This window comes from Sphingomonas sp. BL2 (genome assembly GCF_056680015.1).
This window is the reverse complement of sequence record NZ_CM155261.1, coordinates 2962928-3193613: the sequence shown is the minus strand read 5'-3', so window position 1 is coordinate 3193613 and position 230686 is coordinate 2962928. Positions and strand designations below refer to the sequence as shown.

The window sequence follows — 230686 nt, the reverse complement described above, 5'->3', positions numbered from 1 at the left end:
CGTACCTTCAGCGCCCCGCCGGTTTCAGTCACACGGACGGGCGGGGCGCTATTTCGCCGTCAGGCCAGGCCCTGCCGCGATAACCGCGCATCGATCAGGTCGAGTTCGCGTCCCAGTTGCTCCGCCAGTTCGACACCGATCTCCCGGCGCCGCGCCAAGTCGAAGATTGCGTTGCGTTCGGCGCGGACCGCCGCAAGGCGCATGTCACGTTCGATCTTCACATCGCCCTGTCGCCTGCGGTCTTCGGGCAACGACGAAAGGCTGTCGATACGTTCGCGGTACTGGTCCATCAAGCGTGCGGCGACATCGGTGAACCGGTCGGGATCGTCGCGCCCTTCGGCCATCCGATGCTGAACGCGGTCAAGTTCGGCGATCGCCGCATTGGCTGCGACAAGCCGAGCCTGATCGCGTGCGGCACCGACTCCGGTTTCGGGTGGCAGGCTAAGGCCGCGCAGCAGCAACGGCAGCGCGACGGCCGCGATGACCAGCGACGAGAGGATCACGCCCGATGCCAGGAAGATGACCAGATCGCGTGCCGGGAACGGCGCGCCGTCGTTCAGGCTGAGCGGAAGCGTCAGTGCGCCAGCGAGCGTAATCGCGCCCCGTGCGCCTGCACACGACATCGCCGCGATGATCCGACGAGGCGGACTTTCGCCGGCAGTAGCGTCGTTACGCCGCCGAGCCCGCAGCAACGTGAACTGCAGCGAAATCCATACCCAGCCATAGCGCAGCAGCGCCAGTCCGACGACGACCGCGACGACATAGACCGCGAGCCACCATGGGCTGACGTGCCCGGTCGACGTCACGGTGTCGCGCGCGCGCACGAACACCTCGGGCAATTGTTCGCCCAGCAGCACGAAGATCACACCGTTCAGCGTGAACTGCAGCATGTCCCATACGGCACGGCGGCGGATCCGCGTTCCGGCAGCGACCGCCGTGGTCGCGTCGGTGAAGGTCATCGCGATCCCGGCGGCGGCGGCGGCAAGAACGCCGGACGCGTGGATATGTTCGGCCAACAGGTAGGCGGCGAACGGGATCAGCAGGCTGACGAGGATGTTCGAGCCGGCCTCGTCGCCGAACCGTCGGGCGAACGCGCTCTTGGTCGCGACGATGCCTAGTGCGACGCCGACACCGATCGCGACGCCGGCGATCGCCATCCAGGCGAAGGTCGCGGCAGCGTCGGCGAAGGAAAAGGTGCCGGTCAGCACGGCGGCGATCGCGAACCGGACGCAGACGAGACCGGATGCGTCGTTCAGCAGTGCTTCGCCTTCGAGAATGTGCATCATCCGCTTCGGGATCGGTGCGTTCTGCGCCACCGCCGACACTGCGATCGGGTCGGTCGGCGACACCACGGCTGCCAGCGCGAACGCGACCCCGAGCGGCATGGCCGGGATCAGCCAGTGGACGAACAGCCCCATCCCCAGAACCGTGAGGAAGACCAGACCGAGCGCGAGCCCAAGAACCGTGCCACGATCACGGAACAGCTCATCCTTCGGGATACGCCAGCCATCGAGGAACAGGAGTGGCGGCACGAGCAGGAGGAAGAAGAGTTCGGGATCGAGTTGGACCCGGACGTGCGCGATCATGCCGATCAGTGCGCCGAGCGCGATCTGGACGAGCGGTCGGGGCAAGGCCGACGGCAGCATCCGCGACGCGATCCCGCTCACCACGACGGCGAGCAACAGAAACAGGCACAAGGTCACAATCTGCAAACTGGATTCCCCGAAGTGTAAAAGCGCGGCACGCACGCGGCAGGCGGTCGACAGGACCGGCAGGGTATCCCACAGGGATAGCAGGGAAGCGATGATTTCGAAAGGGCGCCACGATCGACACTGCACGCTCCAGTGCACCGGACCCTGGCGAGATCGTTGAAATCGCCTTGGGGGTGGAGGCGGCCGGCCGCGTACGGTACGCGTGCGGAATCGTCCCGTCACCGACGTGGCGGGTCCCGTTCACCGTGGACGTAGGAAAGTGACGGCATGACGAGATTTCTGGCATTCGGCGAGATCATGTTACGACTTTCCCCGCCGGGGCGCGAGTTGCTGATGCAGACGCCCAGGTTCGACGTCTGGGTCGCGGGGGCGGAAGCCAATGTCGTCACGCAGCTTGCCCGGCTTGGGCATGATGTCGGGTTGGCAACGATGGTCCCGGATAACGACCTGGGACGAGCGGCGATGACGACGCTGCGTGGGCATGGTGTCGACACGTCGACGATCTCACTTGGCGGCGAGCGGATGGGACTGTATTTCGTGACGTCGGGTGCAGGGCTGCGCGCGACCGAAGTGATTTACGACCGCGCCTGGTCGTCTTTCGCGGAAGCACCCGAGAATTGCTGGGACTGGCGTTCGCTGCTCGCGGGCGTCGATCGCTTCCATCTGTCCGGTATCACGCCGGCGCTCGGCCCGGTTCCCGCCAAGGCTGCGCTCGCTGCCGTTCGCGCCGCGACGGAGCGGGGCATTCCAGTCTCGTTCGACGGCAATTGGCGCGGAAAATTGTGGGAGCGGTGGGACTCCGACCCGCGCACGATCTTGACGGAACTCGTAGAATACGCGGACCTGATGTTCGGCAATCACCGCGACATCGCCCTGCTGCTCGACTGCGAGTTCGCCGGCGATGCGGACGATCGCCGACGCGAAGCCGCAGAGGCCGCGTTCGCCGCGTTCCCCCGCCTGCAGACGATCGCATCGACCGCACGGCATGTTGAACATGTCGACCTTCACCGCCTGTCCGCCAGGATCGACACCCGCGACGATCACGTCCAGACCGCCGAGGTGGTACTGGCCGGGATCGTCGACCGAATCGGCGGCGGCGACGCGTTCGCGGCCGGCGTGCTGCACGGACTCCGCTCGGGCGAGGACATCGCCGCGACCGCGCGTATCGGCCTCGCGCTGGCCGCCCTGAAACACTCGTTGCCCGGCGACGCCAGCTTGTTCCGGCAGGCCGATATCGATGCATATCTGGCCGGTGGACTCGATGTCCGCCGCTGATTGCAGAACGGATCGGGCGCAACCGACGCGTTAGATCTCGTCGGGCCCAAACCCGAGTGATGCAGCCAGTGAAGCGCGGGCGCGCGCGCACTGCTCCCAAAGACGCGGGTTGCCGAGGTCGTCGGGGGCGATCGCTTCCGGCCATTCGCGGGCGATGACTGCCTCGATCCGGTCGCACGCGTCATCATCGAGCAGGAACCGGTGGTCGATCGCGGCGCATGCATCGGCATCGACCTGAACGCGAAGCCTGAGGCATGCGGGACCACCACCGTTCCGCATGGACTCGCGGACGTCGACGACTTCAAGGGACGTGATCGGGCCTTTGCTCGCGATCAGTTCCGACAGCCACGCCCAGACGTCCGCATTCTCGTGTGCTTCTGCGGGCAGGACGAGGGTCATGCCGCCTGTGGGCATCGTGACGAGTTGCGAGTTGAACAGGTACGTGCGGATCGCGGTTTCCAAGCTCACGCGATCGGCCGGGACCTCGACGATCCTTGCACCCGGAACGTGGGCCGCGACGTCATCGTACAATGCCGCAGGGTCAGCGAACGCCTCGGCATGCGCGAACAGGACATGACCGTTCGCCACCGCGACCACGTCGTTATGGAACGCGCCCGCCGCAATCGCCGCCTCGCTCTGCCGCACCATCAACGTAAGCGACGGATCGAGCCCGTGACGTCGTGCAATCGCTTCGCTGGCGGTGCGGTGCTGACGCGACGGAAAGCCGCCGGCCTGACCGTCACCATAGACGAACAATTCGACGGCAGCGCCGCCATCGGGCGGCACCAGCCGCATGAAGTTCGCCGCCCCCTCGTCACCGAACGCGGAGGGCAGGGGGGCGTGGACCCGGAAGTAGCGCGGATCGGCGAAGGCGAGACGAAGCTGACGCTCGGTCTGCGCTGCCTCGCTCGCGCGGTGGGGCATCGTCGATAAATTCGCGACCGAGATATGGCACAGGCCGTCGCGCGTATCGGTCGCTGGGGAAAAGGTCCCCGCGTTCGCCGTCCACATCGCCGACGCCGACATCGCATTGGCAACCAGTGCGCGGTCGGCGACCCAGGCCGACGCCAGCGTCTCAGCATCGCTGCCGCCGAAGCCCAACGTTCGGAGCCACGCGACATTCGGCCGATCATGCGGCAGGAAAACACCCTGTCTGAGCCCCATCGCCATCATGTGCCGCATCTTGGCGATGCCCTGAAGGGCGGCGACACGCGGCGCCGATACCGCACCTGCATTGGCGGACGAGGCGCGATTGCCGATCGAGAGCCCGGCATAGTTATGCGTGGGGCCGACAATTCCATCGAAATTAATCTCGATCACGGCATCGCTCCTTCGCCCTATCTTCACGCCGTTCATCGCGGCGCGTCTTCAGTTTACGGAACCGATAGCCGGATTTGGCAAGGGCGTAAAAGGTGACGAATTCGCTCGCGGGTGGCGGCATAGTAGGTGGCTTACGCTCGAACGCCGTCGCGGGATCTTCATCGGGAACATGGCTTTCCCACGACACAATCTTTTCACACGGCCGATCTCGCCGAGCGCGTGCCGGGTGGTCGATTTCGGGTGTCTGCCGGGCTTGCTCCCCCTCGGCAGCTGAGTTACGCTACTACTACACTATATCAGGGAATTCTGATGCGCGCTTCTTCTCTTGTCGGTTTCACGGCTCTGTTGCTCTCGACGGCGGCCCAGGCGGGCGTCGCACCTGCAGCAGAGGCGCCCACCAAGGCGGCGGTAATTGCAGATGCCAACGCGCCCAAAGGCAGGCTGACGGATGCCGCTATACCGAAGGCGTATCGCCTCGATTTCACGATCCTGTCGGAGAAGGACAGTTTTTCGGGGCATAACGAGATCGACGTTACGTTGAAAGCGCCGACCAAATCGCTCTACATGCACGGTCGCGATCTCAAGATCGCCAAGGCGATCGCGATGGTCGGCGGCAAGGCGACGCCGGCGGTTTTCACGCAGGTCGACCAGACCGGTACCGCACGACTGGACTTCGCGCAGACGCTGCCCGCTGGCGTGGCTACGCTGGTGTTCGACTACACCGGCAACCTTGGCGACAGCGCGTCGGGGCTGTTCCACGTCAAGGTTGGCGACGCCTGGTATAGCTGGACCCAGTTCGAGAGCATCGACGCGCGTGCTGCTTTCCCAAGCTTCGACGAGCCCGGGTTCAAAACACCGTTCACCGTGTCCGTCACCACGCATCCGGGCCTGGTCGCGGTGAGCAACGCGCCGCAGGTCTCCGTCAGCAAGGTCGCAGGTGGGATGGAGAAGCACCAGTTCGCACCGACCAAGCCGCTCCCGACCTACCTCGTCGCGTTCGACACCGGGCCGTTCGTTCACCAGACCGGCATGATCCCGCCGACGCCCGAACGCCTCGCGCCGATGCCCTATGGCGCGGTGGCGACCACGGCGCAGAAGGACAAGATGAACTATGTGATGGCGGAGACGCCACGCATCGTCTCGTTGCTCGAAAACTATTTCGGTGAGCCGTTCCCGTTTCCCAAGCTCGACCAGATCGGCACGCCGATCATGGCCGGCGCGATGGAGAATGCAGGCGCCGACACGTACGGCGACGGCATCATTTTCCTGGCACCTGGGGCGACGACCCGCGACAAGCAGACGTTCGGCATGGTCGTCGCGCATGAACTGTCGCATCAGTGGTTCGGCGATCTCGTCACGCCGGCGTGGTGGGACGACATCTGGCTCAACGAGAGCTTCGCCAACTGGATGGGCTACCGGATCGGCAACGAATGGCGGCCCGAACTGAACATCGGCGTTGGCGCGCTTGCCGAGGGCTTCGGCACGATGAACACCGACGCGCTTGAGGTCGGCCGCCCGATCCACCAGCCGATCACGGAGAATGGCCAGATCGACTCGGCGTTCGACAACATCACCTACGGCAAGGGCGGGCAGGTCGTGGCGATGATCGCCGCGTATCTCGGCGACGAGAAGTTCAAGGCGGGCGTACGCCTACACCTGAAGCGCCACGCTTACGGCAACGCGACGTCCGAGCAGTTCTTCGAATCGATCTCCGATGCAGCGAAGGACCCGCGCGTACTCGCCGCGCTGAAGTCGTTCGTCGACCAGCAGGGCGTTCCGGTCGTCGATGTTCGCCGGCAGGGCGGCGGAATCGTTGCGACCCAGTCACGCTATGCCTTTCTGGGCTCGACGCCGCCACCGCTCAGCTGGACCATCCCGTTCTGCGTGCGTGTCGGTGCGGCAAAGCAGTGCACCCTGCTCGACAAGCCGGCGACCTCTCTGGCCGCGCCTGCTGCGGGCGTGATCATGCCCAATGTCGGTGGCGCGGGCTATTATCGCTTCAATCTCGCGCCCGCCGACTGGCAGTCACTGATCGCAGCCTCGGGGACATTGTCGCCGGGTGAAGCGCTCGCCACCACCGACAGCCTTTGGGCGGCGTTCCGCGCCGGCAAGGCTCCCGCGGCCTGGCTGTTCGCGGAGGCCCGTGCGGTCGCAGCGAATCCCGACGCGACCGCCAGCATTGACGGCGGTCAACGGATCACGGGATTGCGCGCGCGTGGTCTGATCGCACCGGCCTCGCTGCCCGGTTACCGTGCATTGCTGGCGTCGATCTACACGCCGCGCCTTGCCGCGCTCGGCTTCGATCCCGCTGCCGGTGCGTATGCAAAGGACGACCCCGACCGACAGAGCCTGCGCCATGAACTCGTCGAACTGGTCTCGGACGAGGCCGGCGATGTCGCGGTCCGCGCCAAGCTGAAAACTGCTGGCGAGAAGTACCTCGCCGGCGATACGCGCGCACTCGACTCCGGTTTCCTCGGCAGCGCGCTGACCGTCGTCGCGCAGGAGGGTGGCCTGCCCGTCGTCAAGTCGCTGGTCGACAAGGCCCTCGCCAGCGAGGATCCGACTTTCCGCCAGACAGCGATCGGCGCGGCAGCTTCCAGCGGGCACGCTGATGCCGCCGCCTACCTCCTCGGACTGGAGGACAAAAGGATGCGAAGCTACGACCGGATCGGCGTGATCTTCGGCATCGTCGGCAATGCGGATACGCGTAATCTCGGTACCGACTGGATCCTGGCCAATTACGAGAAGCTTCTCGCTGACGGCAACGGCATCTTCCTGACCAGCCGCCTCCCTCAGGCCCTCGGGACGCAGTGCGGGGCCGACCGTGCCGACTTGATCGACGCGAAAGTCGGCGCGCTGATCCGCAAGGCCGATGCCGGGGTTCTCGGATATGAGCGCACGCTGGAGAACATCCGCCATTGCGGCGTCTTGCGCGAGGCAAAGTCCGCGGAAATCGCGGCAGCGCTCGCGGTCAGGTAACCACACGCTCCGCGGCGTTTTGTTTGGACGCCGCGGAGTGCGCTTCGGCTATAGTATAAAGTCGCGTCTACCGCTGTTTCTTCGTGACGCTGGCGGTGAAGTCGGGATCCTTGTTCGCTACCCAGTCGACGAATTTCCGCACGGCTGGGTTGGCCAGAAGGCCCTCTACATCCAGCCCGTGACGCTGGAGTTCGGAATTGGTGAAGTTCGCGGTCAAATTCTGCTGGCAGATCGGGTGCATGGGGACGACGTCTCGCCCGTCGCGGCTTTTCGGCACGGGATGATGCCAGACGACGATCTTGCCGGTGGGCCGACCGCAGAGCCAGCACGCTGGAGCCTCCACCGGAGCCTCGTCTTCCGTGTGTACGTCGTCGCTGAAACCGTGTTTCGAATGCTTGCGAGCCATATGGCTATCGGACCCCTGATATGCCGCCTAGCGCGGTATTGTTGATCGCTCCCCTTTGCCGAAATCGGCGACCTAAGCGACTGGGCAATTCGCGACGTCGAAACGCCGTCTACCGGTGTGTCATCGCAAACGTCCGTCACGACATCGTTCGCGCGGCTGTGCGTGCCAACCGTGCGATGACGCGAGGTTCCGATCGGCCGGTGCATGTGGCACATCCTGGGCATGGGTGGGGTATCACGAGCAGCAGTTTGGCTGCGCAACGGCGTATTCGGCACGATCGCCATGCTGTGCGGTAGCACACCGGTGACGGCGCAGGACGACGCAGGGTTTCAATCGTACATGAGCGTACTGCGTCAGCAGGCGCTCGCGGAAGGCGTCAGTGCACGCACCGCGAACGCGGTCTTCCCGACGCTGACGCTCAACACGCGGGTGATCGAACTCGACCGCGCCCAACCGGGGTCGACCAACCCGAACGCGATACCCGCGTTCGCGCCCTACAAGGCGCAGCATGTCGATACGGCGCGGATCGCACGCGGTCGGCAAACCTATCTGGCGCAGCGGTCTAGGCTGCAACGGATCGAACAGCAGACCGGCGTTCCCGAATCGATCATGGTCGCGATCTGGGGGCATGAAACGAATTACGGCAGCTATACCGGCGACTTCGATCTGCTCCGCTCGCTTGCCAGCCTTGCTTACGAGGGACGGCGCCGGTCGCTGTTTGCCGGCGAGTTCATCGCAGGGCTCAAGATGCTCGATCGCGGCGTCACCCGCTCGCAGTTGAAGGGCAGCTGGGCAGGGGCTACGGGCAATCCGCAGTTCCTGCCGTCGATCTACCTGCGCCTGGCGCGCGACGGCGACGGTGATGGCCGCGCGGACATCTGGAACAGCCCGGCCGACACGCTGGCCTCGATCGGCAACTACTTCACAGACGCCGGCTGGCGCGCAGGCCAGCCCTGGGGCGTCGCAGTCAACGTGCCGGCTGGCCTCGATCGGTCGCAGGTCCGCAACCGGCTGGTGTCGCCGCGCTGCCCTCGTGTGTTCGAGCGACATAGCGGCTGGCGGACGATCGCCGAGTGGCGTGCGCTTGGCGTGACGCCGCAGGGCCGAAGCTTGCCCGTCGATAGCGTGATGGCGACATTGCTCGAGCCGGACGGGCAGGGCGCTACCGCCTATCTGCTGACCAGCAACTACCGCGTGATCCTCGATTACAATTGCTCGAACTTCTACGCGCTGTCGGTTGGATTGCTGGCCGATGCGGTCGAGCGCTAGGGCCCTCTGCCTGGCGTTCGCGCTGGGGGCATGCAGCAACGCGCACGATAGCGTCGGTGCGACCTTTCCCGCAGGCGGGGGACTTTACGGCAGCTATCAGGATACCGGGCTCGCGAGTTGGTATGGCGAGGAATTGTCGGGTAACCGCACGGCATCGGGCGAGGCGTTCGATCCTGGCGCGATGACCGCAGCCCACCGCACGTTGCCGCTGGGCTCGTTCGTCGAGGTGACGTCGGTCGAGACCGGGCGCTCCGTCCTGGTGCGAATCAACGACCGTGGACCCGGCAGGAAAGACCGGATGATCGATCTATCGCGCGCCGCGGCGCATCTGCTCGGCACCGATGGGCGACAGATCGCCAGAGTACGGATCCGCGTGATCGTTCCGACCGCGCAGGATGCGTCGCTGTTGCGCGCCGGGAAAGCCGCTTCGGCGCGGATGCCGGCCTTCACCCAAGTGGCGAGTTTCGATGCATTGCCCGTCCGCAAGCCGCTCCCTGCGTTGATCGCGGGACGGCGGTACGTGTTACAGGTCGCGACCTTCTCGAACGAAGATCGTGCGACGGCGTTGGCGAAGCGCCTCGATGCCGATGTCGTCGAACGCGGTGGCCTTTACCGCGTCCGCATCGGCCCGTTCAAAGATGCCGCCAGCCTGCAACGGGCGCGTGACGCGGTCACCGAGCGCGGCTATGGCGATGCACAAGTCCTGCCTACGGATTGAGTTCCCTTTTGCTCACGGAATACCGCATGAAGAAGCTGATCGTCGCACCGCTCGTCGCCATCGCGCTGGCGCACCCGTCCATCGCCGCCGCGCCGCAGTTCCAGACCGCGGCACCGATCGCGTACATGGAGGACTTGTCGTCGGGTGCGGTACTATTCGAGCGTGACGCCAATCGCCGCATGCCGCCAGCATCGCTTGCCAAGATGATGACCGTCTATGTCGCGTTCGACATGGTCAAGAAGGGCGAGCTGAAGCTCGACCAAATGATGCCGGTGCGTCCCGAGACCTGGGCAAAATGGCATGGTCCTTCCGCGGGTTCGACGATGTTCCTGTCGTCGGGTGAGAACGTCAGCGTCGCCAATCTGCTGTACGGGATCGTCACGCTGTCGGGGAACGACGCGTGCATCGTGCTCGCCGAGGGCATCTCCGGGTCGGAGCAGGCGTTCACCGAGCGGATGAACCGCAAGGCCGCCGAACTGGGGCTCAAGGACAGCCATTTCGGCACCGCGAACGGCTGGCCCGACAACGGCGTCACCTATGTCACCGCGCATGATCTTGCGCAGCTCGCCGCGGCGACGATCACCAACTATCCCGATCTCTACAAGCAGTTCTATTCGAAGCGCGACTTTACCTGGGGCAAGACGATGGGCGGCAGCGCCATCACCCAGGCGAACCGCGATCCGATCCTCGGCCGCGTCGCTGGTGCCGATGGCCTGAAGACCGGCCACACCGAGGAAGCCGGCTATGGCTTCACCGGGTCCGCCATCCAGAACGGCCGCCGCCTCGTGATGGTCGTCGCCGGCTTGACGAGTGCGGGTCAGCGCGCAGAAGAGTCTGTCCGCTTCATGGAATGGGGCTTTCGCGCATGGCAGTCGAAGCCCATCGTCGCGAAGGGCAAGAAGATCGAGACCGCAGCCGTCCAGATGGGCGACAGCTCGTCGGTCGGCCTCGTCGCCCCCAAGGCGCTGACGGTGACGCTGCCCGCCGGCACCTCGCCGACCATGACCGCCAAAGTGGTCTATGAAGGTCCGATCAAGGCGCCGATCAAGGCCGGCCAGCATATCGCCGATCTCGTCGTCACGACGTCGGACGGTCTTCAGCAGACGATGCCGCTGGTCGCCGAGAAGGACGTCGCGGTCGCGGGCTTTTTCGGTCGCGCTTGGGCAGGGCTGACCGGCTTCTTCGGCTGATGATCCCGGCGCCGACGGCGTTGCCGGCATGACGCCGATCATCGGCAACGCCGCCGCGCAGGCTGCCTTCATAGCGGCGATGCGTGGCGGTTCGATGCATCACGCATGGCTGATCGCCGGACCGCAAGGCGTCGGCAAGGCGAGTTTCGCACGCGCCGCAGCCATGCGTATGCTGGCGGATGCGGCCGAGCCCGATGGCGGCTCGACCGATCTAGCGGTTCCCGAGGGGAACAGGACGCGGTCGCTCATGGAGGCCGGGTCGCACCCCGACTTCCGCGTGCTGGCGCGCCTGCCGAAGGATCCCGAGAAGCCCGACCAGGATCTCGCCCGCAGCATCACGATCGCCCAGGTCCGCACACTGCAACCATTGTTCGCGACCACGCCGTCGATGAGCCCCCGCCGCGTGGTCGTGATCGATGCGATCGACGATCTGGAGCGGGGCGGAGCGAATGCGCTGCTCAAGAACCTCGAGGAACCACCCGCGGGGACGATATTCTTGCTGGTAAGCCATGCGCCGGGGCGGTTGCTGCCGACGATCCGCTCGCGCTGTCGTCTGCTGCGGTTCGAGGCGCTCTCGGACGGCGAAGTCGCGACCGCGATCCGGACGTTGCAGCCCGACGCGGACGAGGGCGAGGTCGCGGCACTGGTTCGGGCCAGCGACGGCGCGCCTGGACGCGCGCTCCGCTATGCCGGGCTCGACATCGCCGCGATCGACGATGCCATCGCAGCGATCGCGCAGGACGGCGACCGCGACAATGGACGCCGGCTGAAGCTCGCCAAGGCTCTGGGGCTCAAGGCCGCGCAACCCCGCTACGAGGCGTTCCTCGATCGTGCCCCCGCGTTCATCGCCGACGCCGCCCGGACGCGGTCGGGGCCAGCGCTGCGATCCGCACTCGACGCGCACGCCGCGGCACGCGAACTGGCAGGCGCCGCGATCGGCCTGTCGCTCGATGCGCAGGCCACCGTGTTCGAGATGGCCGGTATAGTCGCGACATTGCGCCACTGATCCGCCCGCGCAGGCTTCACCTGATCAGGGCGATGCTCTAGGAGCGCGGCATGGCCGACCCTTTCTATATCACCACCGCGATCCACTATCCCAATGGCCGTCCGCATATCGGCCATGCGTACGAGATGATCGCCGCCGATGCGATCGCACGCTTCCAGCGCCAGGCGGGGCGTGACGTCCTGTTCCAGACCGGCACCGACGAGCACGGTCTGAAGATGGTCCAGGCCGCGCGTGACCGCGATATGCCGGTGCGCGAACTCGCCAATGAAATGTCGTCGTATTTCCACGAGATGGCCGACCGTCTTGGCATCTCGTATGACCGTTTCATCCGCACCGTCGACGAGGATCATTACGCCGCGAGCGCCGCGATCTGGCAGGCGATGGCGGACGCAGGCGATCTGTATCTCGACCGCTACGAAGGCTGGTATTCGGTCCGCGACGAAGCGTTCTACGACGAGTCAGAGCTGACCGGGGAGGGCGACGATCGCCGCTCGCCGCAAGGCACGCCGGTCGAATGGACCGCGGAGGAGACCTGGTTCTTCCGCCTGTCGAAATATCAGCAGCCCTTGCTCGACCTCTTCGCCGCCAACCCCGATTTCATCCGCCCCGAAAGCCGTCGCAACGAGGTGATGCGCTTCGTCGAGGGTGGCCTGAAGGATCTGTCCGTCTCGCGGACCAGCTTCGACTGGGGCGTGCCGGTGCCGGGCAGCCCCGGCCACGTCATGTACGTGTGGGTCGATGCGCTTACCAATTACCTGACCGGGATCGGCTATCCCGACATGACCGGTGACAAGGCGAAATACTGGCCCGCGGATATCCATCTGATCGGCAAGGACATCGTCCGCTTCCACGCCGTCTATTGGCCGGCGTTCCTGCTGTCGGCGGGCATCCCGCTGCCCAAGAGCGTGTTCGGCCACGGCTTCCTGCTGACCCGCGGCGAGAAGATGTCGAAGTCAATCGGCAACGTCGTCGATCCGATGGCGCTCGCGGATGCGTTCGGCGTCGATGCGCTGCGCTATTTCTTCCTTCGCGACGTGAGCTTCGGCCAGGACGGCAGCTACTCGCCCGAGGCGATCGTGACCCGCGTCAACGCCGAGCTGGCGAACAGCTTCGGCAACCTTGCGCAGCGGACATTGTCGTTCATCGCCAAGAACCTGGGCGGCGAGTTTCCCACGGCTGGTACGGTCCAGGATGCCGACGGGATACTGATCGAGGAGGTCGTCGTCGCCTGTGCCGGGTTCAAGTCCGCCTTCACCGATCTCGCGCTGTCGCAAGGCATCGAGGCGTGGATGCGCGGCGTGTTCGCGTGCAACCAGTATATCGACGCGCAGGCACCCTGGGCGCTGCGCAAGACCGATCCCGAGCGGATGAACGCGGTTCTTCGTACGCTGGTCCGCGCGATCCGCATGCTCGCGATCGCGATCCTGCCGGTGGTTCCGGATTCCGCTGGGAAGGTGCTCGAGCAGATCGGCGCGACCGAGCGCGACCATGCCGCGATAGACGACGACGGCTGGTATGATCGTGTGGCCGCTTCCGACTTCCGGATCGCACCGCCGGCGCCCGTATTCCCGCGTCTCGAACTGCCTGCGGAGGCCTGATGCTCGCCGACAGCCATTGCCACCTGAACTACAAGGGCCTCGTCGAGGACCAGCAGGCGGTGCTCGCACGGGCTAGGGCGCGCGGCGTCACGGCGATGCTCAACATCTCGACGCGCGAGAGCGAATGGGACGATATCGTCGCCACCGCCGAGCGCGAGCCTGACGTCTGGGCGACAATCGGAATCCATCCGAACGAGGCTGACGTGTATCCCGAGGTGGACGCCGCCAAGCTGATCGAGCGCGCACGGCATCCGCGCGTGGTCGGGCTCGGCGAAAGCGGCCTCGACTATTTCCGCGATACCTCGGACCGTGCCCGCCAGCAGACGAGCTTCCGCGCACACATCGCCGCGTCCCGCGAAACGGGGCTGCCCATCGTCGTTCATACGCGCGATGCCGAGGACGATACTGCGGCGATCATGGCCGAGGAGATGGGGAAGGGGGCCTATCCCGGCGTCATCCACTGCTTCACCGCGAGTGGAGCTTTCGCGGACAAGGCGCTGGATATGGGGCTTTATATCTCGATCTCGGGGATCGTGACGTTCAAGAACGCGCGGGACCTTCAGGAGACCGCCGCACGCCTGCCGATCGAACGACTACTGATCGAGACCGACGCGCCGTTCCTCGCGCCGGTGCCGCATCGGGGCAAGACCGGCGAACCTGGGTTCGTGGCCGATACCGCGGCGTTTCTCGCCAACCTTCGCGGCGAAAATGTCGAGGAACTGTCGCGCCGTACGGCCGAGAACTTCCACATGCTGTTCGGCAAGACGCGGGTGTCAGGGGCGGCGGCATGAAGATCACGATCCTCGGCTCCGGCACATCCTCCGGCGTGCCGCGGATCGGCAACGATTGGGGCGAATGCGATCCGGCCGAGCCGCGCAACCGGCGCAGCCGTGCGTCCGCGATCGTCGAGCATGACGGTACGCGGATCCTGATCGATACAAGTCCCGACATGCGCGAGCAGTTGCTGGCCGCCGATGTCGACCGGGTCGATGCGGTGATCTGGACGCACGACCATGCCGATCATTGCCACGGCATCGATGATCTCCGCCAACTTTTCCACGCAGCCGGAGAGCCCGTTCGCGGCTACGCTCGGCCGTTCACGCTCGCAGCGCTGGACGCCCGCTTTACCTATGCTTTTCACGGTCGCCCCGGCTATCCGCCGACGATCGCCGCCGAAGTCCTGCCTGATCGGTTGACGATCGGCGGGATCGATATCCGTATTACCGATCAACCGCACGGTAGTATCCACGCCGCTGGCCTTAGGTTCGAAGCGGCTGGGATGTCGATCGGATACGCGACCGATTTCAACCTGATGACCGACGACATGGCCAGCCTGTATCAGGATCTGGATATTTGGGTGGTCGACGCGCTCCGCCGGCGACCGCATCCAACGCACATGGAACTTCCCGCCGTGCTTGCTTGGGTGGAGCGCCTGACGCCGAAACGGACCGCGTTGATCCATATGGATAACACGATGGATTATGCGACGTTGCGTCATGAGCTGCCAGCCGGCGTCGAGCCTGGCTATGACGGGCTGATCCTGACCGCATGACTGACGACCGTGCAGCCCAGTTCGCGCTGTACGCAGTCATGCTGATCCTGCCGCTGTCGGCCTTGGTCGCGCGCCGATTACCGTTGAAGCCGGTGCTGAAGATGGCGCTGGCCTGGGTCGCGATCTTCGCGGTTGGCCTGCTGATCGCGAGCCAGCGGGATCGGCTTTCTGGCTTGAAGACCATGTTTGCCGATCAGCAGGTGAGCGGAACCGAAACCCGGATTCACATGGCGGAAGACGGGCATTTTTGGGCGGATGTCGATATCGACGGTGTCCGCCGCCGGATGCTGATTGATAGCGGCGCGACGACGACTGCCTTGTCGTCCGCTACGGCCAAGGCCGCCGGCCTGGATAGCGACGAAAGCCCGTTTCCAGCGATCATCGAGACCGCCAACGGTACGGTGTCGGCGCGCACCGCGACCGCCAGGAGCGTGACGATCGGCACGATCACCGCAACCAACCTCGGCATCGTCACGTCGCCGGCGTTCGGCGAGACCGACGTGATCGGCATGAACTTCCTGTCGAGGCTGGGATCGTGGCGGGTCGAGAATGCCACGCTCGTTCTTACGCCGAGCGGGCAATAGATTTTACATAATGTGTATTATCGATCTCTCATTACGCGTTAGATCGCAGGCTATCAATGGGAGTCCCTGATGATCGAACGGCTCGTTTCCATCATGGCGCGACTGCGTCATCCGGTCGAAGGTTGCGAATGGGATCGCGTTCAAACCTGGTCGACCATCGCGCCCTACACGATCGAGGAAGCCTATGAGGTCGCGGACGCGATCGCGCGCGATGACCCGGCGGACCTCAAGGACGAACTCGGCGACCTGCTGCTTCAAGTGGTGTTCCACAGCCGTATCGCCGAAGAGTCCGGCGCGTTCACCTTGGCTGATGTCGTCGCCGCAATCAGTGACAAGATGGAGCGTCGTCACCCTCACATATTCGGCGATGCAACCTCCTCGCCAGGTTGGGAAACGATCAAGGCCGCCGAGCGCGCGGAGAAGTCCGATCACAGCGTTCTCGCCGGCGTGGCGATCGGCCTGCCCGCCCTAGCTCGTGCGGAAAAACTACAGAAGCGTGCCGCCCGTGTCGGGTTCGATTGGCCGGATGCGGCTGGGCCCCTTGCCAAGGTTGTCGAGGAAATAGAAGAGGTTCGTGAGGCCGGCTCAGACACGGTAGAAGAGGAAATCGGCGATCTGCTGTTTGCCGTGACCAACTGGGCACGGCATCTCGGTGTCGATCCCGAAGCCGCGCTCAGGGCTGGCAACGCCAAGTTCGAAGCGCGTTTCCGGGCAATCGAGGTCGATGGCGGCGACGCGTTCGCCGCCATGACACTCGATCAGAAGGAAGCGCTATGGCAAGCGGTCAAGCATCGCGGCGGCTGAACCGGTCGTAGTCGGTCTCGGACAGTCGGACATCGTACGTCGTATCGAGTTCGTCGCTGACGCTGCCCAGCACTTCGCCGTGAGCATGTAGCCACGCAGCCCCCGCTCCGTCGCTAGCCTCGATCGTGATGCTGTAGCGTCGGTGAGCGCCGGTGAGCTTCGCCGCGACCTGCTCGATGAGCTGCTGGACCCCTTCCCCACTCAGCGCGGAAATAGCCACGACGTCGTCACGATGCGCTGCCTGCCCGGCGATCTCATCGTGCGTGTCGGCGTCGAGAAGATCGAGCTTGTTCCATACTTCGAAGCGTGGCGTGTTTTCATCAACGCCGATCTCCGCGAGCACGGTCTCGACGTCGGTGCGCTGCGCCTCGGTGTCCGGATGCGCAATATCGCGGATGTGCACGAGCAAATCCGCCGACACCACCTCTTCTAGCGTCGCCTTGAACGCCGCGACCAATTGGGTCGGCAGATCGGACACGAAGCCTACCGTGTCGGACAGGATTGCCTTGTCAATGCCCGGAAGCTGGATCTGCCGTAGCGTCGGGTCGAGCGTTGCGAACAACAGGTCCTCCGCCATGACATCGGCGCCGGTCAGCCGGTTGAACAGCGTCGACTTGCCCGCATTGGTATAACCGACCAGCGCGATTACCGGCCACGGCGCACGCTGGCGTCGCTCACGGTGGAGACCGCGAGTACGGCTGACCTGCTCGAGCTCTCGCTTCAATCGCGCCATCCGGTCGCGAATCAAGCGACGATCCGCCTCGATCTGGGTTTCGCCAGGGCCACCGAGGAAGCCGAAGCCACCGCGCTGGCGTTCGAGATGGGTCCAACTGCGGACCAACCGGCCCGCCTGATAATCAAGATGCGCCAACTCAACCTGCAAACGCCCCTCGGCCGTCGCTGCGCGTTCACCAAAAATCTCGAGAATGAGACCGGTACGATCGATGACCTTGATTTCGAGCGCCTTCTCCAGGTTGCGCTGCTGAATAGGGGTGAGGCTCGCGTCGAACACGACGAGCCCCGCCTCTTCCATGCGCACCTGCGTCGCAAGCAGTTCCACCTGCCCGCTCCCGATCAGCGTCGCCGGCTTGGCCTGGCGCACGCGATAGGCGATCCGTTCGACGACCTGGACACCGATCGCCGCAGCAAGACCTGCGGTCTCCTCCAGACGAGCATCGACATCGCGCGTCGCGTCGCCTTGGTCGGGCAGCACGACAATCGCGCGCGCGCCGCGCGTGAACTCGTCCCGATCGCGTTCGAACCCGCTACTCAATCGTCACCGTCCGCATCTTCGGCATCATCCGTATCAGTTGGCTCTTCGGCAAGGTTCAACGGGCGTGCCGGCTGGATCGTCGAGACAGCGTGCTTGTAGACGAGTTGTGCCATGCCTTCGCGCTGGAGCAGCATGCAAAACAGGTCGAAGCCTGCGATTTGGCCCTGCAGCATGACGCCGTTGATGAGGAACATCGTCACGCTGTCTTCGGATTTGCGCACCGCGTTGAGAAAGATATCCTGCAACAGCGGATGCTTCTTCTGGTTTTCTCCCACCGCATCGACGATCGCCGACACGTCCATGGGCCCAGCAGGCATGATCGTCGAGATCGCATGCTTGTAGATCAGTTGCGACTGGCCATCGCGGCGCAGCAGGACGGAAAAATTATCGAACCATGTGACGATGCCCTGGAGCTTGACGCCCTTGACGAGGAACATGGTGACCGGCGTCTTGGAGCGCCGGAGCGCGTTCAGGAACAAATCCTGAAGCGAGCCTGGTTTATCGGCCAATGGGATAACCCTTTGTTTTTGGCGGGACTTTGCCCGCAAGGCGCCGTTTCCCGGCGTCGGAGATGTACCCGGTTACCGGGCGCGGTACTGATCTATGATCGCCGCCCTGCTATATCCAGAGGGCGGCGAAATTACGACGTCTATTCCTCGCGGGTTTCGGTGATGCCGAGCAGCTTCAATTTTCGATGAAGCGCGGAACGCTCCATGCCGATGAAGCTCGCCGTCCGTGAGATATTTCCCGAAAAACGTCGGATCTGCACGCGAAGATATTCGCGCTCGAACGTCTCGCGCGCTTCCCGCAAAGGCGACCCCATGATCGCGGTCGATCCAGCCGATCCGATATCGCCCTGGTCGCCGAGAACTTCGGCCGGCAATAGGTCGAGGTCGATCCGGCCGATGCGGTCTCCCGGCGCCAGAATGATCGTGCGCTCGACGACGTTCCGCAACTGCCGGACATTTCCCGGCCAATCGTAGGATTGCAACGCAACCATCGCATCCGGCGCGATTTCCGGCGTCGGCACTCGGCGCTCGGACGCGTAATGCGCAATGAAATGCTGGACCAGCGCGGGGATGTCCTCGCGACGATCGGACAGCGGCGGAATCATTACCGGCACGACGTTGAGCCGGTAATACAGGTCCTCGCGGAACCGTCCTTCGGCGATTTCCAAAACGAGGTCGCGGGCGGTCGCCGAGACGACACGAACGTCGACCTTGACGACGCGCGTACCACCTACCCGCGTAAAGCTCTGGTCGGTGAGCGCGCGCAGGATGCGGGCCTGCGTCGCGATCGGCATGTCGGCGATCTCGTCGAGGAACAACGTGCCGCCATGCGCCTGTTCGAACAGACCGGGGCGGACGAGATCGCCCGCTTCCTCGACGCCGAACAGTTCCTCGTCCATGCGCTCGGGCGTCATCCGCGCGGCGCTGACGATGATGAACGGCGCGTCGGTCCTTAGGCTCCAGCCGTGCAGCAGGCGCGCGGCGACTTCCTTGCCGACCCCCGCCGCGCCCATGATGAGGACCCGGCTGCCGGTTGCCGCCACCCGCTTCAAGGTCGCGCGAACGCCGTTGATCGATCCGGAACTGCCGGTCAGGTCGGTCTCGCGCCCGACGGTTGCCCTCAGCGTCGCGACCTCGCGGCGAAGGCGTTCGGTCTCGGTCGCGCGGGCTACCATCAGTAGCAATCGTTCGGCCTCGAACGGCTTTTCGATAAAGTCGGACGCCCCGCGGCGAATTGCGGCGACGGCGGTATCCAGATTGCCGTGGCCCGAGATCACCAGCACCGGGATCGACGGATCGCGCCGCTTGATCTCGTCGAGCAGCTCCAGCCCATCGAGACGCGAGCCTTGCAGCCACACATCGAGCAGCACCAGCGACGGACGCCGCGCTGCGATCGCTTCCAAGGCGGAATCGCTGTCGCCAGCGTCGCGGGTCTCATAGCCTTCGTCCTCCAGGACGCCGGCCACGAGTTCGCGAATGTCACGTTCGTCGTCCACGACGAGAATATCGAGCGCCATTAAATCATGTCCGGTTGCGGGTCATCGTGTCGAGTCGGCCCTCCCCAGCCAACTCGGATGCGGATGCCCCTTGGTCGAGCGCGGCCAGCGCCTTGGCGTCGAAGGTCATGGTGACGAGTGTACCGCCCCCCGGCCGATCGGAAAAGCCGATCGTGCCGCAATGCTCCTCAATGATCTTCTTGACGATGGCAAGGCCGAGGCCTGTGCCGCGGGCACGGGTCGTTACATAAGGTTCGACGATCCGGTCCCGCTCCGCCGGTAGCCCGATGCCGGTGTCTGCCACTGCGATACCGACCGTGTTGGCATCGCTCGTCAATGTCATCGTCACCGATCCGCCAGGTTCACCGCGCGTCTCAATGGCTTCCACCGCGTTCTTGACGATGTTCGTGAGCGCCTGACCGATCTGGCGGCGGTCGCAAACCAGCGTGAGACCCGGATCGTCCTGCACCAGCTGGAAGCTGATCGCGGGATGCGCGACCTCGTGCAGGAACAGCGCCTGGCGCGCGGCATCGACCAGCGATTCCTCGCGGAAAACCGGCTTCGGCATTCGCGCGAACGAGGAGAATTCATCGACCATGCGACGAAGATCGCCAACCTGGCGAATGATCGTGTCGGTCAATCGCGAGAACGTGCCGTCCTGGGCCTCGATCTTGCCACCATACCGGCGTTGAAGCCGCTCGGCCGCAAGCTGGATCGGTGTCAGCGGGTTCTTGATTTCATGCGCGATCCGGCGAGCGACGTCGGACCATGCCGCGCGGCGTTGATCGAGCAGCTGCTGCGTGATGTCGTCGAACGTCAGGATCGGGCCAGTGGCCGGCCGGGCAATCCGCACGGCAAGCGTACGAACCTCGCTCCCCTGCCCGACTTCGACGATCGCCTCTCGGTCGCCGCCATCGAGCATCGCGTCGAGCTCGGGCGCGACATCGACCAGGCGCCGTCCGACCAGCCCGCCAGTATCGGTGCCTAGCAACGTCGTGGCCGAATCGTTCGCAATCGTGATCGTCCGCTCGCGTCCAGTTGCGACGACGCCTGCGGAAACCCCCGCCATCACCGCCTCGATCAGTGCGCGACGGCTTTCGAGCTGGCCGTTGGCGGTGACGAGCTCGGTGTTCTGCGCTTCCAGCTGCCCGGTCATCTGGTTGAACGCGTTGGCGAGTGTGCCGACCTCATCGCGGCTGCGCGGATCGGGGACACGCGCGGTCAGGTCGCCAGCTGCCACCCGACGTGCGGCGTCGACGAGCTCGCCAACCGGCCGGACGAGACGATCCGCAACCGCCAGCGCGATCCACACCGCAATCCCCACGATCAGCAACGAGATCAACAACAGTGCTGCATTGAACTGCAATTGGAGACTGCGCGCCCTGGCCAGGAGCGATCGATAACTCTTCAGCACGTCGTTCGCACGCGTGGTCTGTTCGGAGAGCGATTTCGTATCCTCGACGCGGCCCGCATAGAGGAACAGTTCGTCAGATCCCGGCAGCATCGTGATCGTCTGGATACGATCGCCCGTCACCGCCACGACCGCGCTTTTGCCCGACCGCAACTCGGCGATCGCCGAGGGTGTGACACGACGCGTAAAGTCAATTTCGTACGGGTTGACGATCGCCAGCGTCTGGATCCCCTGCTGAGGGGACAGCTTGAACAACGCAGCTTCCGAGAGGCTGCGGAAATACACCTGTTGGAGGAACCAGCCGGAAAAATCCGGGCTCTGCAACGAGCGCTCCCGTAGGTAGGCAGACATGTCGCTTGCCATCGTCACGGTGGCTTCCTGCCATCGGTTGAGCTGGCGTGCGTAGGACGATTGGGCAAGCCCGGTCGCATTCTCGAGCATCCCGCGCGCCTGATCGGAATACCAGAACTGGACGCCATACTGGAACAGCAGCGATGCAAAAATCGTCACCAGCAACATCGGCACGGCGGCGACGATCGAGAACAAAGCGACGAGGCGAACGTGGAGGCGACCGCCACCGCCGACCGGCGAACGCGCTGCACGGCGCATGGCCACACGTCGCCCTAGCAACATGAGGAGAGCTATGCCGGGCACGAGGTTCGCGACCAGCAGCAGCGCTACCAGGGGTGGCGGGATCAGGCGCTGCGGTGCGTCGCTGCCGGTAATGATAAAGTAGCTCGTGACGGCGATCGCGATCGCCACGCCGAGCACGACCGCCTCTACGGCAGGCGTCACGGCAAACCGGTGTGCAGGCCCGTCATCGTCCATCGGTAGCGTCGCGGAAGCGATCATCGTTGCCCCGATACAACGTCAACCGTTGCCGTGAAACCACATAATGACAGAATTACCGCCGTTCCGGTTCGTCTACGCGAGGCGCGTCGCTGCCGATCGCACCGCCGATATCGATGCCGAGCGTATCGAGGCGTTTGCGCAGGGTATTGCGGTTGATCCCCATAGCGCGCGCGGCCCGAAGCTGGTTCTGACCATGACGCGCCAGCATCGCCTCGATCAGCGGCCGTTCGACTTCGCCGATCACGCGGTCATAGAGCGTGCCGTCATCGAGTGCGGCTGGATCGTCTTGAGCGATGCGCTCGATCATCGCGCGGACGGCTTGTCCGATATCCAGGTCGACCGGGTCGGTGAGCGAGGCGTGGCGGCCGATCATGGTACGGATCGCGTCCGCGTCAATGATTTCGTCGCGCGACAAGACTGCCAGCCGCCGCATGAGATTTTCGAGCTCGCGAACGTTGCCCGGCCAGTCATGCCCGCCAAGCGCGACCATAGCGTCACTGGCAAGCTGACGCCGCGGAAGGCCCTGCGCAGCGGCGTGATCCAGGAAATGCCGCGCGAGCAACGCAATGTCCTGACGTCGTTCGCGCAGCGGCGGCAACGTGATCGGGACGACATTGAGCCGGTAGAACAGGTCTTCGCGGAACTGCCCCGTCGCGACCTGTGACGCCAGATCGCGGTTGGTCGCGGCGACGATGCGAACGTCGACGCGGATCGTCCGTGCGCCACCGACGCTGGTGAACTCGCCCGACTGGAGCACGCGGAGGAGGCGGGTCTGCGCTTCCATCGGCATGTCGCCGATCTCGTCGAGGAACAGCGTGCCGCCCGACGCCTGTTCGAACCGGCCGGCGTTGCGCGTCGCTGCGCCGGTGAACGCGCCGCGTTCATGTCCGAACAGTTCGGCTTCGATCAATTCGCGCGGAATCGCGGCCATGTTGATCGCGACGAACGGTGCCGCGCTACGAGTTCCAAGATCATGGATCGCGCGCGCGACGAGTTCCTTGCCGGTCCCCGATTCGCCCGAGATCAGCACGGTCAGATCGTTCGATACGACGCGAGCGATGATCCGGTAGACGTCCTGCATCGCGGCCGAGCGCCCGATCAGGGGCAGCGCGCGGTCCGCCTCGTGGAGCGCATCCTCAGATACCATCCCGCCCCGCGCGAGCGCACCGGCAACCGCGCGGGTCAGCACGTCGAGGTCGAACGGCTTGGGTAGGTATTCGTACGCGCCAACCTCGGCCGCGCGGACCGCCGTGGTCAGGGTGTTCTGCGCCGAGAGGACGATGATCGGGAGCAGCGGAAACCGCGCGGCGACGCTGCGGACATGGTCGATGCCGTCGCCGTCGGGGAGGATGACGTCGGTGATGAGAACGTCGGGCAGCGTCACCGCAAGCGCGCGTTCGAGTTGCGCGAGGCTGTCGGCGACGGTGACGTCATGGCCGGCGCGACGGAGAGCCTGCGCGACGACGGTACGAATCGCGGCGTCGTCATCGACGACCAGGACCGTACTCATGACGCGGCTCTCGGCAGCAAGAGGCGAAGGACGGTCATCTCGGGGTTTCCTTCGCGGCCGTATTGGACGATGCCGCCCATGTCCCTGGTCAGCTTGTCGACCAGCGCGAGACCAAGCCCCTGCCCTTCGCGACGGCCGGACACGAACGGGTCGAACAAGTGATCGGCGATGTCGGCGGGGGCGCCGGGACCGTTGTCAAAGATACAGATCTCGATCGGCAGCGGCAGGCGCGGCTTGCCGGGTGCCGAACTGACGGTGATGCCATGACGGTACGCAGTGGTCATGACGATCCGCGGTTCGCGTTCGTTTCTAACGGCTTCGCGGGCATTCTTCAGCAGGTTTATGACGATCTGCAGCAGCGCATCCCGGTTGATCTGCGCGGGCGGGAGCGACGGATCGAAGCGTTCCTCAATTGTTATGCCGCGCGCGAAACCGGCGAGTGCGAGCCGGCGGGCATGACCGAGCAGCGGATAGATATTCTCGCTGGCGAGCGGCAGAGGCCGCGTGTCGCTGAAATCCTGCATGCGGTCGATCAGCGCAGCGATGCGATCGACTTCGGTCACGATCAACGTGGTGAGTTCGCCTGCGCCGAGCAATTGCGCCGCGCCGCGGATACCGGACAGCGGATTCTTGATTTCGTGCGCGAGCATCGCCGCGGCACCGACCGCAGCCCTCGCTCCAGCGGCGCGATCCGCCGAGTGTCCAAGCCGCCGCGAGGTGGCGGATGCGTGCAAGGTGATCGCGCGCCAGCCCGGGTAGTCGGCGATCTGCGTCTCGGCGAAATCTGCACGGATCTTGACACCGCGCGCGGTCGAGATTTCGGTGTCGTAGACGGCGAGAGCGTGGCCGTCCCGATTGCGTGGATCATCGGGCGGCGGGATGATCGCATCGAGCGGTTGTCCGATCATCAACCGTTCCGACAGGTTGAGCAGTTGCTCGGCAAGCGCATTGGCATGTGCGACCTTATGGTCGGGATCGACGACCACCACGGCCACCGGCAACGCGGCGAAGAGTTCCGCGAACCCCGGCCGATTGCGCGATGGCGCATCAGGCCGCTGCAAGATCGCGCCAGGGAGCGTAGAACTCGGCCAGCATCGCCTTGACCTGCTTGGGGTCGGGCACTTGGTTCACCTTGTTGCGGAACTCGGCCGAACCGGGGAGGCCCTTGGTGTACCAGCCGATATGTTTCCGCGCCATATTCACGCCGGTCTCAATCCCGTAATGCTCGAGCATCGCCTCGTAATGCCCTGCGATCGCGTCATATTGCTCGGTGATTGACGGATCCTCGTTGCGACGGCCCGTGGCGAACCACTCCATCACCTGGCCGAGCACCCAGGGGCGTCCGTAGCTGCCGCGACCGATCATCAGGCCATCCGCGCCCGACTGGTCCATCGCCGCCTCGGCGTCCTCGATGGTGCAGATGTCGCCGTTGACGATCACCGGGACTGTGACCGCGTCCTTGACCTTGCGGACGAAGCCCCAGTCGGCGCTGCCCTTGTACATCTGGTTGCGCGTGCGGCCGTGGACGGTGATCAGCTTGATTCCGAGGTCCTCAGCGATGCGCGCGAGGTCGGGCGCATTGAGGCTGTCGTGGCACCAGCCCATTCGCATCTTGAGCGTCACGGGCACGTCGACCGCCCTGACCGTCGCCTCGATGATCGCGCTGGCGAGCTTGGTGTCGCGCATCAGCGCCGAGCCTGCGTCGCCATTGACGACTTTGCGCACCGGGCAGCCCATGTTGATGTCGATGATCGCCGCGCCGCGATCCTGGCTGAGCTTGGCGGCCTCACCCATCTCGTAGGGGGTGCAACCGATCAGCTGCATCGACACCGGCTCCTCGAGCCGGTCCCATGCCGCCTTCTGCAACGACTGCCGCGTCTCGCGGATCGCCGCCTGGCTGGCGACCATCTCGGTGACGTTGAGGCCCGAGCCATAGCGTCGCACCAGCGTGCGGAACGGCATGTCGGTGACGCCGGTCATCGGCGCGAGCACGACGGGGCTTTCGATCCGGACAGGACCGATCTGGATAGGAGCAAGGTTACGCATGGATGTGCCTGAAAAAGAGGCATCGTCGTACCCCGTCCGACGCATTTTCGCAAGACTGGCGAGCGTCGAGGCGAACCGCTAGGTCGCAGGGATGACACAGGCACAGCGTATCGTCGCTATCATCGTCGCGGCCGGAACCGGCGTGCGCGCGGGGGGATCGATCCCCAAGCAGTTCGCGCCGATTGCCGGTCGGCCGATGATCGCCTATTCCCATGAGGCGTTCGCGACACATCCGGCGATCGCCGAGACGATCGTCGTCGTCGCCGAGGGTCAACAGGCCTTGGCGACCTCAGCCTTGGGTAACGCGCCGATCGTCGTCGGTGGAGCGACTCGCCGCGAGTCGGTTAGCATCGGCCTCGCGGCGGTCGGCGATGCGACGCACGTATTGATCCACGATGCCGCCCGCCCCTTCCTGTCACACTTGGTCATCGATTCGCTCATCGCAGCCTTGAAGACCAGGGACGCGGCCATTCCCGTCCTCCCGGTGACCGATACGCTCGCCCGCGGCGACGTCCTGCTCGGTGACATCGTGCCCCGCGCGGACCTCAACCGGGTGCAGACACCGCAGGCGTTTGCCGTAGAGGCCCTGCGTGCCGCGCATGCAGTCTGGCCTGCCGACGAAGAGGCGACCGACGATGCGCAGATGGTGCGGCGGCTTGGCGTCGGCGTCGCGTTGGTGCAGGGCTCGGCGATGCTCGAGAAAGTCACCCACCCCGAAGATTTCGCGGCCGCCGAAGCGCGTGTCGCGTACGAAACCCGCACCGCGATGGGGTTCGACGTCCACCGGCTCGAAACCGGCGAAGAGCTTTGGCTTGGCGGCGTCCTGATACCGCACGACAAAGGGCTGTCGGGGCATAGCGACGCCGACGTCGCGCTCCATGCGCTGACCGACGCGCTGCTCGGGACGATCGCTGCCGGCGATATCGGCACGCATTTCCCGCCGAGCGACCCGCAGTGGAAGGGCGCCGACTCCGCGCAGTTCCTCCAGCACGCGGCCAAGCTGATCGCCGACAAGCGCGGCCGGATCGATTTCGTTGACCTGACGATCATGTGCGAGGCGCCGAAGATCGGGCCGCATCGTACGGCGATGACCGCGCGGATCGCCGACCTGCTCGGGCTCACGCTCGACCGGGTCAGCGTCAAGGCGACCACGACCGAACGGCTCGGCTTCACCGGCCGCGGCGAAGGCATTGCCGCGCAGGCCGTCGCGACCATTCGCTTGCCCGGATCGCCGCTTTGAAGATCGCTGCCGCGTTTGCCGCGATCGCGCTCCTTGCCAGCCCGGCGGTAGCGCAACAGCGCTGCATCACCGGGTCCGAGGCCGAATCACTGACGCTCGTCGCGATGCCTGACATCCTCCGCGAAACCGGGCGCGTCTGTGCCGCACAGCTTCCCGCCAGAAGTCTCATCCGGTCGCAGTCGAGTGCGTTGATCGATCGCTATCAGGTCGAGTCCGACCGGGCCTGGCCAGCGGCGCGCGCGGCGATCGTCAAGCTCAGCGATCCTGCCGTGGATGCGATGCTCGATTCGGAGTTTGCGCGACCGTTGCTGACGACGTTGCTGGTGCCGCAGATCGTCGGGCGGATCGCGACGCGCGATTGCGGGACGATCGACCGTATGGTGACGCTGCTCCAGCCCTTGCCACCGCGCAACACCGCGGGCATCGTCGTCGAGACGTTGCGGTACCTCAAATCCCAGAAGTCGCGCAGCGGTGATATCGCCGCGGTGGCGATGCTGCTCTGCCCGGTGGAGACTCGCTGATGGATACGATCCTTCCCGCCGAACTGGTCGATGCCGCTCGCAAGGTGGTCGAGCAGAACCGCGCGATCGGCCGCAGGGTCGCGGTCGCCGAGAGCTGCACTGGCGGACTCGTCGCGGCTGCCCTGACCGAGATACCCGGGTCCTCCGACGTGTTCGAGGTCGGCTTCGTCACCTATTCCAACGCCGCCAAGCTCGGCGTGCTGAAGATCAGCTCGGACGTGCTCGAAACGTTCGGCGCGGTGTCGATCGCGGTGGCGTGGAGCATGGCGCAAGCGGCGCTCAAGCAGTCGGGCGCTGACATCGCCGTTGCCATCACCGGCGTTGCGGGCCCCGGTGGCGGTTCGCTCAAGAAGCCGGTCGGAACCGTGGTGTTCGGTCGCGCTGAGAAGGGTCGTGACCCGTCCGACGTTCACGCCGATCGCAAGGATTTCGGCGATCTCGGCCGTGGCGGGATCCGGCTTCAGGCGGCGTTGTGCGCGCTCGAACTCTTGCTGCCGGATGCGTCCGCCCCGTAAAGCTCGGCGGCGCGGGTCTCGAACGCGCCGATCATCTTACGCAGTGCAGCGCCGAATACCTGCCCGGCGATCATCTCGAACATCCGGTTCTTGAACGCGAAATCGACGGTGAAATCGACCGCGCAACCCTGCGGCTCGGGCCGGAAATGCCATTCGTTGCGCAGATACTTGAGCGGGCCATCGACGTAATCGACATTGAGTTCACTCGGCCGGACCTTCTGCACGCGCGACGTGAACGTCTCGCGCAGGCCCTTAAAGCCGACGATCATGTCGGCGAGCGTTTCCGTATCGCTGTTCGAGCGCACCCGCATCGCGCTGACCCAGGGCAGGAATTCGGCATAGCGACCGACGTCGGCCACCAGGTCGAACATCTGCTCAGGGGTGTAGGGCAAATGACGCGTTTCCGAATGCTTCGGCATCAGATGCGCACGACGCCCAGCTTTGCCTCGCGGTTCGCGCGCAACTTCTCGAAATCGTCGCCCGCGTGATAGCTCGACCGGGTCAGCGGCGACGACGCGACAAGCAGGAAGCCTTTCGCGCGGGCGATCGAGGCATAGGCGTCGAACGCCTTGGGCGGCACGAACTCGGCAACCTTGGCGTGGCGCGGCGTGGGCTGAAGATACTGGCCCATCGTCAGGAAATCGATGTCGGCGCAGCGCATGTCGTCCATCACCTGATGGATCTCCAGCCGCTCTTCGCCGAGCCCGAGCATCACGCCCGACTTGGTAAAGATCGACGGATCGTGCTTCTTGACGCTCTCCAGCAGCCGCAACGACGCGTAGTAGCGCGCACCTGGGCGGATCGTCGGATACAGCCGCGGCACCGTCTCGAGATTGTGGTTGTAAACGTCGGGACGCGCCTCGACGATCGACTCGATCGCCGCCTGCGCCTTGTTGCGGAAGTCAGGCGTGAGGATCTCGATCGTCGTCGTCGGGTTCGACGCGCGGATCGCCTGAATCACCTTCACGAACTGCGACGCGCCACCGTCCGGAAGATCGTCGCGATCGACCGAGGTGATGACGATATGGTTGAGCCCCATCTGCGCGGCCGCATCGGCGACGTTCTGCGGCTCCATCCGATCGACCGCGCGCGGCATGCCGGTCTTGACGTTGCAGAACGCGCACGCCCGCGTGCAGGTATCGCCGAGGATCATGACCGTCGCATGCTTCTTGGACCAGCATTCGCCGATGTTCGGGCATGCCGCCTCTTCGCACACGGTGGTGAGGCTTTTCGAGCGCATCAACTCACGGGTCTTTGCGAAGCCAGCAGAGGTCGGCGCCTTGACGCGGATCCAGTCGGGCTTGCGCGCACGGACCGGCGCAGCCATCGGGGTCATGTCGTTCATGCACGCCAGATAGCCCCGCCCTGCCGCTGAGACAATGGTGACAGACTATGTCGGCGGGTTGGAACCATCGGACGAACCGGATAAAATCATGGAACCAGTTTTAACATGACAAGTTTTTCATGTTGCATCGCAAACTGATATGGAAGGCTACCTGTGCCAACTCACTTTCCGGAAATGATCGAAGGCTATCACCGCTTCAAGGACGGCCCCTGGGAGGAGCAGCGCGAGCGCTGGAAGGAGCTGCAGGACGGCCAGAGCCCCAAGGTGATGATCATCGCCTGCTCCGACAGCCGCGTCGAACCAGCGCAGATTTTTGACACGTTGCCGGGCGAAGTCTTTGTTGTGCGCAACGTTGCCAACCTCGTGCCGCCGTTCGAAACCGGTGGTGGTTATCACGGTGTCTCGGCTGCGATCGAGTTCGCCGTCACCCAGTTGAAGGTCGAAGAGATCGTCGTGATGGGCCACGAGAAGTGCGGTGGCTGCAAGGCTGCGCTGACGCAGGCGTTTGCCGATGCCGATCATGGTGCAGGCGGGTTCGTGTCCGACTGGGTCAGCCTGCTCGACGGTGCCCGCGAGAAGGTCATCGCAAAGTACGGTGAGGGTGCCGAGGCCGGCCGCGAGATGGAACTCGAATCCGTACGGACCTCGATCGCCAACCTCCGCACCTTCCCGTTCGTGACCGAGGCAGAAGCCGCCGGTACGCTGGCCCTGCGCGGTGCCTATTTCGGCATCGACAAGGGCCAGATGCTGCTGCTCAACGAGGATGACCAGTTCATCCAGGCCGACGCAGCAGAAGCGAAGTCCGCGAAAGCCTGACGCGTCAGCGAAGGCCCAACGCCTTCTCCGCCACCTTCTTGACCTTCGGGTCTAGGGGTGGCGGCACCATCGATACGCCGGCTTCGAGGCGGTCCGCGATCAGCGTCAGCGCTGCGATCCGGGCCGCCTTTTTGTCGTTACCGTCGATAACGGTCCACGGTGCAGTCGCGGTGTCGGTGCGCGCGAACATCTCCGTCATCGCCTCCAGATAGTCTTCGCGCCGCGATCGATTGTGAAAATCGTCGAGCCCGGTCTTCCAGTGCTTCCACGGATCGTCGAGCCGCGCCTTGAGTCGGCGGTCCTGCTCCTTCTGCGTGGTATGGATGAACAGCTTGATGAGGGTGGTGCCGCTCTCTACCTGCTGCGCCTCGAACGCGTTGATCTCGTCATAGCCGTGACGCCATTCGGTTTCGCTCGCGAACCCCTCGACGCGCTCGACGAGGACACGGCCGTACCAGCTGCGATCGAACACCGCGATGTTGCCGTTCGCGGGCAGACGGTTCCAGAATCGCCACAGGAAATGATGCGCCTTCTCGTCCGCAGTCGGCCCCGAGATCGGCCAGACCTTGTAGTTGCGGGGGTCCCATTCGGCCGACAGGCGCTGGATGATGCCGCCCTTCCCTGCCGCGTCCCAGCCTTCGAACATCACGATCGCGCGCGTACCGCCGACGATGTGCGCGACTTGGATATGCTCGAGGCGCTTTTGCAGCGCGGCGAGGTCGTGCTTGTACTTGCCGTCGTATTCGTCGCCAGCTTCGTAGTCGGCCAGGTGTATCGTCATGCATCACGCTCCGTCGCAAGGGTCGGGATCTGAACGTTCCAGGCGCCCCGTCGGCGCACGACGAACCAATAATAGGCGATCGACGTCGCCCACACCCCGCCGGTGCCGGCGACCTGAAGCATGCCGGGGACGATGACGAACACCGATGACGCGGGGGTAGCGACGGAGAGGGTGAGGAACAGGACGCCCGTGACGCCGATGCTGCGAACGAGGCTTGGCGCCGGTGTCATCTGATCGTCGCGCATGCCAACCCCTTATCGTGCAGAGGTATTTGCATGGTCGAGGGGGTTGAGGAAGCGTGGGACGTCTTTCCCTCGCCCCTTCGGGGAGAGGGAGGGGCCCGCCCGCGCTTGCGGGTGGGAGGGTGAAGGGAAGTTGGCGCGCACCAACCGCCCCTCTCCCTCCCGTCGCCAAGCGACTCCTCCTTCCCTCTCCCCGTAGGGGCGAGCGACAGAGAGACGTTACCCAGCGCTCGGCGCGACCACCTTCGTCGCGTCCTTCGGGCCATCCACCGTCAGGCGGATGTTGAGTTCCTTCAGCTGCTTGGCACTGACCGGGCTCGGCGCGCCCATCATCAGATCCTCGGCCTTCTGGTTCATCGGGAACAGCACGACTTCGCGGATGTTCGGTTCGCCCGCGAGCAGCATCACCATCCGGTCGATCCCCGGCGCCGAGCCGCCATGCGGCGGTGCGCCGACCTTGAACGCGTTGATCATGCCCGCGAAGTTCGTGTCGACGTCAGCCTGCGTGTAGCCGGCGATCTCGAACGCCTTGTACATGATCTCCGGACGATGGTTCCGGATCGCGCCCGACGACAGCTCGACGCCGTTGCAGACGATATCGTACTGATACGCGAGGATATCGAGCGGATCCTTGTTCTCCAGCGCGTCCATCTCGCCCTGCGGCATCGAGAACGGGTTGTGGCTGAAATCGACCTTCTTCGCGTCCTCGTCATATTCGAACATCGGGAAGTCGACGATCCAGCAGAACTCGAACCGGTTCTCGTCGATCAGGCCGAGGTCGGCGCCGATCCGCGCACGGGCGGCACCCGCCAGCTTCGAGGCGGGCAATTCCTTGCCGGCGGCGAAGAAGATGCCGTCGTTCGGGCCGAGGCCCATCTCGGCGATCAGCTTCCGGGTGGCTTCCTCGCCGTGGTTCTTGGCGATCGGGCCGCCGAGTTCACCGTTCTTCTGCGTGATGTAGCCGAGCCCGGCATGCCCCTCGGCGCGCGCCCAGTCGTTCATGTCGGTAAAGAACTTGCGGCTCTTGTCGGCGGTGTTCGGCGCGGGAATCGCGCGGACCACGTCGCCGCCAGCGACGATGCCGGCGAACAGGCCGAAGCCCGAATCGACGAAGTGATGGCCGACGTCGTGGATCAGGATCGGGTTGCGCAGGTCGGGCTTGTCACTGCCGTACTTCAACATCGATTCGCGGTAGGGGATACGCTTGAACGGCAATGCCGAGACCTGGCGTCCTTTGCCCTGCCAGTCGGCGAATTCCTCGAACACGCCGTGGAGGACGGGCTCTATCGCATTGAACACATCGTCCTGCGTGACGAAGCTCATCTCGAAATCGAGCTGGTAGAATTCGCCCGGCGAACGATCGGCGCGCGCGTCCTCGTCGCGGAAGCAGGGCGCGATCTGGAAATAGCGATCGAAGCCGGCGACCATCAGCAGCTGCTTGAACATCTGCGGCGCCTGCGGAAGCGCGTAGAACTTGCCCGGATGGACGCGGCTCGGCACCAGATAATCGCGCGCCCCTTCGGGCGACGACGCGGTCAGGATCGGCGTCTGAAATTCGGTGAACCCTTGTGAATTCATCCGGTTGCGCAGCGAGGTGATCACCTGGCTGCGGAGCATGATGTTCGCGTGCAGCCGCTCGCGACGCAGATCGAGATAGCGATAGCGCAGGCGGATATCCTCGGGATACTCGGCCTCGCCGGCGACCGGCATCGGCAGCTCGCCGGCCATCGACTGGACGGTCGCCGCGGTCGCGCGGATCTCGATCCCGCCGGTCGGCAGGTTCGGGTTCACGGCTTCCGGCGCCCGGGCCGTGACCTTGCCGGTGATCGTGACGACGCTTTCGCTCTTCAGACCCTCGATGACCTTGAAGACCGGGCCGCTGACGTCGGTGACGATCTGCGTGATGCCGTAGTGATCGCGCAGATCGATGAAGACGAGGTCGCCGTGATCGCGCTTCTTGTGGACCCAGCCGGAGACGCGGACCTCTTCGCCGACCTGTTCGGGGCGGAGGGCGGCGCAGTTGTGGGTGCGATAGGCGTGCATGATGGGTCTTCTCGGACGATAAACAGGTGGTCCGCGCTTCCCTTCCCTTCCGGGCTTTGTCAACCCGAACGAGGCTCGCTATGGACGGGCGATGCATATCCACCCGCTTATCTCCGACAGCGCCACGCTCGCCAATCTGTGCGCGCGCATGGCCGACGCCGACTATGTGTGCGTCGACACCGAATTCATGCGCGAGAGCACCTATTACCCGGAACTCTGCCTGATCCAGATCGCCGACGACAAGGAAGCCGCCGCGATCGACCCGATGGCACCGGGCATCGACCTCAAGCCGCTGCTCGACCTGCTCGTCGAGAATCACGACGTGCTGAAGGTCGTCCATGCCGGCGGGCAGGACATCGAGATCGTCTACAACCTGACCGGCAAGACGCCCTTCCCGCTGTTCGACACGCAGGTCGCGGCGATGGCGCTCGGCCAGGGCGAGCAGATCGGCTATTCGAACCTGGTCGACAGCTGGCTCGGCATCGCGGTCGACAAGGGCGCGCGGTTCACTGACTGGGCGCGCCGACCGCTCGACGCGCGGCAGATCGAATATGCGATCGGCGATGTCACGCATCTATCGAAGATCTTTCCGAAAATGCTGGAGCGGTTGCGCAAGACCGGGCGCGGCGTGTGGCTCGACCAAGAGATGGAGCGGCTCGGCGATACCGCCAATTATGCGAACGATCCCGATCTGGCATGGAAGCGGGTACGGATTTCCGGGCGCAAGCCCGACGTGCTGGGGCGGCTAAAGGCGCTGGCTCGCTGGCGTGAGCTTGAGGCGCAGGCAAAGGATTTGCCGCGCGGGCGGATCGTCAAGGACGAGACGCTGGGCGACATGGCGGGGCATCCGCCCAAGAAGCAGGCGGACCTTGCACGGGTGCGTGGGCTTTCGGCGACCTGGGCCGGCAACGACATCGGTGGCCGCCTGATGGCGGCGATCGAGGGCGCGCAGCCGCTTGGCGACGACGAATTGCCGCCGCGCGACGATCGCAAGCCGGGGCTTGGCAAGGAGGGCTCGCTGGTGGCGGACCTCCTCAAGCTGTTGCTGAAGATCCGGTCGCGAGATATTGATGTGGCGTCAAAATTGCTCGCGCGGACCGATGAACTGGAGGCCTTGGCCGCTGGTGTGCGGACCGGGTTGCCGATGCTCGAGGGCTGGCGGTTCGATCAGTTCGGCCGCGACGCGCTCGATCTGGTTGAGGGGCGGCTGGCGTTTGCGGTGATCGGCGGGAAGCTCAAGATGACGCGTACGGAGGATGCCGCATGAGGATCGTTCTGGTTGCAGCCTTGCTCGGGTCGGCAGCGTGCACGCCGGTCGAGATGCGCGGCGAGACGCCCGCCGCTGCGCCGGTCGCGGCCGCCTGCAATGCCGACTCGCTCGGCGATCTGGTCGGCAAGCGGGCGAGCGATGCTCGGGCTGACGTGATGCAGACACGATCGGGAGCGCGGACGCTCCGGTGGATCGCGCCGAACACGGCCGTGACGATGGATTTCCGTGCCGATCGTCTGAATGTCTATGTGGACGCCAAGGGTCGGATCGAGCGCTTCACCTGCGCCTGAATTCATTGAACCTCCCCTAAAAGGGGAGGATTCAGGCGAGAGCCAGTACGGCCTTGCGTCCCAGGGCGGCGGCAAGCGCGTTATGGCGACGTTCCACCGCCTCGCCGTAGAGCCCACGATCATCCGGGCGCAGCGTCAGCGTAAGTGATACCCCGTCATCCGCGAGCCCTGATCGCTTCAAGGGTCCTGCCAAGCCACCACTCATTCGCTGGCCTAGTCGCATAGCGAGGCCCCAAGCAGTCGCGCTTTTCACCGCTGCCGGAGACGCGAGGCGACCAACTGTTTCACCGGCGGAGAGATCACCACCAAGGCTCGTGTAAAGAGCTTGCGCCAGCATCCCCCGGCCGGGCGCGTCAATCGCGACCCAATTGCCATGCAGCGCGACCTCGACGCCGCGTTCGGCGCGGAACTCGGGGTTGGCGCGCCAGCCGACGTCCGCAAGTAGGCATGCAGTATGCCGAATGCGGGCCATTGCGGGCGGCTCGGCGGTGAACAGCGGTGCGATCCAGCGGTCGAGAAGATCGCCGTGCTCCGGGAAGCGGCCGAGCAGGCGGCCCTCTTCGCGCGCGGCGACGATCAGCGGATCGAGCGTTCGGTCTGCGGGTTTCAGGTCTTCGTAGAGCAGGCCTTCGCGCAGGCCATACGCCGACACGACCGTCGTCCGGCTGCCGAGCTGGCGCATCAGCACACCGAGCAATGCCGCGGCATCGGCGAGCGTTGCCGTGCGGCCCGACGACAGCCCCGGAATCGCCTTCAGGCGCGGCTTGGAAAGCTGTGGGATCGTCCGGCTGAGCCGGGTGATCGTCGCGGCGGTCATCGAATATTGGTGGATGATCGGCAGAGGATAGTCCGACAGCTCCATGTCGAGCCGTGCCAGCGCGCGCCACGATCCGCCGACGAGATACAGCGGAAGCCCCTGCCCCTTCGCCGTCCAGCCGGCCTCGCGCACCAAGCGTGCCACGTAGCGGGCGAGCACCTTGCCGCGCTTGGCCCGGATTGGGCCAATCCGGAGGACGCCGAGCGGGAACGAGACGCGGTCTTCGATTTTGCCGCGGCGGACGCGGACGAGTTCAAGACTGCCGCCGCCGAGATCGCCGACGATGCCGTCCGCGTCGGGGATCGCTGACAGGACACCGTAACCCGCCGCGCTGGCTTCCTGCTCGCCCGACAAAGTCTCTACGGTCAGGCCGAGTTGTTCAGCCGTGGCAATGAGTTCGCCGCCGTTCTTCGCATCGCGTACCGCCGCGGTCGCGACCGTGCGAAGCGTCGAGCATTCCATTTCTTTCGCCACCGCCGCGAACCGTGCCAGCGCGACGCGTGCCGTCTTCAGCGCCGACTTCTCGATCGCACCTGTAGCAGCAAGCCCTCGCCCGAGCCCCGCCAACACCTTCTCATTGAACCGGATCGCGGGGAGCCGCGGGGGCCCCTGGTAGACCACCAGACGGATCGAGTTCGAGCCGATGTCGATGATCCCGGTGCGCGGATGATCGTCGGTCTCGGCCCTGGGCGGGGAATTGCCGAACAGGATATTCGTGACGCTCATCGTTTTCGGCGGAGCGACAGGGTCGGTACGGCATTGCTGGTCGCGAGCGAAGCGCCGCGGCCGGAGAGCGAAGGATTCGTCATGAAATACCGATGCAGGTTGAACGGGCGGTCGCCGGGATCGACGCGGCTATATTCGCCATCGGGGCCTAGCTCCCAACTCTGCTCGTTGTCGATCAGGTTCGCGACCATCACCTGATCGAGGATCTGGTCGTGGACGGTCGGGTTGAGGATCGGCAGCATGTACTCGACGCGTCGGTCGAAATTCCGCGGCATCCAGTCGGCCGACGAGATGAACAGCTTGGCGCCATCATTGGGCAGCGCCTTGCCGTTGCCGAACGCCCAGATCCGGCTGTGCTCCAGAAAGCGCCCGATCACCGACTTCACCCGGATCGTCTCGGACAGGCTGGGCACGCCGGGGCGCAGGCAGCAGATGCCGCGGATGATGAGGTCGATCTCGACCCCTGCCCCGCTCGCCTCGTACAGCTTCTCGATCACCGCAGGGTCGACCAGCGAGTTCATCTTCGCCCAGACGCCGGCGGGCTTGCCGGCGCGCGCGTTGGCGATCTCGACGTCGATCAGGTTCATCAGGTTCTGCCGCAGGTCACGCGGCGACAGGCTGACGCGCGCCATGTCGGTCGGTTCGACATAGCCGGTGATGTAGTTGAACATCTGCGCTGCATCGCGTCCGACCGCGGCGTCGGCGGTGAAGAAGCTGAGGTCGGTGTAGATCTTGGCCGTTACCGGGTGATAATTGCCCGTGCCGAAGTGGCAGTAGGTGCGGAACGCCTGCCCTTCGCGACGGACGACCAGCGAGACCTTCGCGTGCGTCTTCCAGTCGATGAAGCCGTAGACGACCTGCACGCCCGCACGCTCCAGCGCGGAGGCCCAGACCATGTTCTGCTCTTCGTCGAACCGAGCCTTGAGCTCGACGACCGCGGTGACGGACTTGCCCGCCTCGGCCGCGGTGATCAGCGCGTTGATGACCGCTGGCTGCTTGCCGGCGCGGTAGAGCGTCTGCTTGATCGCAACGACGTCGGGGTCGTTCGCAGCCTGTTTCAGAAAGGCGAGCACCACTTCGAACGTCTCGTACGGGTGATGGACGACGATGTCCTTGGCCTTGATCGCCGCGAAGCAGTCGCCGCCGAATTCGCGGATCCGCTCGGGGAAGCGCGGCGTGAAGGGCGGGAATTTCAGGTCCGGGCGATCCTCGTCGACCAGCCCGTCGAGGTCTACGATGCCGAGCAGGTTGCCGCTCTCGGTGATGATCGCGTCGGCGCCGCCGAGTTCGTCCTTGAGGACCGCGGCGAGGACGTCGGGGATACCGGTTTCGAGTTCCAGACGGATCACGCGGCCGCGGCGGCGGCGCTTGATCGCGTTCGCGAAGTAGCGGACGAGATCCTCTGCCTCTTCCTCGATCTCCATGTCGCTGTCGCGCAGGACGCGGAAGCTGGCGGCGGCGAGGACTTCGTAGCCGGGGAACAGGACCGGCGCGAACCGCTTCAGGATCGATTCGATCGAGATGTAACGTGCGGGTTCGCCGGGGAGGCGGACGAAGCGCGTCATCGTGTGCGGGAGCATGACCAGCTCGCGGACCGGCTCGTTGTCCGAGCGGCGGACGAGGTCGAAAATTACCGACAGGCCGCGGTTCGGGATGAACGGGAACGGATGCGCGGGATCGAGCGCCTGTGGGGTCAGGATCGGGAAGATCTGATCGCGGAAATGCGTTTCGAGCCACTCGTCGGCTTCGCCTTCGACCGCCTCGCGTCGCAGGACGAACAGCCCGGCCTCATCGAGCAGCACGCGCAGGTCACCCCATACCGCCTGCTGGCTCGCCATCAGTTCGTCCGCCTCGCGGACGATCGCGGTCAGCTGCTGGCCGGCAGTAAGCCCGTCTGCCGAGCGTCGGTCGACGTCCTGCGTCTGCTGGCCCTTGAGGCCGGCGACGCGGACCATGAAGAACTCGTCGAGGTTGGAGCCCGAAATCGAAAGGAAGCGAAGCCGCTCGAGCAGCGGGTGCGCGGGGTTGCACGCCTCCTCCAGCACACGACGGTTGAACGCGAGCCAGGAGAGCTCGCGGTTGAAGAACCGGTCGTTCGGCTGTGCGCCGATGGGATCGTCGTCGTCTTCCGATTGGCGGACGATATGGGCTGGACGGTTCATCGGGCCTCTTGGGAGCTTATGGTGGCGTGAAGAGCGGGAGGTCGAGCGCGAGTTGCGGCCGGAGGATCAGCCCGGCCTCGGTGAGTGTGGTTCGTGCAAGAGGAATGGACAAGCGCTTGCGACGTTCCATCGCCTCTTGGTCAAGCGCATCGACGGTTCGCGTTACGGTAATATGACTGCGCTCGATTCTGGTCGCGAGCCAGTCGATCAGATCGGGCCGCGCATCGAGGCTGCGGCGCTCGAACAGGTGCGCCAGCAACAGCCGCATGAGCTCGTCGTCGGGCGCGCCGATCGCCGCGATCGGGCTGGCGGCAAGGCGCGAGCGCAGGTCGGGAAGCTTCACCTTCCACTCGGGCGGCGCTGCGTCCGCGACGATCAGCAGCGGCCTGTGCTCCTCCTGCGCGCGGTTCCAAGCGTGGAACAGCTGCGCCTCGGGCACGCGCTCGGCATCGTCGATGATCGTCCCGCCGCTCTTCGCCGCGAAGATTCGCGCGAGAAGGCTGCGGCCCGATTTGCGCGGGCCGGTTAGTATCGCGGTCATGACGGGCCACGTGGCGGTATGCTCCAGCGTGTGGACCGCGCGCGAGTTGGAGGGGGTAACGAGGAAGGCGTCGTCGCGAGGGTCCGCCGGCCACCCGAGTGGCAGCGCAATTTGAGTCATCTTGGTCGCGCTCACCCTGTCGTCGCATTGTCCGCGGGCAAGTCCGGCGGAAGAAGTTGGGCGACCCGGCGGATGCGGATCGTCTGGCCGGAGCCGAATACCTGATAGCCGCGGGCTTCTAGCGCGGTCTTCAGCGCAGCCGGATCGCCGTCGTACGCGACGCGCATCAGCGAGACGCCGCCGAGCGCGAGACTGGTCGTCGCGGCCGAGCGGACGCCGGGAATCGCGCGGAGTGCGGCTTCGGTCGAGGAGACGTTTGCTGCGGCGGGCGTGTCGAACTGGACGATGATCGAGATGCCCGCACCACCCGTCAGGACGGCGGTGTTGGCGTCCGCGGTCTCGTCGGTGGGCAGATCCTTGATCACCGCGGCTTCGGGCGGAGGCGGTGGCGACAGGCTGTAGTCAACGCGGAGCGAACCGTTGCGGCGGGCCTGCTGATACAGGTCGTCGATCCGCTTCACGCCGGTATCGAGTAGCTGCGCGATGCCGTCGGGCGTACCGACTCGCAGCGTGAAGCTGCCGATCAGCTCGTTGTCGGGGCCATGGCGCGCTTCGAACACGCCAATCACCGGGCCGCCGGGCCACTGGCGATGCAATTTCACGACCGGGTTGAGAACGTCGCTCGCGCCATATTGGTCGAGGATCGTCCGCCACCAGCCGCGGCCGGGACGCTGCGTCTGACCGACGTTGAGCAGCAGCGCGTCGGGGCCGGAGCCGGACGGGCGGACATAGTCGATGCTGCTGTTGCCGGTGCGATAGCGTGCCCAAGCCTGCTGCCACTGCGTGCTCTGCTCGAACGCCTGGCCGACGCCGCCCGAATATTGGACGGGGATGACGAGCATCGGCTGCGAGCGATCAGCATAGGTCGAGATGCCGAGGATCGATCCGGCGCGGCCGCGATCGAACAGCACGCCGAGCTTGGCGATGTAGCGCTGCGGGCCGATCTGTTCGTTCTCGACGACGATTCCTGAGACCAGCGAGTCGAGCGTGCCGTCCGAGACGAGGCCGCCTCCACCGCCAAGTCGGTTCGACAATTGCACCCAGGCTTTGCGCTGAGCGAGCCGCCAGCCGCCATAGCGCGCGGCGTCGGCAGTCTTGCCGGCGACGTCGACCGTGACGCCGCTCACCTCGTACGCGCTGCCGCTGTCGGCCGGAGCCGCGCCTCGGCTGCCGCCTTCGATCTGCGCGAGCACAGCTCCCCCGCTCAGCAGGAGAGCGGCGCCAGCAAGCGCGGTGGGAAGGGTACGGATACGCATCAAGCGGGCCTTTTGGCGAAGCAGACGTGGAAATCCAAGCGCGATGTGGCTAGCAGCACCGATCATGACCGATACGCCAGACTCCGCCGCTCCCGCTTCGGGCTCCTACACCTACGCTCAAGCGGGCGTTTCGATCGCCGCGGGCAACGCGCTGGTGCGGGCGATCGCCCCGCTCGCGCGCTCGACGCGTAGGCCGGGGGCGGATGCCGATCTTGGCGGGTTTGGAGGGATGTTCGATCTCAAGGCGGCGGGGTTCGTCGATCCTCTGCTGGTGGCGGCGAACGATGGCGTCGGCACCAAGTTGAAGCTGGCGATCGAGTGGGATCGGCATGAGGGGGTCGGCGTCGACCTCGTCGCGATGTGCGTCAACGACCTGATCGTGCAGGGTGCCGAGCCGCTGTTCTTCCTCGATTATTACGCGAGCGGGAAGCTCGATGCCGCGGTTGCAGAGCGCGTCGTCGCCTCGATCGCGGAAGGGTGCAAGACCGCCGGCTGCGCGCTCATCGGGGGCGAGACTGCCGAGATGCCGGGCATGTATGCGGACGGCGACTATGATCTCGCAGGCTTCTGCGTCGGCGCGGTCGAGCGTACCAATGTACTGACCGGGCGCGAGATCGCGGCGGGCGATGTGATGCTCGGGCTGGCGTCGTCGGGTGTGCATTCGAACGGGTTCTCGTTGGTGCGCCGGCTAGCCACCGATCGTGGGTGGAAGCTCGATCGTCCGGCGCTGTTCGACCAGGACAAGTTGCTGATCGATCATCTGATGGCGCCGACTCGCATCTACGTCGCGAGCCTGCTGCCGTTGCTGCGCGAGCGGCGGATTAAGGGACTGGCGCATATTACGGGCGGTGGCCTGCTCGAGAACATCCCGCGCGTGCTGCCGGACGGCGTGCATGCGGTGGTCGATGCGGATGCGTGGGATCAGTCGCGGTTGATGGCTTTCCTGCAAGCCCAGGGCGCGATCGAGCCGGAGGAGATGGCGCGGACGTTCAACTGCGGGATCGGCATGGTCGTGATCGTCAGCGCCGACGAGGCCGAGGCGGTGACCGCGGCGCTCGAAGCGGCGGACGAGACGGTATTCATGATCGGGCGGATCGAGACTGGCGCGCTTGGCTGTACGGTTCGTGGGTCTGCCGGCACGTGGAGCGCACGCGAGGACTGGACCGCAACGCATGGCTGACAAGACGCGCGTCGGCGTGCTGATCTCGGGGCGCGGATCGAACATGATGGCTCTGGTAAGCGCGTCGCGCGCGGCCGAGTGTCAGTACGAGATCGCTCTGGTCGCTTCGGACAAGCCGGACGCGGCGGGGCTCGAATGGGCTCGGTCGGAGGGGTTGGCGACGTTCGCGCTCTCACCGAAGGATCTCGGGAAGCCGGCCTATGAAGCAGCGATCGATGCGGCGTTACGCGAGGCGGGTGTCGAGGTCGTTGCGCTCGCCGGCTACATGCGGTTGCTGTCGGACGAGTTCGTCGCGGCGTGGCGGGACCGCATCGTCAACATCCACCCGTCGCTGCTGCCAAAGTACAAGGGCCTCGACACGCATGCGCGGGCGATCGCGGCGGGCGATGCGGTTGGCGGTTGCTCGGTGCATGTCGTGACCGAGGAACTCGATGGCGGCGTGGTGCTGGGTCAGGCCGAGGTGCCGATCCTTGACGGTGACGATGCGGACGCGCTTGCGGATCGCGTGCTGGCGGCGGAACATGCTTTGTACCCGAAGACCTTGGCGGAGTTCGTGACGCGATGACCGATCTGTTCCCTCTCGACCGCGTTCGTGCGGCGGCGCTTGCCTTGCCCGAGACCGAGGAGAAGGTGTCGCATGGCCAGCCGACCTTCTTCGTGGCGGGGAAGCAGTTCGTGCAGTTTCGGGCGGATCATCACGGTGATGGGCTGACGATCGTTTGCGTTAAGACCGGTGGTAGCGACGAGCAGGCGATGCTGATCGAGGCGAACCCGGATGTGTATTCGCGGCCGGCGTATCTCGGTGCGACCGGCTGGGTCGGCATGAATGTCGCAGGTGATCCGGACTGGGCGCTGGTCGAGGACCGGATCGCGCGGAGTTGGGAACTAGCCGCCCCTGCGCGGCTGCTGGAGGCTGGCGGGCGATGAGCACCGAGACTCCGACCGAACGGCGCGAGGCTGCGGCGACGCGGCGGCGTTGGGTGACGCTGGCCGAAGTGGTGGCGGTCGCGGGCGTGCTGATCGCGGCGTTGACGCTGTGGACCAACTGGTCGGATCACCGTGCGAACGAGGCCGACAAGATCGCGGCGCAGTCGAGTGCGGCGCGCGAGCGGACGAAGATCGACCTGTCGGCGATCGTGCAGGATGGCGGTGATACGCTGTTGCTGAAGGAAGCGCGGCATGACCTTCAGGACGTGACGATCACCTTCCCGCGTGCGCTGGGCGTCTCGCCGCAGCGGCCGCCGGCGGAACCGGTCATCGACAAATCGTGGTTCTCTAAACCGCTTCTGAAGCTGACCGATGGCGGCGCGGACAATCGAGCAGGCCGGTTGCCGGTTCTGGTGAGTGTCCAATATTTTGATGGCGACACGACCCGTTCGGCGAGCGGCATCTATGAAGTAATCTGGAAGACCGAAGCCGGCTTGCCCTTGATGGGTCGGTCGCTGAAGCTCGAGGGCTTGCGCGTTCGCCAGCGCGGCGGTGATCAGGCTAGGCTGGATGCGATTTGGGCGAAAGAGAAGCCGGCGACGTAAGTCGCTTACCGCTAAACGGCATCACCCTGGCGGAGGCCGGGGTCCAATTGGGGAACGTTGCTAACGGAGGGCAACATTCCGTTACTGCGACCTTTCCAAATGGGCCCCGGCCTTCGCCGGGGTGGTAGCGCTGCTGTGCTGCGCAGCGCTTTCGCCGGGAACCTCAGACCGCTCGCGCGTAGACCGGGTCGTCGTGGAGGGTGGTGCCGACCGTGAACTGGCGGGTGCCGATCACCTTGAAGCCTTGGCGTTCGTAGAAGGCTCGAGCGCGGGTGTTCTGGTCCCATACGCCTAGCAGGACTCGGGTTCGGCCTGCCGCCGCGGCGTCTTCAAAGGCGCGTGCCATCAGGGCGGCGCCCAGGCCTGAGCCTTGGCCTTGCTTCATGAGATAGATGCGGCGGAGTTCGATGTCCGCGGGGCCGGGTTCGAGCGGGAAATCGGGCGCGGTCAACACCGTGTAGCCGATCGGTGCGTGACCGGGCTCGTATTCGGCGAGCGTCACGATCGTTGCGAGATCGGCCAGCCACGTCTCGAACGTGGCGATGCTGTTCTTCGTCGTGCAGTGGGCGACGATATCCGCCCCCGTCAGCACGGTCGCATAGGTATCGAGAAACGTGGCGGATGCGACGAGCGATAGCGCGGGCGCGTCGCCCGGCTCAGCCCGTCGCAGCCGCCAGGTCATCAGCCGACGATTTCTTCGGGCTTGAAGAAATAGGCGATCTCGATCTCGGCGTTCTCGTCCGAGTCCGAACCGTGGACCGAGTTGGCTTCGATCGACTCGGCGAGTTCCTTGCGGATCGTGCCGGCATCGGCGTTGGCGGGGTTGGTGGCGCCCATGATGTCGCGGTTGCGCTGCATCGCGTTCTCGCCTTCGAGAACCTGGACGACGACCGGGCCGGAGATCATGAACGATACGAGCTCGCCGAAGAACGGACGCTCCTTGTGGACCGCGTAGAAGCCTTCGGCCTGCTCGCGGGTCATCTGGATGCGCTTCGAAGCGACGACGCGCAGGCCGGCTTCCTCGAGCATCTTGGTGACCGCACCGGTCAGGTTGCGGCGGGTTGCGTCGGGCTTGATGATCGAAAAAGTACGGTTCGCGGCCATGATGGTCACGGGCTCCTGTGTTGACGGTAATCGGATGCGCGGCGCTTAGGCGGGGGACGCGGTTAAAGCAACCTATGCGGCCTGTTCCCAGCGGCCGGAGTCGTTCTGCTTCCAGTAGCGGCGTTCGACACCGTCGCGGTCGGCTAGCGCCTTCCAGGCGAGGCGGGCTTCCTGAATCGCTTCGTCGTCGAAGAGGTGGAAGCCGCGGTCAAAGGTTAGGATAAGGTCACGCCAACGTCCGTCTACCACCGCGACGTTGCGGGCGGCATTGGCGGGGGCAGTCTCCTGGATATCTTGAGCGATTAGAATGGGTTGGATGGTGTCGTCGTTGCTGCCGGCCTGGGCGTGGGGGAGGAAGCTCTCGGGAGCGTAGGACCAGAGCAGGCGGTCGAGCGCGACGCGTTGTTCTTCGGGTTCGGCGACGATCAAGAGGCGGCCGCCGGTTTGGACGACGCGCTCGGCGATGCGTGGGAGGACGCGGTCGAGGGGGCTGGTTAGGTGGTAGAAATCGACCTGCATAGTTTCCCCCTAGCATTCCTCCCCCGCCAGGGGGAGGTGGCAGCCATAGGCTGACGGAGGGGGCGGACACGGAGCAGGCGTATCGTGTTCCTCCCCCTCCGTCACGGCTGCGCCGCGCCACCTCCCCCTGGCGGGGGAGGATCATCTCAGGCCTCAACCCTCGAAGTTGTCCGCTACGAACTGGTCGAGCAGGCGGACGCCGTAGCCGGTTGCGCCCTTGTCGTGGTTGGTGCCGGGCTTGTCGGACCAGACCATGCCGGCGATGTCGAGATGCGCCCACTTCACGCCTTCGTCGACGAAGCGCTTGATGAACTGCGCCGCGGTGATCGAGCCGGCGCCGCGGGGGCCGACGTTCTTCATGTCGGCGATCGGCGAGTCGATCAGCTTGTCGTAGGCGGGCGACAGCGGAAAGCGCCACAGCGTGTCGCCGGTGGTCTTGCCCGCCGCGATCAGCTGGTCGGCGAGCGCGTCGTCGTTGGCGAAGATGCCGCCATTCTCGGTACCCAGCGCGACGATCATCGCGCCCGTCAGCGTGGCGAGATCGACGATCGTGGTCGGCTTGTGCGCCTGCTGGACCCAGGTGACGCAGTCGCAGAGCACGAGGCGACCCTCGGCGTCGGTGTTGAGCACTTCGATCGTCTGGCCCGACATCGAGGTGATGACGTCGCTCGGCCGGAGTGCCGCACCGTCGGGCATGTTCTCGACGAGGCCCATCACCCCGACGACGTTCGCCTTCGCCTTGCGGCTGGCCAGCGCCTTCATCGCGCCGGCGACGGCGCCTGCGCCGCCCATGTCCCACTTCATGTCTTCCATGCCCGCGCCCGGCTTGATCGAGATGCCGCCCGAATCGAACGTCACGCCCTTGCCGACGAACGCAAGCGTGGGCGCGTCGGCCCCTGCCCCGTTCCACTTGAGCGCTAGGATGCGTGCTTCACGGCGCGAACCCTGGCTGACGCCGAGCAGTGAGCCCATGCCGAGTTCGGTCATCTGTGCTTCGTCGAGCACGGTGATCTCGAGCCCGAGACCCTCGACGTCCTTCGTCACCTTCTCGACGAAGCTCTCGGGGTAGACGACGTTCGGCGGCGAGGTGACGAGCCAGCGGGTCAGGTCGAGACCCTCGGTGACCGCGGCCGCCTCGGTCCAGGCTGCATCGGTGCCGTCGGGCACGCCGGCGATGGTGATCTCGGTGAGCGTCGGCTTCGACTTCTCGGCGAGCTTCGTGCGGTACGTGTCGTAGCGCCATGCACGCTGGGCGGCGGCAGCGGCGAAGTGTGCGGCGGCCTTGGCGGTCGGCGTGGTACCACTCGAGAGGTCGGCAACGACCGAGGTTGCGCCCGAGGTCAGCAGACGTGCGGTGATCGCACCGCCAGCCTTCTCCCAATCTGCGATCTCGCCGGCGCCGACTCCGACAAGCAGGACCTGCCGAACCGCGCCGTCGACCGGCACGAACAGCTCGACGACCGCCCCTGCTTCACCCGCAAAGCGTGCCGCCGTCGCTGCGCTGGTCGCCACTACCTCGACATCGCCGCCGATCGCGCTCCACTTGATCTGCGCCAAGCCGTCCTTCGCGACGGGGACGGCGAGGATCGGGGCGTTGGCGGGAACGGTCGGGGCGAAGACGATCTGCATGAAGAAACCTCGGGAAGCTTTTGAACGACAGGATGGGCTTAGCCCTAAGTTGATGCCGCGGGCTTGGCAAAGCAAGGTGGCGGCCTGTCATCTCACGGCGATTGCAGCGGAGCGCCGGTGGTGCGATAGGCGGGCGATATGGCGGCAAACGGCTGCCCAGTGCCAAAGGGGTTGGTTCGGATCGTGTTGCGTATCGACCTTTTGACGGGTTGCGCCCTTTCGCTCGCGTTGGCGACCGGGATCGCGGCTGCGCCAGCCCAGGCCCAGGATTTTCAGAACCGCCCGGTCGCGCCTCCGGTGCAGGACCCGCCGGTCGCCAATGCGTCGACCGCGACGCCCGCCGAAGATCAGGTGCAGTTCAGTTCCACCGCGCTGGAGTACAACACCAACACCGATATCGTCACCGCCACGGGCGAAGTCCGGATGTTCCGGCAGGGCAGCCGGCTTCGCGCCGACAAGGTCGTCTGGAACCGCAAGACCGGCAAGGTCGTCGCGACTGGCAACATCGCGGTCACCAATCCCGAAGGCGACATCGCGTACGGCGACGAAATCAACCTGACCGATTCGCTGAAGGACGGCGTGGTCGACAACATGCTCGTTGTGCTCGAACAGGGCGGACGCCTTGCCGCCAAGCAGGGCACGCGCGACGCCGACGGCACGGTCAATTTGAAAACCGCCGCCTACACGCCGTGCAGCGTCACCAACACCGCCGGTTGTCCAAAGGAGCCGACGTGGAAGATCACCGCGGTCCGCGTCACCTATCGCCCCGAGCGGAAGCGCATCTTCTACAAGGGCGCGCGGCTCCACCTTTTCGGCCTTCCAAGCCTGCCGCTTCCCGAGTTTTCGAACCCGGTCGGTGGCGGCAGCGACAGTGGCTTGCTCTCGCCAAACGGCGGCTACAGCCGCGTCAACGGCGTCGAAGTCAGCGTCCCCTATTACTGGAAGCTCGCCCCGAACCAGGGGCTGGTCATCACGCCGCACATCTACAGCAGCGTGCTGCCGATGGCGCAGGTCGATTATTCCGCGCTCAACTCCAAGGGCGCGTTCAAGGTGCGCGCCTACGCGACCGAAAGCCGGCGCAGTGACGATCTGGCGACTGCCAACACGACCGACACCAGCATGGCGTTCCGCGGCTATATCGATGGCATGGCGCGCTATCAGTTGACGCCGAACTGGACCGCGAGCGGGTCGCTCCGCCTGACGACCGACCGAACGTTCCTGCGCCGCTACGACATTTCGCGCGACGATCGGCTGCGCACCACCGCAAGCCTGGAGCGGATCGACGACAGCAGCTATTTCTCGCTGAGCGGCTGGTACGCGCAGACCCTGCGCGTCGCCGACAGCCAGGGGCAGCAGCCGATCGCGCTGCCCGAGATCGATTATCGCAAGCGGTTCGACGATGGGCTGGTCGGTGGTCGGTTCCAGCTGCAGCTGAACACGCTGGCGCTGACCCGTACCGATGGCCAGGACACGCAACGCGCGTTCGCGAGCCTGCAATGGGACCTGCGCCGCTTCACGAACTGGGGCCAGGAGGTCACGTTCACCGCGTTCGCGCGGGGCGACCTGTATAACAGCAACGAGATCGATGCGACGATCAACCCGACCTATCGCGGGTTCGGCGGCTTCCGCCAGCGCGCCATCGGTGCGGCTGCGGTCGACGTGAAGTGGCCGTTCATCGGCACGTTCCTGGGCGGTACGCAGCGTTTTACGCCGCAGGTGCAGTTCGTCGCAGCACCGAAGGTCGCCAATCTTTCGTTGCCGAACGAGGATTCGCGCGCCGTCGACCTGGATGACACCAACCTGTTCTCGCTCAACCGGTTCGCCGGTTATGACCGGTTCGAGGACTCGTCGCGCGTTACCTATGGCGGCGAATGGGCGCTCGACCTGCCGGGCATCAGCTTCACAACCAATGTCGGCCAGAGCTATCGCCTCGACCTGCGCCCGACGATTCTCCCCGATGGCACCGGCCTGAGCGACCGGTTCTCTGACATCGTCGGACGCAGCGAGCTTCGGTTCCGCGACTTCGTCTCGATCGTCCACCGCTACCGGCTCGATAAGGATGGCTTCGCGATCCGCCGCAACGAGCTGGACGCGACGATCGGCTCGCGCGCGACCTACGTGCTGGTCGGGTATCTCAAGCTCAACCGCAACATCGATGCATCGATCGAGGATCTGCGCGACCGCGAGGAAGTCCGCGTCGCAGGCCGCGTCCAGTTCGCGCGGTTCTGGTCCGCGTTCGGATCGGGCGTGGTCGATCTCACCAACGCATCGGAGGATCCGCTGTCGCGCAGCGACGGCTTCACGCCGATCCGCCACCGGCTGGGCGTGCAGTATGAGGACGACTGCCTGCGTCTCGGCGGGACCTGGCGGCGGACGTACAACGACACCGGTGACGCGCGGAAGGGCAACAGCTTCCTGTTGACGCTGGCCTTCACCAACCTCGGCCGCTAAGCCCGCGTTCAGCTACTTTGAGGCAAACGTCGCCGGATATGCGCCGCCATGGCAATGACGGTGCGGATTACGGCGTGCGATGATGGGATACCGACACTTGAAGCATGATGTTCGACTGGCGGCGCGTGGCGGCCGTGTGATCGGTTCTGTGGTCCTGGCTGCGCTGGCAGCAGGCGCGATCGCCCAGGCGGTGCCTCCCAAGGCCGTGCAGGGTCGGCGTGGGTCGCGACCTGCCCCGACGCAGCCCGCTCAGGCCCAGCCGGCCCAGGCCCAGCCCGCGCCCTCGGCTCCGGGACAGACCGTTCAGGACCAGAGCGTGCCGGACAATACCGGTCTCGACATCCCGACCAACCTCCAGATCTTCGGCAAGGTCGATCCCAACGTCCGCAAGCCGACCGCGATCGTCAACGATACCGTCATTACCGGTACCGACGTCGACCAGCGGGTCGCCCTGGTGGCAATGGCGAACGAGGCGAAGCTGTCGCCTGAAGATCGCGAGCGGCTGAAGCTGCAGGTGCTGCGCCAGTTGATCGACGAGACGCTCCAGATCCAGGAAGCGAAGACCGCCGACATCACGATCACCCCCGCCGAGCTCACGCAGAGCTATGACGGCGTATCGAAGCGCTTCAATCGTACGCCGGTGGCGATGCGCGCCTATCTGCGCGAATCCGGATCGTCCGAGCGGTCGCTGAAGCGCCAGATCGAGGGAGAGCTCGCCTGGCAGCGCTATCTGCGTCGCCGCGTCGAGCCGTTCGTCAACGTCGGCGACGAGGAAGTGAAGTCGATCATCGACCGCCTCCAGGCGGCCAAGGGCACGGACGAGTTCAACCTCAAGGAAATCTATCTCGCGGCGACCCCGGCGAACAGCCAGCAGGTCTATGCGAACGCCAAGCAGATCCTGCAGGAAATCCAGAAGGGCGCGCAGCCGTTCGAATATTACGCGCGGCAGTTCTCGGAAGCGTCGACCCGCGCGGTGGGTGGTGATCTCGGTTGGATCCGTGCGGCGACGCTGCCGGGGCCGCTGTCCGAGGCCGCGACCTCGATGCAGGTCGGCCAGGTTGCCGGGCCGATCGAGGTCTCCGGTGGCTATTCGATCCTGTACCTGACCGACAAGCGCCAGGTGCTGACCGCCGATCCACGTGATGCGAAGCTCAGCCTGAAGCAGCTGACGTTGCGTTTCCCGCCCAACACCAACCAGGCACAGGCCTCCGCGCGTGCGCAGGCGTTTGCAAAGGCGACGCAGGAATTGCGCGGCTGCGGTACCGTCGAGAAGGTCGCGGCCGGGATTGGTGCGGACGTGGTCGACAACGACACCGTCCGGATCCGCGATCTGCCGCCGCAGCTTCAGGAAGTGATGCTGAAGCTCCAGGTCGGCGAGTCGAGCCCGCCGTTCGGGTCGGCCGAACAGGGCGTTCGCGCGCTGGTGCTGTGCGGTCGCGACGAGGCGGCCGGCGGTTCGGTGCCGAACTCCGAGCAGATCCAGGGTCAGCTCGAACAGCAGCGCGTCAATCTGCGCGCCCAGCAGAAGCTGCGCGATCTGCGGCGCGATGCCGTGGTCGAATATCGGTGATCGCGCCATGGTAACCGGAGCGTGAGCCGCGTCTCGCCGCTGGCGGTGTCGATGGGCGATCCTGCCGGGATCGGGCCCGAGATCATCGCCAAGGCGTGGGATGCGCGTGGGACGCACGACCTGCCGCCATTCGTCGCGGTGGGCGATGCGCGGGCTATCGAGCGGGTCTGGGCCGGCCCGATCGCACGCATTGCGGATCTGAGCGCCGCGACGGCGGTTTTCGGTGAGGCGTTGCCGGTGCTGACGGTGGGCGATGCGGGCGCGATCGTACCGGGTGAGCCTGATGCGGACGGCGCGCGGTGTGCGCTGCATTCACTGGAACTCGCAGTCGGTCTCGTTCGCAACGGCGCGGCGCGTGCGCTGGTCACCGGGCCAGTGTCCAAGTCGCAGCTGTACGCGATCGGCTTCAGCCATCCGGGGCAGACCGAGTTCGTCGCCGAGCGCTACGGCGTCGCGGGCGACAATGCGGTCATGATGCTCGCCGGGCCGTCGCTGAAGGTAGTGCCGATCACTACGCATGTGCCGTTGAAGGATGTATCCGCGCTGCTGACGGTCGACCTGATCGTCGCCAAGGCCCGGGCAACCGCTCGGGGATTGTGGCGCAACTTCGGGATCGAGAACCCACGGCTCGCCTTTGCCGGCCTCAATCCGCATGCGGGCGAACAGGGCGCGCTTGGCCGCGAGGAGATCGACATCATCGCGCCGGCGATTGCGATCCTGCGCGAAGAAGGCATTGATGCGACCGGGCCGTTCGCGGCGGACACGATGTTCCACCCGCGGGCGCGTGCGACCTATGACGTCGTCATGTGCTGCTATCACGACCAGGCGCTGGTTCCGCTCAAGACGATCCATTTCGACGAGGGCGTGAACATGACGCTGGGCCTGCCGATCGTGCGGACCTCGCCCGATCATGGCACGGCGTTCGCGATCGCGGGCAAGAATCTGGCCGAGCCCGGTGCGATGATCGCGGCGATTGCGATGGCGGGTGAAGCGGCGGACCGGCGCGCGCAGACCGCTGCCCAGTCGTGAGCGAGGCTGCATTGACGGAGCTTCCCCCGCTGCGCGAGGTGATTGCGCGCTATGGACTGAACGCGAGCAAGGCGCTTGGGCAGAATTTTCTGTTCGACGGGCAGTTGTTGAAGCGGATCGCGGCGGTGCCGGGTGACCTTCAGGATGCCGAGGTGCTCGAAGTGGGGCCCGGCCCGGGCGGCCTGACGCGCGCATTGCTCGCGGCAGGTGCGCGCGTGACGGCGATCGAGCGTGACCGGCGGTGTATCCCGGCGTTGGCAGAGCTCGGCGAGGCGTATCCGGGGCGGCTGCGGGTAATCGAGGGCGACGCGATGGAGGTCGACGCGCCTGCGCTGTTCGAGGGCAAGCCGCATATCGTGTCAAACCTGCCGTATAACATCGGGACGGCGCTCCTGGTGGGTTGGCTGTCGACGTCGTGGCTGCCTTGGTGGCAGTCGTGCACGCTGATGTTCCAGAAGGAAGTTGCCGAGCGGATCGTCGCGAAGACCAACGACGATCATTATGGACGGCTGGCGGTGCTGGCGCAGTGGCGTTCGACTGCGCGGATCGCGATGCCGGTGCACCGGTCGGCGTTCACGCCGCCGCCGAAGGTCATGTCTGCGGTGGTGCATCTGACTCCGGTCGAGGCGCCGGACGGGGTGAACTTCGCGGTTCTGGAGCGACTGACGGGCGCGGCGTTTGGGCAGCGGCGGAAGATGCTGCGGCAGAGTTTGAAGGGTGTGCCGGGTGCGCTCGATGCGCTGGAGCGGATCGGGGTTGAAGCGACGCGTCGGGCCGAGACGCTGTCGGTTGCCGACTTCGTGGCGTTGGCGAAGGCTGTCGGCTAAACTTGACGATCCTCCCCCGCCAGGGGGAGGTGGCAGCCTTCTCAGGCTGACGGAGGGGGAGGTAAGCACAACCGCCGCCCCGTGCCCTCCCCCTCCGTCACCTTCGGCGCCACCTCCCCCTTGCGGGGGAGGATAAGCAAGACGTCAGTCCTTGGCGGCGATTGGCGTCTTCTCGACCTGCGCCGTTGCAATCGGTGGCCCCTTGGCGATCACTGCCGCGAGTTGCGTCGCTTCCGGGCAGACGCCCTTGCAGAGCGTGCGGATCTTCACGAGATTGTCCTTCGCGCGGACTACGGCGCCCTTGGCAACTAGCGCCTCGCCCTGCCCCTTCAATGCGGCGACGTCGTTCGGCTCCAGCAGCAGGGCCTCGCGGTACAGGCGGATCGCCTTGCCTGGCAGGTCACGCGTTTCCGCTACCCGTGCGAGGAGAAGGAACGCGGCTCGGTTGCGCGGATCGACTGCGACAGACGTTTCGAGCACATCCGTCGCGCCGTCGAGGTTGCCGGCCGTCATCAGCGAACGCCCCTGCGCCAGCAACTGCATCGAACGCGCGTCGATCTGGGCGTCGGGGCGTTGCCCGCTGAGCGAAGTCGACACGCATACGACGGTCAGCGCGGCGGCAAGGGCAACGGACGAAAAACGCATCATCGTCTCCAGGCGGGATACAGGTTTGGCCGTGAGTTGAGCCATAGGTCGGCTGGCTAGCACGCAGCCCGGAGGCGCGCGACAAAAAAGCCGTCGGTGCCGTCGCGGCCGGGTTCGAGGCGGACGCCGTGGCCGTGCTTCGCGCCGGCGGGGAGCGACAGGGCTTCCGTCGTCCAGCCGGGGTGCTCGTTGAGGAACCAGGTGACTTGGTCGGTGCCCTCGGCGTCGAGCAGCGAGCAGACGATGTAGACGAGCGCGCCGCCGGGCTTGACCAGCGTGGCGGCCACGGAGAGCACCTGCTGCTGCGTCGATTGCAGGCGCGAGACGCGGTCGGGGGTAAGCCGCCAGCGCGCCTCGGGGTTGCGCCGCCAGGTGCCGGTGCCCGAGCAGGGGGCGTCGACCAGCACGCCGTCGGCGCGACCGGCCCATTCGCTGAGTGCCTCGATCTCGCGCGTCGGGTTGAGCAGGCGGCTCTCGACGATCGTCGCGCCGGCGCGGGTTGCGCGAGGGGCGAGGCGCGAGAGGCGATTGCGGTCGGTGTCGCAGGCGAGGATCACGCCTTCGTTCTTCATCGTCGCCGCGAGCGCGAGCGTCTTGCCGCCGGCGCCTGCGCAGAGATCGACGATGCGTTCGCCGGGCTTCGCCTGCATCGCTAGGCCGACGAGCTGGCTGCCTTCGTCCTGTACTTCGAGCGCGCCTTCGTTGAAGAGCGGGAGTGCTTCGACGTTGGTGCCGGTCGGGAGGCGGATGCCGTCGGGGGCATGGGGGGTGGCTTCTGCTTCGGGAAGCGCTGCGAGGACGGTCGCGCGGTCGGAGATCAACGTGTTGACGCGGAGATCGAGCGTGGCGCGGCCGGCTAGGTCTGTAAGTGCGGCGCCGTCCAGGCCGGAGGCGCGGAGGGCCTTGCTGAGCCACTGCGGGGCGACGCCGGCGCGGGCTCGGGGTTCGTCCTTGGCGATCGATGCGGGCGCGTGGGTGGAGCCGTCGAAGGTTGCGGCGACTTCCGGATCGGCGTCGGCGACGAGGAGCATCGCGGTGCGGCCGTTTTCGGGGCGGTCACCGGCCTTGCGGATCGCGGCGTAGACGAGTTCGCGGACCGCGCGGCGGTCCTTCGAGCCGGCGTAGCGGCGGGTGGCGAAATAGCGGGCGATCAGCGTGTCTGCGGCGGCGCCGGACTCGCGGGCGGCGGCGATGATCTGGTCGAGGAGTTCGATCGCGGCCTGCGTGCGTGCGGGGGGAGTCACTTTTGGGCTCCGGCTCGCGGGCGGAGCGGAGTCTGAGCTCGGTACGGTGTGTTCGTCATCATCCCCTCCCCTAGCCCCTCCCGCGAGCGGGAGGGGAATAATTTCGGTTTGGGTTCGGGATCGTGGTGGGTCCCGCCCTCTTGCTCCGTCATCCCGGCGGACGCCGGGACCCATGGTTGCGGTTTGGGTGGTGGTTGCGCGCTTCACTGGGTCCGCCGTGTCCGTGGGTCCCGGCGTTCGCCGGGATGACGGATGGGTGCGACCATTGCCGCATCGTTCTAGCTTTGGACTTACACACCATCGTCATCCCCGCGCAGGCGAGGATCCAGATGGTCGAAGGTTTGTGATCACATCGTGAGGCCGGCCAGTATGGGTTCCCGCCTTCGCAGGAATGACGATGGTGAGTAGGGATACCTCTCAGTCGCTTGCCAATAAGTAAGTGGCGACCGACCCACCGCCGGCCCCTCCCTTTCAGGGAGGGGAGGTACCCTCACCGCGTCGGGTAGTTCGGCGCTTCCCGCGTGATCGTCACGTCGTGGACATGGCTCTCCATCAGCCCCGCGCCGGTAATCTGCACGAACTCCGCCCGCGCCTGGAGATCCGGGATCGTTGCCGAGCCCGTATACCCCATCGCCGCCTTGATACCGCCAACCAGCTGGTGAACGACATCCCTCGCCGGGCCCTTATACGCGACCTGGCCCTCGATACCTTCGGGGACGAGCTTCAGCTGGTCCTTGATGTCGCCCTGGAAATAGCGATCCGCCGACCCGCGGCCCATTGCGCCGACGGAGCCCATCCCGCGGTACGACTTGTAGGCGCGGCCCTGATACAGGAATGTCTCGCCGGGCGCCTCGTCGGTGCCCGCGAGCAGCGAGCCGATCATGACGGTCGAGGCACCGGCAGCGAGCGCCTTGGCCATGTCGCCTGAGGTGCGGATGCCGCCGTCGGCGATCACCGGCACGTTGGCCTTGTGGCCAGCCTCCGCGCAATCCATCACCGCGGTCAGCTGGGGCACGCCGACGCCGGCGACGACGCGGGTGGTGCATATCGAGCCGGGACCGATGCCGACCTTGATCCCGTCCGCGCCTGCACCGATCAGCGCGCGCGTCGCTTCGCCGGTGGCGACGTTGCCCGCCACCACCTGCACCGAGTTGGACAGCTTCTTCACCCGCTCGACCGCGCGACCGACATCGCGGTTGTGGCCGTGCGCGGTGTCGATCACGATCAGGTCGCAGCCGGCATCAACCAGCTGTTCGGTCCGGTCGAAGCCCTTTTCGCCGACCGTCGTCGCGGCGGCAACGCGCAGGCGGCCCGCCTCGTCCTTGGTCGCATCGGGGAACATCACCGCCTTCTCGATGTCCTTGACGGTGATCAGGCCGACGCAGCGATACTGCGCATCGACCACGAGCAGCTTCTCGATGCGGCGGGCGTGGAGAAGGCGGCGTGCCTCTTCCTTGCCGACTTCGGTCGAGACCGTCGCGAGGTTCTCGTGCGTCATCAGCTCGCTGACGGGCTGTTTCGGATCCCCCGCGAACCGCACGTCGCGGTTGGTGAGGATGCCGACGAGCTTGCCATCCGCCTCAACCACCGGGATGCCGCTGATCCGGTGGCCCGACATCAGCGCCTGCGCTTCGCCGAGCGTGGCGGTCGGCTTGATCGTGATCGGGTTGACCACCATGCCCGACTCGAACCGCTTGACCTGACGGACCGCGATGACCTGCTCCTCGACGGTCAGGTTGCGGTGGAGCACGCCGATGCCGCCGAGCTGTGCCATGACGATGGCCATGTCGGCTTCGGTGACGGTGTCCATCGCCGAGGACAGGATCGGGATGTTGAGCGCGATGCCGCGCGTCAGCTGAGTCCGGGTATCGGCCTGGCTTGGCAGCACGTCCGATTCCCCCGGATACAGGAGGACGTCGTCGAAAGTGAGGCCGAGGCGGATATCCATGAGAGCTGCCGTTCCTGGGTGTGAGGTGGCGCGCCATGTAACCAAAGCGCGGCCGTACGGCTAGGCCTCTCCTTCTCGCACGTGCTACAGCGGTGCGATACACGGATGGGGATGTTCGATGGGCTTGACCGTTGCCGCACTCTTATTGGCGCTGGTGCTGCTGTACCTCTTCACCAGCATCAAGATCGTCCACCAGGGCTATCAATACACGATCGAACATTTCGGCCGCTTCACCACGGTCGCGCGGCCCGGCTTCAATTTCTACCCGGCGTTCTTCTACCGCGTGGGGCGGAAAGTGAACATGATGGAGCAGGTGATCGACATCCCCGGCCAGGAGATCATCACCAAGGACAATGCGATGATCTCGACCGACGGGGTCGTGTTCTTCCAGGTGCTCGACTCGGCGAAGGCTGCGTACGAGGTATCGGACCTGTACCAGGCGCTGTTGCAGCTCACGACGACCAATCTGCGCACGGTGATGGGGTCGATGGACCTCGACGAGACGCTGTCGAAGCGTGACGAGATCAATGCGCGGCTGCTGAACGTGGTGGATCATGCGACGACGCCGTGGGGGGTTAAGATCACGCGGGTCGAGATCAAGGACATCCGTCCGCCGGCCGACATCGTGAATGCGATGGGGCGGCAGATGAAGGCGGAGCGCGAGAAGCGGGCCAACATCCTGGATGCGGAGGGTTCACGGGCCTCCGAGATCCTGCGGGCTGAGGGGCAGAAGCAGGCGCGGATTTTGGAGTCCGAGGGGCGCAAGGAGTCGGCGTTCCGCGATGCCGAGGCTCGGGAGCGGGCGGCGGTGGCGGAGGCTTCGGCGACGCGCGCGGTGTCCCAGGCGATCGAGGAAGGTGGCGCGCAGGCGATCAACTATTTTATCGCGCAGAAATATGTCGAGGCGATCGGTAAGTTCGCGACCTCGCCTAATGCTAAGACGATCCTGTTTCCGGTCGAGGCTACGCAGTTGATGGGGACGCTTGGGGGGATCGGGGAGCTGGCGAAGGACGCGTTGCGCGACGCGACTGCTTCGCCGCCGGCCAAGCCTGCGGGTCGCGGGCCGTTCGAATTGTCTAAGTCGACCGAGGTTCCGAAAAGCTGATGGACGCGATGGGGGCGGCTGGCGCTTGGTTGATCGCGGCGCTGGTTTTGGGGATCGCCGAGCTTGCGGTGCCGGGGGTGTTCCTGGTGTTTCTCGCGATTGCAGCAGCGGCGACGGGCGTGGCGGTGTTCGTGTTGCCGGACTTGCCGGTGGCGGCGCAACTGGCGGCGTTCGGGGTTTGGAGCGCGGTGACCGTGCTGATCGGGAAGCGCTGGTACCGGGATTATCCGGTCGAGGGCGGGGATCCGATGTTGAACGATCGGTCTGCTCGGCTGGTGGGTCAGGTTGTCGTTGTGGAGAGGGCCTTAGCTGGCGGGCGTGGTCGGGTGCTGGTGGGCGACGGCAGTTGGCCTGCTCGGGGTGAGGATGCCGCAGTTGGAATGCGCGTTCGCATCACTGCGGTTGTCGATGGCGAAGTCATGGTGGAGCCCCTCGACTCGTCATCCTGACGAAAGTCAGGACCCAGAGCCATGATACGCGACGCCTGGTACTCTGGGTCCTGACTTTCGTCAGGATGACGAGTGGGGACAGGGCACGCCGTGTCACGTGCCCTCACCTTCCCACCCGACTTCGTCGGCCGGGCCCCTTCCTCTCCCCGAAGGGAGAGGAGTTTAGGCAGTCTCGTTCACCTTTGGCGCCGCCTGCCGGACGCCTTCATCGACGTGTTGGGCGAACTGGGCGAAGTTCTCGACGAACAGGTCGACCAGTTTCGCCGCAGTCGCGTCGTACGCATCCTTGTCCGCCCAGGTCGTCCGCGGATCGAGGATCGCGGTGTCGACGCCCGGCACGCTTACCGGCACCTGGAACCCGAAATTTGGGTCGGTGCGGAACTCGGCATCGTTCAAACTCCCATCCAGCGCGGCGTTGAGCAGCGCCCGCGTCGCCTTGATCGGCATGCGGTTGCCGACGCCGTATTTGCCGCCGGTCCAGCCGGTGTTGACCAGCCAGCAATCGACGCCGCCCTTCGCGATCCGCTCCTTCAGCAGGTTCCCGTACACCGACGGATGCCGCGGCATGAACGGTGCGCCGAAGCAGGTCGAGAAGGTCGCGTCGGGCTCGGTCACGCCGATCTCGGTGCCGGCGACGCGTGCGGTATAGCCCGAGAGGAAATGGTACATCGCCTGGTCGGGCGTGAGCTTGGCGATCGGCGGCAGCACGCCGTACGCGTCTGCGGTCAGCATCACGATGTTGCGCGGCACCGGCCCCATGTTCTCGGCCGACGCATTCGGGATGAAGTCGATCGGGTACGCACCGCGGCTGTTCTCGGCGAGCGTGTGGTCGTCGAGATCGAGCAGCCGCGTCGCCGGATCCATCACGACGTTCTCCAGCACCGTGCCGAAGCGCTTGGTAGTCGCGAAGATCTCCGGCTCTGCGTCGGCCGAGAGGCGGATCATCTTGGCATAGCACCCGCCTTCGAAGTTGAAGACGGCGGTATCGGACCAGCCATGCTCGTCGTCGCCGATCAGCGTCCGGCTGGCATCGGCCGACAGCGTCGTCTTGCCAGTGCCGGACAGGCCGAAGAACACCGCGGTGTCGCCGTTCGCGCCCATGTTCGCCGAGCAGTGCATCGGCATCACCCCGGTCGGCGGCAGCAGGTAGTTGAGCAGGCCGAAGACCGACTTCTTCATCTCGCCGGCGTATTTCGTGCCGCCGATCAGGATCAGCTTGTCGGTAAAGTTCACCGCGATCACCGTCTCGCTGCGGCAGCCGTGCCGTGCGGGATCGGCGCGGAAGCTCGGCAGGTCGACGATCGTATAGTCCGCGACGAAGTCCTTTAGCGCTGCCTGGTCGGGCCGCACCAGCATCGTCCGGATGAAGAGGTTATGCCACGCGAGTTCGGTGACGACGCGGACGTTCACGCGGTGGTCGGGCTGCGATCCGCCGTACAGGTCCTGCACGAACAACTCGTCCTTGGCGGCGAGCGCGGCGAAGAAATCCTCCTTCAGCGCGGCGAAATGCGTGGGCTCCATCGCCTTGTTGCTCTTGCCCCACCAGACCGTCGCGTCGGTCTCGGCATCGCGGACGATGAACTTGTCCTGCGCCGATCGGCCGGTATGCGCGCCCGTCTCGACGACCAGCGGGCCGTCCGCGGACAGCGTCCCCTCGTTCCGCTCCAACGCCGCCTCGACGAGCTGCGCGGTGACCAGGTTCCAGTGTAGATTGGCGCGGGTTTCGATCCCCTGCGCGGATAGGCCGACGGCCGGAATACGCTCGCTCGACACGGGCTCTCTCTCCTAAGTTTTATCGCATACGTATGTATGTCGTTGCGGCCGGCTGTACGGGGCAGTTTTCCACCGGTCAAATCCACCGAGCTGCAACGCCGTCCCGATACGGCTCTAGTTGAGTGCGGCGGCGGTTTGCCCTACGCCGACACGCCAACGACCGAGGCAAAGCTCCCCAGATGACGGCAACGATCGCGCTGGTCGACGACGACCGCAACATCCTGACCTCCGTGTCGATCGCGCTGCAGACCGAGGGCTTCGTCACGCGTGTCTATTCGGACGGCGAGACCGCTCTGAAGGCGCTGACCGACAATCCTCCGGACCTCGCGGTGTTCGACATCAAGATGCCGCGGATGGACGGGCTCGAACTGCTCCGTCGACTGCGCGAGAAGAGCCAGATCCCGGTGATCTTCCTCACCAGCAAAGACGACGAACTCGACGAGGCGCTCGGGCTCGCGATGGGCGCGGACGACTATATCGCCAAGCCGTTCTCGCAGCGACTGTTGATCGCCCGCATCCGTGCGATCCTGCGCCGTACCGAACTGACGCAGTCGCCGGGCACCGAGACCGAGGCGGAAGCTGCCGGACCACTCGATCGCGGACGGCTCAGCATGGACCCGGCGCGGCATCGCACGCTGTGGGGTGGCGAACCAGTTACGCTGACGGTGACCGAGTTCATGATCCTCGAGACGCTCGCGCAGCGGCCCGGCATCGTGAAGACGCGCAACCAGTTGATGGATGCGGCGTACCAGGACGATATCTATGTCGACGACCGGACCATCGACAGCCACATAAAACGACTCCGCCGCAAGTTCCGGCAGGTCGACCCAGCCTTCGACGCGATCGAGACATTATATGGTGCCGGGTATCGATTTTCTGAGGAATGAGCTGGGCGTCGATGGGCGCGATCTCACGCTGCGGTGGTCGGGCCAGATCTCGCTCACGCGGCGTATCCTGGCCGTCAACATCTTCGCGCTGCTGCTGCTCGCGGGCGGGTTCTTCTATCTGGACTCCTACCGCAGCCGGGTGGTCGACAACCGGGTTGCACAGACCGCGCGTGAAGCACGACTGATCGGCGAGGCAATCGCCGCGGTCGATCCGGCGTTGCGCGATCCGCTGGTGTTGCGGCTTGCACGCGATACGGGGTCGCGGATTCGACTGTTCGATGCAGCAGGGCGGACGATCGGCGACAGCCGCGCGCTGGGCCTGCGCAACTTCGTGCTGATGGACCCCGACAAGGAAGACTGGGACCAGACGATCGCCCGCTTTCTTGACGCATCGATCGACGTGATCGTGATGGCCCCGCGCCCGCCGCTGTACCGGGAGCGTAGCGGTGCACAGCAATGGCCCGACGTGAGCGCAGTCCGCGGGCGTAGTGCTGTTTCCACGACGGTCTGGCGCGCGCCCGACCGTACGCCGGTGCTGACCGCCGCCGCGCCGCTCAGCGCCGGCGGGGTCGTGATGACCACGGTCAACGCGCGCGACATCACCAAGACGGTGCGAATCGAGCGGTTCCGGCTCAGCATGGTGCTGCTTGGGGTATCGATCGTCTCGATCCTGCTGTCGCTGTTCCTTGCCCGGACGATCGTGCGGCCTTTGCGCCGCCTTGCCCGTGCGGCGGTTCGTGTCCGCCTCGGCCGAGCGCGCGAAGTCGTCGTGCCGCGTCTCCCCTCCCGTCGCGACGAACTCGGCATGCTCGCACGCGCGTTGTCCGACATGAGCCTCGCGCTCAGGGCGCGCATCGATGCGACCGAGGCGTTCGCCGCGGACGTCACGCACGAGATGAAGAACCCCCTCGCCTCGCTCAGGTCCGCGGTGGAGGGATTGTCGCGCGTGAAGGACCCGGCGCTACAGGCCCAATTGCTCGCAATCGTCCGCGACGATGTCCACCGGCTCGACCGCCTCCTCTCGGATATCTCCGAAGCCTCGCGACTCGATGCCCAGCTCAGCCGTGCGAAGTTCGAGCCCGTCGATGTCGCCGCGATGATAGACGGGCTGGTCGCGCAACGCGACGCGCGTGGTGTGGAGCGCGGCATCCGCCTCCGGTTCGATCGCAACCCCGACGACCGAACGATCATACTCGGTGAAGGCGCGCGGCTTGAACGCGTATTCGAGAACCTGATCGACAACGCGATGTCCTTCTCGCCCGACGCCGGCTTGATCGCGATGTCCGCAATTCGCGAGGGCGAGGACCTAGTCATCCGTGTCGAGGACGAAGGTCCGGGCGTTCCAGAGGAGGCGCGCGAGGATGTCTTCAAGCGCTTCCATTCGGTCCGCCCCGATAGTGAGACGTTCGGCCAGCATTCCGGGCTAGGCCTCGCAATCGCGCGGACGATCGTCGACGGCCACCAAGGCGCGATCGTCGTCGAATCGCGCGAGGACAGGCTCGATGGTGCGCGGTTCGTGGTAAGGCTACCGCTCGCCGAATTGCCGGAGTAAGGACGCCGCGTGGTCGTCCCCTCCTCCGATAGGCTCCACGCCACCACGGTCGCCATCGACGGCATGGCCGTGTTGATCGAGGGCGCATCGGGATCGGGCAAGTCCGACCTCGCGTTGCGCCTGATCGATCGTGGCGCGATCCTCGTCAGTGACGACCAGACGCTCGTGGTGCGCGCGGGCGCAACCTTGCTCGCGCGTGCACCGACGACGATCGCCGGACGGATCGAAGTCCGCGGGATCGGCATCCTCGCCATGCCTTATGTCGAGGACGTTCCCGTCGGGCTGCTCGTCCGCGTCGATGGCGCAATCGAACGGATGCCCGAACGTAGCGTCCGTAACATCGCCGGAGTCGACGTCCGCCAGGTCGCCGTCGATCCCTTCGAAGCCTCCGCCCCGGTCAAGGTCGAACTAGCATTGCGCAATCCGGAGCCATTAGAATGACGCGTCCTAAGGACATCCTTCTCGTCACCGGCATGTCGGGTGCGGGCAAATCCACTGTTCTCAAGACGCTGGAGGATCTCGGCTGGGAGGTCGTCGACAACCTTCCGCTGCTGCTGCTCGACCGTCTGCTCGACGCGCCGCTCCCCGAAGGATCGACCAACGATTCGCAGCCGCTCGCGATCGGTATCGGCGCCCGCACGCGCGACTTCGATCCCGAACGGATCGTCGGCCGCATCCGCGATCTCCGCGACCGTCATGGGCTCGAGGTCGGAATGCTGTTCCTCGACTGCTCGGGCGCCGAACTTGAACGCCGTTACTCCGAGACCCGTCGGCGTCATCCGCTCGCGCTGGACCGTCCCGCAAACGACGGGATCAGCCGCGAACGCGAATTGCTGGCGCCGCTTCGCGATTGGGCGAACCGGCTGATCGATACGACCGACATGGCCGCCAACGAACTCGCGCAACAGATCCGCGCGAGCTTTGCGGGCGGGGAACTCGGCGCGCCGACGCTGTCGATCCGCTCGTTCGGTTTCGCCCGCGGCCTGCCCCGTAACGCCGACCTGGTGTTCGACATGCGCTTCCTCCGCAATCCGCACTGGGACCCGGAGCTGCGTCCCGGCACGGGACTCGACGCCGACGTGTCCGCCTACATCATGGACGACCCCGCCTACGAAGCTGCGGTGAGTCGGATCGAGGAACTGCTGATACTGTTGCTCCCGCGCTACAGGGCGGAAGGCAAGTCGTACGTCACTGTCGCGTTCGGGTGTACCGGAGGGAGACACCGGTCGGTCCACGTCGCCGACCGGGTGGCGCGACGGTTGCGCGACGCGGGATTTTCGCCCAGTATCGCACACCGCGACCTGGGGGCCGCTCCACAAGATGCGCTCGAAGGATCACCGGTCGTCTTATGAGTATGAAACGCTGACATGATCGGCCTTGTTCTGGTAACGCACGGTCGATTGGCCGAGGAATTCGTTCGCGCGATGATCCACGTCGTCGGCCCGCAGGAACGCGTCGCGCCGATCGCGATCGGTCCCGACGACGACATGGAAGAGCGCCGCGCGGATATCGCTGCCGCCATCCAGGCGGTCGATGTCGGGCGCGGCGTCATTGTGCTGACCGACCTGTTCGGCGGTACGCCGTCCAATCTCGCTATCTCCTTGATGGAACGCGGCCGGATCGAAGTGATCGCGGGGATGAACCTGCCGATGCTGATCCGGCTTGGCTCGGCGCGGAAATCGATGACTGTCGTTGCCGCGGTTGCGGCGGCGCGTGAGGCTGGGCGCAAATACATATCGGTAGCGTCCGAGGTTCTCGGCGAGGCTGCGGCGTGAGCGCGGTCTCCCGCACCGTCCAGATCACCAACCGTCGCGGGCTCCACGCCCGGGCGAGTGCTAAGTTCGTGACGCTGGCCTCGTCACATCCCGTCGAGGTCAGCGTGACCAAGGACGGGTCGGATCACGTCACCGGCACCTCGATCATGGGGCTGATGATGCTTGGCGCGGCGATGGGCGACGCGATCACGATCAGCGCGACCGGCGACGGCGCGGAGCATACGGTCGCGGCGCTCGCCGAACTGGTCGAGGCGAAGTTCGGCGAGGATTGACCGTCTTTCTCCCCTCCCGCTTGCGGGAGGGGTCGGGGGAGGGCATGAGCGACGGCGTGTTTACAAACCCCTCCCCCAACCCCTCCCGCAAGCGGAAGGGGCGCTAGATGCCCCGCGAGATAACCGCCTTTTCGAACCCGCTGATCAAGTACGTCCGCGACCTGCGCGACAAGCGGCATCGGCGTGCGGCCAGGCAATTCCTCGCCGAGGGCCTGCGCATCCTCACCGAAGCGCGCGAGACCGGTCGCCTGCCGCGTACGCTGTTCTACGCTGCGGCGAGTGCGAACCATCCCCTCGTCCACGCGCTGTCGATGGACGTCGAGGATGCCGGCGGTGATTCGATTCAGACCACGCCGGATATTCTCTCGAAGCTGTCCGGCAAGGATAACCCGCAAGCGGTCGTCGGCGTGTTCGACGAGTTCGACGCGACGCTCGAGGATCTCGATCGCACCACCTCCGGCATCTGGCTGGTCGCGGAGCGGCTGCGCGATCCGGGCAATCTCGGCACGATCCTGCGCACCGGCGATGCGGTCGGCGCGGGCGGACTTATTCTTATCGGCGAGTCAGTCGACCCATTCTCGGTCGAGGCGGTCCGCGCGAGCATGGGCGCGCTGTTCACGATCCCCGTCGTGAAGACCGAGTGGGAGCCGTTCCAGGCCTGGCTGCGCACCGGCCCCGGCCAGCTCGTCGGGCTCAGCCTCGATACCGACACGGACTATCGGGCAGCGACCTATACCGGCCCGACCTTCCTGCTGACGGGTAACGAAGCGCAGGGCATGCCGCCGGAGATGGCCGAGGCGTGCGACGTGCTGGTCAAGATCCCGATGCTCGGCAAGGCGGACAGCCTCAATGCCGCCGTCGCGACCGCGGTGATGGCCTATGAAGTGCTTGCCCGGCAGGAAAAACCCGCCCCCCTGGCCTGAACCGTTAATTTTGCCCGATTGGCGATGCTTAGCGAGTCCGGTTCAGCTAAGGGAGAGCTACGTCGTGCGAAAGCATCGACCAGATACAAGACAGGACGATTATGGCTCGCGGTTTCGATGATGGACGAATGAAGACTGGCGTGATCCGGTCGGTGCTCGCGGCAACACCGCTGTTGATGGCAACCGCGTCGTTCGCACAGGTTACGCCGCCGCCGGTCGTCCCGACCGCGCCCGCCGCCATGCCGACGCCGACGCTCGCGCCGCCGGTGATCACCGTGCCGCCGCTGAGCGACGCGCAGGCCATTCTGCTCGACAAGCTGCTCAACGGTGACATCGTCGCGCAGGGCCTGAAGTCAGCCGCAACCGCGTCGACTACCGCGCCGAGCAAGGACGAACTCGTCCGCGCGGCACTCGATCATGCGCGCGCGGTGCATGCCGGGCGGCTAAGCGAAGCCGACTTCCAGCGGGATTGGGGTCTGCGTCCACCGGCCTATGATCCGACGCCTGCCTTTGCCGATGCCGTGCGGCTCGACCGGATCGCGGCGTGGTTCGCATCGTTGCCGCCGCCCTATGCGGGGTATGACGGCCTGCGGAAGGGCCTCCAGAACTATCGGTCGATCGCGTCTGCTGGCGGCTGGGCACCGCTCGCGTCGGGTCCCGATTTCACGATCGGCGCGACCGGCCCTCGCGTGATCGCGCTGCGCAAGCGGCTCGCGGCCGAGGACAAGGACGTCGCGACCAGCGGCGACCGTTTCGACGCGCCGCTGGTGGAGGCCGTGCGCCGCGCGCAGCGTCGCTATGGGCTCAACCCCAGCGGGATCGTGTCGACGCAGACGCTCGCCGCGCTCAATGTCTCCGCCGGCGACCGCGTGCGTCAGATCATGGCGAACATGGAGCGCTGGCGCTGGCTGCCCCAGGACCTGCCGCGCGATCGGATCCAGGTGAACATCGCCGCTGCCGTGCTGACGGTGTTCGACGGCGATACGCCGGTGCAGTCGATGCGCGCGGTGACGGGTCGCCCCGGCGACGAGACGCCGATGCTGTCCTCGACGATCCACAGCATCGTCATCAATCCGCCGTGGAACGTGCCGACGTCGATCGCGACCAAGGAGCTGTGGCCGAAGGAGCGCGCCAACCCGGGCTATTTCAAGCGCAACGGCATCAAGGTGATCGACGGTACGCGGCTGCAGCAGCAGGCTGGCGACCAGAGTGCGCTGGGCCGGTTCAAGTTCGATTTCGCCAACGACTATTCGGTCTATCTCCACGATACGCCGAGCCGTGCGAAGTTCGCGAGCTTCAGCCGGCTTGCGAGCCATGGCTGCGTTCGCCTTGAAAAGCCTGCGGAACTCGCCGACCTGCTGCTCAAGGGCGATCCGTCCTGGACGCCCGAGATGGTCGACGCCGCGGTCGCCAAGGGTGACACGGTCCGTGCCCGTTTGGTAAAGCCTGTGTCGGTGTATCTGCTGTACTGGACCGCGTTTGCCAGCGGCAACGGCCAGATGAACTTCCGCGCCGACCCCTATAACTGGGACGGCACCCTCGCTTCCAAGATCGAGGCGCGCACGGCTCGCCAGACGATCGCCGCTCGTTGAGAGGACCAGACATGACGATTTCCAACCGCACGCGTACCGCGATTGCCGGTGGCCTGCTTGCCGCCATGGCCTTGGCCGGCTGCTCGCGCTCGGAGCCCGACCAGCCGCCGACCGATACCAACATGGTCGAGGATACCGGCGTCACCGAGTCCGAAGCCGCGCCGACGCCCGCTCCGGCGCCGGTCGAGACTGCACCGGTCGAGACTCCCCCGACGGTGAACGCGGTCGAGCCGGAACGCGAACCGCCGGTCGCGCCCGACGAGCAGATGCGCGACGATGCCGATGCGACGGGTATGACGGCACGCGTGACGCGTGACGAAGCGCCGGTCGAGAACGACACCGTTCCTCAATAGTAAGTAAAACTATTTTACAACAGCGACTTGGCAGCTTCACTTCATTGAAGCTGCCAAGTCTGTACGCTGCTGGACGTTAGTCGAGCAGCAGGGGCGCGTGGCGATCGACCAGCATCTCGCTCGCCGTGTTCAGCCCGACGACTTCGACGGTCGTGCCGTGACGCCGCAGCTTGGCCACCACGTCCTCCAGCGCCGCGACGGCAGTGACATCCCAAAGATGCGCACGCGTCAGGTCGATCCGTACAGCACGCGCTGTCTCGCGAAGATCGAAGCGGTCCGCGAAGATATCGGCACTGGCGAAGAACACCTGACCGCCGACACGGTAGATACGCATGTCGCTGGCTCCGTCGTGTTCGACCGTGACGTCCATCATCCGCGTGACCTTCCACGCGAAGAACACGCCACTGAGCAGCACGCCGACACCCACGCCGAGCGACAGGTCGTGCGTCGCGACGGTGACGATCACGGTCGCGACCATTACCACGCTCGATACCTTGGGATGGCGCACCACGTCGCGGAGCGAGCCCCAGGAGAAGGTGCTGATCGACACCATGATCATGATCGCAACCAGCGCCGCGACCGGCACCTGCGCGACCCACGGCCTCAGCGGCACCATCACGACGAGCAGGAACACGCCCGCGACCAGCGTCGACAGCCGCCCTCGCCCGCCATAGCGGACGTTGCCGACGGTCTGGCCGATCATCCCGCACCCGGCGATGCCACCGAACGCGCCCGCGGCGATGTTGGCGAGCCCCAGCCCGGTGCACTCGCGCGCCTTCGAACTGGTCGTTTCTGTCAGGTCGTCCACCACGCTGGCGGTCATCATCGATTCCAGCAGTCCGACTGCCGCCATGGCGAGCGCATAGGGTGCCACGATCCGCAGCGTGTCCCAGGTGAACGGCACGTCGGGAAGCCCGAACGACGGCAGCGTGGAGGGCAGCTTGCCGAGATCGCCGACCGTCTTCAGCGGCATCGGCACCCACATCGCGATCGCGGTCAGCACGACGATGCAGATCAATGGCGACGGGATGGCGTTCGAGATGCGCGGCATGAGGTAGATGATCGCGAGACCGCCGGCGATCATCGCATAGGCCTGCCAACTGACGCCGACCATCTGCGGCACCTGCGCGGAGAAGATCAGGATCGCGAGCGCGTTGACGAACCCGGTGCGGACCGACTTCGAGACGAACCGCATCAACACGTCGAGCTTGGCGAGCCCGAACGCGATTTGGAGGGCGCCTGCGAGCATCGTCGCGACCAGCAGATATTGGAGGCCGTGGGCGTGGACCAGCGCGGCGGCGACCAGCGCAACGGAGCCTGCCGCACCCGAGATCATCGCGGGGCGTCCGCCCGCAAAGGCGATGACGATGCCGATCACGAACGAGGCGAACAGGCCGACTTCGGGGTCTATGCCCGCGACGAACGAGAAGGCGATGACCTCGGGGATCAGTGCGAAGGTGCCGACCATGCCTGCGAGGATGTCGCGGCGCGCGGCGGCTGGGCCGCTGAACCATTCGGCTCGGTAACGAGAAAGAGATAAGGATGTCATGGATGTATCCGCATAGGACGCACGAACCGCGGCGCTGTCTTGGCAGGCGGTTCACTTCAGAGGCGTCGTTGCGTTGTCCGGCGGATCGGCGGCCGGAATAGCCACCCGGAATTGCACCGGGTCCAGGGCGAATGGGTGGTCGTTAGCCGCGCGTGAGCCTCGATGCAACACTCGGCTCAGAACCCCCGCCCGTCATCCTGACGAAGCGTTTGAAGCGAGTTCGACCTTTCCTAGGTAAACAGATCCACCACTTCGGCCCCCTCGCCTACCGCCTGCAGCAGCAAGGTGCGGTGGCAGTGGCAAGGGTTGCGCTCGTAGCAGAGCAGCGCGCTCGGCTTCTCGGCCGCCAGCCCGAGCATGATCGCCGCCGCGGCCTGAGCCTCGGGAAGCTCAAGCTGCTCGTCATACACCGCGGTCAGGGTCGCGACGTCGCCCTTCTTAGCAGCATCGCGCCCGCGCTTTGGCGTTCCGAGCGCTTTCAGATGCACGTAATCGATCTCGACCTCACGCAACGACGCGGCGAGCGAGGACTTCGAGAACCCAGGCCGCCGCGACAACGGAAGCGCGCGGACGTCGATCACCCGCTCCACCCCCGCCGCCTTCAATGCCGCGAGGAAATCGGCCATCGTCGTGGCCTCATAGCCGATCGTGAAGATCTTCGTCGGGTCTGTCATGCAGGCGAAGTGGTATTGCGGACCTGACACGGCAAGCGTCCGACGCTATCTGACCCGAATGACCCACGATATCCATGTCATCGGCGGCGGCCTCGCCGGTTCCGAAGCCGCCTGGCAACTCGCCGAAGCCGGCCTCAAGGTCCGCTTGTCCGAAATGCGCGGCAGCGGCGAAGAGACGCCCGCGCACCAGACCGACGGCCTTGCCGAACTCGTCTGCTCGAACAGTTTTCGGTCGGACGATGCCGAAGCCAACGCAGTTGGGCTGCTCCATCAGGAACTGCGCACGCTCGGCTCGCTGATCATGCGCCAGGCGGACATCCACCGCGTCCCCGCCGGCTCCGCGCTCGCCGTCGACCGCGACAATTTCTCGGCCAGCGTGACGGAGGCGATCGACCAGCATCCGAACATCACGCTTGTCCGCGAACGCATCGACGCATTGCCGGATGGCCCGACGATCATCGCCACCGGTCCCCTCACCGCCGCCTCGCTCGCCGCGGGGATCGGCGCCGAGACCGGCCGCGAGGCACTGGCGTTCTTCGACGCGCTCGCGCCGATCGTCCACCGCGACTCGATCGACATGGACACCGCGTGGTTTGCGTCGCGCTGGGACAAGGGTGAGGGCAAGGACTACATCAACTGCCCGATGGACAAGGACCAGTATCTGGCCTTCCACCAAGGCCTGATCGACGGCGAGAAGACCCCGTTCAAGGAATGGGAGAAGGACACGCCCTATTTCGACGGCTGCATGCCGATCGAGGTGATGGCGGAGCGGGGCGTCGATACGCTGCGCTATGGCCCGATGAAGCCGGTCGGGCTCGACAACCCAAAGACCGGACGCTGGCCGCACGCCGTCGTCCAGCTTCGCCAGGACAATGCACAGGGCACGTTGTGGAACATCGTCGGCTTCCAGACCAAGATGAAGCACGCCGATCAGGTCCGCCTGTTCCGCACTATCCCCGGGCTGGAGAATGCCGAGTTCGCGCGGTTGGGTGGCCTGCACCGCAACACGTTCATCCGCTCGCCCGAACTGCTTGACGAGACGCTGCGGCTGAAGTCACGCCCCAACATCCGGTTCGCCGGCCAGATCACTGGCTGCGAGGGCTATATCGAGAGTTGCGGGATCGGGATGCTCGCGGGGCTGTTCGCGGCGGCCGAACTCACTGGCAAGACTCTAACGCCCCCGCCCTACGCGACTGCTCTCGGCGCGCTGCTCGGCCACATCACCGGTGGCGCCGAGGTCGAGACGTATCAGCCGATGAACGTCAACTTCGGGCTGTTCCCGCCGATCACGGGCAGGACCAAGAAGGCGGATCGCAAGCGGATGTATACCGACCGTGGCCGCGCGGCGCTCGCAGAGTGGCTCAACTCTCCTCCGCAACAGACTGAACCGGCGGACAATTCACCCGAGCTGGCCCCTTCCGCTTGACCGCCGTCGTGGCAAATTCCGGGGCGGTCATCGCGCCGGATTTGTCACGGTCGGCGTCCGCGAACTTGGTCGTCGCCTTCACCGCCCATTCGTCGAACGACAGCTTGCCGTCGCCGTCCACGTCCAGCCGCGCGTAAGCCTTGCGCCGCTGGACCAGATATTCCTCGCGCGTGATCTTCGCATCGCGGTCCTTGTCGTAGCGATCGAACCGCTTCTGCTCGCGAGTCTTTTCGGTCGCCTCGGGCGCGGCATTGGGTAGCGGATCGGACGCACCCGCGGCGCCGCTCGCCTGCGCCATCGGCTGCGGCGGTAGCAGCGGACCCGGCCGCGCCTTCCCGCTAAAAAACATGAACCCCGCCGCGATCAACGCGATCACCGCCGCCCCACCCGCCAAATACCGCCACATCGCCGCCGCCCCCATTGCCCAGCCTGCACGCTAGGCCTAGCCGCCAACGATCCCCATCCGATTGGTCAGTATCCGGTCAATCTGTGCCACGCCAACCGCGCTACGCGGCTCGGGCTGCCGGGTGCAGCGACTGCCGACGTCATGTCGAACCGGGCTGACACGGCAAGCGCCCCCAGGGCGCGCGCCGATGACGGCCATCGTCCCTGCAAAGCTTGATCGAGCGCTTTGCTCGCCTGGACGCGGGCCAACTCACGACCGGGGACGTCGGTCAGTTTCTCCGCCAGATCGGCGAGCGCCCACCCCTCTCCAGCAAGGCCGATCCGGTCGTCGCTCACCGCGACGATCGTCGCAGCGAGGTCGAACAGACGACGCCCTCGATCGCGGCCGAAGCGTTCGATCACTCCTGCATCGAGGTCGGGTTCGAGCAGCGCCTCCCATCCATCGGTCAACTTACCAAGCATCACGCCAGATACGCCCAAAGGTAGAACTTCGATCTGGAGCGCCACCAGGATGGGTTCCGCCGGCGCCGGAGCAGTATCGAGACGGCCGAGCGCCTCGTACCACCATGTCAGCCGCATCTGGCCGATCAACGGCTCCCGCGTCGACCGCAAGATCGCCGCAAGCGTTTCGTCGAGCGCGAACAACGCCGTCAACGCGGGGCGGGCAGCCCGCGGTGCGTAACTTAGTGCGAGGGTCCGCTCTGGATTGTCGTGGGTCATCGATAGGCCGTTACTCGGATCACGATCGTACCGCACGTGCGGATACCCGGCCGACAATGATTAACGTGGCGAGAACCATGTTTCTTGAAGTGGATTTACCGGATCGGGCCGCATGCGCCGTATCGATCGATACCGATCTCCGTCAGGACAGAGATGCGCGGCAAGCGAAATACACGACCAAACACACCGACGACCTTGCTGGGCCGATTGCGCCGTGACGTGTGCGGTAACACGCTGATGATCGTGGCCTTTGCGATGATGCCACTGATCGCCATGGTCGGGTCCGGTTTGGATATGGCGCGCGCGTATGTCGCGCGGGATCGGCTTCAACAGGCATGCGATGCTGGATCGCTCGCGGCGCGACGCCTGCTCGCTGGTGCGACCTTGACGTCGGCGGTCGAGACCGAGGCGAAGACGTATTTTAATTTCAACTTTCCCCAGACGTCGTTCGGCACGGCGACGTTCACGCCCGTCATCACGGTGCCGTCGGTCGGCACGGTAAAGATCACTGCGTCGACGACGATACCAACGACGATCATGAAGCTGTTCGGCTTCTCGACCCTGCCGATCTCGACTAGTTGCAACGCTACGCAGGATTTCGTCGGCACCGACATCGTGCTGGTGCTCGACATGTCGGGCTCGATGAATTGCCCTGCGACCGCCAAGGCAAACGACAATTGCGGCGAGACGGAAGACTCGGATTCGAAGATGGAGGCGCTGCGTGACGCCTCCGAGTCACTCTACGACACATTAAAGCCGGCGCAAGATCAACTGCACGACAATAATCTGCGGCTTCGCTATGGATTTGTACCGTATAATGCGACGGTGAACGTCGGCAAACTGGTCTATGCAAAGGATCCCAGCTTCATACGCAACTCGGCACCCTATCAGACGCGCGTGCGTACGGCGGGACCGGCGACCGCCAAATATGACGAGTGCGATGCGTATGACGGTAACTGGGTGTCCAACGGCGGTCGAGGTTATGACCCGGACGGCACGTGCACGAATTACTGGACGTACAAGCAGGTCATGCTGGACACGAGCACGTTCAAGACGGGCGCGTCCGTCCCGACTCCGGGCGGTGGCAATTCCACCAGCAAGTCAAGCTGGGCTGGATGCATCGAGGAGCGCCAGACGGACAACACGACGATCGACGGGGGGACGCTGACCACCGCGCCAGCCAGTGCGTGGGATCTCGACGTCGTCATGAAACCGACCGCGGACCCGAGCCGCTGGGCGCCCTGGTGGCCGGAAGCCGAGTTCACACCCTATTATCTGCGACAATACACCGACGCGAAATACTGTGCGAGTGCCGCAAGTCGGTTGAAGGAATACTACAACGACAAGACGTCGTTTATGAAATACGTCAACGCTCTCAAGCCGCTGGGTGGTACCTATCACGACATCGGCATGATCTGGGGTGCGCGGTTCATCTCATCCGAGGGGATGTTCGCATCGGCCACGCCGGTGTCGAACAACCAGGCGGATCCGGACAATCCTCGCGTGCTGCGAGGATTTGCGGTGCGCAAGTTCATGATCTTCATGACCGACGGCGAGCTGTCGCCGTACATGGACCTTTATACCACCTATGGGGCCGAAGAGCTCGACAAGCGGGTGCTGGGAAACTCGACCGGCAATAAGGTCGCTCTCGCGGCCGAACAGAAAAGCCGCCATCTGCAGCGCTTCCGGATGGCTTGCAACGCCGCCCGTGCGCAGGGTGTTCAGCTCTACGTTATCGCCTTTTCGACGGCCCTGACCGACGACATGCGCAACTGTGCGTCGCAGCCGTCGATGGCGTCGGGGATCACGAGCTCCGCCGCGCTCATCGCGAAGTTCAAGGAGATCGGCACCAAGGTCGGATCGCTCAGGATCAGCCAGTGACGGGCGTGCTCTCCTCGCACGCCACCTCCTCGCGCCGTCTTCGCGATGACGCCGGCGGCGCGACGATCGTCGAGTTCGCGCTGATCGTGCCAGTGCTGATGGGGTTGCTGATGATGATCCTGGAGGTCGGCTATCAGGGCTATGTGACTGCGACGGTTCGCGGTGCGCTGTCAAAGGCCGCGCGAATGACCATGGTCGGCGGCAAGACGCCAACCGATGTCGTCAACACGATCAAGACCGAAGTCCAGGACGTCGTTCCGGCACAATACGTCACGGTCTCGACACGCCGTTATTATAATTATTCGAACGTCGGCAAGCCCGAGAAGATCACATCCGATACCGATCCGCGCAACGTGTTCAATCTCGGCGACTGTTTCGAGGACGCCAACAACAACGGCACCTACGACACCACCCCCGGCGACGACGGCGTCGGCAGTGCGGACGATGTCATCTATTACACCGCGAAGGTCGTCTATCCCAACCTGACCCCGGTCGGGCCGCTGCTGTCCTGGACCGGCACGCGCACGGTGCAGGCGACGACCGCGGTGCGCAACCAGCCCTTCACCTCGCGCGCCGAACCGACCATCATATGCACGAAGCCATGACCGCCGCCCGCTCGACGATCGCCAGACCGCGGCACTGGGCCAGCATCACGCGCGATACGCGCGGGCTGGCGATGATCGAGTTCGCCTTGGTGGCGCCGGTCCTGATCACGTTGGGGCTGGGCGGTGCCGAGATCACCAACATGGCGATCGCGCAGATGCGCGTAAACCAGGTCTCGACGTCGGTGTCGGACAACATCGCGCGGGTCCGCAATTCGATCAACGAAGCAGACGTTAACGAGGTGTTGCTGAGCGCGTCGCTCCTTGGCGGCAGCGATTTCCTAGCCAATAGCCGGGTCGTCGTGTCGAGCGTGGAGCCCAACGGCCAGACCGGCACGAATGCAGGCCAGTATATCCGCTGGCAACGCTGTACAGGCGCACTGAACGTCCCTGAGTCGCAGCCCAAATACGGGCTTCAGGACAAGGGCAAGACGGACGGTTCGCTTCAGTCGCTCGGCACAGCACCGAAAACGATCAAAGCCGCGGCGGGATCGGCACTGATCCTCGTCGAGGTGACGTACAAATATCAGCCATTGGTATCGGCACGTTTCTTAGGGACGCCGGTGATGCGATCTGAGGCGGTGTACAACGTCCGCGAGCGGAACGATCAGACGCTGGGATCTGCGGCTGGCGCTACGGCGAGCGTCTGCACGACTTACGTTGCCTGATCGCACCGGCTGAGTATTCCCAGCCGGTGCGTAGGTCTTACTTGTACGTGACCTTCCTCACAGCCGCGACGACCTTCGCGACATCGACCAGCATCAGCTTTTCGAGGTTCGCCGCATAGGGCATCGGCACGTCTTCGTTCGTCACGCGGAGCACCGGTGCGTCGAGGTCGTCGAAGCCGTGTTCCATCACCACCGACACGATCTCCGAGGCGATCGAGCAGGTCGCCCAATTTTCCTCGACGATGATCATGCGGTTGGTCTTGGCGAGGCTCTTCAGGACCGTCTCGGTGTCGAGCGGGCGCAGCGTGCGCAGGTCGATGACCTCCGCGTCGATGCCCTCTTCGGCGAGCTTCTCGGCGGCTTCGAGCGAAATGCCGACGCCGATCGAGTAGCTGACGATCGTCACGTCCTTGCCCTCGCGGACGATCCGCGCCTTGCCAATAGGCAGGACGTGGTTGTCGAGCTTGGGGACGTCGAAGCTGCGGCCGTACATCAGCTCGTTCTCGAGGAATACGACGGGGTCCTCGGTGCGGATCGCCGCTTTCAGAAGGCCCTTCGCATCGGCCGCGTCATACGGCGCGATCACGATCAGGCCGGGAACGCTCGCATACCACGCCGCGAAGTTGTGCGAGTGCTGCGCACCCACGCGCGACGCCGCACCGTTGGGACCACGGAACACGATCGGGCAGCGCATCTGGCCGCCCGACATGTAGTTGGTCTTGGCGGCCGAGTTGATGATGTGGTCGATCGCCTGCAACGCGAAGTTGAAGGTCATGAACTCGACGATCGGGCGCAAACCGCCCATCGCCGCGCCTGCACCGATGCCCGCAAAGCCGTATTCGGTGATCGGCGTGTCGATCACGCGACGGTCGCCGAACTCGTCGAGCAGCCCCTGCGTGACCTTATACGCGCCCTGATACTGCGCGACTTCCTCGCCCATCACGAAGACGCGGTCGTCCTCGCGCATTTCCTCGGCCATCGCATCGCGCAGCGCTTCGCGGACGGTCGTCTTGACCATCTCGGTGCCCTCGGGGATCGCCGGGTCGGAGATGCCGACCTTCTCGGCCGACGCGACGAGCTGCTGCGTGCCGCTCTCGGCCTTGGCGGGCGAAGCACCTTCGGGAACCGGGGGAGCCTTGTCGTCCGAAGGCGTCTCCTTCGGCGCGGCGTTGGCCGCATCGCCCGAGCGTGCTTCCGCAGGCTTCTGGTCGCTCGCGCTCTCACCCTCTTCGAGGATCGTCGCGATGACGGTGCCGACCTTCACGTTGTCGGTGCCCTCGGCGACGCTGATCGAACCGATCGTGCCTTCGTCGATCGCCTCGAACTCCATCGTCGCCTTGTCGGTCTCGATCTCGGCGAGGATATCGCCCGACTTGACGCTGTCGCCTTCCTTGACGAGCCACTTGGCCAGCGTGCCCTCTTCCATCGTCGGGGAGAGCGCGGGCATCTTGATCTCGATCGCCATCAGTACTTCTCCACCAGAACGTCGGTGTAGAGCTCGGCAGCATCCGGCTCCGGGGTCTGCTCGGCGAAATCGGCGGCTTCGTTCACGATTTTCCTGATTTCCTGTTCAAGGGACTTGAGGTCCGCTTCGGTCACGCCCTGCGCGTCGAGCAGCTTCTTCATGTGATCGATGGGATCCGACTTGTCGCGGACCGCCTGGACCTCGTCACGCGTGCGGTACTTGGCCGGATCGGACATCGAGTGGCCACGATAGCGATAGGTCTTCATCTCGAGGATGACAGGGCCCTTGCCGGCGCGGACCCACGCCAGCGCTTCCTCGGCGGCACCGCGGCAGGCTAGCACGTCCATGCCGTCGACCTGGATACCGGGAATACGGAAGCTCTCGCCGCGACGATACAGCTGGTCCTCGGCGGAGGCGCGGTTGACGCTCGTGCCCATCGCGTACTGGTTGTTCTCGATCACGAAGATGATCGGGAGCTTCCACAGCTCGGCCATGTTGAAGCTCTCGTACACCTGGCCCTGGTTCGCGGCGCCATCGCCGAAATAGGCCATGCAGATGCCGCCGTCGTTCGAGTATTTGTGCTTGAACGCGAGGCCGGTGCCAAGCGACACCTGAGCGCCGACGATGCCGTGGCCGCCGTAGAATTTATGCTCGGTCGAGAACATGTGCATCGACCCGCCCTTGCCCTTCGAGATCCCCGAATTGCGTCCGGTCAGCTCGGCCATGATCACCTTCGGGTCGATCCCGTAGGCGAGCATGTGACCGTGATCGCGGTAGCCGGTGATCACCGAATCGGTCTCGCCGTTCAGCGCGGACTGCAGGCCGACAGCGACGGCTTCCTGGCCAATGTAGAGATGGCAGAAGCCACCGATCAGGCCCAAGCCATAGAGCTGGCCCGCTTTTTCCTCGAAACGGCGGATCAGCAGCATCTGCCGATACATTTCGAGCAGTTCGTCCTTCGACGCTTCGTACGGCTTTGGTTCGGCCGGTCGTTCGCGGTTCGTAATCGGCGGTTCGGCGATTGCGCGTGCTGGTGGGGGGGTCTTGGCCACGATGTGGGAAACCTCGTTTTCCGTAGGGGAGTTGAGGGAGCCTATAGGCGCGGACGGGGCGGAACATCAATTCCCGTCTGGGGTATGTCGGTTTGCGGGGTGTGGGGTGGGGTCTTGTCCCACCTGTTGAGGTCACGAAGAGGCCACCACCCCGGCGAAGGCCGGGGCCCAGTTGGGAGGTCGTAGTAATGACGTGCAGTCCTCAGTTAGCAACGTTCCCCAACTGGGCCCCGGCCTTCGCCGGGGTGGTGCTGTAAACAAGGGGCCCGAGCGGTCTTGGCTCGAGCCACTATCCCCACCTCAAGCAAAGCTCCGGTTGCCCTCGCCGTGCGCGCAAGCCTAAAGCCACCCGCAATGGACCCCACAGCAGACCCCCACCAGCATCCCTTACGGATTGCCAATTTCCGCGCCTATTGGCTGTCCCGCTTCACCGGCACCATAGCCGTCAGCGCGATGTCGATCGTGATCGGGTGGCAGGTCTACAACATCGCCCGCGAGACGATGGACATCCGCCAGGCGGCCTTCATGCTCGGCATGATCGGGTTCGCGCAGTTCGTGCCGCTGTTCCTCCTCACGCCGATCACCGGCCTGGTCGCGGACAGCTTCGACCGCCGGTGGATCGTCCGCGGCACCACGGCGCTGCTGGTGCTCACCGCCGCGACTCTATGGCTGCTGACCTGGACCGGCCACCTCACGCTCGTCGTTCTGTTCGTGGCGGCGATCGCGTTCGGCGTTGCCCGAGCGTTTTCCGGCCCAGCCTATTCCGCGCTCGCCCCCAACCTCGTCCCTCGCGCGGTGCTCCCGACCGCGATCGCGATCAGCTCGATCGCGTGGCAGGTCGGCACCATAGCGGGTCCCAGCGTCGGTGGCCTCCTCTATGCGATCCACCCGGAAGTCGCATACGGCGTCGCGACGCTGCTGTTCCTCGTTGCGCTGGTCTTCATGTTCCTGATCGGCCCGGTGCCGCAACCCGCCACGCAGACCGATCACCGCCCGCTCGCCCGCATCATCGAGGGCTTCAGTTATGTCCGCCGCAACCGGCTGGTGCTCGCGACGATCACGCTCGATCTGTTCGCGGTGTTGCTGGCGGGCGCGACGTCGCTGTTGCCGGTCTATGCCCGCGATATCCTGCACGTCGGATCGCAGGGGCTGGGTGTCCTGGCGGCCGGGATGGGCATCGGTGCGGCAATCACGGCCGTGTGGTTCTCGGTTCGGCCGATGAGCACGAACGTCGGCATGAAGATGCTGATCGCAGTCGTCGTGTTCGGCCTCGGCATCCTGACCTTCGGTATCGCCACCCCGATCGTCGAGCTGCTCGGGCTGAAGCCCGGCACGATCGCGGGCATCCCAGTCCAGCCCGCCTTCGTCCTCAGCCTCGTCGCGCTGATCGTCGCGGGCGGGGCGGACATGATCTCGGTCTATGTCCGCCAGTCGCTAATCCAGCTCCACACGCCCGATGCGATGCGCGGCCGCGTCAGTGCGGTGTCGCAGCTCACGATTTCGGCCTCGAACGAACTCGGCGAATTCGAGAGCGGCGTGATGGCGTCGCTGCTCGGCCCCGTCGGCGCAGTGGTGTTCGGCGGCGTCGGTGCTATTGCGATCACGATCGGCTGGGCGCGATTGTTCCCGGAACTTGGGCGCGCGAAAACCTTTGATCCCCCAGAAATTCTCGAGACCGAACCCGAACACGGAGAAGCCAAGCCATGAAGGCCAACTCGATCCTCGACACGATCGGCAACACGCCGCACGTCCGCCTGTCGAAGCTGTTCCCCGAATCCGAAGTCTGGGTGAAGTCCGAGCGCTCGAACCCCGGCGGTTCGATCAAGGACCGCATCGCGCTCGCGATGATCGAGGCGGCGGAAAAGGACGGCCATCTCCAGCCCGGCGGCACGATCATCGAGCCGACCAGCGGCAACACCGGCATCGGCCTGGCGCTCGTCGCCGCCGTGAAGGGGTACAAGATCGTCCTCGTCATGCCCGAGAGCATGTCGATCGAACGCCGTCGCCTGATGCTGGCCTATGGCGCGACCTTCGATCTGACCCCGCGCGAGAAGGGCATGAAGGGCGCGATCGAGCGTGCGAAGGAACTGGTCGAGCAGACGCCCGGCTCGTGGATGCCGCAGCAGTTCGAAAACCCTGCGAACATCGCCGTGCATGTCGCCACGACTGCGCAGGAAATCCTCGCAGACTTTCGTGATACGCCGATCGACGTGATCATTACCGGCGTCGGCACCGGTGGCCATATCACCGGCGTCGCCGAGGTGCTGAAGAAGGAGTGGCCGTCGCTCAAGGTCTATGCGGTCGAGCCCGCCGCCTCGCCGGTGATCGCCGGTGGCCAGCCGGGGCCCCACCCGATCCAGGGCATCGGCGCGGGTTTCATCCCGGTCAATCTCCACACACAGGCGCTCGACGGCGTGATCGAGGTCGACGCCGCGGTTGCCAAGGACATGGCACGCCGCTCGGCCACCGAAGAGGGCATGCTGGTCGGCATCAGCTCGGGCGCGACGCTCGCGGCAATTCTCCAGAAGCTCCCCGATCTGCCTGACAACGCTCGGGTTCTCGGGTTTAACTACGACACCGGCGAGCGTTATCTGTCGGTCCCGGACTTCTTGCCCGAACAGTGACGAGTGACCTTTCCGCGCGCGGCACCAATGTGCTGCGCGCCATCCTCGTCGGCGTATCCGCGCTGGCGATCGTCGGGCCTGCGCTGGTCGTCGCCAACGCGCCGGTGATCGTCCACGCCTCGAAGCGGGTGAAGCTGCCCGTGGGTCGGGTCGTGCCGCAAGCCGAAGTCCCCGAGGTCGAGCCGGTCAAGTTCGTCGATCTCAGCCCGGAAGACGCGCGCGCTTTCAACGCCACCGTGCCGTTCTCGACCGATCCCAACCCGGCGGCGCGGCCGTTTCGCTTTGCCGGCGGGCCGGAGGATCTAGCGCGCGCGACCGACTGCATGGCGGCGGGCATCCTCTACGAGGCTGGCGACGACACGCTTGGCGAGCGCGCGGTGGCGCAGGTCGTGCTCAACCGTCTGCGCCATCCGGCCTTTCCGAAGACCGTGTGCGGCGTGGTGTTCGAGGGGCAGGACCGTTCGACCGGCTGCCAGTTCAGCTTCAGCTGCGACGGCGCGCTCACGCGCTGGCACCCGACCGACGATGCCTGGCGCCGTGCGCGCGAGGTGGCTGCGGCGTCACTGTCGGGCGCGGTGTTCAAGCAGGTCGGTTACGCGACGCACTACCATACCGACTGGGTCGTACCGTACTGGCAGTCGAGCCTGGACAAGATCACCGCGGTAAATACGCACCTGTTTTTCCGCTGGTCGGGGTGGTGGGGCACGCCGCCCGCGTTCGGGCGTCATCCGGAGACGGTCGAGCCTGTGATCGCGCAACTCGCCGACCTGTCGGACGCGCACAAGACTGGTGCTGCTCTAGCCGAAGCAGACGCTGCGCTGGCAGAAGCGTCGATCGCGATGGGGTTTGGACCCGCTACCGAGACGACGGCTGCTCCTGTGGTGCCGGTCGATGGCGATACGATCCTTGTGGCCCTTCCCCGTGGCCAGACCGCGGATGGGCTCACTGCGCTGGCGGCGCAGGCGTGTGGGGACAAGCCGTTCTGCCGCTACATGGCGTGGACGGACGGTAGCAAGGCGGCGACGTCGCTTCCGCTGGCACCCGCCCAGACCGCCGCGCTGGGGTTCAGCTATCTGCGCGACCGGTCGAGCAATTACGAAAAGTCGTTGTGGAACTGCCGTCAGTTCAAGCGCGCCGATCCGACGCAGTGCATGAAGGTTCAGGCGACTTTGACCGCTGTGCCGGTGCCTGCTGCGGTTGTGCCGACTGCTGCGGCGGGTGCAGAATTGAATGGGGTGCGGCGGAAGACCGTGGTTGCCACGCCGCCCCTGCCGACGAACACGCAAGCCACTGCCGCCGCTCCTAAGTAGGGAAGTGCAACCTGCCCCCCTCCCTGGAAGGGAGGGGTTGGGGGTGGGTCGGCCCAATCGAGCCGCAACTGTTCGGATATGCGGAAACCGACCCACCCCCTGCCCCTCCCTTTCAGGGAGGGGAGCAGAAGGCGATCTAATCAGGCGGCCATGAACATCTCGGGCGGCAGTGCCATCAGCGACTCTGCACCGCCCTCGATCTTCCGGCGCAGCGCGCCCGCATCCGGCAGGATCCGCTCGGCGTAGAAGCGCGCCGTCACCAGCTTGGCGTCGAGGAACGCGGTTTCGCCCTCGCCCGCCGCCTTCAGCTTGGTCGCAGCGACCGCCATCCGCAGCCACATCGTGCCGACCGCGACGATGCCCATCAGGTGCATATAGCTGACCGCGCCGGCACCCACGTTCTCGGGATTCTTCATGCCATTGGCCATGAACCACATCGTCGCTGCCTGAAGCTGGCCGTTCGCCTTCTCAAGCGCCTCGGCAAACGTCGCCGTTGCCGGATCGTTCTTCGCCGCAGCGACGTCGTCCGCCACCAGCTTGAAGAACGCCTGGATCCCGCGCCCGCCATTCTGCGCGAGCTTGCGCCCGACCAGGTCCATCGCCTGGACGCCGTTGGTGCCCTCGTAGATCATCGCGATCCGGGCATCGCGGACATACTGCTCCATGCCCCATTCGGCGATGTAGCCGTGACCGCCGTACACCTGCTGCGCGTTGGTCGCGATCGCATAGCCCATGTCGGTGCCGTATCCCTTGATGACCGGGGTCAGCAGGCTGATGATGTCGCCGGCCAGCTGCCGCTCTTCCTCGGTTTCGGCATGATGCTCGAGATCGGCCTGGAGCGCGGTCCACAGGATCAGCGCGCGCAGGCCCTCGGTCAGCGACTTGCCCTCCATCAGCATGCGGCGGATGTCGGGATGGACGAACAGCGTGTCCGCCTTCTCCTGCGGCTCCTTCGGCCCGGTCAGCGCGCGACCCTGGCGGCGATCCTGCGCATACTGCACGGCGTTCTGATAGGCGACTTCGGCAACGCCGAGACCCTGGAGACCAACGCCGAGACGCGCGGCGTTCATCATGATGAACATCGCCGCGAGGCCCTTCATCTCTTCGCCAACGAGCCAGCCGGTCGCCGAATCATAGTTCATCACGCAGGTCGAGTTGGCGTGGATGCCCATCTTGTGCTCGATCGAGCCGCAGGTGACGCCGTTGCGCGCACCGAGCGAACCGTCTTCCTCGACGAGGAACTTCGGCACGACGAACAGCGATATCCCCTTCGAGCTGTCCGGGGCGCCCGGCGTCTTGGCCAGCACGAGGTGAATGATGTTCTCGGTCAGGTCATGCTCACCGCTCGAGATGAAGATCTTGGTGCCGGTGATCGCGTACGATCCATCCGCCTGCGGCTCGGCCTTGGTGCGGATCAGGCCGAGATCGGTGCCGCACTGCGGCTCGGTCAGGTTCATGGTGCCGCCCCATTCGCCCGACACCATCTTCGGCACGTACATCGCCTTCTGCGTGTCCGACCCCTTGGCGATCAGCGCGGCGATCGCGCCGTGCGTGAGCCCCGGATACATCGCGAACGCCATATTGGACGATATCATGTATTCCTGGAACGCGGTCGACACGACATGCGGCATGCCCTGCCCGCCATATTCCGGCTGGTTGCCGAGCGTCGCCCAGCCGCTCTCGACATACTGCTTATACGCTTCCTTGAAGCCGTCCGGCGTCGTCACCGAGCCGTCCTCGTGCCGCGTGCAACCCTGCTGGTCGCCCGACAGGTTGAGTGGAAACAGCACTTCGGCGACGAACTTGCCGCCTTCTTCGAGCACCGCGTCGACGACGTCGGGCGAGGCCGCATCGAAGCCGGGGAGGTTATTGTAGCGATCGAGACCGACAACATGCTCGAGGACGAAACGCGTGTCGCGGACGGGGGGCGTATACTGGGGCATGGTTTATCCTTGGTTGTCCTGGGCGCGGCTGACTTCGAGAAGAGCCACGAAACTGGTAAGTTCGTCGATGGCGAGATCGATGTCGCGTTTCTGCGCTGTCAGCAGCGCGATCCGCGCCTGGCTGCGCTCGATCACGACCTGACGCTGCGCGCGGCGGCCGTCGCCGAGATCGTAGAGGTCGATCATCTCGCGGATTTCGCCGAGGCTGAACCCGACGCGCTTGCCGCGTAGAATCCAGGCGAGGCGCGCGCGGTCGCGGTGCGAATAGATACGCTGCGTGCCGCGACGTTCGGGCGCGATCAGCCCCTCGTCCTCGTAGAAACGCAGCGCCCGCGCGGTCACGTCGAACTCGGCGGAAAGATCGGAGATCGTGAAGCTCTCCCGGTCATGCCGCGGTTCGATTACCGCGTAGGATTCAGGGGAGACCGGGGAAGGAGATGCTCGTGTCGCCATCCCCGGACAAATAACTCTCGTTTACGTCAACGTCAATTAGCGCAGAGCAACTTCCCGGCTGATGAACGAAGTGTCGAGGCCTCCGATCGCGATTCGCTGATTCGATCGACGGTTACGGCGGCAAGCGACGCGCGGCCGGTACAGAGCGATTCGCAGGACTCGGGTATCTCGGGTGGGAAGACGATCCGGTCGCCGTCGAACCGCGCGTCGAATTTGCACACGCCGAATGCGAGCTTCAGCGCATCGCCCGAGCGCTCGACCGTTCCGGAGGCGGCGCAGCCCTGGTCCTCGCCGTAATCGACGCTGACCCCGATCCTGGCGGTCTTCCCGGTACCGACGACGCAGACCCGGTCGGTGTCTCGCGCCCAAGATCCTTGCAGCGGCGCGTTCGGGTCCGGCACGATCCCCGCCGTCTCGGCCGCGACTTCGAGCCGAGCGCCCGCGCTGTCCGCCACGGCACTTGACGGCTCTCGCCCACATCCGCCCAACACAAAAGCGAGCAGCAGCACCCGTTTCATTCGGCCGGCACCAATCTGCCCCCTTCAATCCGCCGGAAGAAGCACGTCCGCTCGCCGGTATGGCACGCCGGCCCCGCCGCATCGGCGATCACCCACACCGCATCCTGATCGCAATCGATCCGCAGCTCGGCGACACACAGCACATTCCCCGACGTCTCGCCCTTCTTCCAGAGCTTTTCCCGGCTGCGCGACCAGAAATGTGCTTCGCCGGTCGCCTGCGTCTGAGCGAGAGCCTCGGCATTCATATGCGCGACCATCAGCACGTCGCCCGACACGCGATCGGTGACGACCGCGGTCAGAAGCCCGGCGGAATCGAATTTGGGATCGAGCGTCAGGCCCGTGTCGCGGCTGTGTGTCATGCCCCGGATATACCCGAAATCCGCCCCGATGCGACCAGTGGGACGCAACGTTATTACAAACAGGCGACAAGCCGGCGAACCGCTCGTATAGGGCAGCTTCCGCACGACGTGAGAACCGGCATGCTGACGACCAATCCTTTCGACGACGACAAACTCCGCGAAGAATGCGGGGTGTTCGGCGTCTCCGCCACCGATGGCGCAGCCGCGCTCGTAGCCTTGGGGCTGCACGCATTGCAGCACCGCGGCCAGGAAGCGGCCGGCATCACGACCTTCGACGGCGCGCATTTCCACACGCACCGCGCGATGGGCCATGTCGCTGGGAACTTCGACCGCGACGACGTGATCCGCTCGCTGCCGGGCACGGTCGCCTGCGGCCATGTCCGCTATTCGACGACCGGCGAGACCGCGCTGCGCAACGTCCAGCCGCTTTATGCCGAGCTGTCGACCGGTGGCTTCGCGATCGCGCATAACGGCAATATCTCCAACGCGATGCGGCTGCGACGCGAGCTCGTCCGTCGCGGCTCGATCTTCCAGTCGACCAGCGATACCGAGACGATCATCCACCTCGTCGCGACCTCGAACTATCGCACGCTGCTCGACCGGTTCATTGATGCGCTGAAGCAGATCGAAGGCGCCTATTCGCTGATCGTAATGACGCCTGAGGGCATGATCGCCTGCCGCGATCCCCTGGGCATCCGGCCGCTGGTGATGGGCAAGCTCGGCGAGGCGGTGATCTTCGCGTCCGAGACGGTCGCGCTCGACGTCGTCGGCGCGACCTTCGTTCGGGCGATCGAACCCGGTGAACTGGTCATCGTCCAGGGCTCCGAGATCCGCTCGATCCACCCGTTCGCGCCGATGGCGGCACGGCCGTGCATCTTCGAATGGGTGTATTTCTCGCGCCCCGATTCGATCGTCGACGATCATTCGATCTATTCGGTGCGCAAAGCGATCGGCGCGCAGCTCGCGATCGAATCGCCGGTCGATGCCGATCTCGTCATCCCGGTACCCGATTCGGGCACGCCCGCGGCGATCGGCTATGCGCAGCAGTCGGGCATCCCGTTCGAGCTCGGCATCATCCGCTCGCATTATGTTGGCCGCACGTTCATTTCGCCGGGCGACAAGGTCCGCCACCTGGGCGTGAAGCTCAAGCACAACGCCAACCGCGCGTTGATCAAGGGCAAGCGGGTCATCCTCGTCGACGATTCGATCGTCCGCGGCACGACCTCGCTCAAGATCGTCGAGATGATGCGCGAGGCCGGAGCGGCCGAAGTCCATATGCGGATCGCCAGCCCGCCGACGCGACATTCGTGTTTCTACGGCGTCGACACGCCCGAGCGCGAGAAGCTGCTCGCGGCCAAGCTCGATCTCGGCGGCATGACCGGCTTCATTCACGCCGACAGCCTCAACTTCATCTCGATCGACGGCCTCTACAAGGCGCTCGGCGAGGCGAAGCGCGCGGATGTCCGCCCGAAATATTGCGATGCGTGCTTCACCGGGGATTACCCGACGACGCTGACCGACCATGACGAAGGCTCGGAAGTCGATCAGTTCGCGATGCTCGCCGAACGCGTCATCTGACACTCGCGGAGCTGATATGACCGACAAGCCTCTCGAAGGCCGGCTGGCGCTGGTCACTGGTGCCAGCCGAGGCATCGGCGCCGCGACCGCGATCGCGTTGGCGGCAAAGGGCGCGCACGTCGTCCTGACGGCGCGCACGCCGGGTGGTCTCGAAGAGGTCGAGGCGACGATCCATGCCGCGGGTGGCTCAGCGACGATCGCTCCGCTGGATCTTGCCGAGAGCGAAGCCATTGCTCGGTTGGCGACCGCAATCGGCGACCGTTGGGACGCGCTGGACATCCTCGTGTTGAACGCGGGGATGCTCGGTTCCCTGTCGTCGGTCCCGGCGATCGATCCGAAGGAAATGGCGCAGGTCCTGACGCTCAACGTCAGCGCGCAGGCGGCCATGATCGCTGCTTTCGACACGATGCTGAAGAAGGCCAAGTCGGCCAGAGTGATCGGCGTGACCTCCAGCGTCGGCCGCAAGCCTCGCGCGTATTGGGGCCTCTACGGCGCTTCAAAGGCGGCATTCGAGACGCTGCTCGGTGCGTATGGCGACGAGATGGCCGAGATCAGCGCGATCCGCACCGCGATCGTCGATCCCGGCGCGACGCGGACCAAGATGCGGGCGCGGGCGTATCCAGGCGAGGATCCGAACTCGGTCAAGGAACCGACAGTGGTGGCCGATCGCATCGTCGCGCTGGCGATCGAAGGCTTCGAACCCGGCCATTTCGAGCGGGTAGCCTAACCGTTCTCCTGCGAACGCAGGAGCCTAGGATCACAATCGCCACCGCCCGTCACCCTCTTTTCCTGCGTACGCAGGAAAACGCTACCGCTTCACCAGCGTAACCTGGGCGACATCAATCCCGCCGCCGAGAAACCCGCCCTCGCAATACATCAGATAGTACCGCCACAACGCGACGAACCGCGCGTCGAACCGCGCCGGCAACCGCCCTTCCGCGACCGCCGCGTCGAACGCCACCCGCCACCGCCGCAACGTCTCGGCGTAGTGCAGTCCGAACCCGCGCCGGTCCTCCCACGCGAGCCCCCTCGCCTCTGCCAGCGCGCGAAACCGCGGCTCCGACAGCAGCATCCCGCCCGGAAACACATAGCGCTGGATGAAGTCGACACTCCGCGAATAGGAATCGAAGATCGCGTCGTCGATCGAGATGTACTGCAGCGCCGCGCGCCCGCCCGGCTTCAACGCACGCGCGATCGCGTCGAGATACACCGGCCAATATTCCTCGCCGACCGCCTCCACCATCTCTATGCTCGCCACCGCGTCATAGGTGCCAGTAACGTCGCGGTAATCGGTCAGCGTCACGCGAACGCCGTCGAGCCCCGCCTCCGCGATCCGGTCGTCGACCTGCCGCTTCTGCTCCGTCGAGAGGGTGAGTGCGTGCACGCCAACCCCCGCGCGTGCCGCCAATTCCGCGAACGACCCCCAACCGCAGCCGATCTCCAGGATCGTATCGCCAGCCCGCGCGCCGGTCCGGTCGAGGATCGCGCGCAGCTTGGTCGCCTGAGCCGCGTCATGCGGTTCGGCATCGTTGAACGGCTCGGCGAAGATCGCGCTCGAATAGGTCAGGCTAGGATCGAGCCACGTCTCGTAGAAGTCGTTGCCGAGGTCGTAATGCGCGGCGATGTTCTTGCGCGAGCCAGTCGGGTCGTTCCGCCGCATCCGGTGCCACACCCGCGCCGCCAGCCGCACCACGCCCCCCGACCGCGCCGAACTCCCGAGCGAGCGGCGGTTGCGCATGAACAGGTCGAACAACGGCACCGGGTCCGGGCTCGACCAGTCGCCTGCCGCCCATCCTTCGTACCAGCCGACCGATCCCGCGGTCGCGAGCCGCACCAAAGCGCGCCAGCGATGCACGGTAACGACGGGCAAAGGCCCCGCCGCGCGTCCGCCGATCAGCCGCTGCGTGCCGTCGGGCAAGTGCGCCTCGATCCCGCCACTCTCCAGCCCCGCATCGATCCGGTCGAGCAGACGGTGGAACACCGGCGCGACGAGGCGCGCGACCGGGGAAACCTGCGCGGCGGGCACATCATTGAAAGCGGGAACGGCGGTCATCGCGGCGCTCCATGCAACACGGGCCGCGGCTAGGAAAGAGGCAGGCTTCAAACACTCGAACATGAAGACAGCCGCTCACCCCTCCCAAACCGTCATCCTGACGAAAGTCAGGACTCAGAGTTACGGGCGTTGACGTTTTCGGCTCTGGGTCCTGACTTTCGTCAGGATGACGGGGGTTGTGACGACAGCAACGGCTTACCGCGCGTGCCGCCCAGCCTCGAGCGCCCGCTCGCGGCCTTCGCGGTGGCCGACGATCTTTGCCGGGTACGCCTTCGGCCGGCAGCCGGACTCGTCGGGATCATGGATCGCTTCGCCGGTCACCTTCGCCAGTTCCGGCACCCAATCACGAATATAATCCCCCGCATCGAACTTCTCCGACTGCGACAGCGGCGCCATGATCCGCCCGAACATGTTCGAATCCACCCCGGTCCCGGCGACCCATTGCCAGTTTACCGAATTATTCCCGTAATCCGCATCGACGAGGCAGTCCCAGAACCACCGCTCGCCCTCACGCCAGTCGATCAGTAGATGCTTCACCAGGAAGCTCGCCGTGATCATCCGCACGCGGTTGTGCATCCAGCCGGTCGCCCAAAGCTGTCGCATCCCCGCATCGACGATCGGATAGCCGGTCTTGCCCTCCTGCCACGCCTTCAGGTCCGCCTCGGCGTCCTTGCCCGACCGCCAAGGGAGCTTGTCGAACTTGGGCCGTCCGTTCGTATCGCCGTAATCGGGCATCGTCAGCACGACGCCATCGGTAAAGTCCCGCCACGCCAGTTCCTTGCGAAACGTGGTCGCATCGCCGTGACCATCTACCGCGTGCCACACCGCACGCGGCGAGATCTCGCCGAAGTGCAGATGCGGCGACAGGCGCGACGTGCCCTCGATCGACGGCATGTTGCGATCGACGTCATAGGCCTCGACGATCGGCGACATCGCCTTCGCGTTCTTCAACGCCTGCGCCTCGCCCGGCGTCCAGTCGCCGAACCCCGCCGACCAGTCCGGCTTGGTCGGCAGCAGGTCCCACTCCGCCAGTGTCTCACTCTTCGGCCACTTCGACGGTGCCGGGATCGTTCGCGGCGCCGGCTCGGGATCGCCCGGCGGCATCATCTGGTTCAGCGCCTTCCAGAACGACGAATACACCTTGAACTGCCCGCCCGACCCCGTCTTCACATCCTCCACGCGGGCCAGATGGTTACCGTCATGCAGGCACAGCCGGTCACCAAGCGCCACCTCGGCCTTCCGCCACCAAGGCTCGTAATGCCGGATCGCATGCACCTGCTCTGTACCGGTCTCCTCCATAAGCGCAGTCAGCACCTCGAACGCATCGCCGCGTCGCATTATCAGCTTCGATCCCTTGTCCGCCAACGACTTGCCGAACGAGGCGAGCGTGTGATGCAGCCACCACCGCTGAGCGCCCCCCATCTTCCATTTCCCCGGCGCGTCGTCGTCGAGCACATAGACCGGGATCACCGGCCCAGCATGTGTCGCGGCGATCAGCGCGGGGTGATCGTGAAGGCGGAGGTCCTGGCGCAGCCAGAGAAGCGTGGGATTCGTCATCGCATCCCCAACGCAGCAAGCCGCGATCCAGCATCACGCCGCTGCGAAAGTTTCCCCCAGCGTTATGATTGCCGCCACGTGCCGCTCGGCGATCGCGAGCGCATCCTCGCCGTAACCACCACCCACCGTGCTCGCGAGCGGCACGCCGCGCGCAATCGCAAGGCCCGCGACCAGCCGCTCCCGCCTTGCCAGACCGTCCAAGGTCAGCGCCAATCGCCCGAGCCGATCGCCCTCGAACGGATCCACGCCAGCCTGATACAGGATCAGCTCCGGCCGGAACTCGTCGAGCAACGGCACCAGGGTCGCCTCCAGCGTCGCCAGATACGCCGCGTCGCCGACCTTATCCGGCAACGGCACGTCGAGCGTCGAGCGCGCCTTACGCACCGGAAAGTTCTTCTCGGCGTGGATCGAATAGGTCGCGATCTCCGGCCGCCCTGCGAGCAACGCCGCAGTTCCGTCGCCCTGATGCACATCGCAATCGACGACGAGGACACGCTCTATCCGCCCCTCGTCGATCAGCCGCGCCGCCGCCACCGCCAGATCGTTGAACACGCAGAACCCCGCGCCGGTGTTCGCCAGCGCATGATGGCTACCTCCCGCGGTGTTCGCCGCGAACCCGTGCTCCAGCGCGAGGCACGCGGCCAGCCATGTCCCTTGCGGCACTATCGCCGCGCGCGACGCCACCGCCGCTGTTACTGGGAAGCCAATCCGCCGCTCTTTCTCCTTCGGCACGTCCGCGCGGAGAACCTCGGCGACGTAATCCTCGTCATGCACCGCCTCCAGCCACGCGGTCGGCGTCGTTTCAGCGCGGTGCCACGTCACCGCATCGCCCTTTTCGAGCAACAGGTCGCGGATCAGTCCGTTCTTGTTCCAGCGATAGGTCGAGCGCGCCGGGGCGGGGGTGACATAGTCGGGATGGTGGACGACATGGATCATGCTCCGTAGGTAGGAGCGCGCCTGCCGAGCCCCAAGTTGCCCGAGCCCCAAGCCCCTGCGTTGCGGAGATTATTTTGACCGACGTTTCGACCCTGCCCTACCGTCCCTGCGCCGGCATCATGCTCATGAACGCGGACGGCAAGATCTTCGTCGGTCAGCGCAACGATTCGCCGCTGGAGGCATGGCAGATGCCGCAGGGTGGGATCGACCCTGGCGAGGACGCCGAAGCCGCCGCACTGCGCGAGCTCCGCGAGGAAACCGGAGTCATGCCGGACAAGGTCGAACTCATCGCCGAAGCGCCCGGCGAATTCGTCTACGACCTCCCCCCCGAGTTGCTGGGGAAAGTCTGGAAAGGCAAATGGCGCGGCCAGACGCAGCGCTGGTTCCTGTACCGCTTCCTCGGCACCGACGCGGACGTAAACATCGCCACCGACCACGAGGAATTCCGTGCATGGCGCTGGAGCGATCCCGCCGACCTGCCGCGGCTGATCGTGCCGTTCAAGAAGGCGCTCTACGAACAGGTACTCGCCGCCTTCGCGCCACATCTCGGCGCAACCTCGACACGCTGAGCAGTTCCCAATCCGTCACGCTGCCGTTACGGAACGGCTGTGCGCCGCTTAGCCCCTCTCCTGCTCGCCCCGCTGCTGCTGGCGAACGCGCCCGATCCGCAGTCGGTGATGATCCCCGAGACGATCCGCGCGATGCTCGACGCGGCGCTGGAGGCGGGCAACGAAGCGGACGTCAACACGATTGCGAAATACGCGCGCGCCGCCGATCCGCTCAGCGGCGACGCGGTGCTGGCGATCGCCGAAAAGTGGAAAGCCGACCGCGCCGCGCAGCGCACGCAGGTCATCCGTCAGGCCAGCTTCCTCGATCTGTGGAGCGGCAAGGCGGAGGTCGGCGGCTATCTGACCACCGGCAATTCCGATACGGCGGGCGGTACCGCGGTGCTCGACCTCAACCGCGAAGGCCTTCGCTGGCGCCAGAAATTCCATGCGCAGGCGGACTATCAGTCGAACCAGAACATCACGACGCGCGAGCATTATCTCGCCTCGTACGAGCCCAACTACAAGATCGACGACCGCGCCTATATCTACGGCGTCGCGCAATATGAGGGCGATCGGTTCCTCGGCTATTTCAACCGCTACTCGACGTCGGTCGGCGCGGGCTACAGCGTGATCAAGACCGCGGGGACCAAGCTCGATCTCGAACTCGGGCCGGCGTATCGCTACACCGAATTCACCGACGATACCGAGCAGAGCAGCATCGCTGCCCGTGGCACCGCGAATTTCAGCGTGCGGATCCTGAGCGGCCTGTCGGTCAGCCAGGTCGCCTCCGCCTATGTCCAGCGCTACAACAGCACGCTGAGCGGCACGACCTCGCTCAACGCCAAGCTGATCGGGCCGCTGTCTGCAGCGTTGTCGTACAGCGTCCAGTATGAAAGCGAACCGCCGGTCGGCTCGGTCTCGACCGACACAACCAGCCGCGCGTCGCTGGTCTACAGCTTCTGACGCTGTTCCCACGTGCGTCCGGCTTCGCTAGGGTCGCGTGATGAGGGGACTTACACCGATAGAGCGCGATGCCGTCGATACGGCGGGCGCTACACCGATGCTGGCGCAGGTCGAGGCATGGGCGGCCGTCAACAGCGGCACGCGCAACCTTGCCGGGCTGGCGATGATGGCCGGATTGCTCGGCGACGCGTTCGCGAGCCTGCCGGGCGAGATCACGCTGGTCGGGCCGACGCCGGTGGACAACGTCGGCGCGGACGGCGTGGTTTCCGCGATCGAGCACGGCAAGCACCTGCACCTCGTCGTCCGTCCCGACGCTCCGCTCCGCATGCTGTTCACTGGCCATATGGACACGGTCTATCCGGTCGATCACGCGTTCCAGTCGCTGCACTGGCTCGACGACGGCCGACTGAACGGCCCCGGCGTCGCGGACATGAAGGGCGGGCTGGCGGTGATGCTCGCCGCACTTCAAGCAGTCGAGGCCAGCCCCCTCGCCGCGCGGATCGGCTATGACGTCGTCATCAATTCCGACGAGGAAACCGGCTCCTTCTCCTCCGCAGCGCTGCTCGCTCGCGCCGCGCACGGAAAGGTCGCCGCGCTGACCTACGAACCCGCCCTAGCTGATGGCACGCTCGCCGGTGCACGCGGCGGTACGGGCAACTTCTCGATCATCGTCCACGGTCGCAGCGCGCACGCCGGCCGCAACCCCGAGGACGGCCGCAACGCGCTCGTCGCAGCCGCCGACATCGCGGTGCGCTTGTCGAAAGCCCGTGGTCCGCGGCTGGCGGTGAACCCTGCGCGGATCGACGGCGGTGGCCCGAACAACGTCGTCCCCGACCTCGCCATCCTCCGCATCAACTTCCGCCCCGCCACGCTCGACGACATCGCGCGGGCGCAATCGCATATCGACTCCGCGGTCGCGATGGTCGCTGCCGAGCACGACGTCCGCATCGAGGTCCATGGCAGCTTCAACCGCCCGCCGAAGCCGATCGACGACGGCACCGCGCGGCTGTTCGATCTGGTCAAGGCATCCGGCGCGGACCTCGGTCTCGATATCGCCTGGAAAGCCACCGGCGGAGTGTGCGACGGCAACAACATCGCGGCCGCCGGCGTGCCGGTCGTCGATACGATGGGGGTCCGCGGCGGCGCGATCCATTCGACCGACGAATTCATGATCCCCGACAGCCTCGCCGAGCGCGCGGCGCTGTCGGCGGTCACCATATTGCGAATCGCGGAGGGCCGCTTGTGAGCTTCAGGATCCGCGCTGCGGTCGACGACGACCTCCAGCACCTCTATGAAATGGCCAAGCTGACCGGCGGCGGCTTCACCAATTTGCCGCCCGATCGTCGTGCGCTCACCGCCAAGCTCGAACGCAGCCACGCCGCCTTTGCGCGCACCGATGGCCCGGTCCAGGACGAGCTGTTCGTGCTGATCCTCGAGAACATCGAGACGAAGGAAGTCCGCGGCACCTGCCAGATCTTCACGCAGGTGGGCCAGAGTTACCCCTTCTACAGCTACCGGATCGGCCTGCTCACGCAGCATAGCCGCGAGTTGAACCGAACCTTCCGCGCCGACATGCTCACGCTCGCCACCGATCTGGAAGGCGCAAGCGAGGTCGGCGGGCTGTTCCTCCATCCCGGCGAACGCGCTGGCGGCCTTGGCCTGTTGCTCGCGCGCAGCCGCTACCTCTTCATCAAGATGCACCGCGCGCGTTTTGCCGACCGGATCCTCGCCGAACTGCGCGGCGTCATCGACGAGGCCGGCGGCTCGCCGTTCTGGGACGGTCTCGCTGGCCGCTTCTTCGGGATGAATTTTCAGGACGCGGACCAGTTCAATGCCATCAACGGTCACCAGTTCATCGCCGACCTGATGCCCAAGCACCCGATCTACACCGCGATGCTGACCGAAACCGCGCGCGCCGCGATTGGACTTCCGCATCCCTCGGGCCGCGCGGCGATGCGGATGCTGGAGAACGAGGGGTTCGCATTCGAGAATTACGTCGACATCTTCGACGGCGGCCCGACGATGACCGCCCGCACCGATCAGGTCCGCTCGATCGCCGATGCGCGCGACAGCAACGTGGTCGGGATCGGTGGCGACGACGGCAAGGACGCCCTGGTCGCGACGGGCAACCTCGCCGACTTCCGCGCGGCGTTCGGCAAGGTTCGCGAGACCGAGGGCGGCGTCGTGCTGGCCGACGATTGCGCCCGCGCGCTGGCGGTCGGAGATGCTGACCGGGTCACGCACGTGGCGCGCATCTGACGGCATTCTAGCGCTGGTGCCGGCCGCCGGCGTGTGGACGCTGAAGAGCGGATAGATCGAGGATATGGTGCGTTTCTACCGGCGGACGTACCAGACATACCACGCGTATCAGTCACCTAACGGGGCGGCACGCTCTCTGAACGATGAATGCATCAGCCTGACGAACGCGCATCCCGCCTGACGGTTTGCCTCGCCCTGCGCCAAGGAATGATATGACGATACCGACGCTTGCCCAGCGACCTGCGGTCCTTGCCGCTAAAAGACAACTCAAGATGGCGCGATCTACCCACGCCTACGTCAGGGGCAATACCGTAAAATTCTACGAATGGCTCGAGGCATCGCCCGCATCGCGTCGCGTTCCGGAAGGGCCTGCGATCTGGATTTGCGGTGACTGCCATCTCGGCAACCTCGGTCCGATCAACGATGGCGGCGGACGAATCGCGATTCAGATTCGTGATCTGGACCAAGCCGTCATCGGCAACCCGGCGCACGACCTGATTCGTCTCGGCCTGTCGCTCGCAACCGCCGCGCGCGGCTCGGACCTGCCAGGCGTGACGACGGCGCACATGATCGAGGAGATGGTCACCGGCTACGCCAGCGCGATGGCCGATCCGGCGAACAGCGACGCGGGGCCGGAACCCGATGCCGTCCGCAGCGTCAAACGCAAGGCTTTGGGGCGGCGCTGGCGTCACCTTGCCAAGGAACGTTTCGCCAGCCGCGAACCGATGATTCCGCTTGGCGACAAATTCTGGCCGCTGGAAGAGGTCGAACGCGACGCTCTGGCCGCGCTGGTTACCGAGCCGGAGGTGGCCGCCCTGGTGCTGTCACTCGACCGAAAGGATCGCGACCGCACCGTACGGCTGGTCGACGCGGCCTACTGGATGAAGGGATGCAGTTCGCTCGGGTTGTTGCGGTTCGCGGCCTTAGTCGGGCTGAAGAACGCGAAGGGGCGATCGGACTATGCGCTGATCGACCTTAAAGAGGCTACCGCGCCCATCGCGCCTGCTGCGAAGGGCGCAAATATGCCAGCCGACCAGGCAACGCGCGTCGTCGAAGCGGCGCGAGCGCTGTCCCCCCATCTTGGTAGCCGTATGGTAGCGGCCCGTGCACTCGATCGCTCGCTGTTCGTCCGCGAACTGTCACCCCAGGACCTGAAACTCGAGGTCGAGCAATTCAGCGCCGGACAGGCCGTCAAAGCAGCCCGATATCTCGCCTTCGTCGTCGGCAAGGCGCATGCGCGTCAGATGGACATGGGAACGCGTCATGCCTGGGCGGACGTCCTCGACGCCGACCGTCGTGGCGCGATCGAGGCGCCGAACTGGCTATGGGAAAGCGTTGTCTCGCTTGCTGGTAGCCATGAAGCCGGGTATCTCGACCATTGTCGCCGATATGCGATGCGCGCATGATCCGCACGGACGGGTCGTCAACAGGCTGTATTCAGGCAATAAAGGTTTTACGGCCGCTATGCCGCTATAATTGCATAGGTCGACCTTAAATAAAAAGAGGTCTTGATTTGACCTACTTACGCGTCGTTTCGTGAAATTTACGTCGATTGTACTGGTTTTTACCAAAGAGTAACCAAACGCTAAACGTTAGATGCTACTAGGTTTCGATGTTCGTCTCACTCACCGCGCGTATCGCCGCGATCGGCCTCGTTGTCCTTATCGCGCTGGCGTCCCTCGCCGGATTGCTTGCCGATGCGTCGTACCAGGCAAGCCAGAACTTTCACTGGGCTGCGCATTCTGCGGGCGTGATCGAGACGACCGAGGCGGCCCTTGGCGATTTGCGCGAAGCGGAGTCGGGGCAGCGCGGCTTTGTGATCACGCACAATCCCGCCTACGCCCAGACGTTCGCCGACCGCGTGGACAGCGCGACGCGAACCATCGCCAAGGTCGTCGACCACACCGACGACAATCCGTTGCAGCATGCGCGCGCGCAAGAAATCGCATCGCTGATGAAACATCGCGTCACTTCTCTGCTGCAGCCTCTCGACCTCGCTCGCCGCGGCGATTTTTCCGGTGCGAGTGCCGTGATCGGCAGTGGCCGCGGGCGGGAAACGATGGATGCCATTACCGTACGCGCCAAGGGTTTTCTCGACGACGAACGTGCGCTCCAGACTATGCGACAGGACGCGGCGGTCCAGCGTCTCCAAAGCGGCAAGATATTGGCCATCGTCGGTGCGATCGCCGTCGCGCTGCTCGTCATTGGCAGTTTCGCGTTACTGGTGCAGGGAATCCGCCGTCCGCTGGATGCCATGATGCAAGCGATGACTGCGCTGGGTGATGGTGAACACGAAGCCCGGCTCGACACGGCGATGGGATCGCGCGAATTCGACCGTCTCGCGATAGAATATAATGCGATGGCCGATCGTCTCAGAAGCGCGGTTGCCGACCAAGGCTCAAGCGAACGGCAGTTGCAGATCGTGAACGCGGAACTCGAGCAGAATACCACGACACTGCGCGAACGCGGTGACGTGATCGAACTGCTGGGCGGCATGGCGCATCGCATGCAAGCCGCGCGTACCGACGACGAACTGGCGCAGATCATCCGTGTGTTCGTGCCTCAGGTCCTCCCCGGCATCCCCGGCGCGCTCTACGCGCACAACAACTCGCGCAACTGCCTCGTACCCGTCGCCAACTGGGGCGGTATTACCGTATCGGGCGACGGTTTTTCACCCGAACTATGCTGGGCGCTCCGACGCGGCCGGAGCCACAGCGTCGTGGAATCCGGACGCGACATCGTCTGCGCGCATGTCGCCGAAGACGAGATCTATCATTGCGAGCCGTTGCTGGCGGGCGGCGAAGTCATCGGCGTGCTCTATCTGCGCGGTCGGATCGAAGCCGAGAACCGCTTCCGGATGAGCGTCCTGACCGAGAACATCGCCTCGGCGCTGGTCAATCACCGCCTCCAGCGATCGCTTCGCGAGCAGACGATTCGCGATCCGCTCACCAGCCTGTTCAATCGCCGCTACATGGAAGAGGCGTTGAAGCTGGAGATCGCACGGGCATCGCGATCGGGTAGTCCCCTTAGTCTCGTCATGTGCGACATCGATCATTTCAAGCGGTTCAACGACGAGTTCGGCCATGACGCCGGTGACGCCGTACTGCAAACCGTTGCCGCGGAGATGCGCAGCCTGTTCCGCGATGGCGACGTGGTCTGTCGCTTCGGTGGGGAGGAGTTCACCATCATCGCGCCTGGTACGACGCCGGACGCACTCGCCGGGCGTGTGGAAGTCGTGCGCCAGGCCATCGCCGAGTTGAACGTTCGCCATGGCAATCGCACGTTGGGCTCGACCAGCATGTCGTTCGGGATCGCTACGTGGTCGGACGCCATGGCACGCGACGGCTCGACACTGATCCAGGCCGCGGACATGGCGCTTTACCAGTCCAAACGTGATGGTCGCAACCGCGCCACGATCAGCTTGCTCGCAGCCTGATTCCGCAGCCCGAGTGCTGCCAAGGCTTACCGAATCGTGACGATCGCCTGATCCGAGGTGCGACCGGCCGTGTCGACGAGGCGAAGGCGGTGGCGGCCGGGGCGCGCGAAGAACAGCAGTTGCTGGGCGGCGGGGCCGAGGTCGCGGTTGTCGAGGAACACATGATGCGCGCGGACGTCGCCGGTGGTCTCGATCGCGAGGCGCTGGCGGTCGGCGGGGATGTCGGGATCGATCGCGTAGACGCTGCCCGAGGCGGGGTTGACGATCCGCGCGCGCCGGGCGGTGGCCGGCGCTGCGGCGATCAGCGACTGGCCGGTGCCGCGGAGGAAATACTCGATCCGTGGCTGCTCGATCGCATCGGCAAACGCGATGCGGCGGCGCTCGACGCCAGCGGGCATGGGGGGCCCGCGTTCGTCGTCGCGCCCGAGGGCGAGCATTACGTCGCGCCACACCGGCGCCGCGCCGCTCGTGCCCGAGACCGCGCGCATGGGATCGCCCTCGACGTTCCCGACCCAGACCGCGACCGTGTAGCGGCGCGAGAACCCGACGCACCAATTGTCGCGCATGCCTTTCGAGGTGCCCGTCTTCACCGCGGTCCAGAACGGCAGGCGCAGTGCCGAGTCCAAGCCGAAGGTGGCGGCGCGGGCGTTGGGATCGGCCATCATGTCGGCGACGATCCACGCAGCGGCGGGAGTCGTGACCGGGCGTGCGGCGACGCGGGGCGCGTCGGCGGTGAGGCGCAGCGGCGACCAGCGGCCGCCGTTCGCGAGTGACCGGTACGCGTCGGCCTGTTCGAGCAACGTCACCTCGGCCGATCCGAGCGCGAGGCTGAACCCGTAATAATCGCCGTCCTCGACGAGCCCACGATAGCCCGTATCCCAGAGCCGATCGCGGAACGGTTCGACCCCGACCAGCAGCAGCGTCCGCACCGCAGGCACGTTGAGCGACCCCGCCAGCGCGCTGCGCACCGACACGCGCCCCTTGAACCCGCGATCGTAATTTTGCGGCACGTAGAGCCCCGAGGCGGTATCGAGTTGCACAGGGGAGTCATCGAGCACCGACGCCGGGGTCAGGTATCCGCGCTCGATCGCCTGCGCGTAGAGGAACGGTTTCAGCGTCGACCCTGCCTGGCGATAGGCGTTGGCGGCATCGACTGCCGGCGCGGTCGACGCGCCGCCGATCCCGCCGACATAGGCGAGGACATCGCCGCTAACATTGTCGATCACCACTGCGGAACCGTCGCGCGCGCGCGATCCGCCAAGCCCGAGCAGTTGGCGACGCAACGCGGCGGCGACCGTGCGCTGGAGCGCGGCATCGAGCGTGGTGGTGATCCGCAGGCCGGGCTTGGTCAGCAGGCGATCGGCGAGATGCGGCGCGAGCCCCGGATCGAGCGCGAGCGTCCGCACCGGGCCAAGCATCGACGCGGCCTCGCTGGCGAACCGCGCGCAGTCCCCTGCGCCACCCAGGCGACACGCTCGCGCGGCAATGCGAGGGGCAGGCGCCTGTGGATCGGGGAGCAACGCGGTCAGCAGCAGCGCATCGTCGCGCGCCATCGCCGCGGGGGTCTTGCCGAACAGCGACAGCGCCGCCGCACCGATCCCCTGCGCCTCGCCGCGGAACGGTGCGAGATTGAGATACGCCTCGAGGATCTGGTCCTTGCTCCAGGTCATCTCCAGCGCTCGGGCCGCGCGCATCTGGCGGAGCTTGTCGCGCCAGCCGCGTGCACCGGGCATGGCGAGCGTCGGCGACAGGAACGCGGCGACCTGCATCGAGAGCGTGCTGGCACCCCTGCCCCGCTCGCCCCTCGCGCGCGCGCCGACCGACCCGAGGATCGCCAGCCAGTCGACGCCACCATGGCTGCGGAAGCGGGCGTCCTCCGCTGCGACGACGGTGGCGGGCACGACCGGTGCGATCTGGTCGAGCGGCACCCATGCCAGCCGCCGCGCGGCGAAATTGACGCGCGCGCTGTCGATCAGCACGCCGTGGCGATCGTACAGCCACGCCTCCGACGGTTTCCACGCAGCACGCACCTGCGCATGGCCCGGCAGGGGCGGCGGGAACGTCACCCAGTCGAACCCGACCGCGGCGAGGATCAACATCAGCAATCCGGCGAGCGCCGCGCGCTGCTTCATCGATCCGCGACGACCATCGTCTGGTTCGGCACCGCCGCGCGAATTGCGGGCGAATACATCGCCTCGACCCGGCTAGGCGGCATCTGGAACCGGCCGGCGCCGTTGAGCCGCACCGTGTAGGATACGGTGGTGGTCCCCTTGGGCAGCCAGGCGAAATAGGCGCGCCACGTATCGCGCCCGCGTTCGACATAGCTCGGACCGCCGCCCTCACCATCTGCCGCGCCGCCTTGCTGGAGCAGTTGCGACTGGCCGCCGAGATCGCCGATCACGGTCGCGCCGGCGGGCACCGGATCGCTGATCGCGACCCAGTTGCGCTCGGCGGTCGCCTCGACCGACAGCGTCACGCGGAGCACGTCGCCCGTCGTCAGCCGCCCTGTCGTACGCGCCTGCACGACGTCGACTTTTCGCGTCAGGCGATAGCCGGCGAACAGCGGTTGCCGCAGCGGCACCGCCGCCGAGATCGACACGGTCGCCCACGGCCCCGCCCCGCCGCCTTGCGCCAACCGCAGCGGTCCGGCGGCGGCGAGCGGGAACGACACCGTTCGCGCCGGTTCCGCCAGCGGCCAGCCACGCGCAACGCTACGCCCAGCGTAGGACAGCATTGTCGTCCCCGTGACCGCCTGCGCCGGATACACCTGCGCGAACCGCCGCGCGGCGATCGCCCCCCAGGCGTTGGCGGTGGTCGTATCCCAATGCCCGCGCGACTGGCGCAGCGCCGTGCCGACCATCAGGCGCGGCGCATCGCCCTGCCAACCGGGTCGTCCGAGCACCGCCGCGGTCGCCTTGTTCGCCGCCTCGTCCGCCGACGACATCAGCCACCACGACGCGTTGGCCGAGTCCGACAGATCGAGCCGCGTGCCCTCGAACACGAGGCGCGTGCGCAACACCGCCTCGGCCTGCGCTTTCGCTTCGGTCGCCGCGCCGGGAATCGCGGTCAGTGCGGTGATGTAGTCGGCGAGGCTCGCGGTCGGCATCTCGGCGGGCGTCATGCCGATCTGGCCGAGCATCGCCGAGGTCGCCTCACCCTGCCGCGCGAGCGCCGCTAGCGCCGCGACCTTGGTCAGGCGGACGTCGCCGTAATCCTCGTGTCGCAAACGCCCGTCGAGCACCGCCTTCATCGCCTCGATCATCCGCGCGCGCTGCACCGGCGGCAGCGACAGGTTCGCCGCGCCCGTCATCGACAGGACATAGGCGGTCAGCGCCTCCGACCCCTGCAGGCTGTCACCGGGAAAATAGCGCAGCAGGCCATCCGGCGCCTGATAGGTCGGAATCTCGCCCGCCAGCGCCGCCCAGCCTGCCATGTCGCCAAGCACGACGATCCGCGACAGCCGCTGCTCGAAACAGTTGAACGGATAGCGGCTCATGTACGCGCGCACGCCTGCCAGCGACGGCGCCAGCGTATCGGCGAGGCGGATGTCGACGCTGCCACGACCCGGCAGCGCCCCCATCGGCGGCGCGATCGGGATCAGCGTATTCTCCCCGACCTGCGCGAGCGTCGCCGCCCAGATCTCGGTCGGCACCGCCGGGATGACGTCCTGCGTCACCGTCACCTGATCGGTCGCACGGCCGTCGTTGCTGCTGGCACGCACCGTCCAGCGCAGCGTATCGACGCCCGCAGGCGCGGTGAGGTTCCACGCCACCGGTGCCGCACCACCCGCGGGGATGGTGACGGTCAGCGGCTTGCCCTGCGCGATCCGCGGGAAGACATCGACGTTCGCAGTGACGGTCATCGCGCGGTCCGATCCGTTGCGCAGCGTAAAGCGCGCACCGTAGAAATCGCCCGAACGGACTAGCGGCGGCATCCCGGCATACAGCGACAGATCCTGCGCGGTACGGATGTCGGTGCTGCCGGTACCGAACGCCTGCGCGCCATCGGTGGCGATCGCGACGAGCTTGAACGACGACAGCGCGTCGGATAGCGGCACGGACACGCGCGCACGCCCTTGCGCATCGAGCGGGACATGCCCCTTCCACAACAGCACCGGCTGGAAATTCTCGCGGTTGAGCCCCGACAGGTCCCCGCCGCCACCGCCGCCACCCGCTTCGAGCGCCTTGCGGCCATAATGCCGTTTGCCGACGACCTGCATCTGCGCGGTCGCGGTCAGAACGGACAGCGGGCGATCGCCCATCATCGCGTCGAGGATGTTCCAGCTGTCGTTCGGCGCGAGTTGCAGCAACGCCTGATCGACCGCGGCGAACGCGACATCGGCCTCGCGCGCCGAGCTGCCGTCGGGCTTCCGCACTTGGATCGCGACATTGGCCGTCCCCCGCGGGGCGTAACGCTCCCGGTCCGCCTTGACCGCGACGGCGAGCGTATGGCCTTCCCAGCCGACCTTCACCTTGGCGATGCCGAGGCGGTAGGCGGGCTTGGCGAGATCGACCAGAGCGGTCGGTTCGGCGGCGTCCTCGGGCGTATCCGACAGCCCCAGCGTCCGCGCGATCCGGTGGATCCAGCTCCAGAACCCGCTCTCGACGCGGCCGCGCACGACCAGCACCGAGACATAGACGTCGGGCGCATAGGCCGCGTCCATCGGCACCTCGATCACCGGATCCTTGCCCGACAATTCGGTGACGAAGCTCGACAACACGCCCTCGCGCTCGACGCTGACCAAAGCGGTCGCCGAGCGGAACGGCATCCGCACCTGGAACCTTGCGGTCTCGCCCGACGCATAGGTGAGTTTCTCGGGAACGACGTCCATGCGGTCGCCATTGTCGCCGCCGAACCACCAGTCGTCGTTCCCCGCGAGCCACACCGACTTCACCGCGCGGGCGACGTTGCCGTCGGCGTCGGTGGTGGTGACGACCGCGTAGATCTCGCCCGACACGCCCGGATCCGCCTTGCACTGCGCAAGCCCCTGCGCATCGGTGGTGGCGCTGCACGAGGCCGACAACTTGGTCGTCCGCATCCGGTTGTCATAGGCGTAGAACCCGCCGATCAACCGCCGCCGCGCGGTCAGGATCTGGCGGCTATAGAGCACGACGGACAGCTTCTGTCCCTTGATCGGCTTGCCGTCGGTATCGAGCGCGACGAAGCGCAGGCGCAGATCGTCCGCGCGCATCATCCAGCCATCGGTGGCGACGCCGAGCTGCACGCCCGAGGCATAGATCGGGATCGACTTCGAGGCGGTCAGGGTTTCGCCGTTGGCGTCGCGGTAATCCATTTCGATTTGCATGTCGGTGGTGCCGGGGAGCGTCTGCGGCATGTCGATCGTCATGCGGCGGGTGCCGTCGCTGCCGAGTGTTGCGGGTAGCATCTGGGTGGGTGGGAGCGGCGTCTTCGCATCCTCGCCCTCGCCGTCGAGCGGCTTGACGCCCTCGGTGATCGGTTCGCCACCGAAGCTGAACTTGTCGTAGCCGACAGGCGTCGCACTGTGCGCGAACCAGCCGATGCGGACGTCGACCGGCAGGCCGGGGGCGCCGCCGCCCGAGAGATAGCCGGCGAACAGATCGAGTTGCGCGGACCGCGGCTTGACGAGCGCGGTCTTCGGCCCGGTGACGCTCGCGCGCATCGTCGGCAGGCGGTATTCGTCGACCTTGAACGACTGCGCGGATTCCTTGGTTTCGTCTCCAACCACGAAAACGAGGTCGTAATCCCCCATCGGCGCGCCCTTGGGCGCGGTCCAGACCGTCTCGCCGGTACCGTTCGCGCCGATCGTCACGGGCATTTCGAACTGCGTGTCTGAGCCGCGATGCAACAGCCGCAGCGTACCGGTAAAGCCCGGCGCCAACGAGAAGCCGCGCGCGTCAGGGCGGCGCAGGATATGCTTCATGTGGATCGTCTCGCCCTGGCGGACCAGCGCGCGATCGAACACGGTGTGGATGATGTCGGTCGCCGCCGAATAGCCATAGGACAGGTCGAAATCGAACGGCCGGATGCCCTCGCCCCAGTCGGTCAGCGTGAAGCTGAAATCGTCGCCGGTACGCGCCGAGATCATCAGCGGATGCGGCGAGCCCTCGCCCTTGCAGCTGCCATAGGTCTCGGGTTCCGGCAGCCCGCGCGCGACCATCAGCCCGCCGCTCTTGTCGGTCGCCCCGCGCGCGAGCGGCTTGCCGGTGCAGCTGTCGCTGACCTGCACGACCGCGTTCGCCACCGGCTTGCCCGTCGACAGCCGCGTGACCCAGGCGAGCGAGCGATCGCGCCCCCATTCGAAATGCACGGCGAGATCGGTGACGAGCGCCGCGCTCGCGACGTAGCGCGGGACATTGCGGCCGAGCAGCGCACGCCCCAGCGTCGGGCTGGCGAGTTCGACGACGTAGAAGCCGGGCTTGCCGAGCGGCAGGCCGACGACCTCGAAATCCTTGCCCTTGCCCGGCAGGTCGAGCTTGAACGGATCGCCCGCCCCGCCACTAACCCCGCCGCCCCCGCTCCCGAACAGCAGCGGCTTCTCGCCGGTATGGTTGATCTGGAGCGGCTCGGCCCCCTTGCGCTCGATCGTCTGGTAGTCGGTCTTGCCCGCCTCCTCGACGCGCCTGAGCCACGCGGCGATCTCGCCATCGGTGCCGCCCACGCGCAGCCGCTGGCCACCGATGCCCGCGGTCTGCCCTTGCAGCGACGGCTCGACGTTGCGCACGGTGACGGGCAGCACGCCACCCTGTTTGGCCTCGAGGATCCCGAAATCGGCCGCGAACTTTACCAGCGGAGGGGCTTCGTCGAACTTCACCTCGACCGGGAAGCGTTCGCGGTTGGCGAGTATCCGGCCGCTTTCGTCCTTGAGGTCGGCGGGGATCGACACGTTGCCGCGCGTCGCGACCGGCAACGGTGCGGCGAACGTGACCTGCTCGATCGTCGCGCGGGTCTTCTCCTCGTCGCTGAACACCGGCGCGATCGACTTGCCGTCGGCGAGCGTCAGGCGGACCTGCGTCGCCGCACTCATCGGCACGGGCGCGGAAAACCGCAGATACGCCTTCTCGACCGGGCTGCATCCCGCAGCGGTGTTGACGCGCGAGCATTCGAACCGCGCGGTGAAGGGTTTGCGGACGGTGAAATCGAACCGCTGGTTGGCGCCGGCGAGCTTGCCGCCTGCACTGGCGATGTTGCTCCCCCAGACAAGAGCCATGTCGCGGCCGGGCGGCAGGGGGCGCCGGCATTTCAGCGCAGTGATGCCGGCGAGCGCGCGCTGGCGCGATGCGGTGTCGGCGGGAACCGTCTTGGGCAGCCCGGCGCTTTCGAGAAAATTGGTGACCGAGTAGTTGCTTCCCAACCCGGTGAGCAGCTTGCCCGGCAAATCTGGCGCGAGCACGTCGACCGCGATCTTCTCGCCGATCCCGTCGACCGCGCAATAGGCGTTGGCGGCGATCGACGCACGGGTCGCAAGCATGTTCGCGGCGACCAGGAACACCTGGTCCTCCTCGATATCGCCCTCGCCGGGCAGCACCGCGCGGGCGATCGGACCGCCGGCATCGACGGTGAAGCTCTCCGTATCGACGCCGTAGCCCGCCGCGCTCTTGAGGCCCTCGCGCGTTGCGAGCGTACAGCGCGTGCCGCCCGGCAAGGGCTGCCCGAAGTCCCAGACATAGGTCTGCTGATCGACCCAGCGCCCCTCGCCTAGCACCGCGCACTCGACCTTCAGCGGCGAGGCAGCGCGCGGATCGCCGAGCGGGACGATCGCGTCGCTGAACCGCACGGTAAAGCGCGTGATCGCGCCGTCCGAGATGTTGGGCGTGGCAAGCGTGACGTGTGGCGTATCGCCCCCGAACGCGGCAACCGGCGCGACGACGATCGCTAGCGCCGCCCACAGTCTCGCAAATCGCATGCCCGCTCTCCCCGCCAACAGAATAGGGGCCGGGAGGCGCTAGTCCAGACTTAACCTCACACCGTTGAAGGGCATTATAGCCGGATGGACGTGGACCAGACGATCGAGCAGGCGCATCTGCAAACAGTCATAGCACGCAGCCCGCGAGACAGCAGGTCGGCGTCGGATGGTCAGCGTCGGGTTGTCAAAAATCACGCTGGCCTGCATCGGCGGTTGCAGCGGAACGCCTGCAGCGCCCGCTGGGGAAATGCGCCTTGCCGCAAAGCGTGGCAACGATCGCGGGAGCTTGTACGTTTTGGAAAAGCTTCGAACGTCGGTTTGCGTGCAGCGAAAGGAATTTCAATGAACAACGCCTTGCGACCACTCGCCTATGCGTTTGGCGTGGCGGCAATGCTTGCGACCGGGCTGGCCGACGCAACGCCGAACGCGTGGGGTCGGTACGTGAATGCTCGATATCGATACGCGATCTGCTACCCGGCGGTGTTGAAGGCGCAGGCAGAAGCGCCCAACGGCGACGGCCGTGTTTTTCGTGCTGCGGACGGTGGGACGCTCACCGTGTTCGGCCGCAACGACGTGCTGAACGGCGGGATCGACGCTACCGCGAAGGAGGTCGCGGCTGATCTTGCCGGTCGAGGAGGTCGAACGACCTATGCTGCGGGACATGGCAATTGGCGCGTCGTGTCGGGTGCCGATAGAGCCGGAACGATATTCTACGGCAAGGTGCTGAAACGCGGCGACCAATTGGCAATCTTCCAGTTGCGATACCCGAAGACGGCCAACCGGTATCAATCGATCGCTGCCCGGATGGGCGCATGTTTCTCCATGCTCAAATAGGCTATCGCGAGACTGCGGCCGGCGCGTTGTAGCGGTACAGGTCCCGGCTGCGCATGATCGTCTTGAGCAATGTTCCGTAGTGAGTGTCGGTGGCGTAGCGCCCGGTTAGTGCGTCGGCATAGGCGTCGGGATCATCGCTATGGCGACGCGCTTCGCCATAGGCTCGGTGCGTGGAGAGCAGCCGGCCGTGCGCTTCGAACGCCTCGGCCAGGGTTGCGAACTTTCGGAACGGTGCGCGGATGTGGAAGGATCGGCCGCTGCGCGTCTCCTCGCGCGTGCGCACCGTGACCGACGGCTGCCCCGCCGCCGCCTTGATCCCGAACGGGTTGTTCGAGCCGGGGGGCATATGCCGTCCCTCGCCGCTTTCAAGTATCCACTGGGCAATGCTGATCGAGGCGGGAACGTGCCAGCGCTGTTCCGACTGCCGGGCCGCATCGATCACCTCGATGGGGGGCTCGCGGCCAGCACGCCGGGCCGGTACGGCGTGCGATACCGGTCGCGGCGTGGGTGGTAGGACAGCACGCGGTAGCACCGGCGGCGGCGTCGAGGTCGCGCGGGGTGCAGCGCGCAGCACGGGGCGCATGGCGTTGAGCAATCGCAAGGTGGGCCCATTCGGGTCGATGCGTCCGTCGGAGCGCGGTCGACCGACGAAGCGGTGCTGCGCCTCGGCGATCGCACGAAGCGTTTGGGTCCCGCAGATCCCGTCCACGCGCAACGGCCGCGACGACCACGCGGATCGCCGGATGTTGAGCAGTTGCTGGACCGCCCGCACATCCGTCGACCGATTGGCGCCGCCCCGGCCGACCGCTCCGCCGATCGTGACATTAGGATAGCCCGACATGTCCCGTCTACCGCGACGACGCCGCCGGGCGGCCGTCGGTCCGAGCGTCAAGACGCGTCCACTGCCCGTTTACCTTGGTTTCGACGTGACCGTCATAACGCCGCAACAGCGTGAAGCCGTATTGTGCATAGCCCGAGAATCCACGTTTGAGCGCGGCGGAGATGCAGGCGTCGCGGCTGCGGACCCCAACATCCTGCCAGCGACCTTCCTTGAAGCGGCGACAAAAGGCGGATGCCTTGGTCGGCGTGGAAACCGAAGATGCTTCCGTTCCGACGGGGGTCGTCCGCTGCACCGGGTAACCGTCGGCGATCGGCGTCGAGGACGTGCCTGGCAATCCCCGACCGTTTCGTGTCTGGACAGTCGCTGGCAAGAAGATCCAGGACACCATCACGGGCCAGTTCTTCCGAACGGCAAGGCTGCGGTAGCGTTCGATGCTGGCTCCCGCCGACGCCGCCGGCAATACCGGTAACGAGGACGCGCCATCGACAACCGCGAGAACCGCGTCTCCCGGTTCGTTCGCGCAAAACCGTATGCGGTATCGTCCCGCACCATTTTGTCGAACCGTCCCACGCCGATCCGCGGACCGTGCCCATTGCTCCGCGCTGCCCGAAACGAGTGTTCGCGGCTTGCCCGACGGCGAGACAAACACCAGCGTCGCCGTACGCGCGTCGACCATGCCGTCGATCGTCGCGGTGGTCGCCGTGCCGCCGTTCCTCCGGCACAGCGCGGTTCCCCGGCGCCGGTCGGCGTTGGTAGCCGCAACGATCGACAAGGGCGGAAGCGCGCTGCCGATCGGCGCGGATTGCGCAACCAGTGCGGAGGATTGCGGCAGCGTTGCAGAGGGCGTTACGGGCGGCATCGGTCGAACCGACGCGATCGCAGGCCGTGATGCGGGAATGGCAGGCGCCGGCTTGGGTCGAGACGGCTGAGAGCCCGTGCCGGGCCACGCCAGCCAGACCAGTACCGACGCGACGATAACCGTGACGAGCGTGGCGACCAGTCTCTTGTCGACCGATCGAACCGGCCTGGACTTGGGGCGGCCTGCGCGTTCCAGCGTGGCGGACGGCGCGACCTTCGGGCCGGCTGGCGGCTTGGCCGATGGCGCGGCCGGCGTGGCAGCGAGTGGGGCGGCAGGCGTCGCGGCGCGGACGATCGGTGCGCTATCGAGTGCTCCGACTACCGCATCCATCGATGCGGGACGCTCGGCCGGGTCCGGCTGCAGCATGGCGCGGAACAGCGGATGCAGACTATCGGGCAGCGCGGCCAGATCGGGCACGATGGATCGGCGCTCCATCGCCTCGGACATGGTCCGTCCCATGTCGATCGGTTCGGACCGCGCGAAGGCGAGCAGGACGAGCGCGGTGCTGTAGATGTCGGTCCACGGACCGATGCGGTTGCCGTATAGGCCGAACTGCTCGGGGGCTACATAACCGAGCTTTCCGGCGAACCCCTCGATCACGACGGTCCGATCATCGGGCTCGACATATTTCGCGATGCCGAAATCGATGATCTTGGCCTCGTCGATCCGCCCCCCGGGGAGCAGGATGTTGTCGGGCGACATGTCGCGGTGGACGGCGCCGAGCTCGTGCGTGACTCGCAGTCCGCCCGCCAGCCGCCGGATCAATCGCGCGACTTCGTCAGGCCCCGGAACCTCGCCGTGCAAGCGCGCGGACAGCGCGTCGCCGTCGATGAAGTCGGTGACGAGATAATGCACGCCGAGCGTCGCATCGCGCGCGAACACACGGTACTGAGCGACTGCCGGGTGGGCGACGCGGATCAGCAGTCGCGCTTCGCTGCGGAACAGCGACAGGATCTTCGGGTCTTCGGAAAGCCGCGGCAACATGACCTTGATCGCCACCAGCTCCTCGGTCTCGACATTGCTGCCGAGATAGACGTCGCCCATGCCGCCACGCGTCAGGAACCGGTCGATCCGGTAGATGCCGTTCAGGATGGTGCCCGCGCTCAACCCGAACGCTGCCGCGATCGCCGGCGAACTCTCACGCGGATCGCGAACCCCGCTGTCCATCTATTCGGCCGCTTCCGCTCGAACCGTCTGTGGTCCGTCCGTCTCGATCGCGCGGAAGGCGAGTTCGTCGTCGTCGACCCACAGCGCGATCTCGGCAGGAAGGTCGCCGAGCGCCTGCGCACGGAGCACCATCGTCGACAGTTCCGGCAAGACGTCACCCGTCAGGATCGCATCGATCATGCGCCCCCCCGATGCCGACTCGCGACAGCGCGACACGATCAGATCGACGACCGCCTCGTCCCAGCGCAGCCGGATCACGTGATTGTCGGCCAACCGCCGGGCAATCCGCCCAAGCTGGAGGCGGACGATCGCGGTCAGCGTGGCAGCATCGAGCGGCCGATAGGCGAGCACCTTGAGACGACCGAGCAGAGCTGGCGGAAAGGTCTGCAAGAGGTCGTCGCGGATCGCGTCGGCCAGCCCCGGCCCGTCCGGCGCAGTGAGATCGTCCGCACACAACGCCGCGATCGTGTCGGTGCCGATGTTCGAGGTGAGCAGGATCAACGTGTTGCGGAAGTCGATGAAGCGCCCTTCCGCATCCTCCATATAGCCCTTGTCGAACACCTGGAAGAACATCTCGTGGACGTCCGGGTGCGCCTTCTCGATCTCGTCGAGCAGGACGACCGCATAGGGCCGCCGCCGCACCGCCTCGGTCAGCACGCCGCCCTGGCCGAAGCCGACATAACCGGCCGGCGCGCCCTTCAAGGTCGAGACGGTATGTGCTTCCTGGAACTCGCTCATGTTGATCGTGATCAGGCTGTCGTCGCCGGAATAGAGAAGTTCGGCAAGCGCGTGGGCGGTCTCGGTCTTGCCGACGCCGGATGGTCCGCAGAGCAGGAACACACCGACCGGCTTGACCGGATCGTCGAGCCGGGCGCGGCTGATCCGGATGCGGCGCGCGATCGCGTCGAGTGCCGCGTCCTGGCCGACGACGCGCTCCTTCAGGCGGTCTTCGATCACCAGCGCGGCGGCGATGTCGTCCTTGACCATGCGGCCGACGGGGACGCCGGTCCAGTCGGCGACGACCGCTGCGATGGTGTCGGCATCGACCTCGCCGAAGACCATCGGCTGATCGCTGCGCAACCCGCGCGATGCGGCGATGGCGTGGTCCAGCGCTGTGCCGGTGGCTTCGTCGTCCCCGAGTGCGTCCCTCGCCGCGTGGATTGCCGCGACGGCATCGCGCTCGGCGCGCCATTGCGCCTCTGTCTCGACCAGCGTGGCGCGGGCGAGTTCGAGCGTCTCGGCGAGCGGTGCCGCCGCGGCGCCGTCGGCGTACCGCTGGCGCTGTTCGCGTTCGGCCGCCTCCAACGCCGCCTCGACACGGGCGATCTGGCTGCGGGCGTCCTCGACGCGCGCGGGCGTCGCGTGCTGCGACACGCCGACCCGAGCCGCGGCGGTGTCGAGCAGGCTCACGGCCTTGTCAGGAAGCTGGCGCGCGGGGATGTAGCGCTGCGACAGCCGCACCGCCGCGTCCAGCGCCTCGTCGAGAATGGTCACGCCGTGATGCCGCTCCATCAGTTCGCGTACCGAGCGGAGCATCGCCACCGCCGTCTCGTCGTCGGGTTCGCCGACCGCGACCGGCTGGAACCGGCGGCTGAGCGCGGGGTCTTTCTCGACATATTGGCGGTATTCGGCCCAGGTCGTCGCCGCGATCGTCCGCAGGCGACCGCGGGCGAGTGCGGGCTTGAGCAGGTTCGCCGCGTCGCCGGTGCCTGCCTGCCCCCCAGCGCCGATTAGCGTATGCGCCTCGTCGACGAACAGGATCACCGGCTTGGCGGCGGTCTCGACCTCGTCGATGACCTGCCGCAGCCGCTTTTCGAACTCGCCCTTGACCCCCGCCCCCGCCTGCAGGAGGCCGAGGTCGAGCGCGTGGAGCGACACGTCGGCGAGCGCGGGCGACACGTCGCCATCGGCGATACGGCGTGCGAGACCCTCGACGATCGCAGTCTTGCCGACGCCCGCTTCACCCGTGAGGATCGGGTTGTTCTGGCGACGACGCAGCAGGATGTCGATCATCTGCCGGATTTCCGGGTCGCGCCCGACGATCCGATCAATCTCGCCGGCGCGGGCGCGGGCGGTCAGATCGACGGCATAGCGCGCGAGTGCCTCGCCGCCCGCGGTCGGCGCCGCAGCGGTGCCGCCAGTTGTCGCGCTATCCGCAGCGGCTGCGGACATCGTCCGCTCCGTGCTTCCCTGGACCAGCGTCTCGAACCGATCGACGACCGTATCGGCGGACAGGCGCCGGAACGTCTCCGAGATCGCGAACAGATGCTCGCGCAGCCGCGGGGTCTTCAGGATCGCGACGAGAAGATGCCCGGTACGCACCTCGCCCGCGCCGAACAGCAGCGACGCGTAGAGCCAGCCACGCTCGACCGTATCCTCGATCTGCGGTGCGAAATCGCTGACCGCCGTGGCACCTGACGGCAATCGATCGAGCGCCGTCACGATATCCGCGGACAGACGCGCCTCGTCGAGGCCACATTTCTGGATCAACGCCGCCACGTCGGTATCGCGATCCTTCACCAGCATATGCAGCCAATGGACGAGTTCCACGTAGGGGTTGCCGCGCAGGCGACAGAACCCCGTTGCGCTCTCGATCGCACGGGTCGCGGCGGGGCCAAGCTTCCCGAACAGCACCTGCCGTCTGATATCCGTCATGCCGGTTCCTTCCGTTGCGATTGCGTCATCGTCCGCGCGCCGGCGCCGAGCCGGATATCGGCGCGCGAGCCGGTCTTCGATCGCGATCCGAGCCACCCGGTCCATCCGAGCCGGGAGCCGCTACCGAGCCGAGCGGGCCGCATCGCGGCCGGCAACGTCTCGATTTCGACGTCCCAATCGAGATGCGTCGGCACGAAGGCCGCGATCGCCTCCTCCAGCAACCGGTGGCGACCGCCGCCCGGCAACAGCGCGATCACCTCGCGGTGGCTCCCGGCGGTGACCGTCACGCGAAACGCGTCGGCGACCGTGCGGACACGTCCGCCTGCCAGCGCCTCGCGACCGAGCACCATCATGCCACCGCCAAGCGTGGAACGATCCTCCGGCTCGAGGTCGCGCCAGCGCGGCATGAATTCGGTGAGACGAACCGGCATCCGCATCAGATCGGACAGTGCGTCTGCGATACCCGCCGGGCTGCGCGGCGTGATGAACACCGGTGCATATCTGAGCCGCGCGCGCGCCGGGAAGGCTGAATCGTCGGTTGCGCCGTCCTGCGCGCCCGACAGCGCCGCGATCCGGTCGGCGGCGTAATCGTCATCGGGGCGATCGCCGCTCGCGGTGGGCGACGTGCTCGCCCAGGCGCGATAGAACAGCTGGAGCATCCGTCCGGCGATGACGTCGAGAAAGCCGTTGAACGGGCGCTGCTTCGAGTAGCGCCGTTCATACGACGCGAACTCGCTGATGTGCAGCGGTAACGGCGCCATGGGCCCGGTCAGGCCAAGCCAATGCCCCTCGACGCGCGCGCGCTCGTCGTCCACCGCGATTCCTTCGATGGTAGCGGCAGGAAAGGCCAGCGACGGCGTCTGGGCAATCTCGACGACGTCTTGCTGCGGCAGCCGCGCGGTACCGATCCGCGGCAGCGCGCGCGCCCGCGCCTCCGCACCGCGCAGCAGCTCGAACGGGGCGAGTGCCTGCACGCGCTGGGCGCCAAGACGCAGGTACGTCAGATGGTCGGTCGACGACCGAGCCTTGCTGGCCATTGCGTCACGCCCTCCCTTCCCGTGGTTTCGAGTGCGGTTTCCGTGAAGCTGTTGATCGAGGCGAACTCGGCAAGAAACCGATCGATCACCGCGCCGAACAGCACCATCCGGCCATTGTCGAACCCGGCCTCGTCGAGACCCAGGTGCAGGCGCTGGCCTCGCACGAACGCGCTGGGTCCCGCACCCGGAGCGCGCCGCGATACTGGTTCGGCACGTACCGTTTTGACCGCCTCGACCTGGCGCCGAGCGACGGCATCCTCGGGCCGCGCATACAGCGCCAGATGATGGCGCAGTGCGCCCGCGTCGCATTCGTCCGTGCCGCGGCCGGCAAAGCCGAACTGGTTGGGTGTCAGATGCGCGATCACTCGCCACGCCCCGTCGTTCAAGCCGAGCGGCGCACGCGGCGGCGTCGGCGGCCGCAGCATGGTGATGCCGCTGACCGCCACGCCGTCGATCGAGAAGGCGGTGCCGCGACCGCGGCCCATCCGTTCGGGCAGATCGCGGTTGGTGACCAGTGCGCGGATCGACAGTTCGTGGATGTCCTCCGTCCTGCTCGCGCGGGCGGGTGCAGATACGCTGATCCACGTTTCCGTGCCGACATAATCGGACCGTCCATTCGCCCGGCGCTCGCGTGCGGGGAGACGTCGCGGGGTCAGGCGCGTGGCGTAGAACAAGGCGTCGCTCCAATCGTACGACAACCCGGCAAAATCGTGCATCGGCACCACCGGCAGAGTACCACCGTCACGTCGGTGCGCGCGGACGTCGAGCAACCGGTTGACCTCGAAATCGAGAGGGCGCGTGCGATCGGCGATCGTCAGCCGCTCATGATCGAATGCAGTGACGGCGACCCGGTCGAGCTGCTTCTCGAACAGGTTGACCGCCGGAGTCGCGTACAGCCGCAGGTTGGCGGCGGTCACCGATCCGACGAGCGCGGTGGCGCGGCGGCGGAACAGGATGACCACGTCGCATTCGGTCGCCTCGCCGCACGCGGCGAAGCGGCGAGCCAGTCCGTCGAGCGCAATGAACAGGAACCGTTCGGGACAGGCGAAATATTCGGACAGCAGGCGGTATCCGCGATGCGTCCGTCCGTCGCTGGGAATCAGCGCGCACTCCTCCTCGAAGCCATGGGCACGCGGCAGGGGCAAATCCGCCGAAGGAGTCCCGACGCTGTCGGCAGGGCGCAATACGACCGACACCGCATCCGCCACCAGTTGCCGGTACAGCTCGCCCGGGATCGCCTGTGACCCATCGAGGTAGAGCGGTAGCGGACCGGGCGCGAGCTCCGACAATTTCGCGCCGCCCGTCGCGGTCAGGCGGATCCGAAGCCCGGCCTCGGCACCCTCCCCGGCGCCCCTGCCCCCAGCGTCCTGGCCCCCAGCGTCTTTGCCGAGGAACGGTGCCAGCGATGCGCGCGACGGGAGGTACTCCGCCTGGGACAGTTGCAACGGCCAGAGCGTCACGTCGTGCCCGGTCCGGAACGTCACGGTCGCGCCGTCCCGTTCGCCAGCGAGCGCATTGAGGTGACTCAGCCGCGGGATGTCGATGCCATCGGCCAGCGCGCCGTCATTCTCGCGCGGTTCGAACGCCACCACGCACATCGACGGCGTCGGCGCGAGGTAATTGGGCTGGAGCGCATGCAGCAGATGCTGGGTGAAATCGGGAAACTGATCGCGCAGCTTGAGTTGCACGCGCGCACCGAGAAACGCGACGCCTTCCAGCAGCCGCTCGACATGGGGGTCGACTTCGGCGGGGGACTGCAGGCCCAGCCGGCCCGCGACCGTCTGATGCTCTTCTCCGAACTCGCGCGCGGCCTCGCGCAGGTAGACGAGTTCGTCGTTATAGGCCTGGAGAAGACGCGGATCCATCAGCCGACCCTCAACGATACGCTGCCGGTGTCGATCTCGACCTCGGTGCGCAGTTCGACCGGCACCATGTCCGCAAGGTCCCCGCGGATGACGAAGCCGACGCTGTTGGGACGATCCGGATCGACGTCGACCTCGACGTCCAGGCTGCCATGATCGATCCGCGGCTCGAACCGGCCGATCGCCTCGCGCATGTCGCGCGCGCGCTGCTGCAGTTCCTGGCGGTAGAGCATCTTGCCGGTCAGGTCGCCTAGACCGTAGTTGAGCGTCGACAGCGCGACTTCGGGATACGCGGAAAGGTCGGCGACGGCGGCGAGATTGGTGGTGTTCAGCAACCAGTTCAGCTCGCGCAGCAGTGTCGCCCGCAACGCCTTGTCACCGAACCGATCGAGCCGTGGCACGGCATAATGCCGGAGCGCGCGGTCGAGATTCTCGACGTCGGAATCGTCGCGTAGCCCGTCGAGCGCGAGATCGCCCACCAGCTTGTCGAACAGCGTCGGTTGCGGACCACTCACGCGGTGTTCTCAAAGCGGAGGTGGCGAAACTCGAGGATCGGCACGTCATGTCCGGTCGAGGTCGTCCAGATCCGCTGGCCGACCCCGTGGATGCCGCCGCCATGCTCGCGCCATTCGGTGCGTCGAGCCAGCCGCAGCATGGTATCCGCTTCGGCGGCGGTGCCGGGGTAGGTTACGGGCAGCAGCGCGGCGAGCGCGCTGCCGTCGCGCAACCGGATCTGCGCGGGCAACCAGACCAGGTCGCGCAGGTCGACGGGGCCCTCGGTGTCGATCGAGAGGATGGTCGCGAACGGGATCAACCTCCTCGTACCACCGACGACCGCCTCGAGATTCGGGCCGAACCGCGTGTCGCCGTCGAACAGGAAATTGAACCGCTGGCCGTCAACTTCGCCCGGCGTATCCGGCGCGTTGGTAAAATCGGCTTCCGCGATCTCGCCGTCGCGCGCCTTCATCGCCTCGATCGCCTGCGCATAGGCGCGTGCGAGCATCTGTAGATCGGGAGATTGACCGCCCAGCACGCGGAGCTGCGCCTGTGCGCGGTCCCAGTCCGCGCCGACGCAGAGGACCTGGAACAGGACCATGCGGGTATCGCGATCGCCGGGTGCGGCACGCAGGCGCGACGCCAACGCGGCCACCGCGCCGGACAGGTCGCCGGCGCGGACAACGGCCTCGATCTCGGGGCCAGCCAGGGTCGAACGCGTCATACGAGATCTTTCAGCGACGCGATCATGCCGCAACCGCACCCTTCACCGCGCTGTAGGCGTCCAGCGCCCCCAGGCCGAATTCCTTCGACGTCGCGAGATACTCGACCTTGCAATCCTCCGAGATCGAAGACTTCGCTTCCTCGGGATAGTTGTGCCGCAGCGCATTGATCACACCGCCGGCCGAGGCGCGCCATTCGTTGAGGGTAGTGGCAACGCCGATGATGCCCGTCACGTTGGGGACCTCGCTGTCCGTGACGATACCGACCTTGCTAGCGAACCCCATCAGCGATCCACTCGTCAATGCTTCGGTCTGGCCGGCGAACCACATGCCGACCCCGAAGACGAGTGCGCTGCCCTGTTCGGCCGCATCCAACCGGTTCATCGTGGTTTCGCGCTGAAACTGCTGGACCTGCGTCCGCATCTTCTGTGCGATCACACGCCCGACATCGTAATAGCCCTTCAGCCAGAGGATCGACACCTGGCCGCGAAATCCGTCACGTTTGCGCGAGACACCGGCCGTACCGCGCTCGTCGCCGATGATCCGCACGGCGAGCGCCTCGTTGGTCGCAAGCTTTGCCCTGTCGTTGGGGTCGGTCGACATCGCGAGCTCCTCGTCGACGTCCAGAAGGTCCATGAGGATCGCGGTGAGCGCGTTCGCTTCCTTAACGAGGTGCGACAGTTTGACTTCATATTCGGCGATCGCACTCTGAAAGCCCGATACCGATGGCCCCAGCGATCGTCCGTTGGCGAAGGGAAGCAGGTTCAGCTTCAGGTTGATGGCCATGATGTTTGCGATGTTTGCAACGGCCTTCCCGCCGAGCGCAGCGTTCTTCGCCACGCCGCGGTTCGACTGAGCGCCGTGCAACTGGCTGCCATACGCCTCGCCCATCTTGCGCACGTGCCGCATGACGTTCGCCTCGGATGTCTGGACGTCTCGCCACGCGCCGGCGAGCGCGCCTATCGTGGTCGCGACCGCCGACCATGCGCCGAATATGGCGGGAATCGACGTCACGCCGAACGATGCGGCGGCACTGGCCAGTCCCGCGCCGGACGATACCAGGCCCATCACGCACTTGGCACAGGTGAGCGCGTTCTCGACCTTCGCCTTGCGCCAGCGTCGCAGGCCGGCCTTCTGGCCCTGTCCCGCCTGCTGTACCCACAACGGCACATCGCTGGCCGCCTTTTTGAGGATCGGGCTGTTGGCGCTCAGCGTACCGGTCCGCTTGAATTCGGCGGCGAGTTCGGGCGCGATCCTGGTCGCCATCTGCTGCCCTACCGCGAGCAGGATTTCGGTGTGAAGAAGCGGCGACCGTACGACTAGCTTGTACGATGCACGGTCGAGCTCTGCCGTGTAGACGACATCCTCCGCCTGGAGGCCGGGCGGTGCCGTGCCGCCGCCGGCCCTGAGCAGCGTCGCCGTCGTGCCGCGAAACACGACCAGCGGATAGGTCGCGTTCGATGAGAAGATCGACATTCCTCGACTCCGCTGGTCAAAACGTCGTGATCGCCGCGGGGCCCAAGCCCCGGCGGCGATCGTATCCATGGCGGGGATCAGGCGGCCTGATTCTTGCGGATGTCCCATTTGAACGGAATGTCACCAGCCGACCCGCCGGTGGCGGACTGCGGCTTGTACTTGACGTTCACCTTCTCGAAGTTGAGCGTGACCGTCTCCGTGGTCAGCTCGTCACCGAGGCTGCCGCCATGCTGGACGCCGGATACGAACACCTGGTCCATCTCGATCTCCAGATATTCGAGCGGCGCGTCGCCACCGACCTTGCGGCAGAACAGCGTCGCCTTGGTGAAATGCTTGCCCTTGGCGCAGTTCTCGAGGATCGTGCTGGTCGCCTTGTCGACGTATTTGGTGATCGTCAGATCGTGGAAGCTCGCCTTGCCGGTGCCGGAGCCGCCGCCCAGATGGCCGGAGCCCTGGTTGGCGACACCCCAGTTCCAGGCGAGGATATCGACCTGGTTCTCGTGACCATTCGCAATCGATTCGCCTTTGCACGCATCGAGATCGAGGAACATTTCGACGGCCATGATGATCTCCTAGACAGTAAAAAACGGGAACAGGACGTTGTGGATCAGTTCGACTTTGGGAGGCGCGAGACCATGCTCAGCGTCACGTCCATGCCTTCCAGCTGGTAGTGCGGCACCATCTGGAAGATGCCGCGGTAATAGCCCGGGTTCTCCGGGTCCGGCAGCACCTGGACGTTAGCCTGCTTGAGCGGCTTCCTGGCCTTCGTGTTCTCGTTCGAATGCTCGGGCTGCAGATCGACATACTGCATGATCCAGCTCTGCAGGTCGCGTTCGAGCTGCGGTGCCTCGCGGGTGCCGCCGATCCAGTCGCGGACCATGCATTTCAGGTAATGGCCGAAGCGGCAGCTGGCGAAGATGTACGGAAGCCGCGCCGACAGGTTCGCGTTGGCGGTGGCGTCCGGATCTTCGTAGGCCTTGGGCTCGTGCACCGTCTGCGCGCCGATGAAGGTCGCATGGTCAGTGTTCTTGCGGTGGATCAGCGCCATCAGCCCCGCCTTGGACAGCTCGGCCTCACGACGGTCCGAGATCGCGATCTCGGTCGGGCATTTGACATCGACGCCGCCCTCATCGGTCGGGAACAGCGATACCGGCAGATCCTCGACCGTGCCGCCGGATTCCACGCCGCGGATGCGGGTGCACCAGCCATAGGTCTTGAACGCCTCGGTGATCCTTACCCCCAACGCATAGGACGCGTTGAGCCAGAGGTAATTGTCGTGGTTGCCATCGACCTCTTCCTCGAACGAGAAATCGGCGACCGGTTCGGTCAAGGCGCCGTACAACGGGCGACCGAGGAACCGCGGCAGGGTCAGCGCGAGATAGCGGCTGTCATGCGAGGCGCGGAACGATCGCCACGCCATGTAATCCGTCGCATCGAACTGCTTGGCGATGTCGCGTGGATTGGCGAGTTGTCGCCAGCTGTCCATGCCGATCAACTGCGGGGCCGCCGCAGCGATGAACGGGGCGTGCGCCGCCGCGCCGATCTTGCTCAGGCCCTTCATCACTTCCAGGTCCGGGCCGTAGTGATCGAACTGGTAGTCGCAGATCACCGCACCGTAGGGCTGGCCGCCAAGCTGTCCGAACTCCTGCTCGTACAGCTTCTTGAACAACGGGCTTTGATCCCAGGCAGCGTCGCGATATTGCCGCAACTGCCGCCGCGTCTCTTCCTTCGAGATGTTGAGCACGCGGATCTTGAGATCGCGCCCGGTCGACGTGTTGCCAACCAGATACCAGAGCCCGCGCCACGCCGATTCGAGCGCCTGAAATTCGGGATGGTGGAGGATCAGGTTGATCTGCGCGGTAAGTTTCCGATCGATTGCCGCCTTCAGCGCGTCGACCGTGAGGTAGACATCCTCGCCGATCACCGCGGTATCCGCCAGCGCCTGTTGCGCCATCGTCTTGACCGCCTGCTCGATCCGCGCCTGCTTGGCGTCCGAGCCGGACTTGAATTCGCGTTGCAGCAACGCGGTAAAATCGTCGACCACGGCGTCCTGCACGGTCGGCTGCAACGCGTGGTCCTGCACCATCTGTTCGGCCATCACCTGTCTCCAGTTTGCGAGTTCGCGGTCACTTCTCGGTGCCGTCGGGGTCGATGGCGGACACGGCGTCGGATGCTGCGGCCGCATCCTCTCGTGCACGCTCTTCTGCGAGCGCCTGCATCAGCGCAGGATCCTTCAGCACACGGTCGAGCAGGTCCTGCGCGCCCGCCTTGCCGTCCATGTACAGCATGAGGTCGTTGAGTTGCTCGCGTGCTTCCAACAGCTTGGCGAGCGCTGGAACAGTGCGCGCGATCCTGCCGGGCGAAAAATCCTCGAGCGTCCTGAACGTGATGTCGACGCCAAGCCGGCCTTCACCGGTCAGGCTGTTCTCCACCGCAAACGCGGCACGGGGGGCGATCGAGTCCATCCGCTCCTCGAAATTGTCCATGTCGAACTCGAGGAAGTCGCGCTGTTCGAAGGGCTTCTTCTCCACGTCGCTCTTGCCCGACAGATCCGACATTACGCCCATCACGAAAGGCAGTTCGATCTTCTGTCGGGACCCGTAGGTCTCCACCTCATATTCGATGTGGACGCGTGGTTTCCGGTTTTCGCGGATGAAGCGCTGTCCGCTCTTGTCCATCAGCATGTTTGGCCTCGCCGGTTGCTGCGGGCACCATGCCGGTGCCGCCTGCGCAAGAGATGCGGCTGCCGGGCTTCACCCGGATTTCAGATCGGGCGTTCTATGCTACGATTGTCACATTCGACGACACCCGCGGGTGGGTCGAAGGACCTTCGGGGGTATTCGGAACCAGGCTCAGGGAAAGCGCATGGGCAAGGTTCGCGGGCTGGAATGGGTAACGGACAACCGCTCCCCCCTGTACCACCTGCCCAAGGATCTCGGGCTGAGGCACCGCGACGAGCAAGGGCGCCGTAATGCCCGCGGTCCGCAGACGAGTGGCAAGTTCATCCGCCAACCTCGGATCGAAGCTTGCTACGACCGCAACATCGATGTCCCCCTCGATAGCATCGAGCGTCTCCGGACTGGTGATGCCAATCGGCTCATAGCCCAGCGCGGCGAACAATTCCTCGTCGTTGGACAGCCGTTGCCCGTCTGTATTCAAGATCAGCACCGTTTCGCCCGTACCCCTGTTGACGTCGCCCGCAAGCGGAGCGTCGCCGTCCGCAGCCAGCGGGATCCAGACCGTGAACCGGCTGCCAACGCCGACGATACTGTCGATGTCGATCGCGCCGCCGGCAGCCTGGATGATCTCGCGAGCCGTCGACAGACCCAGGCCGGTGCCCCCCTGCCGCGTGGTATAGAAGGCATCGAAGATGTGCGGGATCGCTTCGGCCGGGATCCCGCGCCCTTCGTCGGATACCGCGATGGTCGCGTAGCGCCCCCGACGCAGCACGTTGTGGCTCAACTTTATCGGATCGTCGAGCAAACGAAACGTCGACTGACAGGTGATCGCGCCACCTCCCGCCATGGCGTTATCGGCGTTGCTGCACAGGTTGAGCAGTACCTGCTGCAATTGCCCGAAATCGCCCTCGACGTGCATCGGCTCCTCGGCAGTGTGCCACTCCAGCGTCACGCCGCTTGGCAAAGCCGCCGTGACGAGTTTGTGCGTTTCGGCAAGCAGTGCGGCCAGCGAAACCGTCTCCGCCGGCCCTTCGACCCGGCGGCCGAAATGAAGCACGTCCGACACGAGGCCGCTCGCGCGTTTTACCGCCTGCCCGATTTCAACGAGGTTGGCGGACACCACGCCGTTCGCTGGCACGTGCAACGCGGCGGTCGCGCGAAACCCGTCGATCGCGGTCAGAATATTGTTGAGGTTATGCGAGAGCCCGCTGGCCAGTGCGCCGATCGCCTCCATGCGACGACCGAGCGCCATTTTCTGGTCGATGACCAGCCGTTCGGTCTCCAGCCGGTGACGCTGCTCGAGCTGCAACGCGGTCTGTAGCGCGGAGGCGAGCCCGTGGATCGTCTCGGGATAGACGACCCATCGATTGCGCGCGGTCAAGCACAGCAGCACGAGGTCCTGATGCTCTCGCGAGCGCATCATCAATGTCGTCGCCCAAGTGCCGCGCTGTCGGGTCATGACCTGGTTCCAGGAGGCTACCGACCGCGCGCCCGGTTCGACCAGGATCATATTCTCGTCCCAAGGAAAGCGATCAACGATCCTGGCGGTTCGCGCCTCCGCGTCCTGCTGAGTGAGAGCCTGGTGAGACCCGTCTGCGGACCAGCCGTAGAATGCGTCGACATCGGCATCCCCACCGACCAGGAGCCATACCTGATCCACACCGATGATCGAGCCAAGGTCGGCAAGCGCATCCTCGATCCTCAGACCGAGTTCCGATGACGGCCCGTCCAGCAACAGCGTGAATACGGTCGAGTGCATCGCTTCCAGACGCAAACGACGGTCATGTGCCCGCCGGTGGAGGCACCAGACCACGGCCATCGCAACAGCCAAGCCCAGCAGGATGATTGCCGGACCTGCCTCGCTCGGCAAATGTGTTGCCATCAAGTCGGTCTACTTGGTTCTACCGGCGGCAATCGCGCCTGGACCCTATGCGACGCCATGGGCAGCGGCGGCGCAACACATCGTGCCCGCTCGTCCACGTGTCGGCGTGCTCGAGCATGAACGGATTTCACGGCGCTCAGTGGATCGTTACATCGGCGTCAAGAAGATAGCCGAGGCCGCGCTCGGTCCTGATCAGTCTGGGCGAACGCGGATCGATCTCCAGCTTGCGACGCAGACGCAGAATCTGGACGTCGATGCTACGATCGAACACGTCCTCGTGCAGACGGGTCGCCTGCAACAAATGCTCGCGGCTGAGCGGCCGGCGTGGGGCAGTGACAAAAGCGCTGAGCAGCGCAAATTCATTCTTGGTAAGCGTGACCGTCTCGCCCGTCGGGCTGATCAGCCGCCATGTCCGCTGTTCGAAACGCCAGCCAGCGAACGCGTAATCGAGCTCGGCATGCCGCGCAGGCGCACTGCGATCCATCGTCCGGCGGCGGAGGTTCGAACGAATCCGGGCAAGTAGCTCGCGCATGTCGAATGGCTTCAACAGATAATCGTCGGCACCCAGCTCCAGACCAACGACCCGGTCGATCTCGTCGCGCAGATGCCCTGTCATCAGAATAACCGGCACGACACTCTTGCCGCGAATCTCACGCAGGAGATCCAGGCCGTCTTCTTCGCCAAGATGGATATCCATGACGATCAGGTCGGGTTCGCGCACCGCGAGGGTATGGAACAGCCCCTGGCGACCCGGAACGGCAGACGCACGGAGGTTATGCTCGTTCAAATAGTTGACCACTGAGCGTCGCATTGAATCCTCGTCATCGACGACCAAAACTCGCGCAGAATGAAACGAATTGTTCGTTGAAATCGCTTCGATAAACGACATGCGGTACCGCTCCGACAGCTCGACGCTCTTTTTTAAGCGAGCGCCTTGTTATTACCGTAAGAAAAATGTCACAAACATCAGCATAGACTTGATACTGAATTGCTAAGCACATTCTTACAATACCTACGTAGTCGAACTTTAAACCTTACTGGCAGATGAACGTCCAGACGGTAGGGACGGCGTCATGTTTCAACCGTAACCCGCCGTGCAGTCCTCGACACGGCGTTGAAACCGGAACGCCGCAAGACGGTGGCCATGTCCATCGTTTCGCCCCTCGACGTTCCGCCCGACGACGCCCGCAGGTCGCAGTCATGGTAAGCCGCAGCCGGGTCGCATGGCGTGAGGGCCTGTTCCTGCGCCAGCAGCATTTCCAGCAGCAGGATCGGCATCTGGACGCGGCGATCGCCGCGCAGGGACGCAATGCCGGACCGTACCGCTGGGGCGTGACCGAGCTGGTGATCGACCGCGAGCTCGCCGGGCTGGGCAAGTTCGCGATCGAACGTCTGCGCGGCGTGATGCCCGATGGAACCTATTTCGCGATTCCCGACGATCTGCCGCCGCCCGCCCCGATGGACATGCCGGCCGATGCGCGCGACGCGATCGTCTTCCTCACCTTGCCCGCGAACCAGCCCGGTGCGGTCGCGTTTCGCAACGACGCGCATCCCGCCGCGCACACGACCCGGTTCGTGGTGGTGGAGGACGAGGTGATCGACACGTTCTCCGAAGATCGCAGCGCCGAGGCGGTCGAACTCGCTCGACCCAACCTCAGCTTCGGCGTTTCCCGCGACCAGACCTATGGACGCGTGATCCTGGGGCTGGCGCGGGTACGCGAGATCGTCAACGGTGCGGTGCAGTTCGACGCGCGCTATGTCCCGCCGGTGCTCGACATCCGCGCAAGCGACCGCGTGTCGGCGATGCTGCGCGACATTCTCGGTCGCGCCGCGCAACGTATCGACGAACTGGCACTGCGCGCGGTGGAGGCGACCGAGGGCGGCGCCGAGACCTTCGTCAACTTCCTCCTGCTGCAGACGCTCAACCGCTGGCACGCGCAACTGGCACATCTCGCCGCGCTGCCAATGGTGCATCCGGAACGGCTGTATGAAATGTTGCTGGGCATGGCGGGCGAGATCACCACGTTGACGCATGTCGACCGGCGTCCGCCAACGTTCCCGAGTTACGATCACGAGCGGCTCGCGGACAGTTTCGAGCCGGTGGTCGAGTCGATCCAGGCCGCCTTGTCCGCGATCTTCGACCGTGCCGCCTTCCAGCTGCCGCTCGAACAGGCGGGCCCCGGTGCGTACACATCGCGCATCACGGACCCCGCGCCCTACGTGTCGGGCTTCCTCTACATCGCGGTGAGCGCACGGATGCCGCTGGAAGACGTTCGCACGCGCTTCCCTGCGACCGCCAAGATCGGCCCGGTCGGCAAGATGCAGCAGATCGTCGAGTCCGCGCTGGCCGGCGTCCCCCTGCGTCACGTCCCGACCGCGCCTCCGCAGATCCGTACGCTGCCGGGCTACGCCTATTTCGAGCTCGACCGACAATCGCCCGACTTCGCGGCGCTCGCGACCTCGCCTGCGCTTGGCCTGCATTTGTCGGGCGACTGGCCCGAGCTGCAGATCGAATTGTGGTGCGTCAAGCGGGGGCCGAGGCGGTGAGCCGGCGCGGCGACGAAAGCGAGCAGACGATCTTTCGGCCGAGCCCGCTGCAGGAGTTGCGCGCGCGGCAACAGGGCGCGACGCTGTTCGTCTCGTCGGATCGGAATGATGCGCCGTCAGGTGCGTCACACGAGTTCCCGTCCCACCTGCCTCCGTCGTCCCTGCCCCCGTCGATCGACGAGGACTTCCCCGACCCCGGGGTCGCGCGGATGGCGCGCAATCCGGTGCGCGAGGCGGCGACCCCGCTGCTCGCGCTGATCTCCGCGGTGCGGTCCGGGCGGATAGACCTGCCGCTGCCCGAGCTTCATCGCCGCGCCAGTGCCGCCGCCGCGCGGTTCGACCAGGCGTTGCTGCACATCGGCCTCGACGTCGAGGAACAGCGGCGCGCGCGCTATGCGGTCTATGCCACCGTCGACGATGTCGCGCAGACACTGCCGGGGCGCGGCGCGGAAGGCGTCGAATGGGCGCGGCGCAGCATGGTGGTCCGCGGTTTCGGCGAGAATATCGGCGGCGACCGGTTCTGGATGCTGCTGGCGGACATGCTCGCGCATCCGGCCGGTCACGCCGACCTGATCGAGCTTTACCACGCGTGCCTCGCCGCGGGGTTCCACGGCCGCCACCGGGTCGGCAACACCGGCAGCGCCGACCTCAACCGGACGATGGCCGACGCCTATGCCGCTTTGCCGCATGTCCGCGCCGTGTCGGAGACCGAACTTGTGCCGGCGTGGCGCGGCCGCCCCACGCCGCGCCGTACCACCGGGGCATGGGCGCCGCTGTTGCTGGCCGCCAGCGCACTAGCCGGGGGGCTGCTTATGCTGCTGCTCGTGCTGCGGCTTATCCTGGGGCAGACCGGCCAGCCCGCACTGGCGGCGATGGCGGCGATCAATCCCCAGACACCGCTGCGCCTGTCGCGCCGCGCCGATGCCGCCGCCCAGCCGACGAGTGCCCAGCAATCGCGGATCGCGGGGCTGCTAGCACCGGAAATCGCCCAGCATCTCGTCACGCTCGACGAGGATGCGAACAGCGTGCGCGTACGGACCACGATCGGTCAGCTCTTCCGTTCGGGCTCCGACGTGCTCGAACCCGGGCGGCAGGCACTGTTCGAGCGGATCGCCCGCGCCGTCGCGCAGGAGCGTGGCGCGATCCGGATCGAGGGTCATGCCGATAGCGATCCGGTGACCAGCCTGGCCTTCCCGGACAATCAGGCGCTGTCGGACGCACGCGCACAGGCGGTTGCGACGGTGTTCCGCGGGTTGCTCCCGGATCCTAAGCGGGTTTCGTCGCAAGGGTTCGGGGCGGCCCGCCCCATCGCCACCAACGCCACCGCAGCGGGGAAAGCACTTAACCGCCGCGTCGAAATCGTCGTGCCGCGCACGGAGTAGACGATGAGCGGAATCGAAAAACTGCAGCGCAACTGGTACGTGATGATCGTGCCCGCGGGCGTCATCATCGCACTGCTGGGCTCGGTCGGCCTGCCGATGCTGTTTCCCGCCCTCAACAGCTCGCGCTTCCGGTTCGGGCTGATCATCGCGGTGGTCGTTGTGTTCGGCGCGGTGGCGGGGTGGCGGGCATGGCGGGGGCGCCGCAACGCCGGCGCGATCGCCGAGGGCATCGCCACACCCGACCAGGGCGAGGCAGACGCGGCGGCGGTTTCGACGCGGCTGCGCGAGGCACTGGCCGAGTTGCGCAAGGCGTCCGGGCGCCGCAAGAACTATCTCTACGCCAAGCCGTGGTACGTCATCATCGGCCCGCCCGGCGCCGGCAAGACCAGCGCCTTCCTCAATTCCGGGCTGCGCTTTCCCTACGCCGACGGTGCGCTGAAGGGGGAAGGCGGCACCCGCAATCTCGATTTCTGGTTCACCGACGATGCCGTGCTGGTCGATACCGCCGGCCGCTACACGACGCAGGACTCCGACCCGCGCGGCGATGCCAAGGGGTGGGAGCGATTCTTGACGCTGCTGCGCCGGACACGCCCGCTTGAACCCGTCAACGGCATCATCGTCACGATCGGTGTCGACATGCTGGTATCGGAGGATCGCGAGCGGATCGACGCGCATGCCGCGGCGATACGGCGTCGGCTCCAGGAACTTCGGTCCACGCTCCGGATCGCCGCACCGGTCTATCTGCTGCTGACAAAGACCGACCTGCTCGAAGGCTTTGGAGACTTTTTCGCCGATCTCGCCGCCGATGGCCGCCGCGCGGTGCTGGGTGGCACGCTGGCGATCGACGAGCCCGTCACCGCCGCGACCATGACCGCGGCGTTCGATCGGATGGTCGAGGCGATCGACGCACGAACCGCCAAGCGCCTGCAGGACGAGCCCGATCGCCAGCGCCGCAGCCGGATCATTGGTTTTTCGGCGCAATTGCTGTCGCTGCGCGAACGGTTTGCCCGGCTGGTGGGCGGCATGCTGCCCGAGGATGACGCGCCGGGCCATCGCCTCCGCGGCTTTTATTTCGCCAGCAGCAAGCAGGAGGGATCGCCGATCGACCGACTGCTGGCTTCGCTCGCCACCTCGTATGATGGCATTGCTAGTCCGGCGGCCACCACGCGGACACGCGCGTTCTTCCTGAACCGCCTGTTCGCCGAGGTCATGTTTCCGGAGGCGGGACTGGTCGAACCGGAGCCCGTCGTGCAGCGACGCCGGCACTTCGCCAATATCGGCGGCGTTGCCGCGTTCGCCGCGGTGGCGATCGTGATGCTGTTCCTGTGGGATGGCTCGTTCCAGGCCAACAAGGGCTTGCAGGCGGCCGACCTGTCGGGCGCGCGAGCGGCAGCGGCGGCAATCACTGCCAGCGGCGCCGACCTGGCGGAGGTGCGTGCCGACGATCCCGACCTGGAACAGATGCTGCCCGTGCTCGATCGGCTGCGGGCGCTACCGGGCGGCTATGCCGCGCAACTGTCGGGACGGCCGTCGTGGCGAATGCGGCTCGGCCTCTACCAGTCCGGCCATGCGCAGGCGGCACGCGCGACGTATCTGGAGGCGCTGCAACGGATCATGCTGCCCCGCCTGTTGCTCGAACTCGAACAGGCGCTTCGGACCGACGCGCAGACACCTATCCGACTGTACGATCCGCTCAAGACCTATCTGATGCTGGGTGGCTACGGCCCGATCGACGCGCGTGCCGTGGGCGCCTGGGTCCGTAACGACTGGGCGACGACCGCCTTGCCGGGCGCGGACCGGGAGGATGTCCGACGCCGCCTGGCGGTACATCTCGATGCGCTGCTTGCCGACGACGATCTCGGACGGGTGTGGGCGAACCGTCGGGCACCGCTCGATGGTCGGTTGCTCGCCCAGTCGAGAGCGGCGGTGATCGGGCTGCCGCTCGCCGACCGCGCCTATGCGATGTTGCGCCAGCGTGCCGCCGCCTCCGGGCATCCCGACTGGCTGGCAAGCGCGGTGATGGCCGAAAGCGATGGCCGCGCATTCCGCAACGGCGACACGGTCATGGCGCTGTCGGTGCCGTGGTTCTTCACCCGGGATGGCTATAAACGGGCGTTCGGTCCGGGGCTCGCCGACATTGGCGCGGAACTCGACCGCGACCTGTGGGTATTGGGGTCCGACGGGGCCAAGGTGTCGGTTCGCGATCAGTTGACCGCGATCAACGATACCGTCGCGCGCAGTTACGCACAGGACTATATCGCCGCGTGGGATCACGTGCTGGCAACGCCACAGCCGGCCAATTATTTCGGCGACCGCCAGGCGCTCGGCAGTTTCACGCGGACGCCATCGCCGCTGCGGACGCTGTTGGATCAGACCGTTAAGAACACCACGCTCGGGACGTCGCAAGCATCAAGTGCGCGGTTCGATGCGGGAACCGCGATCCAGGCACATTTCCGGCCAGCGGCAGCCTTCACGCGCGGTGAGGCCGGAGCACCGCCGCCGGTCGACGCGCTCGTCCAGGCGGTCCGGCAGGCTGCGTCGGCCGCATCGGCAGGCGCCATGCCAGGCGCGAACGTCGGCGGTGATGCGCTGCGTGGCCAGTTCGCCTCGGCGCTGGGCGATCTCTCCACCGCCGGCGTGTCCGCCCCACCACAGTTGCAATCCTTCGTGGGCGGTATCGGCCGCAACGGTCGCGGTGCCGCCGCCAGGACGACGGAGACCATGCTGAACGACCAATACAGCGCGACGATCCTCGCCAGTTGTCGCACGACCACGAATCGCCGCTTCCCGTTCGACGCCGCCGCCACGACCGAGGTGTCGCCGGCCGAACTGCAACGCGTCTATGGCAACAACGGCGAAATCGACGGGTTCGTCCGCGGCAACCTTCAGCCGCTGCTCGTCCAAGCACCGGAGCGGTGGCGCTGGCGGACGAACGACACGGTCGCCAGCCGGTTCTCGCCGTCGAGTGCCGACGCGTTCCGCAAGGCCGCGGCGATCCGCGACCTTACGGCCGGCGGACTGGTCCTGCAGGTCTCGCTCCAGACCGCGGGCGCCGATGTCACGACCGTCGACCTCGCGGTCGGCAACACCCGTTACGCGCTGGCGGCGCGCGATCCGGCCTCGTACCCGATCGTCTGGACACCGACGACGCTGCCGCAGGCGTCGCTCGCGCTGATGAACGGCACGCAGACGCTGTCGCGGATCGACCGGCAGGGCAGCTTCGCGCTGTTCCGGTTGATCGCCGCCGCCGAACGCATGCAGAATGCCGGCGCGCAGGCGATCGTCGTCTGGTTCGGCGACGCACCCCATCGCACCGCCTTGCGCGTGACCTACGCATCGGCTGACAACCCGTTCGCGCGCAACGGCCCCTTCTCCTTCCGCTGCCCGGAGCGGTTATGAGCGAAACCCGCCCCTTCCTGTTCGGCAAACTGCCCGCGTTCGGCGATTTCCTGTGCCGCGGCCTGACGTTGGAGGCGCAGCGTATCTGGGACCGGCGCTGCATCGACACGCTAGCCACGACGCGCGCGCGCGGCGGCGAGGCGTTCGACCGCATCCTCGAGACGACGCCGCCCCGTGGCTTCGTCCTGGAGCCGGGACGCGGCGAAGCCTATTGGCAAGTGGGATGCGCGGCCTTTTCGTGCGACCGGGTCGGCCGGCCGTTCCTGTTCGTACTGGGCGTGGTCGGCGGTCGCGGACTGCGCGACGACGGCGAATGGATGGCGCCGAGCCTCGAACGCTGCCTGTACGACGCGTTCCTCCAGCAGCGTGATGCCGCCGCGATCCTCGACGATGCCGTCAACGCGCTGGCCAATATCCCTCCCAAGGCCGAGATCGCCTCCCCGCCGATGCGGGAATGGCAGGCGGACTGGACATTATGACGATGCGATCGCCGGCAGCCCTCCGTCTCGAGCAAGCATATCGAACTCATCCGGGGACGGTGCGTGCGGTCAACGAGGATGCAGGCGTGGTCCGTCTGCAAGCCGGGCTATGGGCCATTGCCGACGGGATGGGAGGGCACGAACGCGGCCAATGGGCCTCGCGCACGATCGCCGACGCCCTGGAGAACATCGCGCTTCCGCTGGCGATAGAGGGCGCCGCCGATGCCGTTACGGAGGCGCTGAACGCTGCCAACGCCACGATCTGGGCCGCGACCCGCAAGAGCGGCGCACCGATCGGATCGACCGTGGCGGTATTGCTGATCCGTGACGACCGCTATGTCGTGTTGTGGGCCGGCGACAGTCGCGTCTATCGCCACCGGGCGGGTACGCTGACCCAGCTCACCACCGATCACACCGAGGTGGAACGAATGATCGCGCGGGGGCTGCTCGATCGCCGGGATGCCGCGGACCATCCGTTTCGCAACGTGCTCGCGCGGTCGGTCGGCACGTCCGAGACCCTGCTGCTCGACCGGATCGAGGGATCGCTCGCGGGGGGTGACGTGTTCCTGCTATGCAGCGACGGGTTGAGCGGGATGGTCGACGATCGTGAAATTCGCCGTGCGCTCGTATCCGCATCACCCGACCGGGTCGCGCAACTGCTGCTCGATCGCGCCCTTGAACGTGGCGCGCAGGACAATGTGACGGTGACGATCATCGGCTGCGAACAGGCGACCCAGATCGGCGCGCTGCTGCTCGAAATCTGATGGCGTGGGAACGGCGCTCTGACGATCGCTCCCCCTTTTGCGCTGGCGACCCGCGCCGATCTGCTGCCTATCGACGTGGGCGAGCAGCCGCCGCGGCATCCAGGCAGCGCGCGTATTCGGTGCGGAAGGCCTTGCTGAACAGGTCCATGAATGCTTCGTCGGCATCGCGCACCACGCCCTCGAACTCGTCTTCATAGGCGTGCCACAACGCCGCGGCGCGCGCTTGCGGCAGCAGCTTCGCCAACCAGCCGCCACCCCGGCGCCGCGCGCGGATCGCGGCGGGCGAGAACCGCTTGATCGTCTGCTCGATCGCCGCACGCATCGCCGCCGCCGTCGCCATCTCGTGCAGCTGGATATCGCGGAACGCATCGTCGATCGCCAGCTCCGCCGGCATGAAACCCGGCTGCGGCGGCTGCAACAGCGTCTCCAGCATCCGCTCGGGCGACCGAATGAACTTGATCGGATTGTTGCCGTCGAGCTCGATCGTCGTCGACACGACGCCGAGATCCGCCTTGGCTCGCGCCCGTGCCTCGACCAGCGCGGCCAGGCCACCCAGCATCCGCAGCATCAGATCGGTGCGGGGCGGAACGGTGACGTCCGGCTCGGGATCGCGCGGTTCCGTGATGTCGTTTCGCGGTTCGGTACCGCGTGTCGGGACATCCTCCAACGCGCCCCAGCCACGCCCGACCGCGGGCGGCGGCGGAAGGACCGCATCGACCGGTTTCGTGCCGCGCTCCGCCAATTCTCCCCAAAGCTGTGCGGCGGAGGGCGACGACTGTTCCGACGGTTCGCTCGCCCATGCCGACACCGAGAGCGGCGCCGGCGTGTCCCATCCGCCCCCGTCGAACGGCAGCGGTACCGCCTCCTCGTTCGTGTTGGCGGTCGGTGAAGCCGACTGGGATGACGGTGCCGGCGCGACCTCGTTCCATTCGCTCCATCCTGCGCCGACGACCGCGGCGGGTGGCGATGCCGCGCCCGCACATTCCGCCAGCACCTCGTAGGCGCCGATCACGATCCGGTCGCCGTCCGCAATCCGGTGCGGCGCCGTCAGCCGCTCGGTCGCGCCGTTGACGAACGTCCCGTTGGTGCTGCGGTCGGTCAGTACATAGGTCCCGTCGCGGTAGCTGATCTCGCAGTGGCGCGACGACAGATGGTTCTTGCGGTCCGGCAAACTCCAGTCGGCATGGACCGACCGCCCGACGATGGCACCGTGCCGTACCAGCCTCAGCATCGTCGGCGCACCATTCTCGAGCGTGTCCATGCCCTGTATCGACAAAACCAGCGTCATGCTGCGCACTCCATCGTTTCGGCCATCCGCGCACCGGCGTCGAGGACCGCGTCCAGCCCGGCATCACCGTGCGGTGCCGCCGCCAGGATCACCGCCGCCGCGGCAAACCGGCCGGTCGCATCGCGCGGCGCGAGGAACGGCGCGGAACCTTCGGGGGCGACGGATCCGCCCGCCATGAACGCCGCCCAGGCGCATAGCCGCTCGGGTGTCGGCGTGCGCATGGTCCGCGCGATCGCTTCGGCGTCGCGACGGCGCGCTTCCGATGGATCGCGCAACCAGGCCGTGACGGTCGCCATCGCATCCGCGTCGGGCTGTCGCACGAGGTCGTACACGCCCCGGGCCGCCCACAGCACCGCCTCGTAGCGCGGCATCGCCACCGCTAGGAAACAGGCCGCGTCCGCCCCCCTGCGTCGTGCTCGCAGTCGCGCGAAGCAGTCATCGGGCGCCAGCCGGTCGTCGGCACCCGCCGGCCACTCCAGCAGCGAGCGCACCTGCCCCGCCTCGGTCCATACCGATCCATGCCAGGGTTCACTCATGCAATGACCACCGCGCCGCCGAGCACGTTTACAGCCGCCTTGCCATGGATCGTGCTTACGACGCCTTCCAAGGTGAGCGCGGACAGGGCGTTGGCGGTGATCGTCGTGCCGTTCAGCATGATCCCGGCGGGCGTCAGGCTGATCAGGTTGGGCCCGACGGCGAGCGTGATGCTGGCCGAGGTCATCGTGATGCGCGACATCCCCTGCGCAACGGTTATGGTCGCGGGAGTCATCAGCACGCGGCTCGTGCCGACGCGCAGCATGATGCGCTGGCGTGCCTGCACGGTCGATGCGCCACGGCTGATCGTCAGGCTGTGGTTGCCAGTCTCCACCGTGGTGCTGTCGTTGCGCCGGACGGCGGTCTCGCGGTCGCGGCCGACCCGGTTCGCCTGGTCGCGGTTCACGGTTTCCGCGTCGTCGTACAGCACGTCGGTGCGGCGATTGCGCTGCGCGCGCAGATAGACTTCCTCGGCCCCACCCTTGTCGTCGAAGCTGAGTTCGTTGAACGCCGGCGCGCGCGGCCTGGTCTCGGCCCCCGCATAGCTGCCCATCTTGCCGATCGTATTCGACCGGTACAGCGACCGCGTCCGATTGGCGGGCAGCGCGTAAGCATGTTGGTGACGTGAATTATAGACGCGGCCGGTCACGATCGGGCGATCGGGGTTGCCGTTGAGGAAATCGACGATCACCTCCTCGTCGAGCCGCGGCAGCGTCACGTGGCCGAAGCTCGCGCCTGCCGACGGATGCGAAACGCGCAGCCAGCATGACCGCGCCTTGATGTCGGCCTCGTCGGATTTCTTCCAGAGGAAGCGGACCCTTACCCGGCCCATGCGGTCGACGCGGGTGTCGTCGGCGCCACCCTCGATGACGACCGCCGTCTCCGGCCCCGCGAACGGCGCCGGCGTCACGATCGGCGCGCGCCACTTCGTCTGGCTGGTGATCGCCTCGATCGAGACCTCGCGCCGTGCCATGTCGCCGTCGCTGCGCCACGGTTCCGCGTCCATGGCATAATCTAGCGTGGTCACGATGAACTCGCGGCCACGATCAAAGGCGTCGGTGGAGTCGAGCTTGAACAGCCCCCCGCAGGCGATGCCGATCGTGTCGCCCGATCCCGTATAGACCCGCTGGTCGGCGCGCGATGCCTCCAGCCGCACCTGCGCCCAATGCTTGGCCAGCGTCGGATCGACGAAGTCCCCAGTATAGTCGTGGATTTCCTGCGTATCGGCCGGGCCGCGCGTACCGCCGTCCGCGCGTCCGTCGCGGACCAGGGTCTTCTCATAGTCGAAGCTCTGGATCAGCACGCGCCGTTCGCCGCCGCTCCGTACGTGCTCATGCCACTCCCACAGCGAGTCCTCGGTACCATGACCGCCGACGAGGTCGGGACGAAGCTTCACGGTCGCGGCGCGGGGCGAGGGCTTGTGAGCGGCCCGACTGTCGCACAGCACCATCGTGTGCTCGCCCTTGTCGTGGCGAAAGTAGAAATAGATCCCCTCTCGCTCCATCAGGCGCATGACGAACGACAGGTCGCTCTCGCGGTACTGCGCGCAGTAAGGCCAGGGCCGATAGGTCTCGGTCAGCCCGCCATAGTCGATATGTCGGCTATGGGGCGCGAGCACATCGCGCAGCATCTGCACCACGGTCTTCTGCTCGAAGATCCGATATGCACGATTGCTGTCGAGCAGGTGCAGCCAAGGCCGCAGCACCAACGCGTAATGATGCCCCTCGTCGGTCTGTCGCAGGTGATGCGCCTCGATCACCAATCCATGGAAATACCGGACCGGCGCGTCGACCTCGTAGACCGTGATGCAGGCAGGCTTGCCTAACGCGGGCAGGATATCGACCCGGTCCTCCAGCACGACTTCCGCTTCGATCTGGAAAGGCTGGCTCAGCCGCTCGGCCGAATGGAAGCCGGTCAACCGGGCCCTGGATCCCAGCGCCACATCGATCTCTGCCTGCCGCTTCATGCGACCGCTCTTGCGTTACGTTCGACATCATTGCGGCGATTGCTGCACGCCGATTGACGGGTTAGCCCGCATCGCCGCCATCGTGGCGTCACGAACGACACGGAGCGGCCTGCATGACGATCGATCTCGAACGCTTCCTCGCCCCGATAGCCGGCGACGATCCCGCCGGCCCGGACCTCGCCTACGACCCCGACCGTTTCCGCATCGAACAGGCGTTTGACACGCCGTCCGGAGGCGATGGATCGACGGATGCTCCGGCTATTTCGGTAGACTGGCGCGAGATTATCGCCCTGATCGTCGATCAGGCGGATCGCACCAAGGATATCTGGCTTGCCAGCTATCTCGCTCGCGCCGGCGCAAGGTCGGGACGCCTGGACGTGACCGTTGCTGGCGTACAGGCGCTCGCCGGACTCACCGACCGCTTCTGGGATACGGTCCACCCACGCCTCGAGGATTACGGCTTTCCCGGTCGCCGCGGCGCCTGCGACACGCTCGCCAACTTCACCGCGTTCGTTAGTCCGCTCCAAGGTATCGCGCTGATCGAGCATGAACGTCTCGGACGCTTCGACGGCGCAGACCTGATCCGTTTTGCACGTGGCGGTGCCAACGAGGACGGATATGGTGCGTTTCGTGCCGCGCTCGACGATCCGGCGATCGGCCCGGAGAGCCTGGTTGCAGCCATCGCCCATCTCGACGTGCTCACCGAGGCGCTCAGGGAGGTGGACGCAACGCTGGTTGCCTTCGCCGAGGGCGATACCGGCAGCAATTTCGCGCCTGTCTACGATGCGATCCGCGCGATCCGGGCTGCGGCGAACGCGCTGCTGCCGCCGGAACTGCGCGACGATGCCGACACGGAAACGGTCGTCGCGGCACCCGGCAGCAGCGCCCTGCCCGACGTCCTGAACGGTCGCGCCGACGTCGCCAAGGCGCTCGACCTGGTGATCGATTTCTATCGCCGACAGGAGCCCTCGAGCCCCATTCCTCTCCTGCTGGAACGCGCCAAGACGTGGATCCCGCTCGATTTCATCGAGATTCTCGACGATATCGCCCCTCGTTCGATCGACGAGGTCAAGAATATCCTGTCTGCGCGTGCGCAACGTTGAAGGGCCAGGATCGCGCATGTTCGCCATCGTACTTTCCCGCGTTACCTTGACCTGCCAGACTGCTTAGGTCCGCGGGTTTGGCGGAGAAACATCATTCGGGTTTCATACGAAACATCGCCCGGGTGGCAGGTCGGCCATCATCCCCGCAGGGTTGGCCTCACCGGGAGTCGGCCTGTCCAAGCAATGGCTGAGTCGAAGCAGCCTATCGACCCGGTGCGCCACGCTGACCATGGTCGATGGCAGGCCGAGACAGTCCGTCCTTCAGCACCCCTGCCCATTTAGCCGTACGCCGACGCGCGGTTACTTCTGCGTGACGGACGAAAGGCACCGAGCGGATGGCCGGGTCTTGATGGGTGCAACAAGGTCTCCGTTGGCGAGGGACGCCGGCTTGCGCCGCCAGCGAACCAAAGGCTCGATAGGATCAGCCGGCCGCTGCGCAGTGCGGTGATCGCGCGTACGGTGTGACGGCTTGGTCCGATCTACCGTGACCGACGCCGTGTCGACTATGCTGGCAGGGAAGAGGATACTCGTCCGGGAGGGCGGATGCCCACCCGGACGGAACGGCATCGCTGGACTTACATCCCGGCTGCGGTCGGCCGGACGATGACTTCGTTGATGTCCACACCCTCAGGCTGTTCCAATGCGTACCGGATCGCGCGCGCGATTGCATCGGGGCCGAGCGACTTCTGTCGCCATGTCGTCAACGCCGAGGCGATGTCCGGATCGGTGATGTCGTTGCCCAGTTCGGTTGCGACGACACCTGGTGAGATGATCGTCGTGCGGATGTCATCATGTTCCTGGCGCAGTCCCTCGGTGATGGCCCAAACAGCGTATTTGGTTGCACAATACACCGCAGCGCTGGGCATCACGAAATGCGCGGCAATCGAGGCGACGTTGACGACGTGACCCGATCCCTGCGCGACGAAACGCGGCAGCACGGCGGCGATTCCGTTCAGCACACCGTAAATGTTCACGTCGATCATCCGCTTCCATTCGTCCTGCTTCAGGGCGATAAGGGGCGATAGCGGCATCACGCCGGCATTGTTGACCAGAACGTCGACGCGTCCGAACCGTTCTTCGGCCGCAGCCGCAAATGCCGCAAAGCTTGCCCCATCGGTTACGTCCAGTGACTGCCACGCCACGTTCGGACCGAGTTCCGCCGCCAACGCCTCCAAACGATCGGTTCGGCGTGCACCGATGAACAGACGCGCGCCCTTGGCAGCCAGTTCGCGTACCGTCGCCTCGCCGATGCCGCTCGAGGCGCCGCTGATCAGCACGGTCTTGTCGATGATGTCGCTCATGGTGAGATCCTTTTTTGGTCGCTGTCTGGTGGAGGACAGATGACACCGGGAACGCGCGATCGTGAGAGCGATCCTCCAGAGATCTTGCACGATACTCGGAAATGAATGTTTCGCGCTTGCTTGAACGACCGGCTGGAAACACAAGCGATCGATGAACCGCATCACCGACCTTGCAGCACTTCTTGCTCGCCACATCCCGAAGACGGGCATGGTGAGCACGCGGGTCCCACGGCTATCCCTGTTCAGGGCCGACGCGCCAACCATGCCTCTGCCCGCAGTCTATGACGCGTCGCTCTGCCTGATCGCGCAAGGTGCCAAACGCGTATCGCTAGGCGGTGAGAGCTTCGACTATGATGCGGCACATTACTTGTTGGTCTCGGTCGATCTGCCGCTCGTCGGGCATGTCATACAAGCCGATCCCGACGCACCTTACCTCTGCTGCAAGATCGACATCGATCAGGCGGCACTGGCCGACCTGATCCTGGCAGAAGGTAGCCGGGCACCGAAGGCTGACCTGCCGGCGCTCGCGGTATATCGAAGCGACGACGATTTGATCGATGCGACGTGGCGGCTGGTACGCTTGCTGAACGATCCCGATAGCATCCCTGCCCTCGCGCCGTTGATCGAGCGCGAAATCCTCTATCGCCTGCTCACCGGACCTCATGGCCCAGCGCTACGCTTCATGGCGGTCGCAGAAAGCCATCTCAACCAGGTCAGTCGCGCAATCGCAACGATCCGTACGGCATTCGACCAGCCGCTCCGGATCGCAGACATCGCCGCGGCGGCGGGAATGAGTACGTCATCGCTCCACGAACATTTCAAGGCCGTGACGAAGATGACCCCCCTGGCGTATCAGAAACAGCTTCGACTGCAGGAAGCCCGACGCCTGATGCTGTCGGGAAACTCGACCGCGGGCAGCGCAGGGTTCGCCGTCGGCTATGAAAGCCCGTCACAGTTCAATCGCGAATATGCGCGCCTCTTTGGCGCACCTCCCCGCCGTGACATCGCGCGGCTACAGGTCAGCGGCGATCTGCTCACCCCGGTGTGATTTGCCATATGCAGCGGACGGACCTTTGCCGGCGGTGGGACGCGACGAGAGGTCGGCGACGATTGCCTCGTGTTTCCGCGGATCGTGTTCGACTAGGAGCGTTCAGTGGCCCCGGGAGTAGGCGGCCTGATATCGACCGACCATGTCAGGCGCAGGATACCGCCCGCGCCGCCGGCTTTTGCCTGGCCGCCGCGCGCAACGATACCTTCGGCAACGGCTAAGCGCTGTCGCCGGCTACCGCCCCGCACCTCCAGCATTCGGGAAAGTCGTGCAGATGCCCATCCCGCCTCGCCTAGGGCTTGGTCGTCGATGACGCCCGAGACAATCGTCACGTCCGGCAGGGCTACGGCATCTGGCGGAGTGAGCACGACGTGCCAGTCGGCGACTGCGGCGTCCGCTCGGCGTTCCAGGTCGCGATAGCCTGCGATGCCGAGACCGGTGAGCGGCGCGGCAACGGCGCGGATCGTCCGCGTTGGCACATCCACGCTTACCGAGCTCACGGGGATTCCCGCGATCAGCGCGACATCGGCAATCGCGCGATCGCGTTCGCGTGCCGATCGCAGCGCATCGCCATTGCCCGCCCGCGCGATCTGCGCCGCCTCGACGGCGCCGGTTTCAGGGGAGATGCGCACTTGATCCACGTGGACGTCGACCGGTCGCGCCAGTCGCTGGCGAAGGTCCGCCGCGAGTTTGCTATCCGCCCCCGGTTCGATCCGCGGCGTCAGCATGACGGCCCGAACGCGCACCGGGTTCGCCCCGTGGTCGATCTCGACCTGGCTCAGTCGGGCACCGGGTGGGAAATCCTGACCGAGCGCATCGCGGACCTGCCGCTGTGCGACTGCCTCGAAGGCGATCCGGCGCAGGCCAGCGCCGAGCGGGATCGACAGGACCCCGATCGCGACCGCGAACAGGACGAGTTGCCATCCGGTATGGTGCGGCGAGAGATGGCTGCCGAAGCCGTAACAGCGTGCGACGAGCGCGGCGGTCAGCGCGATGGTGATCGCATTGGTCAGGAACAGCAGTAATGCGCCGGAGAAGACGACCCAGTTCCAGGTCGCGATGCCGAACCCGACCACGACCAGCGGCGGCATCAGGGCAATGGCGATCGCCACGCCGACGACCGTGCCCCCACGCCCTCGGATGAGCGCGTAGCCGCCGGCGATCGCCGACAGCAATGCGACGAGCAGGTCGAATAGCGTCGGCTGCGTCCGCCCGGCAATTTCACTGGTGATCGTCTGGACCGGCGACAACAGGATCAGGACGACGGATAGTGCGACCGCAATGGCCGCCCCCAGGATCAACGCGGTCGCGGCGCGGCGTATCTCGTGGAAGTCCAGCGTCGCGATGCCAAAGCCCAGGCCGATGATCGGCATCATCAGCGGCGACAGCAGCATGGCGCCGATCAGCACCGCGACCGACGGCATCAGCAGCCCGAGCAGCGAGATCGCGGCCGAGATGACGATCAGGAATGCATAGCGCCCCGACCATCCCGCTTCCTCGGCGATCTGGCGCAGGACACCATCATGGTCGACGCCTTCAGTCGCCTTGGCCAGCCACGCCCGAGGACGCGTTACGAATTTTGTAGCGTTCAGGTGGATCGGGTCGTCTCCGTCATGGCGAAGGTCTTCGACAGACCATGGTACAGCTTATCGCGGCACACCCACTGGCTTGCCGCATCGGCGATGAAGGCGGTCGCGAACATCGGCAACATGAGGCCGCGGCTCGGGGTCGTTTTTGACAGGATGATCACCGCGGTGGGCGGCACGCGGACGACGCCCGCAAAATTGGCGATCATGCCCAGGATCACGATCGCGCTGGCGGGCATGCTGGGATATCTCGCGCAGCAGATTGCGGGCGCCGGCGCCGGCCGCCCGCGACGGCGCGAAGATGCCTGCTAACGCCAGGGTTTCCACGCGCGCGCTGCAACGCTCCGTACCGTGACGGCGTCCAGCGCTTGACCGGAACACGGCGCTTCATCATGCCAACCATGATGCCTCTTTAGGTCGCGCAGCCCGCTAGATCACCCCCTGCTGGCATTCGCAGCGAAGAGCCAAGCTGAATAACCAGGCCAATATACTCGGCCGGAGACGACACTTCGACCCAGGGGCCGTAGCGCGCGGGTCTTGCACAATTAGCTTGGCGTCACGCCTAAGACTGCGATGTGCGGACGTGCGTCGAGCGCGACAACGACGCCGCATAAAGCGCTGCCCCCACCCCGGGTTGATGACGGGGTGCGATAAGCTCGTAGGATCCCTTGCTCTGCAAATGGCGCTGCATCGCGTTGCGAACCGCGTCCTGCCTCGTCAATACTCCGCCCGACCAGGACACGAGAACCACCTCCTTGTCCTCGAACGCCAGTTGCCGGCGTAGCGCGTGTGCGATGTTCGCCAGCTCCGATCCCGCGAGTTCGAGAATGGCGGCCGCATGCGTGTCGCCCGCTTCTGCCGCGCGGACGACGATGGGCGCGAGCGCTGCGATGCCATCGCGCGACAGGCCGCTTTCCCCCATCACGTGCGCACAGAGGTCGAGGTCGTTCGAGAGGCCAAGCGCATCGACAAACGCCTGGCGCAGCGGTCCATCGGCCAAACGCCCGTCACTCATCCGGGTAAACGCGTTGAGACCCCGGATGGCGATCCAATAGGCCGAGCCTTCATCACTGAAGATCTCGCCCCAGCCGCCAGCGCGCGCCGTGCGCCCTTGCCGCTCGCCATAGCCGATCGATCCGGTTCCAGCGACGATGTTGATCCCGTCGGCGCAGGCGAGCGATCCTGCCCAGCCGCATACCATGTCATTGTCGCATCGATAGCGATCATGGCCGAGTACGCGACCGCAAGCCTCGGACAATCGCGGATCGATTGCCGGATCCTCGCCGTAAGCAGGCAGACCGAGGAAGACGTAGTCGAGGTCGGCCGGGGATACCGTAAGCTGGCTGCAGACCGCCCCGACCCCCTGCGCGATCCGCGCGACCGCCTCGTCGAACCCGACCTGGAGATGGTAGGTCGTGCCCGTCAATGCGCGCGCGACCACCTCGCCGTCGCCATCGATGCAGACGAATTCGGTCTTGGTCCCACCGCCATCGACGCCGAGAAAGAGCGTCATGCAGCGAGCGCGTGGATGCGCACGCCCTGGACGACGCGGTTGACGGTACCGCTGGCGTTGGGCCGATCCGGCGTACGCCCGAGCCGAAGCGCGCAGTGCAACCCGAACAGCTGCGCCGGAACGATATACGGGAAGAGCAGGTCCGCATCGACGAAGCCGGTCGCGCCAGCCACGCGCAACGTTTCGCCAGCATCGTCCCGTGCGGTGATCGCGAGCACGGCGCCGGCGTGACCGTCGGCACGCAATTCCTCGATGATGTCGAGGTCGTAGAGCCGGGTCAGCGGATCGTTCGACACGAACACGACCACCAGCGTGCGCGGGGTCACGATCGTCTTGGGGCCGTGACGAAATCCCAGCGCGGAGTCGAACGCCGTCGGTATCGCGCCATCCGTCAGTTCGAGCAGCTTGAGCGCCGCTTCCCGCGCCAATCCCTGGAACACGCCGCTGCCGAGATAGACCACCCGGTCGAAATCGCGCGCGGCAAGCGCTGCCACCGCGCCGTCCGCCTCCGTGATGATGGCCGCAACGGACTCGCCGATCGCGTCCACCCGCTGGTCCATCGAGTCGATGCCGGTGAAGATCGACAACGCGGCCAGCATCATCGCGGTGAAGCTGGAGGTCATCGCGAAGGCGCGATCATGCGTCGCTTCGGGCAGTTGCACGACGTGCACGTTCGCGCCCGTACGCTGCGACAAGGCGCCCTCGGCATTGCAGGTGATGACGAGATGGTGGACCGACGCGAGCCGGGCATCCGCAAGGTCGACCGCCGTGATGCTCTCGGGGCTGCTGCCCGACCGACCGAACGACACCATCAAGGTCGGCCGCGCAGCGTCCAGCCACAGATGCGGTGCGCCGACGATGTCCGTGGTCGCAACCGCCTCGACCGGACGGCCGAGCGTCGCGGTCAGCCAGGGCGCCAGGCATTCGCCGATGAACGCCGAGGTGCCGGCGCCGCACAGCATGATCCGGAGATCCTTCTGCGCGAGCAACGGCGCGACGAACGCATCGATCGCGTCGCGTGTCGCCACAAGCATGGCCTGCGTCGCACGCAGCGTCGCGGGTTGCTGGAGGATCTCGCGCCGGGTCCAGCTCTCCTCGTCGGAGGCATGATCGTCGGGCGCAACAAAGGTTTCAAGCATCGCGGTAGCAAGCTCCATGATAGGCATCGAGAGTCGCGCCAATCTGCGCGACGATCAGATCGATCGGGTCGAGAGTCGCGGTGCCGGCGCGCACGGCGGCATAGGCGACGGGAAGATATTGGCTCAGCAACGGCAGCGGTGGCACGTGTGTCCGCAGGTTAGCGAACAGTCGAGCCTGCGCCGCCGCGATCTCGGGATCCGGCCAATAATAGCGGATCCGATCGCTGAGACTGTATTGCAGCTGCAGATCGAGCGCCTTGCCGGTCTCGTGATAATATTTACGCCAGTTCGCCGGCTCAGCCTTCATGCGCGCGAGCGTGACGTCGCGCAGGTTGGCGCGCTCGGACTCTTCCACCGTTTCGCGTTCGATCGCGTCGAGCGCCCACAATGCCTCCCGCAGCGCGAAGGTAACGCCGGGGCCGACCTTCAGGATCGCGAAATGGTCGCGTACCAGTGCGCCGAGCGCGGCGGCGGACTGGTAATCGGTGGAATGCGCCTCGAACACGATATGATCGACCGGCACGATTGCCGCGCTGAGTTCGACCGCAGCCTCGGGCCGATAATCGACGACCTTCATGTGATCGAACTCGACGCCGGGCTGGACCACGGTCGCGATCACGCGGCGCCACGCCGCTTCCAGCCCGCGCTCGGCGAACAGGTCGCGGTGCATGTCCAGTGTCGCCAGCGCCGCCTCGGGCGTGGTCAGCGCGAGCGTCTCGAGATCCTCGGCCGCGCCACCCGGTACGGGCACTTCGGTGCCGATGACGTACACCGGCGCATCGGCGGCATCGCCGGTGTAGGCGTCTTCCGCGACACGGCACAGGCGCGCGGCGCGTTCGGCGATCTGGCGCTCGGGCAAGGGCGATGGATCGTCGGCGCACGACATCGAGCAATCGAGATGGATCTTCGAGAAGCCCGCACGAACATAGTCCGCGATCATGATCTCCGCCTTCGCCATCGCCGCGTCGGCGGGCAGGCTGGTCCAGGCATTGGGGCCCAGATGATCCCCGCCCAGCGCCAGGCGATCGAGCGGGAAGCCGGTGCGATCGGCGATCGCTTCGACGAAACGACGGAAGTCGGCCGGTACCATGCCGGTATAGCCGCCGTCCTGGTTCACCTGGTTCGAGGTAGCCTCGATCAAGACGACGGGTGTGTCGTGGCGCAGGGCATGGGCGAAGGTCGCCTCGATGACCAATGGATGCGCCGAGCAGACCGACGTGACGCCGATGTGCTCACCCTGCTTATGACGCGCGACGATGTTTCCGATCAACTGCACGGTCTTCTCCTTTGATCGCCACCTAGCAGCCGAAACACGCTAACGCAATGAATCGAAGCAAAACGAAAGATACTAGTCTGACTAGATTTCGTTGGTTTCGGCGGTAGAATCGGGTTCGAACGCCAGCATCAGCGAGGCGGTCAGCGCCAGGACGATACCGACGAGCTTGATCGAACCGGGCATCACGCCAAGCGCCACCAGCGATATGATCGCGGTTGCGAGCGGCGCGCCGGCATTGGTCAGCGGCGCGACGATGATCGCCTTGCCGTAGCGAAACGCGAACACCAGCGTCAGCGCGCCGATCGCATTGAGAACCTGGATCCCCGCCGCCAGCAACGGGCCATCGAGCCCCAGATTGATCGGCCGGCTGAAGTCGGTCAGCCACAGGGCCACGGGGACCAGCGCGAGGCCGGTCACGGTCATGTAGAAGAAGATGCTCTCGCCCGACATGATGCGGTTGGCGGACTTCATGAAATACGCCTGCAACCCCCAGCAGGCCATCACGATCAGTGCCATCCACAACCAGCTGCCACCCGCGGCATCGCCGCCCGGTGCGAAATCGAAGGTTGGCAACGCGAGCAGGGCCAGGACAATGCCGAGCGCACCGAGCCGCCCGGTCCGCTCCCCCATGAACAGGAACGACAGGACGATCGTCAGCACGGGAGACAGCGAGATGACCGGAAAGATCAGATAGGCGGGCCCTCGGGTCACGGCGTAGAACAGCATCATCTGCCCCCCTGCCCCGAGCGCGCCGACCGCGACGCCGTAGGCGACCGCTCGTGGATTGACGTCGAGCTTCCACTTGGCTTGTGCGAGCACGACCAACGCGGGCGGGATCATGGTTAGCGCCCACACGCAATATACCAGCGTCTCGGGGAAACCGTGCTGCGGGGAAAGTCCTGAAAAGGCGCCCCATATTCCCCACAGCACGACGGTCGTCATGGCATTGAATAACCATGCGCGGCTGGTCGGCGTGACGCTGGTGCTCATGCGGCGACCTTTTGCTGGACGGGCGTGGCGGCGATCAGCAGGAAATGCTCGAACTTGGCCGGCACCGTGGCTACCGGGCCGCTGACGGTGCCCAGGGACTGTCCGGTAAAGCTGTTCGTCAGGCGATGCCGCCCCGGCGGCAGGCCGCGCAGGGTAACGTTGCTCGACCATGTATCGGCATAGAAGGCATAGTGCATCTGGCCGCCAACGCGGATCGCGTGCGCCTCCGGCTTGTCGAACCCGATATCGTACAGGCCACCGAGATACTCGCCCTTGGGCAGCATGTTGGCACGGTAGAGCGCGATCCATTTGCGCCACAGCACCTCGCGTTCGGGCGTCAGCGCGATACCACCGGGGGGCAGTGGATCGGTGGTGTTGACCGGATCGTGCGGCCAGGTGAACTTGGTCGAGACGATCGCGCCGATCCCGTAATGCGTGGCGAAATCGTCGTGGCGGTCGCTCAGTTCGACATGGTCGCCGGCGAACGGTGCCGACGGCCCCATCATCGCCTTGAACGTCTTGCCCTTCAGCCGGATCTGCCACGACGACGTCGGATCGGATGCCGGGGTGTGGTTCATTCCCGGCATGTTGTGGAACGCGAACGCATCGCCGCACGGGCAGAGCTCGATCACCGCCTGCGGGTTGATCGCCATCGCCTCGTCATACAGCGCCTTCCAGAAATCCTGCAGCTTCTCGTAGGATTCCTCCGGACGCGCATGGTTGTGCGCGGGATTGTAGCACGGGGCGACGCCGTTCAGATGCTGCCCGTCGAGCTTTAGTCCCTCGAAACCCCAGTCGCCGATAATGCGCCGGACCTGGGCACGGAAATGATCGACCACCGGCGGATAGGCAGGGCATAATGTGAAGGCATCCCAGAAGCTTACATTCTGTGCCGCACCGTTGCGGTCGAGCAACAGCATGTCGGGATGATCGCGCAACAGGTCCGTGCCCGGATCGGCAGCGAGCGGCGCCAGCCAGAGCCGCGGGCGCATGCCCGCCGCCCTGATCTTGCCGACGAACGCTTTCATGTCGGCATCGCCGCGGGGAAACTTGGTACGGTTGAGCTTCCAGTCGCCTTCCGACGTCTGCCAGCCATCGTCCATCACCATCCATTCGAGACCGATCGACTTGGCCTTGCCCATCGCGGTCAGCACCTCGTCGGTGGTGAAATCGCGGCCATAGCCCCACGCGCACCAGACCGGCGCATAGCTAGGCTCTGGGATAACGGGAGCAGCCACCCCGCGCTCCGCCATGAGCCGGCGGTACGCTTCGAGCGGGCGAAAATGGTCGCCGTCGTGCACCATCACGAACACCGGCGGCAGATCGAGCGACGCACCCGCCGCGAGCAATACCGGCTCGTCGCCGGCGATCGCGATCCGCGTGCCGGTCGGCTGCCCTGCGACGGGCAGCGAGACGAGGCGCGGCACGGCGTCGATATGGCCCACAGCGAGCCCGACATCGCGGCGCCATACCACCGCCACCGGCGTACCGCCGCCGTAATCGGACGCGTTCATTCCCATGAAATTGCGTTGGCCGAACCCCGGCAACACCCGCTGCACCCAATCCCGCCGATCGGGATAAGAGGCGCCCGAGAAGCTCCATGCACCGTCGGGATGCGGCAGCAGATCGTGCGTTGCCGCCTGCCAGCCGGCGACCGCCAGCGGCGCCGCCCCGACGTTGCGGTACTGGACATCCAGCAAGGCGAGCCCTGGATACCGGTCCAGGAACGTCACCGACACCCGCTTCTCTATGCCGCCCGCCGCTGTCCCGCGGAGGCGGTGGACATGCCCTGCCCCATGTGGGCCGGACACCGCTTCGCGCGCCTGGTCGATCAGCAGGAAGCGGTCGACCACGCGTTGGCCGTTGAGACCACGACCCTCGAGACGGATCGACTCGCTCGGCTCCATTGCCGTCAGGACGGTGTCGCCGCGCGAAATCCGGGAATGGAGCCCGGCGTCGAACTCGATGGTGAGCACATTGTCGGTAAGCCGCACACCCGGCGCACTCTTCACCGCTACTCGCGCCACCAATGGAGCCGCAGCGAGTAGCGTAGCTACGCCGCCGGATAACTGCGCAAGGACGCGCCTACGAGAAACAAGGGAGTTCGACACTATAAGGCCTCTCGCAAACCCGGTCGCTTCATGACGGAGAGCGGCCTGGGACTGAATGTGCCCGATCGTTATCACTTGCGCAAATCAAAACGCAACATAAGGTTATTTCGTTACGTTTCCTTTGGAGATAGCGATGCGCTTCATTCCCGCCCTGTTCGCCGCGACCGCGGCCATTGCGCTGATCGGCGCGGCGCCTGCCGCCGACACGTACAGCGAGGCCGACTTCGCGCGGGTCGCCAAGCTCGATGCGCATGTCCACGCCAACCGCGACAGCAATGACTTCCTGACGATCGCGCGCAAGGACGGGTTCGAACTTCTGTCGATCAACGTCGACTATCCCGACTTCCCCCCGCTCGCGCAGCAGGCGGCGATCGCCTACAAGATGCACGACGCCGACCCCCGGCATTTCCACTTCGCGACGACCTTCTCGATGGACGGTTTCGGCACCAAGGGGTGGACCGCTACGGCCCAGCAGGCGGTCGATGCGGGCTTCAAGCGCGGTGCCGTGGCGGTGAAGGTGTGGAAGAACATCGGCATGATCGCCAAGGACTCAGCCGGCAAGCGGGTCTTTCTCGACGATCCCCGCTTCGATCCGATCATGGCGCATATCCAGGCACACGGCGTGCCGCTGATCGCGCACCAGGGCGAGCCCAAGAATTGCTGGCTGCCGCTTGACCAGATGACGACGGATAATGATCGCAGCTATTTCAGCGAACATCCCGAATATTACATGTTCAAGCATCCCGAGGAGCCGAGCTACGAGCGGCTGATGGCGGTGCGCGACCGGTTCGTGGCGCGCCATCCCAAGCTCGCCTTCGACGGTGCGCACATGGCAAGCCTGGAATGGAGCATCGACGAACTGGCGACATTCCTCGATCGTCACCCCAACGCGGTGGTCGATCTCGCCGCGCGGATGAGCCAGGTTCAGGTGCAGTCGAACGCCAACCACGCCAAGGTCCGCGACTTTTTCATCAGGTACCAGGATCGGCTGATGTACGGCACCGACCTGACCGACAGCCCGGCAGACCCGAAGGCGCGGGCGCAGAACCCGCCGACGACCGGCAATTTCTCCAAGGAAGCCGATGATGCGTGGCGGTCGGACTGGCGCTATCTCGCTACGCCGCTGTCACAGCCGATCGCCGCGATCAAGACCGACGCGCCCGGCCTCGCCTTGCCGCGCGCCGTCATCGGCAAGATCTATTATGCCAACGCGCGCCGCTTCTTCAAACTGAAGGCCTGAATTGCCCCCCCCCAAGCCGGACGTGACCGACCGGCTTGAGGGCGGTCAAGCCTCGTCGATGCGAAAGCCCAGCCGTTGCGAGGCGGAACGGATGTCCTCGGGAACGGCGGCGGACGTGACGAGATAGTGAATATTTTCCACCGCGACGATCCGGTGAAGGCAGACCCTGCCGAACTTGGACGCATCCGTTACGGCGATCACCTCGCGCGCCGCTTCGACCATTTTGCGGTTGAGCATCGCTTCCGGTTCGTAATGCGTCGTGATCCCGCATTCGATATCGAAGCCGTCGACGCCTAGAAACAGCTTGTCGACGCGCAAATTCTCGATCGCCGCCACCGTCTGCGCACCGTAGAATGCACGGTTCTTGCGGCGGAGCATGCCGCCCAGCATGACGATGTTGAGGCGCTCCTTGGTCGCAAGTACCGAGAGGATATCGAGATCGTTGGTGAGGACGGTGATGTCCTCGTCATCGGGCAGGAAGCGCGCGATCTGCAATGTCGTGGTGCCGGAATCGAGCACGATCGACTCGCCGGACGATACCATCGCAGCGGCCGCCATGCCGATCCGCACCTTTTCGTCGGCATGGCTCGATCGCTTGACCTCGACCGGCGCCTCGGCCGTGACGTTCACCGCGTCTGCGCTGATCGCCCCGCCGTACGATCGCTCCATGACGCCGCGCGTGGCGAGAAATCGGAGGTCCTTGCGGATCGTTTGCATCGACACGCCGAAGTTTTCGGCCAGCGGCGCGACCTGAACGCTGCCGCGCTCGCGCACCAGCGTGCTGATCTTCAGCCGTCGTTCACTGGTGTCCCGGACCATCGTCATTCCTCTATCGCGCCGGTAGATCGGTATCAGCGCAACTACCGCGCATCAATCGCACAGATGCCGTGTTTCGTTTCGTTCCCCATGCACGCTCAGCGCATCAACCGCGCATTGCCCCAGGCGATCATCGGTGGTCGCGCCTTCCCGGCATCCGTCACGGCCACCAGTTCCACGATCCTGGCGGACCCGATGTCGACATCGATCGGCGGTGCGGCCCGCGTCGGTGATCCACTGACCTCGCCCACCAGCTTGCGATCGGCATAGACCCGGAAGCGAACCGACTGCCCGCCACTCAGCACGGTCGGCGCGGTGAGGAAGCGATGAAACGCCCCGTCGGCACGCACTTCGAGTCGTGAATTGGCAAAGGCGCCGATCCCGTTGGTCTCGAGTCTCCTGCCGTCGGGCGCTGCACCGATGCGCGCCGGAAACTGTCCCATCGGCAATGCGGTTGCCTGTGTCAGGCCATCGACGGCAACGTTCACCCGACCGGGAATGTCGGCAAGGAAGGTCGCGTCGGCGTCCGACGGTGTTCCTTGCAGGCGGAGGAGGACCGAGCCGTGCGCAGGCAATGTCACGCTGATCCGGTCGGTCGCGTCGCGGTCGCCATGTGCCCAGACGTCGCGCACCTTGGCGGCGCTGCCCGCGGCAAAGCCCAGCTGTGCCCAGGATACGCTCGCCTCGACCGGCCTGGTTCCGCGGTTGAACAGCGCCACCGCACGCGCGCCGGTTCCGCTCAAGGTCTTCACCACGACCATCGCATCGCCGCTCCGATAGGGTACGCCCTGGTTGCCGGCCGAATCCTGGTTGATCGCGATCGCCTCTGGGTTGGCGACGATGTCGAACAATGCGGGCACAGACTGGCGAAGATCGTATCCGAGCAGCAGCGGCGACGCCATGATCGTCCACATCGTGAAGTGCGACCGTGCCTCGGTCAGATGCGCCGCGTCGAAATCGCCATGGCCGATCTCCAGCATGTCGGGATCGTTCCAATGCCCCGGCCCGGCATACAGAGCGCCGTCGATCACGCTGTCGATACTGGACACCATGCTCTTCCAGTTGGATTCGATGTCCGGACTCGTGCGGTACAGATTTCCCCGCTTCCCGCCCCACAGAGCGGACAGGGCTTCTCCCCAGGCGCAGATCGACAACGTCGCATCGCCACCACCCCAGCGCTGGATCGCCTCGCCCAAGGCCGCATAGAGTTCCTCGACCGCTTGCGGATTCGAGGCGGGAATGTTGCCGCGGATGATCAACGGCGCGAACGTGTCGTACGCCCCCGACGTCACCGGAGGGTCGGCGCGCGTGTAATCGGCGACTCCGCAGGCATCGACCTTGATATAGTCGAAGTGCCAGTCGGCGAAGATTGTCCGCATGTCCTGAACCGCATGGCCGTAGCTGCCGACCTGCCGCTCGGTCACCGTACCGACCGGGAGGTTCGGGGTGTCCGCGTCCCAGCGCTGCATGCAGGTATTCCGACCGATGTCGGTGTAGATCCCTGCCTTCAGCCCGAGTCCGTGGATGTAGTCGGTGAACGGCTTGAACGAGCCGGTATCGCTGCCCGGCGTTGCGGACGATGGAAAGGTGTTGTCGCGGATCCTCAGACGACCATCGGCCAAACGTCGCAAGGCCCAGCCATCGTCGATATTGACGAAGCGGTAGCCACGGGCGGCCAGACCGCTGTCGACCATCGCCTTCGCCACGGCGCGCACCTTGGCTTCGTCGACATCGGCATGGAAGGCGTTCCACGGGTTCCACCCCATCGGCGGCGTCTGCGCGGCGGCCGTGCGGTACACCGAGAACTGGCCGCTCGGCGCCAGCGGATCATTCCGGATCTCTGCCGGGGGGATATGTGCTTGAGCGTTGGCGGCGCCCGAGATCGGCAGCGCGATCGCGGCGATCAGGGCTGCACGCAATACCCGGCTCGTCACAGCATTCCGGCGCTCGTTTTGAGTCGGCATTCTGCAGCTCCATAAGAATTCAGCACAAAGGCGGCCCCGGGCATATCTCACCATCCGAACAGCGGCGTGATCGCTCGCAGCGAAGCGACCCGGCAGCTTTTCAAGACTCCCAAGACCCGGGGAACGGCCTCACGGTAGCCAAGCCAGAAGACGAGCGCAATCAAACGATGCTAACCGAAACATATACAGCAACCTGGTTAAAGCTTCCACAGATCGTCAAACTTGCTGTCGCGCATTCAAAGGCCATTGCCCATACCGCCCAGTGTGTCCAATTCATCACGCCTAGCTCAGCTTAGCGTAATTATATGATAGTTTCGTTTCAAAGCGTTTGACACTGGAAATGCGGGTGCGTTAGCAAAGCGCAACAAAGTGATCGCCGAAAGCTACTCTGCAGCCGGCAAGTCTCTCAGGGAGGAACGACACATGGTCGGTGCAAATCGATGGCATAACGCCGTACGCGCTGGGGTCAGCCTGACGGCGCTTCTGATCGCCTCCCAGGCGGCGGCGCAGACTGCCGTCTCGCCGACCGATCAGCCCAACGCTGGGTCGACCATCCAGTCCGGCCCCGGCCAGAGTGGCGATCCAGCCGAGGTCACCGACCAGTCCGTCGGAGAAGAGATCGTCGTCCGCGGCGTTCGCGGCAGTCTGCTCCGGTCCGTCGATACCAAGCGCGATGCCTCGACTATCGTCGATGCGATTTCCGCAGAGGAGCTGGGCAAGTTCCCGAACCGCAACGTGGCCGAAGCGTTGTCGAACATACCGGGTGTGACGGTCGGCCGCGACGGTCGCGGCGAGGGCCGCAGCATCACCGTCCGTGGTCTCGGCGAAAGCTTCGCCCTGACGACGCTGAACGGGCGCATCTTGCCGACCGATGGCCCGGATCGCTCGTTCGCGTTCGACGTCCTGCCGTCCGAGGCGATTTCGGGCGCGGAAATCCAGAAGGCGGCACAGGCGTCGCAGCTGGAGGGCAGCATTGGCGGCAACGTCGACCTGCGGACCGCACGACCGTTCGATCACAAGGGCTTCCACGCCGCCGGATCGGTCGAGGGCCAATATAACGAGTTCGCGGAAAAGGGCGGCATCAAGGCATCGGGCGTCGTCAGCACGACGTTTGCCAACGACACGATGGGCCTGCTCGTGTCGGGTACCTACAACAAGTACAAGTTCCGTACCGACAATCTCGGTGAATACTCCAGCACCGACACGTTCGACATCGCCACCGCCGCCAATGGGCAGCGCAGCATCGTCAACGTGCCCAGTGGCGGCGTCATCGTCCCATATTTCTACAGTGTCGGCTATGTGTTGGGGGAACGCGAGCGCTGGGGCGGGTCCTCGGCCTATCAGTGGAAGCCGTCAGACCGCTTCGAACTGCGCATCGACGGCATCTACAGCAATTATACGGACAACCAGCAAAACCACCGCGTGTCGGTCGGCCTGTCGCCGCTGGCCGACGATGGCAGCGTCCGGTGGGACCTCGACAACGTCAAGGTCGACAGCAACAAGGTCGTGACCAACTACACCGTCAATCCCGCGACGATCGACGTGTTGGCGACGACCGAACCGCGTCATTCGATCACCTATCAATATGGCGGGCACATCGACTGGAAGCCGTTCGACAACCTCAAGGTTGCCGCCGACGCCTCGTTCGGCAAGGCAACCAACAACACCGGCGGCCAGAACCGGTTCGTCGTCGCGGGCATCCCCGGATCGCAGGCGGTCGTATCGACCCGCAATGGCGGCCTGCCCGATCTGCAGCTGACGATCCCGAACGCGAACGGCACGCTGACCAACCGTCCGCTGGACGATGCTGGCAACGCTGACCTTCGAGCGCATTACATCGGCATCCAGGGCCAGAACATCGCGGACAAGAGCACCCAGGCCAAGCTCGATATGGTCTACGAAGTGGATAACGGCACGATGAAGTCGTTCTCCTTCGGCGGCGCCTACCTCGATCGCAAGAAGACCGTCGACGTCATCGACAACCAGTACACCACTGCCGAGAACTTTGCTGGCTACCCATTCTCGTTCGCCGCGATCGGTGCGGATGTCGTACGCGAGGGGCAGGTCTCGAACATCCTGCCAAACCTAACGGGTAACTTTCCACGCAGTATCCCGTCGTTCGACATCGACACCTATCTGGCGGCATTGTCCAAGTCGGAGAACAATCCCAACGTTCTCAATCCCGCGACCGGGCTACCCTACCCGACCGGTTATTCGAACCAGCAAGTCGTCCCCGATCTGCTCGCATCCTATGCGATCAAGGAGCGAACCTGGAACGCGTACTTCCAGTTCAACGTGGAAGGCACCCGCTGGCGGGGCGACTTCGGCCTGCGGTACGTGAACTCCAGCGTCGACTCGCTCGGCTATGGCGCATCGGTGCGCAGCTACCAGGTCATCGGCGTTGGTACGGCCAATGTCGTCTTCAACCCGATCCAGCCGATCCTCGGCGGCGGCGACTATTCGCGCCTCCTCCCTTCGGCAAACTTTGCGTACGATCTCGCAGATGGGCTCAGGATCCGCCTCGCCGCGTCGCAGGCGATCTCGCGGCCGACCTTCGGACAGCTGTCCTCGGCCAAGGACTATTCGGCAGCCCAGTCGAACACGCCGGTGGTCACCGATGCCGGAAATCCCAACCTGCAACCGGTATCCGCCGATCAGGCGGACGTGTCGCTCGAATATTATCCGAGCAACCGTCTCGCATTCACCGTTGCCGCCTTCTACAAACACCTGACCAATTTCGTCACCACGCAGGCGGTGCCGTTCACGCTGGTACCGACGGACCAGGTTGCAGGGGCACCTGCGAGCTTCCCGTTCACCGAATTGACCTATGTCAACGGTGACAGCGCCAAGGTCTACGGGATCGAGGTTGGCGGGCAATACTTCCTCGACAACGGTCTCGGCGTGCAGGCCAACGCAACCTACAACCATTCCCGCGCAGAACGTGAGGGGCGCCCGACCACCGATCTGGAAGATGCCGTACCGTTTTCGGCCAATGCCAAGCTGTTCTACGAGAAGCACGGCATCAATGCCTCGGTGTCGTACCAGTACCAGTCGAAGTTCGTGTCGTCGCAATACAGCTACATCGACAGCCTCGCGATCAAGCAGAGGCCGTATCACGAACTAGCGGCGAGCGTATCCTACGACATTCTGCCGCAGGTCACCGTCTATGCCCAAGGCTCGAATCTGTTGGACTCTGCCACGAAGCGCTTCTCGACGTACAGCAATGTTCCCGCCTTCTACGAATATACCGGTCGCGCATTCTTCTTTGGGTTCCGCGCCCGAATCTAACGTTCGCCAAGGTTGTCACCTGATCAGCCTGCCAAGGGGGAGGAACCCGCCAGCAAAACGGTGCGCAGGCGCGGCTCTCCAGTCCGGCAGTGATTGCCGGTACGTGTGCGGTGACGTTTCCGGCTCCGTCTGATAGGTGACACTTGGCACGATGTTGATGGAATGACGGCGGAGCAATGGTAGCGATTGGTACTCGGATCAACGAGTTGGGCACCCTGATCCGCGATGGCGGCGCCTTTTATCTGCGCCGGGATGTCGGCGGCCGCTACCAACTGGAACTGCAGCGCACTCCGGTCGACCTAGTGGAAAAGCGCGTTCGCGTCGTAGGTACGATGGTCGGCCCGGACCTTGTTAACGCGGACGGGGTCGCCCCAGCCTAGCTGGCTCGCCTAGAGGCTGGTATTGCGCGTTGCCGTCAGCAAATATTCACGATTACAATGACATGGTGCGCGTATAGCCACGAAAGGACTGGATAATGGTCATTACTGCGCTCCTCCTTCTTTCTGCCGCAGTCAGCCCCCAATCGGGGGCGGCGACTGGCGGGCCAGACACGCTCCGTCGCGCGGACGCGCAGTTGAATGCCCAATATGCCGCGACGATGCGACAGATGAAGGCCAATGACGCCGCCAATGCGCCCGATGCCCAACAGGGGCCAAGCTATCAGCAGGCGTTGCGTACGGCGCAAGAAGTCTGGATTAAGTTCCGCGATGCGAACTGCCTTTCGGTCGGGTACGAGTACCGAGGTGGCTCGGCCGAACGTCTGTCACGCGGCACGTGCCTGGTCGATATGACGAAAACGAGAACCGCGGAACTTCGGCAAATCGCGCGGGGTGCTCAGCCGGACTAGAAACCGTCGACTGTAACCAAGTCGCTTCCGCCATCATCGGCCGGACTGTCGACCGGCGCGCCGGACCAGTACCATTCGCTTCATAGGCTGCCGAGCTTGAGGCGAATGCCGATGGCAGCGGTAAACGGCTTGCCGTAAAGCGCCGCGGTAAAGCCGTCGTTTGTACCGATATACCTCCGGTCGAACAGGTTCTCGATCTGGCCGAACACCTCAACGTCACGCCGCACCGTCAGGCTGGCGCCAAGATCGGCAATCCAATGCGCATCGGTCCGATAGATCGCGTCGGGATCGCCGTTGGTACGGGACAGGTAGCGGAGACGCGGGCTTACCGTGATGCCTTGGGGGCCTGTCCAGTCCAGGCCCGCGCTTGCCCGATGCCTGGGAATGCCCGGTTGCTGAACGCCGATGCTGGTGGGATCTTCCGGGTTTCGGGTGACGATGGAATCCGCGAAGGTGTAGGTTAGCGTGGTGGCGAGTTTCTGGTTCGGTCGCCACTTCAGTTCCGCCTCCACGCCGCGGCTGCGTGCGCTGCCCGCGTTGATCAGCCGGGCCCCGATGTCGAATCCCGCGGGCAGCGTCGCGGGATCGAGATAGCGGTACGTCAGGAAATCGGAGATCCGGCTGGTGTAGGCGGTCGCCTGGAAACGGACTGTACCGCGATCGATATCGAAGCCGGCCTCCGCGCCTTCGAGTGTTTCCGGCCGCAGCGCCGCGTTGCCGTAGAGAATGTACCCGGGGACCGACGCGCCGCGGTACAGGTTGTCCAGCGTCGGCGCGCGGAAGGCCCGGTAGATCGCGCCGCGCAACGCTAAGCCCGCGGAGAGATCGTAGCGGATCGAAAGTCGCGGATCGACGTCGCTGTCATGCCGGTTCGCCGCGCGTCCAAGCCCGCCCGGCGTGTCGTCCACACCGTTAAAGCTGTAGAAATCCTGATAACGCACGCTCAACAGCACTTGGAGCTGTTCAAGTGGTCGAAGTTCCGCTTGTGCGAACCCACCAAGAAACCGCTGGGCGCCCGATCCCGTGTCGAGCCGGACCTGCGCGCCAGTCTCGTCGAAGACACGCGCGCGGTCGCTGCCCGTGATGCCGTGATAGTCGGCACCGGCCGACAACGATCGGACGATCCCCGATAATGCCTGCGTCCAGATCAGCGACGCTCCCCAGTCGTTTGCGCGCGTCGCATGGCTGTTCTGCACGAATTCGACATCGTTCGGGTTGGCACCGGACGGTGAGCCGGGGTTGTTGGTGACGAACCGCTCCGCGTTATGGAACGCGGTCAGGTCTACCGATCCACCCTGACGCGGCGCCCAATGCACCGTGCCCGTATAGCGCCAGGTCCGCTGGTCGTTGGTATTGGCTCGCGTCAGAAAGGTCTGATCATTATCATAGTGGCTGACCCGCGCACGAACGCCGAGGTTGGGCGTCAGGTCCACGTTTCCGGACAACGCGACGGTACGGGCAGTGAACGACGTCGGCACAGTCGCGGCGCCGCGAGCACTTTCCACCTGCTCGATATAGCCGTCGCTATGGTTCACGCCGGCGTCGAGCCCCAAGCCGTAGCCGTTGCCAGCTACCGCCGCGTGACCGTTCGCGCGATAGGTGCCGCGGCTACCACCGGCCGCCTCTGCGACCAGGCCGGTCCGGTCGATCGACCTGGTCAGAATATTGATGACGCCGCCCATCGCATAGTTGCCCCAGAGTGGCGCACCACCACCGCGCACCACTTCCACCCGGTCGATCGTCGCCAGCGGTACCTCGCTCCATTGAACATAACCGAAGAACGGATCGTTGATCGGCACGCCGTCGAGAAGGACGAGCGAGCGGATGCCGCTCAGCCCCCGCATCGAGACGATGGTGTTGGTGGGGTGCTGCTCGTTCGTACCGGCGATCGGCAGATCGACCGAGGGCACGCGCCGCAAAACGTCGTCGATCGTTCGCGCTGGCGTACGTGCGATCTGGTCCGCCGTTATGACGTCGACGCTGGCCGGCACGTCGACCAACGCGCGGGCCGATCTGGTGGCGGTTACGACGATGTCTCTCGACGCAGGCGGATTAGTGTCCTGGCCGGACGCGGGAACGGCGAGCATGACGCAAGGCAAGGCGCTCCCCGCCAGCAGGTAGAATCTGAACATGAAAGATACCTTTGACCGGCCGCGTCCAGGACGCCGACCGTTGAACACGGACACGCCGGAAAGCCGGCGCGCCATTCACGATCAAAGACGTGCGGGTGGCGCTCTCAAGGGTGGTCGGAGATAGGCCGGATGAACCGGCGCATGGAGCAGAATGCCGACCAGTCCGATCGCCATGACGTAGGCAATCAGGCCAGCGATCTGGATCGGATCGATCGGGGCCAACATGGCGGACGAAAGCCCGGCAAAGGCGCAGGGCATATCGACCTTGCTATGATCCTTCGACCTGTCGTGGTCGGCCATGTCGCCGTGCATACCCTGGCCGTGCATAGCCTGGCCGTGCATAGCCGGGCCGTGCATGTCGGACGCGTTCATCGCCGCGGACGTGTCCATCGCGACCCTGGCGGGCGTCGTACCCGAGCAGAAGACGATCGCCACGTGACCGTGATCGCCGTCAATCATGTACCCGGTGGGCACCAACAGCTTTAACAAAAGCGCAGCCAAGCAGACTAGGATGGCAAGATGGCGTTGCGCGAGCAGATGCCGAACGGCGGTCACCCAAAACCGGTTACCCGTGGCGAAGGGGCGTGTCACTCGGACATTCCGTCCTGCTCCGGTTCACGGGGCCGTGTTCACCACGGGATCGCCAGGACGCTTAGGTGTCCGTTTCCCGTCGCGCGTAGACACCGGACCGGGCACACAGCTTTCATCTGGTTCCCTGGCTATACTGCTTACGGCGCGCGTCTTCCAGCGGGCGCGCTAACCGGGTTGCAACTCAGGCAAGAACGTTTGTGCGCAAGATAGTGCGCGCGTCGCGCGGTCGGACTGTAGTCCAATACAGTCCGACCGTTTGTCTGCGGATTGGTGCAAGACCGGCGCAGCTGTTCGCATGTGCCCGCCGGCGAACAGCGGCCCCTTCCCTACAGCGCGCCGGTGAAGAGCAAGCGCTTCACGTCCGGAGCAATCTGGTTGGCAGCGCCGAGGCGTTCGATCAACTGCGCGGGACGGCTGCCCCGCAGGCCGGCGGTCGTGAGCGTCTTGTCGCGGACATACGTGTAGACCCCGCTAACGGCGAACGCGGATACATGACCGATATGCGCCTTCTGGTCTTCGATCGTGCCCTGGAACAGGTCCGATGCATAGAATTGGCGCCGCGTCATCGGAGTCTCAAACGCCAGCTCAAGAATTGCCATGAGCGTGCGTTCGGGCGGGACGTCATGGCCGACGTTGGGCGCGGGCGGTGCCGGGTTGGCGTTGTCGTATCGATCGGGCTGATGCAGGCGAACCTTGAGCACGGCCGGATCGCCGGCCAGCGTCTCGGCGAACGCACGCATGAACGTCGCGAACTCGGTCGGGTCGGTTTTGCCGGCACCGAAATGAACATGGATGCGGTCGAGCCCGTCGTCCTCGTTCGGAATTGGGTCCGCGACCCGGTCGACGAACGTGGTCGAGCCCGTTGGCAAGGCATAGGCGATCGTCGCCGCGAACATGTTCTGTTCGTCCGCGAACAGTATTGGACATGCTTCATTGAACGCGTCCTGGTCGGCCGCCGACGCGAAGCCGATCTCCACCCCGCCATCGAGGGGATAGTCGTCGAACGCGGCGATGCCCTCGATCGCGGGCCAGAGATGCGCGTCCTGCTCACGGTTGAAATGGTTCTGGACGTACCAGCCGAGCCCCGGAATGCGCGAACAGAGCGGACCGTGGACGTCGCGCCAATAGGTCGCGAACACCTCATGCGGGACGCTGGGGCGACGTAATACGGTGGTGTAGGAATTGATCGCGATGCCGGCGTCGCGCTCGGCATAGTCGTTGGTCGTGGAAATCTTGGTCATGGGATGTTCCTCGGGTGAGTATCGGTAACGGTCGAAGCGCGGACGATGTTCAGGACAGGAGGGTTCAGCGTGGCGCGGGCGTCGGAAAATGCGGCAGGACATGCGTTGCAAGTTCGTCCGCCACCTCGGCGAACGGCCGCTGCAACGGCTTGGGATTGAGCGCGACGTGGTTCACGCCTTCGTCGCACTGGCGTTTCCACATCTCGATCAGCGCGTTGCGGCCGCTTCGGATGCCGCCCCGTGCGAACTGCAACGGTGCCGCCGGGTCTGCGAGCAGATCGAACATCGCGCCATAGCCGTACGGCTTGAATGCCTGAGTCGCGCTCGCTTGCCGCCGCCGCGCGAGCACGTCAGGCAACCGCGCGGGATCGCTCAGATGCCAGATCCAGCCGTCGGTGTTCGCCGCGATCCAGTCTAGCGTCTGCCCGGCGCGACCGATCGCCAGGATCGGTACTCGCGGGCCAACCGGTTTCGGTACCAGGTCGAGCGAACCGTCGAGCTCGCCATGCTGCGTCGAACAATGCGTCGCGAAGGCCCGTTCGGTTGCCGCCCTGATGATCGCCAGCGCGTCACGGTAGCGCTCGGTACGCGCATCGATATCACGGCCGAACGCCTTGAACTCGGACGCACGATCACCCGTGGACAGGCCGAGCAGAAGGCGCCCCCCGGACAGCTGGTCGATGCTCGTCGCCTGCTTGGCAACCGCCAGCGGATCGCGCAACGGGAGCACGATACCCGCGGTGCCGATTGCGATGTTGCGCGTCTTGCCGGCAAGCCAACCCGCATACACCATCGCGTCGATGATCTGGCCGACGTCGCCAAAGCCCGGATCGTAAAACGGCACGTCGCGCAGCCAGATCGCGGCGAACCCGGCAGCATCGACCTGCGCGACGATCTCCTCGTGCCCCGCGAGCGTCGGCCACGGCGCGGTGGGATACCCCTCCAGGGGCGCGATGAACCCGATCGTCAACTGTCCCGGCTGGAACACCCGTGCATATGCCGGGTGTGCCGCCAGGTCGGTTGCGATCGCAGGCTGTGCGGTCATGCGTCCGTGCTCTTCGTTCGCAAGCGGGCGATGAACGGGATCATCGCCGCGCCAACCAGCGCGATGAAGGCGGCGACATAGCCGATCGTGGCAAGCCCCCAATGCTGGATGACCGCGCCGCCGATCACCGCGCCGAGGCCGATCCCCGCATTGGCCATCGAGACGTTGAGCGTGCCGGCAAGCGCCTGCGCATGCGTCGCCGACTGCATCACGCGAACCTGGCAGATCGGGTATAGTGCGGTGTTGGCAAGGCCCCAGACCGCCAGCGCGACGATCAGCCAGCCATGGTAAAGTGCCAGCGGCGTGGTCGCGGCAACACCCAGTGCAAGGACCAACACCGCGAAGAGCGTCACGTTCAGCGGATTGCGTGCAACGAAATACCCGCCCAGCCAATTGCCCGCGAGACCGACGATCCCGAAGCCCATCAGCCACCAACCCACCTGCCCTGCCGGGATCAGCGCGACATGCTCCAGCGTGTCGGCGAGATAGGTGTAGGCGGTGAACATCGCGGTGAACACGACCACCGACAACACGACATTGCCGAGGAAGAACGGATCCTTGAGGATACGCGCCTGGTCCGCGAGACGAACGCGCTTCGGCCGTGCGAGCGTTGGCATGACCGCGAGGAGCAGCACCGCCATCACCAGCGAAAGGCCGGACAGGCCCCAGAACGTCCCGCGCCAGCCGAACGCGGTCGACGCCAGCGTGCCGAGCGGGATGCCGAACACCATCGCGCCGGAGATACCCAGATAGACGTTGGCGACCGCCTTGCCGGCCTTATCGGGCCCGGCAAGCTCACCGGCGGTTTCGCTGGCGGTGCCCCAGAACACCGGCAGCGCGAGCGCGGGCAGGAAGCGCCCGAGCCCGAGTACCCAGATGTCGGGCGCAGCAGCAGCCAGTGCATTTGATGCCGCAAAGATCAGCAGGATGACGACGAACAGTCGCTTGCGTTCGAAATGCGACAGCATCGCGGTCAGCAGCGGTCCGAACAGCATGACCGTAAAGGCGAACAGCGTGACGAGTTGTCCGGCTGCCGAAATCGAGATCCCGAGATCACGCGACAGGCTGGGCAGCAGGCCGACGATGATGAATTCGGTCGTGACGATGACGAACGCGGAGACTGCCAAAAGCAGGACCGCCAAGCCATTGCCAGGCGCGGCGACCCCGCTCGGTGTCGCGGGCGGGCGCTGGGCGGAAACGGGCATCGGCGAAACTCCTGTTGAAGCAAGCCTACATAAGAGCGATCGAAATTCACGCTCGGGGGATTAATTCCGCATTGTCGCGACGAAAATTCCACAATACTCTGCAGCCATGATCCCCTCCGAACGCCTGAAAGGCATTGAGGCGTTTGTCGTCTCCGCCGATACCGGCAGCTTCACCGCCGCCGCGGACCGCCTGAACCTGACCAGTTCCGCGATCAGCAAGGGCGTGGCACGGCTCGAGGCACGGCTTGGCAGTCGGTTGTTCGAGCGCACGACGCGCCGTCTTTCGCTGACCGACCAGGGTGCGGCGTTCTATTCGACCTGCGTGCGCGTACTGGCGGAGCTGGGCGATGCAGAGGCCGTGCTTGCCGCTCATACGACCGAGCCCGTCGGCCGGTTGAAGATCAACGTGCCGGTCGCGTTCGGCCGGATCCAGGTGATGCCGGTGCTGTTGGACTTCTGCCGACGTCATCCGAACCTGCGCCCGGAGATCAGCTTTACCGACCGGTTCGTGGACGTGATCGAGGAGGGCGTCGACGTCGCCGTACGAATCAGCGCGTCGGACATCGGTGGGAATGGCCTGGGACGGCGCGCACTGGGTCATGAACACCTCGTTCTCTGCGCCGCCCCGGACTATCTCGTACGCCGTGGTACGCCCGCATCGGTCGACGCGCTCGCCGACCATGACTGCATCCTGTACGGGCGCGGCGACGGCAGCACGATCGTCTGGCGCTTCGGCTTCGACGGCGGCATCGTCGAGGAGCGAACGATGGCCGGCCGCATGACGCTGGGCAGCGCCGAGGCGCAGGTCGGCGCGGTCCGGGCCGGGTTCGGTATCGCACAGCTGGCGACATGGCTGGTCCGCGACGAACTCCGCCGCGGTGAGCTGGTCGAGATCCTCCCCGACCGAACGACTGCTGGCCTGCCGCTGAACCTGGTCTGGCCAAGGAGTCGTCAGCTCAACCCGAAGGTCGCTGCGTTCGTCGAGGCGCTGGCGGATGGCTTGCGTATCGCCTGAGGACGGTGCCGGGTCGGTCGATGACGTGGCAGCCAGGCGCGGGCGAGAACGCGGGCGGAGAACCAATGCCCGCGTTGCGGTCCGTTGCTGCGCATGCGATCCAGGCTGCGGTAGTCCGCCCTGCCGCGGCGAAGCCGGAACGCATGTAGCAAACCATGCGGCAGTTCGGCTAAGGCAACAGCATGCAGCACGATACTTCGGTAAGCCCCTCGGAACATGCTATTTTGCCGCAGCGAGGTATCGCGCCTATCGCTCCCGCGCCGGCGCTGCGGGCAGCCGAGCCTTACGCGCGCGATGAACTGCTGCACGAGATCTTCGACGCCACGCGCGCGACGCATCCCGACGCGATCGCGCTGCGACTGATCGGCGCGGACGAGGAATACGACCGCAAGACCGCCTGGACCTATACCGATCTCGCCACGCGCAGCCTCGCGCTCGCGCACCGCCTGCGGGCGATGGGGATCGGCCGCGGCGACCGCGTCGTGCTGTGCCTTCCGCGCGGGCTCGACCAGTATATGGCCATCCTCGGCGTGCTGCGCGCCGGGGCGGCCTATGTGCCGGTCGATTGGGGCTATCCGCAGGACCGCATCGACTTCATTGTCGAGGACAGCGAGGCCGCGCTGACGATCACCGTCGCCAGCCGCGTCGCCAACCTCAAGGGGAAAACGCTCGCGCTCGACGCAGCGCTGGGCGATCTCGCGGCCGAGCCGTCCGAACCGATCGGCCGTGACGTCACGCAGGCAACGCCGCAGGACCTCGCCTACATCATCTACACCTCGGGCACGACCGGCCGGCCCAAGGGCGTGATGATCTCGCACGGCAACGCGTGCCACCTTGTCCGCTCGGAAAGCGCGATCCTCGATCTGACCCCCGCCGACGTGGTGTTCGGCGGATTCAGCCTCGCGTTCGACATGTCGGTCGAGACGATGTGGAGCGCGTTCTTCGTCGGTGCGGTCGTGCTGGTCGCGACCGAGGCGCTGGCGACCAGCGGCCCCGACGTGGCGATCGCGTTGGCCGAAGCGAACACGACGATCTGGCACGTCGTCCCCTCGCTGATCGCGCTCGTCGAGCATCCGGTGCCGACGCTGCGCCTGCTCAACATGGGCGGCGAAGCGTGCCCGGCCGACCTGCCGCGCCGGCTCGCGCGTCCGAGCCTCCGCCTGCTCAACACCTACGGCCCGACCGAGACGTCGGTCACCGCGACCTGGACCGAGGTGTTCCCCGGCCAGCGCATCACGATCGGCAAGCCCCTCCCCGGCTACACCGCCTGGGTGGTCGACGAGCATATGCAGCCGGTCCCCGACGGCCAGGAAGGCGAACTCGTCATCGGCGGCCCCGGCGTCGGCGTCGGCTACGTCAACCGCCCCGACCTGACCGCCGAGAAGTTCATCATGACGCCGTTCGACGGGCCTTCCGGTGCCCCCGAACGCATCTACCGGTCGGGCGACCTGGTGAAGCTCGACGCGGCGGGCGACATCGATTTCGTCGGGCGCATCGACACGCAGGTGAAAATCCGTGGCTTCCGCGTCGAGCTCGCTGAGATCGAGGCGGTGATCGGCGAATGGCCTGGCGTCGCGCAAACCGTCGTCCAGCTCTTCACCGACGGCGATGGCTCCGAATTCCTCGCCGCCTTCCTGATCGCCCGCCCCGCCGAAGAGATCGACATGGTCGGCCTCAAGGCCCGCGTCGCCGAGCGTCTCCCCAATTACATGCGCCCGGCAGGGTATCAGATCCTCTCGCACATGCCGACGCTGCCGGCATCGGGGAAGGTCGACCGCAAGGCGCTGGTCAAGCCCGAGATCACCGTGACGTCGGACCGCGAGATGGTCGCGCCCGCAACGCCGCTGGAGGAAAGCCTGCACCGCGTCTGGGCCGAGGCGTTCGCGCCGCAGCCGGTATCGGTGCTCGACGACCTGTTCGAGGATCTCGGTGGGCATTCGCTGAAGGCCGCACGGCTCGTTTCGGCGGCGCGAAAGGTCCGCGGCCTCGAAGGGCTGTCGCTCGAGGACGTTTACGCCGCGCCGACGATCCGCGCTCTGGCGTTACGGATCGGTGGCACCATGCCCGTCGCGATCCTCGACGAGACCAGCTTCCACCATATCGCGCCGTGGAAGCGTCGGCTGTGCGTCGCCGCGCAGACGCTCGCGCTGCTGCCGATCTACACGCTGGCGGGGCTCCAGTGGTTCTCGCCCTATCTCGCCTACACGCATCTCGCCGGCGACATGCCGCGGGTCGACGCGCTGATCCTCAGCGGGCTGTTCTTCACGGTCGTGCCGATCGCGTCGATGTTCCTGTCGATCGCGCTCAAATGGCTGATCGTCGGGCGCTTCAAGGCGGGCGATTACCCACTCTGGGGCAGTTATTATTTCCGCTGGTGGCTGGTCCGCCGGATCATCGGCGTGACCGCGACGCCGTATCTCGCGGGCACGCCGATGATCCGCGGCTATTACCGGATGATGGGCGCGAAGATCGGCGAACGCGTCCATATCGGCACCGGGATCATCGACACTGCCGACCTGCTCTACGCCGACGACGATGCGATCATCAGCGACCAGTCGGTGCTGTCGACCAGTTCGGTCGAGCGCGGACTGCTCCGATTGGGCACGGTAAAGCTCGGCAAGGGCGCGTTCGTCGGGTCGATGGCGGTGGTCGGGCGCAACGCCGCGCTCGGCGACGACGCGATGCTCGACGACCTGTCCGCGCTGCCGGCGGATACGACGATCCCGGCCGGCCAGCGCTGGGCCGGCTCGCCCGCCGCGCATGACGGCGATGCGCCCCGCCGCCCGGCCATCGCAGTTCCGCGCAACGCCGGCCCTGCGATCGGTCTGTTCCTGTGCGCGCTGCTCCTGCCGCTGGTCGCAATCCTGCCGATCGCGCCCGGCCTGATCGCGCTGATCGAGCTCGACTGGGCGACCAGCGGCTATGCCTATGTCGCGGTCGCGCCGCTGCTCGCGGTCACCTATGTCGTGATGATGTGCGTGCTGACGGTGGCCGCCAAGCGCCTGATCCTCGGCCGCGTCGCACCCGCGGTGTATGCGCTGAACAGCGGGTTCTACGTCCGCTACTGGTTCGTCCAGCAGATCAACGACCTCGCGCTGCGCCTGCTCCACCCGATCTTCGCGACGCTGTACGTCGTGCCGTGGTACCGTGCGCTCGGCGTGAAGGTCGGCCGTCGCGCCGAAATCTCGACCGCCAGCGCGATCGTGCCGGACCTGGTAGAGATCGGCGAGGAGAGCTTTATCGCCGATTCGGTGATCTTCGGCGCCGCGCGGATCGGCCACGGCACGATCGAGCTCGCGCACACGAAGATCGGCCGTCGCAGCTTCATCGGCAATTCCGCACTGCTGCCGAGCGGCACGCAGATCGGCGACGAAGTGCTCGTCGGCGTGCTCTCGAAGCCGCCGAGCGATCCCGCACTCGCCACCGAGGCGGGCAGCACGTGGTTCGGCTCGCCCGCGATCAAGCTGCCGGTACGACAGGTCAACACGATGTTCGACGAGGGCGCGCGGTTCAACCCGTCGCGCGCGCTGATCGCGACGCGCCTGTCGATCGAGGCGGTCCGCACCACCTTGTCGCTGACCGCGTTCCTGGTGTTTTTCAGCTTGCTTCTGTCGGTGGTCGGCGACCTCGACGATCTCGACAACGGTGCGCTGGTCGTCGCGGCGACCTTCCCCTTCCTGTACGTTGGCTTCTGCCTCGCCTGCGGGATCTTCGTGCTCGCGCTCAAATGGCTCGTGGTCGGCCGCTACAAGGTCACCACCGCGCCGCTCTGGAGCCCGTTCGTCTGGCGGACCGAACTCGTCACCGCGACCTACGAGAACCTGGCGGTCGCCAACCTGCTCGAACCGCTACGCGGCACCCCGTGGATCGGCGTGTACCTCCGCCTGATGGGCGCGCGGATCGGCAAGCGCTGCTACATCGACACCACCGACCTGACCGAGCACGACCTCGTCGATATCGGCGACGACGTCGCGCTCAACGACTTCGCCGGCTTGCAGACGCATCTGTTCGAGGACCGCGTCATGAAGGTCGGCGCGATCCGCGTCGGCGACCGCGCGACGATCGGCTCGCTCGCGATCGTCCTGTACGACGCGGAGATCGGTGCCGACGCGCAACTCGGCGACCTGTCGGTGGTGATGAAGGGCGAGACGCTGCCCGACGGCACGAGCTGGGACGGGAGCCCCGCACGGATCGCCGTCGCGACGTGACGCCGGTCTGGCACGACGGTCCACTCGATGCACTCGTCTGGGACGGGCAGTCGCCAGTGGCGTGGAGCGTCGCAGAGACTGGACCTCACGCCGGCGGCCTGCAAGGCGATGCACGCGCGATCCGGCACGGCCTGGCCTCCGCCCTGATCCGCAAACTCGCCGGCGAGTCCGTCGATGTTCGCCTGACACGCAGTCCGGCTGGCGCGCCGATCGTTTGCGCCCCCGGCAGCTGGTATCTCAGCCTCTCCAGCCGCGGTGCACACACCCTGATCGGCGTTGCACGCCAGCCGATCGCGGTCGACCGCGAGGTCATCGACGACCACGCTCCGCTATGGGACATGCTGACCCCGATCGAAGCCGACGCGCTCCGCCGCCTGCCCGCTCCCGCGCAGCCCCCCGCGTGGCTCCGCCGCTGGACGATCAAGGAAGCGCACGCGAAGCTCATAGGCGAACCCCGCCGCATCCGCCCTGAATCGATCGAAACCGTCGTTACCGATCCAACCCACGCAACCGCAACCTTCGAAGGCACTTCGCGCTGCTGGAGCCGTTCCACCCCCGACGCGATCGAGACCATCGCGCAGTGGAGCCAGCCATGACCAGAATCCTGACCCGCCGCTACGAGGAGAAGGACCGCGCCGCCGTCATCGCGATCTTCGACTCGAACCTCCCCGAGTATTTCGGTGCTGGCGACCGCGAATGGCTTGAGGAAACGCTCGACGACCCCGACGGCCCGGCATTCGTGATCGACATCGACGGCGTCCCAGGCGCGTTCGGCGGCTACGAGATCTGGGAGCATTACAACAAGGCGCTGCTCTTCTGGGGCATGGCCGCGCGCGCATATCACGGCACCGGTCTCGGCAAGCTGCTGCTGTTCGAACGCCTGCTCCATGTAGCCACTTCGGCCGAGCCACCTACGCGCTACGTCACCGTCGACACCTCGCCGCTGGTCTCGCCGTTCTTCCAGCATTGCGGCTTCGAACTGACCAGCGTCTGGGCCGCTGGCTACCGCTCCGGCATGGACATGCACGAACTCCGCTTCGACCTCTCCGCAGAACCGTTGTCCGACCTCGTGCTGAAATGCGAGGGGGTTCGAAAGAAAGTCGCTGTCAACCTTCAGGCATGAGGCGCAACGTGTCAGCCCAATACTGACGCGGTGCCGGCGGCAGTTCGTCCAGTCTGCGGCACGAGCCGAGCATTTTTCGGTACCAGAGCCGGCCAAACATGTCCCGGTCAACGGAGTTACCATGACCCGCTATCGCAAGACCCAAGACGCCGTCGCCGCTTTGACGCCGGAGCAATTCAGGGTGACGCAAAGGAACGGCACCGAGCGGCCCGGTAGCGGTGCATTGTTGGGCAACACGGCGCCGGGGATCTATGTCGATGTCGTCTCGGGCGAGCCGCTGTTCGCCAGTGCGGATAAATATGAGTCCGGCTGCGGTTGGCCCAGCTTCACCAGGCCGATCGAGCCTGAGAACGTTCATGCCCGGCGTGACTGGTCGATGCTGATACCCCGGACCGAGGTGCGCTCCGTCCACGGCGACAGTCATCTTGGCCATGTGTTCAAGGACGGCCCCCGTACCCGTGGCGGCCTACGCTACTGCATCAATTCGGCGGCGCTACGCTTCGTACCGCGGGCGGACATGGCGGAGCAGGGTTATGCCGCGTATCTCGACCTCGTCGACGAAACGCACCCGGGCATCTAACGGTCGGCCAGCGTTGCCCCGGTTCGACACTAACCATCGCGTTGGTCATCGAACAACCGATGGCTGAGTTGGACGCACTATGACGTCAGCCTGTCCCTGCTCATCCTGAGCGTGATGATTACGCCCTCGGGCGGCCATTCATAGTGGATCGTGCCACCAAGCTGCCCGGCTACGCTTCTTCGAACGAGCTTGCTCCCGAACCCTTCGGCAGCATCGGGCGTTTCGACTGCGGGGCCCCCTCGTTCGAGCCATGCGAGCGCTACGAAACCATCATCTGCTGAACTCGATAGATCGAGCGTCCCCGTCGGCGACGACAACGCGCCGTATTTCATCGAGTTCGTCGCGAGTTCATGGATGATCAGCCCCAGCCCGGTCGCCGCGTTTTCTCCGACACCCATCCGCTCGACTGCAACCCGGATCCGGCCCTTGAACGCGCCCATGTCGTCATACGGCGCCAGCAGAACCGACAGCAGATCGCCGAGCAACGCGGCGTCGCCTTGCCCTCCCGGCAACGGTCGGACGAGATCATGCGCGCGTCCGAGCGCCGTCAGTCGCTCAGTCAGTTCGCGCGCCATGTCCTGCGTATTGGGGGCGGTGCGCGAGGTGATCGCGGTGAGTCCGCTAGCGATTGCCAGCAGGTTTTTCACGCGGTGGCTCATCTCGCCGGCGAGGAGTTCGTTGCTCTCCTCGGCTTGCTTGCGACCGGTGACGTCGAGGAAGATGCCGAACATCGTCCGTCCGACGATCCCGACATCCTCGCCCTGCCCGCGTGCCGAAATCCAGCGGACCTCTTCGCCGATCATGATCCGGAAATCGGTCTCGTAGCTCCCCAGTACCGCGCGGGTGGCGGCGAACGCCGACCGGACGCGGTCGCGATCGGAGGGATGGATGTGCGCCGACAATTCCTCGAACGTGACTTCGGCACGCCATGGCAGGCCCCATAGGTCGAAGCCGCGCTCGTCCATCGTGAAGCCGTCGGTGTCGACGTTCCAGGCCCATAGCGCAACCCCGGCCGCGCTGACCGCGAGCCGCAGATGTTCGGGTTCCCAAGCGTGCGCCCTCGGTATCTCGGCAGTTCCGTCCGCAGTCACTTCTGCAATCCCCCGTCCGGACGCAAAGTCCGGCTACGACGCCTAATACACATTGCAATCCGTTTACGTTAACTTCGCGCAAGCGGTGTCACGGGCTAGATCGTTACCGTGTTGAAACCAGGCAGCCCGATCGACAGCGTTCCGGCCTCTACTGCCTCGACGGCCAGCATCCCGGCGCGATTGCCTGACGACCAGCGCTGTTCGATCGTGGGCCCTGAAAAGTCGAGCGCCTTGCCGGCGACTTCATCTGCCTGCTCGGTATAGGCGAGTCGGACCAGCGACAGCGCGAAATCCTGGCGGCCGGCATGCGCTGCCTGCCACCGTTCGATCGTGCGGCGGGATTGCGCGGCGAAGATCAGATCCTGCATGCGGCTCGTCGCCTCGCCCAATGTCGTCGGGCGTGGACCGTGGAGCGGCAACAGGTCGATCGCGATGCACAGTGTTGGTCGCGGTGGCGGTTCGCTGAGAACCGGGTCGAGCGGCAGGTTCGCGGACAGCCCGCCGTCGACCAGCCAGCGGCCGTCGATCTCCACTGGGGGGAACGCGACCGGCAGTGCGGCGCTGGCGCGGACGTGATCGGGTCCGATCTGCATCGCGGCGCTGTCGAATACGACATCGTTGCCGGTTTCGAGATCGACCGCAGTCGCGGTGTAGCGGCACGGGCCGGCATTGAGGCGCTCGAAGTCGACCAGCGTTTCCAGTGTCGTGCCAAGCTGGTTGGTTTCGAAGATCGACGGCCGGCTGTCGGTCCACGGTGTGAAGGCGGAGAGCATGGGGCCGAAAATGCCGGGACGACCGAGCGTTGCGGACCAGCCGACCGCGTTCGTCCGGCGGCTGGTTTCGAGGGCACTCAACCAAGGGGGCGCCGCGGCGCCAGACGGTGCGGGTCGCCAGAACGTTCGCAACGTCTCGATCCGGCGATCGGGAGCGGAACCGGTGATGAGGGCCCCGTTGATCGCGCCGATCGAGGCGCCGATGATCCAGTCCGGTTGGAGATCGTGCTCATGCAGTGCTTCGTAGACACCCGCTTCGAACGCGCCGAGCGCGTTGCCGCCGCTGAGGACGAGCGCAACGTCGAAGTCGCGCGCGGCCCCTGCCCGTTCGGCGTCCGGTGTCACCGGCTGGTATCCTTCGGCCGGCTGAGCGCGACCGCGATCCCGGCTCCGGCGACACCGAGCAACAGGATGGCGGGATGGAGTTTCTGTGCCTGCAATACGGTGCTCGATTTCCGCGCATGGACGTCCTGGCTTCCGCGCAATGCATCGACGCGCGGCTCATAGAGGTTGTCGCGGCGCGCCGGGTCACCGGGATCTTCCGGTTTTTGCTGCGCGACGGTGCCGACCAGTTCCATGATCTTGTCGCTCAACCGTGGCGCCGCGCGCGAAAGGAGCGAGGACAGCAGCCCCCCGCCCCCGGCATACAGTGTGCGTCGCGGAGTCTCGCAGGCAAACAGCACCGCGTCGGCAACGACCGAGGGTGCGTAGAGCGGCGGCGGCAGGCGTGGTGGCTGATCCATGAAGTTGCGCGCATGCTCGGGGAACGGCGTGTCGATCGCGCCCGGCTTGATGAGGGTGACGGAAATGTTGGCCCCCTCCTGCTCCAGTTCCATCCGCAGCGTGTCGGTCAGCGCCTGCACCGCATGCTTGGTCGCGCAATATGGACCCTGCTCGACGATCGCGCGGTCGCTAAGGATCGAACCGACGTTGATTATGGCGCCGCCACGGCCGCGTAGATGCCGCGCGGCGACCAGCGATCCGTGCAGCACGCCGAAATAGTTGACGTCGAATACCCGGCGGTGATCGGCGACCGGGACTTGCTCGAGCGTGCCGTAGGTGCCGGTGCCGGCGTTGTTGACCCAGCTGTCGAAGCCGCCGAACGCTTCGATCGCGACGGCCGACACACGCTCGACGGCGGCCATGTCGCTGACGTCCGCGGCGCAGATCGCGACGCGTCCGCCATCGGCGGACAGGCGATCGCGGAGTGCCTCGAGCGCTGCTTCGTTCCGCGCGGTGGCCACGACGGCCGCACCGCGGCGCACGGCTTCCTCGACTATGGCGAGACCGTTGCCGCTGGTTGCGCCGGTGACGACGATGATCTGATCGCGGAGGGGTTTCAGGGTGATGGCCATGGCGATCAGCGTCCCAGCGGCGAGGTTGCGTAGCCGGCGAGCAGGGCCGCCACGTCGTCGTAGATCGCGATCGCGCCTGCCGACTTAAGTTGCTCGTCCTTGAACTTGCCCGATCGGACCGCGACCGCGGCGATTCCGCATTTGGCCGCGGCTTCGATGTCGTAGGGCGTGTCGCCGACCACGATCACCTCGGTGGGATCGATTCCCGGCAGCTTCTTCAGCGCGGTCGCGAAGATGTCCGGTGCGGGCTTGGTCTTCTCGACGTCGTCGCTGCTCGTCGTCGCGGCGATCAGGTCGCGTGCGTCGAGCAGGTCTATGTAATGGTCGAGTTCTGCCTCGGAGGCCGACGATGCCAGTACGACCTGCTGCCCGAGACCATGCGCGTGGGCCAGAAGGTCGTGCGCTTGCGCGAACGGCTTGGCGGTTTCCAGGTATTTTGCCTTGAAGATCGCGCCGTGCGTGTCGCCGAGCTTTTCCTGCTGATCCTCGTCCGCGTCGGGCAGCAGCGTCGGCACGAGCATGTCGGTCCCCTTGCCGATCTGGTCGTGGATCATCTGGCGGTCGAACGACGCGCCGACGGTCGCGAACGCCTCCTCCCAGGCGAGGACGTGCATGTCGTTGGTGTCGACCAGCGTGCCGTCGATATCGAAGAGAATGGCTTTGATCTGCATGAGGCTATCCCGGATCTGAAATCGTGCACCCGCCTGTCGGAACGCCGCAGTGCCGTGCAAGGCGTGGCGGGCGAACGGCGTCGGCAGACTGCGATAGCGTCCTAACGGTCCACACTCCGAATTGGCCCCGGCGTCCGCAAACTTGGTAGGTCAATCGCCGTCGCGCAGAGGAAGCCGCAGCATCAATGTCGCAACCGCAACGATGTCACAGAGCGATCAGACGGGACAAGTCCTTACGATGTATGGAATTTTATTGTGGCATCTCAATTTAGTTTAAGTTCGTCGATATTGATCACAATCAACATAGAATTTTAACTGCGGATATTGGCTTGACGCAGGAACGATGACGCCACTTTGATCGCTATACTCCCCGGGATATGTTCACGCTGACGGCGGCGACGCGGAAACGTCGCGGCCGAGACTTCGTGGCGACGGTGCATAGTGTTGATGATGATCAGGCGGCGTTTGCGCCATTGCCGAGTCATGTCTGATGCGATGTCGTGTCGTGCGTGAGCACTAGGCTGCAATTCTATGACGGAGATCTTCTGATGCGCGCACTTGTTTGGCATGGAAAAGGCGATGTTCGGGTCGATACTGTTGCAGATCCCGAGATCAAGCATCCGCGCGATGCGATCATCAAGGTCACGGCCTGCGCGATCTGTGGGTCCGATCTTCATCTACTCGACGGGTATCAGCCGACGATGCAGGCGGGTGACATCTTGGGGCACGAGAACATGGGCGTCGTCGTCGCGCTCGGCTCCGAAGTCACCAATCTGAAGATCGGCGACCGTGTCGTCGTGCCGTTCACGATCAGCTGCGGCGATTGCTTCTTTTGTCGCAAGGGGCTGTTCTCGGCGTGCGAGCGGACCAATCCGAACTCCGAGATGGCGATCAAGGCGATGGGCCATTCGCCAGCCGGTCTGTTCGGGTTCAGCCATATGCTGGGCGGCTATTGCGGCGGCCAGGCCGAGTATCTGCGCGTCCCGATGGCCGATATCGGTCCGATCAAGGTTCCCGACAGCGTCACCGACGAGCAGGCGCTGTTCCTCTCCGACATCTTCCCGACCGGCTACATGGCCGCCGAGAATGCGCAGATCGAGCCGGGCGATACCGTGGCGATCTGGGGCTGCGGTCCGGTCGGCCAGTTCGCGATCCGCTCGGCGCTAATGCTGGGCGCGGGCCGCGTGATCGCGATCGACGAGGTGCCCGAGCGTTTGGCGATGGCCGAGGCTGGCGGTGCGGAGACGATCAACTTCGCCGAAGTCGACAGCGTCTATGACGAGCTCCAGTTCCGGACCAAGGGCCGCGGTCCCGACAGCTGCATCGATGCGGTCGGCGCAGAGGCTTCGGGGCATGGCGCCATGGATGCGGTGATCGACAAGGTGAAGGCGGCGACGTTCCTCGCGACCGACCGCGTACACGTGTTGCGCGAGGCGATCATGAGCTGCCGGATGGGCGGTACGGTGTCGATCCCCGGCGTCTATGTCGGGATGGGCGACAAGATCCCGATCGGCGCGATGATGAACAAGGGGCTGACGATCAAGACCGGCCAGACCCACGTCCAGGCCTATACCAAGCCGCTGCTCGCGCGGATCGAGGCGGGCGACATCGACCCGAGCTTCGTCGTGACGCACCCGGCCAGCCTCGAAGATGCGCCCGAGATGTACCAGAAGTTCCGCGACAAGCAGGACGGCGTCATCAAGGTCGTGCTCCGGCCGTAACCCCTTCTCGGCCCGGTCCGCTCCCGATGAGCGGACCGGGCCGGTTTTTGATCCGCTACATTCAGAAGGACGTACCGATGAGTGACAAGGTTCAGACCCCCGTTCCCGGCAATCCCGGCAGCAAGGGCGCGCCGGACGGCGTTTCGGACTCGCCGCGCGGGAAGGACGGCGCTGACGTTCACGGCCGCAGCGAAGGCGGCGAAAGTGGCGGCGGGTCCTATCCCAACCCGCATGCCGGCAAGACCGAGACGAACACCGGTTTCATGGCGCATGGCGGCCAGACCGACATCGCCTATCACGGCGGCGGCCAGGCGGGCGAAGACGGTGGCCATGCCGGAAACGGCGTCGCGGGCTCGAGCGGCAGTGACCGCACGACGATCGCCGCCGACCCCGATGCGGACCGCGAGCCGCATGAGATCGCGGCCGAAGGTAAGACAATCGAGGTCGTCGAGACGTCGGGCATCGCCGAGGCCGAGGCCGACGGCAAGATCGGTACCGATGCCGACTACGAGGACGAGCAGAAGCAGCCCGGCGCCGGCTGAGGTCGCCGCGCCCAAGTCTGCATTTCCCGCAATTCAAAACCAGCCGCCGCGCATTCCGCCGGTGAGCCCATAAGGATGATCCCATGTCTGCACCCGAAGATCTCCAGGAAATCTACACCGACGAACTGAAGGATCTGTGGTCCGCGAACGACCAGATGAAGAAGGTCCTCAAGAAGATCACGTCCAAGGCGAGCGACGCATCGCTGAAGGAGATGCTGACCAAGTCGCAGGCGGACATCGAGACGCATACCGACCTGCTCAAGGACCTGATCGCATCGAACGATGAGAAGGTTTCGAAGGAGCATTGCAAGGGCATGGAAGGCCTCGTCGCAGAAGCCACCAAGCATGTCCTCGAGGAAGGTCCGGAGAAGGGCCCGCTGCTCGATGTGATGATCATCGCGCAGTATCAGCGGATGACGCACTACGGGATCGCCGGGTTCGGTACGGCCGCCGCCTATGCCAAGGCGCTCGGCCTCAAGGACGACCACAAGAAGCTCAGCGCGGCCACCAAGGACATCTACGGTGGCGACGAATATATGACGAAGCTCGCCGAGACGGCCGTCAACATCGACGCCGAAGACGAATAAGCTTTAGCGCCCGCCGACCGCGGCTCGGCGGGCGCTGACCCCTGCCATATATTCGACGAAAGCAACGCCGATGACGACTTACCCCTTAAGCGAAGCGGCCACCATCTATCCGGGAGAGACGCTGGATGTCGCTTCGTCCGAACCGATTGGACAGGGCACCCTGGAAGATTGCGCCGACATCGTTGCCGGCTTGCCGACCGAGACGCAGCAGTCTGTCGTCATCCGGATGAACGATCTCGACATGACCTTCGGCCCACAGGACATACTTGAGCTTCTAGGATTCCTACGCGAGGAAACTCCGGGGCTGTCCGACAACGACATTACGGAAATCAAAACCACGAGTTCATAGGGCGTGACACGTTCGACGATTAGATCCTGCTGCGCGACCTGTACGTGAAGCGCCCCGCTGAGCTTGGCCACACTACTGAGCACGCCTCAGCCGTTCAGCTATCACCTGCTTTGGCGGGTGGTTACCTTGCTGTACGGAACGAACTGACCAAGGGATACGAAGCCGCGCGGGAAACGGGATCCACGATCGATCAGACGCACGGTGTCGATGCTGCAAAGTTGCGAGCCATTGGTACGCGTGACGAGAATGTCGTCGCGACGCAAGGATTCAGCGCCGGACCGTGGAACATTGACGTAGAGCCGGCTGCCCACCGTGTAGACGATCGCCCTGCCGTCGATGATCTGGGACGCGTTAGAGCCGGACAGGCTGATGCAATTGACGGGCTTGCCCACGACACGACCAGCCAGGATTTTCTGAAGATGTACGTCCGGAGTATCGCGGTGGGCCGCAACAGCAGGGCTGGCTAAAACCAAGGCGGTCAGAAGCATCGATTTGAACATGGTTCCTTGTACCGTTGCTTTTCTGAACGGTTGCTGATCAATCGTACGAAGTCGCAAGCCGTGATACGCGTTAAGTCTCGTAGGAACTTCCATCGTTGAACTTCACCTAAGTCGAAATGCGCGGCGCGCAAGCCAAGGCTCATTCCGAACGCCGTTACGGTCGAGGCGGGCGTGCCGTCATCTAGGTCCTCGTACTCCGCACGTTCCGGGATAGGGAAACCGGGCTTTGTCATGAGGGAAGGTGTCATGAGGGAAGGTCCGAACGTCCCGCCGTCCTCGGGCATGTCGCTATGATTGATTGGCCCAATTAATGCTGACCGTATAATCGATTGGACAAATGTCTGCCATGTCCGCATCTTCCAATCACGCAGGTAACACTGATTGAGAGAGGACGCCGACATGGCCGATTACGAACAACCCAAGAGCAGCGGTTGCCCCATGGGCCCGAACGGCGGCGGCGAGGTCAAGGCCCGCTCGCTGCTGGGTCGCACGAACAAGGATTGGTGGCCGGACGCGCTGCCGATCGACATGCTGCACCAGCACGGCGTCTCCCCCGACCCGATGGGCGATGAGTTCGACTATGCCGAGTCGTTTCAGCAGCTCGACTATGCCGCGCTGAAGGCTGACCTGACTGCGCTGATGACCGACAGCAAGTCCTGGTGGCCGGCTGATTACGGTCACTACGGCCCGTTCATGATCCGTATGGCGTGGCACGCCGCCGGCACCTACCGCGTGACCGATGGTCGCGGCGGGTCGTCGTCGGGTCAGCAGCGCTTCGAGCCGCTCAACTCGTGGCCGGACAACGGCAACCTCGACAAGGCACGCCGCCTGTTGTGGCCGCTGAAGCAGAAGTACGGCAAGAACATCAGTTGGGCAGACCTGTTCATCCTCGCTGGCAACGTCGCGATCGAGAGCATGGGCGGACCGATCTTCGGCTTCGCCGGCGGCCGCAAGGACGTCTTCGCTTCCGAGGGCGACACGTTCTGGGGTGCTGAAGAGCTGTGGGTCAACGAGGGCGCACAGACGCGCATCAGCGAAGACCTGCCCGAGCTCGAAGGACCGCTCGCCGCGATCCAGATGGGGCTCATCTACGTCAACCCGGAAGGTCCGGGCGGTGATCCGAACCCTCTCCTGTCCGCTCGCGACATGAAGGCGACGTTCCAGCGGATGGCGATGAACTCCGAGGAAACCGTTGCGCTGACCGCCGGCGGCCACGCGTTCGGCAAGGCGCACGGCGCCAAGCCAGCCCCGCATTTCAAAGCGCCGTCTTCCGAATCCGTGCACATGCAGGGCCTTGGCTGGCTGACCGACAGCGAGGAGATCGGCCAGGGCCATATCACGACCTCGGGCGTCGAGGGCGCATGGTCGAACAACCCGACCAAGTGGACCGGCGACTATCTGCGCCTGCTGTTCAAGTACGAGTATGAGCTGACCGAGAGCCCGGCCGGCGCGAAGCAGTGGCAGCCGGTCAACCCCGAGCACGAGGACATGGCCCCCGACGCACGAGATCCGAACAAGCGCGTGCCGACGATGATGACCACCGCCGACATGGCGCTGAAGATGGACCCTGAGTTCCGCGAGATCGCGCTGCGCTTTCGTGACGATCAGTCGGCACTCGACGACGCGTTCGCACGCGCCTGGTTCAAGCTGACGCACCGCGACATGGGTCCGCGCGTTCGCTACCTCGGGCCTGAGGTTCCAGAAGAGATGCTGATCTGGCAGGATCCGGTTCCTGAGGGCACCGCGCCGTCGGACGCCGACGCTGCTGCGTTCAAGGACGCCGTGCTGTCGAGCGGGCTGACGATCGGCGAGCTGGTGAAGACCGCCTGGGCGTCGGCATCGAGCTATCGCCGGTCGGACCACCGCGGTGGTGCGAACGGCGCACGCATTGCGCTCGCCCCGCAGAAGGACTGGCCGGTCAACGAGCCAGAGCAGCTGAGCAAGGTCCTGGCCAAGCTCAACGAACTGCGCGGCGATATGTCGCTCGCCGATGCGATCGTGCTGGCCGGTTCTGCAGCGGTCGAGAAGGCGGCGCGCGATGCCGGTCACGACGTATCGGTGCCGTTCCTTGGCGGACGCGGTGACGCCACGCAGGAGTGGACGGATGTCGAGAGCTTCGTGTGGATGGAGCCGCAGGCCGATGGCTTCCGCAACTACCTGAAGACGCGGCACCCGGTGAAGACCGAGGAGCTGCTGCTCGACAAGGCGTCGCTGCTCGGCCTGTCCGCGCCGGAGATGACCGTACTGGTCGGTGGCCTGCGCGTACTCGGTGCGAACTTCGGCGACGCGCCCGAGGGCGTGCTCACCGAGCGCAAGGGCCAGCTGACGAACGACTTCTTCGTCAACCTGCTCGACAACGACACGTTCTGGGATCTGGTCGACACATCGAGCGACGAGAAGTTCATCGGCTACGATCGTGGCGGTCGCGAGAAGAAGTGGCAGGCGACCCGCACCGACCTGATCTTCGGCTCGAACTCGCAGTTGCGCGCGACGGCCGAAGTCTATGCCGAGAACGGTCACGAGCAGAAGTTCGTTCGCGACTTCGTCAAGGCGTGGGTCAAGGTCATGAACGCCGATCGTTTCGACGTCACGGCCAAGCCCCTGTCGTCCAACCAGGCTAGCTGAGCGTAGTTGGCGTCTGACAAGCGGTGGTCGTTCGGACAATGTTCCGGGCGACCATCGCTTATCCGCGCCCCGGTCTGGCGCGGATGTTGGCAGGCGCTGATCTGCCGACATCGCATGATATGCAACAGAAGCGGGCCCGGCTCGATCGCGGCCGAAGGTTCGAGTCTGACCAAGTCGAGCTATTGCTGCCTATTGCTGCGGAACCTCGATGTGACTGCCCTGTAGGTGGTCGACGGATCAATCCGCCGGGTGAATGATTGTCTGGTGATGAACATCGGCACATCACACCATTCATCATCTGACGACGTAGCGAATGAGCTCGAGCTGAAGTTGGAGGTCGATGCGGACGAGATCGATCGGCTCGTTGCAGTCGAGATACTTCCCAGCTCGCCGACCAAGATCATTCACCAGGTGTCGACCTATTTCGACACGCCGAACCAGGATCTCCGCGCGGCAGGGCTTTCCCTTCGCGTACGAACCGCGGACGGCAGACATGTCCAGACGATCAAGGCCAGCGGCGGTGCTGCGGCAGGCCTGTTCGTCCGTCCGGAATGGGAACGTGACGTAGCGGGGTTCGAACCGCAGCTGGAGTCCGGCACGCCGATCCTGATGCTGATCGGACGGGAAACGCTCAAGACGATCAAGCCCGCGTTCACTGTCACGATCACGCGGCGGCAATGGGTCGTGGATCACGACGGCGGCACTGTCGAACTGGTTGCCGATACTGGGACCGTCACGGCTGGCGACCGCGCAACGCCCGTATCCGAACTCGAACTCGAACTGAAAGGCGGCTCGCCGACTGCGATCTTCGCGCTTGCCCGCGCACTCGGAGGCGAGATACCGCTTCGGCTTGGCGTCCTGTCCAAGGCCGAGCGAGGATATCGGCTGATCGGCCCGGCGACGCTGGACGCGGTCAAAGCCGAGAAACTGCATCTTGCAGCGGATACCAGCACGGCCGAAGCCTTCGCGCAGATCGTCGGAACCTGCCTGCGGCATTTCCGGCTCAACGAGACCATCCTGCGGCGCTCTCCCGACCACGAGGCGTTGCACCAGACCCGGGTCGCCTTGCGGCGGTTGCGGTCCGCATTGTCGATCTTCAAACCCGTCGTCGCCGACGATCGCTTTCCGCATCTCGCGAGTGAACTGAAATGGCTGGCAGGATCGCTCGGCCCCGCGCGCGACCTCGACGTGCTTCGTGAACGACTTGGTGAGGCTACGAACCCCGCGCTCCTCGTGGCGCGCGACGAAGCGTATACGGTCGCCCTGGACGCGCTGGACTCCCGACGTACGCGCGACCTGATGATCGACATGGTCGAATGGACGGCGCTGGGTGATTGGCGCAGCCAGCCTTCGGATCCGGAAGCGGTACACGCGCCGGCGGCCATCTTCGCGAGCGAAGTGATCGGTAAATTGCGCCGGCGGATGAAGCGACGCGGTCGCGATCTCGACCACCTTGACGACGAAGCGCGCCACGAGGTCCGGATCACGGCGAAGAAGCTGCGGTACGCGACTGGGTTTTTCCAAAGCCTGTACCCGTACAAACCGTCACGGCGACGGTTCAAGGCGTTCGCGAAACATCTTCAGGCTTTGCAGGACCATCTGGGTAACCTGAACGATCTGGCGACTGCGCCGGCGCTGATGGAGCGGTACGGTTTGGATCAACATACGTCGTTGCCGGCAGTCGAACGGGAGCAGATCTTGTCCGATGCGACCGAAGCGTACGAGCGATTGATGGACGCTAAGAGGTTTTGGTAAAGCGCTGTGAGCAGCCTTAAAAGGCGTTTGCATCGCACATGAGGTTTGGGCTCGACGCCGCGGGGCCATGTTTCGAGACCGCCCTATTCCTCGATCGGGGTTGATCTCGTCGATTAAATTAGCGCGGCCGCCCTTTGTCGTGCAGTGCTGTTGACACTGTTCGCCGATGCAGCGCTTTCCTCGAATATTGGTGTTTGAGGAGCTTGCGTGCCCAACCTCGATTTTGCACCCCCCGCGCCATATACCGCTGATCTCAACAGCTGCGACCGAGAGCAAATCCAGCACATCAATTCGATCCAGTCTTTTGGATTTTTGCTTGCGGTTTCGGGTGACTGGACGATTTCGCACGTATCCGCGAACGTCAATCATTTTCTCGGCCGGCCCGTGAACGCGCTACTCGGTGCCCAATTGCAGGACGTCATCCGGCACGAAGCGGTCCACGCTATCCGCAACCGGTTGTCGATCTTGATATCCCCGGACGGCGTCGAGCGAAGCTTTGGCGTTCAGCTTTTGGACGACGGTCGATACTATGATCTCGCGATCCACCGATCGCGGGATCTGATCATCGTCGAGGCCGAGCCGAGCGCTACCCCGATCGATCTGAACGCCGGCGCGATGGTGCGCTCGATGCTCGCGCGCATCAAGGCGCAGGCCGATTTCCTTCCCGAAGCGGCGCGGCTCATGCAGGCCCTGACCGGCTTCGACCGGGTCATGATCTATCGGTTCCATCCCGACGGATCGGGCGAGGTGGTGGCGGAGCGCGCACGTAGCGGGCTCGAGCCCTTCCTGGGACTGCGCTATCCGGCCAGCGATATTCCGAAGCAGGCGCGCGCGTTGCTGGTGCGCAATCCCGTCCGGATCCTCGTCGAGGTCGACGCCGAATCCAGTCCGCTCGTCGCCCTAGAGGGGGCTGCGACGGGACCGATCGACCTGTCGATGAGTACGCTGCGCACGCACTCCGCGATGCACATCGAATTTCTCCAGAACATGGGCGTTGGCGCAACCATGACGGTGTCGCTGGTGCGCGACGGCGCGCTGTGGGGACTGATCTCGTGTCACCACCGGGGCCGGCGCCACGTCGGGTTCGAGCAGCGGACGACCGCTGAACTCTTTGGCGAGGTCCTGTCGCTGCTCATCGAGAAGCGTGAGCGGGCCGAGATCGAATCCTATGACGCGCACACGCGCGAACTTCGCCGGCAGTTGATCGCAACAGTGGTCGAGCGCGGGGCGGCGAAGCGCACCGTCGCACATCTCGCAGCCGATGTTGCCCACCTCATCCCGTGTGACGGGTTCGCGACCTATGTCGACGGGGTGGTGACCGTGAAGGGTGACACGCCGACCATCCCGGAATGCCAGAGCCTGCGCCCTTTCCTGGACGAACACGCTGCCGACCGGATATTTGCCACCGCAGAGCTAGGACGTATGTATTCACCGGCACGAGATTTCGTCGACCGGGCGGCCGGGCTCCTCGTCCTTCCCATCTCTCGCTTGACCCAGGATTATCTGGTCTTCTTCCGGCACGAGACCGCGCATGCCGTCACCTGGGCCGGCCGCCCCGACAAATTGCATGAAGTCGGTCCCGACGGACCGCGCCTGTCGCCCCGCAAGAGCTTTAGTGCTTGGCGCGAGATCGTGCGCGGCAAGTCGACGATCTGGACGACGGCCGAGCTCGCGGCCGCGGAGATGATGCGAGTCACGCTGCTCGAAATCGTGCTGCAAAATGCGGGTATGTCGGCAACGGAGGGTCGGGCGACGACGCAGAAGCAGGAATTGCTGATCGCGGAACTCAACCACCGCGTCCGCAACATCCTCGGGCTGATCCGTGGCCTGGTCGCGCAAAGCCGGCTCAGCGCGCAGGACGTCGATACCTTCGCCTCGGTACTGGGCGACCGTATCCATGCGCTGGCGCGTGCCCATGACCAGATTACCGCGAAGAACTGGGGGCCGGGCTCGCTCGCCGCCCTGATCGCGACCGAGGCGGGCGCGTTCCTCGGCGACGATGCCGCACGCATTTCGTTCGATGGGCCTCCCATGCTGCTACAGCCGCAAGCCTTTTCGACCGTGGCGCTCGTCATTCACGAACTCATGACCAACGCTGCCAAACACGGCGCACTTGCCTGTGCCAAGGGCCATGTCACGATCGCCTGGACTCTTTTGCCAGAGGGCGATCTCGTCCTAGTTTGGACCGAAACTGGCGGTAACGAAGTCGCGGCGCCAACGAGGCGCGGTTTCGGATCGACGATCATCGAGCGGTCGATTCCGCACGAACTTGGCGGGGAAGCGAGCCTCGACTACGCGCCGACCGGGCTGCATGCGCGGTTCGTCGTACCTGCCACCCTCATCCGGGAGGGTGGCGATGCCTCTCCCATCCTACCCATCAGCGTCCGAGAGAAGAGCGTGCAATCCTGGATCGCCGGCGTAGCGCTGTTGGTCGAGGACAATATCATCATCGCCCTCGAAGCGGAGCAGTTGCTGATCGACCTGGGTGCTGAAAGCGTACTCGTGGCGAGCAGCGTGGAGGAGGCTCTGCGCCTGTTGGACTCGGAAACACCGGGCTTCGCGCTCCTTGACATCAACCTCGGTACCGAGACGAGCTGGCCGATCGCCGAACGCTTGCGCCAACTCGGTGTGCGCTTCATCTTTGCGTCCGGCTATGGCGACGCGGTCGATTTCCCGATCGAGCACCGCCAAGTCCCGATCGCAACCAAGCCGTATTCGAAGGCATCGATCGGTGCGCTGCTAGCGGCGAGTAGTTGATCCGGTCGCTGGCGACAAAAACTGCCAGGGGCTGACAAACCCGACCGGTCTCCGCCGCGATCAAGGGTTCGGGCCCTTTTCCAAGGCATCCCTTTGTCCGCGAGCGTAGCGACTCCGCAATGAGCATCAGTCGGCCGCTCATCTTCTCGCGGACGACTGAGCGCCTGATCCAATCCGACGTTGGGTATGGGCGATGCCTTCCCGTCCATCGCGCACGCGTTTAGTTTTCGCCCTGAATTGGACACCGTGTGCCGGCGTGCAGCCTGATCCAGGGGGTTCCGAACCTCAATAGTGCACATTGCACAGGTTGCTGTGGAAAGCGCGTCTGGACCCATTGCGCTGTGGTAGCGCTATCGATATCTTGGAGGAAATAACGATAAAATTGGGAGAGCGACTATGGGATTCGGGTTCCGCGCGACCGCCGTTCGTCGATGGGCTGGCCACCCTCTTTTGTGCCTCTCCACCTTGTCGATGGGGATCTCGCCAGCGATGGCACAGACCGATATCATGGCGCCTATCGCTATCCCGGCGCAGCCCGGCGCCATCGTGCTTGATACCGGTAAACTGCCCGCATCGAGCGCACCGGAGGCGTGGCACTCGCAATATGGCAGCGTGTTCGCGCGCAACGTCACCGTCGCGACGCTGACCCCCTTCCTGCCGGATCCCGCAAAGGCCACCGGTACCGCGGTGATCGTCGCGCCGGGTGGCGGGTTCCGCACGCTGTCGATGCAGAATGAAGGCTGGGACGTGGCTCGCGCACTTGCCGCAAAGGGCGTCGCAGCGTTCGTGCTGAAATATCGCCTGAATCAGACGCCGCAGGATCTCGCGACGTTCGCACGTCCTACGCCACCGAGCGCGCAGCCACCACGGCCGGACCCCGCCGCGATGATGGCAGGCCTGGCACCGCAGATCGCCGATGCACGCGCTGCGTTCGCCACCGTCCGCAAGCGTGCCGGCGAATGGCATGTCGACCCCGCTCGCATCGGCATGGTCGGTTTTTCAGCCGGGGCGATGCTGACGATGGCGACCACCGTCGCGGGGCAGGACGCGAAACCGGCGTTTATCGGCAACATCTACGGTCCGCTCACCGCGATGACGGTGCCGGCCGACGCGCCGCCGATGTTCGTTGCGCTCGCGGCGGACGATCCCTTCTTCGGCAATGGCGGCTATGGGCTGATCGACAGCTGGCGCACGGCCAAGCGCCCGGTCGAGTTCCACCTGTTCGAACAGGGCGGTCACGGCTTCGGCATGTACCCGAAGACGACGACGAGCACTGGCTGGTTCGATGAATTCACCCGCTGGATGGCGATGCACGGCTGGCTGAAACCGGCGCAGTAAGCTTGTTCCCACCCGTTTTACGACGTCTTCGCTGGAGAGCCGCGCAACCAAGCGCGCCACCGGCCATGATTTTCGACAGGAGAGATGCGTGTCACGCAAGGTTATCCCCACCCTCCTCACTTCGGTGGGTCTATGGGCATTTTCAGGCGCGATCTACGCGCAGTCGCTCACGGTAAGCCCTGCCGAGACGCTCGAGACGCAGGGGCTGAGCGTAATCGTCGACCAGAACCAGTTCAGCCCGATCTTCTTCGACGAAAAGAATGCCGGGATCCAGATCGTGTTGCACGGCGACCGGATCGCGACCGACGGCGCGGTCCGGCTCGACAACACGCCCGAGCAATGGGCGCGGGTACCCGCCTTCATCAGCCGCACGCGGGGTACCGAACCCAACCAACTTGTGGTGCGCTCCGCCTACAAGGACGCCAAGCTCGACTACAGCGTCACGGTGACAGCCGAGGGCGACGGATTCCGGATCGCCGTCGATCTAAAACGGCCCTTGCCCGCCGAGCTAGTCGGCAAGGCCGGTTTCAATCTCGATTTCCTGCCGACCGCCTATTTCGGCAAGACGTACCTGATGGATGCGGCGCCGGGGCTGTTTCCGCGTCACCCGACCGGACCGATGGCGAAGGACGGCTCGGGCGACCCTCTGCCGCTGGCGTCGGGGGGCAGGTCGATCACGCTCGCGCCCGAGGATCCACTGACGCGGGTCACGATCACGTCGGATCAGGGACCGCTCGCGCTGTATGATGCCCGCGCGCGTGCGCAGAACGGATGGTTCGTCGTGCGATCGATGATCGCGGCGGGGGCCAAGGACAACGCGGTTGTCTGGCACGTCCGCCCCAACGTCGTGAAGAACTGGACGCGCCAGCCCGTCGTCTCCTTCAACCAGGCGGGCTATACCCCTGCCCGTCCCAAGGTCGCGCTGATCGAGCTCGACCCGAACTTCAAGGCGCCGGGCGAGGCGGAGCTGGTCAGGCTTACCGCCGACGGCCGGCAACAGTCGGTGTTCCGCGCCAGGACGAAGCCGCGCGGACATTGGACGCGGTACGACTATGCGGCGTTCGATTTCTCAAGCGTGCGCGAACCCGGCATCTACGCGATCTCGTATGCGGGGAAGACGACCAACCCCTTCCGCATCTCGACCGACGCCTATGACCGGATCTGGCAAACCTCGCTTGACACGTTCATCGCCGAGCAGATGGACCATGTCGGGATCCGCGAACAATACCGCGTCTGGTCCGCCCCCTCGCATCTCGACGACGCACGCCAGGCACCACCGAACATCGTGCATTTCGACGGTTACAAGATGGGTGCAAAGCTCGACTCGCCGTTCAAGGCCGGCGAGCATATCCCCGGGCTCGCGGTCGGCGGCTGGCAGGATGCAGGCGACTACGACATCCAGACGCCCGAGAACGCATCGGTGGTACGCGACCTCGTCTGGGCACGCGAACTGTTCGGGCTCGACTGGGACGAGACGAGCATCGACGAGGCGGCGCGCGCGGTCGAGATCCGCAAGCCCGACGGCATCGAGGATTCGCTACAGCAAATCCGCCACGGCACGCTGCAACTGCTCGCGCAGTACAAGGTGTTCGGGCACGCCATCGTCGGCATCGTCGACCCGGCGCTGCGGCAATATGCGCATCTGGGCGAAGCCGGGTCGCAGACCGACGGGTTGACGTTCGACCCCACGTTAAAACCCACCGAGCACAAGGCCGGCGCATCGGGTACGCAGGACGATCGCTGGGCGTTCACCACGGATCTTCCCGCGAACAACCTGCTGGTCGCGGGCGCGCTCGCTGGGGCCGCACGGACGCTGGCCGCCAGCGACCCGAAAATGGCGTCGGAAGCTCTAGCCGCTGCCAAGGCCATGTGGACCAGGCAGCAGCAGGGCGTCGTTGCGGCAGGCGACGGGCGCGATGATTCGACCTCGCCTCGCTCTGCCGAGGGTGCCAATGTCGCCGCGACCGTGGAACTGCTGATCACCAGCAAGGGCGACGCACTCTATGCGAACCGCCTGCGCGCGTTGCTGCCGGTGATAAAGCAGAACTTCGAATGGGTCGCGGGGCCGGCGGTGCGCGCAATCCCGTTTATGGACGCCGCATACCGGGCACAGTTGACGCCATTGGTCCGCGACTTGAAGGCCAAGGCCGACCAGGACCAGGCCAAGAACCCGTTCGGCGTGCCGATCAGCGACGGCGCCTGGGCGGGGTCGAACCAGGTCGTCAGCTTCGGCACGACGATGTATCTCTTGCACAAAGCGTATCCAGAGCTGGTCGGAACCCAGTACACGCTCGACGCGATCGATTATGTTTTGGGGCGGCATCCGGCGAACAACCTGTCGCTGGTCTCGACCGTCGGGACGGCCTCGAAGCTGGTTGGCTACGGGCATAATCGCGCGGACTACAGCTTTATCCCAGGTGGAATGGTGCCGGGCGTGCTGATCGTCAAACCGGACTTCCCCGAACTGAAGACCGACTGGCCGTTCCTGTGGTTCGAGAACGAATATACGGTCAGCACGACATCGGCCTACATCCTCGCCGCGCGGGCGGCGGTGGCCGCAGCGGGAGAGGCCAAGTGAAACGAACGGTATTGATGGCGTTCGCGCTGCTGGCTGCCGCGCCGCTGGGGGCACAGGATCCTGCGCCGGAGCAGCCACCGCATTATACCATGATCAAGCTGTGGCCGAACGGCGCGCCGGGATCGGCCGCGCGTCGCGGCGAGGCCGAAGTCGTGCGCGACTATTGGGTTCGCAACATCCACAATCCGTCGCTGATCGCCTTCCCCGCTCCCCCTGCGCACCGCAACGGAACGGCGATGGTGATCATGCCCGGCGGTGGTCACAAATTGCTGGTCTGGACCAACGAGGGCACCAAGGTCGCAACCGCGCTCAACCGCATGGGCGTGACCGCGTTCGTACTCAAATACCGTCTCGCGAACGAAGCCGGCTCGAAATACTCGGTCGAGGGCGATGCTGCGGACGACGCGCGGCGCGCGCTGCGCTGGGTCCGAGCGCATGCCGCCGACTATGGCATCGACCCGCAGCGTGTGGGTGCGATGGGTTTTTCCGCTGGCGGTGAGCTCGTGTCGCTGATCGCGGACAATCCAGAACCGGCAGGACGCGTCGCCCGCGATGCCGTCGACAAGCAACCCGCACGCCCCGATTTCCAGGTCCTCGTTTTCCCCGGACCCCGCGGCATCCCGGCCACCGCCGTCGCGGATGCGCCGCCCGCATTCCTGGTCGCCGGCAGCCGCGATCCCTGCTGCGCGGCGCCCACGGTCGCGCTCTACGAACAACTGCGGAAGAGCGGCGTGTCGGCGGAATTGCACATGTATGCCGACAGCGGCCATGCGTTCAATCTCGACGAGTCGGACCGGATCTCGATCCTGCATTGGCCGGATCGCCTGCAAGACTGGCTGGCCGACGGGGGCTGGCTTTCGCCGCGGCCTGCGAAGTGAACCCCGGATGATGTCCTTCCTCTGGACCCGTATCACGCCGTGGCGATCCGCAGTGTCGCCGCATGAACCGTCATCAATTGACGTCCGCAGTTTTGCGAACGCCGATCATCAACTCTCACTGGTTAGGGGACCATCGGGCCGCTGTTCTACCCTCGCTGATCGTTCATAGACCGCTACGACCGCGATGAACGGAATTCTCGGTTTCCGGCCCCCTCCTCCATGAGGCCGCGAGTAATGCGACCAGCAGATCTGCGTAACGCCATCCGTCTGCCCTCGCTGCAATCGCTGACAGGCAGTCTTGATCGTCGCGACCAGGGCGGCCCGGGCCGGTCATATTTGGTTTCATGTTCAAGTCGAACAGTTTGAACGTTCCTTGACGGTCGGCCCGGCAGTCGATCCGGATCGCCGTGCGCGCGTCGACGAACGATGCTGCCGCAACGCAGGCGTCGATCATGGCACCGATCGCCGGATCAAGCAGGCGCTCCGGATCGATCGCCACGCTGTTGGCAGTCACAGGTACGTCGCCATTGTACGGCGCCACGCCGCCGCGCTGGTCAAAACGGTACACGGGTCGCAAGGCCCAATGCTCGCGCCCACGCGATCCATCGGGACAGGCGGAGGCAGGCGGCATGACCGTGACGGTCATCTCGTCCCCAGCGAGATACTCCTCCACCATGAGCATGTCGCCGAACGTTGCATATTCGATCAAGGCCGCGGATGCGCTCCGCAGCGCGTCGATATCGTCGACCAGCGTGACACCCTGGCTGCCACGCCCGCGTACGGGTTTGACGATCAGGGGAAATGTCATGCCATGTTCGGCATAGGCTTGCTCGACGTTCGCAAGGGCAGAGACGCCTTCCCTTGAAGTATTGGCCAGCAGGAAGGACCGTGCAACCGGCAATCCTTTCCGCGCCAACATGCGGTTGGTCTCGAATTTATCGTCAAACGCCTGCATCGCTGCCGGAACCTGGCCGACGATGTCGAACTCGGCCAACACGGTCTCCAGCGGGTGTCCGGCGAACAACACCGTGTTCGCCCACAGCACGGTTGCTCCGGCACTCTTCGCTGCGCGGATACCAGCTGCGGTATCCGGAAAGACCCAGTCGAGCGCCGCGTTCGAATCCGGCAAAGGTACCGGAGTGACAATTTCGATGCCGGCCAGACGCAACGCATACGCCATGTCGGCGCCGCCATCGGAATATCCGCCGGGCTTAGCCTCCTTGCGCAAGCCGTTGATCAGCGGTGGCGGTAGCGCCTGGTACAGAATGGCGACGGGCGCTGGCGTCATTGAAATCTCCTCGTGCGTCGCCCGTAGCGTGCGGCACCGTCCTCTTGCAATTCCAGCCAGGACCTTGGAACGATGCGGTAGCCACGATCATCCCGGTTGACGGACAAGGAGCGCTCATGACGGACGGGTTGACGCGACGCACAATTCTGGCGGGCATAGGCCTTGGCCTGGGCGGCGGCGCGGCGCTGCCCGTCCATGCCCTGCCCGTCCATGCGGTGCCCGTCCATGCGGTGCCAGTATCGGCACGGCAGCGCAAAGATAGCGTTTTTCTGCTAAGCTACTTCACCGACAAGGACGAGGGCCGCGATGGGTTGAAGCTCGCGCGAAGCGACGACGGCTATGAGTTTACGCCGCTGGGCGGCGGGCGCGGCTTCCTGAATCCCGTGGTCGGGCAGGACAGACTGATGCGCGATCCGCAACTATCGCAGGGACCGGACGGGCTTTGGCATGTCGTCTGGACCAGCGACTGGTTTGGCTCGGTCATCGGTCATGCCACGTCGGCCGCGTTCCAGGGTGTTCGGAACTGCTGGGCGCCGGAAATTACCTTTGACGAAAGGGCGCGCGATTTCGTCGTCATGTGGTCGAGCAGCATCGACGGCAGGTTTGGCGCAACCCCCGGCGCGCGCTTCGACGGTCTAAAGCTGCGGCCTTATTATACTCGGACGCGGGACTTTCGACGCTTCTCGCCAACCAGGTTGCTCTTCGACCCCGGCACGGACTCGATCGACTTCACCCTGCTCAAGCTCACCGGCGGCGGCTTCCGATTGATCTACAAGGATGAAACCCATGACGTCGAACAGCGTCGCTGGCTGGTAAGCCGTGCGGCCGCCTCGCCGACCGGTCCGTTCGGTCCGGTCAGTGCCCCTTTCACCGGCACCATGACCGAGGGCCCTACCGCAATCCGGCTGAACGACCGGTACCTCGTCTATTACGACATTTACGAGAAGGGGCATTTCGGGGCCGCCTCAACGACCGATTTTGCGCATTGGCGGGACGAAACGATGCGCGTCCGCTTCCCGGAAAATGCTCGGCACGGCACAGTGATCAGCGTGCCCCGGGCCTTAGCCGACGCCATACCGTGATCGCCCCGGAATTGCGGCGCTGTCGGAGCGTTGTCCTGTAAATTGAGCGAAGCTGGAACTCGAGCGGCATGACGCCGCTAAACCGTGCGCTTCTGACCTACGCGCGCTCGGCAAGCTCGCGATCACGGTCACGCCGGCGTTAAGATCGCCGGCGTCGAGATCGGCGCCGCCTCATTTTATCTGAAAGAAATCGCACGGGCCAACCGCAAGCGCTTCTTCTGCTCGTGGCATTCGGCCAGCCAGCGATTAGCGATCGCGTTCGCCACGCTAATCGGCACCCCTCTATAACGCACTGACATCGGGTAGTTTTGCACCATGTAAATGCGCCGGTCACGCGCGTAGGGGCAGTTCCGGAGAGTGCATAAATGACCAGTAACAAAACTACCGCGAGTGCCGACCGGGACTCGACGAACCGTGCCTATAATGTTGCCCGCGCAGAATGGCATCGTCACCGTGCCACAGTCGCGATCGATAGCAGCGCAAGGATCCTGCACGAAAAGTTCGTGCTCTTGTATCGCGCGCGCGCCGACGCCGATCCCGCCAACGCCTCACATTCCAGCGAATTCTAACGGCAATGGTAGTTATGTACCTGATAAGTCGCCGATTATACCAGAAACTTTTAAGTGGACTGGCTGGTTTGGCGTTTGGGATCATCAGATCGATAGCCGCCCTGGCTTGACTGTATGGCCCCCAGAAACAGGGGCTTTCTTATGACACAGCTTATTCGTTTCACGCGGATCGCCGGACTTGTCGCGGTTGGCATCGGCACGGTCTCGCTGGGTGCTTGCGTCAATCCGTCGGCGAAGATCGCCACCTCGTTGGAAGGCTATGGCTTCCAGCCGGCGCAGTCGCAGTGCGTCGGCGACCGTCTCGAAGCGAACCTGTCGCTTGGCCAGCTCCAGCAGCTCGGTCGCGCGGCCAAGGCTTCGCGCGAAGGCGACACCACGCCGGGCCGCCTGACGGCCAGCGACTTCGTTCGCGTGTCGGGTCAGGTCAAGGATCCAAAGGTACCGCTCGAGGTCGGCAAGGCCGCTGCTGCGTGCGGCATCCTGACCGACCCCGCATCACCACTCTAATCCGGACCGCGGCATCGAGGCCAAGGCACACCCAAGGCACACGACGCCGCGCACCGGCAGACGTCAGGCCCCGTAGAGGGTTTCAAGGGACACACACATGCAAGACGTAACCTATGCGGGCGATACGGTCGTATCGAACACCCGCGATTTCGGGGCGCAAGCCTGGAGCTATGTCGAGATCTGGACACCCCGGATCATCGCGGCGCTGATCATCCTCGTCATCGGCTGGGCGATCGCCCGTGCCGTGAAGTGGGGCGTTGCCAAGCTCGTCAACAAGACGCCGCTCGCGATCCACGCCAACGAGCCGAACGCAAACCCGCGCAACCCGACCACGATCGGCGCGCAGGTCGGTGATGCCGCCTATTGGGTGGTCCTCCTGATCGCGCTGTTCCTCGCGACGCAGCCACTGGGTCTGGCCGGGGCAACCGGTCCGCTCGGCGACATGCTGCAGGGCTTCGGCACGGCCATCCCACGGATCATCGGCGCAGCGCTGATCTTCTTCCTCGGCTACGTGCTCGCCAAGGTCGCCAAGAAGGCGGTCGAGGCGGTCATCACGGCCAGCCATGTCGAGCGCTTCTCGACGCATGTCGGCGCAACCACGCCGACCGATCCGACGATGTTGCCGCGTACCATCGGCGGCATCGTGTTCGCGCTGATCATCATCCCGGTCTCGATCGCGGCGCTCGACACGCTCAACATCGCGGCGATCTCGCAGCCGGCAACCGCCATGCTGCGCATCATCCTCGACGCCATCCCGCACGTCATCGCCGCCGGCATGATCCTAGCCGTCGCCTATGTCATCGCCAAGTTCGCGTCGCGTCTGTTGACGCAGTTCCTGGCAACGACCGGCTTCGACCGGACGATCGGGTCGATCGGCATCTTCGGCAACACGGAAAACCGCGAGCCCGGCACCACCGGCCAGTCGACCAGTCCGTCGTTCGTGCCATCGAAGACGGTCGGCACCGGCGCATTCGTCGCGATCCTGATCTTCGGCTTGATGGAAGCGTTCCGCCAGCTGAACTTCGCCTATGGCTCGCAGATCATGGCCGAGGTGCTGACGCTGTTCGGGCAGGTCGTGTTCGGTGCGATCATCATCTTCGCATCGGTCGTCATCGCCCGCTTCGTGGCGCAAGCGATCGAGCGTAACGGCGACCAGGGCACGCGCGTTGCCGCCCTTGTCGTGCGGATCGCGATCATCGTGCTCGGCACCGCGATCGGCCTGCGCTTCATGGGCCTGGCCGACGACATCATCAACCTGGCGTTCGGGTTGCTGCTGGGTGCGATCGCGGTGGCCTTCGCGCTGGCGTTCGGCCTGGGTGGTCGCGATGCGGCCGGGAATGCCGTCAAGCGGATGCTCGACGGTGCCAAGTTGACCGATGACCGCGCCGATCGCGCGATCGACGGCGACCGTACGGCGACGTCTGCCACGGCATCGACGGACCGTCTCTCGGACAGCGATTTCGCCCGTAGCGAAACCCGTCAGGACGACCGTGGCGACATGCGGGACCCGACCGACCGCCCCCTGATCTGACCTTTCCCTCCCTCGCAAATCAAAGGAATATCTCATGAACACCGATACCCTCAACGGCGCAGCCACCAACGTCGGCGGCAAGCTCAAGGAAACGCTCGGCGGCGCGATCGGCGACACGTCGCTGCAGAGCGAAGGCGCCGCGGACCAGCTTGGCGGCACCATCCAGAAGACCGTCGGCCAGGCGAAGGATGTCGTCGAGGACAACATCCGCCCGCTGCTCGACTATGTCCGCCAGTTCTCGAAGGAGCGCCCCTTCACCGCGGCCGCCGTGGCCGGCGTGCTCGGCATCGCGGTCATCAACACCCTGCGCGGCAAGTAAGCCGCCAGAAACGCCGCTTCCCAACGGCGGGCGGGGCAGCGATCGCTGTGCCCTGCCCGCCACTTCAAAGACCGACGGGCGCTCATCGATGCACCCCAGTTAGGCACGAAAGACATGGCCGACAGTCCACACCTCCAGCGCGCGTCGACCATCGGTACGCCCGTCGGTCAGGTAGCCCGCCCCCGCCGTATCGCTACCGCGCGACGGTTGGCCGCCGAAGTCATCGGCACGTTCTGGCTGGTCCTTGGCGGTTGTGGCGCTGCGGTCCTTGCCGCGGGCACGGGCGTCCCCGGAACGATCGGCATGGCTGGCGTGGCACTGGCGTTCGGCCTTACCGTCTTCACGATGGCGTTTGCCGTCGGTTTCATCTCGGGGGGCCACTTCAATCCGGCCGTCAGCGTCGGCTTGACGGTCGCCGGTCGCTTTCCCGCTCGCGACCTCCCGGGCTATGTCATCGCGCAGGTCATCGGCGGCATATTGGGCAGCGCGGCGCTCGCTGCACTGGCATCGGGGACCGCAGGGTTCGACCTGGTCGCCAGCGGGTTCGCCGCGAACGGCTACGGCGTGCATTCGCCGGGCGGATACAGCGCGGCCACCGCGTTCCTTTCCGAGGCACTGCTGACCGCCGGTTTCCTGACGGTAATCCTCGGCGCGACCGACGAGCGTTCCCCGGCAGCGTTCGCGCCGCTGTCGATCGGTCTGGCGTTGACGCTGATCCATCTCATCTCGATCCCGATCGACAATACGTCGGTGAACCCGGCGCGCAGCACGGGTCCGGCGCTGTTCGTCGGCGGGTGGGCGCTGTCGCAGCTCTGGCTGTTCTGGATCGCACCACTGAGCGGCGCCGCCGTAGCTGGCCTTCTCGGTCGCTGGCTGTTCGCGCATACCGACGAAGATCAATCACCTGGCCCGATCGGCGATACCCCCGTCGAGCTGATGGTCGGCGATGACCGCAATACTGCACCGCGCGAAGGATAGTGCACCGGACAGCCGCGAGAATGAGAAGCAGTATTTCACCAATTTAACAACAAGGTGTCGCTTGCGGCATCAGTACAAGAACCGGTCTGAGAGAATATCATAGTTAATATCACCAAGATCGGCTTGAGTAACCAATACTTACCTTTTGACTTATCTGTCATACAGATTGCACAACAATATACAGATCCACTTGGTGTCAAAATGGGGCGCTTCTGATATGACAGATTTTTCACTCCATCTATTGGTCCATTGACGCGTATCTTCGTGACGACGAGGAACGACCATGACGAACGACTGCCTGGATATCTTTACACGCCCCAACCACACGCTCGCGGGCACCGTGTGGCATGCACCCGATCGCATGACGCGGCTCGAATGCTCGATCGAGACGCACCCCGCCCCCGCCATCGTCTGCGGCTTGCGTGACCTGCGTTACGTCATGGTCAATCGCAGCTTCCTCGCGCTTACCAACAGCGCGGACGAGGATTGGCTGAGACGTTCGATGTACGAGCGCAATGTCCTCGAGGGCGTGGCGAACTACGCAATGGTAAAGCGCGCACTCGTCAACGCGCAGACGATCCCGCAGACCCGGGCCAGTCTGGCGATGCGTGACGGCACAAGCCGGTCCGTGATCGTGACGGGCCAGCCCGTAACCGTCGCCGGCCAGCCTTGCATGCTGCTTACCCTCACGGATATCGAACCATGGGATGAGACTGAACGCTGCCACGATCAACTTCGAACAAGCGTCCAAACCGCGTTCGCAACCTCGTCGGCGTGCATGATGATAGTCGATCCGGCCGACAACGTCGTGACAGTCGCGAACGACAGTCTGTGTTCGTTGCTCGGATACGCGCGAAATGACCTATCCGGTCGATCGACGGACGACATCGATATTTGGCCATTGGGACTTGCCTCCGGCTTCGTCCGTACCCAATCCGGACAGCGCCTCGAATGCCAGATTTCCGAAGCCACGGTCATGATCGCCGGCAAGGCCTACGCCCTTTGGACGTTTCAGGACGTGACCAATCGTCGGATAGACGAGCGCAACCTCGCCGCCGCGATCGAGGCGACGATATCGGAATCCAAATGGCTGAGCCACGCCATCTTGGACAACCTGACACTGCGGTCCGAGCCGGTGCGCAGCCCCCTTCCATCGGGACTGAACGACCTCACCGCACGAGAGCGCGAAGTGCTCGCGCTGATCTGTGAGGGGATGGACGACAAGACAATGGCGCGCACCTTGAACGTGAGCGGCAACACCATCCGCAACCACGTCGCGCGCGTCTACAGCAAGATTGGCGTCAATCGCAGGGTGGCCGCAGCAGCGTGGGGCCGGGCACGCGGATTCGACAAGGGAAGCGTTCATACCGCGCTACTGTCATGCACCGCTGACACGATATCGACCTGAAGGCGTGAAACAGTCGATCAATAGCCTGCTCATACTTGCCAGGCTGCTGGTGCGTCACGAATACCGATACTGACCATGAAACCTGTAGAAAATACTATCAAATCAATACATTTCAATCTGTTGGCATCGCGCATCGTCCGCTAAATCACCGATAACCTGTCTAGGCAGCCAACCGAGGAAACGACCAGCGTGAGCGAAGATGACGACGAACTTGCCATCAAGGGCAGAAAGTCTGTCGCAGACGCGCTGACAAAGCTCACCGGGGTGTCGCGCTCTCAGACTGGTATCGATCTCGATGCCGTCGATGCCGATCAATTCAAACCGGAAACTCCTCGTTCGCGCCGATCCGGCACCATCCACCTCAAACACTAAGTCGAAAGAGACAGTATGAAACAGGCATTTACACTGGCAGTTGTCGCCACAGGTCTAATCTTGACGGGTTGCCACACCGTGAATGGCGTCGGCAAAGACGTGAAGTCCGCGGGAACAGCGGTATCGAGCGCCTCTGGCGAAAACGGCAAGAAGAAGTAAGCAAAATTCGGCTCCGGCGACGTGATCATACCATAAGGTCAATGCCTGCGTGAACTCATCATCGCCGACGACGCCGAGAGCCGAGGTCAGTCGAAAGTCTTAGCCTGTACGCTTCAGGTTGCCTGCTCTCGCGCGATCAGGCTGCTACGTGTTGCGATACCACTCCAACTTCCGATGGAGCGGTATAGCCATGACAGTCTTCGGCACCTCGTTTCTTTTTTCGGCCGGTTTTGTATTCCGTCCCCCGTGCAATATCGGTCGAAAATGGCCCCGCTGCCCTGGCAGCGGGGCTTCTTTTTGTCCATTGAACAGTAGATCGAAACTAGCGAGGTCACTCTTTTCAGTTGTTTCGCGCTAGGACGCCACATCCCCTTGAGCCGAGAGAAGCGCTAGTCGAGCATGAGCTTCTCGATTCGAACCTTCCCGGCAGGATGGTGAATTGGCCTGTCGATTGCAGGCAGCGGAAGCTCTCGCAGCACGGCGCGCGAAGTGGACATTGCGCCATCGAGTGTCAGCACATGGTGGCCCGCTGCGTCGGCCGGTCCCCCGATGGCGCGACGATGCGGTAAGCGCGTTTGATGAAACGGGATCGGTGCGGGCGAACTCCGCCTGAACGCCCCACTGCCTGCAGCTTCGTATCTTTTGGCCGAGATCGTTCCGACTTTTCCGTATCGATATCCGGCGATCAAACTGGACGTGCGACCACGTCGTGAACGGGCGCCCTCCCGAACGCGCGCTTGTATTCGCGGCTGAATTGCGAGGCGCTGGCATAGCCCATCTCGAAGGCCGTGGACGTGACGGTCATCGCCCCGGTCGCCAACCGGCGGCGTGCCTCCAGCAACCGGACGTGCTGATGATAGGCAAGTGGCGCGTAGCCCGTCACCGACTTGAAATGTCGATGGAAGGACGTGACGCTCATACCGACATGCGCCGCCAGCCATGCGACGCGCATCGGGCTGACAGCATTTCGTCCGATCCATTCCGCGGCGCGCTTGATCTGCGCGAAGCGGGCATCGTGCCGGCCAATCTGGCGAAGCCTGGGCCCGAGCGGTCCCTGAAGCAGCCGATAGCAGAGTTCGCGTTCGTACTGCGGCATAAGCATAGGGATTTCGGCCGGCGCATCGAGCAACCGCAGGAGGCGGCCGAGCGGCTCGACGACGGCCTCGTCGACCTGGGCGAAGGAAATCGCGCCGGACAATGTCCTGGTATCGTCCGGCATTTCGAGGAGCAGGTCCGCTATGATCGACGGATCGACTCTCCACTCTATGCCGAGATAGGGCGTTGCCGGCGTCGCCATCACCACCTGGCTGGTGAACGGCAACCCGACCGACGCCACCGCACTCGTCCCGGCAGCGCAATCCAGTGTCGTGTCGGCGATCGCCATTCGTTTGGCGCCTTGCAGCAGCAGATAGAATTCGGGCTCGAATAGAGCAGGGATCATTCCGGTCGGACCGTCTGCGGTCCAGATCGTCAGGCGCGGCATCGCGGTGGGTTGGCCGTCGGCCGAGGCATGGCGGACAACCGTGGATATCAGGTTCGTCAGCATCGCCGATCTCCGCGCCCTACCCGACATTCTGTCAACCCAACGCTGCGCGCAATTTGGCAGGATCGGGCAAGTCATCGGCAGGATCGAGGATGCGCGAGGTTCGGCACACGGCGATACCACCGTCATGGAAAACACCTCTGCGAACGCTCCTAGCGTTCTCGTCACCGGCGCCAACAAAGGCATCGGCCTCGCCATCGCCCGGCAGCTCGGCGACCATGGCTATCGCGTCTGGCTGGGATGCCGCGACCTCGGTCGGGGAGAAGCAGCAGCCGCCGAACTCCGGACGGGCGGCGTGGACGCGCGTGTTCTCACGCTCGACGTCACGGACGCCGCAAGCGTGGGCGCTGCCGCCGGACGGCTCGAGGGGGAGATCGATGCACTGGACGTGCTCGTCAACAACGCCGGTATCAGTCTCGGCATGCCATTTCGCCCGAGCGAGGAAAGCCTCGACGACATCCGCGCCATGTTCGAGGTCAACACCTTCGCCCCGTTGGCGGTCACGCAGGCATTCCTGCCGCTGTTGCGCCGCGCCAAGTCCGCGCGCATCGTCATGACGAGCAGTGGCCTCGGGTCTCTCGCCGACGCAACGGACATGGCGGGACTGTTCTGGAACGTCGCCTTTGCTGGCTATTGCGCATCGAAGGCAGCGCTCAACATGCTGACGGTCAAGCTGGCCAAGGAGCTTCTCGACGAGGGCATCAAGGTCAACGCGGCCGATCCGGGATTTACCGCAACCGACCTGAACACCCATACCGGTCATCGCACGGTGGAAGAAGCGGCACGCATCGTCGTCGATCTTGCCACGCTAGGCGCGCTTGGACCCAGCGGCGGGTTTTTCCACGACGGACATGCCGGACAGTCCCGGCATCGCTGGTGATCGATGACGGGCCGGGGGCCAATCGTCGATCCTCAGCGACATTGACGCCTTCAGCGACCCAATTAAACGTTCGGCCGCGCCGCGAATGGAACCTACGGATGTTGCTTTCGCCAACGTGACCGTATGCGGCGCACGCCCGGCTCGGTCGCTTGATCGACGCACGAGGCCGCGTACCGCACGCTGCGCAACAACCCGAGGTTACCCATGTCCATGCATCCGACGCGACGAACGTTAGGCCTCCTCACCTTCGGCATGCTCTCGGGGGCGACCGCCTTCGCGAAGCAGACCGCGCCGCGGAACGTGGGAGCGAACGCAAAGACAGCGGATACGGAATTGGCCGCGCTTGAGGCCCGAGGGGGCGGTCGGCTTGGCGTCTTCGCGGTCGATACGGGAACCGGTGCGACGATCTCGCATCGCGCCGACGAGCGCTTCCCGATGTGCAGCACACACAAGGTGCTGGTGGGCGGCGCGATCCTTTCGCTGATCGAGGCAGGCAAGCTCAGGCTCGACCAGATGATCCCCTACGGCTCCAACGATCTGCTCGAATATGCCCCCGTCACGAAGAAGAACCTGTCCGCGGGAGCGATGTCGGTACAGGGACTCTGTGAGGCAGCGATCCGGTGGAGCGACAACACTGCCGACAATCTCCTGCTCAAACTGATCGACGGTCCTGCCGGTTGGACGCGGTATGCGCGATCGATCGGCGATACGGCGTCGCGGCTCGACCGCTTCGAACCGGAGCTCAACACGTCGCTCGCTGGCGATCCGCGCGACACATCCACGCCCGCCGCGATGACCCGGACGCTCGCGACACTGTTGTTCGGCACCGTCCTCAATGACGCATCCCGCGCGCACCTGAAGGGCTGGATGCTCGACAGCGAAATCACCGCGAAGTTGCTGCCTGCCGGCGTGCCGTCCGGATGGCACGTCGCCGACAAGTCGGGATCGGGCGCAAACGGGAGCCGCAACGATATCGGCGTCCTGTTTCCCGCGCGCGGGGCCCCGATCGTGATGTCCGTCTTCTACACCGGCAGCGCGGCGCCACAGGCGGAACGCGAGACGATCATCGCGCGCTGCGCAACCATCGCCGCTCGGACCTTCCGCTAAGTACGCCATTTGCGATCGACGCTGCTGGTTCAGCGTTCGACAGGAGGCCGAGCGATACGTTTTGACGACGGTTCGCCCATAATAATAAGCGAGATCGCGAAAGCGGCACGCTTCCGGACCCGACACAAGGGACCGGCAGTACACTTGGGGACACGTTCTTCATCAAGACGGATGCGGTGATCGATTTCGGAAGCGGGACACTTTACGTTCGCGATACCAAGAAAGGCTGACACGGTGGCATTCGTTCGCAAGTTGAATTCAGCGGGGGCACGGAACGCTGGAACCCGCAAACGCGTGATCGGCCTGCCAGTCTGGCTGGCCATGTTCGCCACGCTTATGCCTCTTGCGTCCGCACAGGCGCTTGATGCAGATCGGGTCATACCCCTGCATGACGAAGCCGGTGGAGCGATGTCGATCGAGGCCACCATCGACGGCCAGCGCGGTATTTTCCTGTTCGACAGCGGCTGGGGGGTGTCCGCGTTGAGCCCCGTCATGGCCGACCGGGTCGGTTGCCAACCCTGGGGACAGCTCACCGGATTCCGTGCGATCGGCGAGCGCGTCGACATGCGCCAGTGCCGCCCTGCGACGATCGTCCTTGGCGACCAGCGCATTCGACTGCCGACGCTCGGCTATGTCGACATACAACGCTTCATGCCGCCTGGCAGCCCGGTATATGGTGGAGGCCTTGGCCTGGACATGTTTGCCGGACGGATCGTCACGCTTCGCGCGCGGGCCCGGCAGATCGTCTTGGAAAGTCCCGCCAGCCTCGAAAAGCGGATCGCTCATGCCAGGCCGATACCGATCCGGCTGGTGCGCGAGGTCCAGGGCGCGGCGCTGACCGTGGACGTCGGTGTACCGACGCCGCAAGGGATGCTGTGGATGGAACTCGACACCGGCAACTCCGGCCCCACGATGATCGCCCGCCATGCCGCGGCGCTGGTTGGTCTCAAGCCCGATCAGGAGCTCGGGCAGAACGTGTCGATGACGATCGTTCCGGGCGCAGTCGTTCAGGGACCTGCCCTCGTGCGAGACCTGATCATGGACGGCAATATCGGGCTCGATTTCCTGCGCCGGTGGGACCTCACACTGGACCTCGACAGGGGCCGGGCATGGCTCGCGCCGAGCGACGGGAACGAACGAACGGTGCGAGACTGAACCGCTGGATCGGCGATACGCCAGTTAGACGGTAGCCATTGTCTCCCCCTGCTCTTGGCGCGTCATTTTCGCTTATCAGGCATCGGCGTGCAACAGGCCGCCGGCCAGGCGCCGAAACGCGCTAACGGCATGAGCGAGGACCGTGGGCGGATCGGCGGCCGCTGCCACCCATAGCGCCGCACTCAGCGCCGCCCCGTTAAGCAACCGTCCCGCCGCCTCGACATCGATCGGCGGCACCGAGCCATCGTCGATGAGCGAGCGGATCGTTCGCATCGTAACCTCGAGGCAGGCATTCTCGCCCGGCCACCTCGATGGATCGCCGAGCACCGCAGGACCATCGAGCAGCATGATCCGCTGGATCTCGGGATCGAGCGCCATCTTGATATAGGCGCCGCCCTCGTCGAGCAGGCCATCCCAGATCGTCGGCGCCTTCTCGCGCACGGCGCGCAGGCGGTCTGCCATCTCGCCGTCGATCTGCTCGACCACCGCCCACAGCAGGCCCTTCTTGTCGCCGAACTGATGATAGAGTGCGCCTCGAGTCAGGCCAGCGGTGGCCGTCAGATCGTCCATCGAGGCCGCCGCATACCCCTGCGTCGCGAACGCATCACGCGCGGCCCGGACGAGCCTCGCGCGATTTTCCAACATCATGTCGGCCCGCTTGCCCGTGGACGCTGCCATATTCCAAAACCTCGATTTGACATACGCCTCGTATGTCGACATAACTCACATACGTTCCGTATACCAAAGGCGGCGCAACGCATAGCGGTGCACGGATCGGAACGTCCCAAGCCGTCGTAGCGCTTCAAGGAGACATCCATGTCCACTCGCCAACCAATATTTCCTCCAAACCGACATGCCCTTTACGACGAGCATCGGTACTCTGCAGCGATCAAGTCCGGCGATCTCCTGTTCGTGTCCGGTCAAGTCGGTAGCCGCGAGGATGGTTCGCCCGAACCGCTGTTCGAGGATCAGGTCCGCCGTGCGTTCGCCAACCTTCGCGCCGTGCTCGAGGCCGCGGGGTGTGGTTTCGAGGACGTGGTGGACATCACCACCTTCCACACCGATCCCGAAAACCAGTTCGAAACGATCATGGCCGTCCGCAATGCCGAGATCGGCGAGCCGCCCTATCCGAACTGGACAGCGGTCGGCGTCACCTGGCTCGCCGGGTTCGACTTCGAGATCAAGGCGATCGCTCGCATACCAGCGAAAGACTGAGAACGCTTCGTACACAGAGGCGTCGATCGCGGCGTCTCTGCGTAGGTGTTCGGTTGCAGCATCGTCTTGCCTTAAACCGGTCCGTGCACATCGCACGGCGTTTCAGGCAAAGGCGAGCCGTCCATCCCGGACGGGCCAGATGTCCATTACGGCGAATGGCTATACGTCAACATCGATCAGTGCGCGAAGTTGAAGGCTAGCAACGGCGCACTTGGGTCCGGGAAAATCTTGTATCAAGCGCCGATCGACGGGTTGTTGACGGACCAAATCGATTTCAGCCGGCTGCCGGGCGTTCCATCGGCGCGAAGGACTTCGTGAAACCACCAGTCTGGTCCTCCGGCGGATAGGCTGCTTGCGGCCGTCCCACGGTAGGCGGACTCTTGATCCCTCTGCTCGTGAATAAACGGCGTCGCTCTGCGACTTGGGCGGTCAGATGGCAGCGTCTCCCGGGCAGGATCATACCAGAGCGCGACGATAGAACGCCATTGTCAGCGCCATGGCCTGAAGGAACAGCGCAGGATCGTAACGCGGGCCTTCGTCTCGCAAGAACGCATGCTGCGCGTTCAGTTCATGCCATTCATACGAGGCGCCGATTTGTTCTAGCCGCGCACGGATGGCTTCCCGACCAGCATAGGGAACGTGCGGGTCCTGGCGTCCCCAAACGAACAGGGTTTCCGCCTTCAACTCGGACATGCGTGCCAAGCTATCGTCCGACCGCCCCTTCCCGAGCGTGCCCGAATGGATGTCGGTCGGGTAGAAGCACGCGGCGGCGGACACGCGCGGATCGAGCGCCGCGCGGTAGGCGAGATGGCCGCCGAGGCACACGCCGAACGTTCCCAGCCGGCCATTGCACGCCGGGTGCGCGAGCAATGCGGACAGGCCGGCCTCCGCGTCCGCGTCGAAGGCGGCGACGGGCTTGGCGATCTTCAACGCGTTGCCGCGATCCGTGCCGGCGAGATCATAAGCGAGGACCGTGCCCGGCGCCTCATACTCGTGATAGACCTCGGGCACGGCGACGAGATAGCCGTTGCCGGCGATCATCGAGGCCAGCCGGCGGATCGGTGCGGTGACCTGATAGATTTCCGAGAACAGCAGAATGCCGGGGAAGCGGCCCTCGATCGTGGGCCGGAACACGTGCATCCGCATCGGGCCGCTGCCGGACACGGCGACATCCTGGGTTTCGTCGCTGCGCAAGATCATCCGCTCATCCTTATACCGGTACGATTCCGGGTCATCGCGCGCCGCCGCCATACATCGCGCGCGCGTCGCGCTTGAACGCCGCGCCGCTGTCCTCGCGGCTGTAGAACATGTGTCCGCCCGGATAGACGTTGAGCTTCACGCGCTCGGTGGCGCCGAAGCTCGGCATCTGGTCGACGATCAGCCGCGAGGCGAAGAACGGGCAGGACAGATCGTCCCAGCCGTGGACGATCATCACCGCCATCTTGGGATCGTTGGCGATCGCTTTGCGCAGATCAGTGACGGGCGTGTCGTCGGGCTTGCCGCGATCCCACGCCGAATTCACCTCGTACGACAGCGCATGATAGCGCGCGTCGGTCTTCCAGCCGACGACACGCGTGACGAAGTCGACCATCGCGCTGGTCGTCGGCGCGATCAGCGCGTCGAGGATCGGGTCGTTCGACTGGCGCTGCGCGGACCAGGGAAACGGATCGAACGCGGTCACGTTCGAATCGTAGACGCTGCCGATCGTCCCGTCGGCACGGTGGATCTCGCGCAGGAACGTCGCGGAGTCGACGCGGCCGCCCATCTTCTGCACCAGCGCCGGATCGAGCCCGGTCAGCCGGCTGACGTTGGTGACGAGCCGCGAGACCGCCTGCGGATCGGTGCGTCCGCGCAGCAGATCGGTCGCGAAGGCGCCGCGGGTGTACGCCTCGACGTCGACCATCGCCGCAGGGGTCAGTTGATGCTGTTGCTCGAGATGCGCCGCCGCCATCGACGGCAGGTCGATCATCCACGGCAACGGCGACAAGGCGGTCGCGCCGTCGCCCGAGGCGGGATCGAGATACGGCGAGACCATCACGATGCCGTTGACCCCGACGCCGATCTGCGACTGGAGTTCGTACGCGATCCGCGGCGCGCGGTAGCCGCCATAGCTTTCGCCCATAACGTATTTCGGCGAGCGCAGACGCCCGGCTTTCACGAGCCAGTCGTAGACGACTTTCGACAGGTATTTGATGTCGGGGTCGTTCGCGTAGAACGCCTTCTTGGTCTTTTCCTCGTCGACCAGGCTGCGGCTGAAGCCGGTGCCGACCGGATCGATGAAGACGAGATCGGTGAAGTCGAGCCAGCTGTTCGGATTGTCGGTGGTGATCGGTGCATCGGACGGCGCATTGCCCTGCGCGCCGAACTGGACGCGCTTGGGGCCGACCGCGCCGAGGTTGAGATACACCGACGACGCGCCGGGGCCGCCGTTGAAGGCGAACGTCACCGGGCGATTGGTGGCGCCTCCCGTCGCGACATAGGACGTGTAGACGATCTGGCCGATTTCCTTGCCCTTGTCGTCGCGCACGGAAATCGTCCCGATGGTGGCATCGTAGGCGATGCTCCGACCGCCGATCGACGCCGACTGGCGGACCGTCTTGTCGGCGGGGAGCGGCGGGAACTTGACCTCGTCGTCGACCTTCTTCTCGACGGTCGAAGTCTCCTTCTTCTCCTGTGCCGCGATCGGCGCGGCGAGCAGGCTGGTTGCGGCCAGCGCGGTGAGCATGCGCGCGATCACTTGGCCGCCCCGCCGCCAGCGGCGATCCAGGCGTCGATCTTGCGTTCGAGCACGGGCATCGGCAGCGATCCGGTATCGAGCACCTGCGCATGGAAATTACGCGGATCGAACTTCGCGCCGAGCGCCGCCTGCGCCTTCACCTTGGTCCGCGCGATCGTCAGCTGGCCGATCTTGTAGGCGAGTGCCTGGCCCGGAATAGCGATGTAGCGTTCGACCTCGGCAGTCGCGTCGGTTCGCGCCATCGGCGAATTGGCGAGCATATATTTAATCGCCTGATCGCGCGTCCAACCCTTGGCATGGATGCCGCTGTCGACGACCAGCCGCATCGCGCGCAGCATTTCGTCGTTCAGCCCACCCGTCCGCTGATACGGATCGGTCTCCATGCCCAACTCCTTCCACAGGCTCTCGGCATACAGCGCCCAGCCTTCGACATACGCGGTGTTGCCGCCGAACCGCATGAAGGCGGGCAGCGCGGTGTTCTCCTGCGCGAGGCTGATCTGGAAATGGTGCCCCGGCACGCCTTCATGGAGGAACAGCGTCTCCATCTCCCACATGTAGCGCGAGGGCAGGTCGTAGGTATTGTAATAGAACACCCCGGGCCGCAGGCCGTCAGGCGTTCCGCCCTGATACGAGCCACCGGCCTCGGTCTTTTCCTTGAAGGCCGGGACCGGGCGGATCTCGAGCGCGGTCTTCGGCGTCAGCGAGAATTGCTCGGGAATACGCTGGTAGATGCGCTTTTCGATCGCACGATACCCGTCGCGCAACTGGTCGACCGAACTTGGCTGGAACTGCTTGTCGGTACGCAGGAAGGTGAAGAAGGCGGGCAGATCGCCCTTGAACCCAACCGCTTGCTTCTGCGTCTCCATCCCCTTCAGGATCCGCGCGACTTCGGACAGGCCGAGCTGGTGGACCTGCTCGGCGGTCATCGGCAGCGTGGTGCTCTTGCGGATCAGATAGGTGTAATACGCATCGCCGCCCGGGAGCGCGGACAAGCCGACGGTGTCGCGTGCGACCGGTAGATAGGTCTTGGCGAGGAAGTCGCGCATCCGCTGGTGCGCGGGCGTGATGACATCGCGGATCTGCTTCGCATACGCCGCCTTCAACCGCGCCTGGTCGCCCGCCGAGATCGTCGCGGGGAAGGTCTTCACGGGGCCGTAGAAGGTCGAGCCCTCGACGCCTTCCGCGATGAGGTTGTCGAACTCCTGGATCATGTTGGTCACGACCAGCTTGGGCTGGACGATCTTATCCTTCATGCCCTGGCGGAACAGGCCGATCGCGCGGTCGAGCACGACGGCATATTGCGCGCTGCGCTTGAGGTTGTTCTCATAGTCCGCGAGCGTCTTGAACGGCGCCGCGCCCTTGCCCGACGCGAAGTCGGGATAGAAGGTCTGGAACCCGTTGAAGTGATCGATCGGCAGGTCGCGCTCGACCTTCAGGATCGCGGGCGCGTAGCCCGCGAGATCGGTCTCGTTGCGGGTCTTGAACACATCGTACGCGATCTGGTCGGTCGCGGTTAGCTTGGTCCGGTCGATCGTTTTCAGCGCGGCAAGGTCATGCTCGATCGCCGCGCGCTCCGCCGCAAGATACGCATCCGTCAGATAGTCGCCGAGCCGATCGGCATAGCGCAGGTCACCGCGAAAGATCGCCTCGATCGGATTGCGCTTCAGGCTGGCCTCGTCGCTGTCGTAGAATAATCGCTTGAGGCGCGTATCGTCTGCGCTTTCGCCTTGCTGCGCGACCGGCTGTGGCAGCGCCTGCGCCGACGCCGGGGCCGCGGCGAACGTGGTGGACAGTAAAGCGACGATCATCAGTTTGACGGACACAATGCGTTCCTCTGGATGCAATGACGCCGGGGTAGGATGCGGCAGGTGTACTCGCAAGCGGCTGCGATCAGATGCCGGTCAAATCGGAACGATCTAGAAACGGCCCACGCCAGGACGGGGGTCAGGCGGTGTCGGCAAAACAGTCGTTGATCGGCGGGAGGTGTCTGAAAATGTCGATTGAATCCCGGAGGCTCACGGTCGCCTACTGGTATGCGCGCAAATGTGGGCTAAGCACGCGGTCAACATGGCTGCCTGCCATGACCCACTATGCCGTTATAATCGTCGGCTCGCCCCGAACGCCGCAACAGGTCGGACGAGAGAGGTTCGCTCATGAACGGGAAATCCCCGATACGGTCGGCCTTGCCTCGCGATCCCGCAACGCCGAACGGCACGCTTGTGCTCTTCAGCGCCGGTGACTTCGCGTTCAACCTATATTGGCAGGCGATCAGCCTGTACCTGCTGTTCTTCTACATGGACGCGCTCGCGTTGCCGCCCGCCACCGCCGGGCTTTTGTTCATGATCGGCGCGATCTGGGATGGCGCCGCCGACTTTCTCGCCGGGGCGACGGCGGAGCGGATGCGGCTTTCCTATCGTCGGTTGGTTGGATGCGGCGCGTTGCCACTGGGGTTGGCGTTCGTCGCGATGTTCGCTGTGCCGGCGGGGGCCGCGCACTGGGCACTGGCGACCCAGTTGCTGTTTCGCACGCTCTACGCATTCACCAACATTCCGTACGCTGCGTGGACCACGCGGGTAGCGCGGACCAGTCGGGAGCGGTCGCTGGTAGCCGGCTGGCGGATGGGCTTCGGCTCCGCCGCCGCAGCCTTGGTGGCGCTCGCGCTGCCTTGGCTGGTGGAGCGGACCGGCAGTTACGGCGCCGCGGCTGCGCTGCTTGCCGCGGTCGGCGTGCCACTGGTCGCGATCGTGGCGTGGCGCGTTCCCGAACCGATCCCCCCTGCCCTGCACGTCGACAGACCGGCTATCCGCGCGGGACTGGCGACGCTCGCCGGCAACCGGGCGTTCGTGGCGCTCAACATCGCCGCCGCTTTGGGTGGCGCGGCAACAGCGCTGACCGCCCAATCAGTGCTGTATTTCTTTCGCTACGTCCTGCTCGATACCGCCGGCGGACCGCGCGCCCTCGCTGGCATGGCGCTCACCAGCCTGACCGCCGTGCCAATCTGGACCGCGCTCGCCCGAGTTCATGGCGCGCGCATTGCCTGGATAGCCGCGGGCGTGCTGGCGCTGGTACTGCCTGTCGGATTCGCGCTGGTCGTTGCCCCCGGCAGCATGGCGACAGCCGCGTTCCTGCTCGCCATGCAGGCGGCCTTTATCGGATTCGCCCTTGCCGCATGGACGCTGCTGCCCGACGCGGTCGACTGGGACGAAGCGCGCACCGGCAAGCGGGTCGAGGCACTCGCGTTCGGGACGTTCGCGCTCGTGCAGAAGATCGCATTGGCCGGAGCGGGGTTTGCAATCGGCGCGGTGTATCAGGCGAACGGCTTCGTCGCGGGAGTCGCGCAGGGCGCGGACAGCTTGCGCGCCATTCGCTGGCTGATGCTCGCCGGACCCGCGGTGCTGATCGCGGCGATGCTGGTGGCGGTGATCGCCATCCCGCTTCGCCGCAATACGCTGTCGCTCCTCAGGCGAGCGTGAATTCGCCCGACACGCCTTCGGCCTGTGCCGAGGGCGCGATCCAGATCTGGAACCGGCCTGGCTCAACGGTCGGTTTCAGATCGCGTCCGACGAACAGCAGATCGCTGCGGCGGAGCGTAAAGGACACGACCTGGCGCTCGCCGGGTTTCAGCGCGATCTTCCGGAATGCCTTCAGTTCGCGCACCGGGCGGGTGATGCTGGCGGCAAGATCGCGGATGTAGAGCTGGACCACCTCTTCCGCCGCGCGCGTCCCGGTGTTGGCGATCGCTGCGCGCACGGTCAGCGCGCCATCGCTCGCGATGGTTCCGGTACCCAGGTCGAGGTCGGCATAGCTTATCGTGCCATAGGTTAGGCCGTGGCCGAACGGAAACAGAGCGTCGTTGGCGAACTCGCGGTAATGCGCCTTGTATTCGGACAGCGGCCCCGGTGGATTGGGGCGGCCGGTGCTCTTGTGATCGTAGTGATAGGGCTCCTGCCCGGTCGCATGCGGGAACGACACCGGCAGGCGCGCGGATGGCCCCATCTTGCCGAACAGCACGTCGGCGATCGCCGGCCCGTCCTGCGAGCCCAGGAACCACGTGACGAGGATCGCGGGCGCGTCGAGAACCGCTCCGCTGAGCGCAAGCGCGCGGCCCGTGCGTAGCAGGACGACGAGCGGCTTGCCGGTTGCGGCGACCGCTTCGACCAGCGCCATCTGCGCTGAGGGGATAACGATGTCGACGCGCGATTGTGCCTCGCCCGACATACGCTGGCTCTCTCCGATCGCGAGCACGACGACGTCGGCCGCGTGCGCTGCGGCGACCGCAGCGGCGATGCCGCCGGCCAGAGGTTCGTCGATGCCCGAGCCGAGCGCGATGCTGACGAGCGACGGATCGGCAACGGTTGCGCGAACGCCGGTCGCGAGATCCACGGCCTCGGCATCGGTGCCGTAGACGTTCCAGGGGCCGATCAGGTCGTGCTGTCCGGCCGCGAACGGACCGATCAGCGCGATCCGTTTCCCGATGCGTGGCAACGGCAGAAGGCCACCGTCGTTCTTCAGCATAACGATCGACTTTGCACCGGCTTCACGAGCGAGTACCAGGTTCTCCCGCGTACGGATCCGGGTCTTTTCGCGGCGCGGATCGATCCGGCGGAACGGGTCGTCGAACAGCCCGAGCTGCACCTTCAACGCGAGGACGCGACGGACGGCTTCGTCGAGCCGGGCCATCGGTACGTCGCCCGACGCGACCAGATCTGGCAGATGCTTCAGGTAAAACCCGCTTTGCATGCTCATGTCGACGCCGGCCATGAACGCGAGCTTGGTCGCTTCGCGCGCGTCGGCTGCGAAGCCGTGCGCGATCAGTTCCTCGTCGCCGGTGTAATCGGACACGACCAGCCCGCCGAAACCCCATTCGCGCCGCAGGACGTCGGTGAGCAGCCACGGGTTTGCCGTCGCGGGGACGCCGTTGATCTCGTTGAACGACGCCATCACGGTCGGCGAGCCCGCGGCGAACGCGGACTGGAAGGGCGGGAAATACGTCTCGCGGAGGATGCGCTCGGAAATGTCGACCGAGTTGTAGTCGAGCCCCGCCTCGGCTGCGCCATAGGCGGCGAAATGCTTGGCGCAGGATGCCACCGCATCGGGTGCCTCGAGACCGTGCTCGCCCTGGAACCCGCGGACGCGCGCAGCCGCCATCATCCGGCCGAGCAGCACGTCCTCCCCGGCGCCCTCGACCCCGCGTCCCCAGCGCGCGTCGTGGGCGATGTCGACCATCGGCGCGAACGTCCAGTCGATGCCGGATGCCGCTGCCTCCGCGCCCGCCGCGCGCGCGGTCCGCCGCACCAGCTCCGGATCGAAGCTGGCGGCTTCAGCGAGCGGTACGGGGAAGACGGTCCGCAGGCCGTGGATGACGTCGGCGGCAAACAACAGCGGGATCTTGAGCCTCGACTCGCGCAGGGCAACGGTCTGCATCCGCTGTGCCATGACCGCGCCGTTACCGTTGAACACGCCGCCAAGTCGCCCCGCCCGGACGTCGGCGAGCTGTCCGTCGAAGCTGGCGGACCCGCCCGCCGGGTTGAGCGAGGTCGCCGCGCCACCCGCCCATGCCGCGGCCATCAGCGTCAGCTGGCCGGCTTTTTCGACCACCGTCATCTGCCCGATCAGCGCTTCGACGGAGGCGTGTAATGCGGCCGTACCGCCCCTCGCCTGCTGGAGCAACGCGCGCGCGGGACTGGCCGCCCAAGCCGTCACCGCGGCCGCGCCCATCAGTATCGCCCGCCGTGAAATCGCCGTCGAACTTGCCTGTGAATGTGTTGCCGCCGTCATCCGCTCACCCTTGTCCATGCCTTTAGCGATTCCCCGTCAGAGCGATCGTCGCAAGGTTCTTGATCCAGCCTTCTGGGTCATGTAACCGGTTACATCAAGAATAAGATGCCGGTCGCAAAACGCGGATCGGCGCCAGAGGGGATCCCGACGCTTCATGCCGCATGCCACTGTCCGTGATATCGCACGCGAAGCCGCGGTGTCGGTGGCGACGGTGTCGCGCGCGTTGAACGGGCACAGCAATGTGCGCCCCGAAGTGCGCGAACATATCGAGGCTGTCGCCTTGCAGCTCGGCTATGTGCCGCACGCGGCGGCGCGTCATTTGAGCTCGGCAAAGTCGGGGATGATCGGCGTCGTCGTGCCGGACCTCCACGGCGAGTTCTTTTCCGAACTGTTGCGCGGGATGGACCGCGAGGCGTCCGAGCGCGGCCTGTACTGCATGATGATGGTGATGCACGGCGATGCGCAGCGCGGCGTCGCGGCGCTGCACGCGATGCGCGGCCGCGTCGACGGGCTGGTGGTGATGGCACCGGAGGTGTCGGCGGACGAACTGCTCGCGCACCTGCCGCGCGGCATGCCTGCCGTTCTCGTGAACTGTGCGCCGGGCCAATCGGGTCGCACCGAACTCCGCATCGACAATGTTGCGGGTGCGTCCGCGCTGGTCGAGCATCTGATTGCGACCGGTCGGCGGCGGCTGGTCCACATCTCAGGGCCCGCTGGCAACATCGATGCCGACGAGCGCCTGCGCGGTGCGCAGGAGGCGTGCGCGCGCGCCGAGCTGTCGCTCCGCGTGCTGACGGGTGATTTCAAGGAGCCGTCGGGTGCCGCCGCCGCCACGATCCTGATCGAAGAGGACGCCGACGTCGACGCGATCTTCGCCGCCAACGACATGATGGCGATCGGCGCGATGATGACTCTCAAGCGTGCCGGTATCGTCGTGCCCGACCAGATCGCGATCTGCGGCTTCGACGACATTCCGTTGACCAGACTTATCTCGCCGTCCCTCACGTCGGCGAGTATCGACATCGCCAGCTTCGGCGCCAGCGCTGTCGCGCGGCTGGTGAAGGCGATCGCTGGCGATGACGACGGCGGCGTCGAGCAGCGCGTACCGATCGTGATGGTGCGCGAGTCCACTGGCCCCGCGCTCCGGGGCCACCGAGTTCGAAATCCTTCCAGCATTTACAACGAAAAACCCGAACAATCGGGAACAGGGGAACTACCATGAATACGATGATGTTGCGCGCAGCGCTCGTCTCGCTGACCGCATTGTCGAGCGGGCTGCTGTTCGCGTCGACGCCGGCAACGGCGCAGGTCGGTCAGGCATCGCTCCGCGGCACGATCACCGCCCCCGCCGACAATCCGGTCGTCGAGGTCACCGCGGTCGAGATCGCTACCGGGCTGCGGCGCACCGTGCCTGCCGAGACCGGCGGTGCGTACAACTTCGCGTCGCTGCGCGCGGGTACCTATCGGCTTGAGATCAAGCAGCGCAACGGCTCGCGCAATTCGGACGCGTTCACGCTGCGCGTCGGTCAGGTCGCCGGGCTCGACCTGGATCTGTCGGCGCCGACCGCACCGGCTGCGCCTGCCGGTACCGCCGAAACGCCCGCCTCAGGCACAGCCGAAACCGGTGACGAAATCGTCGTCACCGGCAACCGCATTCGCTCGCTTGCCGGTGGCCAGGTCGGCAGCGTCATCTCCTCGCGGCTGATCGAGCAACTGCCGCAGAACAACCGCAACTTCCTCGCCTTCGCCGATCTCGCACCGGGCGTGCGGTTCATCGAGGACGCCAGCGGGGCGTCGCGAATCCAGGGCGGTGGCCAGGATAGCCGCACCGTCAACGTCTTCATCGATGGCGTCAGCCAGAAGGATTACGTCCTCAAGAACGGCATCACAGGCCAGGATTCCTCGCCGGGCAACCCGTTTCCGCAGCTCGGCATCGGCGAGTATCAGGTGCTGTCGTCGAACTACAAGGCGGAGTTCGACCAGGTCAGTTCGGTCGCGATCACCGCGGTGACCAAGTCGGGCACCAACCAGTTCCACGGCGAGGGCTTCTACGACTTCACTAATCAGAACCTGCGCGATCGCCGCCCAAGCGAGATCTTCCCGACCAAGATCGCGAAGGTCGACACCAGCAACAAGCAGTTCGGCGCGGCTCTTGGCGGACCGATCATCAAGGACAAGGCGCACTTCTTCTTCACGTACGAAGGCAAGCGTATCTCCAGCCCGTACGACGTTCGGCCCGAGAATGGCTATCCGGTGTCGTCGATCCCGCAGCAGTATCAGGATAACTTCGGCACCTTCGCGCAGCAGTTCAAGGAAGACCTGTATTTCGGCAAGATCGATATCGTGCCGACCGACAACGACCTGATCGAGCTGTCGGGCAAGTATCGCGACGAGTCAGGGCTGCAGAACGCAACCGGGATCAACGCTGCGAGCACATCGACGCTGAACAAGGTCGTCGACAAGCGCGGCCTGCTCCGCTGGCAGCATACCGGCGACAAGTGGATCAACGACGCGCGCGTGTCGTACGAGGACGTGGTCTTCTCGCCGAGGCCGTCGACCGATGGCATCACCCAGCTCTTCCAGGCGACGCAGCGGATCGGCACGGGCACGCAGCGCACCGACCTGCTCCGTGCCGGCGCCGGCGGCAATTTCCAGACCAAGGGCCAGAAGGGTTGGACCGTCCAGGACGATTTCACCTTCACCGGCCTTCAGGGGCACACGATCAAGGTCGGTGCCAAGGCGAAATGGGTCAAGCTCAACACGCTTGAGCAGAATTTGACCAACCCGCAATACACCTACGACGTCAACGCGATCCCCGGCGTCGCCTTCAACGATACGCTGCCCTATAAACTCGAGTTCGGTGCGCCGGGGACATCTGGCAATGCGAGCGTCCGATCGAACAATTTCCAGATCGGCTTCTACGCGCAGGACGATTGGGACGTCACCAGCCACCTGACGCTCAATCTCGGCCTGCGCTGGGATTACGAGCGGACGCCGGCGTATCTCGACTATGCCACGGCTCCGGAGATCGTCGCGGCGGTGTCGCCTGCCAATTATACAAATCTCATCGGCGCCGATTACGACATCAACAACTATATCTCGACCGGCAACAACCGGAAGGCGTTCAAGGGCGCGTGGCAGCCGCGCCTCGGCTTCACCTATCGCTTCGACGAGGCCGGCCGCTTCTCGATGTTCGGTGGCTATGGCCGGTCCTATGACCGCAATCAGTTCGACTTCCTCCAGCAGGAGGTCAGCCAAGGCGCGTACCAGGTCCGCACGTTCAACTTCATCGGCAACGACTCGCTCAACCCGTGCGTACCGAGCCAGACCTGTATCGCGTGGAACCCGGCCTATCTGACCGATGCCGGACGCCAGCAGCTCACGAGCTCGGCCGCAGGCGGCGGGCGTGCCATCGTCATGATGAACAACGACCTGAAGCTGCCCTATGCGGACCAGTTCAGCCTCGGCCTGCGCGGACGCTTCTCGCCAGTCGAACTCGAAGTCGGTTTTACGCATATCGAAAGCAACGACGGGTTCGCGTTCCTGCTCGGCAATCGCCGTCCGGACGGGAGCTTCTTCTTCAACGATCCCGCAAGCGTGTCGGATGTTCCTCAATCCCCGTTCACCTACTCGCCCAACGGCTATGGCTCGATCATCCTCGGCACCAATGGCCTCAAGACCAATTCCGATGCGGTCTATTTCAAGCTGACCAAGACCTATTCTGCGGCCTCGCCGTGGAGCATCGACGCGACCTACACCTACACGCAGGCGGACGAGAACCGGCAGTTCGGTGAGACCTATGCGCTCGATTACGCGCAGATCTCGGATTATCCGACGCTGCGGTCGTCTGGGGTGCCGCGTCACCGGTTCGTGATCGCGGGCAGCGTCGATACACCGATCGGCGTGACGATCTCGAGCAAGTTCCAGATCGAATCGCCGAGCTACTTGAAGGCCTTCCTCGATAGCTCGGAGCCATTCGCGCGGACGCTGCTGGGGCGGCAGGCGGATAGTCTCGGCGATCTCTGGGGTCGCCGCCAGCTCGACTTCGCGTTCACCAAATACGTGCCGCTCGGCTTCATCACCGATCAGACGAAGATCCGCATGCGGCTCGATATCCTGAACGTGATGAACGACCGCAATTACGTCGACTTCAACAACAGTCCCATCGATCCGAATTACGGCCAGCGTTCGACTTACAGCACGGGCGGCAATGCACCGCGCACGATCAAGCTGTCGGCGGGCTTCTCGTTCTAAAACTCGACATCGGGGCGCGGCCATGCCGCGTCCCGCCGCTACCCTAGCTTACCAGTAATCGAAGGACGTCATGATCGATCGCAGGCAGATGCTGCGCCACACGTCATTGGGCCTGGCAGGACTTATCGCCGGCTGCGCCATGCCATCCGCCACCACCCGGCTCGGCAGCGTAACCGGCACCGCTACTGGCACGGCGATGCCGACCGCGCTGCTCAGCGATCTGCACCAGCGCAGTTTCCGATTCTTCTGGGAGACGACGGATCCTGCGACCGGACTGGCACCGGATCGCTGGCCGACGCCGTCGTTCGCATCGATTGCCGCAGTCGGGTTCGCGCTGACCGCGTATCCGATCGGCGTCGCCAACGGATGGATCACGCGGGACGAGGCACGCACGCGGACGCTCGCGACACTCGAATTCTTTGCCGCCGCGCCACAGGGCGACAGCAAGAGCGACGACAGCGGCTACAAGGGGCTGTTCTACCATTTTCTCGGCACGACCAAGGGGCACCGGTTTGCGCGCGCGGAACTGTCGACGATCGATACGGCCCTACTGATCGGCGGCGTGCTGTTCGTACAGAGTTGGTTCGACTCGGATCATCCCGGTGAAGTACGGATTCGGGCGCTGGCGGACCAACTTTACGCAGCAATCGACTGGAACTGGATCGTGCCCCGCACGCCGTTCATGTCGATGGGCTGGCACCCCGAAAGTGGGTTCATCGCGCATGACTGGAACATCTACAACGAGGCGCTGCTGCTGTACGTCCTGGCGCTGGGGTCGCCGACGCACGCGTTGCCAGCGGCGACCTGGGACGCGTGGACCGATCGCTTCGATGAGCAGTGGACCGACAAATGGGGCGAGCCGCACGTCCATTTCGCGCCGCTGTTCGTGCATCAATACAGCCATTGCTGGATCGACTTCCGTGGCATCCGCGATCGCTACATGACGAAGAAGGGCATCGATTATTTCGAGAACAGCCGCAGGGCGGTGCGCGCGCAGCGGGCGTATGCGATCGCCAATCCAGGTGGATGGACCGGCTATGGCCCAGACGTCTGGGGGCTGACCGCCTGCGATGGTCCCGGCGACTTCAAGATCGCCCTCGGCGGACGGAAGCGCGAGTTCTTCAGCTATTCGGCGCGGGGGCCGGACGATCGCGACGACGGTACGTTGGCACCCACTGCCGCTGCGGCGTCGATCGCGTTCGAGCCCGAATTGGCCCGCCGCGCGATCGAGACGATGCATGGCCGGTACGGCACGCAGATCTACGGCAAATACGGGTTCCTCGACTCGTTCAACCCGACGCTGACGGCGGTATCGGCACCGCTGAAACACGGCACCGTCGATCCGAAGCTGGGATGGGTCGATGGCGACTATCTCGGGATCGACCAGGGTGCGATCGTCGTGATGATGGAGAATTGGCGGACCGGGCTCGTATGGACGACGATGCGGCGCAACCCGCACATCCGCCGCGGCCTGCAGCGCGCGGGCTTCACAGGTGGCTGGCTGGCATGATCGCCAGCGCAGCATAAAATCCAGGCTCAGATTTGCGCAGGCTCAGATGTTTGCGGGCCCAGATCGTTGCAGGCGCGGAACGCTCAATTGGCGTCAGCGCACCGCTCAAACCCGATCCACAACCCCGCCAGCCATCGCCACCGGAACCCCAGTCGTCCCCGGAAAACTGATCGCCAGTCCTTTCAACGTCCGCACCGCCATATACGCAAACCCCTCGGCCTCCAGCGCATCGCCGTTCCACCCGAGCACATCGGTAGGCTCCACCACCAACCCGGTCCGCGCGGCGATCATCGCCAGCATCGTCGGATTATGCCGACCACCCCCCGCCACCAGCAACCGAACCGGCCGGGCCGGCAAATGCCGCAAAGCCTCAGCCACGGTAGCGGCCGTAAACGCCGTCAAAGTCGCCGCGCCGTCCGCAGCGGACAACCCCCGAGCCGGCTGGATCGTGAAGTCGTTCCGGTCCAAAGACTTCGGCGGAGGCGCATCGAAAAACGGGTGATCGAGCATCGCCGTCAACACCGTCTCATCCACCCGTCCAGACGCCGCCAACGCCCCCCCGGCATCATACCGCGCGCCCGTCTCCGCCTCGACCCAACTATCGATCAGACCATTCGCCGGCCCGGTATCGAACGCCACCAGCCCATCACGGTCCATCATCTGCGCCCGCTCCGGCGACATCTCGCGCGAATCATGCATGTCGCGCCCGCCGGGAATGAAGGTGATATTCCCCACCCCACCAAGGTTCAGCACCGCGACGGGCCCCTCGAGCCCCGCCGCCAACGCTGCATGATACACCGGCAGCAAAGGCGCACCCTGCCCGCCCGCGGCCACATCCGCCGACCGAAAATCCGACACCGTCGTGATCCCGGTAGCCCGCGCGACCGCCGCCCCATCGCCGATCTGCCACGTCCAGCGCCGATCCGGCCGATGCGCGATCGTCTGCCCGTGGAAACCGATCACATCGACCTCCGCCGCCGCAACCCCTGCATCCGCCAGCAACTTATGCACCGCAAACACATGCGCGCGCGTAATCAGCTCGCCCGCGGCGACCACCGGCGGACTGGCGCGCGGCTTGTCGAACGTCAGCGCCATCCGCGTCGCCTCCGCCAGCTGCGCCCGCGCCGCATCCGAATACGGCTCGCCACGAAACGCGATCGGCCGCACGAACGCCTCGCCATCGGTCTCGATCAACGCCGCGTCGATCCCGTCGAGCGACGTCCCCGACATCAGTCCAATCGCCAGCATATCGGTTCCTTCCCGCGCAATCCGCCCACCCATGCAGGAAGCAAATTCGCCCGCCTAGAAAAAACCGAACTTTGCGCCTATGTGCGCGGGCTTGATGGCAACAACACTCCCCTCCCCGCCGAAGATCGGCATGGTCTCGCTCGGCTGTCCGAAGAACCTCGTCGACAGCGAACGGATTCTCACGCAGCTCCGCGGCGACGGCTACCAGATGTCGCCCGATTATGCCGGCGCCGACATCGTGCTGGTCAACACATGCGGCTTCCTTGATTCCGCCAAGGAGGAAAGCCTCGAGGCGATCGGCGAAGCCATCGCCGAGAACGGCCGCGTCATTGTCACCGGCTGCATGGGCAAGGAAGCCGACGCGATCCGCGCGCGCTTCCCGCAGGTCCTCGCGATCACCGGCGCGCACGAATACGAGCAGGTCGTCGGCGCGGTCCACGAAGCCGCACCGATGCCGCCGTCCGCGTTCCTAAACCTCATCCCAGACGCCGGCCTGAAGCTGACCCCGCGTCACTACAGCTATCTGAAGATCTCGGAAGGCTGCAACCACCGTTGCTCGTTCTGCATCATCCCTAGCTTGCGCGGCGACCTAGTCAGCCGCCGCCCCGACGCGATTCTGCGCGAGGCGGAGAAGCTCGTCGAAGCCGGCACTAAGGAACTGCTGGTCATCAGCCAGGACACCTCGGCGTACGGCGTCGACCTGCGCCACGCGAGTTGGCCGGTGAAGACCGGCGGCCCGATGTCGCGGAACGAAGCCCGCGAGGTCCGCGCGCACATGACCGACCTCTCGCGCGAACTCGGCAAGATCGCGCCGTGGGTCCGCCTCCACTACGTCTACCCCTACCCGCACGTCGACCACGTCATCCCGTTGATGGCGGAGGGCCTCGTGCTGCCGTATCTCGACATCCCGTTCCAGCACGCTGCGCCGTCGGTGCTGCGCCGGATGAAGCGCCCCGGCAACGATGCGAAGGTGCTCCAGCGCATTCACAACTGGCGGACGATCGCGCCCGACATCACGATCCGCTCGACCTTCGTCGTCGGCTTCCCCGGCGAGACCGAGGAGGATTTCCAGTATCTGCTAGACTGGCTCGACGAAGCACAACTCGACCGCGTCGGCGCGTTCCGCTTCGAGCCGGTCGAAGGGGCGGCGGCGAACCTGCTCCCCGACCACGTGCCCGAAGAGCTGAAGGAAGAGCGCTACGCCCGCATCATGGAAAAGACCGCGGCCATCTCCGCTGCCAAGTTGCAGGCCAAGATCGGCCGCACGCTCGACGTGATCATCGATGCGGTCGACGAAGAAGGCGCCACCGGTCGCTCAAAGGCAGATGCCCCAGAAATTGACGGCGAAGTCTTCCTCCGCGACGCCGGCCACCTGACGGTCGGCGACATCGTCCCAGTCACGATCGAAGATGCCGACGATCACGACCTCTACGGCGTGCCCGTCTAATTAGCTGTTCCCCCGCGAAAGCGGGGGCACAGGAATCTCGAACGATACCGTTGGTGATCCTGGACTCCCGCGTCCGCGGGAGAACGGCTAAGTTCGCGAGTCCGTCAGACGACGTTGCGGCCGGTGAACAGCTTCACCAGAACGACGATGACCGCGATCACCAGCAGGATGTGGATCAGTCCGCCTGCGACATGGAAGGCGAAGCCTGCCAGCCAGAGGATCAGCAGGATGACGGCGATGGTATACAGCATGGTTGTGTCCCCTAAGACGTGAAAAGGCTCCCGGTCGGACGATGAAACGTGCGTGTAACATGGCGTGTTCCGTCAACATTTCTGCCCTAGCCTAACCCCTTCTACCGCCACGGAATAAAAATCACGGCGTTGCACGCGCACGCCGGTTCTGCTTCGTTGCGCGCATGATACTCCGCCTCCTCGCCGTCGCCGCGCTGCTCCCCGCTCCCGCCATCGCGCAGTCGCTCACCCCCACCGAAACCGCGCAGATCGACACGCTGGTCACCGGCGCGCTCGGCGATACCGGCGTGCCCTCCGCCTCGATCGCGGTGGTGCGCGGCGGGCGTATCGTGTTCGCCAAGGCGTACGGGAAACCCTCCGAGGCGATCGCCACCGCCGACCCCAAGCTCCCCTACCAGATCGCCTCCATCTCGAAGCAGTTCACCGCCGCTGCGATCCTGCTGCTCGAGGACGAGGGCAAGCTGTCGCTCGACGACACCGTCGCGAAATACATCCCCGGCATCACCGACGGCGACCGCATCACGATCCGCCAGTTGCTCAGCCACACCTCCGGCCTCCAGGATTACTGGCCGCAAGATTACAGTTTCGCCGCGATGGCCAAGCCCGTCACGCCACAGCAGATCGTCGATCGCTGGGCCAAGAAGCCGCTCGATTTCCAGCCCGGCACACAGTGGCAATATTCCAACACCGGTTATGTGGTGGCCGGCATGATCGTCGAGAAGGTCGCGCACCAGTCCCTGCTGAGCTTCCTCCAGCAGCGCATCTTCAAGCCGCTCGACATCCGCGCGCTCGACCAGGACAAGGCGATCGGCAAGGCCTTCCCGCAAGGCTATGGCCGCTTCGCGCTCGGCCCGGTCCGCCCCGAAACGCCCAGCGCAGACGGCTGGCTCTACGCCGCCGGCGAACTCTCGATGAGCGCCGAAGACCTCGCCAAATGGGACGTCGCGCGCCTTAACCGCACCACGCTCCCCGCCGACGACTGGGCCGTGCAGGAAACCCCGGTGAAACTCGCCGATGGATCAAGCAACGGCTACGGCCTCGGCGTCTTCACCGGCAGCGCGAACGGCCGCCGGTATGTCGAGCACAGCGGCGAAGCGGTCGGCTTCCTGTCCGAGAACACCGTCTATCCCGACGACAAGGCGGCCATCGTCGTCCTCACCAATAGCTGGTTCAGCGACGCAACGGGCCGCATCGCCGCGGGCGTCGCCAAGATCGTCCTGCCCACCGCACCCGCCAATGCCGAGGACACCGCCGCGCTCGCCCCAGCCCGCGCCGTCTACGACCAGCTCCGCACCGGCACGCTCGACCGCAAAGGGCTGACTGAAGACGCGAACTATTACTTCAAGCCGGTCGCGCTCTCCGACTACAAGACCAGCCTCGGCGCACTCGGCGAGCCCACCGCATTCGCACAAACCGGCAAGACCCGCTTGCGCGGCGGCTTCGTCAACCGCACCTACCGCATCACCTATCCCGACCGCACGCTCTCGCTCAGCACCTATGCCGAGCCCGGCGCGAACGGCCGATACGAACAACTTTTGGTGGCGCCCGCACAATGACCGACTTCGCATCGATGCTCCAACCCGACCGCGGCCAGCCCGCGCGGACGATCCACGTCGTCCACCCCGACGCCTATGAAGGCTGGCTCGCCAAGCAGTCGCAGCGCATCCGCACGACGATCGCCGCACACCGCCTGACCGGCAAGGCCGGCGACCGCGCGGTCCTCCCCGGCGAGACCGCGGACGACTGGTCGATGCTGCTGGTCTGCAACGAACCGGTGACGTCCCCCTGGCGGATCGCCTCGCTCGGCGCGTCGCTACCCGAGGGCACCTACCGCCTCGCCGAAGGCCCGGTCGGTGCGGCAGGGCTCGGCTGGATGCTCGCCCAGCACCAGTTCACGCGCTATTTGAAGCCGGACGCGATCGGCCCCCGCGTGCTCCTGACCGCCGACGCCGCGCACATCGGCGAAACCGTGCGCCTCGCCGAAGCGACCGCGCTCGTCCGCGATCTCGTCAACACCGGCGCGTCCGACATGGGCCCCGCCGACCTAGAAGCCGCCGCCGAGACGCTCGCCAAACGGCACGGTGCAACCGTCACGACCACGCGCGGCGATGCGCTCGCGACTGGCTACCCGATGATCCACGCGGTCGGCCAGGCCGCGAGCAAGGACCGCGCGCCGCGGCTGATCGAACTCGAATGGGGAAACCCTTCGCACCCCCGCATCGCGCTGGTCGGCAAGGGCGTTACCTTCGACACCGGCGGGCTCGACATCAAACCGTCCGCGGGCATGCGGCTGATGAAGAAGGACATGGGCGGCGCGGCGCACGCGCTGGCGCTGGCGAGCCTCGTGATGGCGGCCAAGCTTCCGGTCCGTCTCCACCTCCTGATCCCTGCGGTCGAGAACTCGATCGCCGGCAACGCCTTCCGCCCCGGCGACGTGATCGCCACACGCAAAGGCCTGGCCGTGGAGAACACCAACACCGACGCCGAAGGCCGCCTCGTCCTCGGCGACGCGCTGACCAAGGCAGGCGAGAGCAACCCGGAGTTGATCCTCGACTTCGCCACGCTGACGGGAGCGGCGCGCGTCGCACTCGGTCCCGACCTGCCGCCGATGTTCACCGACGACGAATCGCTCGCGGCGGACCTGCTCGCGTCGGGGCTGGAACAGAACGACCAGATGTGGCGCCTGCCGCTTTGGAACGGCTATGACGAGATGCTGAAGTCGGACATCGCCGACATGGTCAACGCACCCGATGGTGGTTTCGCAGGCGCGATCACCGCCGCGCTGTTCCTCCGCCGGTTCGTGCCGAAGACCGCGGCGTGGGCGCATCTGGATGTGTTCGCGTGGCGGCCGTCGGCCAAGCCAGGGCGACCTAAGGGCGGCGAAGCTTACGCCCTCCGCGCCGCGTTCGCGATGTTGGCTAAACGGTACGGCGCCTAACCGTTCCCTCGCGGAGGCGGGGGTCCAGGCTCACAAACGTCAGCCTGTGAGATCCTGGGCCCCCGCCTCCGCGGGGGAACAAGCTGATGCCTGGGACAGCGCAAGCGAAGACGACGTCACCCCGTCGCAAACTGCCCGAACGGCAGCAGCTTGTCCGCCAGAGCCTTCGTCGCATTCGCATCGCCAGCGCGCAGCGGCACCAGCACTGCCACCGCAGCCTTGCGCACATACCCGTCGATCGCGGTCGGCGTCGGCGCCTTGCTCGCCGTCTCGACCAGCGCCCGTCCCCGAGCATCGTTCGGGTCCAACTCCAGCCGCAACAACCCGGCCAGTCCGGCAAACATCGCGCGATTGCCGCCCAATGCCACCGACCGATCCAGAGCCTCGAACCCGGTCGCCTTCTGCGCGCCCGCGACCGCACGCCCGACGAACCGCCCCAGCTTCGCGATCACCCCGACATGCCACGCGCCCAGCGCCGCCTGCGCCTCGGCATTGCGCGGATAGCGGACGACCAGCGCCTCATATTGCTTCCGCGCGGCGATCGCCTCACTCCGGTTGCCGAGCAGCTTGGCGCGATACCCCTTCGCCATTGCCTGCATGATCGCGGCCTCGGCGTCGTTCGGCGAACGGCTCAGCGCCTGCCCCGCCGCCGCCGCCGCCCGGTCGATCCGCGCCAGCGCAACATTGCGATCGCGGTCGACGAACCCAGCCTGCGTCAGCAACTCGCGCGGCGTCTCGGCACGCGCCGCGATCGGACACAGGACGGCGCTCGCGATCAGCGAGGCACTCACGCAACCGGGGAACCACCTGGCCATATCAACCCTCGCACCGAAGTTGTCCGATCAAAGTCCCGGCCCGAAACTTGGCCGTCGAATCGTGTCACGGACCATAAGACCGCCATGTTTATCGAGACTTAACACGCTCTACCCGCGATCCGGATCAGAAACGTCCAGATCAGGATCAAGATCGACCGAACCGGCTGTCACAAGCCCGCCGCAGCCTCGATGATCGGCACGAACTTCTCCGCGGTCAGGCTAGCCCCACCGACCAGCGCCCCATCGACGTTCGGCGTATCGAGAATCGACGCCGCATTCGCGCCCGTCACCGAACCGCCGTACAGGATCCGCACCCCGGCCGCCGCATCACCGATCAGCATCCGCAACTTCGCGCGCGCGATCGCGTGGATCGCCGCGATTTCCTCCAGCGTCGGCGTGCGACCCGTCCCGATCGCCCAGCGCGGCTCGTACGCGAGCGTGAACCAGCTCCCGTCCGCATTGTCCGGCACCGACTTCTCGATCTGCGCCTGCACGACTCGCTCGGCACGGTCCGCATCGCGTTCCGCCTCGGTCTCGCCACAACACAGGATGACCTGCAAACCCTGCCGCCGCGCCGCCGCCGCCTTCGCCCAGGCGTCATGGCTGGTCTCATGCTGGTCCGCGCGACGCTCCGAATGACCGACGATCGTGAAGCTCGCGCCGACTTCCTTGACCATCGACGCCGACACGCACCCGGTATGCGCGCCCGAATCCGCCTCGTGCACATCCTCCGCGCCGATCGCCAACCCCGGCACGCGCTGCGATGCCGCGTCGATAAGCGTGAACGGCACCGCCACCGCGACATCGACGCCCGGCGCGGCAGCCGCTGCCGCAGCGATCGTATCGAGCTCGGCCAGCGCCGCGCGCGACCCGTTCATCTTCCAGTTTCCGGCTACAAGCTTACGCCGCATCGTCATCTCCCGAGTGTTTTGCCCAGCGATAGCGCAGCACCCGCCCCGCACAACCCCAAGCAACGTTGCGCGCCCGACTTGAAGAGCCGCCCTCGCCCCCGTAAAGCAACCGCGTTCCCATCCCTGTCGATCGGCTGTCCATGCTCGCTTTCTTCCGCCGCCTTACCCATTCGAAGGTCGGCGTGATCATCACGTTCCTGGTGCTCGGCGTGATCGCGCTCGCGTTCGCGGCGGGTGACGTCACCGGGCTCAGCTCGATGACCGGCGGCGCCGGAATCACCGGCGGCGACGTCGCCAAGGTCGGCAAGGCGGACGTGACCGCGAACCAGCTCAAGACGCAGGCGCAGACCGAGATGGAGGGCTTCCGCCAGCAGCAGCCGACGCTCGACATGGCGACCTTCGTCAACCAGGGCGGCTTCGACGGCACGCTCGACCGAATCATCTCCAGCATGGCGCTCGAACAGTTCGGCCGTGCGCAGGGCATGGTCGTCAGCAAGCGCGCGATTGACGGCCAGATCGCCAGCATCCCCGCCCTGCAGGGCCCGACCGGCAAGTTCGACGAGAATCTCTACCGCCAGGTGCTCGCCCAGCGGAAGCTGACCGACGCGCAGATCCGCAGCGATATCGAGCGTGATACGTTCGCGCAGCAGCTGACTCTGCCCTCGAACGGCGCGACCCAGGTCGCCAGCCAGCTCGCGCTCCCCTACGCCTCGCTGCTGCTCGAAAAGCGCACCGGCACGATCGGCTTCATTCCTGCCGCCCTCGTCCCCGCCGGCCCCGCGCCGAGCGATGCGGACCTCAACACCTTCTATCAGCGCAACATCGCGCGCTATACCGTCCCCGAGCGCCGCGTCGTCCGCTACGCGATGATCACGCCCGAGGCCGTCAAGGCACAAGCCGTCCCGACCGACGCCGAGATCGCCAAGACCTATCAGCAGGACAGCGCACGCTACGCCGCGACCGAGAAGCGTGACATCACGCAGGTCGTCGTCGCCGACCAAGCCGGTGCCGCCGCGATCGCCGCCAAGGTGAAGGGTGGCACCAGCCTCGCCGACGCCGCCCGCGGTGCAGGGCTCGAAGCATCGACCCAGACCGGTGTCGAGAAGGCTGCCTATGCCGGAACGGCGTCCGCGCAGGTCGCCGATGCCGTCTTCGCCGCCGCCAGCGGTGCGGTGATCGGCCCGGTCCGCACGCCGCTTGGCTGGACCGTTACCAAGGTCGACAAGATCGAAAAGGTCGCTGCGCGTTCGCTCGATCAGGTCCGTGGCGAAATCGCCGCCGCGCTGGGCATACGCAAGTCGGCCGAAGCGTTGTCGGCTATCCACGACAAGATCGACGATTCGCTGTCGAAGAACGCGACGTTCGACGAAGTCATCGCCGACCAGAAGCTCGCGGCCGTCACTACGCCCGCGCTGATCGCGAGCGGCATCAACCCCGACGATCCCGCCAGCAAGCCCGACCCCGCGCTTACGCCACTCGTCGCCGCAGCGTTCCAGGCGGCCGATGGCGACGGCCCGCAACTGGTCCAGGTCGGCACCGATGGCGGTTTTGCCGTCGTCGCGCTCGGCCGCGTCGTCCATTCCGCCCCGCGTCCGCTAGCGCAGGTTCGCGCCGCGGTGCTCAAGGATGTGACCGCCGATCGCGCTCGCCAGGCCGCGCGTCGCGTCGCTGGCGAAGTGCTCGCGCGCATCAACAAGGGCATGCCGATCCAGCAGTCGCTCGCACAGACCAAGCTGCCGATGCCGCCCGCGCGCACGCTGACCGCCGCCCGTGCGCAGCTCGCCGCCGATCCGCGCGGCGCACCGCCCGCGCTCGCGCTGATGTTCAGCATGGCGCCGAACACCGCCAAGACGCTGGCCGCCCCCGACGACAGCGGTTGGTTCGTGATCAAGCTCGACAGCGTCCAGAGCGGCAACGCGGCTGGCAACGACGCGGCGATCAAGGCAGCGCGTGGCAACATCGCCCGCTCGGTCGGTCGCGAATATGTCGAGCAGTTCGCCAAGGCAGTCCGTGCCGATGTCGGCGTAAAGACCAACCCGTCCGCACTCGCGCGGGTCCGTGCCGACCTGCTCGGCCAGGGCGGCTCGGGCAACTGATCGCATGACCAGCGCGCGCGAAGCCTTGGCCGAAGGGCGTCCCGCGCTCGTCTGGCGTCGCCAGGTCGCCGACACCGAAACGCCGGTCGCCGCCGCGCTGAAGCTCATCGAGCCTGGGCGTGGCGACTTCCTGCTCGAATCGGTCGAGGGCGGTGCGACCCGCGGCCGCCACAGCCTGATCGGCCTAGCCCCCGACCTGCTGTTTCGCGCGCACGGCCACATCGCCGAGATCAACCGTCACTGGGCCACCGATCGCGAGACGTTCGAGCCGTGCCCGGTGCCTACGCTTGATGCTCTCCGCGCGCTGGTCGCCGAATGTCGTGCGGACGTTCCCGCGGAACTGCCTCGGGCCCTCGCCTGCCTAGTCGGCTATTTCGGCTACGAGACGATCGGGCTGGTTGAAACCCTGCCGCAGCCGTCGGTAGATCCGCTCGGCCTGCCCGACATGATCTTCGTGCGGCCGACCGTCATCCTGGTGTTCGACCGCCTGACCGACGCGCTCTACCTCGTCGCACCCGCCTGGCCCGATCCCGCACGCAATGCCGATGCCATCGTGACCGAGGCCGAAGAGCGCCTCGACGCGGTCGCCGCCAAGCTCGCCAGCACGCCCGTCCCTGCACCGATCCGCGCCGACGTCGCCGAACCCGTCTACACCCCCGCGCTGCCCGAAGGCCGCTACGGCGAGATGGTTGCGGCGGCAAAGGACTATATCCTCGCCGGCGACATCTTCCAGGTCGTGCTCGCGCAACGCTTCAGCACGCCATTCGCGCTGCCGCCGTTCGAGCTCTACCGCTCGCTACGCCGCATCAACCCGTCGCCGTTCCTGTATCACCTCGACCTGCCCGGCTTCGCGCTGATCGGATCGAGCCCAGAGATCCTCGTCCGCGTTCGCGACGACGAAGTGACGATCCGCCCGATCGCCGGTACGCGCCCCCGCGGCAAGACCGCCGCCGAGGACGAGGCGAACCGCATCAGCCTGCTCGCCGACCCGAAGGAGCGCGCGGAACACCTCATGCTGCTCGACCTGGGCCGCAACGACGTCGGCCGCGCCGCGGCGCCGGGGTCGGTGAAGGTAACGGCCAGCTACGGCGTGGAATTCTACAGCCACGTCATGCACATCGTATCGAACGTCGTCGGCACGCTGTCCCCCGACAAGGACGCGCTCGACGCGCTGTTCGCCGGCTTTCCCGCCGGCACCGTCAGCGGCGCGCCGAAAGTCCGCGCCTGCCAGATCATCGCCGAGTTGGAACCCGAACGCCGCGGCGCGTACGCGGGCGGCGTTGGTTATTTCTCGCCCGACGGCTCAATGGACTCGTGTATCGTGCTGAGAACCGCAGTGGTGAAGGACGGCACGATCCACGTTCAGGCCGGCGCGGGCATCGTCGCCGACAGCATCCCCGAATACGAACAACGCGAATGCGAAGCCAAGGCCGGCGCGATCCTCGCCGCGGCGCGCGAGGCGGTCAGCCGGGCGAAAGCTCCGGGCTTCGGTCAGTAATCTGGCGTTAGAAAGAATGTTTCCCCGCGAAGGCGGGGACCCAGACTGGGCTCCCGCCTTCGCGGGAGAACAAGATCTTTTGCCCTAACATGTTTTGCTTATGGCGTCGTATTCGTCTCGCTAGCCGGCGCACGACGCTCCTGGGCATAGGCATTGTTCCGCGCCAGGAAGCACCCCGACTGGCCACCGGTCCCGACCGCCGAGCACGTATCCGGCAACCCGCCGGCAACACGTCCGAGTTGATCCATCGACGCCGCACGATTGACCCAGCTCTGGTTCTGCGCCGCGATCGGCTTGTCGTCGCGCAACTGCTTAGGAATGCGATATGGCTGGTCGAGCGTCGAACATACCACGACTTCGCCGGCGGTCGACTTCGGGCACGCCTGGTCACCGGTCAGCGTCACGCTGCGAATGCGCTGCGGCGGCGTATCGACCTGCGCTTCCTGCGCGTACGCCATGGCGGGGAATGCGATCAGTGCGGCGAGGACGGCGGTACGAAACATGGATCAGGCTCCTTTGAGCGAATAACGTCCGTCATGCAGCATTGCTCCGCACTGAATGATGGTCGCCTGCCCGGGCGATATAGGAACCACCATCGCCCTTCGCGACTATGCCAAGGACGATTAGCGCCGAACCGTCCCGGCCGAGCGCTGTTGCACCGCGCCCCGCATCGGCTATGGCGGCGCCATGATCCTCGTCGTCGACAATTACGACAGCTTCACCTGGAACCTCGTCCATTACCTGATGGAACTGGGCGCCGAGGTCGAAGTCGTCCGCAACGATGCGATCTCCGCCGGGCAGGCTCTGTCGTCGGGCGCGGACGCGTTCCTCATCTCCCCCGGCCCCTGCACGCCGACCGAGGCGGGCGTAAGCCTCGACCTCGTCGCCGCCTGCGCGGACGCCGGCAAGCCGCTGCTCGGCGTATGCCTCGGCCACCAGGCGATCGGCCAGCATTTCGGCGGCAAGGTCGAGCGCGGTGGCCTGATGCACGGCAAGACCTCGCCCGTCGTCCACGACGACACCGGACTCTACGCCGGGCTGCCCTCGCCGTTCATCGCCACGCGCTATCACTCGCTGATCGTCAACGCGGTCCCCGACACGCTGGTCGTCAACGCGACCGCGCAGGACGGCACGGTCATGGGCTTCCGCCACAAGACCCTGCCGATCCACGGCGTCCAGTTTCACCCGGAAAGCATCGCGACCGAGCATGGCCACGAGATGCTCGCGAACTTCCTCAAGATGGCGAACATCCCCCACCAACTCCCCTCCCGCCTGCGGGAGGGGTCGGGGGAGGGCCGCGCCGCACCCACGACGCCTGCGAGACAAGCCCCTTCCCTGACCCCTCCCGCAGACGGGAGGGGAATGTGACCACCACCACCCTCCTCCCAGACCCATCGTCGCCCCTCTCCCGCGAGTCCGCCCGCGAAGCGTTCGCCGACATCCTCGACGCCCGCGCGAGCGACGACGCGATCGCCACCTTCCTCACCGATCTGGCTACCCGCGGCGAGACCAGCATCGAGATCGCCGAAGCCGCGCGCGCGCTCCGCAACCGAATGATCCCGATCGACGCCCCCGCCGGCGCGATCGACGTCTGCGGCACCGGCGGCGACGGCCACCACACCCTGAACGTCTCGACGGCCGTCGCGCTCGTCGTCGCCGCAACCGGCGTCCCCGTCGCCAAGCACGGCAACCGAGCTGCCTCGAGCAAGGCCGGCGCCGCCGACACGCTGGAGGTACTCGGTCTCGACATGGACCGCGCCGGCGCCACTGCCGAGGCGAGCCTCAACGAGATCGGCATCGCCTTCCTCTTCGCCGCCAATCACCACCCGGCGATGAAGCGCATCACCCCGATCCGCCAACGCATAGCCAAGCGGACGATCTTCAACCTGATGGGCCCGCTCGCCAACCCGGCCGGCACCACCCGCCAGCTCATCGGCATCGCCCGCCCGGACTACGTCACGCTCTACGCCGAAGCGCTCGAACAGCTCGGCACCGAAGCCGCGCTCGTCGTCTCGGGCGAAGAAGGCCTCGACGAACTGTCGGGTGCCGGCCCCAGCATCGTCGCCTCGGTCGGCACCGTCGCGCTGCCGGGCAAAGTCGCCCCCGAAGACGCCGGCCTCACCCGCCACGCGATCACCGACATCCGCGGCGGCGACGCGCACCACAACGCCGACGCGCTCCGCCGCCTCCTCAAGGGCGAAGCCGGCGCCTACCGCGACGCCGTCCTGCTCAACGCCGCCGCCGCCTTGATGGTCGCCGGCACCGTCACCACTCTCGTCGACGGCGCGGCCAAGGCCGCCGCCGCCCTCGACACCGGCAGCGCCGACGCGCTGCTCGCCCGCTGGATCGCCTACTGACATGACCATGCTCGACCGTATCCTCGAGACCAAGCGCGCCGAAGTCGCCGCGCGCAAGGCCACGACCTCGCTCGCCGATATCGACGCCGGTATTGCCCGCATGTCGAAGCCCCGCGGCTTCCGCGCCGCGCTCGACGCCAAGACCGGCTATGCGCTGGTCGCCGAGGTCAAGAAAGCCAGCCCGTCGAAGGGCCTTATCCGCGCCGACTTCGATCCCGTCGCCCACGCCCGCGCCTACGAAGCCGGGGGCGCCGCGTGCCTGTCGGTGCTGACCGACGAAAAGTGGTTCCAGGGCTCCGACGCGTATCTGACCGCGGCGCGCGACGCCGTCTCGATCCCCGTCCTGCGGAAAGACTTCATGGTCGACCCATGGCAGTCGACCGAGGCGCGCGCGATCGGCGCCGACTGCATCCTGATCATCGTCGCAGCGCTCGACGACATCCAGATGGCCGAGATCGAGGCCTCCGCGCTCGAATGCGGCATGGACGTGCTGGTCGAGGTCCACGACGCGCACGAGATGGAGCGCGCGCTGAGGCTCAAGTCGCGCCTGATCGGCGTCAACAACCGCGACCTGCGCGACTTCTCGGTCGATTTCCAGCGCACCTACGACCTCGTCGGCAAGGCGCCCAAGGACTGCACCTTCGTCGCCGAGAGCGGGCTCACGACCCGCGCTGAACTCGACGCGATGGCCGAACACGACATCCACTGCTTCCTGATCGGCGAAGCGCTCATGCGCCAGGACGACGTCGAAGCCGCCACCCAGGCGCTCATCGGATGACCGGCCTGACCCACATCGACGAAGCCGGCGCGGCAAGAATGGTCGACGTCGGCGGCAAGGCGGTCACCGCCCGCGAAGCCATCGCCTCCGGCCGCATCACCATGTCCGCCGAAGCCGCCGCGGCGATCGGCGCCGGCACCGCGAAAAAGGGCGACGTCCTGGCAGTCGCGCGGGTTGCCGGCATCATGGCCGCCAAGCGCACCAGCGACCTCATCCCCCTCTGCCACCCGCTCCCGCTGACGAAGGTTGAGATCGAACTCGTAGTGGACGAAACCGGCGTAACCGCGACCGCCACCGCCTCGACCGAAGGCAGGACCGGCGTCGAAATGGAAGCCCTGACGGCTGCCACGGTAACGCTCCTGACGATCTACGACATGGCCAAGGCGATCGACAAGACGATGGTCCTCACCGACATCCGCGTCCGCGCAAAGTCCGGCGGCAAATCCGGCAACTGGACCGCCTAAAACAAAACCCTCTCCCCAAAGGGGAGAGGGAAAGACGCCAAAGGCGTCGAGGGTGAGGGCAGGCCAAGCAGAACGCGCTCAGCTGAACTCAATCCCCGCCAATAGCCCATTCATGATCCTCGACGATCGTAGACTCCACCGGCCGCCCCGCCGCATCGAGCGAAGGATCATACCGAAACCGCTCCTCTATCAACCGACACGTAAGCGTATCCAGCTCCCGGCTCCCGCTCGACCGAGTCACCCGGCACCGCGAAACCCGCCCATCGGTCTGCACCAGATACCGCACCGAAACCCGACCCCGAATCCCCGTCTCGGCCGCCTCGC

The 230686-nt window shown here is 65.4% G+C and carries 193 protein-coding genes, 2 pseudogenes and 1 other annotated feature (1 of these 196 only partly in view); of the genes and pseudogenes, 104 read left to right on the top strand and 91 right to left on the bottom strand.

Annotated features, from left to right (window positions below; all coding sequences use genetic code 11):
* Nucleotides 1-59: 59 nt before the first annotated feature.
* The gene (locus tag AC1ME3_RS14855; protein ID WP_480953760.1) at nt 60-1712 is read right to left on the bottom strand and encodes a Na+/H+ antiporter; all 1653 of its coding nucleotides are present in this window, start codon (nt 1710-1712) and stop codon (nt 60-62) included.
* A gap of 267 nt (nt 1713-1979) precedes the next feature.
* Here AC1ME3_RS14855 and AC1ME3_RS14850 point away from each other — a divergent pair, with 267 nt between their 5' ends.
* Nucleotides 1980-2987: a sugar kinase gene (locus AC1ME3_RS14850; RefSeq protein ID WP_480953759.1), complete on the top strand. Its 1008-nt coding sequence runs from the start codon at nt 1980-1982 to the stop codon at nt 2985-2987.
* A 30-nt stretch (nt 2988-3017) separates the two neighbouring features.
* Here the strand turns inward: AC1ME3_RS14850 and AC1ME3_RS14845 are convergent, their stop codons facing one another.
* Nucleotides 3018-4343 carry an N-succinylarginine dihydrolase gene (locus AC1ME3_RS14845; protein WP_480953758.1) on the bottom strand — a complete coding sequence of 442 codons (1326 nt, stop codon included), beginning with the start codon at nt 4341-4343 and terminating at the stop codon, nt 3018-3020.
* A 273-nt stretch (nt 4344-4616) separates the two neighbouring features.
* Between AC1ME3_RS14845 and AC1ME3_RS14840 the strand changes: the two genes are divergently transcribed.
* Complete coding sequence (locus AC1ME3_RS14840) at nt 4617-7286, top strand: M1 family metallopeptidase (protein WP_480953757.1); 2670 nt, start codon at nt 4617-4619, stop codon at nt 7284-7286.
* 67 nt (nt 7287-7353) lie between these two features.
* Here AC1ME3_RS14840 and AC1ME3_RS14835 read toward each other — a convergent pair whose 3' ends face one another.
* On the bottom strand, nt 7354-7692 hold the full coding sequence (locus AC1ME3_RS14835; RefSeq protein ID WP_480953756.1) for a hypothetical protein: 339 nt from the start codon (nt 7690-7692) through the stop codon (nt 7354-7356).
* A gap of 282 nt (nt 7693-7974) precedes the next feature.
* Between AC1ME3_RS14835 and AC1ME3_RS14830 the strand changes: the two genes are divergently transcribed.
* From AC1ME3_RS14830 to mazG, 9 genes are all read left to right on the top strand, one after another.
* A complete protein-coding gene (locus AC1ME3_RS14830) occupies nt 7975-8961 on the top strand; it encodes a lytic murein transglycosylase (RefSeq protein WP_480955844.1) in 987 nt (328 codons plus the stop codon).
* The gene (locus AC1ME3_RS14825; protein ID WP_480953755.1) at nt 8945-9679 is read left to right on the top strand and encodes a septal ring lytic transglycosylase RlpA family protein; all 735 of its coding nucleotides are present in this window, start codon (nt 8945-8947) and stop codon (nt 9677-9679) included. Before AC1ME3_RS14830 ends, AC1ME3_RS14825 begins: the two co-directional genes overlap by 17 nt.
* A 26-nt stretch (nt 9680-9705) precedes the next feature.
* Nucleotides 9706-10869: a D-alanyl-D-alanine carboxypeptidase family protein gene (locus AC1ME3_RS14820; RefSeq protein WP_480953754.1), complete on the top strand. Its 1164-nt coding sequence runs from the start codon at nt 9706-9708 to the stop codon at nt 10867-10869.
* 28 nt (nt 10870-10897) lie between these two features.
* Entirely contained in the window at nt 10898-11875 is a 978-nt protein-coding gene (locus tag AC1ME3_RS14815) for an AAA family ATPase (protein ID WP_480953753.1), read from the top strand.
* A gap of 50 nt (nt 11876-11925) precedes the next feature.
* Complete coding sequence (gene metG / locus AC1ME3_RS14810) at nt 11926-13473, top strand: methionine--tRNA ligase (RefSeq protein WP_480953752.1); 1548 nt, start codon at nt 11926-11928, stop codon at nt 13471-13473.
* Nucleotides 13473-14264, top strand: coding sequence for a TatD family hydrolase (locus AC1ME3_RS14805; RefSeq protein ID WP_480953751.1), 792 nt, complete (start codon nt 13473-13475; stop codon nt 14262-14264). Before metG ends, AC1ME3_RS14805 begins: the two co-directional genes overlap by 1 nt.
* On the top strand, nt 14261-15025 hold the full coding sequence (locus AC1ME3_RS14800; protein ID WP_480953750.1) for an MBL fold metallo-hydrolase: 765 nt from the start codon (nt 14261-14263) through the stop codon (nt 15023-15025). The genes AC1ME3_RS14805 and AC1ME3_RS14800 overlap by 4 nt, the downstream gene beginning before the upstream one ends.
* Nucleotides 15022-15609 (top strand): retropepsin-like aspartic protease family protein, encoded by a 588-nt coding sequence (locus AC1ME3_RS14795; RefSeq protein WP_480953749.1) that lies wholly within the window; start codon nt 15022-15024, stop codon nt 15607-15609. Before AC1ME3_RS14800 ends, AC1ME3_RS14795 begins: the two co-directional genes overlap by 4 nt.
* 69 nt (nt 15610-15678) lie before the next feature.
* On the top strand, nt 15679-16413 hold the full coding sequence (gene mazG / locus AC1ME3_RS14790) for a nucleoside triphosphate pyrophosphohydrolase (protein ID WP_480953748.1): 735 nt from the start codon (nt 15679-15681) through the stop codon (nt 16411-16413).
* Here mazG and hflX read toward each other — a convergent pair.
* From hflX to dusB, 7 genes are all read right to left on the bottom strand, one after another.
* Nucleotides 16394-17686: a GTPase HflX gene (gene hflX / locus AC1ME3_RS14785; RefSeq protein WP_480953747.1), complete on the bottom strand. Its 1293-nt coding sequence runs from the start codon at nt 17684-17686 to the stop codon at nt 16394-16396. The genes mazG and hflX overlap by 20 nt on opposite strands.
* The gene (hfq, locus tag AC1ME3_RS14780; RefSeq protein WP_480953746.1) at nt 17683-18234 is read right to left on the bottom strand and encodes an RNA chaperone Hfq; all 552 of its coding nucleotides are present in this window, start codon (nt 18232-18234) and stop codon (nt 17683-17685) included. The genes hflX and hfq overlap by 4 nt, the downstream gene beginning before the upstream one ends.
* Nucleotides 18235-18335: 101 nt before the next feature.
* The gene (ntrX, locus tag AC1ME3_RS14775; RefSeq protein WP_480953745.1) at nt 18336-19712 is read right to left on the bottom strand and encodes a nitrogen assimilation response regulator NtrX; all 1377 of its coding nucleotides are present in this window, start codon (nt 19710-19712) and stop codon (nt 18336-18338) included.
* 4 nt (nt 19713-19716) lie between these two features.
* Nucleotides 19717-21954, bottom strand: a complete 2238-nt coding sequence (locus AC1ME3_RS14770; protein ID WP_156348732.1) for a sensor histidine kinase — start codon at nt 21952-21954, stop codon at nt 19717-19719.
* Nucleotides 21955-22006: 52 nt separating this feature from the next.
* Nucleotides 22007-23464 (bottom strand): nitrogen regulation protein NR(I), encoded by a 1458-nt coding sequence (gene ntrC, locus AC1ME3_RS14765; RefSeq protein WP_480953744.1) that lies wholly within the window; start codon nt 23462-23464, stop codon nt 22007-22009.
* Nucleotides 23461-24525 carry a two-component system sensor histidine kinase NtrB gene (locus tag AC1ME3_RS14760; RefSeq protein WP_480953743.1) on the bottom strand — a complete coding sequence of 355 codons (1065 nt, stop codon included), beginning with the start codon at nt 24523-24525 and terminating at the stop codon, nt 23461-23463. The genes ntrC and AC1ME3_RS14760 overlap by 4 nt, the downstream gene beginning before the upstream one ends.
* The gene (gene dusB, locus AC1ME3_RS14755) at nt 24512-25510 is read right to left on the bottom strand and encodes a tRNA dihydrouridine synthase DusB (RefSeq protein ID WP_480953742.1); all 999 of its coding nucleotides are present in this window, start codon (nt 25508-25510) and stop codon (nt 24512-24514) included. Before dusB ends, AC1ME3_RS14760 begins: the two co-directional genes overlap by 14 nt.
* Before the next feature lie 91 nt (nt 25511-25601).
* On the opposite strand from dusB, the gene AC1ME3_RS14750 reads away from it, so the two are divergent.
* Genes AC1ME3_RS14750 through AC1ME3_RS14740 form a run of 3 tightly spaced genes read left to right on the top strand, consistent with a single transcriptional unit; the run spans nt 25602 to nt 27786 of the window.
* Nucleotides 25602-26750, top strand: a complete 1149-nt coding sequence (locus AC1ME3_RS14750) for a bifunctional 2-C-methyl-D-erythritol 4-phosphate cytidylyltransferase/2-C-methyl-D-erythritol 2,4-cyclodiphosphate synthase (protein ID WP_480953741.1) — start codon at nt 25602-25604, stop codon at nt 26748-26750.
* Nucleotides 26747-27271 (top strand): hypothetical protein, encoded by a 525-nt coding sequence (locus tag AC1ME3_RS14745; protein WP_480953740.1) that lies wholly within the window; start codon nt 26747-26749, stop codon nt 27269-27271. Before AC1ME3_RS14750 ends, AC1ME3_RS14745 begins: the two co-directional genes overlap by 4 nt.
* Nucleotides 27271-27786, top strand: coding sequence for a CinA family protein (locus AC1ME3_RS14740; protein ID WP_056048893.1), 516 nt, complete (start codon nt 27271-27273; stop codon nt 27784-27786). Before AC1ME3_RS14745 ends, AC1ME3_RS14740 begins: the two co-directional genes overlap by 1 nt.
* On the opposite strand, the gene AC1ME3_RS14735 is transcribed toward AC1ME3_RS14740, so the two are convergent.
* The gene (locus AC1ME3_RS14735) at nt 27732-28205 is read right to left on the bottom strand and encodes a type II toxin-antitoxin system RatA family toxin (protein WP_426282109.1); all 474 of its coding nucleotides are present in this window, start codon (nt 28203-28205) and stop codon (nt 27732-27734) included. The two genes, AC1ME3_RS14740 and AC1ME3_RS14735, sit on opposite strands and share 55 nt — an antisense overlap.
* Nucleotides 28205-29131: a lipoyl synthase gene (gene lipA, locus AC1ME3_RS14730; protein ID WP_480953739.1), complete on the bottom strand. Its 927-nt coding sequence runs from the start codon at nt 29129-29131 to the stop codon at nt 28205-28207. The genes AC1ME3_RS14735 and lipA overlap by 1 nt, the downstream gene beginning before the upstream one ends.
* A gap of 174 nt (nt 29132-29305) precedes the next feature.
* Between lipA and AC1ME3_RS14725 the strand changes: the two genes are divergently transcribed.
* Nucleotides 29306-29947 (top strand): carbonic anhydrase, encoded by a 642-nt coding sequence (locus AC1ME3_RS14725; protein WP_107955589.1) that lies wholly within the window; start codon nt 29306-29308, stop codon nt 29945-29947.
* Between the two features lie 4 nt (nt 29948-29951).
* On the opposite strand, the gene AC1ME3_RS14720 is transcribed toward AC1ME3_RS14725, so the two are convergent.
* The 3 genes from AC1ME3_RS14720 to aspS form a co-directional block, all read right to left on the bottom strand.
* On the bottom strand, nt 29952-30728 hold the full coding sequence (locus AC1ME3_RS14720; protein WP_480953738.1) for a polyphosphate kinase 2 family protein: 777 nt from the start codon (nt 30726-30728) through the stop codon (nt 29952-29954).
* Nucleotides 30725-30973, bottom strand: coding sequence for a hypothetical protein (locus AC1ME3_RS14715; protein WP_480953737.1), 249 nt, complete (start codon nt 30971-30973; stop codon nt 30725-30727). The genes AC1ME3_RS14720 and AC1ME3_RS14715 overlap by 4 nt, the downstream gene beginning before the upstream one ends.
* Before the next feature lie 216 nt (nt 30974-31189).
* Entirely contained in the window at nt 31190-33013 is a 1824-nt protein-coding gene (aspS, locus tag AC1ME3_RS14710) for an aspartate--tRNA ligase (protein ID WP_200912536.1), read from the bottom strand.
* 91 nt (nt 33014-33104) lie between these two features.
* Between aspS and rnd the strand changes: the two genes are divergently transcribed.
* Both rnd and AC1ME3_RS14700 read left to right on the top strand, forming a co-directional pair.
* Nucleotides 33105-34280, top strand: a complete 1176-nt coding sequence (rnd, locus tag AC1ME3_RS14705; RefSeq protein ID WP_056048878.1) for a ribonuclease D — start codon at nt 33105-33107, stop codon at nt 34278-34280.
* On the top strand, nt 34277-34573 hold the full coding sequence (locus tag AC1ME3_RS14700) for an I78 family peptidase inhibitor (protein ID WP_480953736.1): 297 nt from the start codon (nt 34277-34279) through the stop codon (nt 34571-34573). The genes rnd and AC1ME3_RS14700 overlap by 4 nt, the downstream gene beginning before the upstream one ends.
* 31 nt (nt 34574-34604) lie before the next feature.
* Here the strand turns inward: AC1ME3_RS14700 and AC1ME3_RS14695 are convergent, their stop codons facing one another.
* From AC1ME3_RS14695 to AC1ME3_RS14680, 4 genes are read right to left on the bottom strand one after another with little or no spacing between them, the layout of a single operon-like run.
* Nucleotides 34605-36116, bottom strand: coding sequence for a Ppx/GppA phosphatase family protein (locus tag AC1ME3_RS14695; protein ID WP_480953735.1), 1512 nt, complete (start codon nt 36114-36116; stop codon nt 34605-34607).
* Nucleotides 36113-38278 carry an RNA degradosome polyphosphate kinase gene (locus AC1ME3_RS14690; RefSeq protein WP_480953734.1) on the bottom strand — a complete coding sequence of 722 codons (2166 nt, stop codon included), beginning with the start codon at nt 38276-38278 and terminating at the stop codon, nt 36113-36115. Before AC1ME3_RS14690 ends, AC1ME3_RS14695 begins: the two co-directional genes overlap by 4 nt.
* 16 nt (nt 38279-38294) lie before the next feature.
* The gene (locus tag AC1ME3_RS14685) at nt 38295-38939 is read right to left on the bottom strand and encodes an HdaA/DnaA family protein (protein WP_056050416.1); all 645 of its coding nucleotides are present in this window, start codon (nt 38937-38939) and stop codon (nt 38295-38297) included.
* An 11-nt stretch (nt 38940-38950) separates the two neighbouring features.
* Nucleotides 38951-40195 (bottom strand): heavy-metal-associated domain-containing protein, encoded by a 1245-nt coding sequence (locus AC1ME3_RS14680; RefSeq protein WP_480953733.1) that lies wholly within the window; start codon nt 40193-40195, stop codon nt 38951-38953.
* A 64-nt stretch (nt 40196-40259) separates the two neighbouring features.
* On the opposite strand from AC1ME3_RS14680, the gene purM reads away from it, so the two are divergent.
* From purM to AC1ME3_RS14660, 4 genes are read left to right on the top strand one after another with little or no spacing between them, the layout of a single operon-like run.
* On the top strand, nt 40260-41375 hold the full coding sequence (gene purM / locus AC1ME3_RS14675; protein ID WP_480953732.1) for a phosphoribosylformylglycinamidine cyclo-ligase: 1116 nt from the start codon (nt 40260-40262) through the stop codon (nt 41373-41375).
* Nucleotides 41368-41940 (top strand): phosphoribosylglycinamide formyltransferase, encoded by a 573-nt coding sequence (purN, locus tag AC1ME3_RS14670; protein ID WP_480953731.1) that lies wholly within the window; start codon nt 41368-41370, stop codon nt 41938-41940. The genes purM and purN overlap by 8 nt, the downstream gene beginning before the upstream one ends.
* Nucleotides 41937-42302, top strand: a complete 366-nt coding sequence (locus tag AC1ME3_RS14665) for an MmcQ/YjbR family DNA-binding protein (RefSeq protein WP_480953730.1) — start codon at nt 41937-41939, stop codon at nt 42300-42302. Before purN ends, AC1ME3_RS14665 begins: the two co-directional genes overlap by 4 nt.
* Complete coding sequence (locus tag AC1ME3_RS14660) at nt 42299-42907, top strand: hypothetical protein (protein WP_480953729.1); 609 nt, start codon at nt 42299-42301, stop codon at nt 42905-42907. Before AC1ME3_RS14665 ends, AC1ME3_RS14660 begins: the two co-directional genes overlap by 4 nt.
* 163 nt (nt 42908-43070) lie before the next feature.
* On the opposite strand, the gene AC1ME3_RS14655 is transcribed toward AC1ME3_RS14660, so the two are convergent.
* From AC1ME3_RS14655 to AC1ME3_RS14640, 4 genes are all read right to left on the bottom strand, one after another.
* The gene (locus tag AC1ME3_RS14655; protein WP_480953728.1) at nt 43071-43589 is read right to left on the bottom strand and encodes a GNAT family N-acetyltransferase; all 519 of its coding nucleotides are present in this window, start codon (nt 43587-43589) and stop codon (nt 43071-43073) included.
* A complete protein-coding gene (ndk, locus tag AC1ME3_RS14650; protein WP_056058698.1) occupies nt 43589-44011 on the bottom strand; it encodes a nucleoside-diphosphate kinase in 423 nt (140 codons plus the stop codon). Before ndk ends, AC1ME3_RS14655 begins: the two co-directional genes overlap by 1 nt.
* A 72-nt stretch (nt 44012-44083) precedes the next feature.
* A complete protein-coding gene (locus AC1ME3_RS14645; RefSeq protein ID WP_480953727.1) occupies nt 44084-44530 on the bottom strand; it encodes a DNA polymerase III subunit chi in 447 nt (148 codons plus the stop codon).
* A gap of 153 nt (nt 44531-44683) precedes the next feature.
* Complete coding sequence (locus AC1ME3_RS14640; protein ID WP_480953726.1) at nt 44684-46159, bottom strand: leucyl aminopeptidase; 1476 nt, start codon at nt 46157-46159, stop codon at nt 44684-44686.
* A 138-nt stretch (nt 46160-46297) separates the two neighbouring features.
* Between AC1ME3_RS14640 and AC1ME3_RS14635 the strand changes: the two genes are divergently transcribed.
* The 4 genes from AC1ME3_RS14635 to rsmA all read left to right on the top strand — a co-directional run bounded on the left by AC1ME3_RS14635 (nt 46298) and on the right by rsmA (nt 52036).
* Nucleotides 46298-48610 (top strand): LPS-assembly protein LptD, encoded by a 2313-nt coding sequence (locus tag AC1ME3_RS14635; RefSeq protein ID WP_480953725.1) that lies wholly within the window; start codon nt 46298-46300, stop codon nt 48608-48610.
* A gap of 79 nt (nt 48611-48689) precedes the next feature.
* Nucleotides 48690-50180 (top strand): peptidylprolyl isomerase, encoded by a 1491-nt coding sequence (locus tag AC1ME3_RS14630; protein ID WP_480953724.1) that lies wholly within the window; start codon nt 48690-48692, stop codon nt 50178-50180.
* Nucleotides 50181-50201: 21 nt separating this feature from the next.
* Complete coding sequence (gene pdxA / locus AC1ME3_RS14625; RefSeq protein WP_480953723.1) at nt 50202-51209, top strand: 4-hydroxythreonine-4-phosphate dehydrogenase PdxA; 1008 nt, start codon at nt 50202-50204, stop codon at nt 51207-51209.
* Nucleotides 51210-51220: 11 nt separating this feature from the next.
* Nucleotides 51221-52036 (top strand): 16S rRNA (adenine(1518)-N(6)/adenine(1519)-N(6))-dimethyltransferase RsmA, encoded by an 816-nt coding sequence (rsmA, locus tag AC1ME3_RS14620; protein WP_480953722.1) that lies wholly within the window; start codon nt 51221-51223, stop codon nt 52034-52036.
* Nucleotides 52037-52180: 144 nt separating this feature from the next.
* On the opposite strand, the gene AC1ME3_RS14615 is transcribed toward rsmA, so the two are convergent.
* From AC1ME3_RS14615 to guaB, 3 genes are all read right to left on the bottom strand, one after another.
* Entirely contained in the window at nt 52181-52681 is a 501-nt protein-coding gene (locus AC1ME3_RS14615; protein WP_192146295.1) for a tetratricopeptide repeat protein, read from the bottom strand.
* Between the two features lie 56 nt (nt 52682-52737).
* On the bottom strand, nt 52738-53925 hold the full coding sequence (locus tag AC1ME3_RS14610) for an RsmB/NOP family class I SAM-dependent RNA methyltransferase (protein ID WP_480953721.1): 1188 nt from the start codon (nt 53923-53925) through the stop codon (nt 52738-52740).
* A gap of 490 nt (nt 53926-54415) precedes the next feature.
* Nucleotides 54416-55873, bottom strand: a complete 1458-nt coding sequence (gene guaB / locus AC1ME3_RS14605; protein ID WP_480953720.1) for an IMP dehydrogenase — start codon at nt 55871-55873, stop codon at nt 54416-54418.
* 118 nt (nt 55874-55991) lie between these two features.
* Between guaB and AC1ME3_RS14600 the strand changes: the two genes are divergently transcribed.
* Together AC1ME3_RS14600 and AC1ME3_RS14595 are read left to right on the top strand one after the other, a co-directional pair.
* Entirely contained in the window at nt 55992-56978 is a 987-nt protein-coding gene (locus AC1ME3_RS14600; protein WP_480953719.1) for an SPFH domain-containing protein, read from the top strand.
* Nucleotides 56978-57427 (top strand): NfeD family protein, encoded by a 450-nt coding sequence (locus tag AC1ME3_RS14595; protein WP_480953718.1) that lies wholly within the window; start codon nt 56978-56980, stop codon nt 57425-57427. The genes AC1ME3_RS14600 and AC1ME3_RS14595 overlap by 1 nt, the downstream gene beginning before the upstream one ends.
* A gap of 162 nt (nt 57428-57589) precedes the next feature.
* Here AC1ME3_RS14595 and AC1ME3_RS14590 read toward each other — a convergent pair whose 3' ends face one another.
* Complete coding sequence (locus AC1ME3_RS14590; protein ID WP_480953717.1) at nt 57590-59200, bottom strand: phosphoenolpyruvate carboxykinase; 1611 nt, start codon at nt 59198-59200, stop codon at nt 57590-57592.
* Between the two features lie 179 nt (nt 59201-59379).
* Here AC1ME3_RS14590 and AC1ME3_RS14585 point away from each other — a divergent pair, with 179 nt between their 5' ends.
* From AC1ME3_RS14585 to AC1ME3_RS14545, 9 genes are all read left to right on the top strand, one after another.
* Nucleotides 59380-60087, top strand: coding sequence for a response regulator transcription factor (locus tag AC1ME3_RS14585; RefSeq protein ID WP_056058673.1), 708 nt, complete (start codon nt 59380-59382; stop codon nt 60085-60087).
* Complete coding sequence (locus tag AC1ME3_RS14580) at nt 60056-61639, top strand: sensor histidine kinase (protein ID WP_480953716.1); 1584 nt, start codon at nt 60056-60058, stop codon at nt 61637-61639. The genes AC1ME3_RS14585 and AC1ME3_RS14580 overlap by 32 nt, the downstream gene beginning before the upstream one ends.
* A 9-nt stretch (nt 61640-61648) precedes the next feature.
* Nucleotides 61649-62080, top strand: coding sequence for an HPr kinase/phosphorylase (locus AC1ME3_RS14575; protein WP_480953715.1), 432 nt, complete (start codon nt 61649-61651; stop codon nt 62078-62080).
* A complete protein-coding gene (gene rapZ / locus AC1ME3_RS14570) occupies nt 62077-62991 on the top strand; it encodes an RNase adapter RapZ (protein WP_480953714.1) in 915 nt (304 codons plus the stop codon). Before AC1ME3_RS14575 ends, rapZ begins: the two co-directional genes overlap by 4 nt.
* A 15-nt stretch (nt 62992-63006) precedes the next feature.
* Nucleotides 63007-63414: a PTS sugar transporter subunit IIA gene (locus AC1ME3_RS14565; protein WP_056058662.1), complete on the top strand. Its 408-nt coding sequence runs from the start codon at nt 63007-63009 to the stop codon at nt 63412-63414.
* Nucleotides 63411-63686, top strand: coding sequence for an HPr family phosphocarrier protein (locus AC1ME3_RS14560; RefSeq protein ID WP_480953713.1), 276 nt, complete (start codon nt 63411-63413; stop codon nt 63684-63686). The genes AC1ME3_RS14565 and AC1ME3_RS14560 overlap by 4 nt, the downstream gene beginning before the upstream one ends.
* Before the next feature lie 107 nt (nt 63687-63793).
* A complete protein-coding gene (locus tag AC1ME3_RS14555) occupies nt 63794-64609 on the top strand; it encodes a TrmH family RNA methyltransferase (RefSeq protein WP_480953712.1) in 816 nt (271 codons plus the stop codon).
* 128 nt (nt 64610-64737) lie between these two features.
* Nucleotides 64738-66201, top strand: a complete 1464-nt coding sequence (locus AC1ME3_RS14550) for a L,D-transpeptidase family protein (protein ID WP_480953711.1) — start codon at nt 64738-64740, stop codon at nt 66199-66201.
* Between the two features lie 11 nt (nt 66202-66212).
* Nucleotides 66213-66554, top strand: a complete 342-nt coding sequence (locus AC1ME3_RS14545) for a hypothetical protein (RefSeq protein ID WP_480953710.1) — start codon at nt 66213-66215, stop codon at nt 66552-66554.
* A gap of 76 nt (nt 66555-66630) precedes the next feature.
* On the opposite strand, the gene AC1ME3_RS14540 is transcribed toward AC1ME3_RS14545, so the two are convergent.
* Both AC1ME3_RS14540 and AC1ME3_RS14535 read right to left on the bottom strand, forming a co-directional pair.
* On the bottom strand, nt 66631-68103 hold the full coding sequence (locus AC1ME3_RS14540) for a SulP family inorganic anion transporter (protein ID WP_480953709.1): 1473 nt from the start codon (nt 68101-68103) through the stop codon (nt 66631-66633).
* 71 nt (nt 68104-68174) lie between these two features.
* Nucleotides 68175-68230, bottom strand: a sequence feature (sul1 is cis-regulatory element that is thought to sense ions involved in sulfur or methionine metabolism; They are found in Alphaproteobacteria).
* Nucleotides 68231-68333: 103 nt separating this feature from the next.
* Nucleotides 68334-68777 carry a DUF488 domain-containing protein gene (locus tag AC1ME3_RS14535; RefSeq protein WP_480953708.1) on the bottom strand — a complete coding sequence of 148 codons (444 nt, stop codon included), beginning with the start codon at nt 68775-68777 and terminating at the stop codon, nt 68334-68336.
* 58 nt (nt 68778-68835) lie between these two features.
* On the opposite strand from AC1ME3_RS14535, the gene trmFO reads away from it, so the two are divergent.
* Nucleotides 68836-70203 carry a methylenetetrahydrofolate--tRNA-(uracil(54)-C(5))-methyltransferase (FADH(2)-oxidizing) TrmFO gene (trmFO, locus tag AC1ME3_RS14530; RefSeq protein WP_480953707.1) on the top strand — a complete coding sequence of 456 codons (1368 nt, stop codon included), beginning with the start codon at nt 68836-68838 and terminating at the stop codon, nt 70201-70203.
* Here trmFO and AC1ME3_RS14525 read toward each other — a convergent pair.
* Nucleotides 70139-70609, bottom strand: coding sequence for an EF-hand domain-containing protein (locus AC1ME3_RS14525; protein ID WP_480953706.1), 471 nt, complete (start codon nt 70607-70609; stop codon nt 70139-70141). The genes trmFO and AC1ME3_RS14525 overlap by 65 nt on opposite strands.
* Before the next feature lie 65 nt (nt 70610-70674).
* Entirely contained in the window at nt 70675-71364 is a 690-nt protein-coding gene (locus AC1ME3_RS14520; protein ID WP_480953705.1) for a squalene/phytoene synthase family protein, read from the bottom strand.
* Between the two features lie 183 nt (nt 71365-71547).
* Here AC1ME3_RS14520 and AC1ME3_RS14515 point away from each other — a divergent pair, with 183 nt between their 5' ends.
* From AC1ME3_RS14515 to AC1ME3_RS14505, 3 genes are read left to right on the top strand one after another with little or no spacing between them, the layout of a single operon-like run.
* Entirely contained in the window at nt 71548-73209 is a 1662-nt protein-coding gene (locus AC1ME3_RS14515; RefSeq protein WP_480953704.1) for a Tad domain-containing protein, read from the top strand.
* Nucleotides 73206-73814 (top strand): TadE/TadG family type IV pilus assembly protein, encoded by a 609-nt coding sequence (locus AC1ME3_RS14510; RefSeq protein ID WP_480953703.1) that lies wholly within the window; start codon nt 73206-73208, stop codon nt 73812-73814. Before AC1ME3_RS14515 ends, AC1ME3_RS14510 begins: the two co-directional genes overlap by 4 nt.
* Nucleotides 73811-74479 carry a TadE/TadG family type IV pilus assembly protein gene (locus AC1ME3_RS14505; protein WP_480953702.1) on the top strand — a complete coding sequence of 223 codons (669 nt, stop codon included), beginning with the start codon at nt 73811-73813 and terminating at the stop codon, nt 74477-74479. Before AC1ME3_RS14510 ends, AC1ME3_RS14505 begins: the two co-directional genes overlap by 4 nt.
* 37 nt (nt 74480-74516) lie before the next feature.
* Here the strand turns inward: AC1ME3_RS14505 and AC1ME3_RS14500 are convergent, their stop codons facing one another.
* Together AC1ME3_RS14500 and pdhA are read right to left on the bottom strand one after the other, a co-directional pair.
* Nucleotides 74517-75944: a pyruvate dehydrogenase complex E1 component subunit beta gene (locus AC1ME3_RS14500; RefSeq protein ID WP_480953701.1), complete on the bottom strand. Its 1428-nt coding sequence runs from the start codon at nt 75942-75944 to the stop codon at nt 74517-74519.
* Entirely contained in the window at nt 75944-76996 is a 1053-nt protein-coding gene (pdhA, locus tag AC1ME3_RS14495; RefSeq protein ID WP_056048766.1) for a pyruvate dehydrogenase (acetyl-transferring) E1 component subunit alpha, read from the bottom strand. The genes AC1ME3_RS14500 and pdhA overlap by 1 nt, the downstream gene beginning before the upstream one ends.
* A gap of 354 nt (nt 76997-77350) precedes the next feature.
* On the opposite strand from pdhA, the gene AC1ME3_RS14490 reads away from it, so the two are divergent.
* The 3 genes from AC1ME3_RS14490 to AC1ME3_RS14480 are packed head-to-tail and all read left to right on the top strand — an operon-like array spanning nt 77351 to nt 80930.
* Nucleotides 77351-78703 (top strand): MFS transporter, encoded by a 1353-nt coding sequence (locus tag AC1ME3_RS14490; RefSeq protein WP_480953700.1) that lies wholly within the window; start codon nt 77351-77353, stop codon nt 78701-78703.
* Complete coding sequence (cysK, locus tag AC1ME3_RS14485) at nt 78700-79620, top strand: cysteine synthase A (RefSeq protein WP_480953699.1); 921 nt, start codon at nt 78700-78702, stop codon at nt 79618-79620. Before AC1ME3_RS14490 ends, cysK begins: the two co-directional genes overlap by 4 nt.
* The gene (locus AC1ME3_RS14480; RefSeq protein WP_480953698.1) at nt 79617-80930 is read left to right on the top strand and encodes a cell wall hydrolase; all 1314 of its coding nucleotides are present in this window, start codon (nt 79617-79619) and stop codon (nt 80928-80930) included. The genes cysK and AC1ME3_RS14480 overlap by 4 nt, the downstream gene beginning before the upstream one ends.
* A 140-nt stretch (nt 80931-81070) precedes the next feature.
* Here the strand turns inward: AC1ME3_RS14480 and AC1ME3_RS14475 are convergent, their stop codons facing one another.
* Genes AC1ME3_RS14475 through hisI form a run of 4 tightly spaced genes read right to left on the bottom strand, consistent with a single transcriptional unit; the run spans nt 81071 to nt 84203 of the window.
* Nucleotides 81071-82873, bottom strand: a complete 1803-nt coding sequence (locus AC1ME3_RS14475; protein WP_480953697.1) for an acyl-CoA dehydrogenase C-terminal domain-containing protein — start codon at nt 82871-82873, stop codon at nt 81071-81073.
* A 3-nt stretch (nt 82874-82876) separates the two neighbouring features.
* Complete coding sequence (locus tag AC1ME3_RS14470; RefSeq protein WP_132896305.1) at nt 82877-83326, bottom strand: MerR family transcriptional regulator; 450 nt, start codon at nt 83324-83326, stop codon at nt 82877-82879.
* Nucleotides 83327-83358: 32 nt separating this feature from the next.
* Entirely contained in the window at nt 83359-83781 is a 423-nt protein-coding gene (locus AC1ME3_RS14465) for a hypothetical protein (protein WP_480953696.1), read from the bottom strand.
* Nucleotides 83782-83840: 59 nt separating this feature from the next.
* Nucleotides 83841-84203 carry a phosphoribosyl-AMP cyclohydrolase gene (gene hisI / locus AC1ME3_RS14460; protein ID WP_480953695.1) on the bottom strand — a complete coding sequence of 121 codons (363 nt, stop codon included), beginning with the start codon at nt 84201-84203 and terminating at the stop codon, nt 83841-83843.
* A gap of 120 nt (nt 84204-84323) precedes the next feature.
* Here hisI and purF point away from each other — a divergent pair, with 120 nt between their 5' ends.
* Complete coding sequence (gene purF / locus AC1ME3_RS14455; protein WP_480953694.1) at nt 84324-85781, top strand: amidophosphoribosyltransferase; 1458 nt, start codon at nt 84324-84326, stop codon at nt 85779-85781.
* A 16-nt stretch (nt 85782-85797) separates the two neighbouring features.
* On the top strand, nt 85798-86508 hold the full coding sequence (locus AC1ME3_RS14450) for an SDR family NAD(P)-dependent oxidoreductase (protein ID WP_480953693.1): 711 nt from the start codon (nt 85798-85800) through the stop codon (nt 86506-86508).
* Between the two features lie 81 nt (nt 86509-86589).
* On the opposite strand, the gene AC1ME3_RS14445 is transcribed toward AC1ME3_RS14450, so the two are convergent.
* The 3 genes from AC1ME3_RS14445 to AC1ME3_RS14435 all read right to left on the bottom strand — a co-directional run bounded on the left by AC1ME3_RS14445 (nt 86590) and on the right by AC1ME3_RS14435 (nt 90327).
* On the bottom strand, nt 86590-87834 hold the full coding sequence (locus AC1ME3_RS14445; RefSeq protein ID WP_480953692.1) for a class I SAM-dependent methyltransferase: 1245 nt from the start codon (nt 87832-87834) through the stop codon (nt 86590-86592).
* 195 nt (nt 87835-88029) lie between these two features.
* Nucleotides 88030-89391 carry a cryptochrome/photolyase family protein gene (locus AC1ME3_RS14440; protein WP_480953691.1) on the bottom strand — a complete coding sequence of 454 codons (1362 nt, stop codon included), beginning with the start codon at nt 89389-89391 and terminating at the stop codon, nt 88030-88032.
* A gap of 33 nt (nt 89392-89424) precedes the next feature.
* On the bottom strand, nt 89425-90327 hold the full coding sequence (locus AC1ME3_RS14435) for a histone deacetylase family protein (protein WP_480953690.1): 903 nt from the start codon (nt 90325-90327) through the stop codon (nt 89425-89427).
* 74 nt (nt 90328-90401) lie between these two features.
* Here AC1ME3_RS14435 and AC1ME3_RS14430 point away from each other — a divergent pair, with 74 nt between their 5' ends.
* The 6 genes from AC1ME3_RS14430 to AC1ME3_RS14405 all read left to right on the top strand — a co-directional run bounded on the left by AC1ME3_RS14430 (nt 90402) and on the right by AC1ME3_RS14405 (nt 97533).
* Entirely contained in the window at nt 90402-90896 is a 495-nt protein-coding gene (locus tag AC1ME3_RS14430; RefSeq protein ID WP_480953689.1) for an RNA pyrophosphohydrolase, read from the top strand.
* A gap of 39 nt (nt 90897-90935) precedes the next feature.
* Nucleotides 90936-91838, top strand: coding sequence for a DUF481 domain-containing protein (locus AC1ME3_RS14425; protein WP_056481996.1), 903 nt, complete (start codon nt 90936-90938; stop codon nt 91836-91838).
* Between the two features lie 40 nt (nt 91839-91878).
* On the top strand, nt 91879-93084 hold the full coding sequence (locus AC1ME3_RS14420; RefSeq protein ID WP_480953688.1) for a hydrolase: 1206 nt from the start codon (nt 91879-91881) through the stop codon (nt 93082-93084).
* Nucleotides 93081-94097 (top strand): arginine N-succinyltransferase, encoded by a 1017-nt coding sequence (locus AC1ME3_RS14415; protein ID WP_480953687.1) that lies wholly within the window; start codon nt 93081-93083, stop codon nt 94095-94097. The genes AC1ME3_RS14420 and AC1ME3_RS14415 overlap by 4 nt, the downstream gene beginning before the upstream one ends.
* A 212-nt stretch (nt 94098-94309) precedes the next feature.
* Nucleotides 94310-95503: a DUF2252 family protein gene (locus AC1ME3_RS14410; protein ID WP_480953686.1), complete on the top strand. Its 1194-nt coding sequence runs from the start codon at nt 94310-94312 to the stop codon at nt 95501-95503.
* Between the two features lie 206 nt (nt 95504-95709).
* Nucleotides 95710-97533: a diguanylate cyclase gene (locus AC1ME3_RS14405; RefSeq protein ID WP_480953685.1), complete on the top strand. Its 1824-nt coding sequence runs from the start codon at nt 95710-95712 to the stop codon at nt 97531-97533.
* Nucleotides 97534-97559: 26 nt separating this feature from the next.
* Here AC1ME3_RS14405 and pbpC read toward each other — a convergent pair whose 3' ends face one another.
* Together pbpC and AC1ME3_RS14395 are read right to left on the bottom strand one after the other, a co-directional pair.
* A complete protein-coding gene (gene pbpC, locus AC1ME3_RS14400; protein ID WP_480953684.1) occupies nt 97560-99665 on the bottom strand; it encodes a penicillin-binding protein 1C in 2106 nt (701 codons plus the stop codon).
* Nucleotides 99662-105418: an alpha-2-macroglobulin family protein gene (locus AC1ME3_RS14395; protein WP_480953683.1), complete on the bottom strand. Its 5757-nt coding sequence runs from the start codon at nt 105416-105418 to the stop codon at nt 99662-99664. The genes pbpC and AC1ME3_RS14395 overlap by 4 nt, the downstream gene beginning before the upstream one ends.
* Before the next feature lie 342 nt (nt 105419-105760).
* Between AC1ME3_RS14395 and AC1ME3_RS14390 the strand changes: the two genes are divergently transcribed.
* Nucleotides 105761-106252: a hypothetical protein gene (locus AC1ME3_RS14390; RefSeq protein ID WP_480953682.1), complete on the top strand. Its 492-nt coding sequence runs from the start codon at nt 105761-105763 to the stop codon at nt 106250-106252.
* A 1-nt stretch (nt 106253) separates the two neighbouring features.
* Here AC1ME3_RS14390 and AC1ME3_RS14385 read toward each other — a convergent pair whose 3' ends face one another.
* The 13 genes from AC1ME3_RS14385 to AC1ME3_RS14325 form a co-directional block, all read right to left on the bottom strand.
* Nucleotides 106254-107093, bottom strand: a complete 840-nt coding sequence (locus tag AC1ME3_RS14385) for a glucosaminidase domain-containing protein (protein ID WP_480953681.1) — start codon at nt 107091-107093, stop codon at nt 106254-106256.
* Nucleotides 107094-107100: 7 nt separating this feature from the next.
* Nucleotides 107101-109119 (bottom strand): serine/threonine-protein kinase, encoded by a 2019-nt coding sequence (locus AC1ME3_RS14380; RefSeq protein ID WP_480953680.1) that lies wholly within the window; start codon nt 109117-109119, stop codon nt 107101-107103.
* Nucleotides 109120-111774 carry a type VI secretion system ATPase TssH gene (gene tssH, locus AC1ME3_RS14375; protein WP_480953679.1) on the bottom strand — a complete coding sequence of 885 codons (2655 nt, stop codon included), beginning with the start codon at nt 111772-111774 and terminating at the stop codon, nt 109120-109122.
* A complete protein-coding gene (tssG, locus tag AC1ME3_RS14370; RefSeq protein ID WP_480953678.1) occupies nt 111771-112811 on the bottom strand; it encodes a type VI secretion system baseplate subunit TssG in 1041 nt (346 codons plus the stop codon). Before tssG ends, tssH begins: the two co-directional genes overlap by 4 nt.
* Nucleotides 112775-114676, bottom strand: a complete 1902-nt coding sequence (tssF, locus tag AC1ME3_RS14365) for a type VI secretion system baseplate subunit TssF (RefSeq protein ID WP_480953677.1) — start codon at nt 114674-114676, stop codon at nt 112775-112777. Before tssF ends, tssG begins: the two co-directional genes overlap by 37 nt.
* Nucleotides 114676-115188 carry a type VI secretion system baseplate subunit TssE gene (locus AC1ME3_RS14360; RefSeq protein ID WP_056488967.1) on the bottom strand — a complete coding sequence of 171 codons (513 nt, stop codon included), beginning with the start codon at nt 115186-115188 and terminating at the stop codon, nt 114676-114678. The genes tssF and AC1ME3_RS14360 overlap by 1 nt, the downstream gene beginning before the upstream one ends.
* On the bottom strand, nt 115185-115892 hold the full coding sequence (locus AC1ME3_RS14355) for a type VI secretion system accessory protein TagJ (RefSeq protein WP_480953676.1): 708 nt from the start codon (nt 115890-115892) through the stop codon (nt 115185-115187). The genes AC1ME3_RS14360 and AC1ME3_RS14355 overlap by 4 nt, the downstream gene beginning before the upstream one ends.
* A 22-nt stretch (nt 115893-115914) precedes the next feature.
* Complete coding sequence (locus AC1ME3_RS14350; RefSeq protein ID WP_480953675.1) at nt 115915-117366, bottom strand: hypothetical protein; 1452 nt, start codon at nt 117364-117366, stop codon at nt 115915-115917.
* Nucleotides 117367-117443: 77 nt separating this feature from the next.
* A complete protein-coding gene (locus AC1ME3_RS14345; RefSeq protein WP_056488962.1) occupies nt 117444-117929 on the bottom strand; it encodes an Hcp family type VI secretion system effector in 486 nt (161 codons plus the stop codon).
* A gap of 44 nt (nt 117930-117973) precedes the next feature.
* Nucleotides 117974-119464, bottom strand: coding sequence for a type VI secretion system contractile sheath large subunit (gene tssC / locus AC1ME3_RS14340; RefSeq protein WP_480953674.1), 1491 nt, complete (start codon nt 119462-119464; stop codon nt 117974-117976).
* A 28-nt stretch (nt 119465-119492) separates the two neighbouring features.
* A complete protein-coding gene (tssB, locus tag AC1ME3_RS14335) occupies nt 119493-120044 on the bottom strand; it encodes a type VI secretion system contractile sheath small subunit (protein ID WP_056489464.1) in 552 nt (183 codons plus the stop codon).
* Between the two features lie 100 nt (nt 120045-120144).
* Entirely contained in the window at nt 120145-121926 is a 1782-nt protein-coding gene (locus AC1ME3_RS14330; RefSeq protein ID WP_480953673.1) for an ATP-binding protein, read from the bottom strand.
* 136 nt (nt 121927-122062) lie between these two features.
* Nucleotides 122063-122815, bottom strand: a complete 753-nt coding sequence (locus AC1ME3_RS14325; protein ID WP_480953672.1) for a response regulator — start codon at nt 122813-122815, stop codon at nt 122063-122065.
* 311 nt (nt 122816-123126) lie between these two features.
* Between AC1ME3_RS14325 and tssK the strand changes: the two genes are divergently transcribed.
* Genes tssK through AC1ME3_RS14300 form a run of 5 tightly spaced genes read left to right on the top strand, consistent with a single transcriptional unit; the run spans nt 123127 to nt 130497 of the window.
* On the top strand, nt 123127-124473 hold the full coding sequence (gene tssK, locus AC1ME3_RS14320) for a type VI secretion system baseplate subunit TssK (RefSeq protein WP_056488954.1): 1347 nt from the start codon (nt 123127-123129) through the stop codon (nt 124471-124473).
* Complete coding sequence (gene icmH, locus AC1ME3_RS14315) at nt 124470-125855, top strand: type IVB secretion system protein IcmH/DotU (protein ID WP_480953671.1); 1386 nt, start codon at nt 124470-124472, stop codon at nt 125853-125855. The genes tssK and icmH overlap by 4 nt, the downstream gene beginning before the upstream one ends.
* 3 nt (nt 125856-125858) lie before the next feature.
* Entirely contained in the window at nt 125859-129254 is a 3396-nt protein-coding gene (tssM, locus tag AC1ME3_RS14310) for a type VI secretion system membrane subunit TssM (protein WP_480953670.1), read from the top strand.
* Nucleotides 129251-129733 carry a type VI secretion system-associated protein TagF gene (gene tagF, locus AC1ME3_RS14305; RefSeq protein WP_426281432.1) on the top strand — a complete coding sequence of 161 codons (483 nt, stop codon included), beginning with the start codon at nt 129251-129253 and terminating at the stop codon, nt 129731-129733. Before tssM ends, tagF begins: the two co-directional genes overlap by 4 nt.
* Complete coding sequence (locus AC1ME3_RS14300; RefSeq protein ID WP_480953669.1) at nt 129709-130497, top strand: PP2C family protein-serine/threonine phosphatase; 789 nt, start codon at nt 129709-129711, stop codon at nt 130495-130497. Before tagF ends, AC1ME3_RS14300 begins: the two co-directional genes overlap by 25 nt.
* A gap of 67 nt (nt 130498-130564) precedes the next feature.
* Here AC1ME3_RS14300 and tagH read toward each other — a convergent pair whose 3' ends face one another.
* From tagH to AC1ME3_RS14285, 3 genes are read right to left on the bottom strand one after another with little or no spacing between them, the layout of a single operon-like run.
* Nucleotides 130565-131785 (bottom strand): type VI secretion system-associated FHA domain protein TagH, encoded by a 1221-nt coding sequence (gene tagH, locus AC1ME3_RS14295; protein ID WP_480953668.1) that lies wholly within the window; start codon nt 131783-131785, stop codon nt 130565-130567.
* Entirely contained in the window at nt 131782-132321 is a 540-nt protein-coding gene (locus AC1ME3_RS14290; protein WP_480953667.1) for a DUF6931 family protein, read from the bottom strand. The genes tagH and AC1ME3_RS14290 overlap by 4 nt, the downstream gene beginning before the upstream one ends.
* Nucleotides 132318-134285 carry a type VI secretion system Vgr family protein gene (locus tag AC1ME3_RS14285; RefSeq protein WP_480953666.1) on the bottom strand — a complete coding sequence of 656 codons (1968 nt, stop codon included), beginning with the start codon at nt 134283-134285 and terminating at the stop codon, nt 132318-132320. Before AC1ME3_RS14285 ends, AC1ME3_RS14290 begins: the two co-directional genes overlap by 4 nt.
* A gap of 113 nt (nt 134286-134398) precedes the next feature.
* Between AC1ME3_RS14285 and AC1ME3_RS14280 the strand changes: the two genes are divergently transcribed.
* Entirely contained in the window at nt 134399-135388 is a 990-nt protein-coding gene (locus tag AC1ME3_RS14280) for a type VI secretion system protein TssA (RefSeq protein ID WP_480953665.1), read from the top strand.
* A gap of 575 nt (nt 135389-135963) precedes the next feature.
* Here the strand turns inward: AC1ME3_RS14280 and AC1ME3_RS14275 are convergent.
* The gene (locus AC1ME3_RS14275; protein WP_480955843.1) at nt 135964-136689 is read right to left on the bottom strand and encodes an SDR family oxidoreductase; all 726 of its coding nucleotides are present in this window, start codon (nt 136687-136689) and stop codon (nt 135964-135966) included.
* Nucleotides 136690-136840: 151 nt separating this feature from the next.
* Between AC1ME3_RS14275 and AC1ME3_RS14270 the strand changes: the two genes are divergently transcribed.
* On the top strand, nt 136841-137737 hold the full coding sequence (locus AC1ME3_RS14270; protein WP_480953664.1) for an AraC family transcriptional regulator: 897 nt from the start codon (nt 136841-136843) through the stop codon (nt 137735-137737).
* Between the two features lie 92 nt (nt 137738-137829).
* On the opposite strand, the gene AC1ME3_RS14265 is transcribed toward AC1ME3_RS14270, so the two are convergent.
* The 7 genes and pseudogenes from AC1ME3_RS14265 to AC1ME3_RS14235 all read right to left on the bottom strand — a co-directional run bounded on the left by AC1ME3_RS14265 (nt 137830) and on the right by AC1ME3_RS14235 (nt 146268).
* Nucleotides 137830-139161: a DUF389 domain-containing protein gene (locus AC1ME3_RS14265; protein WP_480953663.1), complete on the bottom strand. Its 1332-nt coding sequence runs from the start codon at nt 139159-139161 to the stop codon at nt 137830-137832.
* 164 nt (nt 139162-139325) lie between these two features.
* A pseudogene (locus AC1ME3_RS14260) lies at nt 139326-139629 on the bottom strand (chloride channel protein); the annotation flags it as partial.
* 256 nt (nt 139630-139885) lie between these two features.
* A complete protein-coding gene (locus AC1ME3_RS14255) occupies nt 139886-140836 on the bottom strand; it encodes an N-acetylglucosamine kinase (RefSeq protein ID WP_480953662.1) in 951 nt (316 codons plus the stop codon).
* Nucleotides 140833-141975, bottom strand: coding sequence for an SIS domain-containing protein (locus AC1ME3_RS14250; RefSeq protein WP_480953661.1), 1143 nt, complete (start codon nt 141973-141975; stop codon nt 140833-140835). The genes AC1ME3_RS14255 and AC1ME3_RS14250 overlap by 4 nt, the downstream gene beginning before the upstream one ends.
* Nucleotides 141968-143251, bottom strand: coding sequence for a D-tagatose-bisphosphate aldolase, class II, non-catalytic subunit (locus tag AC1ME3_RS14245; RefSeq protein ID WP_480953660.1), 1284 nt, complete (start codon nt 143249-143251; stop codon nt 141968-141970). The genes AC1ME3_RS14250 and AC1ME3_RS14245 overlap by 8 nt, the downstream gene beginning before the upstream one ends.
* A gap of 81 nt (nt 143252-143332) precedes the next feature.
* Nucleotides 143333-144241, bottom strand: a complete 909-nt coding sequence (locus tag AC1ME3_RS14240) for a DMT family transporter (RefSeq protein WP_480953659.1) — start codon at nt 144239-144241, stop codon at nt 143333-143335.
* Nucleotides 144238-146268, bottom strand: a complete 2031-nt coding sequence (locus AC1ME3_RS14235; protein ID WP_480953658.1) for a glycoside hydrolase family 36 protein — start codon at nt 146266-146268, stop codon at nt 144238-144240. Before AC1ME3_RS14235 ends, AC1ME3_RS14240 begins: the two co-directional genes overlap by 4 nt.
* 217 nt (nt 146269-146485) lie before the next feature.
* Between AC1ME3_RS14235 and AC1ME3_RS14230 the strand changes: the two genes are divergently transcribed.
* The gene (locus AC1ME3_RS14230) at nt 146486-147592 is read left to right on the top strand and encodes an amidohydrolase family protein (RefSeq protein WP_480953657.1); all 1107 of its coding nucleotides are present in this window, start codon (nt 146486-146488) and stop codon (nt 147590-147592) included.
* Nucleotides 147593-147637: 45 nt separating this feature from the next.
* Here AC1ME3_RS14230 and agaR read toward each other — a convergent pair whose 3' ends face one another.
* On the bottom strand, nt 147638-148417 hold the full coding sequence (gene agaR / locus AC1ME3_RS14225; RefSeq protein ID WP_480953656.1) for a transcriptional repressor AgaR: 780 nt from the start codon (nt 148415-148417) through the stop codon (nt 147638-147640).
* 89 nt (nt 148418-148506) lie between these two features.
* Nucleotides 148507-150372 (bottom strand): NPCBM/NEW2 domain-containing protein, encoded by a 1866-nt coding sequence (locus tag AC1ME3_RS14220; RefSeq protein WP_480953655.1) that lies wholly within the window; start codon nt 150370-150372, stop codon nt 148507-148509.
* A gap of 423 nt (nt 150373-150795) precedes the next feature.
* On the opposite strand from AC1ME3_RS14220, the gene AC1ME3_RS14215 reads away from it, so the two are divergent.
* From AC1ME3_RS14215 to AC1ME3_RS14205, 3 genes are all read left to right on the top strand, one after another.
* Entirely contained in the window at nt 150796-153660 is a 2865-nt protein-coding gene (locus AC1ME3_RS14215; RefSeq protein ID WP_480953654.1) for a TonB-dependent receptor, read from the top strand.
* 206 nt (nt 153661-153866) lie between these two features.
* Nucleotides 153867-154040 carry a DUF5818 domain-containing protein gene (locus AC1ME3_RS14210; RefSeq protein ID WP_480953653.1) on the top strand — a complete coding sequence of 58 codons (174 nt, stop codon included), beginning with the start codon at nt 153867-153869 and terminating at the stop codon, nt 154038-154040.
* A 95-nt stretch (nt 154041-154135) separates the two neighbouring features.
* Nucleotides 154136-154507 (top strand): lysozyme inhibitor LprI family protein, encoded by a 372-nt coding sequence (locus tag AC1ME3_RS14205; RefSeq protein WP_480953652.1) that lies wholly within the window; start codon nt 154136-154138, stop codon nt 154505-154507.
* An 80-nt stretch (nt 154508-154587) separates the two neighbouring features.
* Here AC1ME3_RS14205 and AC1ME3_RS14200 read toward each other — a convergent pair whose 3' ends face one another.
* The 5 genes from AC1ME3_RS14200 to AC1ME3_RS14180 form a co-directional block, all read right to left on the bottom strand.
* Complete coding sequence (locus AC1ME3_RS14200; RefSeq protein ID WP_480953651.1) at nt 154588-156639, bottom strand: TonB-dependent receptor; 2052 nt, start codon at nt 156637-156639, stop codon at nt 154588-154590.
* 81 nt (nt 156640-156720) lie between these two features.
* Nucleotides 156721-157140, bottom strand: a complete 420-nt coding sequence (locus AC1ME3_RS14195) for a hypothetical protein (protein ID WP_480953650.1) — start codon at nt 157138-157140, stop codon at nt 156721-156723.
* Between the two features lie 416 nt (nt 157141-157556).
* Nucleotides 157557-158471, bottom strand: a complete 915-nt coding sequence (locus AC1ME3_RS14190; RefSeq protein WP_480953649.1) for an EthD domain-containing protein — start codon at nt 158469-158471, stop codon at nt 157557-157559.
* Between the two features lie 64 nt (nt 158472-158535).
* Nucleotides 158536-159516, bottom strand: coding sequence for a TIGR03571 family LLM class oxidoreductase (locus tag AC1ME3_RS14185; RefSeq protein WP_480953648.1), 981 nt, complete (start codon nt 159514-159516; stop codon nt 158536-158538).
* On the bottom strand, nt 159513-160721 hold the full coding sequence (locus AC1ME3_RS14180; RefSeq protein ID WP_480953647.1) for an MFS transporter: 1209 nt from the start codon (nt 160719-160721) through the stop codon (nt 159513-159515). Before AC1ME3_RS14180 ends, AC1ME3_RS14185 begins: the two co-directional genes overlap by 4 nt.
* 106 nt (nt 160722-160827) lie before the next feature.
* On the opposite strand from AC1ME3_RS14180, the gene AC1ME3_RS14175 reads away from it, so the two are divergent.
* The 6 genes from AC1ME3_RS14175 (at nt 160828) to msrB (ending at nt 167647) form a co-directional block, all read left to right on the top strand.
* Nucleotides 160828-161736 (top strand): LysR family transcriptional regulator, encoded by a 909-nt coding sequence (locus tag AC1ME3_RS14175; RefSeq protein ID WP_480953646.1) that lies wholly within the window; start codon nt 160828-160830, stop codon nt 161734-161736.
* Between the two features lie 20 nt (nt 161737-161756).
* Entirely contained in the window at nt 161757-161885 is a 129-nt protein-coding gene (locus AC1ME3_RS14170; protein WP_480953645.1) for a hypothetical protein, read from the top strand.
* 33 nt (nt 161886-161918) lie between these two features.
* Nucleotides 161919-165944 (top strand): Pls/PosA family non-ribosomal peptide synthetase, encoded by a 4026-nt coding sequence (locus AC1ME3_RS14165; protein WP_480953644.1) that lies wholly within the window; start codon nt 161919-161921, stop codon nt 165942-165944.
* On the top strand, nt 165941-166540 hold the full coding sequence (locus AC1ME3_RS14160; RefSeq protein WP_480953643.1) for a 4'-phosphopantetheinyl transferase family protein: 600 nt from the start codon (nt 165941-165943) through the stop codon (nt 166538-166540). The genes AC1ME3_RS14165 and AC1ME3_RS14160 overlap by 4 nt, the downstream gene beginning before the upstream one ends.
* Nucleotides 166537-167067 (top strand): GNAT family N-acetyltransferase, encoded by a 531-nt coding sequence (locus AC1ME3_RS14155; RefSeq protein ID WP_480953642.1) that lies wholly within the window; start codon nt 166537-166539, stop codon nt 167065-167067. Before AC1ME3_RS14160 ends, AC1ME3_RS14155 begins: the two co-directional genes overlap by 4 nt.
* A 121-nt stretch (nt 167068-167188) precedes the next feature.
* Nucleotides 167189-167647, top strand: coding sequence for a peptide-methionine (R)-S-oxide reductase MsrB (gene msrB, locus AC1ME3_RS14150; RefSeq protein ID WP_480953641.1), 459 nt, complete (start codon nt 167189-167191; stop codon nt 167645-167647).
* A gap of 77 nt (nt 167648-167724) precedes the next feature.
* Here the strand turns inward: msrB and AC1ME3_RS14145 are convergent, their stop codons facing one another.
* The 4 genes from AC1ME3_RS14145 to AC1ME3_RS14130 all read right to left on the bottom strand — a co-directional run bounded on the left by AC1ME3_RS14145 (nt 167725) and on the right by AC1ME3_RS14130 (nt 171537).
* The gene (locus AC1ME3_RS14145) at nt 167725-168738 is read right to left on the bottom strand and encodes a sensor histidine kinase (protein ID WP_480953640.1); all 1014 of its coding nucleotides are present in this window, start codon (nt 168736-168738) and stop codon (nt 167725-167727) included.
* Between the two features lie 95 nt (nt 168739-168833).
* Complete coding sequence (locus AC1ME3_RS14140; protein ID WP_480953639.1) at nt 168834-169856, bottom strand: patatin-like phospholipase family protein; 1023 nt, start codon at nt 169854-169856, stop codon at nt 168834-168836.
* Nucleotides 169853-170866: an SDR family oxidoreductase gene (locus AC1ME3_RS14135; protein ID WP_480953638.1), complete on the bottom strand. Its 1014-nt coding sequence runs from the start codon at nt 170864-170866 to the stop codon at nt 169853-169855. Before AC1ME3_RS14135 ends, AC1ME3_RS14140 begins: the two co-directional genes overlap by 4 nt.
* 5 nt (nt 170867-170871) lie before the next feature.
* Entirely contained in the window at nt 170872-171537 is a 666-nt protein-coding gene (locus AC1ME3_RS14130) for an HAD family hydrolase (RefSeq protein ID WP_480953637.1), read from the bottom strand.
* Nucleotides 171538-172085: 548 nt separating this feature from the next.
* Between AC1ME3_RS14130 and AC1ME3_RS14125 the strand changes: the two genes are divergently transcribed.
* From AC1ME3_RS14125 to AC1ME3_RS14110, 4 genes are all read left to right on the top strand, one after another.
* A complete protein-coding gene (locus tag AC1ME3_RS14125) occupies nt 172086-173258 on the top strand; it encodes a zinc-dependent alcohol dehydrogenase (protein ID WP_093400153.1) in 1173 nt (390 codons plus the stop codon).
* A gap of 77 nt (nt 173259-173335) precedes the next feature.
* Complete coding sequence (locus AC1ME3_RS14120) at nt 173336-173800, top strand: hypothetical protein (protein WP_480953636.1); 465 nt, start codon at nt 173336-173338, stop codon at nt 173798-173800.
* Nucleotides 173801-173883: 83 nt separating this feature from the next.
* A complete protein-coding gene (locus AC1ME3_RS14115) occupies nt 173884-174387 on the top strand; it encodes a ferritin-like domain-containing protein (RefSeq protein WP_480953635.1) in 504 nt (167 codons plus the stop codon).
* 70 nt (nt 174388-174457) lie between these two features.
* Nucleotides 174458-174736, top strand: coding sequence for a hypothetical protein (locus AC1ME3_RS14110; protein WP_480953634.1), 279 nt, complete (start codon nt 174458-174460; stop codon nt 174734-174736).
* 101 nt (nt 174737-174837) lie between these two features.
* Here AC1ME3_RS14110 and AC1ME3_RS14105 read toward each other — a convergent pair whose 3' ends face one another.
* The gene (locus AC1ME3_RS14105; protein WP_480953633.1) at nt 174838-175224 is read right to left on the bottom strand and encodes a hypothetical protein; all 387 of its coding nucleotides are present in this window, start codon (nt 175222-175224) and stop codon (nt 174838-174840) included.
* Between the two features lie 411 nt (nt 175225-175635).
* Between AC1ME3_RS14105 and katG the strand changes: the two genes are divergently transcribed.
* The 6 genes from katG (at nt 175636) to AC1ME3_RS14075 (ending at nt 187167) form a co-directional block, all read left to right on the top strand.
* Entirely contained in the window at nt 175636-177861 is a 2226-nt protein-coding gene (katG, locus tag AC1ME3_RS14100) for a catalase/peroxidase HPI (RefSeq protein ID WP_480953632.1), read from the top strand.
* A gap of 267 nt (nt 177862-178128) precedes the next feature.
* The gene (locus tag AC1ME3_RS14095) at nt 178129-179616 is read left to right on the top strand and encodes a CYTH and CHAD domain-containing protein (protein ID WP_480955842.1); all 1488 of its coding nucleotides are present in this window, start codon (nt 178129-178131) and stop codon (nt 179614-179616) included.
* 207 nt (nt 179617-179823) lie between these two features.
* On the top strand, nt 179824-182373 hold the full coding sequence (locus AC1ME3_RS14090) for an HWE histidine kinase domain-containing protein (protein ID WP_480953631.1): 2550 nt from the start codon (nt 179824-179826) through the stop codon (nt 182371-182373).
* Nucleotides 182374-182769: 396 nt separating this feature from the next.
* The gene (locus AC1ME3_RS14085) at nt 182770-183711 is read left to right on the top strand and encodes an alpha/beta hydrolase (protein ID WP_480953630.1); all 942 of its coding nucleotides are present in this window, start codon (nt 182770-182772) and stop codon (nt 183709-183711) included.
* Between the two features lie 88 nt (nt 183712-183799).
* Nucleotides 183800-186289, top strand: coding sequence for a glycoside hydrolase family 9 protein (locus AC1ME3_RS14080; RefSeq protein ID WP_480953629.1), 2490 nt, complete (start codon nt 183800-183802; stop codon nt 186287-186289).
* Nucleotides 186286-187167 (top strand): alpha/beta hydrolase, encoded by an 882-nt coding sequence (locus AC1ME3_RS14075; protein ID WP_480953628.1) that lies wholly within the window; start codon nt 186286-186288, stop codon nt 187165-187167. Before AC1ME3_RS14080 ends, AC1ME3_RS14075 begins: the two co-directional genes overlap by 4 nt.
* A gap of 163 nt (nt 187168-187330) precedes the next feature.
* Here the strand turns inward: AC1ME3_RS14075 and AC1ME3_RS14070 are convergent, their stop codons facing one another.
* Complete coding sequence (locus tag AC1ME3_RS14070; protein ID WP_480953627.1) at nt 187331-188455, bottom strand: D-alanine--D-alanine ligase family protein; 1125 nt, start codon at nt 188453-188455, stop codon at nt 187331-187333.
* Nucleotides 188456-188571: 116 nt separating this feature from the next.
* Between AC1ME3_RS14070 and AC1ME3_RS14065 the strand changes: the two genes are divergently transcribed.
* From AC1ME3_RS14065 to AC1ME3_RS14030, 8 genes are all read left to right on the top strand, one after another.
* Nucleotides 188572-189537 carry a glycoside hydrolase family protein gene (locus AC1ME3_RS14065; protein ID WP_480953626.1) on the top strand — a complete coding sequence of 322 codons (966 nt, stop codon included), beginning with the start codon at nt 188572-188574 and terminating at the stop codon, nt 189535-189537.
* Nucleotides 189538-190247: 710 nt separating this feature from the next.
* Nucleotides 190248-190613 carry a hypothetical protein gene (locus AC1ME3_RS14060; protein WP_480953625.1) on the top strand — a complete coding sequence of 122 codons (366 nt, stop codon included), beginning with the start codon at nt 190248-190250 and terminating at the stop codon, nt 190611-190613.
* A gap of 97 nt (nt 190614-190710) precedes the next feature.
* Entirely contained in the window at nt 190711-192144 is a 1434-nt protein-coding gene (locus AC1ME3_RS14055) for a mechanosensitive ion channel (RefSeq protein WP_480953624.1), read from the top strand.
* A 34-nt stretch (nt 192145-192178) separates the two neighbouring features.
* Nucleotides 192179-192463, top strand: a complete 285-nt coding sequence (locus tag AC1ME3_RS14050; RefSeq protein ID WP_056485942.1) for a CsbD family protein — start codon at nt 192179-192181, stop codon at nt 192461-192463.
* 114 nt (nt 192464-192577) lie between these two features.
* Complete coding sequence (aqpZ, locus tag AC1ME3_RS14045) at nt 192578-193441, top strand: aquaporin Z (RefSeq protein ID WP_480953623.1); 864 nt, start codon at nt 192578-192580, stop codon at nt 193439-193441.
* A 283-nt stretch (nt 193442-193724) separates the two neighbouring features.
* Entirely contained in the window at nt 193725-194849 is a 1125-nt protein-coding gene (locus tag AC1ME3_RS14040; protein WP_480953622.1) for a LuxR C-terminal-related transcriptional regulator, read from the top strand.
* Between the two features lie 189 nt (nt 194850-195038).
* Nucleotides 195039-195221, top strand: coding sequence for a hypothetical protein (locus tag AC1ME3_RS14035; RefSeq protein WP_480953621.1), 183 nt, complete (start codon nt 195039-195041; stop codon nt 195219-195221).
* 15 nt (nt 195222-195236) lie between these two features.
* Nucleotides 195237-195380 carry an entericidin A/B family lipoprotein gene (locus AC1ME3_RS14030; protein ID WP_480953620.1) on the top strand — a complete coding sequence of 48 codons (144 nt, stop codon included), beginning with the start codon at nt 195237-195239 and terminating at the stop codon, nt 195378-195380.
* A gap of 685 nt (nt 195381-196065) precedes the next feature.
* Here the strand turns inward: AC1ME3_RS14030 and AC1ME3_RS14025 are convergent.
* Entirely contained in the window at nt 196066-196926 is an 861-nt protein-coding gene (locus tag AC1ME3_RS14025) for an AraC family transcriptional regulator (protein WP_480953619.1), read from the bottom strand.
* On the opposite strand from AC1ME3_RS14025, the gene AC1ME3_RS14020 reads away from it, so the two are divergent.
* From AC1ME3_RS14020 to AC1ME3_RS14010, 3 genes are all read left to right on the top strand, one after another.
* Nucleotides 196904-197803 carry an SDR family oxidoreductase gene (locus AC1ME3_RS14020; protein ID WP_480953618.1) on the top strand — a complete coding sequence of 300 codons (900 nt, stop codon included), beginning with the start codon at nt 196904-196906 and terminating at the stop codon, nt 197801-197803. The genes AC1ME3_RS14025 and AC1ME3_RS14020 overlap by 23 nt on opposite strands.
* 333 nt (nt 197804-198136) lie before the next feature.
* On the top strand, nt 198137-198910 hold the full coding sequence (gene bla / locus AC1ME3_RS14015; RefSeq protein ID WP_480953617.1) for a class A beta-lactamase: 774 nt from the start codon (nt 198137-198139) through the stop codon (nt 198908-198910).
* A gap of 294 nt (nt 198911-199204) precedes the next feature.
* Nucleotides 199205-200065 carry a hypothetical protein gene (locus tag AC1ME3_RS14010; RefSeq protein WP_480953616.1) on the top strand — a complete coding sequence of 287 codons (861 nt, stop codon included), beginning with the start codon at nt 199205-199207 and terminating at the stop codon, nt 200063-200065.
* Nucleotides 200066-200140: 75 nt separating this feature from the next.
* Here AC1ME3_RS14010 and AC1ME3_RS14005 read toward each other — a convergent pair whose 3' ends face one another.
* A complete protein-coding gene (locus tag AC1ME3_RS14005; RefSeq protein WP_480953615.1) occupies nt 200141-200743 on the bottom strand; it encodes a TetR/AcrR family transcriptional regulator in 603 nt (200 codons plus the stop codon).
* Nucleotides 200744-200881: 138 nt separating this feature from the next.
* Between AC1ME3_RS14005 and AC1ME3_RS14000 the strand changes: the two genes are divergently transcribed.
* Nucleotides 200882-201280, top strand: coding sequence for a RidA family protein (locus AC1ME3_RS14000; protein ID WP_480953614.1), 399 nt, complete (start codon nt 200882-200884; stop codon nt 201278-201280).
* A 456-nt stretch (nt 201281-201736) separates the two neighbouring features.
* Here the strand turns inward: AC1ME3_RS14000 and AC1ME3_RS13995 are convergent, their stop codons facing one another.
* Genes AC1ME3_RS13995 through AC1ME3_RS13985 form a run of 3 tightly spaced genes read right to left on the bottom strand, consistent with a single transcriptional unit; the run spans nt 201737 to nt 205825 of the window.
* Complete coding sequence (locus tag AC1ME3_RS13995) at nt 201737-202480, bottom strand: dienelactone hydrolase family protein (protein WP_480953613.1); 744 nt, start codon at nt 202478-202480, stop codon at nt 201737-201739.
* A gap of 31 nt (nt 202481-202511) precedes the next feature.
* The gene (locus AC1ME3_RS13990; RefSeq protein WP_480955841.1) at nt 202512-204005 is read right to left on the bottom strand and encodes a S10 family peptidase; all 1494 of its coding nucleotides are present in this window, start codon (nt 204003-204005) and stop codon (nt 202512-202514) included.
* A gap of 8 nt (nt 204006-204013) precedes the next feature.
* Complete coding sequence (locus AC1ME3_RS13985; RefSeq protein WP_480953612.1) at nt 204014-205825, bottom strand: DUF885 domain-containing protein; 1812 nt, start codon at nt 205823-205825, stop codon at nt 204014-204016.
* Nucleotides 205826-206200: 375 nt separating this feature from the next.
* Here AC1ME3_RS13985 and AC1ME3_RS13980 point away from each other — a divergent pair, with 375 nt between their 5' ends.
* On the top strand, nt 206201-207490 hold the full coding sequence (locus AC1ME3_RS13980) for an MFS transporter (protein ID WP_480953611.1): 1290 nt from the start codon (nt 206201-206203) through the stop codon (nt 207488-207490).
* Here AC1ME3_RS13980 and AC1ME3_RS13975 read toward each other — a convergent pair.
* A complete protein-coding gene (locus tag AC1ME3_RS13975) occupies nt 207477-209735 on the bottom strand; it encodes a glycoside hydrolase family 3 N-terminal domain-containing protein (protein ID WP_480955840.1) in 2259 nt (752 codons plus the stop codon). The genes AC1ME3_RS13980 and AC1ME3_RS13975 overlap by 14 nt on opposite strands.
* A gap of 214 nt (nt 209736-209949) precedes the next feature.
* On the opposite strand from AC1ME3_RS13975, the gene AC1ME3_RS13970 reads away from it, so the two are divergent.
* The 3 genes from AC1ME3_RS13970 to AC1ME3_RS13960 all read left to right on the top strand — a co-directional run bounded on the left by AC1ME3_RS13970 (nt 209950) and on the right by AC1ME3_RS13960 (nt 215559).
* Nucleotides 209950-211017: a LacI family DNA-binding transcriptional regulator gene (locus AC1ME3_RS13970; protein WP_480953610.1), complete on the top strand. Its 1068-nt coding sequence runs from the start codon at nt 209950-209952 to the stop codon at nt 211015-211017.
* Nucleotides 211014-214049, top strand: coding sequence for a TonB-dependent receptor (locus tag AC1ME3_RS13965; protein ID WP_480953609.1), 3036 nt, complete (start codon nt 211014-211016; stop codon nt 214047-214049). Before AC1ME3_RS13970 ends, AC1ME3_RS13965 begins: the two co-directional genes overlap by 4 nt.
* 70 nt (nt 214050-214119) lie before the next feature.
* Entirely contained in the window at nt 214120-215559 is a 1440-nt protein-coding gene (locus AC1ME3_RS13960; protein WP_480953608.1) for a glucoamylase family protein, read from the top strand.
* 105 nt (nt 215560-215664) lie between these two features.
* On the opposite strand, the gene AC1ME3_RS13955 is transcribed toward AC1ME3_RS13960, so the two are convergent.
* Nucleotides 215665-216807, bottom strand: coding sequence for an anhydro-N-acetylmuramic acid kinase (locus AC1ME3_RS13955; RefSeq protein ID WP_107954841.1), 1143 nt, complete (start codon nt 216805-216807; stop codon nt 215665-215667).
* Nucleotides 216808-216901: 94 nt separating this feature from the next.
* Here AC1ME3_RS13955 and rimO point away from each other — a divergent pair, with 94 nt between their 5' ends.
* Nucleotides 216902-218254: a 30S ribosomal protein S12 methylthiotransferase RimO gene (gene rimO, locus AC1ME3_RS13950; protein ID WP_480953607.1), complete on the top strand. Its 1353-nt coding sequence runs from the start codon at nt 216902-216904 to the stop codon at nt 218252-218254.
* Between the two features lie 104 nt (nt 218255-218358).
* On the opposite strand, the gene AC1ME3_RS13945 is transcribed toward rimO, so the two are convergent.
* Complete coding sequence (locus tag AC1ME3_RS13945; protein ID WP_107954842.1) at nt 218359-218505, bottom strand: lmo0937 family membrane protein; 147 nt, start codon at nt 218503-218505, stop codon at nt 218359-218361.
* 164 nt (nt 218506-218669) lie between these two features.
* Here AC1ME3_RS13945 and AC1ME3_RS13940 point away from each other — a divergent pair, with 164 nt between their 5' ends.
* Together AC1ME3_RS13940 and AC1ME3_RS13935 are read left to right on the top strand one after the other, a co-directional pair.
* Nucleotides 218670-220061 carry a serine hydrolase domain-containing protein gene (locus AC1ME3_RS13940; protein ID WP_480953606.1) on the top strand — a complete coding sequence of 464 codons (1392 nt, stop codon included), beginning with the start codon at nt 218670-218672 and terminating at the stop codon, nt 220059-220061.
* Nucleotides 220058-221443: a leucyl aminopeptidase family protein gene (locus tag AC1ME3_RS13935; RefSeq protein WP_480953605.1), complete on the top strand. Its 1386-nt coding sequence runs from the start codon at nt 220058-220060 to the stop codon at nt 221441-221443. Before AC1ME3_RS13940 ends, AC1ME3_RS13935 begins: the two co-directional genes overlap by 4 nt.
* A 116-nt stretch (nt 221444-221559) precedes the next feature.
* Here the strand turns inward: AC1ME3_RS13935 and AC1ME3_RS13930 are convergent, their stop codons facing one another.
* Nucleotides 221560-222234, bottom strand: a complete 675-nt coding sequence (locus AC1ME3_RS13930; protein WP_480953604.1) for a hypothetical protein — start codon at nt 222232-222234, stop codon at nt 221560-221562.
* Between the two features lie 191 nt (nt 222235-222425).
* Entirely contained in the window at nt 222426-223169 is a 744-nt protein-coding gene (gene tpiA, locus AC1ME3_RS13925) for a triose-phosphate isomerase (protein WP_480953603.1), read from the bottom strand.
* 140 nt (nt 223170-223309) lie between these two features.
* Here tpiA and AC1ME3_RS13920 point away from each other — a divergent pair, with 140 nt between their 5' ends.
* Both AC1ME3_RS13920 and trpE read left to right on the top strand, forming a co-directional pair.
* A complete protein-coding gene (locus AC1ME3_RS13920) occupies nt 223310-225265 on the top strand; it encodes a peptidylprolyl isomerase (RefSeq protein WP_480953602.1) in 1956 nt (651 codons plus the stop codon).
* Between the two features lie 4 nt (nt 225266-225269).
* Complete coding sequence (gene trpE, locus AC1ME3_RS13915) at nt 225270-226763, top strand: anthranilate synthase component I (RefSeq protein WP_480953601.1); 1494 nt, start codon at nt 225270-225272, stop codon at nt 226761-226763.
* 98 nt (nt 226764-226861) lie between these two features.
* Here the strand turns inward: trpE and AC1ME3_RS13910 are convergent, their stop codons facing one another.
* Complete coding sequence (locus tag AC1ME3_RS13910; RefSeq protein ID WP_136190384.1) at nt 226862-227266, bottom strand: hypothetical protein; 405 nt, start codon at nt 227264-227266, stop codon at nt 226862-226864.
* Between the two features lie 184 nt (nt 227267-227450).
* On the opposite strand from AC1ME3_RS13910, the pseudogene AC1ME3_RS13905 reads away from it, so the two are divergent.
* From AC1ME3_RS13905 to moaC, 4 genes and pseudogenes are all read left to right on the top strand, one after another.
* A pseudogene (locus tag AC1ME3_RS13905) lies at nt 227451-228014 on the top strand (anthranilate synthase component II); the annotation flags it as partial.
* Between the two features lie 113 nt (nt 228015-228127).
* Nucleotides 228128-229120, top strand: a complete 993-nt coding sequence (gene trpD / locus AC1ME3_RS13900) for an anthranilate phosphoribosyltransferase (protein WP_480953600.1) — start codon at nt 228128-228130, stop codon at nt 229118-229120.
* A gap of 1 nt (nt 229121) precedes the next feature.
* Complete coding sequence (trpC, locus tag AC1ME3_RS13895) at nt 229122-229898, top strand: indole-3-glycerol phosphate synthase TrpC (protein WP_480953599.1); 777 nt, start codon at nt 229122-229124, stop codon at nt 229896-229898.
* Nucleotides 229895-230362: a cyclic pyranopterin monophosphate synthase MoaC gene (gene moaC / locus AC1ME3_RS13890; protein WP_480953598.1), complete on the top strand. Its 468-nt coding sequence runs from the start codon at nt 229895-229897 to the stop codon at nt 230360-230362. Before trpC ends, moaC begins: the two co-directional genes overlap by 4 nt.
* Nucleotides 230363-230450: 88 nt before the next feature.
* Here moaC and AC1ME3_RS13885 read toward each other — a convergent pair whose 3' ends face one another.
* Nucleotides 230451-230686, bottom strand: the final stretch of a protein-coding gene (locus AC1ME3_RS13885; protein ID WP_480953597.1) for an energy transducer TonB. Its footprint extends 457 nt past the window's final position; 236 of the gene's 693 nt are visible here — the last part of the coding sequence; its start codon lies off the right edge, out of view; the stop codon is at nt 230451-230453.

Bases quoted from the DNA above. Each gene is read 5' to 3' on its own strand.
- AC1ME3_RS14850 (WP_480953759.1), top strand. From the start codon at position 1,980: ATGACGAGATTTCTGGCATTCGGCGAGATCATGTTACGACTTTCCCCG.
- AC1ME3_RS14845 (WP_480953758.1), bottom strand. From the start codon at position 4,343: ATGAACGGCGTGAAGATAGGGCGAAGGAGCGATGCCGTGATCGAGATT.
- AC1ME3_RS14840 (WP_480953757.1), top strand. From the start codon at position 4,617: ATGCGCGCTTCTTCTCTTGTCGGTTTCACGGCTCTGTTGCTCTCGACG.
- AC1ME3_RS14835 (WP_480953756.1), bottom strand. From the start codon at position 7,692: ATGGCTCGCAAGCATTCGAAACACGGTTTCAGCGACGACGTACACACG.
- AC1ME3_RS14830 (WP_480955844.1), top strand. From the start codon at position 7,975: ATGCTGTGCGGTAGCACACCGGTGACGGCGCAGGACGACGCAGGGTTT.
- AC1ME3_RS14825 (WP_480953755.1), top strand. From the start codon at position 8,945: ATGCGGTCGAGCGCTAGGGCCCTCTGCCTGGCGTTCGCGCTGGGGGCA.
- AC1ME3_RS14820 (WP_480953754.1), top strand. From the start codon at position 9,706: ATGAAGAAGCTGATCGTCGCACCGCTCGTCGCCATCGCGCTGGCGCAC.
- AC1ME3_RS14815 (WP_480953753.1), top strand. From the start codon at position 10,898: ATGACGCCGATCATCGGCAACGCCGCCGCGCAGGCTGCCTTCATAGCG.
- metG (WP_480953752.1), top strand. From the start codon at position 11,926: ATGGCCGACCCTTTCTATATCACCACCGCGATCCACTATCCCAATGGC.
- AC1ME3_RS14805 (WP_480953751.1), top strand. From the start codon at position 13,473: ATGCTCGCCGACAGCCATTGCCACCTGAACTACAAGGGCCTCGTCGAG.
- AC1ME3_RS14800 (WP_480953750.1), top strand. From the start codon at position 14,261: ATGAAGATCACGATCCTCGGCTCCGGCACATCCTCCGGCGTGCCGCGG.
- AC1ME3_RS14795 (WP_480953749.1), top strand. From the start codon at position 15,022: ATGACTGACGACCGTGCAGCCCAGTTCGCGCTGTACGCAGTCATGCTG.
- mazG (WP_480953748.1), top strand. From the start codon at position 15,679: ATGATCGAACGGCTCGTTTCCATCATGGCGCGACTGCGTCATCCGGTC.
- ntrX (WP_480953745.1), bottom strand. From the start codon at position 19,712: ATGGCGCTCGATATTCTCGTCGTGGACGACGAACGTGACATTCGCGAA.
- AC1ME3_RS14770 (WP_156348732.1), bottom strand. From the start codon at position 21,954: ATGATCGCTTCCGCGACGCTACCGATGGACGATGACGGGCCTGCACAC.
- ntrC (WP_480953744.1), bottom strand. From the start codon at position 23,464: ATGAGTACGGTCCTGGTCGTCGATGACGACGCCGCGATTCGTACCGTC.
- dusB (WP_480953742.1), bottom strand. From the start codon at position 25,510: ATGCGTAACCTTGCTCCTATCCAGATCGGTCCTGTCCGGATCGAAAGC.
- AC1ME3_RS14750 (WP_480953741.1), top strand. From the start codon at position 25,602: ATGACACAGGCACAGCGTATCGTCGCTATCATCGTCGCGGCCGGAACC.
- AC1ME3_RS14740 (WP_056048893.1), top strand. From the start codon at position 27,271: ATGGATACGATCCTTCCCGCCGAACTGGTCGATGCCGCTCGCAAGGTG.
- AC1ME3_RS14735 (WP_426282109.1), bottom strand. From the start codon at position 28,205: ATGCCGAAGCATTCGGAAACGCGTCATTTGCCCTACACCCCTGAGCAG.
- lipA (WP_480953739.1), bottom strand. From the start codon at position 29,131: ATGAACGACATGACCCCGATGGCTGCGCCGGTCCGTGCGCGCAAGCCC.
- AC1ME3_RS14725 (WP_107955589.1), top strand. From the start codon at position 29,306: ATGATCGAAGGCTATCACCGCTTCAAGGACGGCCCCTGGGAGGAGCAG.
- AC1ME3_RS14720 (WP_480953738.1), bottom strand. From the start codon at position 30,728: ATGACGATACACCTGGCCGACTACGAAGCTGGCGACGAATACGACGGC.
- AC1ME3_RS14715 (WP_480953737.1), bottom strand. From the start codon at position 30,973: ATGCGCGACGATCAGATGACACCGGCGCCAAGCCTCGTTCGCAGCATC.
- aspS (WP_200912536.1), bottom strand. From the start codon at position 33,013: ATGCACGCCTATCGCACCCACAACTGCGCCGCCCTCCGCCCCGAACAG.
- rnd (WP_056048878.1), top strand. From the start codon at position 33,105: ATGCATATCCACCCGCTTATCTCCGACAGCGCCACGCTCGCCAATCTG.
- AC1ME3_RS14700 (WP_480953736.1), top strand. From the start codon at position 34,277: ATGAGGATCGTTCTGGTTGCAGCCTTGCTCGGGTCGGCAGCGTGCACG.
- AC1ME3_RS14695 (WP_480953735.1), bottom strand. From the start codon at position 36,116: ATGAGCGTCACGAATATCCTGTTCGGCAATTCCCCGCCCAGGGCCGAG.
- AC1ME3_RS14690 (WP_480953734.1), bottom strand. From the start codon at position 38,278: ATGAACCGTCCAGCCCATATCGTCCGCCAATCGGAAGACGACGACGAT.
- AC1ME3_RS14685 (WP_056050416.1), bottom strand. From the start codon at position 38,939: ATGACTCAAATTGCGCTGCCACTCGGGTGGCCGGCGGACCCTCGCGAC.
- AC1ME3_RS14680 (WP_480953733.1), bottom strand. From the start codon at position 40,195: ATGCGTATCCGTACCCTTCCCACCGCGCTTGCTGGCGCCGCTCTCCTG.
- purM (WP_480953732.1), top strand. From the start codon at position 40,260: ATGACCGATACGCCAGACTCCGCCGCTCCCGCTTCGGGCTCCTACACC.
- purN (WP_480953731.1), top strand. From the start codon at position 41,368: ATGGCTGACAAGACGCGCGTCGGCGTGCTGATCTCGGGGCGCGGATCG.
- AC1ME3_RS14665 (WP_480953730.1), top strand. From the start codon at position 41,937: ATGACCGATCTGTTCCCTCTCGACCGCGTTCGTGCGGCGGCGCTTGCC.
- AC1ME3_RS14660 (WP_480953729.1), top strand. From the start codon at position 42,299: ATGAGCACCGAGACTCCGACCGAACGGCGCGAGGCTGCGGCGACGCGG.
- AC1ME3_RS14655 (WP_480953728.1), bottom strand. From the start codon at position 43,589: ATGACCTGGCGGCTGCGACGGGCTGAGCCGGGCGACGCGCCCGCGCTA.
- ndk (WP_056058698.1), bottom strand. From the start codon at position 44,011: ATGGCCGCGAACCGTACTTTTTCGATCATCAAGCCCGACGCAACCCGC.
- AC1ME3_RS14645 (WP_480953727.1), bottom strand. From the start codon at position 44,530: ATGCAGGTCGATTTCTACCACCTAACCAGCCCCCTCGACCGCGTCCTC.
- AC1ME3_RS14640 (WP_480953726.1), bottom strand. From the start codon at position 46,159: ATGCAGATCGTCTTCGCCCCGACCGTTCCCGCCAACGCCCCGATCCTC.
- AC1ME3_RS14635 (WP_480953725.1), top strand. From the start codon at position 46,298: ATGGCGGCAAACGGCTGCCCAGTGCCAAAGGGGTTGGTTCGGATCGTG.
- AC1ME3_RS14630 (WP_480953724.1), top strand. From the start codon at position 48,690: ATGATGGGATACCGACACTTGAAGCATGATGTTCGACTGGCGGCGCGT.
- AC1ME3_RS14615 (WP_192146295.1), bottom strand. From the start codon at position 52,681: ATGCGTTTTTCGTCCGTTGCCCTTGCCGCCGCGCTGACCGTCGTATGC.
- guaB (WP_480953720.1), bottom strand. From the start codon at position 55,873: ATGGATATCCGCCTCGGCCTCACTTTCGACGACGTCCTCCTGTATCCG.
- AC1ME3_RS14600 (WP_480953719.1), top strand. From the start codon at position 55,992: ATGGGCTTGACCGTTGCCGCACTCTTATTGGCGCTGGTGCTGCTGTAC.
- AC1ME3_RS14595 (WP_480953718.1), top strand. From the start codon at position 56,978: ATGGACGCGATGGGGGCGGCTGGCGCTTGGTTGATCGCGGCGCTGGTT.
- AC1ME3_RS14585 (WP_056058673.1), top strand. From the start codon at position 59,380: ATGACGGCAACGATCGCGCTGGTCGACGACGACCGCAACATCCTGACC.
- AC1ME3_RS14580 (WP_480953716.1), top strand. From the start codon at position 60,056: ATGGTGCCGGGTATCGATTTTCTGAGGAATGAGCTGGGCGTCGATGGG.
- rapZ (WP_480953714.1), top strand. From the start codon at position 62,077: ATGACGCGTCCTAAGGACATCCTTCTCGTCACCGGCATGTCGGGTGCG.
- AC1ME3_RS14565 (WP_056058662.1), top strand. From the start codon at position 63,007: ATGATCGGCCTTGTTCTGGTAACGCACGGTCGATTGGCCGAGGAATTC.
- AC1ME3_RS14555 (WP_480953712.1), top strand. From the start codon at position 63,794: ATGCCCCGCGAGATAACCGCCTTTTCGAACCCGCTGATCAAGTACGTC.
- AC1ME3_RS14550 (WP_480953711.1), top strand. From the start codon at position 64,738: ATGAAGACTGGCGTGATCCGGTCGGTGCTCGCGGCAACACCGCTGTTG.
- AC1ME3_RS14545 (WP_480953710.1), top strand. From the start codon at position 66,213: ATGACGATTTCCAACCGCACGCGTACCGCGATTGCCGGTGGCCTGCTT.
- AC1ME3_RS14540 (WP_480953709.1), bottom strand. From the start codon at position 68,103: ATGACATCCTTATCTCTTTCTCGTTACCGAGCCGAATGGTTCAGCGGC.
- AC1ME3_RS14535 (WP_480953708.1), bottom strand. From the start codon at position 68,777: ATGACAGACCCGACGAAGATCTTCACGATCGGCTATGAGGCCACGACG.
- trmFO (WP_480953707.1), top strand. From the start codon at position 68,836: ATGACCCACGATATCCATGTCATCGGCGGCGGCCTCGCCGGTTCCGAA.
- AC1ME3_RS14525 (WP_480953706.1), bottom strand. From the start codon at position 70,609: ATGTGGCGGTATTTGGCGGGTGGGGCGGCGGTGATCGCGTTGATCGCG.
- AC1ME3_RS14505 (WP_480953702.1), top strand. From the start codon at position 73,811: ATGACCGCCGCCCGCTCGACGATCGCCAGACCGCGGCACTGGGCCAGC.
- AC1ME3_RS14500 (WP_480953701.1), bottom strand. From the start codon at position 75,944: ATGGCGATCGAGATCAAGATGCCCGCGCTCTCCCCGACGATGGAAGAG.
- AC1ME3_RS14490 (WP_480953700.1), top strand. From the start codon at position 77,351: ATGGACCCCACAGCAGACCCCCACCAGCATCCCTTACGGATTGCCAAT.
- cysK (WP_480953699.1), top strand. From the start codon at position 78,700: ATGAAGGCCAACTCGATCCTCGACACGATCGGCAACACGCCGCACGTC.
- AC1ME3_RS14475 (WP_480953697.1), bottom strand. From the start codon at position 82,873: ATGCCCCAGTATACGCCCCCCGTCCGCGACACGCGTTTCGTCCTCGAG.
- AC1ME3_RS14470 (WP_132896305.1), bottom strand. From the start codon at position 83,326: ATGGCGACACGAGCATCTCCTTCCCCGGTCTCCCCTGAATCCTACGCG.
- hisI (WP_480953695.1), bottom strand. From the start codon at position 84,203: ATGACACACAGCCGCGACACGGGCCTGACGCTCGATCCCAAATTCGAT.
- purF (WP_480953694.1), top strand. From the start codon at position 84,324: ATGCTGACGACCAATCCTTTCGACGACGACAAACTCCGCGAAGAATGC.
- AC1ME3_RS14450 (WP_480953693.1), top strand. From the start codon at position 85,798: ATGACCGACAAGCCTCTCGAAGGCCGGCTGGCGCTGGTCACTGGTGCC.
- AC1ME3_RS14445 (WP_480953692.1), bottom strand. From the start codon at position 87,834: ATGACCGCCGTTCCCGCTTTCAATGATGTGCCCGCCGCGCAGGTTTCC.
- AC1ME3_RS14440 (WP_480953691.1), bottom strand. From the start codon at position 89,391: ATGACGAATCCCACGCTTCTCTGGCTGCGCCAGGACCTCCGCCTTCAC.
- AC1ME3_RS14435 (WP_480953690.1), bottom strand. From the start codon at position 90,327: ATGATCCATGTCGTCCACCATCCCGACTATGTCACCCCCGCCCCGGCG.
- AC1ME3_RS14420 (WP_480953688.1), top strand. From the start codon at position 91,879: ATGAGGGGACTTACACCGATAGAGCGCGATGCCGTCGATACGGCGGGC.
- AC1ME3_RS14410 (WP_480953686.1), top strand. From the start codon at position 94,310: ATGACGATACCGACGCTTGCCCAGCGACCTGCGGTCCTTGCCGCTAAA.
- AC1ME3_RS14405 (WP_480953685.1), top strand. From the start codon at position 95,710: ATGTTCGTCTCACTCACCGCGCGTATCGCCGCGATCGGCCTCGTTGTC.
- pbpC (WP_480953684.1), bottom strand. From the start codon at position 99,665: ATGAAGCAGCGCGCGGCGCTCGCCGGATTGCTGATGTTGATCCTCGCC.
- AC1ME3_RS14395 (WP_480953683.1), bottom strand. From the start codon at position 105,418: ATGCGATTTGCGAGACTGTGGGCGGCGCTAGCGATCGTCGTCGCGCCG.
- AC1ME3_RS14390 (WP_480953682.1), top strand. From the start codon at position 105,761: ATGAACAACGCCTTGCGACCACTCGCCTATGCGTTTGGCGTGGCGGCA.
- AC1ME3_RS14385 (WP_480953681.1), bottom strand. From the start codon at position 107,093: ATGTCGGGCTATCCTAATGTCACGATCGGCGGAGCGGTCGGCCGGGGC.
- AC1ME3_RS14380 (WP_480953680.1), bottom strand. From the start codon at position 109,119: ATGGACAGCGGGGTTCGCGATCCGCGTGAGAGTTCGCCGGCGATCGCG.
- tssH (WP_480953679.1), bottom strand. From the start codon at position 111,774: ATGACGGATATCAGACGGCAGGTGCTGTTCGGGAAGCTTGGCCCCGCC.
- tssG (WP_480953678.1), bottom strand. From the start codon at position 112,811: ATGGCCAGCAAGGCTCGGTCGTCGACCGACCATCTGACGTACCTGCGT.
- tssF (WP_480953677.1), bottom strand. From the start codon at position 114,676: ATGGATCCGCGTCTTCTCCAGGCCTATAACGACGAACTCGTCTACCTG.
- AC1ME3_RS14355 (WP_480953676.1), bottom strand. From the start codon at position 115,892: ATGACGCGTTCGACCCTGGCTGGCCCCGAGATCGAGGCCGTTGTCCGC.
- AC1ME3_RS14350 (WP_480953675.1), bottom strand. From the start codon at position 117,366: ATGTCGATCTTCTCATCGAACGCGACCTATCCGCTGGTCGTGTTTCGC.
- AC1ME3_RS14345 (WP_056488962.1), bottom strand. From the start codon at position 117,929: ATGGCCGTCGAAATGTTCCTCGATCTCGATGCGTGCAAAGGCGAATCG.
- tssC (WP_480953674.1), bottom strand. From the start codon at position 119,464: ATGGCCGAACAGATGGTGCAGGACCACGCGTTGCAGCCGACCGTGCAG.
- tssB (WP_056489464.1), bottom strand. From the start codon at position 120,044: ATGGACAAGAGCGGACAGCGCTTCATCCGCGAAAACCGGAAACCACGC.
- AC1ME3_RS14330 (WP_480953673.1), bottom strand. From the start codon at position 121,926: ATGGCAACACATTTGCCGAGCGAGGCAGGTCCGGCAATCATCCTGCTG.
- AC1ME3_RS14325 (WP_480953672.1), bottom strand. From the start codon at position 122,815: ATGTCGTTTATCGAAGCGATTTCAACGAACAATTCGTTTCATTCTGCG.
- tssK (WP_056488954.1), top strand. From the start codon at position 123,127: ATGGTAAGCCGCAGCCGGGTCGCATGGCGTGAGGGCCTGTTCCTGCGC.
- tssM (WP_480953670.1), top strand. From the start codon at position 125,859: ATGAGCGGAATCGAAAAACTGCAGCGCAACTGGTACGTGATGATCGTG.
- tagF (WP_426281432.1), top strand. From the start codon at position 129,251: ATGAGCGAAACCCGCCCCTTCCTGTTCGGCAAACTGCCCGCGTTCGGC.
- AC1ME3_RS14300 (WP_480953669.1), top strand. From the start codon at position 129,709: ATGGCAGGCGGACTGGACATTATGACGATGCGATCGCCGGCAGCCCTC.
- tagH (WP_480953668.1), bottom strand. From the start codon at position 131,785: ATGACGCTGGTTTTGTCGATACAGGGCATGGACACGCTCGAGAATGGT.
- AC1ME3_RS14290 (WP_480953667.1), bottom strand. From the start codon at position 132,321: ATGAGTGAACCCTGGCATGGATCGGTATGGACCGAGGCGGGGCAGGTG.
- AC1ME3_RS14285 (WP_480953666.1), bottom strand. From the start codon at position 134,285: ATGAAGCGGCAGGCAGAGATCGATGTGGCGCTGGGATCCAGGGCCCGG.
- AC1ME3_RS14280 (WP_480953665.1), top strand. From the start codon at position 134,399: ATGACGATCGATCTCGAACGCTTCCTCGCCCCGATAGCCGGCGACGAT.
- AC1ME3_RS14275 (WP_480955843.1), bottom strand. From the start codon at position 136,689: ATGAGCGACATCATCGACAAGACCGTGCTGATCAGCGGCGCCTCGAGC.
- AC1ME3_RS14270 (WP_480953664.1), top strand. From the start codon at position 136,841: ATGAACCGCATCACCGACCTTGCAGCACTTCTTGCTCGCCACATCCCG.
- AC1ME3_RS14265 (WP_480953663.1), bottom strand. From the start codon at position 139,161: ATGCCGTCGGTCGCGGTGCTGATCGGCGCCATGCTGCTGTCGCCGCTG.
- AC1ME3_RS14255 (WP_480953662.1), bottom strand. From the start codon at position 140,836: ATGACGCTCTTTCTCGGCGTCGATGGCGGTGGGACCAAGACCGAATTC.
- AC1ME3_RS14250 (WP_480953661.1), bottom strand. From the start codon at position 141,975: ATGCTTGAAACCTTTGTTGCGCCCGACGATCATGCCTCCGACGAGGAG.
- AC1ME3_RS14240 (WP_480953659.1), bottom strand. From the start codon at position 144,241: ATGAGCACCAGCGTCACGCCGACCAGCCGCGCATGGTTATTCAATGCC.
- AC1ME3_RS14230 (WP_480953657.1), top strand. From the start codon at position 146,486: ATGCGCTTCATTCCCGCCCTGTTCGCCGCGACCGCGGCCATTGCGCTG.
- agaR (WP_480953656.1), bottom strand. From the start codon at position 148,417: ATGACGATGGTCCGGGACACCAGTGAACGACGGCTGAAGATCAGCACG.
- AC1ME3_RS14220 (WP_480953655.1), bottom strand. From the start codon at position 150,372: ATGCCGACTCAAAACGAGCGCCGGAATGCTGTGACGAGCCGGGTATTG.
- AC1ME3_RS14215 (WP_480953654.1), top strand. From the start codon at position 150,796: ATGGTCGGTGCAAATCGATGGCATAACGCCGTACGCGCTGGGGTCAGC.
- AC1ME3_RS14205 (WP_480953652.1), top strand. From the start codon at position 154,136: ATGGTCATTACTGCGCTCCTCCTTCTTTCTGCCGCAGTCAGCCCCCAA.
- AC1ME3_RS14200 (WP_480953651.1), bottom strand. From the start codon at position 156,639: ATGTTCAGATTCTACCTGCTGGCGGGGAGCGCCTTGCCTTGCGTCATG.
- AC1ME3_RS14190 (WP_480953649.1), bottom strand. From the start codon at position 158,471: ATGACCAAGATTTCCACGACCAACGACTATGCCGAGCGCGACGCCGGC.
- AC1ME3_RS14185 (WP_480953648.1), bottom strand. From the start codon at position 159,516: ATGACCGCACAGCCTGCGATCGCAACCGACCTGGCGGCACACCCGGCA.
- AC1ME3_RS14180 (WP_480953647.1), bottom strand. From the start codon at position 160,721: ATGCCCGTTTCCGCCCAGCGCCCGCCCGCGACACCGAGCGGGGTCGCC.
- AC1ME3_RS14175 (WP_480953646.1), top strand. From the start codon at position 160,828: ATGATCCCCTCCGAACGCCTGAAAGGCATTGAGGCGTTTGTCGTCTCC.
- AC1ME3_RS14170 (WP_480953645.1), top strand. From the start codon at position 161,757: ATGACGTGGCAGCCAGGCGCGGGCGAGAACGCGGGCGGAGAACCAATG.
- AC1ME3_RS14165 (WP_480953644.1), top strand. From the start codon at position 161,919: ATGCAGCACGATACTTCGGTAAGCCCCTCGGAACATGCTATTTTGCCG.
- AC1ME3_RS14155 (WP_480953642.1), top strand. From the start codon at position 166,537: ATGACCAGAATCCTGACCCGCCGCTACGAGGAGAAGGACCGCGCCGCC.
- msrB (WP_480953641.1), top strand. From the start codon at position 167,189: ATGACCCGCTATCGCAAGACCCAAGACGCCGTCGCCGCTTTGACGCCG.
- AC1ME3_RS14135 (WP_480953638.1), bottom strand. From the start codon at position 170,866: ATGGCCATCACCCTGAAACCCCTCCGCGATCAGATCATCGTCGTCACC.
- AC1ME3_RS14130 (WP_480953637.1), bottom strand. From the start codon at position 171,537: ATGCAGATCAAAGCCATTCTCTTCGATATCGACGGCACGCTGGTCGAC.
- AC1ME3_RS14125 (WP_093400153.1), top strand. From the start codon at position 172,086: ATGCGCGCACTTGTTTGGCATGGAAAAGGCGATGTTCGGGTCGATACT.
- AC1ME3_RS14120 (WP_480953636.1), top strand. From the start codon at position 173,336: ATGAGTGACAAGGTTCAGACCCCCGTTCCCGGCAATCCCGGCAGCAAG.
- AC1ME3_RS14115 (WP_480953635.1), top strand. From the start codon at position 173,884: ATGTCTGCACCCGAAGATCTCCAGGAAATCTACACCGACGAACTGAAG.
- AC1ME3_RS14110 (WP_480953634.1), top strand. From the start codon at position 174,458: ATGACGACTTACCCCTTAAGCGAAGCGGCCACCATCTATCCGGGAGAG.
- AC1ME3_RS14105 (WP_480953633.1), bottom strand. From the start codon at position 175,224: ATGCTTCTGACCGCCTTGGTTTTAGCCAGCCCTGCTGTTGCGGCCCAC.
- katG (WP_480953632.1), top strand. From the start codon at position 175,636: ATGGCCGATTACGAACAACCCAAGAGCAGCGGTTGCCCCATGGGCCCG.
- AC1ME3_RS14095 (WP_480955842.1), top strand. From the start codon at position 178,129: ATGAACATCGGCACATCACACCATTCATCATCTGACGACGTAGCGAAT.
- AC1ME3_RS14085 (WP_480953630.1), top strand. From the start codon at position 182,770: ATGGGATTCGGGTTCCGCGCGACCGCCGTTCGTCGATGGGCTGGCCAC.
- AC1ME3_RS14070 (WP_480953627.1), bottom strand. From the start codon at position 188,455: ATGACGCCAGCGCCCGTCGCCATTCTGTACCAGGCGCTACCGCCACCG.
- AC1ME3_RS14065 (WP_480953626.1), top strand. From the start codon at position 188,572: ATGACGGACGGGTTGACGCGACGCACAATTCTGGCGGGCATAGGCCTT.
- AC1ME3_RS14060 (WP_480953625.1), top strand. From the start codon at position 190,248: ATGACACAGCTTATTCGTTTCACGCGGATCGCCGGACTTGTCGCGGTT.
- AC1ME3_RS14055 (WP_480953624.1), top strand. From the start codon at position 190,711: ATGCAAGACGTAACCTATGCGGGCGATACGGTCGTATCGAACACCCGC.
- AC1ME3_RS14050 (WP_056485942.1), top strand. From the start codon at position 192,179: ATGAACACCGATACCCTCAACGGCGCAGCCACCAACGTCGGCGGCAAG.
- aqpZ (WP_480953623.1), top strand. From the start codon at position 192,578: ATGGCCGACAGTCCACACCTCCAGCGCGCGTCGACCATCGGTACGCCC.
- AC1ME3_RS14040 (WP_480953622.1), top strand. From the start codon at position 193,725: ATGACGAACGACTGCCTGGATATCTTTACACGCCCCAACCACACGCTC.
- AC1ME3_RS14030 (WP_480953620.1), top strand. From the start codon at position 195,237: ATGAAACAGGCATTTACACTGGCAGTTGTCGCCACAGGTCTAATCTTG.
- AC1ME3_RS14025 (WP_480953619.1), bottom strand. From the start codon at position 196,926: ATGCTGACGAACCTGATATCCACGGTTGTCCGCCATGCCTCGGCCGAC.
- AC1ME3_RS14005 (WP_480953615.1), bottom strand. From the start codon at position 200,743: ATGGCAGCGTCCACGGGCAAGCGGGCCGACATGATGTTGGAAAATCGC.
- AC1ME3_RS14000 (WP_480953614.1), top strand. From the start codon at position 200,882: ATGTCCACTCGCCAACCAATATTTCCTCCAAACCGACATGCCCTTTAC.
- AC1ME3_RS13995 (WP_480953613.1), bottom strand. From the start codon at position 202,480: ATGATCTTGCGCAGCGACGAAACCCAGGATGTCGCCGTGTCCGGCAGC.
- AC1ME3_RS13990 (WP_480955841.1), bottom strand. From the start codon at position 204,005: ATGCTCACCGCGCTGGCCGCAACCAGCCTGCTCGCCGCGCCGATCGCG.
- AC1ME3_RS13985 (WP_480953612.1), bottom strand. From the start codon at position 205,825: ATGATCGTCGCTTTACTGTCCACCACGTTCGCCGCGGCCCCGGCGTCG.
- AC1ME3_RS13975 (WP_480955840.1), bottom strand. From the start codon at position 209,735: ATGGGCGCGGCCGCGGTGACGGCTTGGGCGGCCAGTCCCGCGCGCGCG.
- AC1ME3_RS13970 (WP_480953610.1), top strand. From the start codon at position 209,950: ATGCCGCATGCCACTGTCCGTGATATCGCACGCGAAGCCGCGGTGTCG.
- AC1ME3_RS13965 (WP_480953609.1), top strand. From the start codon at position 211,014: ATGAATACGATGATGTTGCGCGCAGCGCTCGTCTCGCTGACCGCATTG.
- AC1ME3_RS13960 (WP_480953608.1), top strand. From the start codon at position 214,120: ATGATCGATCGCAGGCAGATGCTGCGCCACACGTCATTGGGCCTGGCA.
- AC1ME3_RS13955 (WP_107954841.1), bottom strand. From the start codon at position 216,807: ATGCTGGCGATTGGACTGATGTCGGGGACGTCGCTCGACGGGATCGAC.
- rimO (WP_480953607.1), top strand. From the start codon at position 216,902: ATGGCAACAACACTCCCCTCCCCGCCGAAGATCGGCATGGTCTCGCTC.
- AC1ME3_RS13945 (WP_107954842.1), bottom strand. From the start codon at position 218,505: ATGCTGTATACCATCGCCGTCATCCTGCTGATCCTCTGGCTGGCAGGC.
- AC1ME3_RS13940 (WP_480953606.1), top strand. From the start codon at position 218,670: ATGATACTCCGCCTCCTCGCCGTCGCCGCGCTGCTCCCCGCTCCCGCC.
- AC1ME3_RS13935 (WP_480953605.1), top strand. From the start codon at position 220,058: ATGACCGACTTCGCATCGATGCTCCAACCCGACCGCGGCCAGCCCGCG.
- tpiA (WP_480953603.1), bottom strand. From the start codon at position 223,169: ATGCGGCGTAAGCTTGTAGCCGGAAACTGGAAGATGAACGGGTCGCGC.
- AC1ME3_RS13920 (WP_480953602.1), top strand. From the start codon at position 223,310: ATGCTCGCTTTCTTCCGCCGCCTTACCCATTCGAAGGTCGGCGTGATC.
- trpE (WP_480953601.1), top strand. From the start codon at position 225,270: ATGACCAGCGCGCGCGAAGCCTTGGCCGAAGGGCGTCCCGCGCTCGTC.
- AC1ME3_RS13910 (WP_136190384.1), bottom strand. From the start codon at position 227,266: ATGTTTCGTACCGCCGTCCTCGCCGCACTGATCGCATTCCCCGCCATG.
- trpC (WP_480953599.1), top strand. From the start codon at position 229,122: ATGACCATGCTCGACCGTATCCTCGAGACCAAGCGCGCCGAAGTCGCC.
- moaC (WP_480953598.1), top strand. From the start codon at position 229,895: ATGACCGGCCTGACCCACATCGACGAAGCCGGCGCGGCAAGAATGGTC.